Origin of the sequence: Promicromonospora sp. Marseille-Q5078 (genome assembly GCF_050315395.1) — a bacterium.
GTDB lineage: Bacteria > Actinomycetota > Actinomycetes > Actinomycetales > Cellulomonadaceae > Isoptericola.
Genome location: NZ_JBNPQG010000001.1, coordinates 2372317 through 2596789, shown reverse-complemented (window position 1 = coordinate 2596789; position 224473 = coordinate 2372317). Strand labels below are relative to the sequence as shown.

212 protein-coding genes, 6 tRNA genes and 3 pseudogenes (1 of these 221 cut by a window edge) are annotated in these 224473 nt (G+C 74.6%); 154 read left to right on the top strand and 67 right to left on the bottom strand.

The genetic code is table 11. The features are described 5' to 3' along the window. Together metH and ACQFYA_RS12085 are read right to left on the bottom strand one after the other, a co-directional pair. Positions 1-2258: the 5' portion of a methionine synthase gene (gene metH, locus ACQFYA_RS12090; protein WP_499124428.1), read on the bottom strand. Its footprint begins 1318 nt before the window's first position; only the first 2258 of its 3576 coding nucleotides appear in the window; it begins with the start codon at positions 2256-2258; its stop codon lies beyond the left edge, outside the window. A 62-nt stretch (positions 2259-2320) separates the two neighbouring features. Further along, on the bottom strand, positions 2321-3214 hold the full coding sequence (locus ACQFYA_RS12085; protein WP_499124426.1) for an SMP-30/gluconolactonase/LRE family protein: 894 nt from the start codon (positions 3212-3214) through the stop codon (positions 2321-2323). A 128-nt stretch (positions 3215-3342) separates the two neighbouring features. Between ACQFYA_RS12085 and ACQFYA_RS12080 the strand changes: the two genes are divergently transcribed. After that, positions 3343-4458, top strand: coding sequence for a GNAT family N-acetyltransferase (locus ACQFYA_RS12080; RefSeq protein ID WP_499124424.1), 1116 nt, complete (start codon positions 3343-3345; stop codon positions 4456-4458). A gap of 115 nt (positions 4459-4573) precedes the next feature. Then, a complete protein-coding gene (locus tag ACQFYA_RS12075) occupies positions 4574-5323 on the top strand; it encodes a lysoplasmalogenase family protein (RefSeq protein ID WP_499124421.1) in 750 nt (249 codons plus the stop codon). Here the strand turns inward: ACQFYA_RS12075 and ACQFYA_RS12070 are convergent. Further along, complete coding sequence (locus ACQFYA_RS12070; RefSeq protein ID WP_499124419.1) at positions 5236-5697, bottom strand: GNAT family N-acetyltransferase; 462 nt, start codon at positions 5695-5697, stop codon at positions 5236-5238. The two genes, ACQFYA_RS12075 and ACQFYA_RS12070, sit on opposite strands and share 88 nt — an antisense overlap. 50 nt (positions 5698-5747) lie before the next feature. Between ACQFYA_RS12070 and ACQFYA_RS12065 the strand changes: the two are divergent. Together ACQFYA_RS12065 and ACQFYA_RS12060 are read left to right on the top strand one after the other, a co-directional pair. Beyond that, positions 5748-6179, top strand: a pseudogene (locus ACQFYA_RS12065) (alpha/beta fold hydrolase); the annotation flags it as partial. Positions 6180-6258: 79 nt separating this feature from the next. Next, positions 6259-6453 (top strand): hypothetical protein, encoded by a 195-nt coding sequence (locus ACQFYA_RS12060; protein WP_499127642.1) that lies wholly within the window; start codon positions 6259-6261, stop codon positions 6451-6453. A 119-nt stretch (positions 6454-6572) separates the two neighbouring features. On the opposite strand, the gene ACQFYA_RS12055 is transcribed toward ACQFYA_RS12060, so the two are convergent. Then, positions 6573-9056, bottom strand: coding sequence for a DNA gyrase/topoisomerase IV subunit A (locus ACQFYA_RS12055; protein WP_499124417.1), 2484 nt, complete (start codon positions 9054-9056; stop codon positions 6573-6575). 135 nt (positions 9057-9191) lie between these two features. Between ACQFYA_RS12055 and ACQFYA_RS12050 the strand changes: the two genes are divergently transcribed. From ACQFYA_RS12050 to ACQFYA_RS12030, 5 genes are all read left to right on the top strand, one after another. Continuing rightward, the gene (locus ACQFYA_RS12050; RefSeq protein WP_499124415.1) at positions 9192-11996 is read left to right on the top strand and encodes a GNAT family N-acetyltransferase; all 2805 of its coding nucleotides are present in this window, start codon (positions 9192-9194) and stop codon (positions 11994-11996) included. 84 nt (positions 11997-12080) lie between these two features. After that, entirely contained in the window at positions 12081-12680 is a 600-nt protein-coding gene (locus ACQFYA_RS12045) for a DUF5998 family protein (RefSeq protein WP_499124412.1), read from the top strand. Then, the gene (locus ACQFYA_RS12040; RefSeq protein WP_499124409.1) at positions 12677-13897 is read left to right on the top strand and encodes an alkaline phosphatase family protein; all 1221 of its coding nucleotides are present in this window, start codon (positions 12677-12679) and stop codon (positions 13895-13897) included. The genes ACQFYA_RS12045 and ACQFYA_RS12040 overlap by 4 nt, the downstream gene beginning before the upstream one ends. A gap of 57 nt (positions 13898-13954) precedes the next feature. After that, positions 13955-14578, top strand: a complete 624-nt coding sequence (locus tag ACQFYA_RS12035) for a DinB family protein (protein ID WP_499124407.1) — start codon at positions 13955-13957, stop codon at positions 14576-14578. Between the two features lie 47 nt (positions 14579-14625). After that, positions 14626-15297, top strand: coding sequence for a thymidine kinase (locus tag ACQFYA_RS12030; RefSeq protein WP_499124406.1), 672 nt, complete (start codon positions 14626-14628; stop codon positions 15295-15297). Positions 15298-15324: 27 nt separating this feature from the next. Here ACQFYA_RS12030 and sepH read toward each other — a convergent pair whose 3' ends face one another. Then, positions 15325-16533: a septation protein SepH gene (sepH, locus tag ACQFYA_RS12025; RefSeq protein ID WP_499124405.1), complete on the bottom strand. Its 1209-nt coding sequence runs from the start codon at positions 16531-16533 to the stop codon at positions 15325-15327. A 178-nt stretch (positions 16534-16711) separates the two neighbouring features. On the opposite strand from sepH, the gene ACQFYA_RS12020 reads away from it, so the two are divergent. From ACQFYA_RS12020 to ACQFYA_RS12010, 3 genes are all read left to right on the top strand, one after another. Next, on the top strand, positions 16712-17374 hold the full coding sequence (locus tag ACQFYA_RS12020) for a trimeric intracellular cation channel family protein (protein ID WP_499124402.1): 663 nt from the start codon (positions 16712-16714) through the stop codon (positions 17372-17374). 3 nt (positions 17375-17377) lie between these two features. After that, on the top strand, positions 17378-18277 hold the full coding sequence (locus ACQFYA_RS12015; protein ID WP_499124400.1) for an inositol monophosphatase family protein: 900 nt from the start codon (positions 17378-17380) through the stop codon (positions 18275-18277). A 297-nt stretch (positions 18278-18574) separates the two neighbouring features. Continuing rightward, positions 18575-18874, top strand: coding sequence for a DUF4193 domain-containing protein (locus tag ACQFYA_RS12010; protein WP_499124397.1), 300 nt, complete (start codon positions 18575-18577; stop codon positions 18872-18874). 108 nt (positions 18875-18982) lie between these two features. Here ACQFYA_RS12010 and ACQFYA_RS12005 read toward each other — a convergent pair whose 3' ends face one another. Then, entirely contained in the window at positions 18983-19453 is a 471-nt protein-coding gene (locus ACQFYA_RS12005; RefSeq protein WP_499124395.1) for a DUF3093 domain-containing protein, read from the bottom strand. A gap of 162 nt (positions 19454-19615) precedes the next feature. Between ACQFYA_RS12005 and dut the strand changes: the two genes are divergently transcribed. The 4 genes from dut (at position 19616) to ACQFYA_RS11985 (ending at position 22245) form a co-directional block, all read left to right on the top strand. Continuing rightward, on the top strand, positions 19616-20050 hold the full coding sequence (gene dut / locus ACQFYA_RS12000) for a dUTP diphosphatase (protein WP_499127520.1): 435 nt from the start codon (positions 19616-19618) through the stop codon (positions 20048-20050). Between the two features lie 161 nt (positions 20051-20211). Continuing rightward, positions 20212-20988 carry a DUF3710 domain-containing protein gene (locus tag ACQFYA_RS11995; protein WP_499124394.1) on the top strand — a complete coding sequence of 259 codons (777 nt, stop codon included), beginning with the start codon at positions 20212-20214 and terminating at the stop codon, positions 20986-20988. A gap of 46 nt (positions 20989-21034) precedes the next feature. Beyond that, positions 21035-21403, top strand: coding sequence for an OB-fold nucleic acid binding domain-containing protein (locus tag ACQFYA_RS11990; RefSeq protein ID WP_499124392.1), 369 nt, complete (start codon positions 21035-21037; stop codon positions 21401-21403). Next, positions 21400-22245: a DUF3159 domain-containing protein gene (locus ACQFYA_RS11985; protein WP_499124389.1), complete on the top strand. Its 846-nt coding sequence runs from the start codon at positions 21400-21402 to the stop codon at positions 22243-22245. The genes ACQFYA_RS11990 and ACQFYA_RS11985 overlap by 4 nt, the downstream gene beginning before the upstream one ends. Positions 22246-22272: 27 nt before the next feature. Here the strand turns inward: ACQFYA_RS11985 and ACQFYA_RS11980 are convergent, their stop codons facing one another. Beyond that, positions 22273-23034, bottom strand: a complete 762-nt coding sequence (locus ACQFYA_RS11980) for a potassium channel family protein (RefSeq protein ID WP_499124386.1) — start codon at positions 23032-23034, stop codon at positions 22273-22275. Further along, on the bottom strand, positions 23034-23687 hold the full coding sequence (locus tag ACQFYA_RS11975) for a potassium channel family protein (RefSeq protein ID WP_499127518.1): 654 nt from the start codon (positions 23685-23687) through the stop codon (positions 23034-23036). The genes ACQFYA_RS11980 and ACQFYA_RS11975 overlap by 1 nt, the downstream gene beginning before the upstream one ends. A 104-nt stretch (positions 23688-23791) precedes the next feature. On the opposite strand from ACQFYA_RS11975, the gene ACQFYA_RS11970 reads away from it, so the two are divergent. Genes ACQFYA_RS11970 through ACQFYA_RS11960 form a run of 3 tightly spaced genes read left to right on the top strand, consistent with a single transcriptional unit; the run spans position 23792 to position 27586 of the window. After that, the gene (locus tag ACQFYA_RS11970) at positions 23792-25786 is read left to right on the top strand and encodes an APC family permease (protein ID WP_499124384.1); all 1995 of its coding nucleotides are present in this window, start codon (positions 23792-23794) and stop codon (positions 25784-25786) included. Positions 25787-25834: 48 nt separating this feature from the next. Further along, positions 25835-27130, top strand: a complete 1296-nt coding sequence (locus ACQFYA_RS11965; protein WP_499124381.1) for a class I SAM-dependent RNA methyltransferase — start codon at positions 25835-25837, stop codon at positions 27128-27130. A gap of 21 nt (positions 27131-27151) precedes the next feature. Then, complete coding sequence (locus ACQFYA_RS11960) at positions 27152-27586, top strand: hypothetical protein (protein WP_499124379.1); 435 nt, start codon at positions 27152-27154, stop codon at positions 27584-27586. Positions 27587-27609: 23 nt separating this feature from the next. Here ACQFYA_RS11960 and ACQFYA_RS11955 read toward each other — a convergent pair whose 3' ends face one another. Further along, complete coding sequence (locus tag ACQFYA_RS11955) at positions 27610-28407, bottom strand: DUF5701 family protein (RefSeq protein ID WP_499124376.1); 798 nt, start codon at positions 28405-28407, stop codon at positions 27610-27612. Positions 28408-28661: 254 nt separating this feature from the next. Here ACQFYA_RS11955 and acnA point away from each other — a divergent pair, with 254 nt between their 5' ends. Further along, entirely contained in the window at positions 28662-31427 is a 2766-nt protein-coding gene (gene acnA, locus ACQFYA_RS11950) for an aconitate hydratase AcnA (RefSeq protein ID WP_499124374.1), read from the top strand. 134 nt (positions 31428-31561) lie between these two features. On the opposite strand, the gene ACQFYA_RS11945 is transcribed toward acnA, so the two are convergent. Together ACQFYA_RS11945 and ACQFYA_RS11940 are read right to left on the bottom strand one after the other, a co-directional pair. Next, positions 31562-32320: an SDR family oxidoreductase gene (locus ACQFYA_RS11945; protein ID WP_499124371.1), complete on the bottom strand. Its 759-nt coding sequence runs from the start codon at positions 32318-32320 to the stop codon at positions 31562-31564. Positions 32321-32374: 54 nt separating this feature from the next. Then, positions 32375-33244, bottom strand: a complete 870-nt coding sequence (locus tag ACQFYA_RS11940; RefSeq protein ID WP_499124368.1) for an alpha/beta fold hydrolase — start codon at positions 33242-33244, stop codon at positions 32375-32377. Between the two features lie 78 nt (positions 33245-33322). Between ACQFYA_RS11940 and ACQFYA_RS11935 the strand changes: the two genes are divergently transcribed. Continuing rightward, the gene (locus tag ACQFYA_RS11935) at positions 33323-34012 is read left to right on the top strand and encodes a TetR/AcrR family transcriptional regulator (RefSeq protein ID WP_499124366.1); all 690 of its coding nucleotides are present in this window, start codon (positions 33323-33325) and stop codon (positions 34010-34012) included. A gap of 50 nt (positions 34013-34062) precedes the next feature. Here ACQFYA_RS11935 and ACQFYA_RS11930 read toward each other — a convergent pair whose 3' ends face one another. From ACQFYA_RS11930 to guaB1, 6 genes are all read right to left on the bottom strand, one after another. Continuing rightward, positions 34063-34524: a DUF1801 domain-containing protein gene (locus tag ACQFYA_RS11930; RefSeq protein WP_499124363.1), complete on the bottom strand. Its 462-nt coding sequence runs from the start codon at positions 34522-34524 to the stop codon at positions 34063-34065. Between the two features lie 70 nt (positions 34525-34594). Beyond that, positions 34595-35557, bottom strand: coding sequence for a phosphotransferase (locus tag ACQFYA_RS11925; protein WP_499124362.1), 963 nt, complete (start codon positions 35555-35557; stop codon positions 34595-34597). Positions 35558-35656: 99 nt separating this feature from the next. Beyond that, positions 35657-36226, bottom strand: coding sequence for a helix-turn-helix domain-containing protein (locus tag ACQFYA_RS11920; RefSeq protein ID WP_499124360.1), 570 nt, complete (start codon positions 36224-36226; stop codon positions 35657-35659). Positions 36227-36454: 228 nt separating this feature from the next. Next, complete coding sequence (locus tag ACQFYA_RS11915; RefSeq protein ID WP_499124358.1) at positions 36455-36733, bottom strand: putative quinol monooxygenase; 279 nt, start codon at positions 36731-36733, stop codon at positions 36455-36457. A 43-nt stretch (positions 36734-36776) separates the two neighbouring features. Beyond that, positions 36777-37502 carry an NUDIX hydrolase gene (locus ACQFYA_RS11910; protein WP_499127516.1) on the bottom strand — a complete coding sequence of 242 codons (726 nt, stop codon included), beginning with the start codon at positions 37500-37502 and terminating at the stop codon, positions 36777-36779. Positions 37503-37521: 19 nt separating this feature from the next. Then, on the bottom strand, positions 37522-38970 hold the full coding sequence (gene guaB1, locus ACQFYA_RS11905) for a GMP reductase (protein ID WP_499124355.1): 1449 nt from the start codon (positions 38968-38970) through the stop codon (positions 37522-37524). Positions 38971-39135: 165 nt separating this feature from the next. Between guaB1 and dxs the strand changes: the two genes are divergently transcribed. The 5 genes from dxs (at position 39136) to ACQFYA_RS11880 (ending at position 45865) form a co-directional block, all read left to right on the top strand. Beyond that, the gene (gene dxs, locus ACQFYA_RS11900) at positions 39136-41025 is read left to right on the top strand and encodes a 1-deoxy-D-xylulose-5-phosphate synthase (protein ID WP_499124353.1); all 1890 of its coding nucleotides are present in this window, start codon (positions 39136-39138) and stop codon (positions 41023-41025) included. A 103-nt stretch (positions 41026-41128) separates the two neighbouring features. Beyond that, positions 41129-41794 (top strand): HAD family hydrolase, encoded by a 666-nt coding sequence (locus tag ACQFYA_RS11895; RefSeq protein ID WP_499124352.1) that lies wholly within the window; start codon positions 41129-41131, stop codon positions 41792-41794. Positions 41795-41943: 149 nt separating this feature from the next. After that, positions 41944-44202 (top strand): formate C-acetyltransferase, encoded by a 2259-nt coding sequence (pflB, locus tag ACQFYA_RS11890; protein WP_499124350.1) that lies wholly within the window; start codon positions 41944-41946, stop codon positions 44200-44202. A gap of 1 nt (position 44203) precedes the next feature. After that, positions 44204-45073, top strand: a complete 870-nt coding sequence (gene pflA / locus ACQFYA_RS11885; protein ID WP_499124347.1) for a pyruvate formate-lyase-activating protein — start codon at positions 44204-44206, stop codon at positions 45071-45073. 30 nt (positions 45074-45103) lie between these two features. Next, complete coding sequence (locus ACQFYA_RS11880) at positions 45104-45865, top strand: PIG-L deacetylase family protein (protein ID WP_499124344.1); 762 nt, start codon at positions 45104-45106, stop codon at positions 45863-45865. Between the two features lie 148 nt (positions 45866-46013). Here ACQFYA_RS11880 and ACQFYA_RS11875 read toward each other — a convergent pair whose 3' ends face one another. Continuing rightward, positions 46014-47147: a carboxylate-amine ligase gene (locus ACQFYA_RS11875; protein ID WP_499124342.1), complete on the bottom strand. Its 1134-nt coding sequence runs from the start codon at positions 47145-47147 to the stop codon at positions 46014-46016. A gap of 191 nt (positions 47148-47338) precedes the next feature. Here ACQFYA_RS11875 and ACQFYA_RS11870 point away from each other — a divergent pair, with 191 nt between their 5' ends. Then, positions 47339-48727 carry a pyridoxal phosphate-dependent decarboxylase family protein gene (locus ACQFYA_RS11870; protein WP_499124341.1) on the top strand — a complete coding sequence of 463 codons (1389 nt, stop codon included), beginning with the start codon at positions 47339-47341 and terminating at the stop codon, positions 48725-48727. Between the two features lie 91 nt (positions 48728-48818). On the opposite strand, the gene ACQFYA_RS11865 is transcribed toward ACQFYA_RS11870, so the two are convergent. From ACQFYA_RS11865 to ACQFYA_RS11850, 4 genes are all read right to left on the bottom strand, one after another. Continuing rightward, the gene (locus ACQFYA_RS11865) at positions 48819-50966 is read right to left on the bottom strand and encodes a 3-hydroxyacyl-CoA dehydrogenase NAD-binding domain-containing protein (protein WP_499127513.1); all 2148 of its coding nucleotides are present in this window, start codon (positions 50964-50966) and stop codon (positions 48819-48821) included. Positions 50967-50982: 16 nt separating this feature from the next. Beyond that, entirely contained in the window at positions 50983-52236 is a 1254-nt protein-coding gene (locus ACQFYA_RS11860) for a thiolase family protein (RefSeq protein ID WP_499124339.1), read from the bottom strand. Positions 52237-52424: 188 nt separating this feature from the next. Beyond that, positions 52425-53654 carry an HRDC domain-containing protein gene (locus ACQFYA_RS11855; RefSeq protein ID WP_499124337.1) on the bottom strand — a complete coding sequence of 410 codons (1230 nt, stop codon included), beginning with the start codon at positions 53652-53654 and terminating at the stop codon, positions 52425-52427. Next, a complete protein-coding gene (locus ACQFYA_RS11850) occupies positions 53651-54271 on the bottom strand; it encodes a DUF3000 domain-containing protein (RefSeq protein WP_499124334.1) in 621 nt (206 codons plus the stop codon). The genes ACQFYA_RS11855 and ACQFYA_RS11850 overlap by 4 nt, the downstream gene beginning before the upstream one ends. Before the next feature lie 208 nt (positions 54272-54479). Here ACQFYA_RS11850 and gnd point away from each other — a divergent pair, with 208 nt between their 5' ends. The 3 genes from gnd to ACQFYA_RS11835 are packed head-to-tail and all read left to right on the top strand — an operon-like array spanning position 54480 to position 58533. Next, positions 54480-55916: an NADP-dependent phosphogluconate dehydrogenase gene (gene gnd / locus ACQFYA_RS11845; RefSeq protein WP_499124332.1), complete on the top strand. Its 1437-nt coding sequence runs from the start codon at positions 54480-54482 to the stop codon at positions 55914-55916. Next, positions 55913-57262, top strand: a complete 1350-nt coding sequence (locus ACQFYA_RS11840) for a carboxylate--amine ligase (protein ID WP_499124330.1) — start codon at positions 55913-55915, stop codon at positions 57260-57262. Before gnd ends, ACQFYA_RS11840 begins: the two co-directional genes overlap by 4 nt. Then, positions 57259-58533 carry a carboxylate--amine ligase gene (locus tag ACQFYA_RS11835; RefSeq protein WP_499124328.1) on the top strand — a complete coding sequence of 425 codons (1275 nt, stop codon included), beginning with the start codon at positions 57259-57261 and terminating at the stop codon, positions 58531-58533. The genes ACQFYA_RS11840 and ACQFYA_RS11835 overlap by 4 nt, the downstream gene beginning before the upstream one ends. A gap of 66 nt (positions 58534-58599) precedes the next feature. Here the strand turns inward: ACQFYA_RS11835 and ACQFYA_RS11830 are convergent, their stop codons facing one another. Continuing rightward, positions 58600-59097 (bottom strand): hypothetical protein, encoded by a 498-nt coding sequence (locus ACQFYA_RS11830; RefSeq protein WP_499124327.1) that lies wholly within the window; start codon positions 59095-59097, stop codon positions 58600-58602. A gap of 74 nt (positions 59098-59171) precedes the next feature. Further along, entirely contained in the window at positions 59172-59996 is an 825-nt protein-coding gene (locus ACQFYA_RS11825) for a dihydrofolate reductase family protein (RefSeq protein ID WP_499124325.1), read from the bottom strand. 38 nt (positions 59997-60034) lie between these two features. Here ACQFYA_RS11825 and zapE point away from each other — a divergent pair, with 38 nt between their 5' ends. Next, positions 60035-61120 (top strand): cell division protein ZapE, encoded by a 1086-nt coding sequence (gene zapE / locus ACQFYA_RS11820; protein ID WP_499124324.1) that lies wholly within the window; start codon positions 60035-60037, stop codon positions 61118-61120. Between the two features lie 24 nt (positions 61121-61144). Here zapE and ACQFYA_RS11815 read toward each other — a convergent pair whose 3' ends face one another. Next, positions 61145-62692 carry an alpha-amylase family protein gene (locus tag ACQFYA_RS11815; protein ID WP_499124322.1) on the bottom strand — a complete coding sequence of 516 codons (1548 nt, stop codon included), beginning with the start codon at positions 62690-62692 and terminating at the stop codon, positions 61145-61147. A gap of 296 nt (positions 62693-62988) precedes the next feature. On the opposite strand from ACQFYA_RS11815, the gene ACQFYA_RS11810 reads away from it, so the two are divergent. Next, positions 62989-63222, top strand: a complete 234-nt coding sequence (locus ACQFYA_RS11810; protein WP_499124320.1) for a hypothetical protein — start codon at positions 62989-62991, stop codon at positions 63220-63222. 10 nt (positions 63223-63232) lie between these two features. Here ACQFYA_RS11810 and ACQFYA_RS11805 read toward each other — a convergent pair whose 3' ends face one another. The 7 genes from ACQFYA_RS11805 to ACQFYA_RS11775 form a co-directional block, all read right to left on the bottom strand. Beyond that, the gene (locus ACQFYA_RS11805) at positions 63233-63478 is read right to left on the bottom strand and encodes a hypothetical protein (RefSeq protein WP_499127511.1); all 246 of its coding nucleotides are present in this window, start codon (positions 63476-63478) and stop codon (positions 63233-63235) included. Between the two features lie 79 nt (positions 63479-63557). Beyond that, positions 63558-63884: a DUF2277 domain-containing protein gene (locus tag ACQFYA_RS11800; protein ID WP_499124317.1), complete on the bottom strand. Its 327-nt coding sequence runs from the start codon at positions 63882-63884 to the stop codon at positions 63558-63560. Between the two features lie 86 nt (positions 63885-63970). Further along, positions 63971-64045 (bottom strand) — tRNA-Val (locus ACQFYA_RS11795). A 50-nt stretch (positions 64046-64095) separates the two neighbouring features. Next, positions 64096-64171: transfer RNA gene (locus ACQFYA_RS11790), tRNA-Gly, on the bottom strand. A gap of 162 nt (positions 64172-64333) precedes the next feature. Continuing rightward, a tRNA-Val gene (locus ACQFYA_RS11785) sits at positions 64334-64408 on the bottom strand. An 8-nt stretch (positions 64409-64416) separates the two neighbouring features. Next, positions 64417-64487 (bottom strand) — tRNA-Cys (locus ACQFYA_RS11780). Between the two features lie 56 nt (positions 64488-64543). Further along, positions 64544-64616, bottom strand: a tRNA-Gly gene (locus tag ACQFYA_RS11775). A 128-nt stretch (positions 64617-64744) separates the two neighbouring features. On the opposite strand from ACQFYA_RS11775, the gene ACQFYA_RS11770 reads away from it, so the two are divergent. From ACQFYA_RS11770 to ACQFYA_RS11755, 4 genes are all read left to right on the top strand, one after another. After that, positions 64745-65902 (top strand): chorismate-binding protein, encoded by a 1158-nt coding sequence (locus ACQFYA_RS11770; protein WP_499124314.1) that lies wholly within the window; start codon positions 64745-64747, stop codon positions 65900-65902. A 29-nt stretch (positions 65903-65931) separates the two neighbouring features. Then, the gene (locus ACQFYA_RS11765) at positions 65932-66531 is read left to right on the top strand and encodes a dihydrofolate reductase family protein (RefSeq protein WP_499124312.1); all 600 of its coding nucleotides are present in this window, start codon (positions 65932-65934) and stop codon (positions 66529-66531) included. A gap of 32 nt (positions 66532-66563) precedes the next feature. Beyond that, complete coding sequence (locus ACQFYA_RS11760; protein ID WP_499124309.1) at positions 66564-67430, top strand: aminotransferase class IV; 867 nt, start codon at positions 66564-66566, stop codon at positions 67428-67430. Positions 67431-67494: 64 nt separating this feature from the next. Further along, positions 67495-67566 (top strand) — tRNA-Val (locus ACQFYA_RS11755). 256 nt (positions 67567-67822) lie between these two features. On the opposite strand, the gene ACQFYA_RS11750 is transcribed toward ACQFYA_RS11755, so the two are convergent. Continuing rightward, on the bottom strand, positions 67823-68404 hold the full coding sequence (locus tag ACQFYA_RS11750) for a TetR/AcrR family transcriptional regulator (protein ID WP_499124307.1): 582 nt from the start codon (positions 68402-68404) through the stop codon (positions 67823-67825). A 148-nt stretch (positions 68405-68552) separates the two neighbouring features. Here ACQFYA_RS11750 and ACQFYA_RS11745 point away from each other — a divergent pair, with 148 nt between their 5' ends. The 4 genes from ACQFYA_RS11745 (at position 68553) to ACQFYA_RS11730 (ending at position 74812) form a co-directional block, all read left to right on the top strand. Further along, a complete protein-coding gene (locus ACQFYA_RS11745) occupies positions 68553-70388 on the top strand; it encodes a flavin-containing monooxygenase (protein WP_499124304.1) in 1836 nt (611 codons plus the stop codon). Next, positions 70385-71437 carry an SMP-30/gluconolactonase/LRE family protein gene (locus ACQFYA_RS11740; protein WP_499124301.1) on the top strand — a complete coding sequence of 351 codons (1053 nt, stop codon included), beginning with the start codon at positions 70385-70387 and terminating at the stop codon, positions 71435-71437. Before ACQFYA_RS11745 ends, ACQFYA_RS11740 begins: the two co-directional genes overlap by 4 nt. A gap of 208 nt (positions 71438-71645) precedes the next feature. Beyond that, positions 71646-73145 (top strand): MFS transporter, encoded by a 1500-nt coding sequence (locus ACQFYA_RS11735; RefSeq protein WP_499124299.1) that lies wholly within the window; start codon positions 71646-71648, stop codon positions 73143-73145. Positions 73146-73171: 26 nt separating this feature from the next. Continuing rightward, positions 73172-74812 (top strand): hypothetical protein, encoded by a 1641-nt coding sequence (locus tag ACQFYA_RS11730; RefSeq protein WP_499124297.1) that lies wholly within the window; start codon positions 73172-73174, stop codon positions 74810-74812. Between the two features lie 54 nt (positions 74813-74866). On the opposite strand, the gene ACQFYA_RS11725 is transcribed toward ACQFYA_RS11730, so the two are convergent. Further along, the gene (locus tag ACQFYA_RS11725) at positions 74867-76072 is read right to left on the bottom strand and encodes a helix-turn-helix transcriptional regulator (protein ID WP_499124295.1); all 1206 of its coding nucleotides are present in this window, start codon (positions 76070-76072) and stop codon (positions 74867-74869) included. A gap of 142 nt (positions 76073-76214) precedes the next feature. Between ACQFYA_RS11725 and ACQFYA_RS11720 the strand changes: the two genes are divergently transcribed. From ACQFYA_RS11720 to ACQFYA_RS11700, 5 genes are read left to right on the top strand one after another with little or no spacing between them, the layout of a single operon-like run. Next, positions 76215-78455 (top strand): glycoside hydrolase family 2 protein, encoded by a 2241-nt coding sequence (locus ACQFYA_RS11720; RefSeq protein ID WP_499124292.1) that lies wholly within the window; start codon positions 76215-76217, stop codon positions 78453-78455. Between the two features lie 26 nt (positions 78456-78481). Further along, the gene (locus ACQFYA_RS11715; RefSeq protein WP_499124289.1) at positions 78482-79741 is read left to right on the top strand and encodes a family 1 glycosylhydrolase; all 1260 of its coding nucleotides are present in this window, start codon (positions 78482-78484) and stop codon (positions 79739-79741) included. Further along, positions 79738-82395, top strand: a complete 2658-nt coding sequence (locus ACQFYA_RS11710; RefSeq protein WP_499124287.1) for a family 78 glycoside hydrolase catalytic domain — start codon at positions 79738-79740, stop codon at positions 82393-82395. Before ACQFYA_RS11715 ends, ACQFYA_RS11710 begins: the two co-directional genes overlap by 4 nt. Before the next feature lie 46 nt (positions 82396-82441). Next, a complete protein-coding gene (locus ACQFYA_RS11705; RefSeq protein ID WP_499124286.1) occupies positions 82442-83278 on the top strand; it encodes an SDR family NAD(P)-dependent oxidoreductase in 837 nt (278 codons plus the stop codon). Next, complete coding sequence (locus tag ACQFYA_RS11700) at positions 83275-84114, top strand: sugar phosphate isomerase/epimerase family protein (protein ID WP_499124283.1); 840 nt, start codon at positions 83275-83277, stop codon at positions 84112-84114. Before ACQFYA_RS11705 ends, ACQFYA_RS11700 begins: the two co-directional genes overlap by 4 nt. 9 nt (positions 84115-84123) lie before the next feature. Here the strand turns inward: ACQFYA_RS11700 and ACQFYA_RS11695 are convergent, their stop codons facing one another. The 3 genes from ACQFYA_RS11695 to ACQFYA_RS11685 form a co-directional block, all read right to left on the bottom strand. After that, positions 84124-85788, bottom strand: a complete 1665-nt coding sequence (locus tag ACQFYA_RS11695) for an FAD-binding protein (protein ID WP_499124281.1) — start codon at positions 85786-85788, stop codon at positions 84124-84126. 798 nt (positions 85789-86586) lie between these two features. Then, positions 86587-87300 (bottom strand): SDR family oxidoreductase, encoded by a 714-nt coding sequence (locus ACQFYA_RS11690; protein WP_499124280.1) that lies wholly within the window; start codon positions 87298-87300, stop codon positions 86587-86589. Positions 87301-87346: 46 nt separating this feature from the next. Next, on the bottom strand, positions 87347-88423 hold the full coding sequence (locus ACQFYA_RS11685) for an alkene reductase (RefSeq protein ID WP_499124278.1): 1077 nt from the start codon (positions 88421-88423) through the stop codon (positions 87347-87349). Between the two features lie 165 nt (positions 88424-88588). Between ACQFYA_RS11685 and ACQFYA_RS11680 the strand changes: the two genes are divergently transcribed. After that, positions 88589-89191 carry a TetR/AcrR family transcriptional regulator gene (locus ACQFYA_RS11680; protein WP_499124276.1) on the top strand — a complete coding sequence of 201 codons (603 nt, stop codon included), beginning with the start codon at positions 88589-88591 and terminating at the stop codon, positions 89189-89191. A gap of 28 nt (positions 89192-89219) precedes the next feature. On the opposite strand, the gene ACQFYA_RS11675 is transcribed toward ACQFYA_RS11680, so the two are convergent. Both ACQFYA_RS11675 and ACQFYA_RS11670 read right to left on the bottom strand, forming a co-directional pair. Continuing rightward, on the bottom strand, positions 89220-90083 hold the full coding sequence (locus ACQFYA_RS11675; protein WP_499124273.1) for an alpha/beta fold hydrolase: 864 nt from the start codon (positions 90081-90083) through the stop codon (positions 89220-89222). A 70-nt stretch (positions 90084-90153) separates the two neighbouring features. Continuing rightward, entirely contained in the window at positions 90154-91149 is a 996-nt protein-coding gene (locus ACQFYA_RS11670) for an NADP-dependent oxidoreductase (protein ID WP_499127509.1), read from the bottom strand. Positions 91150-91613: 464 nt separating this feature from the next. Here ACQFYA_RS11670 and ACQFYA_RS11665 point away from each other — a divergent pair. Together ACQFYA_RS11665 and ACQFYA_RS11660 are read left to right on the top strand one after the other, a co-directional pair. Beyond that, positions 91614-92111: pseudogene (locus ACQFYA_RS11665) on the top strand (glycoside hydrolase family protein); the annotation flags it as partial. After that, positions 92050-92376, top strand: coding sequence for a GH32 C-terminal domain-containing protein (locus ACQFYA_RS11660; RefSeq protein ID WP_499127507.1), 327 nt, complete (start codon positions 92050-92052; stop codon positions 92374-92376). The pseudogene ACQFYA_RS11665 and the gene ACQFYA_RS11660, both read left to right, overlap by 62 nt. Here ACQFYA_RS11660 and ACQFYA_RS11655 read toward each other — a convergent pair. Beyond that, positions 92339-92917 carry a hypothetical protein gene (locus ACQFYA_RS11655; protein ID WP_499124270.1) on the bottom strand — a complete coding sequence of 193 codons (579 nt, stop codon included), beginning with the start codon at positions 92915-92917 and terminating at the stop codon, positions 92339-92341. The two genes, ACQFYA_RS11660 and ACQFYA_RS11655, sit on opposite strands and share 38 nt — an antisense overlap. A gap of 257 nt (positions 92918-93174) precedes the next feature. On the opposite strand from ACQFYA_RS11655, the gene ACQFYA_RS11650 reads away from it, so the two are divergent. The 3 genes from ACQFYA_RS11650 to ACQFYA_RS11640 all read left to right on the top strand — a co-directional run bounded on the left by ACQFYA_RS11650 (position 93175) and on the right by ACQFYA_RS11640 (position 94559). Continuing rightward, the gene (locus ACQFYA_RS11650; RefSeq protein WP_499124268.1) at positions 93175-93609 is read left to right on the top strand and encodes a maltose acetyltransferase domain-containing protein; all 435 of its coding nucleotides are present in this window, start codon (positions 93175-93177) and stop codon (positions 93607-93609) included. Continuing rightward, entirely contained in the window at positions 93606-93770 is a 165-nt protein-coding gene (locus ACQFYA_RS11645; protein WP_499124266.1) for a hypothetical protein, read from the top strand. Before ACQFYA_RS11650 ends, ACQFYA_RS11645 begins: the two co-directional genes overlap by 4 nt. A gap of 135 nt (positions 93771-93905) precedes the next feature. Beyond that, entirely contained in the window at positions 93906-94559 is a 654-nt protein-coding gene (locus ACQFYA_RS11640) for a hypothetical protein (protein ID WP_499124264.1), read from the top strand. An 18-nt stretch (positions 94560-94577) separates the two neighbouring features. Here ACQFYA_RS11640 and ACQFYA_RS11635 read toward each other — a convergent pair whose 3' ends face one another. Next, positions 94578-95567, bottom strand: coding sequence for a LacI family DNA-binding transcriptional regulator (locus tag ACQFYA_RS11635; protein ID WP_499124262.1), 990 nt, complete (start codon positions 95565-95567; stop codon positions 94578-94580). A gap of 178 nt (positions 95568-95745) precedes the next feature. Between ACQFYA_RS11635 and ACQFYA_RS11630 the strand changes: the two genes are divergently transcribed. The 6 genes from ACQFYA_RS11630 (at position 95746) to ACQFYA_RS11605 (ending at position 102046) form a co-directional block, all read left to right on the top strand. Continuing rightward, positions 95746-96270 (top strand): TRAP transporter small permease, encoded by a 525-nt coding sequence (locus ACQFYA_RS11630; protein WP_499124260.1) that lies wholly within the window; start codon positions 95746-95748, stop codon positions 96268-96270. After that, on the top strand, positions 96267-97541 hold the full coding sequence (locus ACQFYA_RS11625; RefSeq protein ID WP_499124259.1) for a TRAP transporter large permease: 1275 nt from the start codon (positions 96267-96269) through the stop codon (positions 97539-97541). Before ACQFYA_RS11630 ends, ACQFYA_RS11625 begins: the two co-directional genes overlap by 4 nt. 62 nt (positions 97542-97603) lie before the next feature. Continuing rightward, positions 97604-98626 (top strand): DctP family TRAP transporter solute-binding subunit, encoded by a 1023-nt coding sequence (locus tag ACQFYA_RS11620; RefSeq protein ID WP_499124257.1) that lies wholly within the window; start codon positions 97604-97606, stop codon positions 98624-98626. Further along, complete coding sequence (locus tag ACQFYA_RS11615) at positions 98623-99351, top strand: phosphotriesterase family protein (protein ID WP_499124256.1); 729 nt, start codon at positions 98623-98625, stop codon at positions 99349-99351. The genes ACQFYA_RS11620 and ACQFYA_RS11615 overlap by 4 nt, the downstream gene beginning before the upstream one ends. Then, positions 99348-100196, top strand: coding sequence for a shikimate dehydrogenase (locus ACQFYA_RS11610; protein WP_499124254.1), 849 nt, complete (start codon positions 99348-99350; stop codon positions 100194-100196). Before ACQFYA_RS11615 ends, ACQFYA_RS11610 begins: the two co-directional genes overlap by 4 nt. A 20-nt stretch (positions 100197-100216) precedes the next feature. Beyond that, positions 100217-102046: a sugar phosphate isomerase/epimerase and 4-hydroxyphenylpyruvate domain-containing protein gene (locus ACQFYA_RS11605; protein ID WP_499124253.1), complete on the top strand. Its 1830-nt coding sequence runs from the start codon at positions 100217-100219 to the stop codon at positions 102044-102046. 19 nt (positions 102047-102065) lie between these two features. Here ACQFYA_RS11605 and ACQFYA_RS11600 read toward each other — a convergent pair whose 3' ends face one another. Beyond that, positions 102066-102848, bottom strand: coding sequence for a GTP pyrophosphokinase (locus ACQFYA_RS11600; RefSeq protein WP_499124252.1), 783 nt, complete (start codon positions 102846-102848; stop codon positions 102066-102068). Positions 102849-103145: 297 nt separating this feature from the next. Here ACQFYA_RS11600 and ACQFYA_RS11595 point away from each other — a divergent pair, with 297 nt between their 5' ends. The 4 genes from ACQFYA_RS11595 (at position 103146) to ACQFYA_RS11580 (ending at position 105052) form a co-directional block, all read left to right on the top strand. Next, the gene (locus ACQFYA_RS11595; RefSeq protein WP_499124251.1) at positions 103146-103595 is read left to right on the top strand and encodes a thioredoxin family protein; all 450 of its coding nucleotides are present in this window, start codon (positions 103146-103148) and stop codon (positions 103593-103595) included. A gap of 69 nt (positions 103596-103664) precedes the next feature. Then, positions 103665-104126, top strand: a complete 462-nt coding sequence (locus tag ACQFYA_RS11590; RefSeq protein WP_499124249.1) for a DUF4395 family protein — start codon at positions 103665-103667, stop codon at positions 104124-104126. Positions 104127-104184: 58 nt separating this feature from the next. Next, complete coding sequence (locus ACQFYA_RS11585; RefSeq protein ID WP_499124247.1) at positions 104185-104703, top strand: gamma carbonic anhydrase family protein; 519 nt, start codon at positions 104185-104187, stop codon at positions 104701-104703. Between the two features lie 85 nt (positions 104704-104788). Beyond that, a complete protein-coding gene (locus ACQFYA_RS11580; RefSeq protein ID WP_499124245.1) occupies positions 104789-105052 on the top strand; it encodes a hypothetical protein in 264 nt (87 codons plus the stop codon). Positions 105053-105097: 45 nt separating this feature from the next. Here the strand turns inward: ACQFYA_RS11580 and ACQFYA_RS11575 are convergent, their stop codons facing one another. Beyond that, complete coding sequence (locus ACQFYA_RS11575) at positions 105098-105850, bottom strand: GNAT family N-acetyltransferase (protein WP_499124242.1); 753 nt, start codon at positions 105848-105850, stop codon at positions 105098-105100. Positions 105851-106104: 254 nt separating this feature from the next. Then, positions 106105-106656 carry a DoxX family membrane protein gene (locus ACQFYA_RS11570; RefSeq protein ID WP_499124241.1) on the bottom strand — a complete coding sequence of 184 codons (552 nt, stop codon included), beginning with the start codon at positions 106654-106656 and terminating at the stop codon, positions 106105-106107. A 148-nt stretch (positions 106657-106804) separates the two neighbouring features. Here ACQFYA_RS11570 and ACQFYA_RS11565 point away from each other — a divergent pair, with 148 nt between their 5' ends. The 12 genes from ACQFYA_RS11565 to ACQFYA_RS11510 all read left to right on the top strand — a co-directional run bounded on the left by ACQFYA_RS11565 (position 106805) and on the right by ACQFYA_RS11510 (position 119911). After that, a complete protein-coding gene (locus ACQFYA_RS11565; protein ID WP_499124239.1) occupies positions 106805-107239 on the top strand; it encodes a pyrophosphohydrolase domain-containing protein in 435 nt (144 codons plus the stop codon). Next, positions 107240-107680 carry an HIT family protein gene (locus ACQFYA_RS11560; RefSeq protein ID WP_499124236.1) on the top strand — a complete coding sequence of 147 codons (441 nt, stop codon included), beginning with the start codon at positions 107240-107242 and terminating at the stop codon, positions 107678-107680. 167 nt (positions 107681-107847) lie between these two features. After that, complete coding sequence (locus ACQFYA_RS11555) at positions 107848-108897, top strand: LacI family DNA-binding transcriptional regulator (protein WP_499124235.1); 1050 nt, start codon at positions 107848-107850, stop codon at positions 108895-108897. Continuing rightward, positions 108894-109859 (top strand): carbohydrate ABC transporter permease, encoded by a 966-nt coding sequence (locus ACQFYA_RS11550; protein WP_499124234.1) that lies wholly within the window; start codon positions 108894-108896, stop codon positions 109857-109859. Before ACQFYA_RS11555 ends, ACQFYA_RS11550 begins: the two co-directional genes overlap by 4 nt. Positions 109860-109863: 4 nt before the next feature. Further along, a complete protein-coding gene (locus ACQFYA_RS11545; protein ID WP_499124232.1) occupies positions 109864-110691 on the top strand; it encodes a carbohydrate ABC transporter permease in 828 nt (275 codons plus the stop codon). Between the two features lie 78 nt (positions 110692-110769). Beyond that, on the top strand, positions 110770-112035 hold the full coding sequence (locus tag ACQFYA_RS11540) for an ABC transporter substrate-binding protein (RefSeq protein ID WP_499124230.1): 1266 nt from the start codon (positions 110770-110772) through the stop codon (positions 112033-112035). Between the two features lie 97 nt (positions 112036-112132). Continuing rightward, entirely contained in the window at positions 112133-113332 is a 1200-nt protein-coding gene (locus ACQFYA_RS11535; RefSeq protein WP_499124229.1) for an ADP-ribosylglycohydrolase family protein, read from the top strand. Then, on the top strand, positions 113329-114717 hold the full coding sequence (locus tag ACQFYA_RS11530) for an ADP-ribosylglycohydrolase family protein (protein WP_499124227.1): 1389 nt from the start codon (positions 113329-113331) through the stop codon (positions 114715-114717). The genes ACQFYA_RS11535 and ACQFYA_RS11530 overlap by 4 nt, the downstream gene beginning before the upstream one ends. Continuing rightward, on the top strand, positions 114714-115631 hold the full coding sequence (locus tag ACQFYA_RS11525) for a ribokinase (protein ID WP_499124225.1): 918 nt from the start codon (positions 114714-114716) through the stop codon (positions 115629-115631). Before ACQFYA_RS11530 ends, ACQFYA_RS11525 begins: the two co-directional genes overlap by 4 nt. A gap of 121 nt (positions 115632-115752) precedes the next feature. Continuing rightward, complete coding sequence (locus ACQFYA_RS11520) at positions 115753-117804, top strand: SUMF1/EgtB/PvdO family nonheme iron enzyme (protein ID WP_499124223.1); 2052 nt, start codon at positions 115753-115755, stop codon at positions 117802-117804. After that, the gene (locus ACQFYA_RS11515) at positions 117801-119009 is read left to right on the top strand and encodes a CaiB/BaiF CoA transferase family protein (protein ID WP_499124221.1); all 1209 of its coding nucleotides are present in this window, start codon (positions 117801-117803) and stop codon (positions 119007-119009) included. Before ACQFYA_RS11520 ends, ACQFYA_RS11515 begins: the two co-directional genes overlap by 4 nt. Further along, positions 119006-119911, top strand: a complete 906-nt coding sequence (locus ACQFYA_RS11510; protein WP_499124219.1) for an HpcH/HpaI aldolase/citrate lyase family protein — start codon at positions 119006-119008, stop codon at positions 119909-119911. Before ACQFYA_RS11515 ends, ACQFYA_RS11510 begins: the two co-directional genes overlap by 4 nt. A 45-nt stretch (positions 119912-119956) precedes the next feature. Here the strand turns inward: ACQFYA_RS11510 and ACQFYA_RS11505 are convergent, their stop codons facing one another. Both ACQFYA_RS11505 and ACQFYA_RS11500 read right to left on the bottom strand, forming a co-directional pair. Then, positions 119957-120955 carry a hydroxyacid dehydrogenase gene (locus ACQFYA_RS11505; RefSeq protein WP_499124218.1) on the bottom strand — a complete coding sequence of 333 codons (999 nt, stop codon included), beginning with the start codon at positions 120953-120955 and terminating at the stop codon, positions 119957-119959. After that, the gene (locus ACQFYA_RS11500) at positions 120952-123120 is read right to left on the bottom strand and encodes a DUF2264 domain-containing protein (RefSeq protein WP_499124216.1); all 2169 of its coding nucleotides are present in this window, start codon (positions 123118-123120) and stop codon (positions 120952-120954) included. Before ACQFYA_RS11500 ends, ACQFYA_RS11505 begins: the two co-directional genes overlap by 4 nt. Positions 123121-123241: 121 nt before the next feature. Between ACQFYA_RS11500 and ACQFYA_RS11495 the strand changes: the two genes are divergently transcribed. Further along, positions 123242-124336 carry a LacI family DNA-binding transcriptional regulator gene (locus ACQFYA_RS11495; RefSeq protein ID WP_499124214.1) on the top strand — a complete coding sequence of 365 codons (1095 nt, stop codon included), beginning with the start codon at positions 123242-123244 and terminating at the stop codon, positions 124334-124336. Positions 124337-124360: 24 nt separating this feature from the next. On the opposite strand, the gene ACQFYA_RS11490 is transcribed toward ACQFYA_RS11495, so the two are convergent. Beyond that, the gene (locus tag ACQFYA_RS11490; RefSeq protein ID WP_499124213.1) at positions 124361-125110 is read right to left on the bottom strand and encodes a hypothetical protein; all 750 of its coding nucleotides are present in this window, start codon (positions 125108-125110) and stop codon (positions 124361-124363) included. A 198-nt stretch (positions 125111-125308) separates the two neighbouring features. Between ACQFYA_RS11490 and ACQFYA_RS11485 the strand changes: the two genes are divergently transcribed. The 3 genes from ACQFYA_RS11485 to ACQFYA_RS11475 are packed head-to-tail and all read left to right on the top strand — an operon-like array spanning position 125309 to position 127478. Continuing rightward, complete coding sequence (locus ACQFYA_RS11485) at positions 125309-125731, top strand: DUF6325 family protein (protein ID WP_499124211.1); 423 nt, start codon at positions 125309-125311, stop codon at positions 125729-125731. Between the two features lies 1 nt (position 125732). After that, positions 125733-126095 (top strand): SHOCT domain-containing protein, encoded by a 363-nt coding sequence (locus ACQFYA_RS11480; protein ID WP_499124208.1) that lies wholly within the window; start codon positions 125733-125735, stop codon positions 126093-126095. A gap of 48 nt (positions 126096-126143) precedes the next feature. Beyond that, positions 126144-127478, top strand: a complete 1335-nt coding sequence (locus tag ACQFYA_RS11475; protein ID WP_499124205.1) for a chloride channel protein — start codon at positions 126144-126146, stop codon at positions 127476-127478. A 10-nt stretch (positions 127479-127488) separates the two neighbouring features. On the opposite strand, the gene ACQFYA_RS11470 is transcribed toward ACQFYA_RS11475, so the two are convergent. The 3 genes from ACQFYA_RS11470 to ACQFYA_RS11460 all read right to left on the bottom strand — a co-directional run bounded on the left by ACQFYA_RS11470 (position 127489) and on the right by ACQFYA_RS11460 (position 130009). Beyond that, positions 127489-128568 carry a DinB family protein gene (locus ACQFYA_RS11470; protein WP_499124203.1) on the bottom strand — a complete coding sequence of 360 codons (1080 nt, stop codon included), beginning with the start codon at positions 128566-128568 and terminating at the stop codon, positions 127489-127491. Between the two features lie 49 nt (positions 128569-128617). Then, the gene (locus ACQFYA_RS11465) at positions 128618-129388 is read right to left on the bottom strand and encodes a uracil-DNA glycosylase (RefSeq protein WP_499124201.1); all 771 of its coding nucleotides are present in this window, start codon (positions 129386-129388) and stop codon (positions 128618-128620) included. Between the two features lie 123 nt (positions 129389-129511). Next, the gene (locus tag ACQFYA_RS11460; protein ID WP_499124200.1) at positions 129512-130009 is read right to left on the bottom strand and encodes an aromatic ring-opening dioxygenase LigA; all 498 of its coding nucleotides are present in this window, start codon (positions 130007-130009) and stop codon (positions 129512-129514) included. 247 nt (positions 130010-130256) lie between these two features. Here ACQFYA_RS11460 and ACQFYA_RS11455 point away from each other — a divergent pair, with 247 nt between their 5' ends. From ACQFYA_RS11455 to ACQFYA_RS11415, 9 genes are all read left to right on the top strand, one after another. Further along, positions 130257-130472, top strand: coding sequence for a hypothetical protein (locus ACQFYA_RS11455; RefSeq protein ID WP_499124197.1), 216 nt, complete (start codon positions 130257-130259; stop codon positions 130470-130472). Between the two features lie 203 nt (positions 130473-130675). Continuing rightward, positions 130676-132670, top strand: coding sequence for a threonine--tRNA ligase (gene thrS, locus ACQFYA_RS11450; protein WP_499127506.1), 1995 nt, complete (start codon positions 130676-130678; stop codon positions 132668-132670). Positions 132671-132683: 13 nt separating this feature from the next. After that, positions 132684-133259: an HIT family protein gene (locus tag ACQFYA_RS11445; RefSeq protein WP_499124194.1), complete on the top strand. Its 576-nt coding sequence runs from the start codon at positions 132684-132686 to the stop codon at positions 133257-133259. Then, complete coding sequence (gene pgsA / locus ACQFYA_RS11440; RefSeq protein ID WP_499124192.1) at positions 133259-133918, top strand: phosphatidylinositol phosphate synthase; 660 nt, start codon at positions 133259-133261, stop codon at positions 133916-133918. The genes ACQFYA_RS11445 and pgsA overlap by 1 nt, the downstream gene beginning before the upstream one ends. Continuing rightward, on the top strand, positions 133918-134880 hold the full coding sequence (locus tag ACQFYA_RS11435) for a phosphatidylinositol mannoside acyltransferase (protein ID WP_499124190.1): 963 nt from the start codon (positions 133918-133920) through the stop codon (positions 134878-134880). The genes pgsA and ACQFYA_RS11435 overlap by 1 nt, the downstream gene beginning before the upstream one ends. After that, on the top strand, positions 134877-136127 hold the full coding sequence (locus tag ACQFYA_RS11430) for a glycosyltransferase family 4 protein (protein ID WP_499124188.1): 1251 nt from the start codon (positions 134877-134879) through the stop codon (positions 136125-136127). The genes ACQFYA_RS11435 and ACQFYA_RS11430 overlap by 4 nt, the downstream gene beginning before the upstream one ends. Further along, positions 136124-136711 carry a hypothetical protein gene (locus ACQFYA_RS11425; protein WP_499124186.1) on the top strand — a complete coding sequence of 196 codons (588 nt, stop codon included), beginning with the start codon at positions 136124-136126 and terminating at the stop codon, positions 136709-136711. The genes ACQFYA_RS11430 and ACQFYA_RS11425 overlap by 4 nt, the downstream gene beginning before the upstream one ends. Positions 136712-136780: 69 nt before the next feature. Continuing rightward, entirely contained in the window at positions 136781-137701 is a 921-nt protein-coding gene (gene pdxS, locus ACQFYA_RS11420) for a pyridoxal 5'-phosphate synthase lyase subunit PdxS (protein WP_499124184.1), read from the top strand. Beyond that, positions 137698-138273 carry an NUDIX hydrolase gene (locus ACQFYA_RS11415; RefSeq protein WP_499124182.1) on the top strand — a complete coding sequence of 192 codons (576 nt, stop codon included), beginning with the start codon at positions 137698-137700 and terminating at the stop codon, positions 138271-138273. The genes pdxS and ACQFYA_RS11415 overlap by 4 nt, the downstream gene beginning before the upstream one ends. Positions 138274-138474: 201 nt before the next feature. On the opposite strand, the gene ACQFYA_RS11410 is transcribed toward ACQFYA_RS11415, so the two are convergent. Further along, positions 138475-140280 carry a chloride channel protein gene (locus tag ACQFYA_RS11410; protein ID WP_499124180.1) on the bottom strand — a complete coding sequence of 602 codons (1806 nt, stop codon included), beginning with the start codon at positions 140278-140280 and terminating at the stop codon, positions 138475-138477. Between the two features lie 86 nt (positions 140281-140366). Here ACQFYA_RS11410 and ACQFYA_RS11405 point away from each other — a divergent pair, with 86 nt between their 5' ends. The 13 genes from ACQFYA_RS11405 to ACQFYA_RS11345 all read left to right on the top strand — a co-directional run bounded on the left by ACQFYA_RS11405 (position 140367) and on the right by ACQFYA_RS11345 (position 153820). After that, complete coding sequence (locus tag ACQFYA_RS11405; RefSeq protein WP_499124178.1) at positions 140367-140870, top strand: MarR family winged helix-turn-helix transcriptional regulator; 504 nt, start codon at positions 140367-140369, stop codon at positions 140868-140870. 65 nt (positions 140871-140935) lie between these two features. Then, the gene (gene pdxT / locus ACQFYA_RS11400; protein WP_499124176.1) at positions 140936-141580 is read left to right on the top strand and encodes a pyridoxal 5'-phosphate synthase glutaminase subunit PdxT; all 645 of its coding nucleotides are present in this window, start codon (positions 140936-140938) and stop codon (positions 141578-141580) included. Between the two features lie 7 nt (positions 141581-141587). Beyond that, positions 141588-142346 carry a YebC/PmpR family DNA-binding transcriptional regulator gene (locus tag ACQFYA_RS11395; RefSeq protein ID WP_499124173.1) on the top strand — a complete coding sequence of 253 codons (759 nt, stop codon included), beginning with the start codon at positions 141588-141590 and terminating at the stop codon, positions 142344-142346. A gap of 157 nt (positions 142347-142503) precedes the next feature. Further along, on the top strand, positions 142504-143094 hold the full coding sequence (gene ruvC / locus ACQFYA_RS11390) for a crossover junction endodeoxyribonuclease RuvC (protein ID WP_499124171.1): 591 nt from the start codon (positions 142504-142506) through the stop codon (positions 143092-143094). 122 nt (positions 143095-143216) lie between these two features. Beyond that, positions 143217-143837: a Holliday junction branch migration protein RuvA gene (gene ruvA / locus ACQFYA_RS11385; protein WP_499124169.1), complete on the top strand. Its 621-nt coding sequence runs from the start codon at positions 143217-143219 to the stop codon at positions 143835-143837. After that, positions 143830-144927, top strand: coding sequence for a Holliday junction branch migration DNA helicase RuvB (ruvB, locus tag ACQFYA_RS11380; protein WP_499124166.1), 1098 nt, complete (start codon positions 143830-143832; stop codon positions 144925-144927). The genes ruvA and ruvB overlap by 8 nt, the downstream gene beginning before the upstream one ends. Before the next feature lie 228 nt (positions 144928-145155). Continuing rightward, the gene (gene yajC, locus ACQFYA_RS11375; protein WP_499124164.1) at positions 145156-145593 is read left to right on the top strand and encodes a preprotein translocase subunit YajC; all 438 of its coding nucleotides are present in this window, start codon (positions 145156-145158) and stop codon (positions 145591-145593) included. A 122-nt stretch (positions 145594-145715) separates the two neighbouring features. Then, the gene (gene secD / locus ACQFYA_RS11370) at positions 145716-147815 is read left to right on the top strand and encodes a protein translocase subunit SecD (RefSeq protein WP_499124162.1); all 2100 of its coding nucleotides are present in this window, start codon (positions 145716-145718) and stop codon (positions 147813-147815) included. Then, positions 147815-148912, top strand: coding sequence for a protein translocase subunit SecF (gene secF, locus ACQFYA_RS11365; RefSeq protein ID WP_499124159.1), 1098 nt, complete (start codon positions 147815-147817; stop codon positions 148910-148912). The genes secD and secF overlap by 1 nt, the downstream gene beginning before the upstream one ends. Positions 148913-148991: 79 nt before the next feature. Beyond that, complete coding sequence (locus ACQFYA_RS11360) at positions 148992-149555, top strand: adenine phosphoribosyltransferase (protein WP_499127505.1); 564 nt, start codon at positions 148992-148994, stop codon at positions 149553-149555. 53 nt (positions 149556-149608) lie between these two features. Then, on the top strand, positions 149609-151966 hold the full coding sequence (locus ACQFYA_RS11355) for a RelA/SpoT family protein (protein WP_499124157.1): 2358 nt from the start codon (positions 149609-149611) through the stop codon (positions 151964-151966). A gap of 77 nt (positions 151967-152043) precedes the next feature. Beyond that, the gene (locus ACQFYA_RS11350) at positions 152044-153201 is read left to right on the top strand and encodes an ATP-dependent DNA ligase (RefSeq protein WP_499124155.1); all 1158 of its coding nucleotides are present in this window, start codon (positions 152044-152046) and stop codon (positions 153199-153201) included. An 85-nt stretch (positions 153202-153286) separates the two neighbouring features. Further along, positions 153287-153820 (top strand): dihydrofolate reductase family protein, encoded by a 534-nt coding sequence (locus ACQFYA_RS11345; RefSeq protein ID WP_499124153.1) that lies wholly within the window; start codon positions 153287-153289, stop codon positions 153818-153820. Between the two features lie 7 nt (positions 153821-153827). Here ACQFYA_RS11345 and ACQFYA_RS11340 read toward each other — a convergent pair whose 3' ends face one another. The 4 genes from ACQFYA_RS11340 to ACQFYA_RS11325 all read right to left on the bottom strand — a co-directional run bounded on the left by ACQFYA_RS11340 (position 153828) and on the right by ACQFYA_RS11325 (position 158178). Beyond that, entirely contained in the window at positions 153828-154913 is a 1086-nt protein-coding gene (locus ACQFYA_RS11340; RefSeq protein WP_499124151.1) for a DNA polymerase domain-containing protein, read from the bottom strand. Between the two features lie 10 nt (positions 154914-154923). Next, entirely contained in the window at positions 154924-155619 is a 696-nt protein-coding gene (locus ACQFYA_RS11335; RefSeq protein ID WP_499124149.1) for a hypothetical protein, read from the bottom strand. A 76-nt stretch (positions 155620-155695) separates the two neighbouring features. Beyond that, positions 155696-157387: a DUF349 domain-containing protein gene (locus ACQFYA_RS11330; protein ID WP_499124146.1), complete on the bottom strand. Its 1692-nt coding sequence runs from the start codon at positions 157385-157387 to the stop codon at positions 155696-155698. After that, entirely contained in the window at positions 157384-158178 is a 795-nt protein-coding gene (locus ACQFYA_RS11325; RefSeq protein WP_499124144.1) for a peptidylprolyl isomerase, read from the bottom strand. Before ACQFYA_RS11325 ends, ACQFYA_RS11330 begins: the two co-directional genes overlap by 4 nt. A 163-nt stretch (positions 158179-158341) precedes the next feature. Between ACQFYA_RS11325 and ACQFYA_RS11320 the strand changes: the two genes are divergently transcribed. Both ACQFYA_RS11320 and hisS read left to right on the top strand, forming a co-directional pair. After that, positions 158342-159070 (top strand): MBL fold metallo-hydrolase, encoded by a 729-nt coding sequence (locus ACQFYA_RS11320; protein ID WP_499124142.1) that lies wholly within the window; start codon positions 158342-158344, stop codon positions 159068-159070. Positions 159071-159153: 83 nt separating this feature from the next. Further along, positions 159154-160575: a histidine--tRNA ligase gene (gene hisS / locus ACQFYA_RS11315; protein WP_499124140.1), complete on the top strand. Its 1422-nt coding sequence runs from the start codon at positions 159154-159156 to the stop codon at positions 160573-160575. 20 nt (positions 160576-160595) lie between these two features. Here the strand turns inward: hisS and ACQFYA_RS11310 are convergent, their stop codons facing one another. Next, positions 160596-160979 carry a VOC family protein gene (locus tag ACQFYA_RS11310; protein WP_499124138.1) on the bottom strand — a complete coding sequence of 128 codons (384 nt, stop codon included), beginning with the start codon at positions 160977-160979 and terminating at the stop codon, positions 160596-160598. 191 nt (positions 160980-161170) lie between these two features. On the opposite strand from ACQFYA_RS11310, the gene ACQFYA_RS11305 reads away from it, so the two are divergent. The 3 genes from ACQFYA_RS11305 (at position 161171) to ACQFYA_RS11295 (ending at position 164107) form a co-directional block, all read left to right on the top strand. Further along, complete coding sequence (locus tag ACQFYA_RS11305) at positions 161171-161749, top strand: hypothetical protein (RefSeq protein ID WP_499124136.1); 579 nt, start codon at positions 161171-161173, stop codon at positions 161747-161749. A 74-nt stretch (positions 161750-161823) separates the two neighbouring features. Next, complete coding sequence (locus ACQFYA_RS11300; protein WP_499124134.1) at positions 161824-162894, top strand: hypothetical protein; 1071 nt, start codon at positions 161824-161826, stop codon at positions 162892-162894. A gap of 49 nt (positions 162895-162943) precedes the next feature. Continuing rightward, positions 162944-164107, top strand: coding sequence for an Rv2578c family radical SAM protein (locus ACQFYA_RS11295; protein WP_499124132.1), 1164 nt, complete (start codon positions 162944-162946; stop codon positions 164105-164107). 55 nt (positions 164108-164162) lie between these two features. Here the strand turns inward: ACQFYA_RS11295 and ACQFYA_RS11290 are convergent, their stop codons facing one another. Then, positions 164163-165359 (bottom strand): SseB family protein, encoded by a 1197-nt coding sequence (locus ACQFYA_RS11290; RefSeq protein WP_499124130.1) that lies wholly within the window; start codon positions 165357-165359, stop codon positions 164163-164165. Between the two features lie 6 nt (positions 165360-165365). Next, the gene (locus ACQFYA_RS11285) at positions 165366-165818 is read right to left on the bottom strand and encodes a hypothetical protein (RefSeq protein ID WP_499124128.1); all 453 of its coding nucleotides are present in this window, start codon (positions 165816-165818) and stop codon (positions 165366-165368) included. 289 nt (positions 165819-166107) lie between these two features. Between ACQFYA_RS11285 and aspS the strand changes: the two genes are divergently transcribed. Then, the gene (gene aspS, locus ACQFYA_RS11280) at positions 166108-167880 is read left to right on the top strand and encodes an aspartate--tRNA ligase (protein WP_499124126.1); all 1773 of its coding nucleotides are present in this window, start codon (positions 166108-166110) and stop codon (positions 167878-167880) included. Next, positions 167877-168749, top strand: a complete 873-nt coding sequence (locus tag ACQFYA_RS11275) for a GNAT family N-acetyltransferase (protein ID WP_499124123.1) — start codon at positions 167877-167879, stop codon at positions 168747-168749. The genes aspS and ACQFYA_RS11275 overlap by 4 nt, the downstream gene beginning before the upstream one ends. 21 nt (positions 168750-168770) lie before the next feature. Here ACQFYA_RS11275 and ACQFYA_RS11270 read toward each other — a convergent pair whose 3' ends face one another. Further along, positions 168771-170243, bottom strand: coding sequence for an FAD-dependent monooxygenase (locus tag ACQFYA_RS11270; protein ID WP_499124120.1), 1473 nt, complete (start codon positions 170241-170243; stop codon positions 168771-168773). A 105-nt stretch (positions 170244-170348) separates the two neighbouring features. On the opposite strand from ACQFYA_RS11270, the gene ACQFYA_RS11265 reads away from it, so the two are divergent. Together ACQFYA_RS11265 and ACQFYA_RS11260 are read left to right on the top strand one after the other, a co-directional pair. Further along, positions 170349-170915, top strand: coding sequence for a TetR/AcrR family transcriptional regulator (locus ACQFYA_RS11265; RefSeq protein ID WP_499124118.1), 567 nt, complete (start codon positions 170349-170351; stop codon positions 170913-170915). Between the two features lie 42 nt (positions 170916-170957). Beyond that, complete coding sequence (locus tag ACQFYA_RS11260; RefSeq protein ID WP_499124116.1) at positions 170958-172340, top strand: replication-associated recombination protein A; 1383 nt, start codon at positions 170958-170960, stop codon at positions 172338-172340. A gap of 15 nt (positions 172341-172355) precedes the next feature. Here the strand turns inward: ACQFYA_RS11260 and ACQFYA_RS11255 are convergent, their stop codons facing one another. Then, on the bottom strand, positions 172356-173321 hold the full coding sequence (locus ACQFYA_RS11255) for a zinc-binding dehydrogenase (protein WP_499124114.1): 966 nt from the start codon (positions 173319-173321) through the stop codon (positions 172356-172358). A gap of 81 nt (positions 173322-173402) precedes the next feature. Between ACQFYA_RS11255 and ACQFYA_RS11250 the strand changes: the two genes are divergently transcribed. The 11 genes from ACQFYA_RS11250 (at position 173403) to aroB (ending at position 184126) form a co-directional block, all read left to right on the top strand. After that, entirely contained in the window at positions 173403-173900 is a 498-nt protein-coding gene (locus ACQFYA_RS11250; protein WP_499124110.1) for a MarR family winged helix-turn-helix transcriptional regulator, read from the top strand. A gap of 202 nt (positions 173901-174102) precedes the next feature. Beyond that, on the top strand, positions 174103-174729 hold the full coding sequence (gene rpsD, locus ACQFYA_RS11245; protein ID WP_499124108.1) for a 30S ribosomal protein S4: 627 nt from the start codon (positions 174103-174105) through the stop codon (positions 174727-174729). A gap of 144 nt (positions 174730-174873) precedes the next feature. Continuing rightward, positions 174874-175254 (top strand): DUF948 domain-containing protein, encoded by a 381-nt coding sequence (locus tag ACQFYA_RS11240; protein ID WP_499124106.1) that lies wholly within the window; start codon positions 174874-174876, stop codon positions 175252-175254. Next, positions 175251-175631, top strand: a complete 381-nt coding sequence (locus ACQFYA_RS11235; RefSeq protein ID WP_499124103.1) for a hypothetical protein — start codon at positions 175251-175253, stop codon at positions 175629-175631. The genes ACQFYA_RS11240 and ACQFYA_RS11235 overlap by 4 nt, the downstream gene beginning before the upstream one ends. A gap of 128 nt (positions 175632-175759) precedes the next feature. Next, positions 175760-178459, top strand: coding sequence for an alanine--tRNA ligase (gene alaS, locus ACQFYA_RS11230; RefSeq protein ID WP_499124101.1), 2700 nt, complete (start codon positions 175760-175762; stop codon positions 178457-178459). After that, positions 178456-179004, top strand: a complete 549-nt coding sequence (gene ruvX / locus ACQFYA_RS11225) for a Holliday junction resolvase RuvX (protein ID WP_499124097.1) — start codon at positions 178456-178458, stop codon at positions 179002-179004. The genes alaS and ruvX overlap by 4 nt, the downstream gene beginning before the upstream one ends. A gap of 67 nt (positions 179005-179071) precedes the next feature. Next, a complete protein-coding gene (mltG, locus tag ACQFYA_RS11220; protein ID WP_499124094.1) occupies positions 179072-180220 on the top strand; it encodes an endolytic transglycosylase MltG in 1149 nt (382 codons plus the stop codon). A 1-nt stretch (position 180221) separates the two neighbouring features. After that, positions 180222-181115 carry a shikimate dehydrogenase gene (locus tag ACQFYA_RS11215; protein ID WP_499124091.1) on the top strand — a complete coding sequence of 298 codons (894 nt, stop codon included), beginning with the start codon at positions 180222-180224 and terminating at the stop codon, positions 181113-181115. Between the two features lie 67 nt (positions 181116-181182). Next, positions 181183-182400 carry a chorismate synthase gene (gene aroC / locus ACQFYA_RS11210; protein WP_499124086.1) on the top strand — a complete coding sequence of 406 codons (1218 nt, stop codon included), beginning with the start codon at positions 181183-181185 and terminating at the stop codon, positions 182398-182400. Continuing rightward, the gene (locus ACQFYA_RS11205; protein WP_499124084.1) at positions 182397-182987 is read left to right on the top strand and encodes a shikimate kinase; all 591 of its coding nucleotides are present in this window, start codon (positions 182397-182399) and stop codon (positions 182985-182987) included. Before aroC ends, ACQFYA_RS11205 begins: the two co-directional genes overlap by 4 nt. Beyond that, positions 182984-184126, top strand: a complete 1143-nt coding sequence (aroB, locus tag ACQFYA_RS11200) for a 3-dehydroquinate synthase (protein ID WP_499124081.1) — start codon at positions 182984-182986, stop codon at positions 184124-184126. Before ACQFYA_RS11205 ends, aroB begins: the two co-directional genes overlap by 4 nt. Before the next feature lie 4 nt (positions 184127-184130). Here aroB and ACQFYA_RS11195 read toward each other — a convergent pair whose 3' ends face one another. Both ACQFYA_RS11195 and ACQFYA_RS11190 read right to left on the bottom strand, forming a co-directional pair. Further along, a complete protein-coding gene (locus ACQFYA_RS11195; protein ID WP_499124080.1) occupies positions 184131-184937 on the bottom strand; it encodes a glycerophosphodiester phosphodiesterase family protein in 807 nt (268 codons plus the stop codon). Continuing rightward, entirely contained in the window at positions 184934-185998 is a 1065-nt protein-coding gene (locus ACQFYA_RS11190; protein WP_499124079.1) for an alpha/beta hydrolase, read from the bottom strand. The genes ACQFYA_RS11195 and ACQFYA_RS11190 overlap by 4 nt, the downstream gene beginning before the upstream one ends. A 78-nt stretch (positions 185999-186076) precedes the next feature. Here ACQFYA_RS11190 and ACQFYA_RS11185 point away from each other — a divergent pair, with 78 nt between their 5' ends. Beyond that, positions 186077-187486 carry an MFS transporter gene (locus ACQFYA_RS11185; RefSeq protein ID WP_499124075.1) on the top strand — a complete coding sequence of 470 codons (1410 nt, stop codon included), beginning with the start codon at positions 186077-186079 and terminating at the stop codon, positions 187484-187486. Here ACQFYA_RS11185 and sigJ read toward each other — a convergent pair. After that, positions 187431-188489: an RNA polymerase sigma factor SigJ gene (gene sigJ, locus ACQFYA_RS11180; protein ID WP_499124073.1), complete on the bottom strand. Its 1059-nt coding sequence runs from the start codon at positions 188487-188489 to the stop codon at positions 187431-187433. The genes ACQFYA_RS11185 and sigJ overlap by 56 nt on opposite strands. Positions 188490-188602: 113 nt before the next feature. Here sigJ and ACQFYA_RS11175 point away from each other — a divergent pair, with 113 nt between their 5' ends. Continuing rightward, complete coding sequence (locus ACQFYA_RS11175) at positions 188603-188956, top strand: iron chaperone (protein WP_499124071.1); 354 nt, start codon at positions 188603-188605, stop codon at positions 188954-188956. 15 nt (positions 188957-188971) lie between these two features. On the opposite strand, the gene ACQFYA_RS11170 is transcribed toward ACQFYA_RS11175, so the two are convergent. Further along, positions 188972-190372: an FAD-binding oxidoreductase gene (locus ACQFYA_RS11170; protein WP_499124068.1), complete on the bottom strand. Its 1401-nt coding sequence runs from the start codon at positions 190370-190372 to the stop codon at positions 188972-188974. A gap of 368 nt (positions 190373-190740) precedes the next feature. On the opposite strand from ACQFYA_RS11170, the gene soxR reads away from it, so the two are divergent. The 13 genes from soxR (at position 190741) to pyrF (ending at position 203282) form a co-directional block, all read left to right on the top strand. Then, complete coding sequence (gene soxR / locus ACQFYA_RS11165) at positions 190741-191232, top strand: redox-sensitive transcriptional activator SoxR (protein ID WP_499124066.1); 492 nt, start codon at positions 190741-190743, stop codon at positions 191230-191232. Positions 191233-191291: 59 nt separating this feature from the next. After that, the gene (locus tag ACQFYA_RS11160) at positions 191292-191738 is read left to right on the top strand and encodes a type II 3-dehydroquinate dehydratase (RefSeq protein ID WP_499124064.1); all 447 of its coding nucleotides are present in this window, start codon (positions 191292-191294) and stop codon (positions 191736-191738) included. Positions 191739-191823: 85 nt separating this feature from the next. Then, positions 191824-192579 carry a hypothetical protein gene (locus tag ACQFYA_RS11155; protein WP_499124061.1) on the top strand — a complete coding sequence of 252 codons (756 nt, stop codon included), beginning with the start codon at positions 191824-191826 and terminating at the stop codon, positions 192577-192579. Continuing rightward, a complete protein-coding gene (locus tag ACQFYA_RS11150; protein WP_499124059.1) occupies positions 192576-192953 on the top strand; it encodes a hypothetical protein in 378 nt (125 codons plus the stop codon). The genes ACQFYA_RS11155 and ACQFYA_RS11150 overlap by 4 nt, the downstream gene beginning before the upstream one ends. A gap of 73 nt (positions 192954-193026) precedes the next feature. After that, complete coding sequence (efp, locus tag ACQFYA_RS11145; RefSeq protein WP_499124057.1) at positions 193027-193590, top strand: elongation factor P; 564 nt, start codon at positions 193027-193029, stop codon at positions 193588-193590. 15 nt (positions 193591-193605) lie between these two features. Continuing rightward, complete coding sequence (gene nusB / locus ACQFYA_RS11140; RefSeq protein ID WP_499124054.1) at positions 193606-194022, top strand: transcription antitermination factor NusB; 417 nt, start codon at positions 193606-193608, stop codon at positions 194020-194022. A gap of 239 nt (positions 194023-194261) precedes the next feature. Then, a complete protein-coding gene (pyrR, locus tag ACQFYA_RS11135; protein WP_499127504.1) occupies positions 194262-194891 on the top strand; it encodes a bifunctional pyr operon transcriptional regulator/uracil phosphoribosyltransferase PyrR in 630 nt (209 codons plus the stop codon). Continuing rightward, a complete protein-coding gene (locus ACQFYA_RS11130; RefSeq protein WP_499124052.1) occupies positions 194888-195883 on the top strand; it encodes an aspartate carbamoyltransferase catalytic subunit in 996 nt (331 codons plus the stop codon). Before pyrR ends, ACQFYA_RS11130 begins: the two co-directional genes overlap by 4 nt. Before the next feature lie 2 nt (positions 195884-195885). Then, positions 195886-197244 (top strand): dihydroorotase, encoded by a 1359-nt coding sequence (locus tag ACQFYA_RS11125; protein WP_499127503.1) that lies wholly within the window; start codon positions 195886-195888, stop codon positions 197242-197244. Next, positions 197241-197783, top strand: coding sequence for a PH-like domain-containing protein (locus ACQFYA_RS11120; protein ID WP_499124051.1), 543 nt, complete (start codon positions 197241-197243; stop codon positions 197781-197783). Before ACQFYA_RS11125 ends, ACQFYA_RS11120 begins: the two co-directional genes overlap by 4 nt. Further along, positions 197780-199054, top strand: coding sequence for a glutamine-hydrolyzing carbamoyl-phosphate synthase small subunit (gene carA, locus ACQFYA_RS11115; RefSeq protein ID WP_499124049.1), 1275 nt, complete (start codon positions 197780-197782; stop codon positions 199052-199054). The genes ACQFYA_RS11120 and carA overlap by 4 nt, the downstream gene beginning before the upstream one ends. Then, entirely contained in the window at positions 199054-202431 is a 3378-nt protein-coding gene (gene carB / locus ACQFYA_RS11110; RefSeq protein ID WP_499124046.1) for a carbamoyl-phosphate synthase large subunit, read from the top strand. The genes carA and carB overlap by 1 nt, the downstream gene beginning before the upstream one ends. Beyond that, a complete protein-coding gene (pyrF, locus tag ACQFYA_RS11105) occupies positions 202428-203282 on the top strand; it encodes an orotidine-5'-phosphate decarboxylase (RefSeq protein ID WP_499124044.1) in 855 nt (284 codons plus the stop codon). The genes carB and pyrF overlap by 4 nt, the downstream gene beginning before the upstream one ends. A 94-nt stretch (positions 203283-203376) precedes the next feature. Here pyrF and ACQFYA_RS11100 read toward each other — a convergent pair whose 3' ends face one another. Then, positions 203377-204162 carry a class I SAM-dependent DNA methyltransferase gene (locus ACQFYA_RS11100; protein WP_499124042.1) on the bottom strand — a complete coding sequence of 262 codons (786 nt, stop codon included), beginning with the start codon at positions 204160-204162 and terminating at the stop codon, positions 203377-203379. A gap of 210 nt (positions 204163-204372) precedes the next feature. Here ACQFYA_RS11100 and mihF point away from each other — a divergent pair, with 210 nt between their 5' ends. The 9 genes and pseudogenes from mihF to ACQFYA_RS11055 all read left to right on the top strand — a co-directional run bounded on the left by mihF (position 204373) and on the right by ACQFYA_RS11055 (position 213833). After that, positions 204373-204684 carry an integration host factor, actinobacterial type gene (gene mihF / locus ACQFYA_RS11095; protein ID WP_079575226.1) on the top strand — a complete coding sequence of 104 codons (312 nt, stop codon included), beginning with the start codon at positions 204373-204375 and terminating at the stop codon, positions 204682-204684. A gap of 91 nt (positions 204685-204775) precedes the next feature. Further along, positions 204776-205336, top strand: a complete 561-nt coding sequence (gmk, locus tag ACQFYA_RS11090) for a guanylate kinase (protein WP_499124040.1) — start codon at positions 204776-204778, stop codon at positions 205334-205336. Positions 205337-205426: 90 nt separating this feature from the next. Further along, positions 205427-205744 carry a DNA-directed RNA polymerase subunit omega gene (rpoZ, locus tag ACQFYA_RS11085; protein ID WP_499124037.1) on the top strand — a complete coding sequence of 106 codons (318 nt, stop codon included), beginning with the start codon at positions 205427-205429 and terminating at the stop codon, positions 205742-205744. 42 nt (positions 205745-205786) lie between these two features. Next, positions 205787-207049, top strand: a pseudogene (gene coaBC, locus ACQFYA_RS11080) (bifunctional phosphopantothenoylcysteine decarboxylase/phosphopantothenate--cysteine ligase CoaBC); the annotation flags it as partial. 76 nt (positions 207050-207125) lie between these two features. Continuing rightward, positions 207126-208343, top strand: coding sequence for a methionine adenosyltransferase (gene metK / locus ACQFYA_RS11075; RefSeq protein WP_499124035.1), 1218 nt, complete (start codon positions 207126-207128; stop codon positions 208341-208343). 55 nt (positions 208344-208398) lie between these two features. Next, positions 208399-210630, top strand: coding sequence for a primosomal protein N' (locus ACQFYA_RS11070; RefSeq protein ID WP_499124033.1), 2232 nt, complete (start codon positions 208399-208401; stop codon positions 210628-210630). Between the two features lie 61 nt (positions 210631-210691). Next, the gene (locus ACQFYA_RS11065) at positions 210692-211282 is read left to right on the top strand and encodes an HAD family hydrolase (protein ID WP_499124030.1); all 591 of its coding nucleotides are present in this window, start codon (positions 210692-210694) and stop codon (positions 211280-211282) included. Between the two features lie 35 nt (positions 211283-211317). Continuing rightward, a complete protein-coding gene (fmt, locus tag ACQFYA_RS11060) occupies positions 211318-212292 on the top strand; it encodes a methionyl-tRNA formyltransferase (protein ID WP_499124027.1) in 975 nt (324 codons plus the stop codon). Then, a complete protein-coding gene (locus ACQFYA_RS11055; RefSeq protein WP_499124026.1) occupies positions 212289-213833 on the top strand; it encodes an RsmB/NOP family class I SAM-dependent RNA methyltransferase in 1545 nt (514 codons plus the stop codon). The genes fmt and ACQFYA_RS11055 overlap by 4 nt, the downstream gene beginning before the upstream one ends. 27 nt (positions 213834-213860) lie before the next feature. Here the strand turns inward: ACQFYA_RS11055 and ACQFYA_RS11050 are convergent, their stop codons facing one another. Next, positions 213861-214415 (bottom strand): GNAT family N-acetyltransferase, encoded by a 555-nt coding sequence (locus ACQFYA_RS11050; RefSeq protein WP_499124024.1) that lies wholly within the window; start codon positions 214413-214415, stop codon positions 213861-213863. Between the two features lie 38 nt (positions 214416-214453). Here ACQFYA_RS11050 and rpe point away from each other — a divergent pair, with 38 nt between their 5' ends. The 4 genes from rpe to ACQFYA_RS11030 all read left to right on the top strand — a co-directional run bounded on the left by rpe (position 214454) and on the right by ACQFYA_RS11030 (position 217031). Next, on the top strand, positions 214454-215116 hold the full coding sequence (gene rpe, locus ACQFYA_RS11045; protein WP_499124022.1) for a ribulose-phosphate 3-epimerase: 663 nt from the start codon (positions 214454-214456) through the stop codon (positions 215114-215116). 143 nt (positions 215117-215259) lie between these two features. After that, the gene (locus ACQFYA_RS11040) at positions 215260-215523 is read left to right on the top strand and encodes a phosphoribosyl-ATP diphosphatase (RefSeq protein WP_079575216.1); all 264 of its coding nucleotides are present in this window, start codon (positions 215260-215262) and stop codon (positions 215521-215523) included. 101 nt (positions 215524-215624) lie between these two features. Continuing rightward, on the top strand, positions 215625-216473 hold the full coding sequence (gene hisG, locus ACQFYA_RS11035; RefSeq protein WP_499124018.1) for an ATP phosphoribosyltransferase: 849 nt from the start codon (positions 215625-215627) through the stop codon (positions 216471-216473). 63 nt (positions 216474-216536) lie between these two features. Beyond that, positions 216537-217031, top strand: coding sequence for a PH domain-containing protein (locus ACQFYA_RS11030; RefSeq protein ID WP_499124015.1), 495 nt, complete (start codon positions 216537-216539; stop codon positions 217029-217031). A gap of 117 nt (positions 217032-217148) precedes the next feature. On the opposite strand, the gene ACQFYA_RS11025 is transcribed toward ACQFYA_RS11030, so the two are convergent. Continuing rightward, on the bottom strand, positions 217149-219020 hold the full coding sequence (locus ACQFYA_RS11025; RefSeq protein ID WP_499124012.1) for a DEAD/DEAH box helicase: 1872 nt from the start codon (positions 219018-219020) through the stop codon (positions 217149-217151). A 234-nt stretch (positions 219021-219254) separates the two neighbouring features. Here ACQFYA_RS11025 and clsA point away from each other — a divergent pair, with 234 nt between their 5' ends. The 7 genes from clsA (at position 219255) to ACQFYA_RS10990 (ending at position 224463) form a co-directional block, all read left to right on the top strand. Then, entirely contained in the window at positions 219255-219869 is a 615-nt protein-coding gene (gene clsA, locus ACQFYA_RS11020; RefSeq protein ID WP_499124009.1) for a cardiolipin synthase ClsA, read from the top strand. Next, positions 219866-220792 carry a DUF881 domain-containing protein gene (locus ACQFYA_RS11015; protein WP_499124008.1) on the top strand — a complete coding sequence of 309 codons (927 nt, stop codon included), beginning with the start codon at positions 219866-219868 and terminating at the stop codon, positions 220790-220792. Before clsA ends, ACQFYA_RS11015 begins: the two co-directional genes overlap by 4 nt. Next, on the top strand, positions 220789-221121 hold the full coding sequence (locus ACQFYA_RS11010; RefSeq protein WP_079575212.1) for a small basic family protein: 333 nt from the start codon (positions 220789-220791) through the stop codon (positions 221119-221121). Before ACQFYA_RS11015 ends, ACQFYA_RS11010 begins: the two co-directional genes overlap by 4 nt. A gap of 7 nt (positions 221122-221128) precedes the next feature. Next, positions 221129-222415, top strand: coding sequence for a DUF881 domain-containing protein (locus ACQFYA_RS11005; RefSeq protein WP_499124005.1), 1287 nt, complete (start codon positions 221129-221131; stop codon positions 222413-222415). A gap of 186 nt (positions 222416-222601) precedes the next feature. Then, positions 222602-223078 (top strand): FHA domain-containing protein, encoded by a 477-nt coding sequence (locus ACQFYA_RS11000; protein ID WP_499124003.1) that lies wholly within the window; start codon positions 222602-222604, stop codon positions 223076-223078. Continuing rightward, on the top strand, positions 223075-223824 hold the full coding sequence (gene ftsR / locus ACQFYA_RS10995; RefSeq protein ID WP_499124001.1) for a transcriptional regulator FtsR: 750 nt from the start codon (positions 223075-223077) through the stop codon (positions 223822-223824). Before ACQFYA_RS11000 ends, ftsR begins: the two co-directional genes overlap by 4 nt. Before the next feature lie 105 nt (positions 223825-223929). Then, positions 223930-224463, top strand: coding sequence for a bifunctional nuclease family protein (locus tag ACQFYA_RS10990; protein ID WP_499127502.1), 534 nt, complete (start codon positions 223930-223932; stop codon positions 224461-224463). Positions 224464-224473: the final 10 nt, after the last annotated feature.

Below are 224473 nucleotides of genomic sequence, written 5' to 3'. Positions count from 1 at the left end.
TCGCCGCGCACGGTGGCGAGCACGACCGTGCCCTTCGAGCGTTCCTCGCCGCCGTCGACCTTCTCCATGTGCGGCTCGAGCAGCGCGACGGCGGACTTCATCACCTCGGCGGACTGCAGCACGAACGGCAGCTGCATCTGGCCCGAGCCGAAGAGCTCGCCCACGGTCTTCATGCCGCCGAGCAGGTAGGTGTTGACGATGTCGAGCGCCTTGGTGCCGTCCGCCAGCGCCTCGTCGATGTCGTCCTCGAGGCCCTTGCGCGCGCCGTCGACGATGCGGCGCTCCAGGCGCTCGCCGACCGGCAGCGCGGCGAGCTCGGCCGCGCGCTGGTCGCGCATCGCGGTCGCGTCCACGCCGGAGAACAGCTCGAGCAGGTGCGACAGGGGATCGTGGACCAGGGTGCCCTCGTCGTCGTAGCGGCGCCGGTCGAACACCAGGTCCTCGGCGGCCTCCCACTGCTCGTCGGGGATCGCGGTGCGGGGCAGGATCTTCGCGGCGTGCACGATGGCGGAGTCGAGCCCGGCCTTCGTCGCCTCGTGCAGGAAGACGGAGTTGAGCACCGTGCGCGCCGCCGGGTTGAGCCCGAACGACACGTTGGAGACGCCGAGCGTCGTGTGCACGCCGGGGTGGCGGGAGGTGAGCTCGCGGATGGCCTCGATGGTCTCGATGGCGTCGCGGCGCGTCTCCTCCTGCCCCGTCGCGATGGGGAAGGTCAGGGTGTCCACGATGATGTCCTCGACGTGCATGCCCCAGTCGCCGGTGAGCTGGGTGATGAGGCGTTCGGCGATCGCGACCTTGGTCTCCGTGGTGCGGGCCTGGCCCTCCTCGTCGATGGTCAGCGCGATGACGGCGGCCCCGTGCTCGCGCACCAGGGGCATGATCCGGGCGTACCGCGACCCGGGGGCGTCGCCGTCCTCGAAGTTCACCGAGTTCACGACGGCGCGGCCGCCCACCAGCTCGAGCCCGGCCTGGATGACCGCCGGCTCGGTGGAGTCGATGACCAGCGGCAGCGTGGACGCCGACGCGAGCCGCGAGACGACCGCCTGCACGTCCGCGACGCCGTCGCGGCCCACGTAGTCGACGCAGACGTCGAGCAGGTGCGCGCCGTCGCGGGTCTGGGCGCGGGCGATGTCGACGACGTCGTCCCACCGCTCCTCGAGCATCGCGTCCCGGAACGCCTTGGAGCCGTTGGCGTTGGTGCGCTCGCCGATCGCGAGGTAGGAGGTGTCCTGGCGCAGGTCCGTGTGCGAGTAGAGCGACGCGACGCCGTTCTCCCGCACGGGGTTGCGGTCCGGCAGCTCGCGGCCGCGCACCGCCTCGACCACCTGGCGCAGGTGCTCCGGCGTGGTGCCGCAGCAGCCGCCCACCAGGCCCAGGCCGAACTCGCCCACGAACTGGGTGTGGGCCGCGGCGAGCTCCTCGGGGGTCAGCGGGTACACCGCGCCGTTCGGCCCGAGCTCCGGCAGGCCCGCGTTCGGCATGCACGTCACCGGCACGTCGGCGTGCTGGGACAGGTGGCGCAGGTGCTCGCTCATCTGGTCCGGGCCGGTGGCGCAGTTCAGGCCGATGGCGTCGACGCCGACGGCCTGGAGCGTCGTCAGCGCGGCGCCGATCTCGGAGCCCATGAGCATGGTGCCCGTGGTCTCGACGGTCACGGACGCGATGACCGGCACGTCGCGCCCGACGTCCCGGATCGCGTCGTGGCACCCGGTCACCGCGGCCTTGGTCTGCAGCAGGTCCTGGCTCGTCTCGACGAGCAGGGCGTCCGCGCCGCCCTCGAGCAGCCCGGCGGCCTGCTCCGCGAACGTGGCGCGCAGGTGCGCGTACGTGGTGTGCCCGAGGCTCGGCAGCTTGGTTCCCGGGCCCATCGACCCGAGCACCCAGCGCGGGTGGTCGGGCGTGGTGAAGGCGTCGGCCCGGCGCCGGGCGAGCGCGGCGCCCGCGCGGGCCAGCTCGCGGATGCGGTCGTCGATGCCGTAGTCGGACAGGTTGGACCAGTTGGCGCCGAACGTGTTGGTCTCGATCGCGTCGACCCCGACCTCGAGGTACGCGTCGTGCACGCTCGTGATGATGTCCGGCCGGGAGACGTTGAGGATCTCGTTGCAGCCCTCGTGGCCCTCGTAGTCGCCCAGCGTCGGGTCCGCGTCCTGGATCATGGTGCCCATCGCGCCGTCGGCCACCACGACGCGCGTGCGGAGTGCCTCGCGCAGGGCGGTGGAACGGGCGTCGGCGGAGGCGAGATCGAGCGTGGTCGTCACCCGTGCAGCGTAACGGCGAGACGGGCGCGTCGGACGGCGCGTCCACCCCGGCCCCGACCTGCTCAGACCAGCGGCGCGCCGTTCACGGTGAGCAGGAGCGAGTACACCGACGTCGACGCCGTGACGAACAGTCGGTTGCGCTTGGGCCCGCCGAACGCGAGGTTCGACACCTGCTCGGGCAGGTGGATCCGGCCGAGCAGCGTGCCGTCGGGGTCGAGCACGTGGAGCGCCTCGCCGGCAGCCACCCAGACGCGGCCCGCGGTGTCGACGCGCACGCCGTCCGGCCCGCCGTCGAGGTCCGCGACGACCTCGCCGCCCGCGAGGCGCTCGCCGTCGACGTCGAAGCCGCGCACGTGCCGCCGGTGCGTGTCCGCGACGTACAGGCGCCGGCCGTCCACCGAGAACGCCAGCCCGTTGGGCCGCTCGAGGTCGGTCGCGACGGCGGACACAGCGCCAGTGGCGGGGTCGACCCGGTACACGTGGCACCCGTCGATCTCGGGGTCCGCGCGGTGGCCCTCGTAGTCGCTCGTGATGCCGTACGGGGGGTCGGTGAACCAGACGGCGCCGTCGGCCGACACGACGACGTCGTTGGGGCTGTTGAGACGCCTGCCCTCCCAGCGGTCGGCCAGCACGGTGGTCGAGCCGTCGTGCTCCGTGCGCACGACGCGTCGCGGGCCCTGCTGGCAGGTGACCACCCGCCCCTGGCGGTCGATCGTGCGGCCGTTCGCGTACCCGGCGGGGGAGTCGAGGACGCTCACCGAGCCGTCGGTCTCGTCCCAGCGCAGTACGCGGTCGTTCGGGATGTCGCTGAACAGCAGGTAGCGGCCGGCGGGCACGTAGAGCGGGCCCTCCGTCCAGCGGGACCCGGTCCAGAGCCGCTCGAGGCGGCTGTCGCCGCCGACCGCCTCGAAGCGGTCGTCGAGGCGTTCGTACACGGCGGGGGTCGTGTCGGTCATCGCACGCTCCGTTGCGGGTCTGCACTGGTCAGGACGCTGCACCGTGCCACACGGGGCGCGCTCCCGGCAACCGGTGCCGGCGCCGAAATGCCGTGCGTCCGCGGCGTCCGTCGCCCTACCGTGAAGGCATGGCCCAGACCGACCTCCTCGCGCCGATCGCCGAGCGCGCCGCGGCCCCTGCCGTCCTGCCCGCGCCGGCCGCGGGCGGGCTGACCTGGCGCCCGGCCACCCCTGCCGACGCCGCCGCGCTGCTGGCGCTGCGGAACACCGTCGCCGCGGCTGACGCCGAGCCGTACCGGGAGGTGCTGCCCGAGATCGTCGAGATCCTCGAGGCGCCCTGGCGCGACCTCGAGTCCGACACGGTGCTCGGCGTCGGCGCCGACGGCGCGCTGCGCGCCTACGGCTACGTCGAGGTCATGCCCGGCGACACCCGGCTCGTGCGCGCCTTCCTCTGGGGCGCCGTGCACCCCGACCGACGCGGCGAGGGCATCGGGCGCGAGCTCTTCGCCTGGCAGGTCGCTCGGGCCCGGCAGGTGCTCGCGGCCTGCGGCAAGGAGGTCCCGGCGCGGATCGCGTCGTTCCTCGAGGACGACGCCCCGGCGGCCAAGGTCCGGCTGTTCGAGCGCGGCGGATTCACGCCGCGCCGCTACTACTCCGACCTGGAGCGCGACCTGCGCGACCTGGACGCCCGCCCGGTCCCCGCCGTCGAGCCGGACGGCGGGCTGCTGCTCGTGCCGCTCGCCGAGGAGCACGACGAGGCGACCCGGCTCGCCCACAACGACGCGTTCCGGGACCACTGGGGCAGCCAGCCGATGACCCCCGAGCAGTGGCGGAGCGGGCGCAGCATGTACGCCCCCGAGTGGTCGTTCGTCGTCGTCGACCCGGCCCCGGACGTCGACGCGCTGCTCGCCGACCCGGCCACCGACGCCGAGACCGCGGCCGCGCTGCGTGCCGGGGAGCCGCTCGTCGTCGGGTACCACGTCGCGTCCCGGTACACCGAGGACTTCGCGGTGCGGGGGTACCCGTTCGGCTACACGGACATCCTCGGCGTCCGCCGCGCGTACCGCGGGCGCAAGGTCGCCGTCGCCCTGCTCGCCGCGGGGATGCGCGCGTTCGCCGCCGACGGGATGGCGGCCGCCGCGCTCGACGTCGACACGCAGAACCCGAGCGGCGCGCACGGCCTCTACGCGAGCCTGGGCTACGCCAAGCGGCACGGGTCGCGGCTGCTGTCGATCGAGCTCTGACACCCGGATCTGACCTCGAGCCCTGAGCGCGGGCCCCGATCCGGGCGTCGGGGTCCTGCGCTTCCGGCCGGGGCGAGGTTTCGGCCGGGCCACCGCGGGGCCTAGGCTGCGCGGCGTGACCGACGCCGTTCATCCCGGGCTGCTCCCGGTGCCGCCGCCGCGGCTCCTGCCCACCGTCGCCGCGCGCGCCGCCGCCGTCGCGCTCGCCATGCTTGCCGTGCTGCACCTCGTGGTCCAGGTGGCCGAGGCGAGCACGTGGGCCCGCGCCACGCAGGTCTGCCTCATGCCGCTGCTCGCGGTCACGCTGTGGTGCGCGGCGCCCGCGCCCCGGTCGCGGCTGGTCCGCGGCGTGCTGGTGGCGCTCGGGCTGTCCTGGCTGGGCGACACGGCGCCCGCGGCGTTCGGCGGGGACGCCGCCTTCCTCGTGATGGTGGGCTTCTTCCTGCTCGCGCAGGTCGCGTACGTCGCGGCCTTCTGGCCCCACCGGCGCGAGAGCGTCGCCCGCCGGCCGGTGCTCCTGCTGCCCTACGCGGCGGCGGCCGTGGCGCTCGTCGCGGCCTGCGCCCCCGGTGCCCCGGGGCCCCTGCTCGCCGCCGTCGTGGTGTACGGGGCGTGCCTGGTCGTCATGGCGGTCCTGGCCACGGGCGTGCACCCGCTCGCCGGGGTGGGCGGGGCGGTCTTCCTGGCGTCCGACGCGATGATCGCGCTCGGGGCGTTCACCGGCTGGTCCGCTCCGCCCGCGTCGGGATTCTGGGTGATGCTCACCTACGTCGCCGGTCAGGCCCTGCTGGTCGCCGGGGTGCTCGCGCGCAGCTCCAGCCAGGTCTCGGGCTCGGGCACGGGCGTGAAGCCGGCGCGCTCGTAGATGCGCCGCCCGTCGTCGGAGGCCTTGAGGAGGATCCGCTTCAGGCCGAGGGTCTGGAGGTCGGCGAGGGCCCCCGCGACGACGGCGCGGCCCAGCCCGTTCCCGCGGTGCGCGGGGTCGACGACGACGTCGGCAAGCCAGGCGAAGGTGGCGCCGTCGGTGACGACCCGCGCGTAGGCGACCAGGGAGCCCGTGCCACGGTGGTGCACGGCGTAGCTCCGCGAGCCGGCGATCGCCGCGTCCTGCACCTCCCGGGGGCGCCCGGCGGCCCAGTACGCGTGCTCCGCCAGGAGCGCGTGCACGCGCGCCGCGTCGATCCGGGCGGCGTCGGCGCAGAAGTCGTAGTCGGGGTGGAGGTCCGGGAGGTCGGGCACGTCGTCAGTGAAGCAGCGGTCGTGTCGGAGGTCACACCTAGTCTCGGGTCATGGACATCATCCTGGTTCCCGGCTTCTGGCTCGACGCCTCCGCGTGGGACGAGGTCGTCCCGGTGCTCGAGCAGGCCGGGCACACCGCGCACGCCCTGACGCTGCCCGGGCTGGGCTCGAAGGACGCCGACCGCTCCGGCATCCATCTCGCGGACCACGTCGACGCCGTCGTCGCGGCGATCGACGCCCTGCCCGCCGACGCCCCGGTGGCGCTCGCGGGCCACTCGGCCTCCGGCGGGCTCGTCTACGCCGCGACGGACGCGCGGCCCGGGCGCGTGGCGCACGTCGTCTACGTGGACTCCGGCCCGATGGGGGACGGGCACGCGATCAACGCCGACCTGCCCGCCGACGTCGTCGACCACCCGCTCGTCTGGGACGACTTCGACGAGGACTCGCTGCGCGACATGACCGCCGAGGTCCGTGCCGCGGTCGAGGCCCGGTCGGCCCCCCCAGCCGGCGGGGACCGTCCGGGAGGCGCACCGGCTCTCCGACGACACGCGGCGGCTCGACGTGCCGACCACCGTCATCGCCTCGGAGATGTCGGCCGACGTGCTCCGCAGCCTCATGGAGCAGGAGCACCCGTTCGTCGCCGAGCTGGCGAAGCTGCACGACTACGAGATCGTCGACCTGCCCACGGGCCACTGGCCGATGTTCACGCGGCCGGCGGACCTGGGGGCGGCGATCGTCGAGGCCGTCGCCCGTTGACCTGGTCTGATCCGACCTCGTCTGACCTGACCTGACGGACCGTCGAGAACGGGATCTGTCGCGGCATCGAGTCCGCTGCCGCGACAGATCCCGTTCTGGGACGGCGAAGGGCGGAACGGTCAGCCGACCGCGGCGACCGGGGCGGCGAGAGGCTGGCCCGAGCCGTCGCGACGGTCGGTGCTCTCGGGCAGCTCGACGGGCTGGCCGGCGCCGCCCACGGCGCGGGCCGGGCCCTCGCCCACCCAGGCGAGGACGAGGCCGTCCTCGCCCTTGAGGAACCGGTGGGCCCGCACGCCGCCCGTGCCGCGGCCCTTGCCCGGGTACAGCTCGTACGGAGTGACCTTGGCCGACCCGCCACCCGTGCCCGGCAGGGCGCCCGACGTGCCGGCGACCGTGACCACGGTGTGCAGGTCGCGCGTCGCGGCCCGTGCGACGCCGAAGAAGACGACCCGCTGGCCGGCCCCGAGCCGGATGCCCGCCATCCCGGCCGCGGACCGGCCCTGCGGCCGCACGGCCGACGCGTCGAAGTGCAGCAGGCTCGCGTCGGAGGCCACGAAGACCAGCTCGTCGCCCTCGCCCACCGGGGCCGCGCCCACCACGCGGTCGTCGTCCTTGAGGGCGATGACGTCCCACTCGTCGCGGTTCGCGGGCACGTCGCCCGCCGTGACGCGCTTGACGACGCCGTTCGCCGTGCCGAGCGCGAGCGTCGGGGCGTCCTCCTCCAGGGAGACCACGGCCAGCGCCGACTCGCCCGGTGCGAGCGCGACCAGCTCGCTCACGGGGATGCCCCCTGACAGCGACGGGGACCCGTCGACCGGGGGGAGCGCCGGCAGGTCGAGCACCGACACGCGCAGCAGCCGGCCCGCCGTGGTGACGAGGCCGACGTCGCCGCGGGTGCTCGTCGCCACGTCGCCGCGCACCGCGTCGTGGGCGTGCCGCCGGCCCGACCGCTCGACGGGGGCGTCGGCCGCCTCGCCCGAGGTGCGGGCGAGCAGCCCCGTGGCGGACAGCAGCGCGCGGGTGGGGGAGTCCGCGATCTCCAGGCTGATGGCCGGCGCCTTGTTGCGCCCGTTCGTCGCGGCGGGCGCGGTGGCGCCGCCCGCGGAGTCGAGCAGCACCGTGCGGCGCGGGGTGCCGTAGGTCGCCGCCACCTCGCCCATCTCGGCGCTCACCACGGCGCGCAGGCGGGCGTCGTCCGCGAGGATCTCCTGGAGCTCGGCGATCTCGCGCTCGAGCTCCGACTTCTCCTTCTCCAGCTCGATGCGGGAGAACTTGGTGAGCCGCCGCAGCTGCAGGTCGAGGATGTAGGTGGCCTGGGGCTCCGACAGGTCGAAGACGCTCATGAGACGCTCGCGCGCGGCGCCGGCGTCGTCGGAGGAGCGGATGACCTGGATGACCTCGTCGATGTCGACGATGGCGAGCAGCAGGCCCTCGACCAGGTGCAGGCGCTCCTGGCGCTTGGCGAGCCGGAAGGTGGACCGGCGGCGCACGACGTCGATGCGGTGGTCCACCCACACCCGCAGCAGCTCCAGCAGGCCGAGCGTGCGCGGCTGGCCGTCCACCAGCGCCACGTTGTTGATGCCGAACGAGTCCTCGAGCGGGGTGGTGCGGTACAGCTGCTCGAGCACCGCGTCGGGGTCGAAGCCTGTCTTCACCTCGACCACCAGGCGCAGGCCGTGGGCGCGGTCGGTGAGGTCCTGCACGTTGGTGACGCCCTGGATCTTCTTGGCCTTCACGCCGTCGGCGATCTTCTCGATCACCTTCTCGGGGCCCACCCCGTAGGGCAGCTCCGTCACGACGATCCCCTTGCGCCGCGGGGTGACGTTCTCGATCCGCGCCGTCGCGCGGGTGCGGAACGACCCGCGCCCCGTGCGGTACGCGTCGCGCACGCCCTCGAGGCCGACGATCTTGCCGCCGGAGGGCAGGTCCGGGCCGGGCACGAAGCGCATGACGTCGTCGAGCGTGGCCTCGGGCCGCGCGAGCACGTGCTGGGCCGCGGCGACCACCTCGACGAGGTTGTGCGGGGCCATGTTCGTCGCCATGCCCACAGCGATGCCGGACGCGCCGTTGACCAGCAGGTTCGGGACGGCGGAGGGCAGCACCGACGGCTGGGTGAGCTTGTTGTCGTAGTTCGGGACGAAGTCGACGACGTCCTCGTCCAGGCCGGCGGTCATCGCCGTCGACGGCGGGGCGAGGCGGGCCTCGGTGTACCGGGGCGCGGCCGGGCCGTCGTCGAGCGAGCCGAAGTTGCCGTGGCCGTCGATCAGGGGCAGGCGCATCGAGAAGTCCTGCGCGAGGCGCACGAGGGCGTCGTAGATCGCGGTGTCGCCGTGCGGGTGCAGCTTGCCCATGACCTCGCCGACCACGCGGGAGGACTTCACGTGGGCGCGGTCGGGCCGCAGGCCCATGTCGGCCATCATGTACAGGATCCGGCGGTGCACCGGCTTGAGGCCGTCGCGGGCGTCGGGCAGCGCGCGGGAGTAGATCACCGAGTACGCGTACTCGAGGAAGGACGCCTCCATCTCCGCCGCGACGTCGATGTCGACGATCTTCTCGTCGAACGGCTCGTCGGTGGCGGGTGCGCTGCTGCTCTTGCGCGCCATGCGGTGCGGCTCCTGGGGATCGGGTGACGGGCACGGTGGCTCTCGGGGGACGGCAAGACTCTAGTCGCCGGCGCCCACAGGCCCGCGCAGGCGCGGCGACGAGCCACCGTCAGGGGGCCCGGATAGCCTGCACGGGTGGACGGACCCGACCAGCCCGACGACCCGGCCCCCGGCTCGGCGACGTCCTCGTACCCGGTCGCGTGGGAGGCGGACGTCGTGCTGCGCGACGGCACGACCATGCACCTGCGCCCGCTGCGGCCCGAGGACGCCGACGCGATCCAGCGCTTCCAGGAGGCGCAGTCCGAGCGCTCGGCGTACTTCCGCTTCTTCGCGCCCGTGCGCCGCCTCACGGAGCGGGAGCTGACCCGCCTCACGCACCTCGACCAGCACGACCGGGTGGCGCTCCTCGCGGTGCGCCCCGGGGTCGACGACGAGGGGCGGCCGCGCGAGGACGTGCTCGGCGTCGCGCGGTACGACAAGATCTCCGGCGGCGAGGCGGAGGTCGCGTTCAACATCGCGGACGCGATGCAGGGCAAGGGCCTGGGCTCGGTGCTCCTGGAGCACGTCGCGGCCGCGGCGCGCGAGCGCGGCGTGCGCCGTTTCACGGCGGAGGTGCTGCCGCAGAACTCCTCGATGCTCGCGGTGTTCCGCGACGCCGGGTACGCGGTGAGCCAGCACCTCGACGACGGGGTGGTGACGGTCGCGTTCGACCTGGATCCCACCGAGCGCTCCCGCGAGGTCATGGCGGACCGGGAGCACCGCGCCGAGGCGCGCTCGATGCAGACGCTCCTGTCCGCGCGCCGCGTGCTGCTCGTCGGCCCCGGGCCCGCCGGTCCGGGGCCCGCGACGCCCGAGCATCATCTCGCGCAGCGGGTGGTCGACGCCGCGCTCGCCGACCCGGGCGACACGGAGCTCACGGTGCTCGGCGCCCCCGCGCCCGTCCCGGACGCCCCCGGCGTCACGGCCGCGGCGACGTGGGACGAGGCGCTCCGCGGCGCCGGGGACGACGCGGGCGAGAGGGCGGACGCGGCCGTCGACGTCGCCCTGCTCGCGGTGGGACCGGACGAGGCCGTCGAGGCGGTGCGGCGCCTCACCGGCCGCGGCGTGCGCGGCGTGGTCGTGCTCGCCGCGGGCTACGCCGAGACCGGCCCGGACGGGCTGGCCCGGCAGCGCGAGCTGGTGCGCGCCGCGCACGCCGGCGGGATGCGCGTGGTCGGCCCCGCGTCGTTCGGCCTGCTCACGACGACGCCGGGCGCGCGGCTGCACGCGAGCCTCGCCCTGCGGCCCCCGCGCGCCGGGGCGGTCGGGATGTTCTGCCAGTCGGCGCCCGCGGCCGTCACGCTCACCGCGACGCTGGAGCGGCGCGGGCTCGGGGTGTCGGCGCTGCTGTCCGCCGGGCACCGCGCCGACGTGTCCGGCAACGACCTCATGCAGTTCTGGGAGGACGACCCGCGCACCTCGGTGGTCTGCCTGTACCTCGAGTCGATCGGCAACCCGCGCAAGTTCTCCCGGATCGCGCGCCGGCTCGCCGCGGTGAAGCCGGTCGTCGTGGTGGTCGCGGGGCGGTCGGGGCAGGTCGTGCCCCCCGGGCACGCCGTGCGCGCGACGCGGGCGCCGCGCCGCCTGCTCGACGAGATGCTGCGCCAGTCCGGGGTGATCCGCGCGGAGAACACCCACCAGCTCATGGACGTCGCGCAGGTGCTGGCCCACCAGCCCCTGCCGACCGGGAGCCGGGTCGGCATCCTCGCGTCGTCGGCGGCCCTGGCCGCGCTCGTGGCGGAGGCGGCGGCCGCCGCGGGGCTCGTCGTCGCGGCGTCGTCCGACTTCCTGCCGCCCGACGCGACCGACGAGCAGATCGCCCAGGTGACCGGCGCCCTGTACGCGCCGGGCGCGTGCGACGTCGTCGTCGCCGTCGACGTGCCGGTGGTCGTGCCGCGGACCGGCGCCGTGGCGCGCGCCGTCGCCGAGGCGGCCGCACGGACCGGGCGCACGACGGTGGCGTCGATGCTCGGGCTCAGCGGCCTCCCGGACGAGCTGGCGGCGACCGGCCCCGACGGCACGCCCGTGCGCATCCCCGCGTTCTCCACCCCCGAGGACGCGGTGACGGCGCTCGGCAAGGTCGTCACGTACGCGCGCTGGCGCACGGAGGACCGGGGCACGCACGTGCGGCCCGAGGGGACGGACGCCCGCCGGGCGCGCCGGCTCGTGGAGGGCTGGCTCGCCGCCGCCGAGCGCGAGGGCGCGGACGGCCGCGCCCTCACCCAGGACGAGACCGCGGAGCTGCTGGACTGCTACGGGCTGCGGCTGTGGCGCTCGCGGACGGTGCGCACCGCCGACGAGGCCGTGGCGGCGGCCGACGAGCTGGGCTGGCCCGTGGCCCTCAAGACCGCGTCGGCGGCGCTGCGCCACCGCACCGACCTGGGCGGGGTGCGACTGGACATCGCCGACCAGGCCGAGCTGCGCGCGGACGTGGAGCGCATGCGGCAGGTCGCGCACGACGTGCTGGGGGAGGCCGACCCGGCGATGGAGGTGCAGCCCATGGCCCCGGTGGGCGTGCCCTGCGTGATCCGCTCGGGCGAGGACCCGCTGTTCGGGCCCAAGGTCTCGTTCGGGCTGGCGGGCGACGCGACCGACCTGCTCGACGACGTCGCCTACGGCATCCCGCCCCTGACGGACGTCGACGTGGCGGCCATGGTCCGCACGGTCCGCGCCGCGCCGCGCCTCTTCGGGTACGGGGGCGCCCCGCCGGCGGACATCGACGCCGTCGAGGACGTGCTGGCGCGGGTCTCGGTGCTCGCCGACGACCTGCCCGAGCTCGCGTCGCTGGAGCTGTACCCCGTCGTCGCCGGCTCCGCGGGCGTCAGCGTGCTGCACGCCGGCGTGCGGCTGCGCTCGGCGGCGCAGCGCGCGGACGCGCCGCGCCGGGCGCTCCCGGGCTGACGCTGCCGGGCTGACGCCGGCGGGCACGGGGCGGGCTGGGGACGACGGTGGTCACGCCCGGCGCGGCGGTGGGAGAATGCGCGGGTGCCGCATGCCACCGCTCGAGACAATCTTCGTGCCGACCTCTCCGCCCACGTGCGCCGTGCCGGGTACTACCCGGACCTCGTGGAGGACGTCCTGGACGTCGCGCTCGCCGACGAGGACGTGCTCGCCCACCTCGTACAGGCGGAGACCACCTTCGACGACGCCGTGCGCCGGCACCTGACCGTGCTGGTGCTGACGCCCACCCGCCTGGTGGCCGCGCACGTCGACGACCACGAGGGCGACGCCGCCCACCCGTCGTCCGCGGCGGCGACCACGGAGGCGGTGCCGCTGAGCGAGATCCGGTCGGTCGCCGTCACGCACGTCGTCGACGAGCCGGCGGAGCACCGCCCCGGCGACAGCGCCTCGGAGCTGACGCTCGCGGTCGGCTGGGGCGCCGTGTCCCGCATCGACCTGGAGCCGGCGCAGTGCCCCGACCCCGCCTGCGAGGCGGACCACGGGCTCACCGGCCAGCTCACGCCGGACGACGTCGTGGTGCGCGTCAGCGGAGCCGCGGAGGGTCGGGACGCCCTGCGCCGGGCGATCGCCTTCGCGCGCGCGCTGTCGGCGGCCACCGGGGCGGGCGGGCGCGCCGCCCGATGACGGCGTCGGACGTGCTGCCCGAGGGCCTGCTGGCGCCCTCCTACGGGACGGGGTCGCTCGCGGCCGTGCTGCCGGCGGTCGCGGGCGCCCTCGGCGTCGACGTCTCGACGGCGACGGGGCTCCGGTCGGCGGACTGCCGCGCCGCGCTCGGCCTGCCGGCCGACGTGCGGCGGGCGGTGGTGGTGCTGGTGGACGGCCTGGGGCTGAGCAACCTGGCGGAGCGCGGCGGGCACGCCCCGTTCCTGCGGTCGCTCGCCGCCGACGGCCGCTCGGTGCTGTCCAGCTTCCCGTCGACGACAGCCGCCGCCCTCGCGACGTTCGGCACCGGCACGTCCCCCGGGCGCACGGGACTGCTGGGGTACACCCAGCGCAACCCGGTCACGGGCGGGCTGGCCACCACGGTGTCCTGGACCGAGCAGTCGGACCCGTACCGGCCCGGCTCCAAGCTGTCCGGCCCCATGCGGGCGGAGCCCGAGGCGCTGCAGCAGGAGCCCACGGTGCTCGAGACCCTGGTCGCGGGCGGGATGCGGGTCGCCTCGCCCGGCCAGGCTCGGTTCGCCGGGTCGGGGATGACGCGCGCCGCGCTGCGCGGCCCCCGCTACGTCACCGCCGAGGGCCTCGACGCCCAGGTGGGCGCGACCGTGCGGGAGCTGCGCGAGCCCGGCCTGGTGTACCTGTACCACGGCGGGGTGGACAAGACGGGGCACCGGTTCGGACCGGAGTCCTGGCAGTGGGGCGACGCGCTCGAGGAGACCGACGCCGAGCTGCGCCGGCTCGTGCGGTCCGTGCCGCGCGGCACCCTGGTGGTCGTCACCGCCGACCACGGGCAGATCACCGCCGACCCGGCCCGCCAGCACGACGTCGCCGCAGACCCGGAGCTGGCGCGCGACGTCGCGCTCCTGGGCGGCGAGCCCCGCGCCACGCACGTGTACGTGTCGCCGGGCGCGGACCCGCGCGACGTCGCCGCCCGCTGGGCCGCGGTGCTCGGCGACGACGCGCTCGTCATGCTGCGCGACGACGCCGTGGCCGCGGGCTGGCTCGGCCCGGTCGCGGAGCACGTGCTCCCGGCGGTCGGCGACGTCGTCGTCGCCGCGCGCGGGGCGGCCACGGTGGTGGACTCCCGCCTGCACCCGGCCGGGGCGCGCGAGATGCCTGGCGTGCACGGGTCGCTCACGCCCGCGGAGATGGTCGTGCCGATGCTGGTCGCGCAGGCGTAGGGCCGGCCGACGCGATATGTCGTGGCGGCCCGCGACGGCGGGTGCCACGATGCCGGGATGGAGCCTCGCGAGCAGGACCTCGGGCAGGACGGCGACCGACGGGCGTCCCGGTGGACCCGGGCGACCGTCTACCCGGACATGTGGGTGGACCCCGACGACGACCCGCGCGAGAGCGACGCCGAACTCGTCGACGAGCGCGCGATCCTCCTCGAGTCGCTGCGGGCGAACCGCCTGACGATCGAGATGAAGTGCGCCGACCTGGACGCCGAGCAGCTCGCCCGCCGCTCGGTGCCGCCGTCCACGATGTCGCTGCTGGGGCTGGTGCGGCACCTCACCGAGGACGAGCGGCACGTGCGCCGCATCATGACCGGCGAGGACGCGCCGTGGCTGTACCGGTCCGAGGCGGACCGGGACGGCGACTGGGACGGCGCCGTCGCCGACCCGGCGGTGGTCGACGAGGCGTTCGGGCGCTGGCGCGAGGAGATGGCGGCGACCGACCGGATGGTCGCGTCCCTCGACGACCTGGGCGCGACCAACGCCGGCCTGTCGGACCTCGGCGCCGAGCCGGGCGGGGAGCTCCAGCTGCGCGAGCTGCTGCTGAGCCACATCGAGGAGTACGCGCGGCACTGCGGCCACGCGGACCTGCTGCGCGAGTGCGTGGACGGGCGCGTCGGGCAGTGACGGCGCGCTGACCTGGCGAGGGCCCGGCGTCTGACAGGATCTGGGCCATGGCCGAGCTCGTCTTCTTCTCCGGGACCATGGACAGCGGCAAGTCGACGCTGGCGCTGCAGACCGACCACAACCACGCGGCGCGCGGGCGGTCGGGGCTGATCTTCACGCGGGACGACCGCGCGGGCACGTCCCGGCTCTCGTCCCGGCTGGGTCTTGAGGTCGACGCGCGCGAGGTCACCGACGGCACCGACTTCTGGGACGTGGTGGCCGCGGAGCGCCAGTCGGGCCGCGTCGTGGACTACCTGGTGTGCGACGAGGCCCAGTTCTACTCCCCGGCGCAGGTGGAGCAGCTGGCCCGCCTCGTCGACGAGGTGGAGCTCGACGTCTTCGCCTTCGGCATCACGACGGACTTCCGCACGCGGCTGTTCCCCGGCGCCGCGCGCCTCATCGAGATCGCCGACCGCATCGAGGTGCTGCAGGTGCGGTCGCTGTGCTGGTGCGGGGCACGGGCCACGCACAACGCCCGCACGGTGGGCGGCGTCATGGTGGTCGAGGGCGATCAGGTGGTGGTCGGCGACGTCGCGGGCGCCCCCGACGTGGCCCCGGTGTCGTACGAGGTGCTGTGCCGGCGCCACCACATGCGCCGCATGACGGAGGCCGACGCCCGGCGCCGGGCGTCCGTCACCGACCAGCTGGACCTGGGCGACGAGCGGGGCGCCGGCGAGTAGCGGGGCCGCCCGCGGCGGGCCGGGCCGTCAGGACGACGGGCGGCCGCCGCCGAAGACGATCTCGTCCCAGCTCGGCACCTGCGCGCGGCCCTTGCGCCCGGAACGACGGGCCGACGCGGGCTTGTCGGCGCGCGGTGCGGGCGCGGCCGGCTGCGGCCCGGGGGCACCCTGCGCGGGCGGCCCGCTGGGCGCCGGCGCGTCCTCCACGACGTCGTCGCGGCCGGAGGCGCGGGCCGGGTCGTGATCGGGGTCCGCGCCCGGCGCGCCCTGGTCCTCGGGCGGGAGCGCGGCGGGCACGGGACGCCGGCCGCCGGACGGGTGCGCGCCCCGCTCGGCCGACCGGTCGGGACCCTGCGTGCGCATCCCCGCGCGCCGCGACCCGGGGGCGACGACGCGCGCACCGGCGGGCGCGTCGTCACCCGCCGGGGCGGCCGCGTCGGCGGTCGGCGCGGCGACACGCCCGACGGGGACGTCGTCCATGGGCTCGGGGGCGGGCGTGTCGCCGGGGGACTCCCCGCGCGCGGCGGGGGAGCGGCGGTCCAGCGGACGCTGCCCGCGGCGCCCGGCGAGGTCGTCCAGCAGCAGCGCGGTCGTGTCGTCCTCGGGGTGCCGTCGCGGGGCGACGGTCCGCGCGCTCGTCGACGGGACGCCGAGGACGTCCGGCGAGACCGGGTCGTCCGGCTGGCCGAGCCACCGCGCCTCGTCGTCGAGCGGCGTCACCACGCGGCCCTTGGGGTCGTAGGTCCACCGGGCGGAGCGGTCGCGGTCGCCCGCGGAGAACCACACCTCGACCACCCAGGGCGCGGTGCCGTCGCGCCGGGCGGACCAGTGCGCCTCGGCCGAGGTCACGCCGCGCGCGGCCAGGCGCTTGTCGGCGACCTCCCCGAGCGTCGACGTCTCGTCGTCGCCGGGCAGCCGGTGGGCGCGCACCTGCTCGACGGCATGGTTGCGCTCCGCCACCACCGGCCACTCGTACCGCTGCACGTGCTCGACGGGCAGGCCGGACTCCTCCGCCAGCTCCTCGGCCGAGGCGCCGGCGCGCAGGCGTGCCTGCAGGTCGCGCGGGCGCAGCGTCGTCGCGGCCTGCGCGCGCAGCGCCTCCGTGCGCGGACGGTCCCGGCGCACCGCAGCGCGCACCGCCTCCGTGATGGGCAGCGTGCTCTCGGTGCCGTCGGGACCGCGCAGGACCAGGCGCTCACCGTCCTCGTGCAGCCTCACGAGCTCGAGCTCGGCCATGCTTCCTCCCTCAGGGTCACACCCGCGGAAATCTCCGCCGGGGCGGGTCCGCCTGTTCGAGGGTGCCATCGGCGCGCGGCACGGCGGCGCAGGCGCGTCGGTGTGCCGTCGATTGACGCGCCGCCGACGTGCCCCGCCGGCGCGCCCCGTCGTGGTGCGCCTGCGAGGATGACGTCCCGTGGACGTGTTCACCTCCGGCCCGGTCTCCGTCCTCGAGCTCGTCGCCGTGTTCGTGGCGGGGGTCTCGGGCGGGCTCGCGGCCGTCCGCCGGCGGTTCGACGCGTTCGGCGTGCTCGTCCTGGCGTGGGTCACCGGCCTGGGCGGGGGGATCCTGCGCGACGTGCTCATCGGCGCCACCCCGCCGGTCGGGATCTCGAGCTGGCGCCTGGTCACGGCGGCCCTCGCCGCGGGGGCGATCATCTTCTTCTTCCACCCGGGCCTGGAGCGGATGCGCCGGTCCGTCCTCGTGCTCGACGCCGCGGCGCTCGCGCTGTTCGTGCTGCAGGGCACGACCAAGTCGCTCGACCTCGGCGCCGGCGTCCTCGCGTCGGTGGTGGTCGGCGTGCTCACGGCGGTGGGCGGCGGCATCATGCGCGACATCCTCGTGGGCGAGGTGCCGCTGGTGTTCGCCGACCGCCAGCTCTACGCGGTGCCGGCGCTGGTCGGGGCCGCGATCACGGCGGCGCTGTGGCACGCCGGAGCGCTCCAGGTCTGGACCGCGCTGGGGGTGGTGGCCCTCGTCTTCGGGTTCCGCATCGTGTCGCTCGTGCGCGGGTGGACGGTGCCGCACCCCGGCCCGGGCTGGACGGCCCGGTGGGGGCGCCGGTCGGGCAAGATGTAGGCCGTGGAGGAACGAGCGGCTGCCCCGGACCCGACCGACCCGACCGACCCCGTGCGCGGTGACGTCCCACCCGGCACGGATGTCGAGACGCTGCGCGCGCTGGCCCGCAGCCTCGCGTGCGAGGCCGGCGCCCTGGTGCGCGACGGGCGTCCCGAGCGCGTGGAGGTCGCGGCGACGAAGTCGAGCGCCGTCGACCCGGTGACGGCGATGGACCGCGCCTCCGAGGAGCTCCTGCGCGCGCGGCTCGCCGCCGAGCGGCCCGAGGACGCGATCCTGGGCGAGGAGGGGGACGACGTCCCCGGCACCTCCGGCCTCACCTGGGTGCTCGACCCGATCGACGGCACGGTGAACTACCTGTACGGCGTCGCGTCGTATGCCGTCTCCGTGGCCGTCGTGGCGGGGCCGCCGGACCCGGAGCGCTGGACGGCGCTCGCGGGCTGCGTGCACTCCGTCGTCGACGGGCGCACCTGGACCGCCGCCCGCGGCGGCGGCGCCGAGCGGGACGGCCGCGCCCTGCGCGTGGGCCGGCCCCCGTCGCTCGCCCAGTCCCTCGTCGGCACGGGCTTCGGGTACGACGCCGCGCGCCGCGCGCACCAGGCGCGGGTGCTCGCGACCGTGCTGCCGCAGGTGCGCGACATCCGGCGCCTCGGCGCGGCGGCGATCGACCTGTGCCTGCTGGCCGAGGGGGCGCTCGACCTCTACTACGAGCGCGGGCTGAACCCGTGGGACGTCGCGGCCGGCGGCCTCGTGGCCCAGGAGGCGGGCGCCTGGCTGGGCGGCCTGCGCGGGCGCGGGCCGAGCCGGACGATGACGGTCGGCGGCGCCCGGCCCGTCGTCGACGAGCTCGTGCGGCTGCTCGAGGACTCGGACGCCGACGGGGTCGAGGACCCGGCTGCGCACTGAGCCGCCGGCCGGCCCGGCGCGCCCCGGGGCTGACGAGGTTCGGCGCCCGGGGCGACGGTCCGGCCGGGGTGAAAACTTCGTCAGCCCCGGCACCTCACGCTCCCGGCGAACGCCGCGGGTCGGCAGCGTCGTCGCAGGTCAGGGGCCGATGTCGACGGTGTGACACGGGGAACAGCGCGCGGTGTCGCGCGCCCGCGCGAAATGGTGCACAATCCGTGGGCCGACCGGGAACAAAACCCGGTCACCGAGCATTATCAGCGCGTACCGACACCGACACCACGGAGCGTGACCACACAGATGGCAACCGACTACGACGCCCCCCGCAAGAACGACGAGGACGCGGAGCAGGACTCGATCCAGGAGCTCCAGGCGCGTCGTTCCGACAAGTCGTCGGGTGTCGTCGACGAGGACGAGACGGAGGCCGCGGAAGGCTTCGAGCTTCCGGGCGCCGATCTCTCCGGCGAGGAGCTCGCGGTCCGCGTCCTGCCCCGCCAGGCCGACGAGTTCACCTGCACGAGCTGCTTCCTCGTCCACCACCGCAGCCAGCTGGCCTACGAGAAGAAGGGCCAGATGATCTGCACGGAGTGCGCCGCCTGACGAGCCCCGCGAGGCCGCACGCCTGCACCACGGACGACACAGGCCGTCACGTCGCGACGTGACGGCCTTCGTCGTGCCCGGACGCCGCGGCAGCGTGGGCCGGAGGGGTCAGCGGCCGAGCGCCGCGGCGAGCTCCTGCGGCCGGCGCGTGGAGAGCATCCAGTACGGGGTGGGGTCGAGCGGGTCGTCCAGGTCGACCCGCACGCCGGTGCGGGCCCATGCGCGCAGGCACACGAACGCCCGGGCGTCGAGCGCCGGGCCGAGCGCGGTGCGCATCTCCTCGGGGCTGTCGAGCGTGGTGACGTCGCCCAGGAGGTCGAGGGAGACGGACGCCCGTCCGGCGCGCAGCACGCCTCCCGAGACCTCGATCACGGGGGAGGTCGCGACCAGCGCCGTCAGGGTCCCGGCGGCGACGAGGAGGCCGCCCACGATCCCGATCACGTGCGCCATCGGCCACAGCGCCACGCCCGAGATCACGCCCAGACCCACGGCGGCGCACCAGGCCGCCGGCCCGGGCGAGAGCCGCTCGCGGAACGCCGGGCCGGTGACGGGGGAGAGGTCGGGCTGGGGCTCGCTCATGGCCCCATCATCCCAGGGCCGCGGGCACCTCTGTGCCGGGCGGCGGTCGGCTACGCTTCGCGGGTGCCCGACACCGCCAGCCAGCCCGTGACCCCGTCCGCACGCCCCGACCGGGGCCACGAATCCGGGTACGACGTCGGCACCGACGCGAGCACGGTGGACGTGCTCGTCACGCTGCTCGACGACGTGCCGACCCCCGCGTACGCGCACCCCGGTGACGCGGGCGCGGACCTCGTGACGACCGTCGACGTCGAGATCCCGCCGCAGGGCCGGGTCACGGTCCCCACCGGCGTCGCGATCGCGCTGCCCGACGGGTACGCCGCCTTCGTGCACCCGCGCTCGGGGCTGGCGGCCAAGCACGGCGTCACCGTGGTGAACGCGCCGGGCACCATCGACGCGGGCTACCGCGGCGAGATCAAGGTGATCCTCCTCAACACGGACGTCGCCGAGCCGGTGCGGCTGAGCCGCGGTGACCGGGTCGCGCAGCTCGTGGTGCAGCGGGTGGAGCACGCGCGGTTCCTCGTCGCGACGACGCTGCCGGGCTCGCACCGCGGCTCCGGCGGCCTCGGGTCGAGCGGCGGCTTCGCCGGGAGCTGAGGGACCCCCGCGGGCGGACCGGGAGCGTCGGCGAACCGGTCTAGTGTGGGAGATGAGAGCGATCGCTCGGGCGCACCGACGGAGGCGGCCCCGCAGGGCCGCAGACCGGGCGACCGCAGCGAGCATCGATGTGAACAAGGACGACGAGAAGGAGATCCTCCGTGGGGCTGTTCCGGCGCAACGCGTCGCAGAAGGGGTCCGACGAGGCCCGCGAGACCTCGCCCGAGGAGGCCGAGGGCACCGCGGTGGCCGGCACCGGTGGTGTCGAGGGCGCGGCGGAGCGCTCCGAGCGCGGCCCGTTCGACTCGTCCCAGGTGCCGGGCATGGGCCCGCGCGTGGACCTGGGCGCGATCTGGCTGCCCGTGCTGCCCGGCCTCGAGCTGCGCATGGAGGTCGACAAGAAGACCCAGAAGGTCACCGGCGTCTCGGCCACCCTCAACGGGTCGGGGCTGCAGGTGCAGGCGTTCGCCGCGCCGCGCACCGAGGGCATCTGGGACGAGGTCCGTGCGGAGATCGGGTCGTCCATCACGCGCCAGGGCGGCACCGTGGACGACGTGCCCGGCACGTTCGGTCGCGAGCTCATCGCCCGCATCCCGGCGACCGGGCCGGAGGGCCAGGCGGCCGTCCGCCCCGCGCGCTTCGTCGGCGTCGACGGCCCCCGCTGGTTCCTGCGCGGCGTCCTGTCCGGCCGCGCCGCCGTAGACCCCGAGGCGGCCAAGCCGCTCGAGTCCGTCTTCGCGAACGTCGTCGTCGTGCGCGACGGCAACCCCCGCCCGCCGCGGGACCTGCTCACGCTCACCCTGCCCAAGAACGCCCGCCAGGGCGACGACGCAGCGGGCGGCACGAGCGGCGACGCGGCCGGCCCCGACGGCGCGGCGCCGCAGACCCCGTCGTTCGACCCGCTGACCCGCGGGCCGGAGATCACCGAGATCCGGTGACCGTCCCGGCCGCGACGCCGGCTCGCCCACCAGCCTGGAGCAACTGATGTCCCTGCGTACCGCCGTCCAGCACGCGCTGGCCTCGGCCGACGAGGTCGCCGCCGACGAGGAGCGCCACGAGGCCGCGGCCTACGGCGGCTGCACCCCCGTGTCGGACCTCGGCGACCGCCGCCGCGCGAGCACGGCCGGCGTGCTGCGGTCCGTCGTCCTGCGCCCCCGCGAGGGCGTCCCGACCGTCGAGGCGGAGCTGTACGACGGCTCCGGGTCGCTCGACCTCGTCTGGCTCGGCCGCCGCGCCATCGCGGGCATCGACCCCGGCCGGCGCATCCGGGTGGAGGGTCTGGTGTGCGACGTCGACGGACGGCGCACCATGTTCAACCCCCGGTACGAGCTGCGCGCGCGGGCCGGCGAGTGAGCGACCGGTACCCCCCGGCGGGAGAGCCGACGGGCCGGCCCGCCGCCGACGGGCGCGGGGTGCGCGCCGTCACGGGGGAGTCGTTCTCCTTCGCGCAGGCGGTCGGGGGCGTGCGCGGCGTGATCGAGGCCGTGCTGCCCGGCCTCGTCTTCGTGATCCTGTACGTCGTCACCTCCGAGCTGACCTGGGCGCTCGTCGCCTCCGTCGGCGCGGCGCTCGTCGCTGTCGTCGCCCGGCTCGCCCAGCGCACGCCGATCACGCAGGCGCTCGGCGGCCTTCTCGGCATCGGCGTGGGCGTGTTCTGGGCCTGGCGCTCGGGCGAGGCCCAGGACTTCTACGCGTGGGGGCTGTGGACCAACGCGGCCTATCTCGCCGCCATCCTGGTCTCGCTCGCGCTGCGCTGGCCCGTCGTCGGGCTCGTCGTGGAGGCCGTCCGCGGCGGGTTCGCCGACGTCGCGGCCGAGCGTGCCCGCGGCGGGTCCACCGAGGACGGGTCCACCGAGGGCCGGGACGCCGAGCACCGGGGGCCGGACTCCGGCACGAGCGCCCCCGACGCCTCGAGCCCGCTCGCCGGGCTGGTGGCCTGGCGCAAGGACCCGGAGCTGGTGCGCCGCTACACGCTCGCCACCTGGTTCTGGGCGGGCCTGTTCGCGGTGCGCCTGCTCGTCAAGGTGCCGCTCTACTTCTCGGGCGACGTCGGCTGGCTGGGCACGGCCCACCTGGTGCTGGGCGTCCCGCTGTGGGGCCTGGTGCTCTGGCTCACCTGGGTCGTGGTGCGCGGCGCCCACGACGACACGGCCGCGGTCGAGGACCGCGAGCCGGACGGCCGCCCGGCGGCCTAGGTGTACCCGGCCTAAGCTCGTCGCCGACTAGAGCTCGTCGCCGGCGGCCTGGTCGACGGCCCCGCCCCCACCCGCCTCCTCCGGCGCGAGCAGCGGAGCGCCGTCCTCGACCACCGGGACGGGCGAGCTGCCCTGGGCCAGCAGGCGCTGGAGCGACTCCTCGTCCGCCTGGCTGCCCATGACGAGGACGAGCTCGTCCCCGGTCTCGAGGGTGTCGTCCACCGTGGGGGCGAGCGGCTGCGACCCCCGCACGATGCACGCCAGCACCGTGTCGGTGGGCCAGGTGACGGCCCCGACCCGCGCCCCGACGAGGGGCGAGTCGGGGGGCAGCGTCACCTCGACGATGTCCGCGCCGGACTGGTGGAACGTGAAGATCCGCACCAGGTCGCCGACGGCCACGGCCTCCTCGACCATGGCCGTCATGATCCGCGGCGTCGACACCGCGACGTCGACGCCCCACGAGCCGTCGAACATCCACTCGTTCTTCGGGTTGTTGACGCGCGCGACGGTGCGCGGCACGCCGAACTCGGTCTTGCACAGCAGGGAGAAGACGAGGTTCGCCTTGTCGTCCCCGGTCGCGCCCACGACGACATCGGCGCCGGCCACGTCCGTGGCCTCGAGGGAGGACAGCTCGCAGGCGTCCGCGAGCAGCCAGTCGGCCTCGGGCACCTGGGCCACCCGCATGGCGGCGGGGTTCTTGTCGATGAGCACGACCTCGTGGTCGTGCGAGAGCAGCTCGCGGGCGATCGACCGGCCCACGGAGCCCGCACCGGCGACGACGACGCGCATCAGCTCTCCTCCTGCCGCGGCTCGTGGGTCAGCACGCGCTCGACGGCGGCGGCGCCGTCGGCGCGCATGAGGACGTGCAGCTCGTCGTTCTCCTGGAGCACCGCGCCGGGCGTCGGGAGGATGCCGTCGGTGTACCGGGACAGGAACGCGACGCGTGCCCCCGTGGCCTCCTCGATCCGGCGCACCGTGACGCCGGCCCAGCCGGGGTGGTAGTCGACCTGCGCGAGCCGTATCTGTCCCGACGGGTCGCGGTACTCGTCGGTGGCCCCCAGCGGGAGCATGCGGCGCAGCACCTGGTCGGCCGTCCAGCGCACGGTCGCCACGGTGGGGATGCCCAGGCGCTGGTAGATCTCCGCGCGCTGCGGGTCGTAGATGCGGGCCACGACGTTCTCCACGCCGTACGTCTCGCGCGCGACACGCGCGGCCAGGACGTTGGAGTTGTCGCCGTCGGAGACGGCCGCGAAGGCGTAGGTGTCCTCGATGCCGGCCTGGACCAGGGTGTCCCGGTCGAAGCCGACCCCGGTGACCTTCTGCCCGCTGAAGCCCGCCGGCAGGCGGCGGAACGACTCGGGGTTCTGGTCGACGACGGCCACGGAGTGGCCGTGGGACTCGATCGCCTGCGCGAGCGTCGACCCGACGCGGCCGCAGCCCATGATGACGAAGTGCACGAGCGAAACGCTATACCTCGCGACCTGGTCCCTCCTCGCGGCGGGACGGGGCGCGCCGACGGTCGCCGCGGGGCATAGCATTGCTCGACGTGTCGGACATCGCGGACGCTGCCAAACGGCTCCTTCTCGGACGCCCCGTGCGCAGCGAGAACCTGGGGCACACCCTGCTGCCCAAGCGCGTCGCGCTGCCGGTCTTCGCCTCGGACGCGCTGTCGTCGGTGGCGTACGCCCCGGACGAGATCCTCCTGACCCTCGCCGTGGCCGGCATCGCCGCGACGACGATCTCCCCGTGGATCGGCCTCGGCGTGGTCGTGGTGCTGCTCGTGGTGGTCTCCTCCTACCGCCAGAACGTGCGCGCCTACCCCTCCGGGGGCGGCGACTACGAGGTCGCGACGACGAACCTCGGCCCGTCGGCCGGCATCGGCGTCGCGTCCGCCCTGCTGGTCGACTACGTCCTGACCGTCGCCGTGTCGATCTCGTCGGGCGCCCAGTACGCGGCGTCCGCCCTGCCCTTCCTGCGGGGGCACGAGGCGCTGTTCGCGGTGGTGGTCGTCGTGATCCTCACCGTGATGAACCTGCGCGGCGTGCGGGAGTCGGGCACGTTCTTCGCCATCCCGACGTACTGCTTCATGGCCCTCATCGGCCTGCTCGCCGTGGTGGGCGCGATCCGGTACTTCGCGGACGACCTGCCGCTCGCGGAGAGCGCGAACTTCGAGATCACGCCCGAGGCCGGGTTCGACCAGGGGCTCACCGGGCTCGCCGGCGCCTTCCTCCTGGCGCGGGCGTTCGCGTCGGGCTGCGCCGCGCTGACCGGGGTGGAGGCCATCAGCAACGGCGTGCCGGCGTTCCGCAAGCCCAAGTCGCGCAACGCGGCCACCACCCTCGCGCTGCTCGGCGGCATCTCGGCCACGATGATGATCTCGATCCTGCTGCTCGCCCAGGCCACCGGCGTGAAGTACGTCGAGGACGCGCACGAGCAGCTGACCAGCGGCGGCCAGCCGCTACCGGCGGGCTACAACCAGCACCCGGTGATCAGCCAGCTCGCGGAGTCGGTGTTCCAGGGCTTCACCCCGGCGTTCGTGGCCATCTCGATCGTCACCGGGCTCATCCTGGTGCTCGCGGCCAACACGGCCTTCAACGGCTTCCCGGTGCTCGGCTCCATCCTCGCCAAGGACGGCTTCCTGCCGCGCCAGCTGCACACGCGCGGCGACCGGCTCGCGTTCTCCAACGGCATCATCACCCTCGCCGTGGCCGCGATCGTGCTCATCGTCGCGTTCGACGCCCAGGTGACCCGCCTCATCCAGCTGTACATCGTGGGCGTGTTCGTGTCGTTCACGCTCTCCCAGCTCGGCATGGTGCGGCACTGGACGCGGGCGCTGCGCAAGGAGCCCGACCCCAAGGAGCGCTCGCGCATGCAGCGCTCGCGCGTCGTCAACGGCGTCGGCCTCGTGATGACGGCGACGGTGCTGGTCATCGTCCTCGCGACCAAGTTCACCCACGGCGCGTGGATCACCCTGCTGGCGATGGCGGTGCTCTTCGGCCTCATGAAGGCGATCCGCGGCCACTACGCCCGCGTGCGCGAGGAGCTGGAGCTGGACGACGTGGCGGGCGCGCGCGCCCTGCCCAGCCGGGTGCACGCGATCGTGCTGGTGTCCAAGATCCACAAGCCGACGATGCGGGCGCTGGCGTACGCGCGCGCCTCGCGGCCGTCGGTGCTCGAGGCCGTGACGGTGGGCGTCGACCCGGAGGAGATCGCCGACCTGCGCGCCCGGTGGGAGTCGCTCGACCTGCCCGTGCCGCTGCGGGTGCTCGACTCCCCGTTCCGCGAGATCACGCGCCCCGTGCTGAAGTACGTGCGCTCCGTGCGCCGCGACTCGCCGCGCGACCTGGTGGTCGTGTACATCCCCGAGTACGTCGTGGGCCACTGGTGGGAGCAGGCGCTGCACAACCAGTCCGCGCTGCGCCTCAAGGGCCGGCTGCTGTTCACGCCCGGCGTCGTCGTGGCGTCGGTGCCGTGGCAGCTGTCGTCGTCGCAGGGCCAGACCGGCCTGGAGGGCACCTCGCCGCTCGGCCCCCGGTTCTGACGGACCGGCACGGTCGGCCGCCCCCGCGGGGCGGGGAGAATGGTGCCCATGCCCCGACCTCGCCGTTCCGCACCGCGCCCCCGCCCCGCCGCCGCCACCCCCGACCCCGAGGTGGGGCGCGAGGTCGAGCTCGAGATCGGGCCCGTCGCGCACGGCGGGCACTGCGTGGCCCGCCTCGACGGCCGCGTCGTCTTCGTGCGCCACACCCTGCCCGGCGAGCGCGTGCGCGCCCGCGTGACCGAGACGGGCACCCGCTTCTGGCGCGCCGACGCGGTGGAGGTGCTCGAGGCGTCCGCCGACCGCGTCCCGTCCGCCTGGCCCGAGGCCGGCCCCGGGGGCGTCGGCGGGGGCGAGCTCGCCCACGTGTCGCTGCCCGCACAGCGCCGCTGGAAGGCCGCGGTGCTCGTCGAGCAGCTGCAGCGGCTCGCCCGCCTCGACCGGGAGGTCGAGGTGGAGCCCGCGCCCGGCGACGACGAGCGCGGCGGGCTCGCCTACCGCACGCGGATCGACCTGGTCGCCGACGCCGAGGGCCGCGCGGGGATGCGCCGGTTCCGCTCGCACGACGTCGTGGCGCTCGACGGCATGCCGCTGGCGACCGAGGCGGTCGCGGCGCTCGCCGACGCCGAGGGCGTGTGGACGCGCCGCTGGCAGCCGGGCGCCCGGCTCGAGCTCGTCGCCCCGGAGGGCGCGTCCGACGCGATGCTGCTGGTCGACGACGTCCCGTGGCGTCGCGGCCGCGCCGACACCCGGCCCAACGCGCGCCGCGCCGTGACCGAGACCGTCCGGGCGGGCGGCGCCGAGCACGCCTACCGCGTCGCCGCCGACGGCTTCTGGCAGGTGCACCGGTCCGCGCCGGACCTGCTCGCGGGCACCGTGCTCGACGCCGTCGGGGACGCCGCCGGGTCGACGGTGCTCGACCTCTACTCGGGGGCCGGCCTGTTCACCGTGCCGCTCGCCGCGGCCGTCGGCTCCGCCGGGCGCGTCATCGCGGTCGAGGGCGACACCGGGGCGGTCAAGGACGCCCGGCGCAACGCGCACGACCTGCCCCAGGTGGAGCTGCACCTCGGCGCGGTGGAGCGGGTCCTGGGCGAGGGCGACACCGGGGTGGGCGCCGCGGACGTCGTCGTGCTCGACCCGCCGCGCACCGGCGCCGGCCGCGCCGTCGTCGACGCGATCGCGCAGCGCACCCCGGGCCGCGTGGTCTACGTCGCGTGCGACCCCGCCGCGCTCGCCCGCGACATCGGCTACCTGGCCGGGCACGGGTACGGGCTGACCTCCCTGCGCGCCTTCGACCTGTTCCCGATGACGCACCACGTCGAGGCGGTCGCGGTCCTCGACCGCTGAGGCCCGCGCGCGGTGGTCGGTATGGGCGGCACGGACGGTCGGGGAACCCCCGGCGCGCGGAGCTGGCTGCCCCTGCGTCTCCTCGTGATCGGCCTGGTCGTGGCGCTCGCGGCCGTGGTCGTCTGGCTCGTCCGGCAGCCGGAGCGCCTGGTCCTCGGCACCTACCAGGGGCTTCCGGCGGGCGCACGGGCCGAGCCCGGCGAGACCGCGCCGGGCTGGGTGCTGGGCGACGACGGGCGGCTCGCGGTGTACGCCGCGGGCAGCTCGTCGTGCCCGTGGCGGCCGACCTCCGTCACCGCCGAGGGGAACCGGGTGCGGGTGCGGCTCGGCCAGGACCGGGAGCGTCCGTGCACCGACGACCTCGTGTACACCACGAGCCTCGTGGCGCTCCCCGCCGGGGTCGACCCCGACGCCGTCGACGTCGAGATCCGGCAGGTCGAGCCTGCCGGCGGCTGACGACCCCCGGCGCCGGGACGGGATCAGGCCGCGACCCGTCCGGCGGCGGACGCGAACCCGAGCCAGGTGTGGCGGTTGCGCCACCAGCACCAGCCCACCTTGGGGGCGCCGCGGCGGGCGCTCCCGTCGCGTCCGGTGCCGTTCGAGATCCAGAGGGCGGGCGTCCGGGCGTCGTACGACCCGTTCGGCCGCCGCAGCCGGGAGCCGATCGTCATGAAGCACCGGTTGCGCGCGAGGGCGTCCGGGGACTGCAGCACCCAGTGCGCGCCCTCGGCGACGGTCAGCGGGCTGCGGCTGCGCGCGGCGAGGGCGGTCTCGGCCTCCTCGGGCGACCAGTTCGCCAGGTCGTCTCCGCGGTCGGGCCCGGCCACGGCGTAGACGTCGGCGTCGGGCACCTCGACGCCGGGCACGGGCGCGAAGTCGTCGAGGTCGGGCATGTCCACCACGACGAACCCCGCGCGCTCGACGGGGCGCCCGCGCAGGGTGGCCGCGCGGCGCAGGTGCCCGGCCAGGACCGACGGCGGCAGCAGCCGCGGGTGCACCACGAGCAGCGCGCCGGCGGGCGAGGTCCGCTCGAGCGCGGCGGCGGCGCCGCGCAGCACGTCGGGGGAGAGGACCTCGGGCGGCACGACGCCGCGCGCGACCAGCAGGTCGGCCTGCGCCGTCAGCGGGGGCAGGGCCGGCGGGACGGCCGGGCCGCCGGGGTCGGTCGGGTCGGTGGAGACGGTCGGGTCGGTCGGGTCGGTGGAGACGGTCGGGTCGGTCGGGTCGGTGGAGACGGTCGGGTCGGTGGGGACGGTCGAGGGAGCGGGTGACGGCACGGTGCGTCCTTCCGGTCGAGGCAGAGGCACAACGGCCGGGCCGCGGACCTTGTTCCCGTCCGGCGTACGGGAATTCTTCCGCGACGCCCCGCCGGGACCTGACGCGGAGATATCTTGACGTCAAGATATATGCGTTATGCTGGCCAGGTGCCCGGCGTAGGCTGGGCGGAGCCCCCCAGAATCGACGGCCTCGACCCCGTCGCGCCGCAGCGCGCACGGTGCCGGTGCCGGCCAGCCCCGCAGAAGGAGCCGCAGTGAGCAGCGTGGACACGTTCGGATCGAAGGGAACGCTGGAGGTCGGCGGGAAGGCCTACGAGATCTTCCGCCTCTCCGCCGTCGAGGGCGCCGAGCGCCTCCCGTACTCCCTGAAGATCCTCGCCGAGAACCTCCTGCGCACCGAGGACGGTGCGAACATCACCGCCGACCACGTGCGCGCCCTCGCGTCGTGGGACCCGGACGCGCAGCCCGACACCGAGATCCAGTTCACGCCCGCCCGCGTGATCATGCAGGACTTCACGGGCGTGCCCTGCGTCGTCGACCTCGCCACCATGCGCGAGGCCGTCGCCGACCTCGGCGGCGACCCGTCGAAGATCAACCCGCTGGCGCCCGCCGAGATGGTCATCGACCACTCCGTGCAGATCGACGTCGCCGGCCGCGCGGACGCGTTCACCCGCAACGTCGAGTTCGAGTACGAGCGCAACCACGAGCGCTACCAGTTCCTGCGCTGGGGCCAGACGGCGTTCGACGACTTCAAGGTCGTCCCGCCGGGCACCGGCATCGTGCACCAGGTCAACATCGAGTACCTGGCGCGCACGATCATGACCCGCGAGGTGGAGGTCGACGGGCAGCAGGTGCTGCGCGCCTACCCCGACACCTGCGTCGGCACCGACTCGCACACCACGATGGTCAACGGCCTCGGCGTCCTGGGCTGGGGCGTCGGCGGCATCGAGGCCGAGGCGGCCATGCTCGGCCAGCCGGTGTCGATGCTCATCCCGCGCGTCGTCGGCTTCAAGCTGGCCGGCTCGATCCCGGCGGGCGTCACCGCGACCGACGTCGTGCTCACGATCACCCAGATGCTGCGCCAGCACGGCGTGGTCGGGAAGTTCGTCGAGTTCTACGGCGCGGGCGTCGCCCAGGTGCCGCTGGCCAACCGCGCCACCATCGGCAACATGAGCCCGGAGTTCGGCTCGACCGCCGCGATCTTCCCGATCGACGGCGTCACGCTCGACTACCTGCGCCTCACGGGCCGCAGCGACGAGCAGCTCGCGCTCGTCGAGGCGTACGCCAAGGAGCAGGGCCTGTGGCTCGACCCGAGCTCGGAGTCCTACGTCGAGCCGAAGTTCTCCGAGTACCTCGAGCTGGACCTCGGCACGGTCGTGCCGTCGATCGCCGGCCCGAAGCGCCCGCAGGACCGCATCGAGCTGTCGAACGCGAAGTCCGCGTTCGCCCGTGACCTGCCGGCCTACGCCCCCGAGGTCATCGACTCCGTGGACGAGGCCGAGAAGGAGTCGTTCCCGGCCTCCGACTCGCCGTCCACGCACGCCCAGGTGCGGCGCACCGTGGCGGTGACGGACAGCGAGGGCAAGCAGTTCGACCTGTTCCACGGCGCGGTCGCGATCGCCTCGATCACGTCGTGCACCAACACGTCGAACCCGTCGGTCATGCTCGCCGCGGCGCTCCTGGCGAAGAAGGCCGTCGAGAAGGGCCTCACGTCCAAGCCGTGGGTCAAGACCTCGATGGCGCCCGGCTCGCAGGTCGTGACGAACTACTACGAGAAGGCCGGCATGTGGCCGTACCTGGAGAAGCTCGGCTTCCACCTGGTCGGCTACGGCTGCGCCACCTGCATCGGCAACTCCGGCCCGCTCGACGAGAAGATCTCCGAGGCGGTCAACGAGCACGACCTGTCGGTCGTCTCGGTCCTGTCGGGCAACCGCAACTTCGAGGGGCGCATCAACCCCGACGTGAAGATGAACTACCTCGCGTCGCCGCCCCTGGTCATCGCGTACGCGCTCGCCGGCACCATGGAGTTCGACTTCGAGTCCGACCCGCTGGGCCGCGACGGGGCCGGGAACCCGATCTTCCTGCGCGACATCTGGCCGACGCCGGAGGAGGTCCAGGCGACGATCGACTCGTCGATCGACCGCGGCATGTTCACCAAGGACTACGCCGACGTGTTCACCGGCGACGACCGCTGGCGGGCGCTCGAGACCCCCGAGGGCGACACGTTCTCCTGGGACTCCGAGTCCACGTACGTGCGCAAGCCCCCGTACTTCGAGGGCATGGGCGCGCAGCCGGAGCCCGTCGCGGACATCTCCGGCGCCCGCGTCCTCGCGAAGCTCGGCGACTCGGTCACCACGGACCACATCTCGCCCGCCGGCGCCATCAAGGCGGACAGCCCGGCCGGGGTGTACCTGGCCGAGCACGGCATCGGGCGTCGTGACTTCAACTCCTACGGCTCGCGCCGCGGGAACCACGAGGTCATGATCCGCGGCACGTTCGCGAACATCCGCCTCAAGAACCAGCTGCTGGACGGCGTCGAGGGCGGCTACACGTTCAACTTCGTGAAGAACGCCCAGGACACCATCTACGACGCGGCGCAGGACTACGCGGCGCAGGGCACCCCGCTGGTCGTGCTCGGCGGCAAGGAGTACGGCTCCGGATCGTCGCGCGACTGGGCGGCCAAGGGCACCGCGCTCCTGGGTGTCAAGGCAGTCATCACCGAGTCGTTCGAGCGGATCCACCGCTCCAACCTCATCGGCATGGGCGTGCTGCCGCTGCAGTTCCCGGCCGGCGAGAACGCCGAGTCCCTGGGCCTCGACGGCACCGAGACGTTCGACGTCGCGGGCATCACCGCGCTGAACGACGGCACCACCCCGGAGACGGTCAAGGTCACCGCCGCCAAGGCGGACGGCTCCGTCGTCGAGTTCGACGCCGTGGTGCGGATCGACACGCCCGGTGAGGCGGACTACTACCGCAACGGCGGCATCCTGCAGTACGTGCTGCGCTCGCTCGTCGCCTGACGTCACCTGACGACACCTGACGACACCTGACGACATCGTCGGTCGAGCCTGACCAGACCCGGCGCCCCGTCCCTCCCGCGCGGAGGGGCGGGGCGTTGTCGTCGTGCAGGGGCCAAGCTGGGTCGGGGGCCGGGTCAGCGCCGCGCCGCGATCCAGGCGGCGTGGTGCACGGAGCCGAGGTGGGCCCCGGGGCCCGGCAGCAGCTCGTCCCCGGCGAGCGTCGCGCCGAAGTAGGTCGCGGCCGGGTCGACGACGACGCGCCGGGGGTCGTCCGCGGCGGCCAGGCCCGCCGCGACGAACTCCGGCAGGCGCATCCGGTCGGGCCCGGCGAGCTCGACCGCGCCGCCGCGGGGTCCGGCGTCGACGACGCGCACGAGCTCGTCCGCGACGTCGTCCTCCGCGACCGGCTGGTCGGGGGCGTCCGGCAGGCGCACCTCCGGCCCGGACGGCCCGTCGTGCGTGGACGCGTCCGCGATGCCGGCGGCGAACCCGAAGAACTGCGTGGCCGCGAGGACGGTGAAGGGCCGGCCGGACCCGGCGACCAGGTCCTCCTGCGCGACCTTGGCCTCCAGGAACCCGGCGCCGGCGAGGAGCCGCGCCCCCACCACGGACAGCAGCACGTGGTGACCGACACTGGCGTCCTGCTCGGCCGAGAGCAGCGTGCGGGTGCCCGCGGTGAAGAACGCCCGGGCGTCGTGCGGCGCCGTCGAGGGGGAGCGGGACACGTCCACCACGGCGTCCGCTCCGGCGAGGGCGGCGGCGAGGCCCTCGCCCGTCACCACGTCGACGCCGGTCCGCCGCGAGGCGGGGACCGCCTCGTCGCCCCGCGCGCGGAGCAGCGCGACGAGCCGCGCCCCGATCCGCCCCGACCCTCCGACGACGACGACCCGCATCGCGGCCCCCTTCTCCCTGCTCCGACGGCTGCGGCACCGAGACGGCGCCCGTCGTCACCGTCTCACGACGGTCGGCAGCGGCGCCGTGACGTGGGCGACGACGGCGTCGATCACGGCGGGGTCGTCGAGGATCCGGTTGTGACCGAGGCCGCGGGTGGCCATGAGCTCGCTTCCCGGGGTGGCGGCGTGCAGCCGGCGCGCTCCGTCGGGCAGGGACATGCGGTCGTCGTCGTCCTGGACGAAGAGCGTCGGCACGCGCGTCGGTACGGGGTGCGTCAGGAGGTCGACCCGCGTGCGGAGGTCGCGCACGTCGCCGGGGAAGGTGCGGGCGATGTGGTCGCAGAACGGGTCGTGCAGGCTCGCGGGCATCCCCACGAGCCGTAGGAAGGACTCGGCGAGGGCGTCGAAGCCCGTCATCGTGGACACCGAGACGAACCGGTCCGCCGGGAAGCCGTCGTGGAGCGCGAGGCCGGCCGCGAGGCCGCCGAGGGAGTGCCCGACGACACCGGTGAACGGCCCTTCGGCCTCGTGGACGGCCCGCATCGCCGCCATGTGGTCGAGCGCGGACATCCGGCGGCCGGTCGATTCGCCGTGGGCGACGCCGTCGAACGACACCACGCCGAGGCCGGCCTCCTCGAGTGCGGTGACGAGGCCCGCGAACCGGGACGCCCGGCTCTTCCACCCGTGCGCGAGGAGGACCGCCGGGGCGGCGGGATCCCCCCAGCGGTAGGTGATCACGCGCTCCCGGTCGACGGCGACCGCGCCACGTTCGGCCCGCTCGTGCACGGCCAGGTCGGCGGGGCGCACCGGTGCCGGGGGGCCGAACCGCCAGAAGGTGCGGGCGCCCAGGCGGACGGCGAGCGGGGGTGCGACGGCGGACAGCACGCGGAAGCCCGTGCTGACGGCGGCGGGGACGTAGGGCACGGCGACCTCCGGGTGGCGGCATGTATCTGTACGGTCGTTCGCACAGTAGCACTGAACGAACGGTCGTACACTCACTCAGTGACCACCGACGCGAGCCCCGACGCGACCTCCGACACCGCCCCGACCGACGGCCGACGCCTGCGCGGGGATCGCACGCGGCGCGCGGTGCTCGACCTCGCCGTCCAGGAGGCCTCGGTGCGCGGCCTCGACGCCCTCACGCTCGGGTCGCTGGCGTCCCGGCTGCCCGTGAACAAGAGCGGGATCGCCGGGCTGTTCGGCGGCAAGGAGGGGCTGCAGCTCGCGGCCGTCGAGCATGCGCGCGGGGTGTTCGTCGAGGCGGTCGTCGTGCCGGCCCGCGACACCGCGCCCGGCCTGGCCCGCCTGTGGGCACTCGTGCACGGCTGGACCGAGTACTCGCGCCGCCGGGTGTTCGCCGGCGGCTGCTTCTTCCGCACCGTCGAGGTGGAGTTCGACGGGCAGGACGGGGACGGGGCCGTGCGGGAGGCGGTCGTGGCCGCGCACCGTGACTGGGTGGCGTACCTGCGCCGGCACGCCGAGCTCGCCGTCGAGGCCGGGGAGCTGGCGGCCGGCACGGACGTCGACCAGCTCGCCTTCGAGATCACCGCGATGCTGAACGCCGCGAACGACGGCTCGCTGCTGCTCGGGGACGACGGCGTCTACGCCCGCGCGGTCGCGGCGGTACGCGTCGCGCTGACCGCCCGCGGCGCGGACCCGGCAGCGCTCGGCGGGCAGGCCGCCCTGAGCTGACTCAGGTCACTCCCGTGTCACTCCGGTGTCACTCCGGTGTCACTCCGGTGTCACTCCGCGGCGGCGGCGCCGCCCTCGCGCGCGCGGAGCCCGAAGGTGCCGGTCGTGACGGTGGCGTACGAGGCCGCCACGACCTCCTCGAGCACGCCGAGGTCCACCTGGCCGAGGTCCTTGAGGTACAGGCAGCCGACGCCGGTCGTGTGCGGGCCGACCCGCGCCAGGGCGTCGGCGTGGGCGCCGACGCCGTCGGCGAGGTACACGACGCTCGCGGCCGCCCGCGGGGAGAACCCCGCCGCGGCCGCGTGGCCGGTGCGGCCGCTGGGGTACGCGTACCGGTACTCGCCGAACCCGACGATCGAGGTGCCGAACATCCGCGGCGGCTGGCCCGTGGCGCGCTCCATGAGCGCGAGCAACGTCTCGGCGTCCCGCCGGCGCGCGGGCCGCGTGACCGCGGCGACGAACGCGCGGGGGTCGGCGTCGGTCCAGGTGGTCTGCTGCGCGCGACTGGCCATGCCCCCAGTCTGGCCTCGATCCGGTCTCGGCGTGGCCTTCAGCCCGCCCTCGCCCGCCCGCGACCCGGCGTCAGCCGGCCGCCGGAGCGAGGAGCGCGCCGAGCGCGTGCCGGCCGATCGGCAGCATCCGGGGGTGCAGGTCGGCGTGCGCGAGCATGTTCGTCGCGAACAGCAGGGACCAGCCCGCCGCGCGGTCCCAGGTGGCCTCGTCCCAGCCCCGGCCCTCGTTCGCGCGCCCCTGGGTCTCCGCCCGGAACGCGGCACGGCCGTCGGCGTCGAAGCAGAGCCACAGCGTGCCGAGGTCCGACGCCGGGTCGCCCGACGTCACGTCGCCCCAGTCGACGACGGCGGCCAGGCGGTCGGGCCGCCCGTCGCGCCCGGGGGCGACCACGAGGTTGGCGGGGTGGGGGTCGCCGTGCAGCCACACCGGGGGCCCGTCGTGGACGGGGGCGGCGAGCGCGCGGTCCCACACGCGCCGCGCGGCGTCGCGCAGGCCGGCGGGCACGAGGTCGAGCCGCTCGTCCAGCGTGTCCGCGTCCCGCGCCTCCACGCGGGTCTGCAGCGGGACGCCGCGGACGGGGTTGGGCGGCGCGTCGTCCGGGGCGGGCTCGTGCACCGTGGCGAGCAGCCGGCCGAGCGTGCCCGCCCAGGCGGTGCGGTCGGCCACGGGCGTCGCCTCGGCGCTCAGCCCGCCCGCCCACGGCACGACGTTCCACGACCACGGGTAGCCGAGCGCCGCGCTGGGCAGGCCGACGCGCACCGGGGCCGGCATGACGACGTCGGGCGCCACCGTGCGCAGGCGGGCCGCGAGGGCGGGCAGGGCGCGGGCCTCGTGCTCCACGAGCGGGGCCGCGAGGGCGCGCCGGGGGAGCCGCACCGCGAGGTCGTCGCCGACGCGCACCATGACGTTGTCCCAGCCGTGCGCGACGACGCGGAGCCCGCCGCCGCCGGCGCCGTCGAGGAGGTCAGGGTGCTGCTCGGCGAGCAGCGCGCGGGTCAGGGGGACGTCGACGTCGATCTCGGCGGCAGGCACGGGGACATCATCCCCGACGCCGCGACGCCGCGACGCCGTGGCGGGCGGGCGGGCCGACAGGCTCGGGGAGGACGATGACGAGGACGACGACGGGGCCTGTCAGGGTCGGAAGCTGGCCCGGTACTCCGTCGGCGTGCGGCCGGTGAGATCCCTGAACGCGGCGTTGAACGCCGACAGCGAGCCGTACCCGACCTGGAACGCGACCTCTGTGACCGGGGCGTCGCCGGCCGCGAGCTCCTCGATCGCCGCCACGATCCGCATCCGACGCAGGACCGCCCGCCAGGTCATGCCGGTCTCCTCCTCGAAGCGCCGCGCCAGGGACCGTGGCGCCAGGCCGACGTCGACCGCCACGTCCTCGAAGCGGACCCCACCGCCGAGCCGCTGCTCCGTCAGCTCGAGGGCCAGGCGCAGCTCCGGTGATCGGCCCGCCGGGACGACGACCGGGCTCGGCTGCCCGGCGAGCCGCCAGGTCACGGCGGCGAGCGCGGCGAACATCGACTCCGCGTACGCCGGGAGGCGGCCCTCCTCCTCGCCCCACGTGCGGCACTCGGCCAGCAGCGCGTGCGCCAGCGGGCTGAGGTCGAAGACGGTCAGGGGCGCCGGAGGGGCCGGCGCGAATCCGGTGTGGAACAGGACCGACGCGGTCGTGACGGGCCGCAGGATGCTCACCCGGATCGGGTGGCCCGCGTCGATCAGGGCGGCCCGCGCCGGCGGCAGCAGCCAGGACTGACCCTGCGCCCTCCAGCCGGAGGGTCCCGGCGGAGGCGCAGAGCAGGTAGTGGCGGTCCACGCACAGGTCGCGAGCAGGCCCCGGCGCGAAGGTGCGGACGAAGCTGTACGCGTCGCGGATCATGAGCGGTCTCGCACTACCCGATCCTAGGTCGGTCGACGCGCCGGTCAGGCGACCGTCTCGATCAGGTCGGCGCGGAAGCGGCGGCTGACCGGCGCCCCGGTCATCAGCGGCCGGATCACCACGCCCGACTGCGCGAAGGACTCCGACCTCACGTAGCCGTCGAACGACTCCTCGTCGTCCCACTCGTGCACGACGGTGACCGAGGTGTCGTCGTCGCGCTCCGCGTAGACGCGGTACGCGACGTTGCCCGGCATGGCGCGCACCTGGTCTGCTTCCGCGTCGAGCTGGGCGAGGGCGGTGGGTCGGTCGGCGCTGACGAGCACCGCCGTGCCGGCGGACCCGTGCGCGCTGCGACGCCGGCGCCGCTCAGAGCTCGCGCTCGCGGCCCCGGTCCCACGGCTCGGTCCAGCCCAGCCGGTCGAACGCGGCGTCGAGGATCCCCGCGGTGAACCCCCACACGAGGTGCGGGACGCCGTCGGCGTCGAGGACCTCGAAGCCCGGCCCGCGCCAGGTGCGGCCGGCGCGGTGCAGCACCGTCGTCACGCGGTGGCCCGGGTCGAGGAGGTCGGCGACGGGCGCGCGGAAGACGTGCGACGACTCCGCGACGTCGACCACGCGCACCGGGGTGGGGCGCGCCCACCACCCGAGCACGGGCGTGACGAGGTGGTTGCTCACCGGCATCGGCAGCTGCGCGAGCGTGCCGAGCACCTCGACGCCGCCGGTGTCGAGGCCGGTCTCCTCGACCGCCTCGCGCAGCGCGGCGTCGACGGGGGTCTCGCCGTCCTCCGCCCGCCCGCCGGGGAACGCGACCTGCCCGGCGTGCGAGCGCAGCGTGGTGGCGCGCTCCAGGAGCAGCACGTCGAGGTCCTGGGCCACGGCGAGCGCCTGCGCGTCGTGGTCGGCCGCCAGGTCGTCGAGCACCCCGAAGAGCACGAGGACGGCCGCGGGCCGCGCGGACGCCGCGTCGAGGTCGCCGCGCGCGAGCCCCCAGTCGGACAGGAAGGCGCGGTCGGCCGCCAGTGCGGCGAGCTGCGCGCGGGCGGCCTGCTCGGCCGGCCCCGCGGTCGCGGCGGCGTCCGCCCCCGTGCTCATCCCCGTGCTCATCGCCGGCTCACCAGCTCGTGGCGACCGGCATGCCCTCGGCGTAGCCGGCGGCGGACTGGACGCCCACCGTCGCGCGCTCATGGAACTCCGCGAGGGTGCGCGCCCCGGCGTACGTGCAGCTCGAGCGCAGGCCGGACGTGATCTCGTCCAGCAGGTCCTCGACGCCGGGCCGCAGCGGGTCGAGGTACATCTTCCCGGTGGAGATGCCCTCCTCGTACAGCGCCTTGCGCGCGCGGGCGAAGGCGGTGCCCGCCCCGGCGGTGCGGGCGGCGACGGCGCGCGCGGACGCCATGCCGAACGAGTCCTTGTACAGGCGTCCGGTGCCGTCGTCGTGCAGGTCGCCGGGCGACTCGTACGTGCCGGCGAACCAGGAGCCGATCATCACCTGCGACGCGCCGGCCGCCAGCGCCAGGGCGACGTCGCGCGGGTGCCGGACGCCGCCGTCGGCCCACACGTGCTTGCCGAGCTCGCGCGCGGCGTCCGCGCACTCCAGCACGGCGGAGAACTGCGGCCGCCCGACGGCGGTCTGCATGCGCGTGGTGCACATGGCGCCCGGTCCCACGCCCACCTTGAGGATGTCCGCGCCGGCGGCGACCAGGTCGCGCACGCCGGCGGCGGTGACCACGTTGCCGGCCACGACCGGCACGTCCGGGTCGACCGAGCGGACGGCCTCGAGCGCCCGCAGCATGGTGGCCTGGTGGCCGTGCGCCGTGTCGACGACGAGGACGTCCACACCGGCGTCCAGCAGCTCGCGCGTCTTGGCCGCGACGTCGCCGTTGATGCCGACCGCGGCGCCCACCCTGAGCCGGCCCGCGGCGTCGAGCGCCGGGCGGTAGACCGAGGAGCGGACGACGCCCTTGCGGGTGAGCACGCCGGCCAGCACGCCGTCGCGCACGACGGGCGCGAGGTGGATCTTCGCGGCGTGCATCTGCTCGAACGTCGCCTCGAGGCCGTCCGCCTCGAGCTGGACGGCGTCCAGGGCGACGACGTCGTCCGACATCACCTGGTGCACCTGGGCGAAGCGGTCGACCGCGGCGCAGTCGCCCTCGGTGACGACGCCGACGGGCTTGCCGTCGGCCACCACGACCGCCGCGCCGTGCGCGCGCTTGCCGAGCAGGGTCAGCACCGTGGAGACGGTGTCCGACGGCGCCACGACGACCGGCGTCTCGATGACGGGGTCCTTGGACTTCACGCCGGCCACGACGTCGGCCACGACGTCCACCGGGATGTCCTGCGGGATGATCGCGATGCCGCCACGGCGGGCGACCGTCTCGGACATCCGGCGGCCCGCGACCGCCGTCATGTTGGCGACGACCACGGGGATCGTCGTGCCGGTGCCGTCGTCCGAGGCGAGGTCGACGTCGAAGCGGCTGGTCACGTCCGAGCGGGACGGGACCATGAAGACGTCGCCGTAGGTGAGGTCGGTGGTGGGCTGCTGCCCGTCGAGAAAGCGCACAGGTGTCCCCTGAGAGGTGTGTCGGAGAGGACGAGCTTCCTGGGTCGTCCCTCTGCCGAACGCTCGCCGGCGGTCACGTGTTCCCGTCGGCATGTCGAAACTACCGTGTGCGGGCGTCGCCCGCGGAGCGCCTAGAGTGGTGAGGCTATGAACGGGGAGGAACGCATGAGCCTGCTGAGCAGCATCGGCTCGCCCGAGGACGTCCGCCGGCTGTCGCCGGAGCAGACGACGCAGCTCGCGGCGGAGATCCGGGCGTTTCTGGTCGACCGGGTGTCCCGCACCGGCGGTCACCTCGGCCCGAACCTGGGCGTCGTCGAGCTGACGATCGCGATGCACCGGGTGTTCGCGTCCCCGCGCGACACCCTCGTGTTCGACACGGGACACCAGTCGTACGTGCACAAGCTCCTCACCGGCCGGCAGGACTTCTCGGCGCTGCGCAAGGCCGGCGGCATGTCCGGCTACCCGTCGCGCGGGGAGTCGGAGCACGACGTCGTCGAGAACTCGCACGCGTCGACGGCCCTGTCGTGGGCCGACGGGATCGCCAAGGCGAACGCCGTCCAGCACCGGCCCGACCGGCACGTCGCCGCCGTCATCGGCGACGGCGCCCTCACCGGCGGCATGGCCTGGGAGGCCCTCAACAACATCGCCGCGTCGCAGGACCGCCGGCTCGTGATCATCGTCAACGACAACGGCCGGTCCTACTCGCCGACGATCGGCGGCGTCGCGAACCACCTCGACACCCTGCGCACGACGCGCGGGTACGAGGCGTTCCTCTCGTGGGGCAAGCGCACCCTGCACCGCACCGGCGCCCCCGGCCGCTTCGCCTACGACTGGCTGCACGGGCTGAAGAAGGGCCTCAAGGACGTCGTCGCCCCGCAGGGCATGTTCGAGGACCTCGGCCTGAAGTACGTCGGCCCGGTGGACGGCCACGACGTGGCCGCGACGGAGCACGCGCTGCGCCGCGCCAGGGCTTACGGCGGCCCCGTGATCGTGCACGTCATCACCGAGAAGGGCCGCGGCTACACCCCGGCCGAGCAGGACGTCGCGGACCGCTTCCACGCCGTCGGGCAGATCCACCCCGAGACCGGCCTGCCCGTGGCGCCGTCCCGGTTCGGCTGGACCAAGGTCTTCGCCGACGAGATCGTCAAGATCGGCCACGACCGGCCCGACGTCGTCGCGATCACCGCGGCGATGCTGCACCCCGTCGGCCTGGCCCCGTTCGCGCAGGAGTTCCCGGCGCGCACCTTCGACGTCGGCATCGCGGAGCAGCACGCCGCGACCTCCGCGGCCGGCATGGCCTTCGCCGGGCTGCACCCGGTGGTCGCCGTCTACGCGACGTTCCTCAACCGCGCGTTCGACCAGGTGCTCATGGACGTGGCCCTGCACCGGGCGGGCGTGACGTTCGTGCTCGACCGGGCGGGCGTCACCGGGGACGACGGCGCGAGCCACAACGGCATGTGGGACATGGCGATGCTGCGCATCGTGCCCGGCCTGCGGCTCGCGGCGCCCCGCGACGAGCCCACCCTGCGCGCGGCCCTGCGCGCCGCCGTGGACGTCGACGACGCCCCGACCGTCGTGCGCTACCCCAAGGGCGCCCTCGCCGACCCGATCCCGGCGGTGGAGGAGCTCGACGGCGTGGACGTCGTCGCGCGGCACGTGCCGGGCGCCGGGGCCGCGGCCGGGCGCAAGGTCCTCGTCGTCGGCGTCGGCTCCATGGTGAGCGCGGCGCTCGCCGCGGGGGATTCCCTGGCCGCCCACGGCCTGGAGGTCGACGTCGTCGCGCCCACGTGGGTGCTCCCGGTGCCCGAGGCGCTGGTGAAGCTGGCGGGCGAGCACGACCTCGTGCTCACCCTCGAGGACGGCGTCGTCGACGGCGGCGTCGGCGCCATGACGGCGCAGCGCGCGGGGGAGCAGGGCGTGCGCACGCCGTTCGTGCACGTCGGCCTGCCCGTCGCGTTCCTCGACCATGCGAGCCGCGACCAGATCCTCACCCAGCAGCGGATGCGGGCCGAGGACGCCGTGCGCGACACGCTCGCGGCGCTCGCCCGCGACTGAGCCGCGACCGGGCCCGCGACCGGGCCCGCGACCGGGCCCGCGACCGGGCTTGGGGCCGAGACGGGAGCCCCGGCACCGCCGGTGCGCCGCTAACCTCGCCGTCATGATCTGGCTCCTGGACCTGGACAACACCCTCGTGGGCCGCGCCGAGGCCTTCTCGGCGTGGGCGTCCGGGGAGGTGGCCGCCACCGGCGGTTCCCCGGACGACCTCGAGGCGATCCTCGTGGCCGACGAGGGCGGCCACGGGTCCAAGGAGGCCCTCGCCCGGGTGCTCGTCGACCGCCTCGGCTGGGACGACGACGTCCCCGCGGCGATCGACCGGTTCCGCGCCGGCATCCTCGAGCACGTGCGCGTGTACGACGGCGTGCTGTTCTCCCTCGACGTTCTCCGTCGCGCCGGGCACCGGGTGGCCGTCGTCACCAACGGCACGTCCGCGCAGCAGCGCGGCAAGATCGCCCGGTGCGGCATCGACCCGCACGTGGACGCGGTCGTGGTCTCCGGAGAGGAGGGGGTCGCCAAGCCCGACCCGCGCCTCGTGGAGATCGCGCTGGCGCGGCTCGGCGCCGCGGACGTCGACCGCCGCGAGGTCTGGATGATCGGCGACGCCGCCCACGCCGACGTCGCGGTCGGCCGCGCCGCCGGCACGCGCACGGCGTGGGTCTCCCACGGCCGCGCGTGGGAGGGGCCGGGCCGGCCCGACGTCGTCGCGCCGACGACGCGCGAGGCGATTGCGCTCGCCGCCTCCCCGGCTGGCGCCGTCCTGGACTGAACCCTTCGAGCACGGGATCCGTATCGCCATCCGGCCGTTGGCGATACGGATCCCGTGCTCGAAGGTGTCTGCGACGTCACAGGCCCTCGACGTCGCTTGTGAATGTCTTCACGAATAGGCTGTGGTCATACCTCAAAGAAGGGGCATCCATGACCACCACCGACGCGGCACCCACCACCACCTCCGCCTGGAGCGGGTTCGAGCCCGGGCCCTGGTGCGACGGCATCGACGTGCGTGACTTCATCCAGCGCAACTACACCCCGTACACCGGCGACGACGGGTTCCTCGCGGGGCCGACGGCGCGCACCGCGGGCGTGTGGGAGAAGCTGTCGGCGATGTTCCCGGCCGAGCGCGAGAAGGGTGTCCACGACGTCGACCCGCACACCCCGGCGGGCATCACCGCGCACGGGCCCGGCTACATCGACCGCGACGCGGAGCTGATCGTCGGCCTGCAGACCGACGCGCCGCTCAAGCGCGCGATCATGCCGAACGGCGGGTGGCGCATGGTCGAGGGCGCCCTGAAGACGTACGGCTATCCGGTCGACGAGGACCTGCGGAAGGTCTTCACCGAGTACCGCAAGACGCACAACCAGGCCGTGTTCGACGTCTACCCGCCGAACGTGCGCGCCGCCCGCAGCTCGCACGTGATCACCGGCCTGCCGGACGCGTACGGCCGTGGCCGCATCATCGGCGACTACCGCCGCGTGGCCCTGTACGGCGTGGACCAGCTGGTCGCCGCGAAGAAGGTCGACAAGCTCGGTCTCGACGTCCTGCCGTTCACCGACTCTGTCGCGCGTGAGCGCGAGGAGCACGCGGAGCAGATCCGTGCCCTCGGCGAGCTCAAGCAGATGGCCGCGTCGTACGGCTACGACATCTCCGGACCGGCGACGACGGCCCGCGAGGCGGTGCAGTGGCTGTACTTCGGCTACCTCGCCGCGGTCAAGGAGCAGAACGGCGCGGCGATGTCGCTGGGCCGCACGTCGACATTCCTCGACGTCTACCTCGAGCGCGACCTGCGGGCCGGGCGCCTCACGGAGCCCGAGGCGCAGGAGATCGTCGACGACTTCGTCATCAAGCTGCGCATCGTCCGCTTCCTGCGCACCCCCGAGTACGACGCGCTGTTCTCCGGTGACCCGACGTGGGTCACCGAGACCATCGGCGGCATGGGTGACGACGGCCGCCCGCTGGTCACCAAGAGCTCGTTCCGCTTCCTGCAGACCCTGTACAACCTGGGGCCGGCGCCGGAGCCGAACATGACGGTCTTCTGGAGCCCCCGCCTGCCCCGCGGGTTCAAGGACTTCTGCGCCCGGGTCTCGATCGACACGTCGGCCGTGCAGTACGAGTCGGACGAGCAGATCCGCGCCGCGTGGGGCGACGACGCCGCCATCGCGTGCTGCGTCTCGCCGATGGCGGTCGGTAAGCAGATGCAGTTCTTCGGCGCCCGCGTGAACCTCGCCAAGGCGCTGCTGTACGCGATCAACGGCGGCAAGGACGAGGTCACCGGCACCCAGGTCTCGCCCGCGTTCCCCGCCGTCGCGCCGGGCCTGCCGCTCGACTACGACGACGTGCGCGCACGGTTCGACCGCACGATGGACTGGCTCGCCGAGACGTACGTCGAGGCCCTCAACTGCATCCACTGGTCGCACGACAGGTACGCGTACGAGCGGCTCGAGATGGCCCTGCACGACCGGGACGTGCTGCGCACCATGGCCTGCGGTATCGCCGGCCTGTCGGTCGCCGCGGACTCGCTCTCGGCCATCCGGTACGCCACCGTGACCCCGGTGGTCGACGACCGGGGCGTCGTCGTGGACTACGAGACCGACGGCGACTACCCGGCGTACGGCAACGACGACGACCGCGTGGACGCCATCGCGGTGGACCTCGTCGAGTCGTTCATGGCGAAGATCCGCCGGCACCCCCTGTACCGCGACGCCGTCCCGACCCAGTCGGTGCTGACGATCACGTCCAACGTGGTCTACGGCAGGGCGACAGGGAACACCCCGGACGGCCGCCGCGCCGGCGAGCCCTTCTCGCCGGGCGCCAACCCGATGAACGGCCGGGACACGCACGGCATGCTCGCCTCGGCGCTCTCGGTCGCCAAGCTGCCTTACGACCAGGCGCAGGACGGGATCTCGCTGACCAACACCGTCGTCCCGTCGGGCCTCGGCCGCACCCGCGAGGAGCAGGTGGCGAACCTGGCCGGCCTGCTCGACGCCTCGGTGGGCGCCGACGGGTACCACATGAACGTCAACGTCCTCGTGCGCGAGACGCTCGAGGACGCGATGGAGCACCCGGAGAAGTACCCGCAGCTGACGATCCGCGTCTCCGGCTACGCGGTGAACTTCGTGCGGCTGACCCGCGAGCAGCAGCTGGACGTGCTGTCGCGGACCTTCCACGGGGGGCTCTGACATGACTGCCGGCCCGGCGCTCCTGGACGCCCCCTCCCCGCGCCGGGCCGGCGCCGGCCTGCGGGGGATCGCGACGGTGGACCCCGGCGACGTCGGACGGTCCGAGCGCCTGGGGCTGATGCGCTCGGGCGAGCTCGGCTCGGTGCACTCGTGGGAGCTCGTGACCGCCGTGGACGGCCCGGGCACCCGCCTCACCGTCTTCCTCAACGGCTGCCCGCTGCGCTGCCTGTACTGCCACAACCCCGACACCCTCGCGATGAAGGACGGCGAGCCCGTCCTCGCCGAGGAGCTGCTCGCCCGCGTCGCGCGCTACCGCGGCATCTTCTCCGCGACGGGCGGCGGCCTCACGCTCTCGGGCGGCGAGGTGCTCATGCAGCCCGCGTTCGCCGCGCGGGTCCTGCGCGGGGCGAAGGAGCTCGGCGTGCACACCACCCTCGACACGTCGGGGTTCCTCGGGGCGAACGCGACCGACGCGATGCTGGACGACACCGACCTCGTGCTGCTCGACATCAAGTCCGGCGACGAGGCGACCTACCGGCGCGTCACCGGCCGCTCGCTCGCGCCGACGCTGCGCTTCGGCCGGCGCCTCGCCGAGCGCGGGGTGCGGGTCTGGGTGCGGTTCGTGCTGGTGCCGGGCCTCACCGACGACCCCGCGAACGTGGCCGCCGTCGCGCGGCACGCCGCCGACGTCGAGGCCGTGCGCCCCGGCACGGTGGAGCGCGTCGAGGTGCTGCCGTTCCACCAGATGGCCCGCGACAAGTGGGCGGAGCTCGGGCGCGCGTACGAGCTCGACGGCACGCCGCCGCCCACGGCGGAGGCGACCGAGGCGGTGCGCGACGTGTTCCGCGCCCACGGCCTCACGACCTGCTGAGCGGGCCGCCGGGCGGCTAGCGTGGCCACCATGACCACGCCGACGACGCCGGGCCCCGCACCGCTGCGACCGCTGGACGAGAGCTGGACGACCGCGCTCGCGGTCGTGGCGCACCCCGACGACATGGAGTTCGGGGCCGCGGCCGCCGTCGCCCGCTGGACGGGGCAGGGCAAGCGGGTCGTGTACGCCATGGTGACCAGCGGCGAGGCCGGGATCGACGGCATGCACCCCGACGAGGCCCGCCGGGTGCGCGAGGGCGAGCAGGTCGCCTCGGCGCGGGCCGTCGGCGTCGAGGAGGTCGAGTTCCTCGGCTTCGCGGACGGGGTGCTCGAGTACGGCCTGCCGCTGCGCCGCGCGATCGCGGGCGCGGTCCGCCGGCACCGCCCCGAGGTGGTGATCACCGGCAACTACCGCGAGACGTTCCCCGGCGGGATGCTCAACCAGGCCGACCACGTCGCGGCCGGGCGCGCCGTGGTCGACGCCGTGCGCGACGCCGGCAACCGGTGGGTCTTCCACGACCAGCTCGAGGCGGAGGGCCTCGAGCCGTGGGGCGGTGTGCGGCAGGTGTGGGTGGCCGGGTCGCCCGACGCCGCCCACGCGGTGGACGTCACGGAGACGTTCGACGCCGGGGTGGCGTCGCTGCGGGCGCACGCCGCCTACCTCGACGGCCTCGGCTGGGAGCACTTCGACCCGGCGGATTTCCTCGGGAGCATGACGTCGGCCACCGGGGAGGCGTTCGGCACCCGGCACGCCACCGCGTTCGAGGTGCTGCGGATGGGCTGGGACGACTGACGCCCTGCGTGCCGTGCCGTGCCGCAGCCGCTGCGGGCGGTCGGGTCGGGGATGTCCCGCCAGCGCGCCGCGGCGCAGGCCGCGGCCGTCGTGCGGAGATGTTCGCCCTCGACCGGCTCCACCCCAGCGCGCTTGAGGCCGCGCCGGGTCAGGCGTGGGTCGCGGCCACGGCGCGGTCGACGACGTAGCGCAGGTCGCCGCCGGCCTCCGCGTGCCAGGCGCGCTGCCGCGCCGCGCCGTCTCCCGACGCCCACAGCCGGCCGAGCAGGTGGGTGACCGTGTCCAGGTCGCCGGCGTCCACCAGCGCCTCGCGCACGTGCGCCACGAGCTGCCCGACGACGTCGTGGGCCGGCGCGGGGCGCCAGGTGTACGGGGACAGGAGCTCGTCCGCCAGCCCGGAGCGGCCCGCGCGCCAGGCGGCCGTGCGCAGCAGCTCCGTGCGCAGCACCGGCGCGGCGCGACCCTCGTCCGCCTCGCGTGCCGCCGTCTCGACGAGGCCCCGGGCGAGGGCGCCCAGCAGGGTGGCGGTGTCGGCGTCGAGGCAGACGTCGGCGATGCGGACCTCGACGGTGGGGTACCGCGACGAGAGCCGGGCGTCGAAGTAGACCATGTTGTGGTCGAGGATCGTGCCGGTCGCGACGAGCGCGTCGACGGCCTCGCGGTACGCCTCGGGGGACCCGAACGAGCGCGCGGGGCCGGACGTGGGCCACCGCGCCCACACCTGGGAGCGGTAGCTCGCGAAGCCGGAGTCCTGACCCTGCCAGAACGGCGAGTTGGCGCTGAGCGCGAGCAGCACCGACAGCCACGGCCCGATGCGGTCGAGCACGGCCACGCCCTCGGCGTCGTCGGCGACCGCGACGTGCACGTGGCATCCGCTGGTCAGCTGCTCGCGCGCCGTGAGCCCGAACTTCGCCCGCGCCTCGAGGTAGCGCAGGCGCGCCACCGTCGTGCCCTCGAACGGCCACGGGGACGTGGCCAGCGCCGCGACGCGCGCCCCGACCCGGTCGGCAGCCCTCTGGGCGCGCTCGCGGCCTGCACGGATCTCGGCGGCGAGCTCGGTCAGGTCGCGCCGGGGGTGCGTCGCGGTCTCGAGCTGCTCCTCCATGAACTCCGTCTCGAGGGCGCCGCCGCCGGTCGTGGCCGACGCGGCGGCCCTGCCGGAGGGGTCGCCGGGCGCGCCGGTGCCCTCCGAGGCGTCGAGCGCCTCCGTGGCCTTCGCGACCGGTCGTCCGTCGTCGCCCACGAGGAGGAACTCCTCCTCGACACCCATGGTGCGCATCATGGCGGAAGTGTCACACGCACCCGTCGCGGCCGGAAGGCTCCGCGCCGTCCGTCCGCGGCCGTCTTCCGCGGTCGTCCGTCCGCGGTCGCCGGTGCGCGGGACGGCGTGGGCGGGTCTCCATGAACCCGGGCGTCCGCTCCGACACCTCGGTACCCTGTAAGGTCTCCCGCCGGCCGCGAAGGAGCATCCGGATGACGGTGCGAGGCAAGGACTTCGACGGCGCGCTGGGCCGCGCCGCGCACCACGCGCGCGCCTGGCTCGAGGGCGTGGGGGAACGGCCCGTCCCACCACGCGCCGACGCGGACGCCGTGGGGCGGGCGCTCGCCGGGCCGCTGCCCGAGCGGGGACTCGCGCCCGCCGACGTCGTGGACGAGCTCGCCGCCAGGGTCGAGCCCGGCCTCATGGCGATCGGCTCGGGCAGGTTCTTCGGCTGGGTCATGGGCGGCACGCTCCCTGCCGCGCTGGGGGCCGACTGGCTCGTGAGCGCGTGGGACCAGAACGCCGGGATGCGGTTCTCGACGCCGGGCGTGGTCGCGGTGGAGGAGGCGGCGGGGCGCTGGGTGCTCGACGCGCTCGGCCTGCCGGCCGGTTCCGACGTGGGCTTCGTGACGGGCGCGACGACGGCGAGCCTCACCGGCCTCGGCGCGGCGCGCGGCGCCGTGCTCGCCCGCGCCGGGTGGGACGTGCACGAGAGCGGCCTGGTCGGAGGGCCGCCCGTGCGTGTGCTCGTCGGTGCCGAGCGGCACGACTCCGTCGACCTCGCGCTCCGCTACCTCGGGCTCGGCGCGCCGACCGTGGTGGGAGCCGACGACCAGGGCCGCCTGCGCACCGACGCGCTCGCCGCAGCGCTCGCCGCCGGGCCGCCGGGGACGCCGACGATCGTCGTCCTGCAGGCCGGCAACGTGCACTCCGGCTCGTTCGACCCCTTCGCCGAGGCGGTCCCGCTCGCGCACGAGCACGGCGCGTGGGTGCACGTCGACGGCGCCTTCGGCCTCTGGGCGGCCGCCGCGCCGGAGCTCGCGCACCTCGTCCGCGGGATCGCGGACGCCGACTCGTGGGCCACGGACGCGCACAAGACGCTCAACGTGCCCTACGACTGCGGCGTCGCGGTCGTCGCCGACCCCGTGCCCGTCCGTGCGGCGTTCGGCGTGCACACGGCGTACCTCGTGGACGCCCCCGGCCCGGGAAACCCCTACGACAAGGCTCCCGAGCTCTCGCGGCGTGCCCGGGGCGTGCCGACCTGGGCCGCTCTGCGCTCGCTGGGTCGCGAGGGGCTGGCCGAGCTCGTCGGCGGGCTCGCGCGCCGCGCCGGCGCGATCGCGGAGGGAGTGGCGCGCATCGACGGCGTGCGGGTCGTCAACGACGTCGTCTACACGCAGGTGTGCCTCGCGCTCGCCGACGACACCCGCACCTGTGCCGCGGGCGAGCGTCTCGTCGCCGACGGCGAGACCTGGATCTCGGGCTCGCGGTGGCAGGGGCGGGACGTCCTGCGCGTCTCGGTGAGCAACTGGTCGACGGACGAGGACGACGTCGCGAGGACGGTCGAGGCGGTCCGGCGCGCCGTCCGCGACGTGGGGTAGCCCGCCACGCACCGGTGGCCCGGTCCCGAGGTCGGGACCGGGCCACCGGTGCATGCTGAGCCGTGCGGCTCGGGTCTCCGAGGAGGGCGTGTCAGGCGACGTTCTCGGGGACGTTCGCGGCGCCGTCGGGCAGGATCCGGCGGCCCAGGACCTTCGTGGCGTACCCGGCGCGGTCGAGGTACGGCGTGATGCCGCCCGTGTGGAAGCCCCACCCGGCGCCGAGGATCATGCACAGGTCGATCTGCGGCGGCCCGGCCACCACGCCCTCGTCGAGCATGTGCCCGACCTCGACGGTCAGGGCCGTGAGCACCGAGTCGAGCACGCCCGCCGCGTCGAGCACCGGGGTGCCCTGGCGGCCCTGCTCGCCCGCGGGGAGGGCGTCGCCGAACACGGCCTGGATCGCCGGGTCGACGGGCTTCGGCAGGCCGGGCGCGGGCCGGTCGAGCACGACGCGCGTCCCGTCGGCCACGAGCTTCTCCAGGCCGGGGGAGGTCGGGAAGCGGTCGCCCAGGTCCTCGCGGAGCGACGTGAGCACGTGCAGGCCCACGGCCGGCCCGACGAGGTCGAAGAGCTCGAAGGTGGGCATCGGGAGGCCGAGCGGCGCGAGGGCGGTGTCGGCGACCTCGACGGAGGTGCCGTTCTCGATGGCCTCGACGACCTTGCCCATGACGAGCACGAGCAGGCGGTTGACGACGAACCCGGGACGGTCGGCGACCAGCACCGCCGTCTTGCGCAGCTTCTTCGTGACGGCGAACGCCGTGGCGAGGGCCTCGTCGGAGGTCTCCGTCGCCTGCACCACCTCGACCAGCGGCATCTGGGCCACCGGGTTGAAGAAGTGGATGCCCACGACGCGCTCCGGGTGCGCCAGGTCGGCCGCCATCTCGGTCACGGACAGGGCGGACGTGTTGGTCGCGAGGATCGTCTCCGGGGAGACGACGCCCTCGAGCTCGGCGAACACCTTCTTCTTGAGGCCCATGACCTCGGTGACCGCCTCGACCACGACGTCGCACGACGCGAACTCGCCGATCTCGGTGGTGCCGTGGACGCTCGCGACGATGCGCGCCGCCGCCTCCGGCGTCATCCGGCCGCGGCCGACGAGCTTCTCCACCGTGGAGCGCACGAAGCCGAGGCCCTTGTCGACCCGCTCCTGGTCGAGGTCGCGCATCACGACGGGCACGCCGAGGCGCTGCGCGACGAGCAGCGCGATCTGCGCTGCCATGAGGCCGGCGCCGACGATGCCGACGCGGGTGACGGGACGGGCGAGGCTCTTGTCCGGGGCGCCCGCGGGCTTCTTGCCGCCGGAGACGAGCTGGAAGGCGTAGACGCTGGCGCGCATCTCGTCGGACATGATGAGATCGGCCAGCGCCTGGTCCTCGGCCGCGAACGCCTCGGCTCGACCGGCGTTCCGCGCCGCGGCCAGCAGGTCGAGCGCGCGGTAGGGCGCCGGGCGCGAGCCCGCGACGACGGCGTCGAGCCGCTGGCGCGTGGCGGCGACGACGGCGTCCCACACCGGCTGCGGGTCGAGCTCGCGCCGGGGGACCTCGACCTCGCCGCGCAGGACGCGGGAGGCCCACAGGATCGACTGCTCGAGGAAGTCCGCGGCCTCGAAGAGCTCGTCGACCAGGCCGATCTTCGCCGCCTCGGCGGGCTTGAAGGGCTTCTGCGCCGCGGGGCGCGTGAGGACGACGTCCACGGCCTTCTCGATGCCGACCAGGCGCGGCACGAGGTACGCGCCGCCCCAGCCGGGCACGAGGCCGAGGCCGGTCTCGGGCAGGCCGAGGGCGGGGGCGTCGGAGGCGACGGTGCGGTAGTCGCAGTTGAGCGCGACCTCGAGTCCGCCGCCGAGCGCCAGCCCGTTGACGAACGCGAACGTCGGCACGCCCATGGTGTGCAGCAGCTCGTAGGCGGCGTGCCCGGAGCGGCCGAGCTCGAGCGCCTGGTCGTGCGACGTGACCGTGGAGACCTGCAGCAGGTCCGCGCCCGCGGCGAGGAAGTACGGCTTGCCCGTGACGGCGACGGCGGCGATCTCGCCGCGGCCGGCGCGCTCCTGCAGCGCCGTGAGCGCGGCCGTGAGCTCGGCCATGCCCTCGGGGCCCAGGGTGCTGGGCTTGGTGTGGTCCAGGCCGTTGTCGAGCGTGACGAGCGCGAGGGTGCCCGCGCCGCCGGGGAGCTCGACGTCGCGGACGCGGGAGTGGGTGACGCGCTCGGCCCGGACGCCGGCGGCGGACTTCTCGGTCATGTTCTCGGGCACGGGGTCAGTTCTCCTCGTCCGTGGTCGCGGTGGTGTGGCCGGAGTAGTCGGCGTGGTGCGGGTTCTCCCAGATCACGGTGCCGCCTTGGCCGAGGCCGACGCACATCGTGGTGATGCCGTAGCGGACCTCGGGGCGGGCCGCGAACTGGTGGGCGAGCTGCGTCATGAGGCGCACGCCCGAGCCGGCCAGCGGGTGGCCCATGGCGATGGCGCCGCCGTACGGGTTGACGCGCTCGTCGTCGTCCGCGATCCCGTAGTGGTCGAGGAAGCTCAGCACCTGCACGGCGAAGGCCTCGTTGATCTCGAACAGGCCGATGTCGTCGATGGCGAGGCCGGCCTGGGCGAGGGCCTTGTCGGTGGCCGGGACCGGGCCGTAGCCCATGATCGACGGGTCGACGCCGGCGAACGCGGACGACACCAGGCGCATCGCGACCGGCAGACCCAGCTCGGCCGCGGTGTCGCCGGAGGCGAGGAGCGCGGCCGTCGCGCCGTCGGTCAGGGGGGAGGCGTTGCCCGCGGTGACGCGGCCGCCGGGGCGGAACGGCGTCTTGAGGTTCGCGATGCCCTCGACCGTGGTGCCGGGGCGGGGCAGCTCGTCGGCCGTGGCGAGGCCCCAGCCCTGCTCGGTGGAGCGCACCGCGACGGGCACGAGCTCCGGGCCGACGTCGCCGTTGGCCAGCGCCTTGGCGTACTTGGCCTGGCTGTTCACGGCGTAGGCGTCGGCGCGCGCCTTGGTGAGGTGCGGGAACTTGTCGTGCAGGTTCTCGGCCGTGACGCCCATGTTGAGCGCCTCGGGGTCGACGAGCCGCTCCGACAGGAAGCGCGGGTTCGGGTCGGCGTCGAAGCCCATCGGGTGGCGGCCCATGTGCTCGACGCCGCCCGCGATCACGACGTCCGCGCTGCCGGTCGCGATGCCGGCGGCGGTGGTGGTCACGGCGGTCATCGCACCCGCGCACATGCGGTCGATGGCGAAGCCGGGCACGGTGGTCGGCAGTCCGGCCAGCATGCCGACGGTGCGGCCGAGGGTCAGGCCCTGGTCGCCCTGCTGGGTGGTGGCGGCGATGGCCACCTCGTCCACGCGATCGCCCGGGAGCTCGGGGTGGCGGCGCAGCAGCTCGCGCACCGCCTTGACGACGAGGTCGTCCGCGCGGGTCTCCGCGAACAGGCCGTCGGGGCGGGCCTTGCCGAACGGCGTGCGGACGCCTTCGACGAAGACGACGTCGCGCAGCGCGCGGCGGGCCGGGTTCCGGGTGGTCATGGCAGCTCCATCCACTGACGATGGTCGGGACTTCGGCGTCCGACGAGCGACGCCGCTCACGGGGCACGGCCCGCGTGGGGCCGGCACCGAGGTACACGCTACCGCGAGTACCGGTAACGAGAATAGACCACTCTGAGACCGGGTCTCACCAGAGGTGCCGGGTCTGGCCGACGGAGGTGCCCCGCGGGTCAGGAGACGGCGGCGAAGGCGGTCTCCAGGGGGCCGGCGACGAGGTCGATCTGCCACGCGCGGGCGCCGCGGCCCCGGAGGAACTCCGCGATCTCGGCCGACCCGGCCGGGTCGGGCGGGGTCCAGCACAGCCGGCGCAGGGCGTCGGGCTGGAGCAGGTTCTCGACCGGCACGTGCAGGTCGCCGGACAGGGAGCCGAGCAGCTCGCGCGCGCCGGCGAGCCGCCGCGCTGCGACCGGGTCTCGGTCGGCCCAGGTGCGCGGCTGCGGCGGGCCGTCGGTGCGGGGGCCGCGCAGGGTGGGCAGCCGGTCGTCCGGCAGGGCGAGGGCCTCGTCGATCGCCTGCTGCCACGCCGGGGCGCGGCGGCGGGTCGCCTTGCCGGCGAACTCGGGGAGCGCCACGAGCTGCGGCACCGTGCGGGGCAGGGCGCGGGCCGCGGCGACGATGGCGCGGTCGGGCAGGACGCGGCCGGGGGAGATGTCGCGGGCGCGGGCGTTGGCGTCGCGGGCCTCCCAGAGGCCGCGCACGACGGCGAGCTGGCGTCGGTCGCGCAGCGTGTGGGTGCCCGACGTGCGGCGCCACGGGTCGACGCGCGGGGCCGGGGGAGCAGCCGTGCGCTCGGCCTCGAACTCCTGCGCCGCCCACTCCGCCTTGCCGTCCGCCTCCAGCCGCTCGGCCAGGCGGTCGCGCAGGTCCACCAGCACCTCGACGTCGAGCGCCGCGTACCGCAGCCAGTCCTCGGGCAGGGGCCGCGTGGACCAGTCGACGGCGGAGTGCTCCTTGGCGAGTCCGAGGCCGAGCAGCTCGGCGACGACCGCGGCGAGGCCGACGCGCTCCAGGCCCAGCAGACGGGCGGCGAGCTCGGTATCGAAGACGCGGGCGGGCCGCAGCCCGTGCTCGGCGAGGCCCGGCAGGTCCTGCGACGCCGCGTGCAGCACCCACTCGACGTCGCCGACCGCGTCGCCCACGGGCGACAGGTCCGGCAGCGCCACCGGGTCGAGCAGCGCCGTGCCCGAGCCCTCGCGCCGCAGCTGGACGAGGTAGGTGGCCTGGCCGTAGCGGTAGCCCGAGGCCCGCTCGGCGTCGGCGGCGACGGGGCCGGTGCCGGCTGCGAACCGCTCGACCACGCGGGCGAGGGCGGCCGGGGTGTCGACGACGCGCCCGACGCCGTCGGCCGGCTCGGTGAGCGGGACGACGTCGGTCGCGGTCGGGGGGACTGCTGAGCTCATGGCCCCACGGTATGCGGTCGGGATGGCGGTCGGGGGCCCGACCGCGACGACAGGGCCGTGACGCCGTCGGGGAGCGGGGGCAGGCCGCCGGCGGTGGCCATGAGGTCGGCCCACACCGCGAGGTGGACGCCGAGGCCGGGGTCGGTGGGCGTCCAGGACGCGCGGATCTCGAGGTCCACGGCGTCGGGCGTCGCCTCCAGCGCCCCGAAGCTCTGGGAGAGCACGCGGGTCACGGTGCCGCCGATCGCCAGGGCCTCGACGCCCGTGGCGGAGAGCGACTCCGTGACCCACGTCCAGGCGACGTCCGCCAGCAGCGGGTCGGCCGCGAGCTCGGGCTCGAGGGTCGCGCGCACGAGGGTGACCACCCGGAAGGTGCCCTGCCACGTCTCCTGGCCGTCCGGGTCGTGCAGCACGACGAACCGCCCCGTGGCGACCTCCTCGCCGTCGGGCTCCACCACCTCGCCCTCGAGCGCGACGGAGTACGGGGCCACGCGCGTGGGGCCGGGGATCTCCGCGAGGTGCACCTCGCCGCGCAGCCGTCGCTCGCGCAGGGACGCCAGCGCGGCCGCGAACGGGGCGGGCACCTGCCTGGGGTCGCCCGTGCGGTCGCCGGTCACGCGAGCCACCGTACGGCGCGGGGGCGCGGATCCGGGGAACCGACGCGGTCGGCGGGCCGGCCCGTGTCCGGATCGTGATGGTCCGTACACCCCGCCGCGCGCGCCGACTAGGCTGGTCCCGGCTCCCCGGGCCGGGGCACGCGTGCGTCCGCCGCCGTCGTCCGCCCGACGCCCGACCGAACCGAGAACCGACGGAAGCAGGGAAACGATGACAGCTCGTGCCCAGATCGGCGTGACCGGCCTTGCGGTGATGGGCCGCAACCTCGCCCGCAACTTCGCGCGGCACGGGTACACGGTCGCGGTGCACAACCGGTCGTACGCCAAGACCGAGTCGCTGATCGCCGAAGCCGGATCCGAGGGCGACTTCGTGCCGTCCGAGTCGATGGCCGACTTCGTCGCGTCGCTCGAGCGGCCGCGCAAGGTCGTCGTCATGGTCAAGGCCGGTGGCCCCACCGACGCCGTCATCGACGAGCTCGTGCCTCTGCTGGAGTCGGGCGACATCGTCGTGGACGCCGGCAACGCGCACTTCCCCGACACGATCCGCCGCGAGAAGGCGCTGAGCGCGAAGGGCCTGCACTTCGTGGGCACCGGCGTGTCCGGCGGCGAGGAGGGTGCCCTCAACGGCCCCTCGATCATGCCCGGCGGCACCCGCGAGTCCTACGCGAGCCTGGGCCCGATCCTCGAGGACATCTCCGCGAAGGTCGACGGCACCCCGTGCTGCACCTACGTCGGGTCCGACGGCGCCGGCCACTTCGTCAAGATGGTGCACAACGGCATCGAGTACGCCGACATGCAGCTCATCGCCGAGGCCTACGACCTGCTCAAGCAGGGCCTGGGCGCGTCGGCCGCGGAGATCGGGCAGATCTTCGCCGACTGGAACACCGGCGACCTCGAGTCGTTCCTCATCGAGATCACGGCGGACGTGCTGCAGCACGTCGACGCCGCGACCGGGAGCGCGTTCGTCGACGTCGTGCTCGACCAGGCCGAGCAGAAGGGCACCGGCCGCTGGACGGTGCAGAACGGCCTGGACCTGGGCGTGCCGATCACGGGCATCGCCGAGGCCACGTTCGCCCGCGCCCTGTCCGGCTCCGTGCCGCAGCGCGAGGCCGGGCGCGCCGCCCTGCCCGCCGACGCCGGCACGTGGGACGTCACGGACCGCGACGCCTTCATCGAGGACGTGCGGCTCGCCCTGTACGCGTCGAAGGTGGTCGCCTACTCCCAGGGCTTCGACCAGATCGCCGCGGCGTCCGCCGAGTACGGCTGGGACGTCGACCGCGGCGCCATGGCCCGGATCTGGCGGGGCGGCTGCATCATCCGCGCCCGCTTCCTCAACCGGATCACCGAGGCCTACGAGCGCGACGCCGAGCTGCCGCTGCTCCTCGCGGACGAGTACTTCACCGGGGCCGTGGCGAACGGCCTCGCGGCCTGGCGCCGCGTCGTCGCGCGGGCCGCCCTCAACGGGGTGCCCACGCCGGCGTTCTCGTCGTCGCTCGCCTACTACGACGGGGTGCGCGCCGAGCGCCTGCCCGCCGCGCTCATCCAGGCGCAGCGCGACTTCTTCGGCGCCCACACCTACCGCCGCACCGACCGCGACGGCACGTTCCACACCGAGTGGTCGGGCGACCGCGCCGAGCAGGAGGCATGACTCCACCCGTGAGCACCCCCACCAGCCCGGGCGGGGCCGCCTCCGCGGCCGCGCCCGGGGTCCGCCCCGTCATCGTCGGCTCCGACATCGGCGTGTACGCCCTCGCCCGCGCGTTCCACGAGCGGTACGGCGTGCGCACCACCGTGGTCGCGTTCGCGGAGCCCGGGCCGATCGCGCACTCGAGCATCATCGACGTCGTCCTGTCGGGCAGCGAGCCCGAGCAGATCGTCGCGACCCTGCAGCAGGTCGCCGCCGATCGGACGCGGAGCGCGCCCGGCGAGCGGCTCGTCGCGCTCACCAACATGGACTGGGCCGTGCAGACCCTGGTGCACCACCGGGCCGAGCTCGAGGGCGCGGGGTACGTGGTGCCGTTCGCCGACGCCGCCCTCATCGACCGCATCTCCGACAAGGCGGAGTTCGCGGCCGCGTGCGCCGAGCTCGGCATCCCGACGCCGGCCACGGTGATCCAGGACTTCGCGGGCGCGGGGGACCCGGGCTGGGAGCCGGCGCCCGTCGGCTTCGACTTCCCGGTGATCGCCAAGCCGGCGAGCAGCGCCGACTACCACGGCGTCACGTTCCCGGGGAAGAAGAAGATCTTCGAGATCGCCACGCCGGCCGAGCTCGACCGGCTGATGATCTCCCTGCGCGAGGCGGGGTTCCGGGGGCGCTTCCTCGTCCAGGAGATGATCCCGGGCGACGACACCCAGATGCGGTCCGTGACCGCGTACGCCGACAGCGCCGGGCGCGTGACCCTGCGCGCCTCGGCGCACGTGCTGCTGGAGGAGCGGACCCCCGCCACCCGCGGCAACCCGTCCGCGATGATCGTGGAGCGCATCGACCCGATCCTCGACGCCGCGCAGCAGCTCCTGGAGCACACCGGCTGGCGCGGGTTCGCGAACTTCGACGTCAAGCTCGACCCCCGCGACGGCGTGTTCAAGTTCTTCGAGCAGAACCCGCGGATCGGGCGCAACAACTTCTACGTCACCGCGGGCGGCCAGAACGTCGCCGAGGTGCTCGTGGACGACGTCGTGCACGGCGTGCGGCGCGAGCCGGTGACCGCCGACCGCGAGGTGCTCTACGCCGTCGTGCCGCACGGTCTGCTGCGGCGGTACGTGCTCGACCCGGCGCTGCGCGCCCGGGTCGTGGCGCTCATGCGGTCGGGGCGCACCGTGCACCCGTTGCGCTACAAGGCCGACGCGTCGCCCCGGCGCCGCCTGTACGTACTGACGGCCCTGGTCAACCACTGGCGCAAGTACCGGCAGCACTACCCGCTGGAGGAGCTGCGGCGCGTGCACGCCACGAACTCCCCGGACGGCGCCGCGTCGTCGGGCCGGGTGAGCGCGTGAGCCGCGGGCACGCCCCGGAGCCGCGGCCCGAGCTGGCGCCGGTCCTGCTCGGCGGGGACATCGGCGTGTACGCCCTGGCCCGCGCGTTCCACGAGCGGTACGGGGTGACGTCCACCGTCATCTCCGGCCTCGTGCCCGGCCCGATCGCCGACTCGCGCATCCTGCGCTCGGTCACGGTCGCGGACAGCCACGACGAGCGCGGGCTCGTCGACGCCGCGCTCACGGTGGCCGGCGAGACGCTCGCGGCCGACCCGGGACGCCGCCTGATCCTCCTGGCGAACTCGGACTGGCTGGTGCGCACCGTCGTGCGGCACCGCGACGAGCTCGAGGCCGCCGGCTACGTCGTGCCGTTCCTCGACGAGGACCTGCTGGACCGGATCAGCGACAAGGCGACGTTCGCCGAGCTCGCCGAGAAGGTCGGCATCGCCGTGCCGCACACGATCGTGCAGGACTTCGCCGGCGCCGACGACCCGGCGTGGCGGCCCGTGCCGGTGGACGTCGGCTGGCCGCTCATCGCGAAGGCGGCGAGCAGCGCCGACTACCAGGACGTCGAGTTCCCGGGCAAGCGCAAGGTGTTCGAGATCGCCTCCCAGGCGGAGCTCGACGACCTGTGGCGCCGCCTGCGGGAGGCAGGGTTCCGCGGCAGGTTCGTGGCGCAGGAGCTGGTGCCCGGCGACGACACGCAGATGCGCTCCATCACCGCGTACGTCGACGCGCACGGCGAGGCCACGCTCATGGCGGGCGCGCACGTGCTGCTCGAGGAGCACACGCCGAACGGGCTCGGCAACCCCGCGGCCATGATCACGGGCGACCTGGGCGCGATGTTCGACCAGGCGCGCGCGTTCCTGGCCGAGACCGGCTACCGCGGGTTCGCGAACTTCGACATCAAGGTGGACCCCCGGGACGGGCGGTTCGCGTTCTTCGAGGTCAACCCGCGCATCGGCCGCAACAACTACTACGTGACCGCGGCGGGCGCCAACGTCGCGCGGTTCGTCGTGGCCGACCACGTGGACGGCGTGGCCCTGGAGCCGGTCGTCGTGTCGCGGGCGGTGCTGTACTCGATCCTGCCCACCAGCCTGCTGCTGCGCTACGTCCGCGACGAGGAGCTGCGGGCGACGGTGCGGCGGCTCGCCCCGGACACCGCGCACCCGCTCGCGTACTGGGCGGCCGACGGCGGGCCGAAGCGCCGCGCCTACGTCGCGGCGGCCAAGCTCAACCAGGTGCGCAAGTTCCGCCAGTGGTACCCGGAGCCGACCGGCACCGGCTTCTGAGAGCACCCTGCGCCGAGCGGAGAGGCCGCGCCCCTGGTCGGGGCGCGGCCTCTCGCGCAGTGGCTGTCAGTCGCCGATCTCGCTGGTGCCGGCGTACAGGTGCAGCACGGGGGCGCGCAGGTGCTCGCGGGCCCGGGAGGCCCAGTCGGAGCGGAACGTGTCCGCGACCACGTGCGGGTAGGTGACCACGACGACGTCCACGACGCCGCCCGGTCCGCCCTCGGCGGCGACGGCGGAGCTCAGCGCGGGCAGCGGGTCCTCCTCGGTGACCTCGCCGTCGGCGACGGCGCCGGCGCCGCGGAGCGCGGCGAGAGAGGCCTCGAGCCGCTCGGCCGCGGTCGCCTTCGCCTGGTCGGGCGTCGGCTCCCTGCCCACGAGGTCGTGCCCGGCCTCGCGCAGCTCGCCCACCCACAGGTGGTCGATGATCGCGGCCACCACGTTGCGGTCGGTGTCGGAGGGGACGAGCACGCGGTAGCGCTCGGACTGCTCCTCGTGCAGGGACAGGATGTGCGCCACGTCGGCGTCGGTGAGGGCGTCCTCCGTGAGGACGACGGTCGTCGGCATGCCTGCACCGTAGTCATCCGGCGGGCCGACCGCGAGGTCAGGAGGCCGGTCCGGGCGTGGTCGTGACGCGCGCCTCAGCGGGGCGGTCCCGGCGGGCCGGCCCGGTGCAGCAGCCAGCGGGCCAGCAGGGTGCCGCCCTCGGGGGCGTGCAGCAGGTGCGCCAGCCGTGCGGGCGCGGCGCCCGCGGGGACGCCCGCGGCCGGGGGCGGGGCGCCCACGGCCGTCGGCGTGGCGGCGACGATGCGCGACGGACCGGGGCCCACGAGGCAGGGGCTGGTCGTGACGCACAGCTCGTCGACGAGACCGTCCGCCAGCATCGTGGCCAGCAGCGTGGGCCCGCCCTCGCACAGCACACCGCGCAGCCCCCGCGCGGCCAGCGCCGCGAGTCCGGCGCGCACGTCCACGTCGTCGGGGTCCGTGGCGCCGGGCACCTCGACGACGCGGTCGGAGGGCAGCGTGCGGCCCGCGACCTGCGCCCCGGAGCGCCCTGTAAGGACCAGGGGCGGGCGTCCGCCGTCCGTGAGCTGCTGCGGCACGCGGCCCGACCGGGAGACGAGCGCGAGCTCCAGCAGCCGGTCGGAGGCGGCGGGGACGCCCGCGGGCCGGTCCAGCGCCGTGTAGCCCTCGTGCCGGGCGGTGCCGGCGCCGACCAGCACGACGTCCGCCATGGCCCGCAGCACCCGGAACACGCGCCAGTCGGCGTCGTCGTTGATGGACCCCGACAGGTGGTCGGGCCCCCAGGCGCCGCCGTCGACCGTGCTGACCATGTTGGCGCGCACGTGCGGGGCGTCGCCGGGAGGCACGTCGTAGAGCGCCCTGAGTCGCGGCTCCGCGGGGTCGGCGGTCAGGTGCTCCGGTCCGGGGACCAGCAGGTCGAGCGGCGTCGTGGCAGATCTCACAGCGGCCAGCGTACTGACGCGGCGTAGCCTTGGGGGTCGTGACTCTCACGCAGGACCAGGCCGCGACGCCCCAGGACCCCGCCCCGGACGGCACGAGGCCGGCGCTCACGGCGGTGCGTCCGTCGGTCTCGCCCGGCCGGCTGCTCGCCGACCTCGTGCCGCCGCGCCACTTCGCGCAGGCCCGCTTCTCGACCTACCGCGCCGACCCCGCGCACCCGAGCCAGACGACGGTGCCGGCACGGCTGCAGGAGGTCGCCGCCGAGATCACGGCCCCGCCGGCCTCCCGGCTGAAGTCGCTGTTCGGCAAGCGCCGCGCGGTCCCGGCCGTGTACATGGACGGCGGCTTCGGCGTCGGCAAGACGCACCTGCTGACCTCGCTGGCCCACGCCGTCACACAGGAGCTCGGCGAGGGATCGGTCGCCTACGGGACGTTCGTCGAGTACACGAACCTCGTGGGCGCCCTCGGCTTCCTCCCGACGGTGGAGGCGCTCGCCACCCGCCGCCTGGTCTGCATCGACGAGTTCGAGCTGGACGACCCGGGCGACACCGTGCTGATGTCGCGCCTGCTGCGCGAGCTCGCCGACCGGGACGTCGCCCTCGCCGCCACGTCGAACACGCTGCCCGACGCGCTGGGGGAGGGCCGGTTCGCGGCCGAGGACTTCCTGCGGGAGATCCAGGCCCTCTCGTCGCGCTTCGAGGTGCTGCGCGTGGACGGCGAGGACTACCGCCACCGCGCCGTGGTCACGGAGGCCGCCCCGCTGGCGGCTGACGTCGTGGCCCGCACCGCCGCCGCCCGCCCGGGCGCCGTGCTCGACACGTTCGACGACCTGCTCGCCCACCTCGCCACCGTGCACCCCAGCCGGTACGGCGCGCTGCTCGACGGCGTCGAGCTCGTGGCCCTCACGGGCGTGCGGCCGGTGCACCGGCAGGAGGTGGCGCTGCGCCTCGTCGTCCTCGTGGACCGCCTGTACGACCGCGACGTGCCCGTGCTGCTGGCGGGCGACGCCGGGCAGCAGCTGTTCACGGAGGAGATGCTCCGCGGCGGCTACCGCAAGAAGTACTTCCGGGCGCTGTCGCGCCTGGGCGCGCTCGCCGAGGAGGGGCGCCGGCTGGTCGCCGACTGAGGGCCGCGGGCCGGCGGCGGGCACCTACCCGTCGGTCGGCCCCGTGTGCAGCACGACGGGCGACCGGGGCGGCAGGCGCAGCGTGCCGCCCTCGTAGGTCGTCCCGGCCGGGTCCCAGGCGGCGACGAGCCGCGTGCTCTCGGGCAGCGCGGAGACGTCGAGCGTCGCGGGGTCCGCGCCGGTCGCGAGCGCGACGGCGGTGCGGCCGCGGCGCCCCAGGAGGGCCGTGCCCTCGGTGCGGACCTCGACGGCGCGGTCCCGGTCCGCCGACGCGGCCGGCCGCAGCTCCAGCAGCGACCGGGTCCAGTCGACGAGGCGGCGCGACCGCTGGTCGCGCGCGGGCACCGGCACGTGCTCGGTGTCGAGCACGGGCGGCGTCCCCGCGAGGATCGCGAACGTGAGCAGGCAGGCCCGGTCGTCGTCGCTGACGGCGCCGTCCGCGCCCGGGCCGTCCCCGTGCGACGGCGTCCACGGGACGGAGCGGTTCGCCGCCGGCAGCCGCGTCAGGTCGGTCACGAGCACGGAGGCCGCGCGCTGGGCGGCGCGGTGCGCGCGGCGCAGGCTGGGCGGCCGCCACGACGCCTCGGGGACGGACGGGAACACCTCCTGCGCGAGGCGGCGGAGGTCCTGGGCGCGGTCGTCGTCGCCGGGCGCGGCGAGGATGTGGTGCACCACCGTGGTGAGCCGGTCGCTGCGTCCCGGGCCGTCCACGAGGAGGGCGACCCGGCGCCCGAGCTGCTCCCCGAGGCGGCGGACGTCCTCCGCGAGCTCCCCGAGGAACGGCACCGCCGACCTGTCGACGAGGGCCTCCACGTCGAGGAGCAGGCCGTCGACGTGGAACTCGCGCATCCACCGTTCGGCGTCGGCCACCAGGAAGTCGCGCGGCCCCCGGCTCCCGCTGCCGTCGAGGTTGATGCGGGGGCTGTCCGAGCCCGCCGGGCCGGGCCGCGCACCCGTGCGCGGCCCGATGCGCGACCCGGTCGCGTAGGGGCCGAAGGCGTGCAGGCCGAGGTCGTCGGCGACCGCCCAGCGGTGCGGGGCGTCGAGCACCACCGCGAGTCCGTGCCGGTGCGCGCGGTCGACGAACCGCTGGAGCGCCGCGGGGCCGCCGAACGGCTCGTGGACGGCGAAGAGCCGGACGCCCGCGGCCGGCCCGCGGGCGGGGTCGAACGTCGCCACGGGGGAGAGCTCGACGCCGACCACGCCCGTGTCCGCGACGTCGGCCAGGCGGGCGGTGGCCGCGTCGAGCGTGCCCTCCGGGGTGAACGTGGGCAGGTCGACGCGCAGGAGGGCCCCCAGGCCGAGGTCCGCCCCGCGCCACGCGTCGTCGGTCCAGGGGTACGCGGGGTCGGACACCCGGGACGGACCGTGCACCCCGTGCGGCATCCAGGTGCTGCACGGGTCGGGGACGGGCGTGCCGCCGTCGACGGAGAACAGGTAGTCGGTGCCGACGGCGAGCTCGTGGTCGGCGCGCCAGTAACCCGGCTCGTGCGCGCCGACGAGGCGCAGCGGGAAGCGCTCGTCGGTGCCGGGGAGCACCACCTCGACCGTGTGGGCTCGGGGGGCCCACACGAACGGACGAGGTCCCGGCCACCGGTCCCTCGAGCGGGGGAGGGGTGGTGGGGTTCCTGGTGCCGCCCTGTCGGCGAGGCCTGTATCGGCAGCGGTCACGGCCGACACTCTAGCCACGGACACCGACCTTCGCGGCCCGACGTCCGGTGGCCGGGCGGCGCGCGCCGAGGAGGCTCGCAGCGAGTGTGCGGAGAGCGGTCGGGTCGTGTCGAGGGGACGGGCCTCGGGAGCTTTCGTCCGAGAAAAAGTGTGCCAAGCGCGGGCGTTCAGCTCCGCCGGCTGCTAGACCTGGGCCCATGAGCAAGCACGACACAGGCCCACAACCCCAGGCGCCGGTGGACAGGTTGGACGAGTCGATCGCCTCGCAGGCCAGGCTGGCACCCCGGCGGCGCCCGCAGGACGATCAGTTCCGGGACTCCCGATCGGGCGGAGACGCGGCGAAGGCGCCGACATCGCTCTCCGCCTCCGAGCTCGGGCCCATCGAGGGAGCGTCGAGCGGCGTCTCCTGGGACGACCCCGACGAGCTCTGACCGCGAGCTGTCAGCGCGGCAGGCGGTCCGCCCCGACGGGGACCAGCCGCGGCATCCCGGCGGGGGCCACCCGGCTCAGCGCGACGTAGCGCGCTTCCGCGCGGTGCAGGCGGATGTGCTCGTCGAGCGACCAGTCGGGTCCGTTGGTGAGCACCATCCCGCACGAGCAGTCGATCTCCACCACGCCGCCGGATGCGTGCCGCACCTGGCCCACGGTGACGTGCGAGGCCCGGGCGCGCGCCTTGGCGCGGTGCATCGTCGCGGAGACCGGGTCGTGAGAGGTCTCGAGGGGGTCGTCGAGGGGCTCAGGGGGAGGGCGATCCACGCGGGCGAGCCTAGTGGGTGTGGGCGATCCCGAGCTCGTGCATCCGCTCGTGCTCCTCGCGGGCGGCCTGGCGCTCGGCGATACGTGCCTGCACCTCCGCGCGGCGCAGCGGCGGCACGGTCTTCGGCGGCTGCCGGCGGGCCGGGAGCTCGCCGAGCAGCCGGGTGACGATCGCCGCGATCTCGGCCTCGGCCTGCTCGCACGGCTCGCGCGTTGCGGCGCCCGCCGAGCGCTGGACGCCCGTCACCTTGCGGACGAACTGCTCCGCGGCGGCCCGGATCTCCTGGTCGGTGGCGGGCGGCTCGAGCCCCCGCAGGGTCGTGATGTTGCGGCACATGCCCTCGACGCTACGCCGCGACGGTGACGGCGGCGACGGCCCGGGGCGACGAAAGGCCGCCCCGGCGTTCCGGGACGGCCTCGTGCTGGTGGGCGATACTGGGATCGAACCAGTGACCTCTTCCGTGTCAGGGAAGCGCGCTACCGCTGCGCCAATCGCCCGTACGGCTGCTGCGTGTCCCCGTCCGTGAGGACGGGAGACGCACAGAGCGTGGAGCGGATGACGGGATTCGAACCCGCGACCCTCACCTTGGCAAGGTGATGCTCTACCAACTGAGCCACATCCGCGCGGCAGGGGTGTTCGGGGTTTCCCCCGGCCTCCCGGCGCCTGAGGAACATTACTTGACCTGGGGCGCGCTGGTCCAATCGCGGGCGTGTGACCTGCGACGCTGCGGACTCCGGAACGACGAAGCCCCCTGACTGGGTCCCGGTCAGGGGGCTTCGTGATGCTGGTGGGCGATACTGGGATCGAACCAGTGACCTCTTCCGTGTCAGGGAAGCGCGCTACCGCTGCGCCAATCGCCCGTGCTGCGAGGTGGGTACGGGATTCGAACCCGTGTATACGGCTTTGCAGGCCGCTGCCTCGCCTCTCGGCCAACCCACCTTGAGACGTGCTCTCTCCCGATGCTCGTGACGAGTCGATCAGAGAGTGGGCCTCCGAGCGGATGACGGGATTCGAACCCGCGACCCTCACCTTGGCAAGGTGATGCTCTACCAACTGAGCCACATCCGCGCGACCAGAGAACCTGGACACCCTGCGGTGCCCGCCGTTCTGGCGCGCCCCAAACATTAGTGGACCCCTGCCGGTCCGTCCAATCGCCTCCCCGGGGTGTCCCGCGCGCGACCCACTAGCGTGCTCGTGTGCACGAGCCGACCTCCTGGGCCACCTTCGCCGGCCGCCGCGCCACGCGCGCCGTCGAGTGCGTCGACCTCGCCGAGCACCCGGAGCGCCTCGACGAGGGCCTGTGGTTCGTCGTCGTCGACTTCGAGGCCGGTCTCGGCCGCGACGGGGCGGCGCGCGACGGCGGCCGGGCCCGCGCGTGGCGGTTCGCCGAGGTCGGGCCGGCCCCCGCCGCAGGGGACACCGTGGTGGCCGGATGGCATGGCCCGGCGCCGTCGGCCTGGCGCACGTCGCTCGGCCGGGAGGAGTACGTGCGCGCCGTCGCGACCGTGCGGGAGCGCGTGCGGCGAGGCGACGTCTACCAGGTCAACGTCTGCCGCGTCCTGACGGCCCCGCTGCCCGCCACGACGGGTGACGACGGCGTCGTCGTCGAGCCCGACGCGGCGGCGCTCGCCGCGCGGCTCGCGGCCGGCAACCCCGCCCCGTACGGCGCGGCCGTGCACGTCCCGGCGTCGAGCGGGCTCGACCCGGTGTGGGTGGTCAGCGCGTCGCCCGAGCTGTACCTGTCGCTCGACGACGGCCCGGACGGCCCGTCGTCGCTGGCGTCGGGGCCGATCAAGGGCACCGCCCGCACGCCCGCGGGGCTCACCGCGAAGGACCGCGCCGAGAACGTGATGATCACCGACCTCGTGCGCAACGACCTGCAGCGCGTGTGCCGCCCCGGCACCGTGGAGGTGACCGACCTCCTCGCGGTGGAGGAGCACCCCGGGCTGGTCCACCTCGTCTCGCGCGTGCGCGGCGAGCTCCGGGCCTCGGCCGACGGCGCGGTCCGGTGGGGCCGGGCGCTGGAGGCGACCTTCCCGCCCGGGTCGGTCTCCGGCGCGCCGAAGTCGTCCGCCCTGCGCCTCGTCGCGGAGCTGGAGCCGGAAGCGCGGGGTCCGTACTGCGGCGCCGTCGGGTGGGTGGACGGCGACGCCGGCCGCGCGGAGCTCGCCGTGGGGATCCGCACGTTCTGGTGGGCCGACGGACCCGGCGGGGGCCGGCTGCGGTTCGGCACCGGCGCGGGCATCACGTGGGGGAGCGACCCCGCCCGGGAGTGGGACGAGACGGAGCTCAAGGCGTCCCGGCTGGTCGGGCTCGCGTCGTCCGCCGACGGGGTGGACGACGTCGACCGATGAGTCCCGGGCCCAGCGCCCGTCAGACCGGCATGACACAGGTGACGTGCGACATCGGGATCTCGCTCGACGGCATCTCCGCCGGGCTCCATCAGTCCCTCGAGCGGCCGTTCGGCGACGGTGTCGGCGGCGGGGAGCAGCTCCACGCGTGGATGTTCGAGCACGCGGCCGCCCACCAGACGGAGCGCGCGGCGATCACCGCCGCCGGGGCGTTCATCATGGGGCGCCACATGTTCACCCCCGGCCGCGGGGACTGGGACCTGGGCTGGCGCGGCTGGTGGGGCGAGGACCCGCCGTACCACGCGCCCGTCTTCGTGCTCACCCACCACGAGCGGGAGCCCCTCGCGATGGAGGGCGGCACCACGTTCCACTTCGTCACCGGCGGCCCGCAGGAGGCGCTGGACCGGGCCCGGGAGGCCGCGGGCGACCGGGACGTGTCCGTCGCCGGCGGGGCGACGACGATCAACCAGTACCTGGCCGCCGACCAGATCGACGAGCTGCGGCTGCACATCGCCCCGGTGGTGCTGGACGTCGAGGGGGTGCGACTGTTCGACGGCGTCGGGCAGCGCGCGCTGAAGGCCGTCGGCGGCCGGGTGACGCCCGAGGTGACGCACCTCGTGCTGCGGCGCTGACGCGGGTGCCGCGGGGGTGCAGACTGGCCCCCATGAGTCTGGTGATCTGGGCGGACGGCCGCCTCGTCGGGCAGGGAGAGGCGGCGCTGAGCGCCGTCGACCACGGCATCACCGTCGGGGACGGCGTCTTCGAGACGTGCACGGTCTTCGACGGCCGGGCGTTCGCGCTGACGCGGCACCTGCGACGTCTCGCAAGGTCGGCGCAGGGGCTGGGCCTCGCCGCGCCGGACGAGCAGAAGGTGCGCGACGGCGTCGCCGCCGTGCTCGCCCAGGCCGTGCAGGCCGGCGGGCCCTTCGACGGCCGGCTCCGCATCACGGTGACCGCGGGGGTCGGGCCGCTCGGCTCCGGGCGGGTGGAGGCGCCGCAGACCGTCGTCGTCGCCGTGCAGGACTCGGCCATGGCGCCGACGTCGCGCTCGGCCCGTTCTCCGTGGCCGCGCAACGAGCGCTCCGCCGTCGCCGGGCTCAAGACGACGTCGTACGCCGAGAACGTCGTGGCGCTCGCGGACGCCGTGCGCAAGGGCGGCGACGAGTCGATCCTGCCGAACACGGTGGGTGATCTGTGCGAGGGCACCGGGTCCAACGTCTTCGTGGAGCGAGACGGCGAGCTGGTCACCCCCACGCTCGACGCCGGCTGCCTCGCCGGCATCACCCGCGCTCTCGTGCTCGAGTGGGGCGCGGAGGAGGGGCTGCCCGTGCGGGAGGCCAAGGAGGGCGAGCTGCCCTTCACCGTCCTGGACGAGGTGACGCGGGGGACGGCGCAGCTGGCGCTCACGTCGTCGGGCCGCAACGTGCAGCCCGTCGTCTGGCTCGACGGCGCCGACGTCGCCGTGGGCGAGGTGTCCCGCGCCGCGCGCGAGCTGTTCGAGCGCCACTGCCGCGAGCGCCTCGACCCCTGAGCGCTGCGCGCGGCGTGCTGGTTTGAGTCGACGCCCGTTCTGTGGCTAATATCGTCCACGCACCGGGCGATTGGCGCAGTGGTAGCGCGCTTCGTTCACACCGAAGAGGTCACTGGTTCGAACCCAGTATCGCCCACCCGACGCAGAAGGCCCCCTGACCAGCGGAAAGCTGATCAGGGGGCCTTCGTCGTGAGCGCTGTGGGCCAACCCGCAACGTTCTGAACTGCGGTGATGATTGGCCCACCGTCGGGACGTCAGATTCCGGTATCGCCCTCGTCCTGACCTGCGGAGACGCGGAGACCGATCTGGCCGCAAGTGCGGCCGCACCATCGCGCCGCCCTGCTTCGGTTTCGTATCGAGAGGCGGTCGAAGCACTACAGATCGCGTGGCGCCTATCCGTGCAGCAGCCCCCGTTGTGGCGGATCGGTCGTGAACAGCCCGCGATGCAGGATCGACCGCACGTGGTCCGCACCGAGGAATCCGGCGGGGTGCTCTGTCGCCGCCTGTGCGGCCATCGCCATCGGCAGGGCGAGGAGCAGGTCCTGCGTGTCGAGGCCCGGGCGGAGGATCTCCCGAGACCGGGCGCGGGCCACCAGCGGTCGGAGCGCCGCGGCCGTGCGGTCGGCGAGCTCTCGAGTCCTGGTCGGGGTGCTGTCGGTCGCGAGGACGTATGTCAGCCACGGTGCCTCCCTCTGGACGTCGAGCAGGTAGTGGAACAGCTGCTCGAGGCCGTCGTCGGCGTCGGTGAGAGCTGCGGCGCGGGCCGTGATGTCCGTGACGTTCTCCTCCAGCACGGTGGCCACCAGGTCCTGCCGGTCCTGGAAGTGCCGGTGCAGCGTCGTGCGGCTCACGCCGGCGGTCCGGGCGACCTCCTCGAGCGGGGCGTGCGGCCCGAGGGTCGTGAAGGTGCGTCGGGCGGCGTCGATGAGGCGCTCGCGGTTGCGTGCGGCGTCGCGTCGCTGAGGTGTCGCCATGCCATGGAGGGTAGCCATCGGTCGGACGTGGAGCCCGTCTCCCGGGAGGTGAAAACGTACATCCGTGTACGGTTAGTGTTGCCTGCGGCGCCCGTGCGCCCGGGCGATCCCACCCGTCCGACGAAAGGCATGCTCCGTGACCGGAACCGTGAGTACGACCGAGCTCGCTGCCGAGCTCGGGATCGATCCAGACGCCCTGCGCGAGAAGTACCGCACCGAACGTGATCGTCGGATCCGGCCGGACGGTCTGGCGCAGTACGTCCGCGCCGCGGGAGAGTTCGGGTACTACGCGAAGGACCCGTACACGCCGCGCACCGAGCGCGAGCCGCTGACCGACCGGGTCGAGGTCCTGGTCGTGGGCGGCGGCTTCGGCGGCCTGCTCACCGGCGCGCGGCTGCGCGAGGCAGGGTTCGAGTCGATCCGCATGATGGACGAGGCCGGGGACTTCGGCGGCACCTGGTACTGGAACCGCTACCCGGGGATCCACTGCGACATCGAGTCGTACGTCTACATGCCGCTGCTCGAGGAGACCGGCTACGTCCCGTCGTGGCGGTACGCCCCCGGCGAGGAGATCCGGCAGCACGCGGTGCGGATCGCCGAGCAGTACGGCCTGTACCGGGACGCTGTCTTCCACACCCGGGTCACGGAGCTCACGTGGGACGAGGACGCCCTGGAGTGGCTGGTGCGCACCGACCGCGGCGACGCGATGCGCGCCCGGTATGTCGTGGTGTCCTCCGGCACGCTGACCCAGCCCAAGCTGCCGGGCATCCCGGGGATCGAGGAGTTCCGCGGCCACACGTTCCACACCAGCCGGTGGGACTACGGCTACACCGGCGGGAACGCCGACGGCGGGATGACCGGGCTCGCGGACAAGCGGGTGGCCGTCGTCGGCACCGGCGCGACCGGGCTGCAGGCGATCCCGCACCTGGCCCGGGACGCGGCGCACCTGTACGTCATGCAGCGCACGCCGTCGTCGGTCGACGTGCGCGACAACCGGCCCACCGACCCCGCGTGGGCGGCCTCGCTCAAGCCCGGCTGGCAGCGGGAGCGGATGGAGAACTTCCTCGCGATCCTCTCGGGCGAGGAGGTGGACGAGGACCTCACGCAGGACGGCTGGACGTCGACCGCGCGGCTCCAGCGCCACATGATCACCGGCGCGGTGGACACCTCTCTCGACCCGGCCGAGCGCGAGCGGCTCGACGAGCTGGCCGACTTTGCGAAGATGAACCAGATCCGTGCCCGCGTGGACGAGGTCGTCGAGGACCCCGCGACGGCCGAGGCGCTCAAGCCCTGGTATCGGTACATGTGCAAGCGGCCCGGGTTCTCCGACCAGTACCTGCAGGCGTTCAACCGCGACGACGTGACCCTTGTGGAGACCGCCGACCACGGCGGCATCACCCGGATGACCGAGACCGGCGTCGTGGTGGGGGACATCGAGTACGAGGTGGACTGCGTCGTCTTCGCCACGGGGTTCGAGGTTGGCGTCTCCGGGGTCGTCTCGGGCACCCTGCCGGTGCACGGCCGCGGCGGCACCACGCTGCTCGAAGCCTGGTCACGAGGCCCGCGCACCCTGCACGGCTTCTGCTCCCACGGCTTCCCCAACCTGTTCCACCTCGGGGCGATGCAGAACGCCAACTCCGTGAACTTCGTGCACATCCTGTCCGAGCAGGCCGACCACATCGCGGCCGTCCTCGCGCGCGCGGCCAAGACCGGCGCCCGCTGCGTCGAGCCCACGCGCGAGGCAGAGCAGGCCTGGTGCGACACCATCGTGGACGTCGCGGTCGACAACTCCACGTTCCTCGCCGAGTGCACGCCGGGCTACTACAACGGCGAGGGGACGCGGCGTGCGGCGCCGACGTCGTACAGCCCCGGCCCGGTGGCGTTCCACCGCCTCCTCGCTGCATGGCGCGAGGGCGGCATGAGCGACGTCCTGGTGGGCTCCGACGGCACGACGGACGCAGCGACGACGGGGGTGACGGCATGACCCGCGCGACGACGAGGCGCCGCGGCGCCGGCGCTTGGATCGCCGCCGTGCCGTTGCTGGCCCTGGCGGGGTGCGCGTCGGCTGCGGCGACCCCGGCTCAGCCGGCCGCACAGCACGTACAGGCGAAGGGCGGACCGGTGAAGGAGCGGACCGCGGACCGGGTGCTGCAGGTCAGCACCGTGCACGAGGCCACGGGAATGACCTTGCTGGAGGGGCCGACCTTCGGGGACGACGGCCGCCTCTACCTCGTGGACGTCACGGCGCCGGCGGGCGGGCCGAAGGTGGTGGCCGTCGACCTCGACACGCAGCGCAAGGAGACCTTCTACACCGACGAGCAGAGCGCGTTCACCTCCGCGCAGTTCAGCCCCGTCGACGGGCGGCTCTACCTCACCGACTACGTCGGCGGCAGGATCGTGAGCGTCACCCCTGAGGGCGGCGACCCCCGGGTGGTCGCGGAAGGTCCGGTCGACGGACGGACGATGCAGCCCGACGACCTCACGTTCGACGAGGCGGGGAACATGTTCGTCACCGACGCGCAGTACACGACCTACCCGGACGCCGAGCCGTCCGGCCGTGTGCTGCGCTTCGACGCCGGCACCGGCGAAGGAACCGTGCTGGCCGACCGCCAGCCCAACCCCAACGGGATCTCCTTCGACTCGGGCGGCGGCGCCCTGTGGTTGAGCCATGTCGACGCGAACCGGATCGACCGACTCACGCTGAACGCCGAGCGGACCGCCGTGACCGCCGGGCACACCGCGATGTACGTCGACGGCGGCACCAGCCAGACCGACTCGAACGCCGTCGACGCCGACGGGAACGTCTACCAGGGCGTGCACGGCGAGCCGAAGATCCTCGTCTACGGTCCCGACGGGACGCACAAGGCCACCATCACCGTGCCCGAGAAGGACGGTGACCTCGCGTCCGCCACCAACCTCGCCGTCCGGCCCGGTACGACCGACGCCTACGTCACGGTCAGCGGACCCGCGGGCGGTTTCGTCTACCGGTTCGACGCGCTCGCCGAGGGGGTGCGGCAGACCAACGGCGGCTGACTCGACCCGAGCGGCCGGTGGCACGGGGCACCGGCCACCGGCCGCTCGGGCAGTCGCAGGAGGATCCGCCGGTTCTCTGCTGCTCCTGCTGATCTGCTTCTATCGAGCGGCTTCCCGCGCGCCCTAGCCTTGCCGTCATCTCGGGCGGCAGCCACGGAACGACCCGTCGGCTGCCTGACCGAGGAGTGACTCAAGGAGCGTGAACGCGATGGCGCGTACCCCCAAGCAGACCGCGAGCGAGGCCGACGGCGTGACGTACCGCCGCGCGCGCACCTGGGAGATCGCCTTCTCCCAGATGAACAACGGCTCGGCGATGATCTTCTTCACCCTGGTCGGCCTCATGAGCTACCTGCAGAACGCCGGCTACGGCATCGCGGTGGCCGTGGCGGGCGTGCTCCTCACCGTGACACGCGTGTTCGACGGGGTGATCGACCCGCTGCTCGCGCTGATCATCGACAAGGTGAGCTTCCCGTTCGGCAAGCTGCGGTTCTTCATGCTCGCCGGCTGGCTGATCCGCTCGCTCGCGATCCTCATGCTGTTCGTCTGGGGCTCCGGCACCGGCCTCGGTGCAGGCTTCTTCGTGGCGCTGTACGTCGTGTACATCGTGGGGTCCTCGATGAACGACATCGCCGGTCAGATGTCGGGCCCCGTGCTCACCAACGACCCTCGCCAGAGGCCCACGGTGCAGGTGTGGGCGACGATCTACTCCTACTTCGTCCCCGCGGTCTTCTCGATCGTCTCCACCGTGGTGTTCCTTCCGCGTCATGGCAACGAGTTCACCGTGGGGATGCTCAGCGAGACCGCGATCACGTACGTGGCCTGCTCGTTCGTGTTCCAGGTGCTGGCCTGCGTCGGCGTGGCCCGGATCGACAAGCCCGAGAGCTTCGTGCACGTGACGACCACCTCCGCCGAGGACGCCAGGGTCACGGTGCGGGACATGTGGCAGCTGCTCACCCGCAACGGCCCGTTCCAGCGCTACCTGATCAGCGGAGCCTCCGACAAGCTGGCCCAGGTCGTGAGGTCACAGGCCGTGATCTCCACGCTCATGTGGGGCATCCTGCTGGGGAACATGCAGGTCGGCACCACCCTCAGCATGATCGCCATCCTCCCGGGCATCCTGTTCGCGATGTTCGGTGCCCGGTACAACGGCAAGCACGGCTCGAAGGCGGCCACGGTCACCTGGACCTGGATCTGCCTGGCCCTCGCGGCGCTGCTCACGCTGTTCTGCCTGGTGGTGGACATGGGCGCCATCCTGACGAGCCTGCCGCTGGCGATCGTCTTCTTCGCCGTGTACCTGCTGCTGAACGGCTCGTCGATGGTGGTGACCGTGGCTTCCGGCGCCATGCGGGCCGACATCATCGACTACGAGCTGGACCGCTCCGGCAAGTACCTGCCGGCCAGCGTCACCGCGACCTACAACTTGGTCGACCAGATCATCACCTCGCTCGGTGCCGCGCTCGCCCTGGGGGCCGTCGCACTCATCGGGTTCACCGCGGAGATGCCGCAGCCCACGGACGCGCCGACGACCCCGATCCTGCTGATGACGCTGCTGTTGTTCTTCGGCCTCCCGGTCCTCGGCTGGGCCTGCACACTGCTGGCGATGCGCGGCTACACGCTCACCCGCACCGAGATGATCGAGGTGCAGAAGCGGGTGGCGGACCGGAAGGCGGCCCTGCTGGAAGCCGAGCCCGTGACCACCGCAGGCTGACCGACACCTGAACCGAGGAGCCGTCCATGGACCCCATGACCCGGCGCGGCGACGGCATCCGATTGACGAGCGACGAGTTCGGCCGGATCGAGGTCGACACCGTCCCGCTCCCGCAGGACGCTCTCGACACCTACGCCACCTACACGCCGTCGGGCAGGATGCTCCTGCTCTACCGTCGCGCCGAGGACCCCGCTGACCGGCAGATCTTCCACGTGGCGACGATCGAGGACGACGGCAGCGGGTACCACCACGTCTTCTCGGGGACCATCGCGCAGCATCCTCGCGCCAACGGCATCCGTGCCATCGTGTTCCCCGACAACCGCCGGGTTCTGCTCGGCGACGACGTGCTCGAGTGCACCCCCGATCTCGACACCGCGACCGGGGCCCGCCTCGTCGACGTGCACTACCCGTGGCGCCAGGAGGAGGACCCCGGCACCACGCACCACTGGTCGGAGATCATCGTCGCCCCGGACGACGAGCACGTCGCCTGGACCATCCTGCGTGCCGACATGGGGGCCGCGGCCGCGTTCGGCCGGCTGCACCGCACGGCCGACGCCTACGAGGTCGTCGATCCTCAGCTCATCAGCACGGTCGAGCCGTTCCGCCCGGACCCGGAGCATCCCGGTTGCATGCTCCCGCACCCCTCTCGCGGCGGCGAGGTCAAGCAGTTCGTGCGCGGCGGTCGCGCGATCTCGGCCGTCGGGGGAGTGGACGGCTTCCTCCCGGACTCCGTGGTGCAGGCCCTGGACTCCGACGAGCTCAGCGCCGTCACCCGCAGTCCCGGCTACGACGAGACCACCATCTTCTCGCCGGACGAGCGGCTGGGACTCGTCATGACCACGCGCGCCTCGCGAACCACCGACCTGGGCGTGCTCGGGCTGCTGCCACGCCCACGGTCCGGGAACGCGCTGTCTGCCATCGCCTGGAGCGCCTACTCCTACAGCGTCACCGGGGTGCGCGACCATCGGCCGGGCAACTCCGGGCCCGTGCTCGTCGACCTGGCCCGCTCGCAGGCCGATCCCGCCTACCAGGGCGTCGCCCTGCACGACCCGGCCGAGGAATGGGTCTACGTCTCACCGATGTCCTGGCACCCGGACGGCGACCGCTGCGCCTGGCTCGAGACGCCCCGCGGCTCCGAGCTCTCCCAGCCCGTGCGGGACATCCGAGTCCGGCGGGCCCGGCTGCTCGACGTCGTCCCGGGGGAGCCGGTGCCGCCGGGCGCCGTCCCCGACGAGGTGCCGTACGCGCTGCGCGGCGCCGACGCCGAGCGGGCGCTGTGGGACCCGCCGGAGCCGGTGACGTCCGCCCGGGTCGCCGGGCGCCGCAGCGGCTACCTCGAGGTCGAACGCACCCTGCCCGACTCCGCCCGCGGCACCGCCGGGACGAGCCAGGTGCGCTACGTCGGCTACAGCGACGACGGCGCCTCCGTGTGGAACGGAGTCGAGCGCGTGACCAGCTCCTTCACCGCCGACACGGTGTACGAGGCCGACGTCGAGCTGTCCGGTCCCGTGCCGGGGGAGATGCACCTGCGCGTCACGTGGACACCCCTCGCCGGCTCCGAGCCCACGCGGCTCCGCTTCGTGCCGGCCGCTGACGGGAGGCCCGCCAGCTTCGGGTACGCCCGCTACGGCGACCAGCGACGCGAGGTCTCGGCGCTCGTGCCCTGAGCCCGACGCCCGCACGGCTCGGTGCGTCTGCACGGCTCGGTGCGTCTGCACTGCTCATTCCGCATGGGCGGCGCGGTACGCCGTGGGTGTCATCCCGTACGCGGTGCGGAACACCTTCACGAAGTAGTTCGGATCGTCGTAGCCGACGAACAGGGCGACGTCGTGCACGGGCTGCGAGGTGGTGGCGAGCAGGCGCGCCGCCCGCTCGGCCCGCTGCCGGGCGACATAGGCGGAGACGGTCGCGCCCGTCTCCGCCTTGAAGCGGCGTGCGAGCGTGGACGCGGAGACCCCGAGACGTTCCGCGAGCTCGGGGGTGGACACGTGGTGACCGAGGTGCAGGTCGATCTCCTCGGTCACCTGCCGCACCAGCGCCGAGTACCCGCGCTGGTGGTGCCGTCGCACGCTCCGGCAGAAGTCCGTGACCATCTGGGTGGTGAAGGCGGCGGTGCGCCGCGCGTCCGCGGTGTGCCCGATGCGGTGCAGGCGCTGCGCGTACTCCTGGGAGATCGCGTCGATCGTCACCGGAGGGAGCCCTCCACGCTGCGCCGCCACGCGAGCCATGATCCGCAGGATCGTGGTCCCGAGGAACGGGGTGTTCAGGTAGTTCATGGTCTGCGGCATGCCCGCCAGGCGTTGGAGCGCGGCCAGGGCCTGGTCGGCCGACCCGTCGGCGACCGCGTCCATGAAGTCCCGCTCCAGGCGGTACCGCTCCTCGATCACGGTGAAGGACGCGGACTGCGGGGCATCCGCACGGCCCGGCGTCATCGCCCCGCCCTCGCCCTCGATCTGCTGCATGCTGCCCAGCAGGTCCTCGCTGCCGGCGGCGCGCAGCAACGCCGCGGCGCTCCGGTGCACGTACTCCGGGTCCACGATCGGATACCGGGTGCGGTACAGCTTGTAGAGCCGCAGGTGCCCGGTGGGGATGCCGAGCCGGCCCAGCAGCTCCTCCGCCACACCCGGATGCATCGGCTCGTGGGTGTACGGGCCGACGAGGAGCAGGTGCTCGTCCCAGCGCACCAGGGCGACCGCCATCCCGAGCGGCTCGAGGACCTCGTGCACGACCTGCGGTTCCATCTCACGCACGAACGCGCGGAGCGCGGTGGCGGTGAAGGCGGGCTGGAGGTGCGGGTCGAGGCAGTGCGCGGTCTCGAAGTCGGCGAGCGCCGACGGGACGTCGTCCGTCACCACCACGGGGCAGCTCAGCACCTGGGCGAGGACGGCGCGCACGGTCTCGAGCCCGGGGGCAGTGGACGACGTCATCGTGAGTCCCTTCGTCGGGCAGCACGCCCGTGCCGGATCAGTGCTGATCATGCGCGACCAGTTCTATCACCCGGGCGACGGTCGTTCGTACCGTGGCGTGTCCCGGCACCCGCCGGCGCGATCTTGTCGAAGGAGACCCTCTATGACGCCGACCCCCGCCAGCCCTCGGCAGGCCACGCCGATCCTCGACGGCTGGGCGTTCGCGCCCGTCGAACTGCCGGCCGCGAGCTGGGACGACGTCGTCGCCGCGGGGGAGCAGGTCACCGTGCCGCACACCTGGAACGCGGTCGACGGGCAGGCCGGCGGCGAGTACCTCCGGGGCCGGTCCACCTACGCGCGGGTGGTCGAGGCCGAGGATGCCGCGGCGGAGACCTGGGTGGAGTTCGCGGGAGTGAACTCCTCCGCCGAGGTGTACGTGGGCGGACGGCTGCTCGCCCGGCACGACGGTGGCTACTCGACCTTCCGGGTGAACCTCACCGACCATCTCCTCGACGGGCCCCGGACCCTGGTGGTCGTCGTGGACAACGCGGCGACCGAGCGCGTGTACCCGCAGCAGGCCGACTTCACCTTCTACGGCGGCATCTACCGCGACGTCCGGCTCATCGCGGTCGGCGCCGCGCACCTCGCGCTCGACGAGCACGGCGGCCCGGGACTCACGGTGACCCCGACGCTGGACGGCGACCGCGCCGACGTGGCGCTGAGCGCGAGGGTCGTGGACAGCGCCGCCCGCGCCACGGCCGTGCGCTTCACGGTCGACGGCGAGGCCACCGCGACCGTGCCGGTCACGGGCGGCGAGGCGACCGCCACGCTCCCCGTCGAGCAGGTGCGCCGCTGGCACGGGCTGCGCGACCCCCACCTCTACACCGCGCGCGCTGAGCTCCTCGCCGGCGAGGACGTGCTCGACGCGGTCGACCTGCGCTTCGGCTGCCGCGAGTTCGCCGTCGACCCGCAGCGCGGCTTCCTGCTCAACGGCGAGGAGTACCCGCTGCGCGGCGTGTCCCGCCACCAGGACCACGAGGGCGTCGGCAACGCGATCACCGAGCAGATGAAGCAGACGGACCTCGCCCTGCTGAAGGAGCTGGGCGTGACCACCGTGCGGCTCGCCCACTACCAGCACGACCAGCGGTTCTACGACCTGTGCGACGAGGCGGGGATCGTGGTGTGGGCGGAGATTCCCCAGATCACCGTGTTCCTGCCCGGCGCCACCGACAACGCGCGCGACCAGCTCACCGACCTGATCGTGCAGAACCGCCACCATGCGAGCATCGTCAGCTGGGGCCTGTCGAACGAGATCACCCTCGCCGGCGCGGGGGACGACGTGCTCGCCGCCCACCACGAGCTGAACGACCTCGCCCACGAGCTCGACCCCACCCGCCTGACCGCGATGGCGCACCTGTTCATGCTCGAGACCGACCACCCCCTGGTCACCGTGCCGGACGTCATGTCGTACAACCTCTACTTCGGCTGGTACGTGGGCGAGCCCGGCGACAACGACACCTGGCTCGACGACTTCCACGCGGCGCACCCCGACGTCGCGATCGGCCTGTCCGAGTACGGGGCCGACGCGAACCCGCGGTTCCAGTCCGCCGAGCCCGCCAAGGGCGACTACACCGAGGGCTACCAGGCCCTGTACCACGAGCACATGCTCACGATGATCGAGCAGCGGCCCTGGCTGTGGGCCACGCACGTGTGGAACCTCGCCGACTTCGGCTCCGCCGGCCGCGACGAGGGCGGGGTGACCGGCCGCAACCAGAAGGGCCTGGTCTCCTTCGACCGCTCCCTGAAGAAGGACGCCTTCTACCTGTACAAGGCGGCGTGGTCGAGCGAACCCTTCGTCCACGTGGCGGGCCGCCGCCGGGCCGATCGGGTGGAGGACGTGACCGAGGTCATCGTCTACTCCAACCAGCCGAGCGTCTCCCTGCTCGTCGACGGCGTGGAGCACGCGACCGTCGAGGGACGCCGGGCCTTCCGCTTCCAGGTGCCCCTGACCGGCGAGCACAAGATCACCGCGCGGTCCGGCGGCCTCGTCGACACCGTCGTGCTGCACAAGGTGGACGAGGTCCCCGAGGCGACCGTCATGCCCACCACGACCGTCGCCAACTGGTTCGACGACGCCGAAGTGCCCGTCCGCGACGGCTTCTTCTCGATCCGCGACACCCTCGGAGACATCAAGCGGTCCGAGGAGGGTGCCCGCCTCATCGCCCCCGTGCTCGAGGCCGCGGCCACCCGCCACGGCGAGGTGGGCAAGGGCGTCGAGATCCCCGCGGCGATGCAGGCCATCGTCGACCGGACGAGCCTCGAGAAGCTCATCCAGCAGGCCGGAGGCGTGCCCGCCGAGCAGGTCGCGGCGCTGAACGCCCAGCTGAACACCATCGCCAAGTGACACCGAAAGGCCAGGACGCCGACACCATGACCGACACGACCGACACCGCTGCGACCCCCCGCACCACCGCGTTCCCGGACGCGTTCCTGTGGGGCGCCTCCACCGCCCCCCACCAGATCGAGGGGGGCAACGTCGGCTCCGACTTCTGGGCCAACGAGGGGCGGGTGCCCGGCATGGAGCGCAGCGGCGACGCCTGCGACTCCTACCACCGCTACCGCGAGGACATGGAGCTGCTCGCCGGCGCCGGCTGCACCGCGTACCGCTTCGGCGTCGAGTGGGCCCGCATCGAGCCGGCGGAGGGGCTGTTCTCGAACGCCGAGCTCGCCCACTACCGGCGCATGATCGACACCGCGCTCGAGCTGGGGCTCACCCCGGTGGTGACCCTGCACCACTTCACCAACCCGCGCTGGTTCGCCGAGCGCGGCGGCTGGCTCGCCGACGACGCGGTCGACCTGTTCACCCGGTACGTCGAGCGGGTGGCGCCCATCCTCGACGGCGTCGAGTGGGTCGTCACGATGAACGAGCCCAACATGCTCTCGATGATGACCGCGATGGCGCGGGACATGGCGCGGAAGGCGTCCGCCGCGGCGACGCCTGCTGAGGGCGGGGACGAGTGGACCAGCCCCACCGTCGACACCGGCTCTCGCCCCCGCCGGCTGCCCACCCCGGACCCCGAGATCGGGAAGACCTTCGTCCGCGCTCACCACGCCGCCCGCGAGGTGCTGCGCGCCAGGACGACCGCGAAGGTCGGCTGGAGCGTCGCGAACCGGGCCTACGAGGCCCGGCCCGGCGGCGAGGAGAAGATGAAGGAGCTCTCGTGGGTGTGGGAGGACCTGTACCTCGAGGGCTCGGCCGGGGACGACTTCGTCGGCGTGCAGTCCTACTCGGTCCAGTACGTCACGGCCGACGGGATCGAGCCCTACCCGGACCACCCGGACAACACCCTGGTGGGCACCGCGTACCGGCCCGACGCCCTCGGGGTGGCGGTGCGCCACACCCACGAGGTGACCGGCCTGCCCATCCTCGTCACCGAGAACGGCATCGCCACCGCCGACGACACCCGCCGCATCGCGTACACCACCGGGGCGCTCGAGGGGCTCGCCGCCGCCATGGCCGACGGCATCACGGTGCACGGCTACCTGCACTGGAGCCTGCTGGACAACTACGAGTGGGGTCACTGGGCGCCCACCTTCGGCCTCGTCGCCGTGGACCGCGAGACCTTCGTGCGCACGCCCAAGCCGAGCCTCGCCTGGCTCGGCGGCGTCGCGAAGCGAGGGCACCTGTGAGCCTCTTGCTCCAGGTCGACTCCGGCGGCGACCAGTTCCCGGTCACCGGACCGGCGCCCCGGCTGTCGTGGACCCTGCCGACGTCGGTCGGTGCCGTGGCCGGGGCGCTGCTCGAGGCCGAGGTGGACGGCGAGGCGCTGCCGCCGCGCGACGTCGGGCCCGCGCATCGGTTCGTGCCCTGGCCGTGGGAGCAGCTGCCCAGCTGTGCCGCGGTGCGCTGGCGGGTGTCGGTGCGCGGCCGGGACGGCGAGGTCGTCTCCGACTGGTCGGACTTCGAGGCCGGGCTCGCCGACGCCGACTGGCGGGCACGGTGGATCAGCCCCGTCGAGGCAGGAGACCCCGGCTACGGTGAGCGCCCCGCGCACGTCCTGGCCACCACCTTCGCCGTCCACGGCGCGGTGGTGCGGGCACGTCTGTACGCCACGGCGCTGGGCGTGTACGAGGCGTTCGTGAACGGTGAGCGGGCCGGGACGGCGGTGCTGAACCCGGGCAGCACCTCGTACGAGGACACGCTGTATGCCCAGGTCAGCGACGTCACGCAGGCCGTCCGGGCGGGGGAGAACCGGCTCGAGGTGGTCCTCAGCGACGGCTGGTTCCGCGGACAGGTCGGCGCGTTCCGGATGCCCGCCGGTTGGGGCACGACCCTTGCCGCGCGAGTCGAGCTGCACCTCGAGCTCTCGGACGGCACCAGCACCGTGGTCCGCAGCGACGGCACATGGACCTCCGCGCGCTCGAGCATCACGCGTGCCGACCTCATGGCGGGGCAGAGCACGGATCACGGCCTCGGGGTCCAAGCCCCGCAGCCCGTCCTCGTCGACCAGGTCGCGGCGCCGCCGATCACGTTCTCGCCCGCCCCGCCGGTGCGGGTGGTCGAGACCCGCGCTCCGGTGCGGTCCTGGCAGAAGGCCGACGACACGTGGGTGCTGGACTTCGGTCAGAACGCGTCGGGATGGCTGCGGGTCGACGGGCTCGGGCCGGAGGGCACGCGCACTGTGATCGACCACGGCGAGCACGTGGGCCCGGACGGCGACCTCGACACCTCGCACCTGGACTCCTCCGGGGACGGTGGCGCCGTTGCGTTCTCGCAGCGCGACGAGGTCGTCTCCGACGGCGTCACCCGCGCGTTCGAGCCGCGCCACACGGTGCACGGCTTCCAGTACGCGCGCATCCGCCGGACAGGCGCGCCGCTGGACCCGGCCGGCGTGACCATGCAGGTGGTGCACACCGACCTGCGACCCACCGGCACCTTCGCATGCAGCTCCCCGGAGCTGAACCGCCTGCACGAGATCGCCGAGTGGAGCTTCCGGGGCAACGCGGTGGACGTCCCCACCGACTGCCCCACCCGCGAGCGGCTCGCCTGGACCGGGGACTACCAGGTGTTCGTGTCCACGGCGACGCGGCTCTACGACGTGCTCGGCTTCAGCCGCAAGTGGCTGCAGTCCGTCCGCGACGACCAGGTGGACGACGGCCGCATCCCGAACTTCGCCCCCGACGGCCGGCGCATCAAGCACCACCTCGACGACCGGCTCGCCATGATGACCGGCTCGGCGGGATGGGGGGACGCGATCGTCGCGGTGCCGTGGGAGCTGTACCGGGCCTACGGCGACTCACAGGTGCTCGCCGAGAACTGGGAGTCGATGGTCCGCTGGGTCGACTGGCAGCTGATGTCGGCCCGGACCACCCGCCACCACTCCCGCCAACAGCGCTCCGAGACCCCCGTCCCGCACGAGGAGTACCTCTGGGACGGGTCGTTCCACTGGGGCGAGTGGACCGAGCCCGTGCCGAAGGGCCCCGACGGCACCCGCCAGGACCCGATCAAGGTGAACCCCGTCGCCTGGTTCATGGCCGACAAGGGCGAGGTGGGCACCGCCTACCTCTACCGCAGCGCCGCCACGCTCGCCCAGATCGCCACGATCGTCGGTCACGACGACGCCTCGGATCGGTACGCGGCGGCGGCACGGAAGGTGCTCGAGGCCTGGCGGATCGAGTACCTCCGGCCCGACGGCCGCACCGCCACCGACACCCAGGCCGCGTACGTCCGGGCGCTGAGCTTCGGGCTCGTCCCCGCCGAGCTTCGGTCGGCGGCCGCGGACCGGCTGGTCGAGCTCGTCGCCGCGGCCGGCGGCCACCTGACCACCGGGTTCCTCTCCACCGGTGACCTGCTGCCGGTGCTCGTGGAGACGGGGCACGCCGACGTGGCCTACGACCTGCTGCTCCAGACGACCCCGCCGTCCTGGCTGTCCATGGTCGAGCAGGGCGCGACCACCATCTGGGAGGACTGGGAGGGCATCGACGCCGACGGCGAGGCGCACGAGTCGTTGAACCACTACAGCAAGGGGGCGGTGGTCCGCTTCCTGCACACCCACGTCCTGGGGCTGCGCCAGGACCCGGGCTCGGTCGCGTGGGAGAGCGTCGTGGTCGAGCCGGTCCCGGGTGGCGACCTGACCTGGGCCCGCGGCACGCACGACGGGCCGCAGGGCGAGATCGCGGTGGCATGGCGGGTCGAGGGCGGCGCCTTCGCCCTCGACGTCACCGTGCCGTCCGGCACGACCGCGCAGCTGCGGCTGCCCGACGGGTCGTCGTCCACCCATGGGCCCGGCCGGGTGCAGGTCGCCTGCCCCGCCCCGACGGTCGCGCCCGCCGCCTCGGCGTGACCGCTCAGCACGTCGACCACCCGTTCACGAACGAAGGATCCCCACCATGCCCGTGCCCGACGTCTCCACGAATCCCCTCGCCGACCTCATCAGCCTGCGCGGCCGCGCCGCCGTCGTCACCGGGGGAGGGCGCGGCCTGGGCAAGGCGATCGCGAGCCGTCTCGCCGAGGCCGGCGCGAGCGTCGTCATCGGCGACCTCGACGGCGCACTCGCCGAGGACGCCGCCGCGGAGCTCGCCGCACGCCACGGCGCCGACGTCGTCGGTGCCACGATGGACGTCACCGACCGGGCGAGTGTGCGCGCCGTCGGCGACCTGGTGGACGACCGCTGGGGGCGCGTCGACGCCTGGGTCAACAACGCCGGCGTCTTCCCGAGCGTCGCGCTCACCGAGATGAGGTTCGAGGACTGGGACCGGGTCTTCGCCGTGAATGCCCGCGGCGTGCTGGTGGGCACGCAGGAAGCCGCCCGGTTCATGACGCACCAGGAGCGGGGCGGGGTCGTCGTCAACGTCGTCTCCACCGCGGGGTTTCGCGGGAGCGCGCCGGGCCTCGCCGCCTACGTCGGATCCAAGCACGCCGCGCGGGGAATCACACGGCAGACGGCGCTCGAGCTCGCGCCGCACGGGATCCGCGTGCTGGGCGTGGCGCCGAGCTACGTGCCCACCGAGGGCAACCTCCTCGCGGCCGCCGCGGCGATGCCCGAGGGCGTCGAGCTTCCCGATCTGGCGGACCTCCCCGACGACGTGCCGCTGATGATGACGTCCCCGGCAGGCCGCACCGGAACACCCGACGACATCGCTCGTGTCGTGCTGTTCTGCGTGAGCGACCTGTCGATGTACATGACCGGCAGCACGCTGCTCGCGGACGGCGGCACCACCGCATGACCATCCTCACGACCACGCCCGAGATCGCCGTCCAGCTCTACTCGGTCCGCGACCACCTGGGCGACGGGGCCGCGCTCGACCAGACGCTGGACCGCCTCGCCGCCCTCGGCGTCGGCTCCGTCGAGCCGTTCACGGTCTTCGACGGCCGGCTCGCCGACGCACTCGCCCGGGCGGGCCTGGCGGCCCCGACCGCCCACTCGCCGTTCTTGTCCGACGAGCTGGAGCTCGGCGGGCGCACCGTGTCGCTCCCGCCCGCGGAGGCGGCATTCGAGGCCGCCCGCGCGCTGGGCACCACGACCCTGATCGACCCCATGGTCCCGGCCGACCGGTGGCGGACGTCCGACGACGTCGCCCGCACGGCGGAGCGGGCGAACCGCGCCGCCGAGCAGGCGGCGGCGCTCGGCCTGCGCCTCGGGTACCACAACCACTCGTTCGAGTTCCACGCCCGGATCGAGGGCCGGTCCGCCTACGAGCACTTCGTCTCTCTGCTCGACGACCGGGTGGTGCTCGAGGTGGACGTGTTCTGGGCGGCCGTGGCCGGCCAGGACGTGCCTGCCCTGCTGCGCCGCCTGGGCGACCGGGTGGTGGCGCTGCACGTCAAGGACGGCGTCGTCACGCACGACCCGTTCGCCGCGGCAGGGCGACACGACGGGCAGTCCGGCGGGTATGACGCCGCGTCGCTCGACCAGCGGCCCGCCGGCCAGGGCGAGCTGCCGCTGGGCGCGATCCTCGACGCTGCGCCGGGCCGCGAGCTCGACGTCGTCGAGTACGACCACGCCCCCGGCGACGCGTTCGCGGCCGTCGACGCCTCGGTGCGCTGGCTGCGGTCGCACTGAGGGGCCGGCTCAGCCCGCGTCGGGTGCCGCGTCGCATGCCATGAAGCGCGCGGCGCGGAGCCCGAAGACAGCGGCGGGCCCGATGGTCGCGCCGGGCCCGGGGTAGGTGCGGCCCATCACCGAGGCCGACGAGTTCCCGGCCGCGAACAGGCCGGGGATGACGGTGCCGTCCTCGCGCAGGGCCCGCCCGTCGGCGTCGGTCACGACCCCGCCCTTGGTGCCCAGGTCGCCGACCACGAGCCGGTAGGCGGTGAACGGCCCGTGCTCGAGCGGGGCGAGGTTCGGGTTGGGACGGACGGTGGGGTCGGCGTAGTAGCGGTCGTAGGCGGAGTTGCCGCGGCCGAAGTCGCCGTCGATCCCGGCGCGGGCGAACCCGTTGAACCGCTCGACGGTGGCGCGCAGCGCCCCGGGGTCGACGTCGATCGCAGCCGCGAGCGCGTCGAGGTCGCGGCCCCTCACCTGGATGCCCGCCTCCTTCATCGCCCTCACGGCGCGCGGGTCCATCGCGAAGGTACGGAAGTACTTCAGCGGGTAGCGGCCGTCGACGATCATCCAGTACGGGCCCTTGCCGCCGTCGTGGGCGAGCATGTGGTGGCCGAGGTCCACGTACGACTCGGACTCGTCGGCGAACCGCTCGCCGTGGGAGTCGACGATGATCGAGTGCGGCATCGACCGTTCGCCGACCACGAACGTTCCCTGGCGGCTGCCGGGCAGGGGAGCGATGGAGGCGCCCCACCACGCGTCGTCCATGAGCTCCAGCGCGGCGCCCGCCTCCCGGGCGGCGGCTATCGGGACACCGAGGTTGCCGGGGTTGCCCGAGGGCGCGCCGTCGATCCCGTGGTACTTCTGCCGCCACTCGGGGTTCGACTCGAAGCCGCCGCCGGCGATCATCACGCCCCGGCGGGCGCGGACGGTCACCGTCCCCGACGGGCGGGCGACCCGGGCGCCGACGACACGGTCGTCCTCGACCACCAGGCTCTCCAGCGGAGAGCTCAGCCACAGGGGCACGCCGCCGTCGACCAGCACGGCCTTGCCGAACGCGGTCGCCCACGCCGTGCCGATGCCCACCAGACGCTTCCCCGTGACGAGGCCGCCGGCGATCCGCCCGACGACCTTCGCGCCGCGGACCATCCCGGAGGCGGTGGACCAGGCGCGGTTCAGCAGCCAGACGTCGTCGGTCATGGCGGGCAGCGCGACCGTGACGCGCAGGGTGTCCCACAGGTCCCCGAGGGCCTTGGAGTCCAGCGGCTTGACCTCGATGGCGCGCCCGATCTTGCCGCCCGGCAGCTCGGGGTAGTAGTCGGGGGTGTCGGTGGCCCGCGCGAACACCACGCCGTGCCTTTCCGCCGTCGCGACGAAGTCGTCGACGCCGTCGACGAACGCCTCCTTCCGCGCCCGGTCCGACGCCCGCCCGACGTCGCCCACGCACGCCTCGAGGTAGGCGAGCGCCTCCTCGCGCGAGTCGGCCACGCCGGCGCGGCGCATGAGCGCGTTGTTCGGGAACCACATGCCCCCGCCCGACATGGCGGTGCTGCCGCCCCACCGGTCGGTGGACTCGATCATCAGCACGGACATGCCCTCGTCCACGGCGCCGAGCGCCGTGGACAACGCCGCACCGCCCGACCCCACCACCACGACGTCGTAGATCTGTCCGTCGGTGCTCTCGCTCGTCACGCTGTGCTCCCCTCGACTAACCGGACATCATTGTCCGGATCGTGGTGACAGCCTGCCCGTCCGTGTGGGTGACGTCAACCGATCCGGCGGGGTCTGGCCATGAAGCGAGGCGGCGCCAGAACTCACCCTCTGACGCCCGCGCCTGCTGACCGCGCCGAGCAGGAGTGGGGTAGGGGGTCGCACAACACTCCGTTGCGAGGAACCGGTGGGACGGCCGGTGCGCTACGGGACGAGTTCCCTGCCGTCCCTCGCATCGAGGGGATCGCTACGGTGGATGCCACGGACTCGCCAATAACGACTCCGTCCCAGCTGTGTCCGGCTCACTGAATTGCGGATCGTTGGCCCACTGGTGGCCCACGGCAGGTCCAGAAGCACCGACGATGCTGGTCAGAACGACGGACGTTGCTTGTTCGAACCCAGTATCGCCCACCCGACACAGAAGGCCCCCTGACCAGCGGAGATGCTGAGCAGGGGGCCTTCGTCGTGGCGCTGTGGGCCAATCGGCAGCGCGCTGACCTGCGGTGATGAGTTGGCCCACGGATCGGGGTTGAGTTTCCCGTATCGTCCAGCGGCTGACCTGCGAAGACGTGGAACGCGAGCACGGCCGCAGGCGCGGCGCGACGGGTGGCGGACGCCGGTCGTGCTCCGGTCGCTCCAGGGTGCGGAAAGGTCACGGCACCGCAGCCCACATGTCACGGATCCGCGCAAGAATCCCGGCCGAAGGCGCCAACTCGAGGTGGCCCTGATGTAGCGCACGAGTCTCCGGACTCGCCCGGGGCGATTCACCCCCTTGTCGGGTTACTCCTTCGCCGCCAACTGCGGGTAGACGGCTTCGACCGGGGCGGAGAGGGCGGCCTTGGCCTGGACGGAGGCCTCGTCCGCCAGGACCTCCAGCTCGCCGGCCTCGGTCGCGTCGAGCACCGCGCTGACGAGGACGGCGGGGTTGAGCTTCGGGTCGGTGCTGCCTGACGCCATAGGGGTGTCGACCCAGCCGACGTGCACCCCGACGACCTGGACCCCGGAGGGCTGGAGCTCGAGCCGCAGGGAGTTCGTCGCGGACCACAGCGCGGCCTTGGTGGCCGAGTAGATGCCGGCCACGGCGTACCAGGCGAGGGCCGAGTGGATGTCGATGATCGCCGTGTTCCCGCCCCGGGCGGACAGGAGCGGCGCGTAGGCACGGGCGAGGAAGAGCGGGCCCAGGAAGTTGGTCTCGACGTTGCGACGGATCTCCTCGTCGGAGTGCGTGAGGATGCCCGTGCTGGACACGCTCGCGCCGGCGTTGTTGATCAGCACCGTCACGTCGGGGGCGGCCTCGACGGCCGCCCGGACGGAGGCCGGGTCGGTCACGTCCAGGGTGAGCGGCACGACGCGGTCGTCGTCCCAGTCGCGAGGGGTGCGTGCGGTGGCGTACACCTTCGCGGCGCCGCGGGCGAGCGCTTCGCGGACGAAGTGGGTGCCGATGCCGCCGTTCGCGCCGGTGACGAGGACGACGGCTCCGTGGAGCGAGGTCATGATGGTTCCTGTTCTCTGAGTGGGTCGGTGGTTGCGGGCCTGGGCGTCAGGCGTGGGTGAGGACCGGGTAGTCGGTGTACCCGGTGGCGCCGCCGGTGTAGAGCGTGGCCGGGTCCACCTCGTTGAACGGTGCGCCGTGCTGCAGCCGCTCGACGACGTCCGGGTTGGCGAGGGCGAACCGGCCGAGCGGCTCGACGTCGGCGAGCCCGGCGTCGATGTCCGCCGCGATGCCGTCGCGCTCGCGCCCGTACCGGACGACGAGGACCGCGGTCGGCCACACGTCCCGGAAGGAGCGCAGCAGCTCGTCGTCGCCGAGGTGGTGCACGTGCAGGTAGGCGAGGTTCAGCGGGGCGAGCTCGCCCACGAGGTAGCGGTACTGGGCGCGCACGGCCTCGGCGTCGCCCTCGTCGAGACCGCCGAGCGGGAACGCGGGGGAGATGCGGATACCGGTGCGGTCGGCGCCGATCTCGTCGGCCACGGCGCGCGCGACCTCGATGACGAACCGCGCCCGGTTCTCGACCGACCCGCCGTAGGAGTCGGTGCGCTGGTTGGCGTTCGGGGCGAGGAACTGGTGCAGCAGGTACCCGTTGGCGGCGTGGATCTCCACCCCGTCCGCCCCCGCGGCGACCGCCGAGGCCGCCGCGTGCCGGAACTCGCCGATCACGTCCTGGATCTCCTCGCCGCTGAGCTCCCGCGGCGCGGGCGTCTTCTGGGGGCCGGTGGGCGTGTAGATGTCCTGGTCGGCAGAGATCGGTGACGGCGCGACCGGCTGCCGGTGGTGCGGGGTGTTGTCCGGGTGGGAGATCCGGCCGACGTGCATGAGCTGGACGAACAGGTGGCCATCGCCTGCGTGCACGGCGTCGGCGACCTTCCGCCACCCGTCGACGTGCTCGGGCGTGTAGATGCCGGGGGTGTTGACGTACCCCTGCCCGTCCTCCGACGGCTGCGTGCCCTCGGTGATCAGCAGTCCCAGGGAGGCCCGCTGGCCGTAGTACTCCGCGGCGAGCTCTCCGGGGGTGCCGTCGGGGTGGGCCCGGTTGCGGGTCATGGGGGCGAGCGCGAGTCGGTGCGGCAGCTCCATCCGGCCGAGGGTGAGCGGCTGCCAGAGAGAGGAGGAGATCATGCGGGTGTGGTTCCTTTGCGTCGAGCGGGTCGCCACCGCCTCCGGCGCAGGGCCGCGGTGGTCCGGCACCAGGGTGGGAGGATGACCGGGGCCGTATCCCAGCCCACGTGACAGTGACTACACTCAGAACTGAGGCAAGTCAGAGACTATTCCCCAGGAGGGCCGATGGCGGTGGCGTCCCAGCCGCTCGGGCGACGCGAGCGGAACAAGCAGGCCAAGCTCGAGCGCATTACCGCGGCGGCGAGCGAGCTGTTCGCCGAGCGCGGCGTCGACGACGTCACCACGCAGCAGATCGCGGACGCGGCGGACATCGGCACCGGCACCCTGTTCCTCTACGCGAAGACCAAGGGCGAGCTGCTGCTCCTGGTGCAGAACGCGCACTACTCCGCGGCGCTCGAGCGTGGCCGTGCCGCGGCCGCGGACGCGCCGACGGCGCTGGACGGGGTGATGGTGCTCGTGGACCAGATCGCGGAGTGCAACCGGGTCCAGGTCGACAACGGCCGCACCTACCTGCGGGAGATGGTCTTCGGCGACCCGAGCGAACCCCATCACGCGGAGGCGCTGGCGATCGTCGCCCGGACGGAGGAGGCCGTCGCCGGCGTCCTGACGGGTCGGGCGCAGGTGCCCGCCGCGGAGGCGGCGACCCTGGCCCGGGTGGTCTCGGCCATCCTGTTCGTCGAGCTGGGGGCCAGCCTGAACGCGGGCTCGAGCATCCCGGAGCTCCTCGCGAGCATCCGCGCCCAGGTCGCAGCGATCCTGCCCGGCTGACCGCGCTGCCGGGACGATCCCGGCGCGCCTACGCGGCGAGGAACCTCGCGGCGACAGGGGCGAAGGCCTCCCAGAACTGGAAGATGCCGCCGTGCCCGGAGTTCGGGTAGATGATCAGCTCGGACCCCTTGATCCGCTGGTGCAGGTCGGCGGAGAGGATCGAGGGCACCATGCGGTCGTGGTCGCCGTTGGAGATCAGCGTGGGCTGGGTGATCACCGACAGGTCGGACGGGGCGGAGCGCCCGTACCGCTGGATGGCCTTCAGCTGGGTGCGGAACGCCTTGAGGCTGATGTCCCTGTCGCGGTCCGTGGCGCGCTCCTTGAGCCGCTCGACGAACTCCTTCCCCGCCCGCTTGCCGACCTTGTCGCGGTTGAAGAACAGGAACTCCTTCGGGTCCGACCGGGTGAGCGTGGCACGGAGCATGTCCCAGTACGTCACGCCCACGACCTTGTCCATGTCCTTGCCCCCGCGTGGCCCCGTACCGGTGAGGACGAGCCTGCGGACGAGGTCGGGGTGCTTCACGATCAGGTCCTGCGCGATCATGCCGCCCATCGAGAACGAGAAGACGTCGATCGTGTCGAGGCCGAGCGCCGTGATGAACGCGTAGGCGTCGTCGGCCGCCTCCTCGATGGTGCCGGGGACGGTTCCGGAGGACGCTCCGACGCCGCGCTGGTCGAACGTGATCACGTGACGGTTCTTCGCGACGGCGTCCACGAGGCGCGGGTCCCAGTTGTCCAGGGTCGCCGCCAGGTGGACGAAGAACACGACGGGTATCCCGCGGTGCGGGCCGAGCTCGCGGTAGGCGAACGTGACATCTCCCGTGGTGACAGACCTTGTCGGGGCTTCCGCGTACGAGGTGATCGCCTCGCCGGTGCTGCCGGTGGTGCTCACGATGATGACTCCTTCGATCGGTCGTCGATCTGACTGCTGGTGGCCGTTGCGGGCCGGGGGGGGGGGGGGATCAGGGACCGGTGATCACGACCTTGCCGCGGAGGCCGCCCTGGACCAGGGCGTCGAGGGCCTGCGGGGTCCGGTCGAACGGGAAGGTCTTCCCGACCACGGGCCGCAGGGTGCCGTCGTCGACGAGGGCGGCGATCTGCCGCAGCTGCTCGCCGCTGGCGTGCATCCACAGGAACTCGTAGGACACCCCGAGCTTCTTCGCCTGCCGGCGGATCCTTCCGCTGAGCGCCGTGATCGCCAGGCGCAGCACCGGGTTCAGGCCCTGCGCCCTCGCGTAGGCCGGGTCGGGCGGGCCGGCGATGCCGATGACCTTCCCGCCCGGTCGCAGGATGCGCAGCGACGTGGCGAGGTTCTCCCCGCCGAGGCTGTCGAGGACCAGGTCGTAGCCGGAGAGCTCGGCCTCGAAGTCCTGGGTGCGGTAGTCGACGACGACGTCCGCGCCGAGTTCGCGGACGAAGTCGGCATTCTTCGCGGAGGCGGTGGTCGCCACCTGGGCGCCGAGGTGCTTGGCGAGCTGGATCGTGACCGACCCGACCCCGCCGGCACCCGCGTGGACGAGGACCTTCTGGCCGGGCTGCACGTTCCCTCGGACCACGAGCGCCTGCCACGCGGTCAACGCCACCAGCGGCAGGGACGCCGCCTCGGCGGGGCCGAGAACGGCGGGGGCGTGGGCGAGGTCGGCCTCGTCGATCGCGATGCGTTCCGCGAACGTCCCGATCCGGCCGTCCCGCGGCCGGGCGAACACCTGGTCGCCCGGCCTGAACCCGGACACACCGGGGCCGGTGCGGACGACGGTGCCGGCGACGTCGTGCCCGAGGGTGAGAGGGGTCTTGGAGGGCAGGATCGCCTTGAACTCGCCCTCCCGGATCTTCTCGTCGAGCTGGTTCACACCTGCCGCCGCGACGCGCACGAGCACGTCGTGGTCGCCCACGGTGGGCTCGGGCACTTCCGCCTCGTGGACGGGCTGCTTGTACTTGTCGAACACGAACGCTCGCACGGTCTCTGTCTCCTCGGTCGGTCGGGTGCTGGTCGGTCGGCGGTGCAGGAAGTGGGAGACGAGCTCGGTGGCGGCCTGACGGTTCTGGAGCACGACGCCGTGCCCGGAGCCGGGAAGGATCCGCACCTGCCGCGCGGACGAAGACGCCGGTCATCCGGGTCAGTCCCTGGCCGCCCTGCAGGCCGGCCCAGAGGAGGACGATCCTGTCCACCAGGTCGGGCGCGAGGCGGACGACCTCCTGGGCGACCATGCCGCGCAGCGACCGCGACGGTCCGCGTCGGGGCGTCGTTGACGCGCAGCGGCGTGCTACCTGCTCCCCGCGACGTGTGCTCCATGGGTGCCCTTCCTCTCGTCCGCGAAGACCACGTTCACGTCCGATGGGCCGAGTATACTCACATATGAGTCGACTCAGTAACTCTCGCGGGATGGCGTCGTGATATTCGGCACGCGCTCACGCCACCGGCGGCGTCTGGGAGTGCCCCGACCTGTTCCCCCTGTCGGTCCGTGGGACCGACCGGACGCGCTGGGTGATGATCGTCAGCCTCAACCCGGGCGGCGTCGCCGGCGGCTCCGGAGTCCAGTACTTCGTCGGTGACTTCGACGGGACCACCTTCGTGCCGGACGGGCCCGGGGACGGGCCGCAGGGGGCCGACTGGCTCGACCACGGCCGCGACTACTACGCGCCCGTGTCGTTCGACGGGGTCGCGGACGGACGGCGTCTCACCGTGGGCTGGGCCAGCAACTGGGACTATGCGAACGACACCCCCACCGCGCCGTGGCGCTCGACGATGTCGCTCGCACGCGAGCTCGAGCTCGTCCGCACGCCCGCCGGACGTGATCGCGTCGTCCAGCGGCCGATCCTTCCCGAGGAACCCCGCGACGGGCTCGTGGTCCACGAGAATCGAGATCCCGACCGACGGGGTCCGGAGGCACGAGATCCTGCTGCACGGCGACGGACCTGACGCCGTCGTCCTCACCGTGGACGCGGCGGCGCGGACGCTCACCGGCGACCGTCGGTGCAGCGGGGACACCGAGTTCCACCCGGCGTTCCCTTCCGTCGACACTGCGCGGCTGCACGACCTCGGCGAGGCCGTGGACCTGACCGTCGTCGTGGACGGGTGCGTGCTCGAGGTCTACGCCTGCGGCGGGCTCTCCACCCTGACCCAGGTGATCTTCCCGGCCACACCCCTCACGCGGCTCTCGGTGCGCGAGGTCGCAGCGGCATGAGTGAGCTCATGGTCGTGGGCGAGGCCCTGGTCGACGTCGTCGAGGACCGCATCGGGGTCCGCACGGAGCACCCCGGCAGCAGCTCGTCGTGGTGGTCGGGCCGGCCGGCGGCCTCGGGCGGACGCCCCGTCGGACCGCGGTCGGCGATGTCCAGGAGGGGACCTGCGTCGGGCCTGCCCGTCCCGTGCGTCGCCACCTGCAGGGCGGCGACGACATGCCGGAAGAAGCGGTGCGGGTCGCTGTCGAACTCGTCCACCGTGAGCCAGCCGACAGTGGTCCCGGTGTGGTGGCACCACTGGGCCAGGACCGAGGTCTTCCCGAAGCCCGCAGGTGCCGCCACGAGCGTCACCGGGCGGTCGACGGCGATCTCGTCGAGGCGCGACATCAGCCGGGCGCGCGGGATGATCTGGGCGCCGAGGTGGGGGACCGTCACCTTCGTGACCGGGGTCGAGAGGACCGCGTCGCCGGTGACCTGCGGCCCGTGCGCCGGGTTCGCCGTGGCGGCCGGCGCGCCGCGCGAGCGCTCGTCGGGGTTGCTCATCCTGGACCCGTGGCTCTCTGCCGTCGCCGCGCACGGCCGGCACGACGTCAGCGTCCGGCTCGGCGACAGTCCCCCGGACGCGTCTCGTCGAGTGTAGGAGCGTGCCGGGCGGCCTGCCCCTCCCGGGTGCGCCGGAGCCCGTACTTCACCCGGCCGCGGGAGACGTCGCGCGGGAGCGTCATGCTGCACACTGTGTGACCTGCGCCGACGCGCGTCGCGACGCCGCCGGCCTCGACCGTCCGAACGAAGGAGCAGACGTGAGCCTGACCGAGCAGCTCGCGCACATGGCGACCGGGCAGGTCTACGACGACCTGACGCCGGAGCTGATCGCCGCGCGGGTCGACGCGGTCCGTGCGACCGACGAGTACAACGCGTCGTACGGCGCCGACCCGGCGGAGCGGGAGCGGCTGCTGCGCGCGGTGGTCGGCTCGGCCGGTGCGGGGGCCGGCTTCGAGCCGACGTTCCGGTGCGAGTTCGGGCGGAACATCCACCTCGGCGCGCGGTTCTTCGCCAACTTCGACTGCGTGATGCTGGACGGCGCCCCGATCACCGTCGGCGACGACGTCCTGCTCGGCCCGAAGGTCGGCCTCTACACGTCGAACCACTCCCTCGACCTCCGCGAGCGGTGCACGGGGCGTGCACGGCCCGGCCGATCACCGTGGGCGACGGCGTCTGGATCGCCGCCGGCGTGACCGTCCTGCCCGGCGTGACCATCGGGGACGGGGCGGTCGTGGGTGCCGGCGCCGTGGTCACCAGGGACGTGCCGGCGCAGACCCTCGTCGCGGGGAACCCGGCGCGCGTGATCCGGAGGATCACGGACGCCGACCGCACGGGATACGTCCCGGTGCACTGACCGCGACATCGTGCCGTGGGCTCGGCGCGGTATCACTCGCGGCGCGAACGGGGCCGCGGACGTACGATCACCGAGCCGGGGGGCGGCGGCCGGGCGCCCGCACGGGCGCTCGCGGGCGACGTCGGGCGGGACGTGATGACGACCACGACGCAGGGCTCGGTCGGGCGCCGGCTGCGCCGGGAGGCATGGGGCTTCGCCGCCGGCTCGCTGTGCTTCCTCGTGGGCGCCCTCCCGCCGTACGTCGACCTCGTCGGCGCCGTCGCCGTCGGCGTGACGTTCTTCGTCGGTTCCCTGCTCTTCACGTCGGCGGCCGTGATCCAGCTGGCGCTGAGCGGTCGGCGGCCCCCGCGTCGCGGGTCGGAGCCGGCCGACCGGTGGGACTGGTGGGCAGCGGCCGTCCAGCTCGTCGGGACGGTGCTGTTCAACGTCAGCACCGGCGTGGCCCTCGGCGCGGCCGTCGCGGACCCCGGCAGCGTCGGCGCCGGGTGGCGCCCCGACGCCTACGGCTCCGTCGCCTTCCTCGTCGCCAGCGCCGCCGCGCTCGTCGCCGTCCGCGACCGGGGGAGCCTGTGGGACCGCGACGCCCGGACGTGGCACGGCACGTGGCTGAACATGCTGGGCTCCGTCGCGTTCGGCGCATCGGCGGTCGGCGCTTACGTCGAGCCCGGCAGCGGCGCGTACCTCAGCCCGTGGTGGTCGACGGCCGGGACGGCCGTCGGCGCCGTCTGCTTCCTCGTCGCCGCGCTGCTGTCCCGTCGCACGGTCGAGGTCGGGGCGGCGACCCGCTGAGCAGGGCGGACGGCCCGGTCAGGCGGAGGCCACGGGGCCGGACGACTCGCGCAGCACCAGCTGCGTGGGGAGCAGGATCTGCTCGGTCTCGCGCGTGGGGAGCCCGGAGAACCGGTCGATGAGCAGCTCCACCGCGAGCCGCCCGGCGTGCGCCCCGGGTCCGCCGAGGGTGGTCAACGAGGGGTGGACGTACTCGGCGGCGAAGATGTCGTCGAAACCGACCACGCTCACGTCGCCGGGGACCCGGACCCCGCGCTGCGCGAGCCGTCGGACGATCCCGATGGCCAGCAGGTCGTTGTGCGCGACGAAGGCGGTCGCGTCCGTGCGCAGCGCGCCGTCCGCCGCGGCCCCGCCGTTCGCGACGTTCGGGGTGTACGGGCCGACGCGGTGCGCCGTCAGCCCGTGCTCCTCGGCGCCGGCGCTGAGCGCCGCCCACCGCGCCGCGCCCATCCACGACCCGGGCGGGCCGGCGCAGTAGGCCAGGCTCCGGTGCCCGAGGGACGCGAGGTGCTGGAGGATCTGCCGGCAGCCCGAGGTGGTGTCGAGGGCGACGCTCGCCAGGCCCGGCACCTCCCGGTTCAGGAGTACGACGCGATGCTGCTCGGCCAGCTCCAGGAGCCGCTCGTCGTGCAGGCGGCTCGAGGCGAGCACGAACCCGTCGACGCTCGGCGCGAGGTCACGCACCTGGCTCGCCTCGATCCTTTCGGACTCCTCGGCGTTGACGATGACGAGGGTGGCGTCGGCGGCCTTCACGCGCTGCTCGGCGCCCCGGATGAGCTCGAAGAAGTGCGGGTTGGTGATGTCTGACAGCACCATCGCGACCGTGCGGTGCCGCCCCCCGGGCAGGGCGCGGGTCTGCGGGCGGTGCTCGTAGCCGAGCTCGGACGCCGCCGCCAGGACCCGCGCGCGGGTCTGTGCGGTGACGCGACCGGGCTTGGTGAAGGCCCGCGAGACGGTCGACGTGGCCACGCCGGCGGCCCGAGCCACGTCGTAGATGGTGGCGCTCACCCTCGTATCAAGCCATTGCGTGGCAACTTTGGCAACCTCTTGCACGGGTTGTCGGGCCGTTTCTATGGTTGCCGGGAGGACGAGAGCCGCACGACGAGGTACGGCCCGCGCCCGCCCACCCGACGACGCGTGGCGCGGCCGACCGGAAGGAGCACGTCACCGTGGACGTGAGCAGCGCATGAGGCGCGTGGTACGGATCCTGACCGCCCTGGAGCTCGCACTCGTGTGCCTGGCCCTGGTGATGATCTTCGTGCTGGTCCTGTACCAGGCGGCGCAGCGCCACCTGCCCGTGCCGAACGTGGTGTGGACCGGCGAGCTGTCGGAGTTCGCCCTGATCTGGCTGACCTTCGGCGCGGCGGGCGTGCTCGTGACGCGCGACGGGCACATCGCGCTCCAGCTCGTCGACAGGTTCCCGAACCCCACGGTGGTGCGGTACGTCCAGGTGCTTGCGATGCTGCTCGTGGCGGTGATCGCGGCCGCCTTCGCCTGGGCCTGCTGGGAGCTGGTGTCCTCGGCGGGGTTCCTGACGTCGCCCGCGCTCGGCCTGCCGATGTCCTGGGTGTACGCCATCACCCTCGTCGGCCTGGTGAGCACGACGATCCGGGCGCTTGCCCGTGCGGTCGCGATCGTCCGCCACGGGGTGCCGGTCCCCGACGAGCCCACGTCCGTCGCCCCGACGGCGACCGGGGAGGCGCAGGCATGACCGTCCTGCTGCTCCTGGTCGCGATCCTGCTGCTCCTGGCACTGCGGGTGCCGGTCGCGTTCGCCTTCCTCGGCCCCGGGCTGGGGTACCTGCTGATCGACGGGCAGTCGCTCGGGCTGCCGATGCGGCTGGTCGCGAACGCGACGGGGAACTTCGTGCTCCTCGCGGTGCCGCTGTTCGTCCTGCTGGGGGTGGTCGCGAACCACGCCGGCATCGCGGACCGGCTCTTCGACTTCGCCCTCGCCCTGCTCGGCAAGGTGCGCGGCGGCCTGGGCTACGTGAGCGTCGGCGTGAGCCTCGGGTTCTCCTGGATGAGCGGCTCCGCGGTGGCGGACGCCGCCGCCCTCAGCAAGGTCGAGGTGCCGCCCATGCTGCGGCACGGGTACTCGCACCGCTTCGCGATCGGCGTGGTGGGCGCGTCCGCCCTCATCGCGCCCGTCATGCCGCCGAGCATCCCCGCCGTGATCTTCGCCGGGCAGGCCGCCGTCTCCACGGGCGCCCTCTTCGCGGCGTCCGTGGTCCCGGCGCTGCTCATGGCCGCGGGGCTGTGCGTGGTCGTCTTCGTGCTCGTGCGCCGCGCCCGCGGCATCGAGCACGTCGGGTTCTCCCGGGCGAGGCTCGCGCGGGCCGGTCGGCGGGTCGTGCTCCCGATCCTCGCCCCGGTGATCATCCTCGGCGGGATCCTGGGCGGCCTCTTCACACCGACCGAGGCCGCCGCCGTCGGCGCGGCGTACATGATGGTGCTCGGCTTCGGGTACGGGACGCTGAAGGTCCGCGACCTGCCGAGGATCCTCGTCGAGACGGCGCTTACGACCGCCGCGATCATGCTGATCGTCGCGTCGGCCGCCCTGCTCGGGTTCGTCCTCGCCAAGGAGCGCGTCCCCCAGGCGCTGGCCGAGCTGGTGCTCGGCCTCACGCAGGACGGCACCGTCTTCCTGCTCCTCGTCATGCTGCTGATGCTCCTGCTCGGCACCGTGGTCGACGCGACGGCCACCCTGGTGCTCGTCGTCCCGATCCTCATGCCCATCGCCGCCCAGCTCGGCGTGGACCCCATCGTGCTCGGCGTCGTGATGATCCTCTCGCTGATGATCGGCCTGCTGACGCCGCCGGTCGGGACGGTGCTGTACGTCCTGAGCTCGACGCAGAAGGTCCCGGTGGGCGAGGTGTTCCGCGGGGCCCTGCCGTTCACCGTGCCGCTGGTCCTCTGTTGTCTGGCGGTGATCTTCGTGCCGGGCATCGCGACCTGGCTGCCGGCCCAGCTCGGGCTGTGACGACCCAGGACCGTCAGACCTGCCGACGACGACGTCCGGCAGCGACCGAAAGGACACCTCCCATGAATCGCACCAAGCGCGCGGCCGTGGCCGTCGCCGCCGTCACGCTCCCCTGGGGCGCGCTCGCCGCATGCAGCGGAGGCGGGGGCGGCGACAGCCCTGCGGGCGGCGAGGACGTCACCCTGACGCTCGCCCACAGCTACACCGAGGACCAGCCCCAGCACACCTGCGGGGCCGAGGTCATCAAGAAGGAGGCCGAGGCGGCCGACGTGGGCCTCACGGTCGAGATCTACGGGGACAGCCAGCTCGGCGGCGACGCCGACCGGATCGCCTCCGTGCAGTCGGGAGACATCGACATCGACATCCAGGGGGCGTCCGCCCTCGCGGCCGTCTACGAGCCGGCGGGGGTCCTCGACGCCGCGTTCGGCTTCGACGACGCCGCCCACCTCGAGCGCTTCTTCACCGACGGCTCCGCCGACCAGCTGGTCCAGGACTTCAAGGAGGCGTCCGGCGGGGTCTCGATCCTGGGCGCCTGGTCCGCGGGCGCGAGGCAGTTCACGGCGAACACCCCGATCCGCGAGCCCGAGGACCTCTCCGGCCTGCGGATGCGGTTCCCGGGCTCCGGGCAGTACCTGCTCAACGCGAAGGCCCTCGGGGCCCAGGCCACGGAGGTCGCGTACGAGGAGCTGTACCTCGCGCTGCAGCAGGGCGTCGTCGACGGCCAGGAGAACCCCCTGACCAACATCGACGCGACCAACCTGGTGGAGGTGCAGGACGTCCTGAGCATGTCCGGGCACCAGCAGAACTCCAACCTCATCGTCACGGCGCCCACCTACGACGACCTGAGCGACGAGCAGCGCACGGCGCTGGACGACGCGGTCGCCTCGGCGGTGGAGCAGATGCCGGGCTGCGTGGAGAAGGCGGAGAAGGAGATCCTGGACCGCTGGACGACGGAGGACGCCGTCGAGATCGTCGACGACGTCGACCGCGAGGCGTTCGCGAAGCAGACGGACGACTGGTTCCGGGCGAACCTCGACGGCGACTCGCTGGCCGTCTACGAGGCCATGCGGGACTCGGCGTCATGACCGGGACGCCGGCCGCCGCGGCCGGCGTCGCCCCGGGCAGCGGCGGCGCCGCGGTCCCGACCTACCGGGGCGACGTCCCGGGCGCCGCGCTGGGCTGGACGCTGACGCACGAGCACGTCTTCGTGCGGGCGCCGGAGCTCGACGCCGAGTACCCCCACCCCGAGTGGGACGCCGACGCCGCCGTCGCGGCGGCGGTCCCTGCCCTCGACGACCTGTACGCGCTCGGCGTACGGACCCTGGTCGACCTGACGGTGCCCGGCCTCGGGCGCGACGTGCGGCTCGTGGGCCGGGTCGCCTCGCGCACGAGGCTCTACGTCGTCGCGGCCACCGGCTGGTACACCCACGACGCGCTGCCCCTCGCGCTGCGCGCCGCCGGCCCGGGCCGCCTCGTCGACGGGCCGGACCCGCTCGTCGTGACGCTCGGGATGGACCGGTTCGGGATGACCCACACGGGCGACGACGAGGCGAGGTTCGGGTTCCTCGCCGAGCTGCTGCGCCGGGGGTACGCGAGCCAGCTCGTCATGTCGCAGGACAGTGCGTGCTTCAGCCGCGTGACGCCGCCGTCGTGGCGCCGTGCCCACGCGCCGTCGTGGACCGTCGACCACCTGGCCCGCCACGTCGTCCCGCGGCTCGCGGACGCCGGGGTCGACCCGCGGGACGTCGAGACGATGACCGTCCACAACGCGCGGCGGATCCTGGCGGGCGAGGGGAGCGGGGGAGCATGAGCGACCGCTACCGGGTCGCGCTGATCGGCGACGGCATCGGGCCGTCCCTGTCCCCGGCGCTGCACATGGAGGAGGCGCGCCTGCTCGGTCTCGACTACGAGTACCGGATCGTCGACCTCGTCGACCGGCCCGACGCCGACCTCGCGGGCACGCTGCAGGCGCTGGAGGACGCCGGCTTCGACGCGGCGAACGTCACGCACCCGTACAAGCAGGCCGTCCTCGCGCACGTCGCGCACCTGAGCCCGACGGTCCGGCGGCTCGGCTCCGCCAACCTGGTGCTCTTCCGCCCCGAGGGGCCGACGGCGCACAACACGGACTGCTCGGGCTTCCGCGGCGCGCTCGAACGGTTCCTCGCCGGCCGGCAGGCCGGCCGCACGGTGCTCCAGGTCGGCGCGGGCGGCGCGGGCCTCGCGACCGCGGCCGGCCTGGTGGACATGGGCTTCGACCGCATCGTGGTGCACGACGTCTCGCCCGCCGCCGTCGGCGCGCTGCTCGGCCGGTTCGCCGACGCGGGCGGCGCCCGGGTGCGCGGCAGCGGCGGCTCGGCGGAGGCCTGGCTGCCCCGGGTCGACGGCGTCGTGCACGTCACGCCCGTGGGGATGGCCGCCCACCCGGGGGTCGCGTTCGACGTGGACCGGCTCGACCCCGAGGCCTGGGTGGCCGAGGTCGTGTACCGGCCCCTGGAGACCGAGCTCGTCCGGCGTGCCCGCGCGCGCGGGCACGCCACCCTCGACGGCGGCGCGATGGCCGTCGGCCAGGCGGTCGACAGCCTGCGCCTCATCACCGGGCTCGACCCCGACGAGTCCCGCATGCGCGCCCACTTCACCCGACTCGTCGCGACCTGACCCGGAACGGAGAACCAGACATGCGCACGTCGATCGCCACGGTGTGCCTCAGCGGGGGCCTCGAGGACAAGCTCTACGCCTGCGCCGAGGCGGGCTTCGACGGGGTGGAGGTCTTCGAGCCCGACCTGGTCGTCTGCGACCGCAGCCCCGAGGAGATCCGGGCGCTCGCGGACCGGCTGGGGCTGACCCTCGACCTCTACCAGCCGTTCCGGGACTTCGAGGGCGTCGCGGAGGAGCTGCTCGAGGACAACCTGCGCCGGGCGCGGGAGCGGTTCACCACGATGCAGCGGCTCGGCGTCGACCTGATGCTCGTGTGCAGCAACGTCGCGACCGCCAGCGTGGACTCCGACCGGGTGTCCGCCGACCAGCTCCGCCGCCTGGGCGACCTCGCGGCGGAGCACGGCGTGCGCATCGCGTTCGAGGCCCTGGCCTGGGGCCGCTACATCGACGACTACCGTCGATCATGGCGAGTGGTGGAGCGGGCGGACCACGACGCCGTCGGCGTCTGCCTCGACAGCTTCCACATCCTCTCCCGCGGGCACGACCCGGCGGGGATCGAGGAGATCCCCGGGGACAGGATCTTCTTCGTCCAGCTCGCGGACGCCCCCGCGCTCACGATGGACGTGCTGTCGTGGAGCAGGCACCACCGCCTGTTCCCGGGGGAGGGCGCGTGGGACCTCGGGCAGTTCGTGGTGCACGTCGCCCGCGCCGGCTACGCCGGCCCGCTGTCGTTGGAGGTGTTCAACGACGTCTTCCGGCAGGCCGACACCCGGAGGACCGCCGAGCACGCGCTGCGCTCGCTGGTGTGGCTCGAGGACCGTGCCGCGCGGCTCCCGGGCAGCCCGGCCACCCTGCGTCGCATCGCCGACCCGGACGTGCCGACCGGCTACGACTACGTGGAGGTCAAGGCCGAGGACACCGGCGAGGTCGAGGTGATGCTGGGGCAGCTCGGGATGACGTTCCGGGGACAGCACCGCACGAAGGCCGTGCGGCTGTGGTCGGCGGGCGACGCGCGGGTCGTCCTCAACGAGCAGCACGCGCGCGACCAGGAGCCGCGCCTGGCCGGGGTGGGGTTCGGGGTGGCGGACGCAGCGGTGGTGCGCGACCGCGCGCGGGCGCTGGCGGTGAGCCCGGCGACACGCCGCACCCAGGCCGGGGAGCTGGAGATGCCGGGCTTCGTCGCCCCCAGCGGGGTCGAGGTGTTCCTCAACGACCGCGACGTCGGCGACGAGCCGGCGTGGGTCGCCGAGTTCGAGCACGGCCGCCCGAGGACGCCGGGCGCGATCCGCGGGATCGACCACGTCAACGTGTCCCACGGCCGCGACGCCCACGACGAGGCCGTCCTGTTCTGCACCAGCGTGCTCGGGCTCCAGTCGCCCCCGGCGACGGAGGCCGCGGGCCCGCAGGGGCTGGTCCGCAGCCAGGTGATGCGCTCCGTGGACGGCCGGGTGCGGATGTCCTTGAACGTCGCCCCCGCCGGGGTGACCCACCCCGATCATGTCGCCCTGGCGTGCGACGACGTCGTCGCCGTGGCGCGGCGCGCGCGCGAGGGCGGGCTCGACCCGGTGCCGGTGCCGGACAACTACTACGACGACCTGCGTGCCCGGTTCGGCCTCGACGACGCGACGCTCGCCACGCTGCGCGAGCACCAGTTGCTCTTCGACCGGTCGGGCTCCGGGGAGCTCTGGCACTTCTACACGCCGCGGGTGGGGCGCCTGTGCTTCGAGGTCGTGCAGCGGGTGGGGGCGTACGACGCCTACGCGACCGACAACACCCCCGTGCTCCTCGCGGCGCAGGACCGGATGGACCGCGCCGGGGGCGCGCGCGGCGCCCCGGGGCCCTGGCGGTGACGGAGTCGCTTCAGCCGCTTCAGCCCTCGCGCGTGGTGCGGAGGACGTCGCCCTCCACCTTCGCGGCGGTCCAGAAGTTGCGGAGCATCTCCTCGGGGGAGAGCAGCGAGTCCCGCTGCTCGACCGGCTGGTCGGCGCCCGCGATGGCCGTCACCTCGTCGTGGATGCGCTCCATGGAGCTGTCGAGCGACGCGGCGACGTCCGCGGCGAGCTTGAGGGAGTCCGTGAGGTGGCGCGGCACGTCGCGCTCGTACTTGTAGTAGATCTTGTGCTCGAGGCTGGCCCAGAAGTCCATGGCGATGGTGCGCAGCTGGACCTCGACGATGACGTGCTCGACCCGGTCGGAGAGGTACACCGGCACCTGCAGGATGAGGTGCAGCGACTTGTACCCGTTGGGCTTGGGGTGCGCGATGTAGTCGCGCTCCTCCAGGACGGTGAGGTCGGCCTGGTGGGTGAGCATGTCCCGCACCTTGTAGATGTCGGAGACGAAGCTGCACGTGACGCGGATGCCGGCGACGTCGAACATCTGCTGGCGCACCCCGTCGGGCGTGAGCGGGATGCCCTTGCGCCGGCACTTGGCCACGATCGACTCGAGCGACTTGAGGCGCGAGCCCACGTGCTCCACGGGGTTGTAGTTCTGCATGTGCCGGAACTCGTCGCGCAGGATCGAGATCTTGGTCATGACCTCGTCGATCCCGAACTTGTAGGTCAGCACCAGCCGGCGCAGCTGGTCCACCAGCGCCCGGATCTCGGCGGCCTCGGGGGAGTGCTGCTCGTGGTCGTGCCCTGCGGTCTGGCTCACGACGTCCACGGTAGACGGGTTCCGCCCGCACCGTGCGTCCCCTGTCGTCCCGGAACGGCCTCGCGCCGGCCCTCGCCGCGCCGCGCGCGGCCGCCTCGACGACGGCGTCCAGGTCCGGCCGGGCGAGGAGGGGCGCAGGAGGAAGCCGTCCGCGGCTCCCGCCGCCCGCCAGTCGGCGATCGTCTCTGCGAGGCCGTCCGGGGTGTCCGACATGTGACATACCGGTCGACCGGATCGTGGGCGGCGAGGAGGATGTCCAGCGACCCGCACCCGATCCTGCGCCGACAAGGGGGAGCCGTGACCGCCCAGCCGTCCACCCAGCTCGTCGTCCTGGGCGCGCTCGTGCTGCTCACCGCCCTGGTGGGTCTGCTCTGGCGGGCACGCCAGGGCCGTGTGCGCACGGTCCCCGCCCGCCGGGCCCCCGCCGTCGACTGGGCGGCGAGCGGCGTCGGCCTGGGGGAGCGCGTGACCTTCGTGCAGCTGTCGGCCGCGGTGTGCGCGCCGTGTCGCGCCACGGCCCGCGTGCTGCGCGGCCTGGCCGAGCGCGAGGACGGCGTCGTGCACCACGAGCTGGACGTCGAGGAGCACCTGGACCTGGTGCGGCAGCTCGGCGTGCTCACGACCCCGACCGTCGTCGTGCTGGACGCGAGCGGGGCGCAGGCCGCCCGCAGCAGCGGGGGCATGTCGCCCGCCCAGGCGCGCCAGGCCCTGGCCGCGGCGCTCCCGGCGCCTCCCGGCGCAGCCTGAGGACGCGACGACCGCATTGCGCGGTCGCCCGCGCACCCGCACGACCCGAGCCACCCGCAGGAGGGGACGATGACCCGCGAGACCACCGCCACCCCGGCCCCGGTCGGCATCGACCCGCGCGGCCCGCGCGTGGGCGCCGCCATCACCGCGCTGCTGCTCGCGGTCGTCGTGCTGCTGGGGCCGTCGACGGCCGGCCTGGTGCTGCTCGCCGTCGTGGCCGCCGGGTTCCTGCAGGGCGCCGTGCGCGGTGCGCAGGGCACCGTGCAGGGCTGGGTGTTCCGCACCCTGGTGCGGCCGAGGATCGCCGAGCCCGCCGAGCTCGAGGACCCGCGCCCGCCGCGGTTCGCCCAGCTCGTCGGGCTGGTCGTGACCGGCGTCGGCGTCGCCCTCGGGGTCGCCGGCGTCGTGGTCGCCGTGCCCTGGGCGGCCGGGATCGCTTTCGTGGCCGCCGCGCTCAACGCGGCCGTCGGCCTGTGCCTCGGCTGCGAGCTCTACGTGCTGGGCGCACGCCTGCGCCCCTCCGCACGCTGACCGGCGACCCAGCCGTCCGCACGGGTCCCGGCGCCGGCAGCGGGTAGGGTTCCGGGCCATGGCGACGGTGCTCCCCTTCGACGGTCAGACTCCCGAGATCCACCCCACGGCGTGGATCGCCCCGACGGCGACGATCGTGGGCAACGTCCGCATCGGCCCCCGGGCGAGCGTCTTCTACGGCGCGGTGCTGCGCGGCGACATGGACGCGATCGAGCTCGGCGAGGGCTCCAACATCCAGGACAACTGCGTGGTGCACACGGACACCGGCGTGCCCGCGACGATCGGCGCCGGCGTGGGCGTGGGCCACGGGGCGATCATCCACGGCGCCACCGTGGGCGACGGCAGCCTGATCGGCATGGGCGCCACCCTGCTCAACCACGCCGTCGTCGGGGCGGGCGCGTTCGTGGCCGCGGGAGCCCTCGTGCGCGAGGGGCAGGAGATCCCCGCCGGGCACCTCGCCGTCGGCGTCCCCGCCAAGGACCGCGGCGAGCTCGACCCGGACGGCGCCGAGCGCGTGCGTCGCAACGCGATCGAGTACCAGGAGCTGGCCGAGCGGCACCGCCGCTCGATCGGCTGACGCGGACCGGAGCCGCGCGCCGTCCAGCATCCGAGAGGCCGGGCGGAAGCCTTGCGGGCGGCCGCGGGGATCGTCGGCTGCGCACATGACGACACCTCCCACGGGCACCCTGCCCACCCGCACGCTCGGCTCCGGCGCCCACGCCTTCACGGTCTCGGCCGCCGGCTTCGTGCCGTTCTTCCCGCTGGGCCGCGGGATCCTCACCGGCACCGTCGACCGGGTGACGGACCTCGCCGTCGACGTCCGCCGCCGCCATCCCGCGCGACGCCGTGCAGGGCGTGCGCCACCCGCAGCCCGACCTGCTGGAGGCGTGAACCCTACGCCGACGACGGCCGGGCCTCTGCCATGAATTCGCTGGTTGAGCCTGTCGAAACCTGACGAGCTTTCGACAGGCTCAACCGGCGGACGGGCCTCGCGGCGTCCGCACCGCGCCGAACGCGGTGCGGGTACGCAGCCGGAACCCGAGGTTCTCGTACAGCCGGATCGCGTTCGCGTTGTTCCCCGCCGCGTGGAGCATGGGGCGGGCGCCGCGTTCGCGGACGTGGTGCGCGACGTCGAGGACGAGGCGCGTGGCGAGCCCCTGGCCGCGGTGGTCGGGGTCGGTCGTCACGGCGCTGATCTCGGTCCAGCCCTCCGGCTGCAGGCGCTCCCCGGCCATCGCGACGAGCCGCCCCTCCCGACGGATGCCGACGTACCGGCCCATGAGGTAGGTGCGGGGCAGGAACGGGCCCGGCCGCGAGCGCTCGACGAGCGCGAGCATGTCGGGCACGTCGTCGGCGCCGAGCAGCACGGCCTCGTCGTCGGCGCGGGTGCGCAGCCGCGCGGTCTCGACGAGCTGCACCCCCTCGTGGAGGGCGACCCGCTCCCAGCCCGCGGGCAGCGCGACGTCGGCCGGCGGGCCGGGGAACTCGGCGCCGCGGCCGGCGACGTCGACGATCGCGTCCCACACGTCGGGGTCGTCCCACGACCGGACGGCGGCGAACGGCGACACGTCGACGGGGTAGCGCAGCACCAGGTCGTTGCCCTCGGCGAGGTGCGCGTGGGCACCCGTGAGGGACGACCAGCGGGGGTTGTCGAGGACGAGCTCCGACGGGTCCGCGGGGACGTCGGCGGGCGCGTCGGACGGGATGGTCGTGGTGGTGGTCATGGGGCCCTCCTGGTCAGCAGTCGCAGCCTAGGTGCTCGGGGCACCGGGACGAGCGCCGGTTCGCTCTCGGCGTCCTCGGCGAGAAGCCGATCGCCAGGGCGTCCGCCGCGAGGCGGCGGCCACGACGACGAGGTGGACGCCCGCGAAGACGCCACGGCGTCGCGGAGAGGTCTCACGGTCCGGACGCAGCGGAGCCCCCGGCCGAGGACGGTCGGGGGCTCCGGGTCGAGGCTCCGTGCACGGGCGCGGCATCCTCAGGGGGCGAGGCGCAGCCGGGCACCGAGCGCGGCGGCGGCCACCACGGCGGCGCCGGCGACGAGGACGACGTCCTTGAGCACGTACTGGCCCAGCAGGGTCATGCCGTGGCCGAAGAGCTCGTCGCCGAAGAGGGCGACGGGGGACAGGATGCCGACCATCGCGACGGCGAGGACGAGCAGCCCGACCCGCAGCAGCCGGCCGGACAGCAGCGTGAGGCCGATGAAGGTCTCCATGACGGCCACCGCGATCACGGCCGTGGCGCCGGGGACGAGCCCGAACGTCAGGGTCTCGACCGTGCGCGCGGCGATCTCCTCGGCCGGGCTGGCGCCGGGGAAGAACTTCAGCACGCCGAAGCCGAGGAAGACGAGGCCGAGCGCGACGCGCAGCGAGGGGATCGACCAGCGGGTGAGGAACCGCGCGAGCGCGGTGACGGCGACGTCGAGCCGCAGCGCGACCTGCTCGGCCAGGCCGTTCGGGACGGGCCGGGCGGAGGCGGTGGCGGTACTCGTGCTGGTGCTCGGGGCGGTGACGGACATGGTGGTGCTCACTTCCGAGGGACGGGACGCGAACCGGGGTGCTCGCCCTGGGAGAGAGGTGTCGTCGAGCCGCCGGATGCGCGGCGGCCCCGTTTTCGCCCGCTCCTCACCCGCGCCGTGCCTGGTCGACCGGCGGCCCGGGACGCCCTAGCGTTCGGGCATGGATCACGAGCCGATGCGGCGGGTCGCCGAGTTCCGGGAGCTGTTCGACGGCGAGGCCGACCCCCGACGCCCCGAGGTTCCGGAGCACCGCCGGAGCCTGCTGACCGAGGAGGCCGGTGAGGCCGCCGAGGCCCTCGCCGACCTCGCGACGGCGCTGCGCTCCGGCGACGACCCCGCAGCGGCGTACCGGGCGGTGGCGAAGGAGCTGGCCGACGTCCTCTACGTCACCTACGGCGCCGCGGACGCCCTGGGGATCGACCTGCCGGCGGTGTTCGTCGAGGTCCACCGGTCCAACCTGAGCAAGGTGGACGCGGACGGCCGTGTCCTGAAGCGGCCCGACGGCAAGGTGCTCAAGGGCCCCGGGTACCGGCCGCCGGACCTCGCGGGCCTCGTCGTCCCGCCCCCGGACGACGCACCGCGACGGAGGCGCTGAGTGCACACCCACGAACCCGCCGGCTACGACTGCCCGTTCTGCGACCTCCCAGCCGAGCGGGAGCCCGAGGTGGTGTACCGCGACGAGCGGGTTCTCGCGATGATCGCCCCCCGCTGGTGGCCGCGGAACCCGGGCCACGTGCTGATCATCCCCGTCGCCCACCACGAGAACCTGTACGACCTGCCCGCCGCCGACGGCCACGCGGTCTTCGACGTCACCCGGACGCTCGCCCGGGTCATGCGGACCGCCTACGACTGCGCGGGCGTCTCCACCCGCCAGCACAACGAGCCGGCCGGGAACCAGGACGTCTGGCACTTCCATCAGCACCTGTTCCCCCGGTACCCCGGCGACGACCTCTACGCCACGGTCCCGGAACCGGAGTGGCTCCCCGTCGAGCGCCGCCGCGCCTACGCGGAGCGGCTGCGGTCGGAGCTCGCCTGACCCGAGCAGACGCGTCGTCCCGGCGTCGTCCCGGCGTGTTCCGGGCGCCTTGACACGGGCACGACCGGGTGCGAGAGTGGCGCCATTCCGGAAACGTTTCCAACGACCTCCTCGAGACAGGGGTGGAAACGTTTCCAAACGCCGTCGACGATGAAGGTGGAGCGACAGTGACGTCATCACGCGCCACGTTGATCGAGGTGGCCCGGCACGCCGGGGTCTCCCTCGCATCGACGTCGCGGGCGCTGCACGGGACCGGGGCCAGCCCGGCCATGGTGGAGCGCGTGCGCGCCGCGGCCGACGAGCTCGGGTACAGCCCCGACGTGACCGGCCGGTCCCTGCGGATGAAGAAGACCTTCCAGGTCGCCTTCGCCGTCGCGGACATCGGCAACCCCGTCTACGTGGAGATGCTCACGGCCATCCACGAGGTGCTCGCTCCGCACGGGTACCGGGTGGTGGTCATGACGACGGGGGACACCGCCGACACCACGACCGACCTCGTGCGCAGCCTCGGCAGCGGCTTCGTCGACGGCCTGGTGATCAGCCCCCTCCGGACGGACGACGCGCTCGTCGCGGAGATCCGGCGGGCGCCCGTGCCCGTGGTCGTCATCGGGCGGCCGTTCGACGAGCAGCGCATCGATTCCGTGTCGACGGACTCCGCCGGCGGCATCGGCCAGGCCGTCGACCACCTGGTGCAGGCCGGACGGCGGCGCCTCGGGTTCCTCAACGGCCCGCTCGACACCACGCCGGGCGAGGCGCGCCAGCGCGGTTTCGACGCGGCGACCGGCGGCGCGGGCTTCCCGGCCGAGCGCGTCGCCGTCGAGGTCGCCGACGACTTCACCGTCGCGGCCGGCCTCCGCGCCGCCCGTGCGCTCCTGGCGCCGGCGGCGGACGGCTCGCGGCTCGACGCCGTCGTCGCGGCGAACGACCTGCTCGCCATCGGCGTCGTCCGCGCCGCCCGGGAGCTCGGGCTCGCCGTGCCCGGCGACGTCGCCGTCACCGGCATGGACGACACCGAGCTCGGCCGGGTCTTCGAGCCCAGCCTGACCAGCGTCTCCCTCGGGTCGGCCGAGCGCGGCGCCGCCGCGGCGCGCGTCATCCTCGCCCGCCTGGAGGACGACGAGGCGCCGGCGCAGCACGTCGCGATCGGCCCGCGCCTGCTCGTGCGGGAGTCCACGGCGCCGTCCCCGTCCGCCGCGACCGACGGGAGCGCCCGATGACCGCCACCACCCCGACGACCCCCACCGCCCCGGCCGCGGGCGGACCCGTCCGGCCCGTGCGCCGCCGCGGGGGCCTGGAGAAGGGGCGCCGCCGCGAGGCGGCCGCGCTCGTGATGCCGTCGCTGCTGCCGATCCTGGTGCTCAGCGTCGCGCCGCTCGTCATGGGCATCGCCCTGGCCTTCACCGACGCCCGCCTGGTGCGGCACCCGGACTACCAGTTCGTCGGCGTCGACAACTTCGTGCGGCTCGCCGACAACTCGTTCTTCTGGGACTCGTTCCGCATCGGCATGATCTGGGCCGTCTCGGTGACGGTGCTGCAGCTGGTGCTCGCCCTCGGCCTCGCGCAGCTGCTGAACTCCGGGCTCCGGCTGCAGGGGCTCACCCGCGTGCTGGCGCTCATCCCGTGGGCGATGCCGCCGGTCGTCGTGGCGATCATGTGGAAGATGATCTACTCGCCCAACGCGGGGCCGCTCAACGCGTTCCTCGGGTCGCTGGGCCTGCCGGACGACATCAACTGGCTCGCCGACTTCTCCACCGCGCTGCCCGCCGTCATCGTCGTCGGCGTCTGGGTGGGCATGCCGCAGACCACCGTCACGCTGCTCGCCGGGCTGCAGCAGATCCCCGGGGAGCTGCACGAGGCGGCGTCGATGGACGGGGCGGGCGCGTGGCGCCGGTTCACCGCGGTGACGTGGCCGAGCCTGCGGCCCATCATCGCGTCGATCACGTCCCTGAACTTCATCTGGAACTTCAACTCGTTCTCGCTGGTCTACGTCCTCACCGAGGGCGGGCCGGGCGGCCGCACCATGCTGCCGATGCTGTTCACCTACCTCGAGGCGTTCAAGAACCGCAACATCGGGTACGCCGCCGCCATGGGCGTGGTCCTCGTCGTGGTCGTCGTCCTCCTCCTCGCCGTCTACCTGCGGTCGCAGTTCAGCGACGACCGCGCCACCACGAAGGGCTGAGCCGATGCGCGTCCTCGTCCGCCCCGCCCAGTACGTGGCCCTCGCCGGCTACATCGTCTTCCTCGGCTTCCCGCTGCTGTGGCTGATCTCGGCGTCCGTGAAGTCCTCCGCCGAGCTCAACTCCCTCACGGTGAGCCTGCTCCCGTCACAGTGGCACTGGGAGAACTACGCCCAGGCGCTCGCCCGGCAGGGGCTGGTCAGCTCCGCCGCGAACAGCCTCGTGGTGGCGCTCGCGTCGACCTTCCTCGTGATCCTCATCGCGATGCCGGCGGCCTACGTGCTCGCCCGGCTCAAGGGCGCGATCCGGGTGGCCGGCGTCGGCTGGATCCTCGTGAGCCAGGTCTTCCCGGTGATCCTCATCATCCTTCCGCTGTTCCTCATCCTGCGGACCATGAACCTCACGGACAGCCTCGTGGGGCTCACCCTGGTGCACACCACGTACACGCTGCCGTTCGCGCTGTGGATGCTGCAGGGCTACGTCGCCGGCATCCCGGTCGAGCTCGAGGAGGCCGGCTCCATGGACGGCGCGAGCCGCCTGTCGGTGCTGCGCCGCATCGTGTTCCCCCTGCTCGCGCCCGGCATCGTCGCCACCGCGATGTTCAGCTTCGTGTCCTCGTGGAACGAGTTCTTCTTCGCCCTGGTCCTGCTCCAGTCGCCCGAGAACTACACGCTGCCGATCACGCTGACGTCGTTCATCGGCGGCGAGGGCAAGGTTGCGCTCGGCCCCCTCGCGGCAGGGTCGTTCCTCGCCGCGATCCCCAGCATCGTCTTCTTCTCGATCATGCAGAAGAAGCTCACCGGCGGCCTCATGGCCGGCGCCGTCAAGGGCTGACCACCGGCGCGACCCACCGACCAGCACCCACCCACCGGAACCACCCATCCGAAAGGCAGACCCATGAAGACTCGTGGAGTGTCCATCGCTGCATGCCTCACGGTCACCACCCTGCTCGTCGCCTCCTGCAGCGGCGGGGGCGGCGACGAGGGCGACGGCGGCCCCGTGACGCTGAAGTTCCAGTCCCTGTCCGACCAGCCGGCCGCCATCGAGGCGACCGAGAAGATCGTCGGGGAGTGGAACGACGCCCACCCCGACGTCCAGGTCGAGATCGTCCCCACCGGCTGGGACGGCGTCTACGACAAGCTCATCACGCAGTTCAACGGCGGCGCCGCGCCGGACATCATCCACTACGAGTCCGCGAGCATCGTCCCGTTCGCCCGCGACGGCTACCTCGCGGACCTGTCCGAGTACATGTCCGACGAGCGCCGGGCCGACATCCCCGAGGGCGTGCTCGACTCGGTCACGGTGGACGACCAGGTCATCGCGTACCCGACCGAGCTGCAGTCCTACATGGTCTTCGCGAACAAGAAGCTCCTCGACGACGCGGGGGTCGAGATCCCCACCGGCGACACCATGACGTGGGACCAGCTGCGCGAGATCGCGCAGGCCACCACGAAGGGCAAGACGTACGGGCTCGGCTGGGGCCTGTCGAGCCCGACCGCCGCGTTCATGACACTGGCGCCGGGGTTCGGCGGCCAGTACTTCTCCGGCACGGGCCAGGACGCGCAGATCACCGTCGGCGAGGGCGAGATGGCGCTGCCGGAGCTCGTCGACCAGATGGCGTACCAGGACAAGTCGATCCTCCCCGTCACCCTGACCCAGTCCGGGTCGGAGGCGATCGCGTCGTTCTACGCCGGCCAGACCGCGATGACCGTCCAGGGCTCCTACCAGGCGGCGAACATCGCCAAGGACGCGCCGAAGGACCTCGACTGGGTGGTGCTGCCGCCGCTCGCGGGGCCGGAGGGCGCCGGGCAGGCCGCGAACCCGCAGACCCTGTCGGTGAACATCGACTCCGAGCACGTCGAGGAGTCGGCCGAGTTCATCGAGTTCTTCACGGAGGCGGACAACCTGGCCGCCCTGAACGAGGCCGACGCCCTGATCCCGGCGACCACGTCGGCCCAGCAGCAGATGGCCGACAAGCTCGGCGACGAGAACGGGTGGGACACCATCCTGTCCTCGGGCCAGCACTTCGTCTCGGCGCCCTACCTGTTCGCCGACTCCTACGCGCAGTGGAAGGACACGGTGGCCACCCCGGCCTATCAGCGCTTCCTGGCGCAGGAGACCGACGCCGCCGGGCTGCAGTCGCAGCTCACCGACGGCTGGGACGAGATCACGCAGTGACCGTCGTGCGGGCGGCGCACCGCCGCCCGCACGGCCGCCCGCCCGCGGGCACCCGGGACGCGAGACACGCGCCCGGCAGGACGACGAGGGAGTGACCGTGACCTGGCTGGACGACCGATCGATGGCCGTGATCACCGGTGCGGCGGTGGGCGACGCGCTCGGCGGCGCCGTGGAGGGCTGGACGCCCGAGCAGATCGAGGAGCGGCACGGCGGCCGGGTGACCGGGATCGTCGGCCCCTGGTACCCGAACTGGCGCGACGCGCGCCCCATCGCGCCGTACCACAAGGGCGACGGGCACATCACCGACGACACCCTCATGACGCGGGCCGTCGTGGAGGTCTACGCCAAGCGCCGCGACCACCTCGACGCCTACGCGGTGGCGGAGGACCTGGTGCCCCTGATGATCGGGGAGCCGCGCTGGATCCCCGAGCTGGAGTCGACGGCGCTGCTGCTGCAGCGGGTGTTCCTCGCCGAGAAGTGGATGGTCGCGCGCCTGCACTACGGGCACGTGGACCCGCGCGAGGCCGGGGTCGGCAACGTCGTGAACTGCGGCGCCGCGATGTACGTGGCGCCCGTCGGTCTCGCGAACCCGGGCGACCCCCGCGGCGCGTACGCCGAGGCGATCGACCTCACCGGCGCGCACCAGTCGAGCTACGGGCGCGAGGCCGCGGGCGTCTTCGCGGCCATGGTCGCGGCGTCGGTGACGCCCGGCGCGACGCTCGACGACGTCGTGCACGCGGCCCTCGATGTCGCGCACGACGGCACGGCGGACGCCTTGCACGCGATGGTCGAGGCGTTCGACGGCTGGACCACGGCGCCCACCACGGACGCGGAGGAGCGAGAGCTCGGCCGCCTGGTGCGCGACACGGTGGCCCCGTTCGACTCCGTCGGCCCGGCGTACCGGCAGATGTCGATGGACGCGCGCCGCCCCTCGCGGACCAAGTCGATCGAGGAGCTCCCGGCGGCGCTCGGGATGCTGCTCGGGCACCGCGGCGACTACCGCGGCGCCGTGCTCGCGGCCGTGAACTACGGGCGCGATGCCGACTCGATCGCCGTCATGGCGGGCGCGGTCGCGGCCGGGCTCGGCGGCAGCGGCGTGGTCCCCACCGAGTGGCTGGACGAGATCGAGGAGGCGAGCCGGATGGACGTCCGCGAGACCGGTCGGCTCATGGCCTCCGCCGCCGCGGACATCGTCCGCGCGGACGCCGAGCGGGCGCGCGCCCGCCTCGCCGCCGTGGACGCGCTCGACGGCGCGCTGCCGGCGGCCGGGCGCGACACGGTGGGGGAGCCCGCGTGAGGCTGACCTGGGCGCAGCCGGAGGACCTGCTCGCGCACGAGCTCGTGCAGTCCGCCGCCGAGGGCAAGGAGACCGCGGACGTCCGCGAGCGCTGGGCGGCCGCCGGGGGAGATCCGGAGCCCGCGGTGAGCGGCGCCGGGCCCGTGCCCGCGACGCCGGAGCTGCGCGCCCTCGCCCGGACCCTGCTCGACGAGCTCGACGCCCGGCCGGCCGCCGCGGCGCCGCAGGAGCCGGACGACTGGGACGCGATCGTCGCGCTGCTGCCGCCCGCGCCCCGGCTGCCGCGCCCGGGGGCCGGCCTCGACGACCGCCTGCTCGGCGCCTGGACGGGGCGGGCCGCCGGGTGCCTGCTCGGCAAGCCCGTCGAGAAGATCCCGCGCGCGGGCATCGAGGAGATCCTGCGGTCCACGGGCCGCTGGCCCCTGGACCGGTGGTTCACCGCCGTCGGGCTGCCCGACGACGTCGCCGCCCGCTGGCCCTGGAACCGCCGCTCCGCCCCGACCTCCCTCGAGGAGAACATCGACGGGATGCCGGAGGACGACGACCTCAACTACCCGATCCTCGCCCTGGAGCTGCTCGAGGCGCGCGGGCGGGGGTTCACCACCGACGACGTCGCCCAGCTCTGGCTCGACCTCATGCCCGCCGGGCGCTCGTTCACGGCCGAGCGCGCCGCGTACCGCAACATCCTCGACGCGCGTCCCGTGCCGGAGACCGCCACCCACCACAACCCGTTCCGCGAGTGGATCGGCGCCCTCATCCGCACCGACCTGCTCGGCTGGGTCAGCCCCGGGGACGTGCGCGCGGCCGCGCGCCTCGCGTGGACCGACGCCCGGCTGAGCCACACCCGCAACGGGGTGTACGGGGCGATGTGGGCCGCCGCCCTCGCGGCCGCGGCCCTCGTGTGCGACGGCGTCGAGGACGTCCTCGACGCCGGCGACGCGGTCGTGCCGCCGGGCAGCCGCCTCGCGGGCGCCGTGCGCCTCGGCCGGGAGCTGGGCGCTGCGTCCGACGGCTCCGAGCCCGCCGTGCGCGCCGACCTCGACCGCCTCCACTCCGCTTACGGGGACCTGCACTGGGTGCACGTGCTGCACAACGCCGCCGTGATCGCGTACGCGCTCGCGGCGGGGCGCGGCGACTTCGGCGCGAGCGTGTCGATCGCCGTCACCGCCGGCTGGGACACCGACTCCGCGGCCGCCACGGTCGGCGGCGTCGTCGGCGCGCTGCGCGGCGCGGGTGGCCTCGGTGCGCGGTGGGTGACGCCCCTCGACGGGCGGATCGCCACGTCGCTGCCCGGCGGCGAGCGCAGCATCGCCGACCTCGCGGCGCGGACGGCGGCGCTCGCCCGCGCGAGTGCGGCCGGCACCGACGAGGGAGGCCGGGCGTGAGCGCGGGCGGACGGGTGGTCGTGGTCGGCTCGGCCAACGTGGACCTCGTCGTCGACGTGCCGCGCCACCCCGGCGGCGGCGAGACGATCCTGGGCGGCGACCTGCGCCGGAGCCCCGGCGGCAAGGGCGCCAACCAGGCCGCCGGCGCGGCGCGGGCCGGGGGAGCGCACACCTCCTTCGTCGGCGCCGTGGGCCGTGACGAGTCGGCGGACCTGCTGTTCGCATCACTGCGCCGCGCCGGCGTGCGCACCGACCTGGTCTGGCGCCTCGACGTCCCCACCGGCACGGCGCTCATCACGGTCTCCCCGGACGGCGAGAACGCGATCGTCGTCGCGCCGGGGGCGAACTCGCACGTCGTGGTCCAGGAGCCGCAGGCGCGGCGCATCGCCGAGGCCGACGTCGTGCTCGCCCAGCTGGAGGTCCCGCTCGACGCCGTCCTCGCGGCCGCGGCGGCGCGGCGACCCGGGACGCCGCTGGTGCTCAACGCGGCGCCGTCGCGCCCCCTGCCGGACGCGGTGTGGGACGTCGTCGACGTGCTCGTGGTGAACGAGCACGAGGCCGCGGACCTGACCGAGGACCTCGCCGGGACGGACCCCGAGGCGCTCGCGGACGCGCTGCTCGGGCGCGTCCCGGCGGTCGTCGTCACGCTCGGCGCCGAGGGCAGCCTGGTGGCGCGCCGCGGCGAGCCGGTGGTGCGCGTGCCCGCGCACGCCGTCGAGGCCGTCGACACCACCGGCGCCGGGGACACCTACTGCGGGGTCCTCGCCGCGGCCCTCGCGCGCGGCGAGTCCCTGCCCGAGGCCGCGCGCCTCGCGGCGGCCGCGGGCGCGCTCGCGGTGACGCGGCGCGGGGCGCAGGACGCCGTGCCCGGGGCCACGGAGGTCGCCGCGCTCGCGGCGGCCGGCCCGGGCTGAGCACGCACGAGCACGCCACGAGCCCATGCCCTTGGCACACCCTGAGCGCCCGATCCCACCCCCGCGCACCCGCTGCCGCCCGACCCGCGACACCTGTGAGAGAGCAGCTGAGAGAGCAGCCATGACGTACACGTTCGACCCCCTCGTCCCGCGGCCCATCGACCGTCCCACCGTGGTGGACCTCGACGGCCCGCTGACCCCCGAGCAGAGCGCCGCGCTGGACGAGGCGAAGATCTTCGTCGGCCCGCAGGACCCGGCCGACCGCCCCGCCTGGCGCGAGCGGCTCGCCGCGTGGCGGGCCGACGCCCGCGCCCGGCACGGGTACACGGGGACCGCCTACGAGCGGCCCGAGGCCGCGTGGGCGGCGGGCTGCCGGACGGTGGCGCAGGTGTGGCTGTGGGACGAGCTGCTCTACTCCTTCGCGGAGCACCGGTTCACCCCCGAGCGCTTCCTCGCCGACGCCCGCGACCGCTTCGCCGGGCTCGACGCCGTCGTGCTCTGGCACGCCTACCCGGTGATCGGGATCGACGACCGCAACCAGTGGGACTTCTACCGCCAGGTCCCCGGCATCGTCGACCTCGTGGCGGCGTTCCACGACGCCGGCCTGCGCGTCTTCGTCGACTACAACCCGTGGGACACCGGCACGCGCCGCGGCGAGGACGACCTCACCGAGCTCGCGGCGCTCGTGCGCGACCTCGGCGCGGACGGCGTCTTCCTCGACACCCTGAAGAAGGCCGAGCCCGAGCTCGTGGCGCGGCTCGAGGCCGCGCGCCCGGGCATCGTGCTCGAGGGCGAGTCGAAGCTGCCGGTCGAGCGCATCGAGGACCACTCGTCGTCGTGGGCGCAGTTCTTCGCGGACTCGCCGGTGCCGGGGGTGCTGCGGGCGCACTGGTACGAGCGCCGCCACATGCAGCACCACGTGCGCCGCTGGCACCGCGACCACTCCGAGGAGCTGCAGTCCGCCTGGCTGAACGGCGTGGGCGTCATGGTGTGGGAGGTCGTCTTCGGGGTGTGGGTCGGCTGGTCGCCCCGCGACGCGGCGACCGTGCGCCGCATGGTGACCGTGCAGCGCGCCGCGCACCCGCTGCTGCTGTCCGGCGACTGGACGCCGCTCGCGGAGCTGGCACCGGAGGCCGAGGCGGCGGGGGTGTACGCGTCGCGGTGGGAGGCCGACGGCGTCACGCTGTGGACGCTGGTCAACCGGGGGGACGAGGACTACGCCGAGCCGCTGCTCGCCGACGGTGACGAGCGGGTCACCGTCCCCGCGCGCGGCGTCGCGGCACTGCTGCGCGCCGGGTCGGGGGCACCGTCGTGGGCCGCCGGGCTGCGCGCCGTCGTCGACGGCCTCGCCGGCGGGGACGACAGCGGGGACGACAGGGGGCACGACGCGCTGCGCCACGACCCGGACGCCCGCTTCCCCCACCGCGTCGCCCGGCGCCTGCGCCCCGCCGGCCCGGAGGGCCTCCGGACCGGCCCCGACGCGGGGCCCGAGGACGACGCGGTCGTCGTGCCCGCCGGCGCGTACGCGCTCACCGTGCGGTACCGGGCCCGGGAGACGGGTATGTACCAGGGCGCGCCGTACGTCGACGAGTGGAAGCCGCTCCCGCCCCGCCTGCACGACGCCCGCACCCTGCAGCGCGACGGCGAGCTCGCGGCCCCGGTCGCCGTCGCCGCCGCGGACGTGACGAACGCGCAGTTCGCCGCGTTCCTCGACGCCACCGGGTACGCGCCGGCCGACGGGCACCGCTTCCTGGCGCACTGGGTGGACGGGCGCCCGGCGCCGGGCGCCGCGGACGCGCCCGTGACCTTCGTCGACCTCGACGACGGGCGGGCGTACTGCGCCTGGCGGGGCGGCCGGCTGCCGACCGAGGACGAGTGGCAGCTCGCCGCGACGGAGCCCGGCTTCCGACGCGGCACGCCCGCCGTGTGGAGCTGGACCGACAGCGAGCACAGCGACGGTCGCACCCGGTACGTCATGCTCAAGGGAGGCAGCGACTATCGCGCCGAGGGATCGGACTGGTACGTCGAGGGCGGCCGGCACGCGCCCGACCACGCGGTGAAGCTGCTGCTGCCCGGCCTCGGCCTCGCGCGCGGCGCCACGGTCGGGTTCCGGTGCGCCTGGGACCTGCCGGACGCGCTGGGCACCGTGGACACGACGGAGGTGACCCGATGACCGTCTCGCGCGACCCCGGGGCCGGCGCGCTCGCCGGCCTGCGCGTCGTCGACGCGTCCACCCTGTTCGCCGGCCCGATGGCGGCCATGCACCTCGGCGACATGGGCGCCGACGTCGTCAAGGTGGAGCACCCGGCGAGGCCCGACCCGTCGCGCACGCACGGCGCGGCGAAGGACGGCGTGAACCTGTGGTGGAAGACGCTCGGGCGCAACAAGCGCACGATCACGGCGAACCTCGGCAGCGACGGCGGCCGGGAGGTCTTCCTGGCGCTGGCCGAGCGCTCGGACGTCGTCATCGAGAACTTCCGCCCCGGCACGCTGGAGCGGTGGGGGCTCGGCTACGACGAGCTGTCCGCCCGCAACCCCCGGCTCGTGCTGGCGCGGGTGAGCGGCTTCGGGCAGGTCGGCCCGTACCGCACCCGGCCAGGCTTCGGCACGCTCGCGGAGGCGATGAGCGGGTTCGCCGCGATGACCGGTGAGCCGGACGGCGCGCCCACGCTCCCGCCGTTCGGCCTGGCCGACGGCGTGGCGTCGCTGGCGACGGCCTTCGCGGTCATGGTGGCGCTGTCCACCCGGGATGCGACGGGGCGCGGCCAGGTGGTGGACACCGCCATCGTGGAACCGATCCTCGCGATGCTCGGCCCCCAGATCACCCGGTGGGACCAGCTGCGCACGGTGCAGCCGCGCACCGGCAACCGGTCGGCGAACAACGCGCCGCGCAACACCTACCGCACCAGCGACAGCCAGTGGGTCGCGGTCTCGACGTCGGCGCAGTCCATCGCCGAGCGCGTGATGCGCCTCGTGGGCCGCCCCGAGCTGATCGACGAGCCCTGGTTCGCGCGCGGCGTCGACCGGGCGCAGCACGCCGACGAGCTCGACGCCGCGGTGGGCGGCTGGATCGCGGAACGCACCCGCGACGAGGTCGTGGCGGCGTTCGAGGCGGCGCAGGCGGCGGTGGCGCCGATCTACGACGCGCAGGACATCGTCGACGACCCGCAGTTCCGCGCCCTCGGGACGATCCACGAGATCGAGGACCCCGAGCTGGGCCCGCTGCTCATGCAGGGACCTCTGTTCCGGCTGTCCGGCAACGACGGCGTCATCCACCACACCGGCCGCCCGCACGGCGCGGACACCGACGCCGTGCTCGGTGAGCTCGGGTTCGCGCCCGAGCGCGTGGCCGCCCTGCGCGCGGAGGGGGCGGTATGACCGACGACGCGGCGACGGGCACCGCGCACGATCTCCCGGTCGCCCAGCCGCTCACCCTCCTGTACGTGCCGGCCGACCGGCCCGACCGCGTCGCGAAGGCACTGACCTCGGGGGCGGACGCCGTGCTCGTCGACCTCGAGGACGCCGTCGCCCCCGGGGCGAAGGACGCCGCCCGGGGGAACCTCGCCGACCTCCTGGGCCCTCGTGGCCCGGGGGCGGCGGGCGGCCCGACGGTGCAGGTGCGGATCAACCACGCGGGCACGCCGTGGCACGCCGCCGACGTGGCCGCGGTGGCGGGACTGCCGCTCCAGGTCGCGGTGCGGGTGCCCAAGGTCGAGTCCGTGTCCGAGGTGCGGGCGCTCGCCGCGGCGCTGCCGGGCCGCAGCCTCCACCTGCTGCTGGAGTCCGCGCTCGGCGTCGAGCGGGCGTACGAGCTCGCGACCGCGTCGCCGCAGGTCGCGTCGGTGGGCCTGGGGGAGGCCGACCTGCGCTCCGACCTGCGGGTCGACGCCGACGACGCCCTGTCCTGGGCGCGTGCCCGCGTCGTCGTGGCGGCGCGCGCCGCGGGGCTGCCCGCACCCGCGATGTCGGCCTATACCCGCCTGCGCGACCTCGACGGGCTGGCCGCCTCGTGCCGCTCCGGCCGCGCGCTCGGGTTCTGCGGCCGCACGGCGATCCACCCCGCCCAGCTCGTGACGATCCGTGACGCCTTCGCCCCCGCCGCGGACGAGGTCGCCCGCGCGCGTGAGGTCGTGCGGGCCGTGGCCGACGCCGCGGAGGCCGGGACCGGGACCGTCGTCCTGGCCGACGGGACCTTCCTCGACGTCGCGATGGTGCACCGGGCGCGCTGGACGCTGGCCCTCGACGCGAGCGCCCGGGCGGCGGACCGCCGGGACGCCTGAGCACCCGCGCCGCTCGCCCCTTCGCGTGGCGGGCCGCGGAGACCGTCAGGCGGTGGTGCCCAGCTGCTCCGGGCGCACCTCGTGCTCGAGCGGGACGCCGGCCGCGAGGCGCTCCACCTCGTCGACCGCGAGGTCGCCGAGGCGCCGCAGCTCGTTGCCGAGCGACCCGGCGACGTGCGGCGTCAGCAGCGCCCCGGGCGCGTCGAAGAGCGGGTGGTCGGCGGGCAGCGGCTCGGGGTCGGTGACGTCGAGGACCGCCCGGAGCCGGCCGGAGACCACCTCACGGGTCAGGGCCGGGGTGTCGACCAGGCGGCCGCGCGCGGTGTTCACGAGCGTCGCGCCGTCGCGCATCAGGCCGAGCCGGGGCGCCCCGATCATCCGGTACGTCTCGGGCAGGTCGGGGGCGTGCACGGTGACGACGTCGCTGGCGTGCGCCAGGTCGTCGAGCGTCGCCGAGGTGGCGCCCAGGGCGCGGGCGCCGGCCGCGTCCACCCAGGGGTCGTGCAGCAGGACCTCGACGTCGAACGGTTCGAGCAGCCGGATCACCTGGCGGCCGATCCGCGACGCCCCGACGACGCCGACGGTGAGGCCGTGGTTGCCCAGCGGCCCCGCCGGCGTCCAGCCCTCGAGGCTGCGGCGGGCCGCGTAGGAGTCGGCGGCCTCGAGCACCCGCTTGCCCGCGAGCAGCACCATCGCCAGCGTGTACTCGGCCACCGGCCGGGCGTTCGCGGCGGCGGCGCTCGACACGTGCACGCCGCGCTCCCAGACGGCGGGGGAGACGATCGGCTTCACGGAGCCGGCGGCGTGCACGACGGCGCGCAGCCGCGGCGCCCGCCGCAGCAGGTCGTCGTCGAGCCGCGGCGCGCCCCACCCGGTGAGGAGCACCTCCACGTCCCCGAGGCCGTCGGCGGCGGCCTCGGCGCCCACGAGCACGCCGGGGGCGACGTCGGCGCACCGGCGCAGCCGGGCCAGGGCGTCCCCGTCGAACAGGTCGGGCAGCAGCGCGGCGTCGCGCATCGCGAAGGCCGCGCGCAGCCGGGTCATGCCGCCCCGCCCGCGGCCGTGGTGGCATGCGGGGCGCTGGGCACGGCGTCGACGTGGCCGTCCGGCCACCGCACCTCGATGCCGGCGGGCAGCCCGTCGTCGCCGACGCGCACGCGGACCGCGGGCAGCGTGGCGGTGCCGGGCGGCGCGTCCTCGCCGGTGAGGACGACGAGCGCCGCGACCACCTGGCCGGCGCCGACCGGGGCCGACGTGCGCAGCCACGGGACGGCGGACGACGCGCCGAGGGGGTCGGAGCCCGTCTGGCGCGCGGCCCCGGGCGTGTCGAGGGCGGCATCGTCAGGCGCACCATCGAGGGCCACCGGCAGGGCGCGCACGCCCGAGGTCGTCCCGTCCTCGCGCACCACCCGGACCAGGTCGTCGTCGCGCTCGACCTGGAGGGCGCCCTCGGCCGCCGCCGCGAGGGGCCAGCCGCCCACGTGCAGCGTCCAGGGCCCGGGGTCGGCGGGCCAGGCGGCGTCCCGGTCGAGATCCGCGACCGTGGCGCCGGGCGCGGGTGCCCGGCCGGGAGTCGTCGTCGGGCCGGGGGCCCACCAGGCGAGGCGCACCTCGTCGCGACCGCGCACCACCGAGGCGGTGGTGAGCACCGGCCCGAGGCGCAGACCGGCCCAGCCGGCGTCGTCGCCCGCTCCGGGCGTGCCCGTGCCCGGGACGTCGAGCCAGTGCACCCGCGAGCGGGAGACGGCCACGGAGTCGCCCAGGTGGACGCGCTCGACGCCGTCGCGGTGCGACGGCAGGCCGCGGGCGTCGAGCAGCGCGGTGTGCGAGTCCAGGGGCGCCGCCACGTCGCGCGGGGCGAGCTGGGGCGAGGTGGCGCCGGAGTACCCGAGGCGGCGGTAGAACGGGTCGTCGGCGCGGGGCTGCAGCGGGTGCTCGATCGCGCGGTCCGAGCCGTGGTTGAGCAGGCGGACGACGCCGTCGGCGGGGGTGGCGCTCACCAGCCACCCGGGCGCCCGCAGCGCCGCGACGTGCGGCTCGTGCCAGGCCTCGGGGAGCTCGGGCTCCGCCGTCCAGACCGGGTGCCCGGCGGGCAGCAGCAGGCCGAGGAACCCCTTGCTCGCCCAGTACGGGGAGGACCCGCCCGTGTAGAGCTGGCGGACCCGGTCGTACCGGCGGTGCCAGCCGACGGGCAGCAGGCCGCGGTCGTCGACCGCGCCCGCGGCGTCGAAGTGCTCGGCCACCGCAGCGGTGAGGGCGCGGGTGGCACCGGGGGACAGCGGCGTCGCGTCGGCGATCGCGCCCGCCCAGAACGGGGCGAGCACGGCGTGCCGGTACGTGACGGACCGGCCCTGCAGCATCGGCGCCCCGCGCGACCCGACCAGGTGCCGGGCCTGGTCGAGGTAGGCGCGCAGGCGCTCGGCGTGCAGGGCCTCGAGCGGCCGGCCCTGGATCCGGGCGTGCAGCAGCGGGTACACGTGCCAGGCCCAGCCCGCGTAGTGGTCGAAGTTCTGCCGCCGCCCGTCGCGGCCCCGTCCGTCGGAGTACCAGCCGTCCCCGACGTACAGGGACTCGGCGGTCTCGGCGTTGTGGTCGAGGTCGGCCTGCTCCCACGGTCCGCCGACGCTGGCGAGGAACGCCTCGATCACGTTCTGGAACCAGAGCCAGTTGTTCGTGTACCCGCGGGTGCCGACCACCCCGGCGAGCCAGTCGACCGTCCGCTGGCGGGTGCCGTCGTCGAGGCGGTCCCACAGCCAGGGGCGGGTCTCGGACAGGGCGATCGCCACGGACGCGGCCTCGACGACGGCCTGGCGCCGCTCGTCGACGCGCGGCCACCGCTCGTCGCCGGCGGGCTCGGTGCCGTGCCGCAGGCCCTCGGCGTACCGCTCGAGCAGGCCGGCCGGGTCACGACCGTCCTCGCCCCGCAGCCGGAACGCGGCGAGCAGGAACGTGCGCGCATAGCCCTCGAGCCCGTCGCTCCAGGCCCCCGAGGCGCTCACCGGGCCCGGCAGCGTGATCAGCGAGCCGCCCGGCGAGGCGAAGGGGGCGACGGCGGACAGGAGGTCGTCGGCGGTGGCGAGCCAGTGCTCGCGGGTCCAGCGACGGGCGGGGGCGAGGAGGGGGTCGAGCCCCTCGGCCGTCCGGCGGCGGCCCGCCGCGGCGTCCGTCGTGCCGGAGGTGCGGGAGGGCGTCGTCGCTGCGGGTCTCACCCCCGCATCCTGTCGCCGTCGGGGCCGGGAGCGGAAGGGGCGGACATTTTCGATCATCCGCGGACACGGTCGGCTACGGTGTCGCCTCATCGACGGCCTCGACGACGACGGCGGAGAAACCATGCACCTGCGGACGGCCCGGCACGAGTACCTGCTGCGGGAGGTCGACCTGCGGGGCAGCGTGCGCTCGGCCGAGGCGGCGGCGGCCCTCGGAGTCGCGGAGGTGACCGTGCGCCGCGACATCATGGCGCTCGACCGCGCGGGCCGGCTGGCGCGCGTGCACGGCGGCGCGGTGGCCCTCCGCTCGGCGCGCGGACCGCAGGCCGCGCGCGGGCTCGTGGGCGTCGTCGTGCCGAGCTCCACCGTGCACTTCCCGCCGCTGGTCCGCGGCATGGAGGCCCTCGCGCCGAGCCTGCACGTGCGCCTGGTGCTCGCCGTCTCCCACTACCGCCCGGACGTCGAGGCGGCGCAGGTGGACCGGCTCGTCGGGCTCGGGGCGCGGGGGATCGTCGTCGCGCCGACCACGCGCGAGCGTGCCCCCGAGGACCTGGCCGCGTGGCTGCGCTCGGTGCCCGTGCCGGTGGTGGTCGCCGAGCGCCGGGTCGACGGGCTGACCGCGCTGAGCGAGCTCGACCAGGTGCGCTCCGACCACGCGCACGGGGCCGTGCTCGCGGTGGAGCACCTCGCCGGGCTGGGGCACCGCCGGATCGGCCTGGCGGTCTACGACCGCACGCCCACCGCCCCGCAGGTGCGCGAGGGCTTCGCCACGGGGATCGCCAGGCTCGGCGTCGAGGCCGGCCCGGACGTGTCCCTGCCCAAGGGCGAGGGCGACCCCGCCGGGCTCGGGCGCGCGCTCGCCGCCCTTCTGGACCGGTGCCGCGAGACGGGCACGCGCGCGCTGCTCGTGCACACCGACGACCACGCCGCCCGCCTCGTCGAGGCCGCCCTCGACCGGGGGCTGCGCGTCCCGGAGGACCTCGCGGTGGTGGCGTACGACGACGAGAACGCGGAGCTCGCCGTCGTCCCGCTGACCACCGTGACGCCGCCGCGCCGGGAGCTCGGCCGCGAGGCCCTGCGGATGCTCGTCGCGCGGATCGACGGCGACGAGGGCGGCGAGGCGCCGGGCCCGCCCGGCGCACCCGGTGCGCAGGGCCCGCCGCGGCACGTGGCCCTGCTGCCGCGGCTCACGGTGCGCGGGTCGTGCGGGGCGGCGTGACCCCGCCGCGGGCCGGAGCGCTCGTCACAGCTGCTTGGGGAACGCCAGCACGACCACCGTGGAGATCACGAACAGCACCGCCGCGACGCCGAGCAGCCCGCGCCGGGCGGTGCCGTGCACGAGCTTGGTGCTGAGCGCTGCGAAGAGGGCGACCGACGCGAACAGGATCGACGTCAGCACGTAGTTGTCGCCGTTCTGGTTGGCCTGCCGGGCGGTGGCCGAGAGGTCCTCGGCCTCCTGCAGGCTGTCGTCGGCGCGGGCCTGCGCGTCGAGCTCGTACTGCGGCATGAGGAACGGGGTGCGCGGGGCGTCGTCGTCGTGCAGCGGGTCGGTCGCGAGCCACGCGTCGAACGCCGGGACCATCTCGGGCCGGAACCGGGTGTACAGGAACTCTGACTGGGTGCCGTCCACGGGGTCGTAGGTGCCGTCGTCCGCGAGCCCTGAGTCCCGGCCGGCCCGCTGCTCGGACGCCACGGCGTCGATCCAGGAGGAGAACGCCGTGACGTCCATCGTCATGAGCTGGCCCGCCTCCGTGGAGGCGCGCGTGGACTCGGCGCGCGCGGCGCCCGCGGCGGCGTAGCTGTTCGCCTGCACGCCCGACCACTTGGTGCTCTGGAACGCCGACCACGCCGTGACGACGGTCGCGAGGGCGAGCAGCACGGTCGCCGCGAGCTCGACGCGGCGGCTCACCGTCCCCGGGGACGCGTCCCCGTCCCGCGGCCGGGGTCCCGCGCTCGTCCTGCCGCCACGCCCGCCCTCGTCGGCTGCCGTCATCGCCCGCCCCCTCCGCCATTGCTCCGGTCATCGCTCATCGTGGCGGATGACCTGGCGTTTCGCCCCCGGGGCGAGAGCGCGCGAGGTGCGTGCCCGGCATGCGGATCGCGCGGTGCGGTGCCAGAGTGTGCCGCATGGCGGGCGCCGAAGGCAGCCCACGGCCTCCCGCCAACAGGACGACCGACCGAGAGGCAGGACATGCGATCCACAGGACCTGTGGAGCTCGTGCTCATCGAGTTCCCGCGCAGCGAGTTCAAGGGCGAGATCGTCGCGGAGCTCGGCAGGCTCGTCGACGCCGGGACGATCGACGTGCTCGACGCGCTGCTCATCCGCAAGGCCGAGGACGGGGCCGTCGAGTGGCTCGAGGCCACCGAGGGAGGCGACGAGGAGCTCGCCCGCATCGTCGGCGAGCCCGCCGGCCTGCTCGCGGAGGACGACGTCGAGGACATCTCGGCGGAGCTCGCGCCGGGGTCGGCCGTCGGGATGCTGGTGTTCGAGCACACGTGGGCCCGCGGGCTCGCCGGCGCGGTGCGCGGTGCGGGCGGGAACGTCCTCGACTGGACCCAGGTGCCGCCGGCGGCGATCGAGGCGCTCGCCGACGAGATCGAGAAGGAGAACTGAGATGCCCCCCATGCGACGGATGGGCCGCCCCGGCCTGATCGGCACGATGGCGCGGACGGCCGTGATCACCGGCACCGCGAACGCGACCAGCCGGGCGATGAACCGGCGAGCGCAGTCGCGCGACGAGCAGCGCTACGCCGCCGACCAGTACACGGCCCAGCAGGAGCAGCAGGCACAGCTGGCGCAGCAGCAGGCGTACGCCCAGCAGCAGGCGCAGCTGCAGGCCCAGCAGCAGGCGCAGGTGACGGCCGCCCCCGCCCAGGACGACCTCATCGCCCAGCTCAAGCAGCTGGGCGACCTGAAGGCGGCGGGCGTGCTGTCGGACGCCGAGTTCGCCGCCGCCAAGGCCAAGCTGCTCGGCTGAGCCGCCGACGGCCTCACCCGTGCGACATCACCTGACGAGGGGGCGACCATGACGGCCGCAGAGGCGCAGGACCCCATCGACTGGCGGCCGTACAGCAGGCTGCTGGCGATCTCCGCCCTGATCGGGATCCCCGTCTCGCTGGCGGCGTTCGCGTTCCTCGCCCTCCTGCACGGGATGACGCACCTGGTGTGGGAGGACCTGCCGGCGGCGTGGGGCATGGACGTCGCGCCCTGGTGGTGGCCGCTGCCGTGGCTGGCCGTGGCCGGCGTCGTCGTCGGGTTCGCCATCCGGTCCCTCCCGGGCCACGGCGGCCACGTGCCCGTCAACGGGCTGAGCATGGGGCCGGTCCCCGCGGCGCAGGTGCCGGGCATCCTCCTGGCCGCGCTCGCAGGGCTGCCCCTCGGCGCCGTCCTCGGGCCCGAGGCGCCGCTGCTCGCCATCGGCGCCGCCCTCGCGCTCATCCTGGTACGGCCGTGGGACGCGTCGTTCGGCGACCCGGCGCGTCAGCTGCTCTCCGTCGCAGGGTCGGCTGCCGCCCTGTCGGCGATCTTCGGCAGCCCGCTCGTGGGTGCGGTCTTCGTCGTCGAGGCGGCCGCGCTCGGCGGCCTCTCCGGGTCGAAGCTCACCCGGGTGGTGCTCCCGAGCATCCTGACCTCCGGCGTCGGAGCCCTCGTCTTCACCGGCATGGGCAGCTGGACCGGTCTGGAGATCGCGTCGCTCGCGCTGCCCGGCATCGACGGCCCGGCTCGGCCCGACGTCGCCGACGTGCTCTGGACGATCCCCGTGGCGGTGCTCATCGCCGTCGGGGTGCGGCTCGTGCACCGGCTGGGCGCGGCCGTGGCGCGCGTCGCGACCCCGCGCCCGTTCCGGTGGGCGGTCACGGGGGCGCTCGTCGTCGGCGTGTGCGCGTCGGCCTACGGGCTCGTCACCGGCCGGTCGCCGGAGGAGGTCGCGCTCTCGGGCCAGGCGCTGCTCCCGACGCTGGCGTCCGACCCGGCGGCGTGGGGGACCGGGACGCTGGTCGCGCTGCTGGCGTTCAAGGGGGTCGCCTACGCCGTGTCGCTCGGCACGCTCCGCGGCGGCCCCATCTTCCCCGCCGTCCTCCTCGGCGCGGCCGCCGGGGTGGCCGTCGCGGGTCTGCCCGGGTACGGCGCGGTGCCGGCGCTCGCCGCCGGGATGGCCGCGGCGACGGCGGCGACCCTCCCGTTCCCGGTCTCCTCGTCCGTCCTGGTGGTCATGCTCCTGGGGTCGTCGGCGCCGGCGATGGCCCCGATCGTGCTCCTCGCGGTCGTCGTGGGGTACTGCACCGAGCAGTACCTGCTGCGCCCCCGCCGCGAGGCGCGGGAGCGGGCCGCGCAGGCCCGCGCGGACGGGGTCGCCTGACGGCGGGAGGTCACTCGCCGGTGGCACCGTCCACGGCCTCGCGCAGCAGGTCCGCATGCCCGTTGTGCCGCGCGTACTCCTCGATCAGGTGCACGAGGATCCACCGCAGGCTGAACGCGCCCTCGCCCGGGCGGCGCGACTCGCGGGCGGACGTGCCCTCGAGCCCGCCGGACGCGAGGGCCGCGTCGATGCGCCGGTCGGAGTCGGCGGCCGCGGCGTCGAGGATCCGGCGCAGCTCCTCGGGGGAGTCGTGGGCCGCCGAGTGGAACTCCCAGTCCGGGTCGGCGTCCCAGTCCGCCGTGTCGAACGGCGCCACGACCGCGTCGTCCTGGAGCATCGTGGAGAACCAGTGCGACTCGACGTACGCGAGGTGCTTGACGAGGCCGCCCAGGGTCAGGCTGCTCGGCGGGTGCGGCGTGCGCAGCTGCTCGGCCGTCAGCCCGGCGGTCTTCCAGCGCAGCGTGTCGCGGTGGAAGTCGAGGTAGCCCCGCAGCGTGGTGGCCTCGTCGGCGCGCAGCGGCGGGTCGACGCGGACGTCGTCCGGCAGGGACGGCGCCGGAGCGGAGAGGCGGAGGCCGCCGGCGTCGAGCGCCGTGCGCACGGCGGCAGCCGTGGCGGCCGGCTCCTCGTCGGTGGTGTCGCGGGCGTGCCCCTCCAGTGCGTCGAGGTCGGCGAACGCCGCGTGCATGCTCCGCACCGCGGCCGTGTCGCGGAGCTCGGCGTCGGCACGGCCGGCGGCCCGCGCGAGGGTCGCGTCGAGGTCGGGGCGCAGGACGACGTACGCGAGGTCCCAGCCCTCGCGGGCTGCGGCGGCGCGGAACGGCGCGAGGAACCAGGGGCCGACGACGCCGTCGACGATGACGTCGTAGCCGCCGCGGGCGTAGGCGTTCGCCGCGCCGACGACCGCGTCGGCGACGACGGCGTTCTGGTGCTCCGACCCGGCGAGGTACGGGGGCACGAACCCGGTCGCGACGGACCGGTAGAACGTGTCGGTGGTGAGGTTGACCGTGGGCCGCTCGGCGTCCGCCGACAGGAGGGCGGCGACGGTGGTCTTCCCGGCGCCCGGGGGGCCGGTGAGGATGGTGATCACCTGCGGACCTTAGCCGGGCGTCGTCGCGCAGGCGCCACGGTTTTCGGGTTCAGGCGCCGGCGAGCTCGCGGGCGCGGAGCAGGACGGCGTCGAGCATGGCCGGCGTGAGGCGCCCCGTGAACGTGTTCTGCTGCGAGACGTGGAAGCAACCGAGCACGGTGAGGCTCGGCGTCTGCCCGGTCGGGTGCTCTCCCGGCCGGGCCAGCGTCACCTCCGCCCCGTGCACGAACCGCGGCCGGGGGCGCGGCACGTCCCAGCCCTGCTCGGCGAGGGTCGTGAGCAGCGCCTGCCAGCCGATCGCGCCGAGGGCGACGGCCACCCGGACGCCGGATCCCACGAGCTCGAGCTCCCGCGCCAGGTACGGCGCGCAGCGACGCCGCTCCTCGGGGGTGGGCTTGTTCGCGGGCGGGGCGCAGCGGACAGGGGCGGTGACGCGGATGTCGCGCAGCTCCAGACCGTCGTCGGCCGCGACCGACCTCGCCTGGTTGGCGAACCCGGTGCGGTGCATGGCGGCGAACAGGAAGTCCCCGCTGCGGTCGCCGGTGAACATGCGGCCCGTGCGGTTCGCCCCGTGCGCGGCCGGGGCGAGCCCCACCACGACGACGCGTGCGGCCGGGTCGCCGAACCCCGGCACGGGGCGCCCCCAGTACTGCTCGTCCCGGAAGGCGGCGCGGCGCTCGCGGGCCACGTCCTCGCGCCAGGCGACGAGGCGCGGGCAGGCGCGGCACTCCACGAGGTGTGTGTCGAGCTCCGCCAGCGTCCGCGCGGTGCGTGCGGCGGACGGGTAGTCGGGGGAGTCGGGCGGAGGGACGGCGGGCACCGGTCCATGGTGGCGCAGGACGACGCGCCCCACGACGGCGCGGCTGGCGCGCACGGACGACGGCCCGCGCTCCCGGGGCCGGGAGGACGGGCCGTCGTGCGTCGCCGCGTGCGGTGCGGCGGGTCAGACCGCCGGGTTGAGGCGACCGCGCGCCGGGGTGGCGGTGGTGGCGGGCACCGTCGCGGTGGCGACGGCGGGTGCCGCGGCGAGGCGACGCACCGACCAGCCCATGAGACCGAAGAGGACGCCGAGGCCCATCACCAGGGCGCTCACGCCGTAGGCGACGACCGACGTGAACAGCGACGCCCGCAGGAAGGAGGCGTTCATCGCGGTGGCGCGCAGCGGGTCGTCCTGCTCGAGCTGGGCGTAGGTCTGGCCGCCCGTGGCCTCCATCGCGTGCTTGTCGATGACCTGGGCCTGCGCGTAGGCGGTGAGGGGGCCGTCCACGGTGGCCCCGCCGAGGAACGCCGCGTCCTCGGAGACGGTGATCTCCTGCGCGGCGAGCTGGGTGCTCACGGTGGCCCAGGTGGCGGCCCCGGCACCGATCATGAGGATGCCGGCGATCAACGCGACGAGGCCGGCGATGCGAACCGGTCGCTGGGTGGTACGGGTGGTGGTCATGGTCCCCTCCGGGTGCCGGGTCGCGTGGTCCGCGGCCGGTCTGGACTGCGCCGGGTCTGGCGCTGGCTCTATGGTAAGACCACATCACCTGACCTGCATCGACGTTCTTTGTGAAGTCCTTCACAAGTATCGCCGGGGCGACGAACCGTGGTCGGGCGGCTCGCCCGGTCGCGCGTGCGCGGTGACCGTGGTGGTCTGGACGCCGGCCGGACGGCACCGTGCCGGCCGGCGCCGAAGGGGGAGCAGCATGAGCGAGAGCTCGGGCCTGGGCGGCCTGTTCGACAAGGCCAAGGAGAAGATCAAGGACCTCGCCACCGACGAGAACATCGACAAGGCGGCCCACGAGGTGAAGAAGCGGACGCCGGACAGCGTCGACGGCTACGTCGACAAGGCCGCCGCGGAGGGCAAGAAGCGCAACGACGACGGTCCCGCCGCCCGTCCCGGCGGCGGCCCCGGCGCCTGACCGGGTCGCCTGCGCGGGCCCGACGGCGCGTGGCGCAGGCCCAGGGCCCACGGATGAGTACGATCGTGGGGCGTCACCGATGGTGGCGCCCCACGACCGTGCCCGGCGCCCAGCCCCGGGCGGTCCCGCCCAGGCGCTGCCCGTGCCCGTCCGCAGCGCCCACGACCCGCAAGGAGCAGCACGTGTCCGACGTCGCCTCGCCGATGCCACCGAACCCCGACGATGCCAACCAGGACACGGTGACGGTGCAGACGCCGACGACGGGCACGGAGCTCTTCGCGGACCGCAAGGACGTCGTCGTGATGCGCGTCGACGGCGAGCTGCTCGACCTCTCGCGCGACCTGGCGGCCGGCACCGTCGTCGAGCCCGTGACGATCGGCTCCCCGGACGGCCTCGCGGTGCTGCGCCACAGCGCGGCGCACGTGCTGGCCCAGGCCGTGCAGCAGGTCAACCCCGCCGCGAAGCTCGGCATCGGCCCGCCCGTCACGGACGGCTTCTACTACGACTTCGACGTCGAGACCCCGTTCACGCCGGAGGACCTCAAGGCCCTCGACAAGGCGATGGCGCGCATCGTCCGGGAGGGGCAGACCTTCCGCCGCCGCGTCGTCACGGAGGACGAGGCCCGCGCCGAGCTCGCCGACGAGCCCTACAAGCTGGAGCTCATCGGGCTCAAGGGCGGCTCGTCCGACGACGATGGCTCGTCCGTCGAGGTCGGAGCCGGCGAGCTGACGATCTACGACAACGTGCGCGGCGCCGGGCGCGAGAGCGAGACCGTGGTCTGGAAGGACCTGTGCCGCGGGCCGCACCTGCCCAGCACCAGGCTGATCGGCAACGGCGTGCAGCTCATGCGCAACGCCGCCGCGTACTGGCGCGGCAGCGAGAAGAACCCGATGCTGCAGCGCGTCTACGGCACCGCCTGGCCCAGCAAGGACGAGCTCAAGGCGTACCTCGAGCGCCTGGCCGAGGCCGAGCGCCGCGACCACCGCCGCATCGGGGCCGAGATGGACCTGTTCTCGTTCCACGACGAGGTCGGCTCGGGGCTCCCGCTGTTCCACCCCAAGGGCGGGGTGATCAAGCGGGTGATGGAGGACTACGTCCGCCAGCGCCACATCGAGGAGGGCTTCTCGTACGTCGGCACGCCGCACATCACCAAGGAAGAGCTCTTCTACACGTCGGGCCACCTGCCGTACTACGGCGACACGATGTTCCCGGCGCTCGACCTCGAGGACGTCGGCGACCACGGGCGCTACCGCCTCAAGGCGATGAACTGCCCGATGCACAACCTGATCTTCTCCAGCCGGGGTCGCTCCTACCGTGAGCTGCCCATCCGCCTCTTCGAGTTCGGGTCCGTGTACCGGTACGAGAAGTCCGGCGTGGTCCAGGGCCTGACGCGCGTGCGCGGCCTGACCCAGGACGACTCCCACTCCTACGTCACCCCGGAGCAGGCGCCCGCCGAGGTCAAGCACCTGCTGGACTTCATGCTGTCGGTGCTGCGCGACTTCGGCCTCGACGACTTCTACCTGGAGCTGTCGACGCGGGACGACAAGAAGGTGGACAAGTTCGTCGGCACCGACGAGGACTGGGCGAAGGCCACCGCGGTGCTCGAGGAGGTCGCGGTCTCCTCGGGCCTCGAGCTGGTCGCCGACCCGGGCGGTGCCGCGTTCTACGGCCCCAAGATCTCGGTCCAGGCGAAGGACGCGATCGGCCGCACCTGGCAGATGGGCACGGTGCAGTACGACTTCAACCAGCCCAAGGGCTTCGGCCTGGAGTACACGGCGGCCGACGGCACCAAGCAGCAGCCGGTGATGATCCACTCGGCCAAGTTCGGCTCGATCGAGCGGTTCATGGGCGTGCTCATCGAGCACTACGCGGGGCTCTTCCCGGCCTGGCTCGCGCCCGTCCAGGTGCTCGCCGTCCCGGTCGCCGAGGCGTTCGACGACTACCTGAAGGACGTCGTCGCCCAGCTCGCGGCCCACGGGATCCGCGCCGAGGTCGACCTGTCCGACGACCGGTTCGGCAAGAAGATCCGCAACGCGTCCAAGGAGAAGGTGCCGTTCGTGCTCATCGCGGGCGGCGAGGACGTCGAGGCGGGCGCCGTGTCGTTCCGGTTCCGCGACGGCACCCAGGAGAACGGGGTGCCGGTGGCCGACGCGATCGAGCGCATCGTGGCCGCGGTGCGTGACCGCGCCCAGGTCTGAGCGGGGGCCGCGCATGACGGACCAGAGCCCGACGACGGTTCCGGCCGGCGACTTCGGCCCGCCCGAGGACGGCCTGCAGCGCCTGTGGACGCCCCACCGCATGGTCTACATCGGTGGTCAGGACAAGCCCGCCGACGGCTCGGTGGCGCAGTGCCCGTTCTGCCGCATCCCCACGGGCGACGACGAGGAGGGCCTCGTCGTCGCCCGTGGGGCCGAGTGCTTCGCGGTGCTGAACCTGTACCCGTACAACTCGGGCCACCTCATGGTGCTGCCGTACCGGCACGTGTCGGACTACGTCGACCTGACGGTCACGGAGACGGCCGAGCTCGCGGCCATGACGCAGGCCGCGGTGCGCACGCTGGGCGCGGCGTACGCGCCCGGGGGGTACAACATCGGCATGAACCAGGGGGAGGTCGCCGGGGCGGGCATCGCGGCGCACCTGCACCAGCACGTCGTGCCGCGCTGGCTGGGCGACTCCAACTTCCTGCCGGTCGTCGGGCAGACCAAGGCGCTGCCCGAGCTGCTGGCGGACACGCGCGCGCGGCTCGCCGCCGCCTGGCCCGGCGGCGCGCCGGACGGGGGGCGCTGATGCTCGGCGGCCTCCGCGCGGCGATGCAGCGCGTGTTCACCCCGCTGGCGCGGGTGCTCCTGGGCTGGGGCGTGTCGCCGGACGCCGTGACCATCGCCGGGACCGTGGTGGTGTCCGCCCTCGCGCTCACGCTGCTGCCCACCGGCCACGTGCTGCTCGGCGGCCTCCTCATCGGCCTGTTCGTCCTCACCGACTCGCTCGACGGTGTCATGGCGCGCCTGTCGGGGCGCTCGGGGCCCTGGGGGGCGTTCCTCGACTCGACGCTCGACCGGGTCTCGGACGGCGCGGTGTTCGCGGGGATCACCCTGTGGTTCGTGCTGCACCCCGACCTCCCCTACGCCACGTGGGGCGTGACGGCGTCGCTGGCCTGCCTCGTGCTGGGCGCCGTCGTCCCCTATGCGCGGGCACGGGCGGAGAGCGTCGGTGCTACCGCGGCGGTCGGCATCGCCGAGCGGAGCGACCGGCTGCTGGTCGCCCTCCTGGCGGTCGTGCTCACCCAGGTCGGCGTGCCGGTCGTCGTCGCCGAGGTCATGCTCACGCTGCTCGCGGTCGCGAGCCTCGTCACGGTGGTGCAGCGGGTCGCGACCGTCCGTCGCCAGCTGTCGCGCACCATGCCCACCGAGAAGCACACCGACGCCACCCCCGACCCGGAGGCCTGATGCGGATCGACGTCGCCCGCCTGTACACGTTCGCCTGGCGCCACGCGCCGAAGATCCCGGAGCCGGTGCTGCGCGCGGCGTTCACCGCCGTCGCGGACCTCACGTGGCTGCGGCGCACCGAGGGGGTACGCCGGCTCGAGGCGAACTACGCCCGGGTGCGCCCGGACCTCGACGCCCCCGAGCTGCGCCGCCTGACGCGCGCGGGCATGCGGTCGTACATGCGGTACTTCCGCGAGGCGTTCACCCTGCAGGGCGCGACGGCCGAGCAGGTCGCGGCGCGGGTGCGTGTCGACGGCCTGGAGCACGTGGCGGGGCCGGTCGCCGACGGTCAGGGGGTCTCGCTCGCGCTCGCCCACCTGGGCAACTGGGACCTCGCGGGCGCCTACGCCACCCCGCACATCGCGCCGGTCCTCACCGTGGCCGAGCGGCTCAAGCCCGAGGAGCTGTTCGAGGAGTTCGTCGAGTTCCGGCGGTCGGTTGGCATCGACGTCCTGCCGCTGGGCGACCTCGACGTGTTCCGCAACCTGGTGCGCGGCGCCACGCGGGGCGGCCGCATCATCCCGCTGCTCGCCGACCGCGACCTCACCTCGACCGGCGTCGAGGTGGACCTGTGCGGGCACCGCGCGCGCGTGGCCGCCGGCCCCGCCGCCCTGGCGCTCGCCGCCAAGGTCCCGCTCGTGCCCGTCGGGATCGCCTACGAGCGGCTCGCGGGCGAGCGGCGGCGCGCCGCCGGGACGCCGTGGGGGATCGCCATCCGGTTCTACCCGGCGGTCCCCGTGCCCGACGAGTCGGGGCTGCACCGCCAGGAACGGGTGGCACGGATGACCCAGGGCTGGGTGGACGCCGTCGCCCGCACGCTGCAGGAGTCCACGGAGGACTGGCACATGCTCCAGCGCGTCTTCGTCGACGACCTCGACGCCGAGCGGTACGCGCGCACCCGGGCCGAGGCGGGCGAGGGATGAGCGCCACGCCCGCCGCCGCGCCCGTCACCCCGGCGCGGCCGCTGCGCGTGGGGATCGTCTGCCCGTACTCGTTCGACGCCCCCGGCGGGGTCCAGTTCCACGTGCGCGACCTCGCGCTGGCGCTGCAGCGCGCCGGGCACGAGGTGTCGGTGCTTGCCCCCGCCGACGACGACACCCCGGTGCCGCAGGTCGTCACCCCGGCGGGCCGCGCGATCCCCGTGCGCTACAACGGCTCCGTCGCGCGCCTGACGTTCGGGCCACGGGCCGCGTCCCGGGTGCGGCGCTGGCTCGAGGCGGGCCGGTTCGACGTGGTGCACCTGCACGAGCCGATGGTGCCCAGCCTGTCCATGCTCGCCCTCTGGGTGGCGGAGGGACCGGTGGTCGCGACGTTCCACACCTCGCAGGAGCGCTCCCGGGCGCTGCAGGTCGCGTTCCCGCTGCTGCGCCAGTCGCTCGAGAAGATCGCCGGACGCATCGCCGTGTCGGAGGACGCGCGACGCACGCTGGTCGACCACGTGGGCGGGGACGCCGTCGTCATCCCGAACGGGGTGTACGTCGACACGTTCGCCGCGGCCGAGCCGGCCGACCGGTGGCGCGGCACGACCACGGCCCCCACGATCGCCTTCCTCGGCCGGCTCGACGAGCCCCGCAAGGGGCTGGAGGTGCTCGCCGCCGCCGCGCCGCGCGTGCTGGAGCGGCTGCCCGGGGCGCGGTTCCTCGTGGCAGGCAAGGGGGACGACGGCCGGGACGCCGCGATCGAGGCCCTCGGCCCGCACGCCGGGTCGTTCGAGTTCCTGGGCGGCGTGAGCGACGAGGACAAGGCGTCGCTGCTGGCGTCGGCCGACCTCTACGTCGCACCCCAGACGGGCGGCGAGAGCTTCGGCATCGTGCTCGTCGAGGCGATGAGCGCGGGCACCGCCGTGGTCGCCAGCGACCTCGGGGCGTTCCGCCGCGTCCTCGACGACGGCGCCGGGGGGCGGCTGTTCCGCACGGGCGAGCCGGAGGACCTGGCGCGCGCGATCCTCGAGGCGCTCGACGACCGGGAGGACACCGCGGTCCGGCGCGTGCGGGCCACGGCCTTCGTGCGCCGCTTCGACTGGTCGGCGGTGACGGAGCAGGTGCTCGCGGTGTACGAGATGGCGGTCGCCGCGGGGGAGGCGCTCGGCTCGCCGGTCGCCACGTCGCGGTCGGAGGGCGCCGTCGGCTGGCTGCGCACGCGCCGGGCCGCGGGCGGTGAGGGCGCATGAGCTGGTCGGAGCTCGCACTGGTCGTCCTCGTCGTCGCGGCGGTGGTGGTCTGGCTCGCGTGGATCTCGGCGTCGCGCCTCGACCGCCAGCACCGCAAGGTCGTCGCCTCCCGCGTCGCGCTGCAGGCGCAGCTCGCCCGGCGGGCGGGCGCCGCGATCGACCTGGCGTCGTCCGGCCTGCTGGACCCGGCGGGGGCGGTGCTCGTGGCCGACGCCGCGTTCGCCGTCGTCGACGACGCCGCGCGGTCCGTCGCGCCCGGCGGGGAGCTCACGCTCGACGGCCTGGGCACGGGGCGGGAGCCCGCGGAGAGCGAGCTGTCGTCGACGCTCCGCTCGGCCCTCGGCGACGAGGACTCCGTGCGGGAGCTGCGCGGGACGCCCGCCGGCGAGGAGCTCGTCGGCCAGCTGGCGGCGGCCTGGTACCGGGCGCAGCTCGCGCGCCGGTTCCACAACGAGGCGGTCGCGCAGGCCCGACGGGCCCGGCGCACCTGGTACGTGCGCCTGCTGCGGCTGAGCGGCCACGCGGCGCTGCCGCACACCGTCGAGCTGGACGACCAGATGCCGGAGGGGCTCACCGGCTCCTGACGGCGGAACTAGGATGGAACCGGCGTGACAGCGGTCACGCCGCCGACTTCGACACGAGCGAGGCCTGAGTTGAGCGAGACCATCGGCACGGACGGCCAGATCCCCGCGGGCGAGGTGGGCACGGCCCGCGTCAAGCGCGGCATGGCCGAGATGCTCAAGGGCGGCGTCATCATGGACGTCGTCACCCCGGAGCAGGCCACGATCGCCGAGGACGCGGGCGCGGTCGCCGTCATGGCCCTCGAGCGGGTGCCGGCCGACATCCGCGCGCAGGGCGGCGTCGCGCGCATGAGCGACCCCGACATGATCGACGGCATCATCGACGCCGTCTCGATCCCCGTGATGGCGAAGGCGCGCATCGGGCACTTCGTCGAGGCCCAGGTGCTGCAGTCCCTGGGCGTCGACTACGTCGACGAGTCGGAGGTGCTCACCCCCGCCGACTACGCCAACCACATCGACAAGTGGCAGTTCACCGTGCCGTTCGTGTGCGGCGCGACCAACCTCGGCGAGGCCCTGCGCCGGATCACCGAGGGCGCGGCGATGATCCGCTCCAAGGGCGAGGCCGGCACGGGCGACGTCTCCAACGCCACCACCCACATGCGACAGATCCGCGGCGAGATCCGGCGCCTGACCTCCCTGCCGGAGGACGAGCTGTTCGTCGCCGCCAAGGAGCTGCAGGCGCCGTACGAGCTCGTCGCCGAGGTGGCGCGCGCCGGGAAGCTGCCGGTCGTGCTGTTCACCGCGGGGGGCATCGCCACCCCGGCGGATGCCGCGATGATGATGCAGCTCGGCGCCGAGGGCGTCTTCGTGGGGTCCGGCATCTTCAAGTCGGGTGACCCGGTCGCCCGCGCCAAGGCCATCGTGCAGGCCACCACGTTCCACGACGACCCCGACGTCCTGGCCAAGGTCTCCCGCGGTCTCGGCGAGGCGATGGTCGGCATCAACGTCGAGGCCGAGCCGGCGCCGGTGCGCCTGGCGGAGCGGGGCTGGTGACGCCCGCCCTCGGCGACGACTGGGTGGTCGGACCGGACGGGATGCGGCACCGGCGCGCCGCCCGCGTCATCGTGCTCGACGACGCGGACCGGGTGCTGCTGGTGCGCGGCCACGACGCCGACCAGCCCGAGCGGTCGTGGTGGTTCACGGTCGGCGGCGGCATCGACGCCGGCGAGAGCGAGGTCGAGGCCGCCCTGCGCGAGCTGCGCGAGGAGGCGGGCCTCGCGCTCGCGCCCGCGGACCTCGTGGGCCCGGTGCTGACCCGCGCGGGCATCTTCCGGTTCTTCGCCGAGACCTGCCGGCAGGACGAGGTGTTCTTCCTCGCGCGGGTCGACGGCGGCCACGAGCCGACGGACGCCGGGTGGACCCCCGAGGAGCGGGACGTGCTGGACGAGATGCGCTGGCTCACGACCGACGAACTGCGGGCCGAGAGCCGCGAGGTGTTCCCGACCGCGCTGCCGGACGTCGTCGACGCCCTCGCCCGCGGGTGGGACGGCACCGTGCGCCACCTCGGCACGCAGCATGACGACGAGCCCTCCGACCCCGAGGAGCTCGGCGCGACCTCCCGGTGACCTCTCGCCCGGACCATCGCCTGCCGGGCCGACGAGGCGCCGTCCGACGGCCTGGGGACCTGGTGGCGACCTGGTGGCGACCTGGTGATCCAGGACGACCTACGATCCGCCGCGGCGATCAGCGACGGGACGGCGTGGGTACAGGCGCAGCGGAGCGTCGACCAGATCACCTGGACGTCGGTGCGCTCCCACCACGAGGAGCTACCCGGTCGCGGTCGTGTCCCCGTGCTCCTGAGCGCGGGCCGTCCCCGGTGCCGACAGGACGCCGAGCACCGCGCGGTGGGTCAGCCAACCGACGAGGCGCCCGTCGTCGTCGTCGACGACGGCGCCGCCGTCGTCGTCCGGGTGGGTGTGCAGCGCGGTGAGCGCCTCGCGGAGGTCCGCCCCGTGCGGGACGCGCGCGACGTCGGTCAGGACGGTGGCGACCGTGGCCCGGTCGGCCTCGTCGTCCTGTGCGAGCTCCTCGGCGGCGAGGTCGGCACGCAGCTGTCCCACGAGCCTGTCGCCGTCGAGCACGGGGAGGGCGGGACGCCCGCTGGCCAGGAGCGTGCTCGAGGCGTCGTCCAGGGCGGCGTCCACCGCGACGGCGCGGGGCGCCTCCTCCATGACCGCCGCGACCTGTACGCCGCCCAGGACGCGATCGGCAGGGTGCTCGTCGAGGTCGATCCCGCGGCGCCGGAGCTTCAGGGTGTACACGGTGTCGCTCGACAGCAGGCGGCTGACTCCGGTCGCGAGGACGACCGCCAGCATGAGCGGGAGGATGATCGAGTACTCGCCCGTGAGCTCGAAGAGCATGACCACCGCGGTGATCGGTGCCCGCGCCGTCCCGGCGAAGGTCGCCCCCATGCCGATGACGGCGAAGGCCCCGGCCGAGGGCGCGAGCCCCGGGGCGAGCTGGTGCGCGACCTGGCCGAACGCCGCGCCGAGCATGCCGCCGACGAAGAGCGACGGGGCGAACACACCGCCGGATCCGCCGATGCCGAGCGTGAGGCTGGTGGCGACGACCTTGCCGACGAGCAGCAGGAGGAGCAGGCCCACCACGAACCGGCCGTCGACCGCGCCGGACAGGACGGGGTAGCCCACGCCGTAGAGCTGGGGCAGGGCGAGCAGGAGCAGGCCGAGCAGGAGCCCGCCGACAGCCGGCCGCGCCCACTCCGGGCCGCGCCAGACGCGGTCGCACAGGTCTTCGATCGCATACAGCACTCGCGTGAAGCCGACGCCGAGCGCCCCCGCGAGGAGCCCGAGGAGGGCGAAGAGCACGTAGGTGCGGGCATCGTCCACGGTGAGGGCGGGCAGCGTGAGGAACGGGTCGTCGCCGAGGACCGCCCGGGCGACGACGGACGCAGTGACCGACGCCAGGACCACCAGCCCGAAGGAGCGGGCGGAGAAGTCGCGCAGGATCAGCTCCAGTGCGAACAGCACGCCGGCGACGGGCGCGTTGAACGTCGCGGCGATGCCGGCGGCACCGCCGGCGGCGGCGAGCGTGCGCAGACGGTCGGCGGGCATCCGTCCGAGCTGGCCGACGGTGGAGCCGAGCGCGGAGCCGATCTGCACGATCGGGCCCTCACGGCCGACGCTCCCGCCCGAGCCGATGCAGACCGCGGACGCGAGCGCCTTCACGGCCGCGACGCGGGGACGGTTGCGCCCTCCGTGCCGCGCCACCGCGAGCATGACCTCGGGGACGCCGTGCCCGCGGGCCTCGCGGGCCCAGCGGTAGACGAGCGGCCCGTACACGAGGCCGCCGACCACAGGAGCGAGGACGACGAACCACGGGCCTAGCCAGGGCAGCGACGGGTGCACGGGATGCTCCCCGACGTCCGTGGCAGCGAGGTCGGCGGTCCCGGTGAAGAGGAGGGTGGTGTGCGCGATCAGCCACCGGAACCCGATGGCGCCGAGACCTGTGAGGGCGCCGATCACGAGCGCGAGGATCACCGAGACGCCCGTCCCGCCGTGCGTCGGGTCGCTGAGGACGGCAGGCGCGCGACGGAGCAACGAGCGTGTAGGCATACAACGAGTGTAGGCATGCATCGATCTGGTGCCGGAGCGCCCGCGGACCGGACGCCGGGTGTCGTGCAGGTCGCTAGCCTGGTCCGATGGACGAGAACGCTCCGGACGTCCGGGACGCCGGGCTCGACGCCGACGACGAGACCGAGCTCGCCGCGACGGTGCTGCACGCCTCCCGAGGGCTGCTGGGTGTGATCGCCCGCTCCGTGGCAGAGGCGCTCGACGAGGTGTCTCTGCCACAGCTGCGCGCCCTCGTGCTGCTGTGCTCGGCGGGGCCGATGCGGCAGGGGGCCGTGGCCGAGCGCCTGGGCGTCCACTCGTCGACCTTCTCGCGCAACGCGGACCGCCTCGTCGCGGGCGGGTGGGTGCGACGTGCCGAGGACCCGGCGCGGCGGCACGGGGTGCTCCTCGTGGCGACCCAAGAGGGGCGCGCGCTGGTCGAGCGGGTCAGCGTCCGGCGCCGGGACGCGATCGCCGAGGTGCTGCGCCGGGTGCCCTCGACGCGCCGGTCGGCGATGGTCGCCGCGCTCGCCGAGTTCACCAGCGCGTCCGGCGAGCCCGACCCGCGAGACCTGCAGACGCTCGCGCTCTGACCTGCCGAGCCGTAGCCGCCTCGCTGCTGCCGGGGCGAGCCCGAGGATCGCCCTACACTGCCTCGGTGACCACGACGATCGGCGTCCTCGCCCTGCAGGGCGACGTGCGCGAGCACGCCGCCGCCCTCGAGCGGGCGGGCGCCCGCGCGGTCGGCGTGCGGCGGCCCGCGGAGCTCGAGGCGGTCGACGGCCTGGTGCTCCCCGGCGGCGAGTCCACGACCATCGACAAGCTGCTGCGCCTGTTCGGGCTGGCCGACCCGCTGCGGGAGCTGATCGGTCAGGGGCTGCCGGTGTTCGGGTCGTGCGCCGGCATGATCCTGCTGGCGGACCGCATCGAGGGCGGCACGGCCGACCAGCGCACGCTGGGCGGCATGGACGTCGTCGTGCGCCGCAACGCGTTCGGCCGCCAGGTCGACTCGTTCGAGGCGGACCTGCAGGTCGCGGGCGTCTCCGACGCCCCCGGCGACCGCCCCGTGCGCACCGCGTTCATCCGCGCCCCGTGGGTCGAGTCGGCGGGCCCGGACGTCGAGGTGCTCGCGCGGATCCCCGACCGCTGGGCGGACGGCTCCGCGGTGGGCGCTGCCGCCGGTAAGATCGTCGCAGCACGTCAGGGACGGCTGCTCGCCACCGCGTTCCACCCGGAGATCACGGGGGACGCGCGCGTGCACGAGCTGTTCGTCCGGCTCGTCCAAGCATCGCGAAGGAGTTAGGGAGCGCATGTCAGGTCACTCCAAGTGGGCCACGACCAAGCACAAGAAGGCGGCCATCGACGCCAAGCGTGGCAAGCTCTTCGCGAAGCTGATCAAGAACATCGAGGTCGCCGCGCGCACCGGAGGCGGGGACCCGGCGGGTAACCCCACCCTGTTCGACGCCATCCAGAAGGCCAAGAAGTCGTCGGTCCCGAACGACAACATCGAGCGCGCGCTCAAGCGCGGCTCCGGCGAGGGCGCCGACGCCGTCGACTACCAGACGATCATGTACGAGGGCTACGGCGCGAACGGCATCGCCGTCCTCGTCGAGTGCCTCACGGACAACAAGAACCGCGCTGCCTCCGAGGTGCGCCTCGCGTTCAGCCGCAACGGCGGCAACCTGGCCGACCCGGGCTCCGTGTCGTACCTGTTCTCCCGCAAGGGTCTCGTCGTCGTGCCCAAGGCCGACGGCGTCACCGAGGACGACGTCATGCTCGCTGCCCTCGAGGCCGGCGCCGAGGACGTCAGCGACGAGGGCGAGGTCTTCGAGGTCCTCAGCGAGGCCACCGACCTGGTCGCCGTGCGCACCGCCATCCAGGAGGCCGGCATCGAGTACGACTCGGCCGACTCCGTCTGGCACCCGTCCATGGAGGTCGAGGTCGACGTCGACGGCGCGCGCAAGATCCTGCGGCTCATCGACGCGCTCGAGGACAGCGACGACGTGCAGAACGTCTACGCGAACTTCGACGCCTCCGACGAGGTCATGGCGGCCCTCGACGAGGAGTGAGCCCCCGCCGAGGTAGTTCAGTTCTCGCCGAGGTAGTGGTCCAGTCCACTACCTCGGCGAGATCCGTACTACTTCGCGGGCCGTGGGCCACCTCGGCGGGCGACGGCCGCGGCCGCGCCTCCGCGGCCACGCCCGGGCCGCGTGAGAAGGTGACGACGTGCGCGTGCTGGGGGTGGATCCGGGGCTGACCCGGTGCGGTGTCGGCGTCGTCGACTCGCTGCCGGGACGCAAGGCGCGGTTGGTCGACGTCGGCGTCGTGGGCAGCGACCCTGCCACGAGCATCGACCTGCGGCTGCTGCACATCGCCTCCGGGCTCGACGAGTGGCTGGACCGGCACATGCCGGACGTCGTGGCGGTCGAGCGGGTGTTCGCCCAGCACAACCTCGGCACGGTCATGGGCACGGCCCAGGTCGCCGGGCTCGCGATGGTCGCGGCCGCGCGCCGGGGGATCCCGGTGGCGATGCACACCCCGAGCGAGGTCAAGGCCGCGGTGACCGGCTCCGGCCGGGCGGGCAAGGAGCAGGTGCAGCGCATGATCGCGCGCATCCTCGGCCTCGACGACCTCCCGCGGCCTGCCGACGCCGCCGACGCGCTCGCCCTCGCGGTGACGCACCTGTGGCGCCCGGCGGGCGCCCTGCAGGGCGGGGAGCGGCACGAGCTCACGCCCGCGCAGCGGGCCTGGGCGGCGGCCGAGCAGAACGCCCGCAAGGGCAAGCACCGGGGCGCGCCGTCCCGCACCGCGCGCTGACACCGCGCGCTGACCGATCCCCGCTCCCGGGCGATGCCCGCCGTCTCCCGTGTCGCGGCCGACGGCGTCGGCGCCGGTTGTTACAGTGACGCCTCGTACGGGTGTTCGACGGAAGGACAACGGTGATCGCCTCCCTGACCGGCACGGTCACGCACGTGACGCTGGAGCGGGCCGTGCTCGACGTCGGCGGGGTCGGCTACCTCGTCCACGCCACGCCCGGCACCCTCGCCGGGCTGCGCGTCGGGGAGCGGGCGCAGCTGCACACCACGCTCGTCGTCCGCGAGGACTCGATGACGGTGTTCGGCTTCGCCGAGGCCGACGAGCGCGAGGTCTTCGAGACGGCCCAGTCGGTGTCCGGCGTGGGCCCGCGCATCGCGCTGGCCATGCTCGCCGTGCTGACCCCCGACTCCCTGCGCCGCGCCGTCGCCACCGAGGACCTCGCCGCGTTGCGCCGGGTGCCCGGCGTCGGGCCGAAGAGCGCCCAGCGGCTGGTGCTGGAGCTGGGCGGCAAGCTGGGCGCCCCGGGCGTCGGCGACGACCGGGTGCCCGACGCCGCGCCGGTGGCCGGCGGCGACCCCGCGCGCGACCAGGTGGTCGAGGCGCTCGTCGGCCTGGGCTGGGCGGCGAAGGTCGCGCAGGACACGGTGGACCGCGTGCTCGCCGACGCCGGCGACGACGGCCCGGTCGACGTGGCGGCCACCCTCCGCGCGGCGCTGCGGTCCCTGGGCGGGCGCCGTGGCTGAGCCGCTGGAGCCGGAGTACGGCGGGGAGCGGCTCGTCACCGCGTCGGCCGACGAGATCGAGCGCGCGGCCGAGGCGGCGCTGCGTCCCAAGAAGCTCGACGAGTTCGTGGGGCAGCGCGTGGTGCGCGACCAGCTCTCCCTGGTGCTGCAGGCGGCGCTGGCGCGGGACGCGGCGCCGGACCACGTGCTCCTGTCGGGCCCGCCGGGCCTCGGCAAGACGACCCTCGCGATGATCATCGCGGCGGAGCTCGGCACGGCGCTGCGGGTCACGAGCGGCCCTGCGATCCAGCACGCCGGCGACCTGGCGGCCGTGCTCTCCTCGCTCGAGGAGGGCGAGGTGCTGTTCATCGACGAGATCCATCGCCTCGCGCGGCCCGCCGAGGAGCTGCTGTACGTCGCGATGGAGGACTTCCGCGTCGACGTCGTCGTCGGCAAGGGCGCCGGCGCCAGCGCGATCCCGCTCGCGCTGCCGCCGTTCACCGTGGTGGGCGCCACGACGCGTTCCGGGCTGCTACCCGCGCCGCTGCGCGACCGTTTCGGCTTCACCGGGCACCTCGACTTCTACGACGCCGCCGAGCTGGAGCGTGTCATCACCCGCTCGTCGGGCCTGATGGGCGTCGACATCCAGCACGCGGCCGCGCACGAGATCGCGGGCCGCTCCCGGGGCACGCCCCGCATCGCGAACCGGCTGCTGCGCCGCGTGCGGGACTGGGCCCAGGTGCGCGGCGACGGCCGCCTCGACCTGCGGGCCGCGCGCGCCGCGCTGGAGGTCTACGAGGTCGACCCGATCGGCCTCGACCGCCTCGACCGGTCCGTCCTCGACGCGGTGTGCCGCCGGTTCGGCGGCGGCCCCGTGGGGCTGAGCACCCTCGCGATGACCGTGGGTGAGGAGCCCGACACCGTGGAGACCGTCGCCGAGCCGTACCTGGTGCGGGAGGGCCTGCTCGGCCGCACCCCGCGGGGGCGGGTCGCGACGCCGGCCGCCTGGGAGCACCTCGGCCTGGAGCCCCCGCCCGGGGCATGGGGCGCGCCGCTGGGGGGCACGCTGTTCGACGACGCGGACGGCGGCGGGCGCGCTCCGGAGGCCTGACTCCGCCCGTACGGCCGCCGGTGCGGGGTCGGCGTCGACGACGGCACGCGCGAAGCACCTAGACTGGAGGAGCCCCGGCCGCGGACGGCCCGGGGCCGGAACTCGACGGGTGCCGTGCTCGTTGGGGCCCGTACGCGCAGACCTCTGCGCCCGGCGCGCCGACCGGTGCGCCCCCGACGCCCGGTGGTCGGTCGACGACCGTCGGGCAGCGACAGACAAGGACGCTCCGTGGAACTCATCATCCTCTTCGTGGTCCTCGCCGGCCTCATGTTCTTCATGAGCCAGCGGACGCGCAAGCAGCAGAAGCAGCAGGCCGAGTTCCGGTCGCAGCTCGTGCCGGGCCAGGAGGTCATGACGGGGTCCGGCCTCTTCGGCACCGTCGTCGAGGTCGACGAGGCGAGCGACACCGTGACCATCGAGTCGACCCCCGGCACGCAGACCCGCTGGCTCCGTGCGGCGATCGCCAAGCGCGTCGACACGCCGGCCGTCGACGCGGTCGACGAGGCCGAGGAGACCGACGTCACAGCGGACCCCACCGCGACCGGTACGATCACCTCCGGCGACGATCACGTCGACGTCCCCGACGACCTGTCGAGCCTGGACACCGCGCAGCGGGAGTACCGGGAGCAGCAGCGTCGGGACGAGGGCGAGACCGGCGCCAAGTAGCAGTGACCAGGGAGGGCGGACGCCTGAGTCCGCTCGACTGACACCGCGCCGGTCGGGGTGACCCCGGCCGGCGCCCTCACGCGTCGGCCCCCCGGCGACGCGCAGACGGGAAGAGACAGAAGTTGGCGAACTCACGCACGAAGCGGTCGCGTCCGGCACGCACCCTCGTGGTCTTCACGATCCTGACGATCGTCCTGCCGTTCCTGGCTCTCGGCGCCGGCGTCTTCTGGGACGCCAAGACCGAGTCCAACCCGGACGGCGCGAGCTTCGCCCCGGGCCTGGCGCTCGACCTGCAGGGCGGCACGCAGCTGATCCTCAAGGCCGACACGACGGACGGCTCGCAGGTCACCGCCGAGACGATCGACGAGTCGATCAACGTCATCCGGCAGCGCATCGACTCCTCGGGCGTCTCCGAGGCCGAGATCACCGCCCAGGGCTCCCAGAACATCGTCGTCGGCATCCCCGGCGAGGTGTCGCAGGAGACCATCGACCTCATCTCGCAGCCCGCCCAGATGCGCTTCCGCCCGGTGCTGACCTACGCCGCCGGGACGCCGACGCCCGACCCGTCCGCCTCGCCGTCCCCGTCGCCCGGCGGTGACGCCGACGGGGCGTCGTCCGACGAGAGCGCGGACACGAGCCCGAGCGGCAAGAGCGCCGGGGCGCCGCTGTCCGTCCCGGCGGACACGGACACGGACCCGACCGCCACGCCGACCGCGACGGCGGCGAACGGGGCCGAGGCCTCGACCGACCCGTCTCCGTCGCCGTCGTCCACGCCGGCCGAGGGCGACGACGCCGCGGCCTCCGACCCGAGCGACCTCGCGCAGATCACGCCCGAGATCCAGGAGCAGTTCGAGAAGCTCGACTGCACCGACCCCGCCAACCTGCAGGGCGGCGGCGGGGACGACCCCGACGCCCCGCTGGTCACGTGCGGCGAGGACGGGACCGTCAAGTACATCCTCGGGCCGATGGAGGTCGACGGGGTCCACATCTCCTCCGCCAGCTCGGGTCTGGTGCCCGGCGCGAACGGCTCGGTCACCAACGAGTGGGGCGTCTTCCTCAACTTCGACAACGAGGGCACCAAGGAGTTCCGCGAGACGACCACGCGGATCTCCGGGCTCGAGCAGCCCCGCAACCAGTTCGCCATCGTGCTCGACGGCCTGGTGGTCTCCGCCCCGTCGGTCAGCACGCCGATCTCCGACGGCCAGGCGCAGATCTCGGGCAGCTTCACGCGCGAGTCGGCGGCGACGCTCGCCAACCAGCTGAGCTTCGGCGCGCTGCCGGTCCAGTACACGGTGGAGAGCCAGGAGGTCATCTCCGCGACCCTCGGCTCCGAGCAGCTGCGCAACGGCATGATCGCGGGCCTCATCGGCCTGGCGCTGGTCGTCGTGTACTCGCTGATGCAGTACCGCACGCTCGGCCTGCTCACCGTCGCGTCCCTGGTCGTGGCGGGCGTGATCACGTACCTGTCGATCGCGCTGCTCTCGTGGGGGATGGGCTACCGGCTCTCCCTCGCGGGCGTCGCCGGCCTGATCGTCGCGATCGGCTTCACCGCCGACTCCTTCATCGTGTACTTCGAACGCATCCGCGACGAGATACGTGACGGGAGAACTCTGTCCTACGCCGTCGAGCGCGGCTGGGCCCGCGCACGACGCACGGTGCTGGCGGCCAAGGCCGTCAACCTCATCTCCGCGGTCATCCTGTACTTCCTCGCCGTGGGCGGCGTGCAGGGCTTCGCGTTCACGCTGGGTCTGACGACGATCATCGACGTGGCGGTCGTCTTCTGGTTCACGCACCCGATGATGGAGGTCATCACCAAGATCCCGTTCTTCCGGGACGGCCACCGCTGGTCGGGCCTCTCGCCCGAGAGGCTGCGCGCGGGCTCCGGCCCGCGGTACGTGGGCGCGGGCAAGGTGCGGACGCCGGAGCCGGCCGTGGGCCAGGTCGCCGACGACGCGGACGAACCCGACGACGCGACGGTGCCGGTCGGCGCGGACGTGCCGCGCGGGACCGCGGCACCGGAGCCGGCCCACAGCGGGGCCCGGCAGGCCGCGGCCCCCGCGACCGACGCGTCAGGCCGCCGGCTCACGATCGCGGAGCGGCGCGCGGCCGAGCGGCGCGCCGCGGCCCAGGAGGCGGATCCCGACCCAGGCGCGGGAGCCGGCGGGGGCCCGGGGGACGGCACGTCGACCTCGTCGACCGGTGAGAACGAGGAGAACCGCTGATGGCCGGCATGAACTTCGCCCAGTGGGGCAACGACCTGTACACGGGCCGTCGGTCCTACCCGATCGTGCAGCGCCGCGGGCGCTGGTTCACGCTCGCGGGCGTCCTCGCGATCGCGTCGATCGCCGTGATCCTGATCAAGGGGCTCACGCTCGGCATCGACTTCCGCGGCGGCACCGAGTTCACCGTCACGGACGCGTCCTCGACCGAGCAGCAGATCGCGATCGACACCGTGCACGAGGTGCTGCCGGACGAGGAGCCCCGCGTGGCCATCGTGGGCGGCTCGTCGGTGCGTGTGCAGACGGAGCAGGTGAGCGAGGAGCAGGAGGCCCAGCTCGCGGCGGACCTCGCGGCGGCCTACGACGTCGACGAGTCCGCCGTGACCACCTCGTTCGTCGGGCCGACCTGGGGCGCCGGCGTCTCGACCCGGGCCCTGTGGGGCACCGTCGTGTTCGTCCTGGCCGCGGCGCTGTTCATGGCCGTGTACTTCCGGGCGTGGCGGATGTCGGTGGCGGCGATCGTCGCGATGCTCGGCGACCTGCTCATCTCGGCCGGCGTCTACGCGGCGATCGGCTGGGAGGTCACGCCGTCGACCATCATCGGCTTCCTGACGATCCTCGGCTTCTCGCTCTACGACAAGATGGTCGTCTTCGACAAGGTGCGCGAGAACACCGCGGACGTGCTCACCCAGACGCGCAGCACGTACGCGGAGCGGGCAAACCTCGCGGTCAACCAGACGCTCGTGCGCTCGATCAACACGTCCGTCGTGGCGCTGCTGCCGGTGGCGAGCATCCTCTTCGTGGGCGCGTTCCTGCTGGGCGCGGGCACCCTGCGCGACCTCTCGCTGTCGCTCTTCGTCGGCATCGCGGTCGGCGCGGCCTCGTCGCTGTTCCTCGCGACGCCGCTCGACGTCGCCCTGCGCGAGCGGGAGCCGAAGATCCGGGAGCACACGCGCTCGGTGCTCGAGGCGCGTGCCGGCCTCGTCGCCGAGGGCGGTCACGAGGCCGAGGTCGCGGCCTACACGACCGGCTCCGCGCAGCTCATCCCGGGGCAGCACCAGGGCAACCAGGCCCAGCCGCGCCGCCGGCGCGGGCACTGAGGCGCGGGCGGGCACGGTGGGAGAGGTGACCGATCCTGCGGACGGCGTCCGCGCCCCGGGCACGGACGCGCTCGACGACATCGTCCTCGACGGGCTCCGGGGTCTGGGCGCGGGGCGTGCGGCGGAGATCCGCGCGCTGATCCGGGACGTGCCGGACTACCCGCACCCGCCCGTCGTCTTCCGCGACATCACCCCGCTGCTGGCGGACGGCCGGGCGCTGACGGACGTCGTCGAGGCGTTCGCCCGCCTGGTCGGGGCGGACGGCGGCGTCGACGTCGTCGCGGGCATGGAGGCACGCGGCTTCCTCCTGGGCGCGCCGCTCGCGACCCGGCTCGGCGTGGGCTTCCTGCCGCTGCGCAAGGCGGGAAAGCTGCCGCCCCCGGTGGAGCGGGTCGACTACGACCTCGAGTACGGCTCCGCGGCGATCGAGCTGCGTACGGGAACACTCGAGACGGGTGCGCGTGTTCTCCTGGTCGACGACGTGCTCGCCACCGGCGGCACGGCGTGCGCGGCGGCCGAGCTGGTGGAGCGCTCGGGCGGCCAGGTGGTCGCCCTCGCGTTCCTGCTCGAGCTCGCCGGCCTGGGAGGACGCGGCAGGCTGCCGGGTCGGACGGTCGAGGCTCTGTTGCGCGTGGAGTCGTAGACTTGCCGTCCCGACCGTCGGTGAACCCGCGGTGGTTGCGGAAGGAGGCGCAGATGAGCGACGAGACGAAGGTCGCGCGCGCCGCCACGCCCCAGGGACCGGCCCCGTCGGGCCGCGGGTCCGGCTCCGGGCGCAGCGTCCGAAACCGCCTGGTCCGGCTGGGGGTGCGCGGCGCCCCGCCGACCACCCCGGCCCTCGAGCCGGTGCTGCAGGCCGTGCGGACCAACCACCCGAAGTCCGACCTGTCCGTGCTCGAGCGCGCCTACGCGACGGCTGAGCGCTGTCATCGGGGCCAGGAGCGCAAGTCCGGCGACCCCTACATCACCCACCCCGTCGCCGTCGCGACCATCCTCGCGGAGCTCGGCTTCGACGGCGCCACGCTGGCGGCCGCGCTGCTGCACGACACCGTCGAGGACACGGACTACGGGCTCGACGAGCTGACCCGGGAGTACGGCGAGGAGATCGCCATGCTCGTCGACGGCGTCACGAAGCTCGACAAGGTCAAGTACGGCGACGCGGCCCAGGCCGAGACCGTCCGCAAGATGGTCGTCGCGATGGCCAAGGACATCCGCGTCCTGGTGATCAAGCTCGCGGACCGGCTGCACAACGCCCGCACCTGGAAGTACGTCTCCGGCTCGTCGGCGCAGCGCAAGGCACGCGAGACGCTGGAGATCTACGCCCCGCTGGCGCACCGGCTGGGCATGAACACCATCAAGTGGGAGCTGGAGGACCTGTCCTTCCAGACCCTGTACCCCAAGGTGTACGACGAGATCGTGCACCTGGTGGCCGAGCGCGCCCCGGCCCGCGAGGAGTACCTGTCGGTGGTGCGCGAGCAGATCTCCGCCGACCTGCGCAGCGCCAAGATCAAGGCGACCGTCACCGGCCGGCCCAAGCACTACTACTCCATCTACCAGAAGATGATCGTGCGCGGGCACGACTTCGCGGAGATCTACGACCTCGTCGGCACGCGCGTCCTCGTGGACACGGTGCGGGACTGCTACGCGGTGCTCGGCGCGCTCCACGCGCGCTGGAACCCGGTCCCGGGCCGGTTCAAGGACTACATCGCGATGCCGAAGTTCAACATGTACCAGTCGCTGCACACGACGGTCGTGGGCCCCGGCGGCAAGCCGGTCGAGATCCAGATCCGCACGCACGACATGCACCGCCGCGCCGAGTACGGCGTCGCGGCGCACTGGAAGTACAAGCAGATGGCGCCCGCCGGGAAGGCCGCGTCGGACGACCCCCGCGCCAACGACATGGCGTGGCTGCGCCAGCTCGTGGACTGGCAGCGCGAGACCGCCGACCCGAGCGAGTTCCTCGACTCCCTGCGCTACGAGATCGGCGGCGCGGAGGTGTACGTCTTCACGCCGAAGGGCGAGGTGATGGCGCTGCCCGCCGGCGCCACCCCGGTCGACTTCGCGTACTCCGTGCACACCGAGGTCGGGCACCGCACGATGGGCGCGCGGGTCAACGGGCGCCTCGTCCCCCTGGACTCGACGCTGCAGAACGGCGACACGGTCGACATCCTCACCTCGAAGGCGGAGTCCGCGGGCCCGTCGCGCGACTGGCTCGCGTTCGTGAAGTCGGCGCGCGCCCGGAACAAGATCCGCCAGTGGTTCACCAAGGAGCGCCGCGAGGAGGCGATCGAGCAGGGCAAGGACGCCATCACGAAGGCGATGCGCAAGCAGAACCTCCCGATCCAGCGCCTGCTCAGCCACGAGGCGCTCGTCGGGCTGGCGAGCGACATGCGCTTCGCCGACGTGTCCGCCCTGTACGCAGCGGTGGGCGAGGGGCACGCGTCCGCGCCGCACGTCGTCGACCTGCTGGTCAAGTCCCTGGGCGGTGCGGAGGGCACGGAGGAGGACGCCGCGGAGGCCGCGGCGCCCGGCCGGCCCTCGCGCCGCGGCCGCACCGGCGACCCCGGCGTCGTCGTCAAGGGCGTGGACGACATCTGGGTGAAGCTCGCCAAGTGCTGCACCCCGGTGCCGGGCGACGCCATCGTCGGCTTCGTGACGCGTGGCGCGGGCGTGAGCGTGCACCGCGCCGACTGCGCCAACGCCGAGCAGCTGACGCGGGCCCAGCCCGAGCGGATGGTCGACGTCAGCTGGACGACCGGCGCGAACACGATGTTCCTGGTCCAGATCCAGGTCGAGGCGCTCGACCGGTCGCGGCTGCTGTCCGACGTCACGAAGGTGCTGTCGGACTACCACGTCAACATCCTGTCGGCGACGGTCTCGACCTCGACCGACCGGATCGCGCTGTCGAAGTTCGTGTTCGAGATGGCCGAGCCGGGCCACCTGCAGCAGGTGCTCACCGCGGTGCGCAAGGTGGACGGCGTCTTCGACGTCTACCGCATCACCGGGACGAAGGCGGCAGACGTGCACCAGTCGCCCCAGTCCGCGGACGCCTGAGCAGCCCACCTGACGACGGGCGCGAGAGCGTCGTGGCGCGGAGGTGCTCGCGGGCGGGTCGGAGTAGGTTCGCCAGCATGACGCTGCCGCTCGAGCCGCCGGTGTTGCCCATGCTCGCGAAGTCGGTGCCGGACGTGCCCGACCAGCCCGAGGGCGGGGCCGCCTGGGTGTACGAGCCGAAGTGGGACGGGTTCCGGGCCCTCGTCTTCCGCGACGGCGACGACGTGCGCATCGACTCGCGCAACGCCCGCCCCATGCAGCGGTACTTCCCGGACGTCGTCGAGGCCGCGCTCGAGGCGCTGCCCGCGCGGTGCGTGGTCGACGGCGAGATCGTCGTCGCGCGGCCCGGCGACGACGGGGCGGGGACGGCCGCGCACCTCGACTTCGACGCCCTGAGCCAGCGCATCCACCCCGCCGAGTCGCGCGTGCGGCTCCTCGCCTCCGAGACCCCGGCGAGCCTCGTGGTGTTCGACGTCCTCGCTCTCGACGGGGACGACCTCAGCATGCGGCCCCTGCGCGAACGCCTCGCCGTGCTCGACGGGCTCGGCCTCGCCGGGCCGCGGGTGCACGCGACGCCCCGCACCCAGGACGCCGCCGTCGCCCGCGACTGGTTCGCGGCCTTCGAGGGCGCCGGTCTCGACGGCGTGGTCGCCAAGCGCCTCGACGACCCGTACCAGCCGAACAAGCGCGCGCTGCTGAAGATCAAGCACGCGCGCACCGCCGACGTCGTCCTCGCGGGCTACCGGCTGCACAAGACGTCGACGCCCGAGACGCCGCTCATCGGCTCGCTCCTGCTGGGCCTGTACGCGGACGGCACGGACGCCGGCAGCCTGCAGTTCGTCGGCGTCTCCGCGTCGTTCCCGGCGGCCCGCCGCGCCGCGCTGCACGCCGAGCTCGCGCCGCTCGTCGTCGAGCCCGGCAGCGACACGGCCGCCGAGCACCCGTGGGCGGACTGGCAGGATCCCGCGGTCGCCGACGGCAGCGCGGGGGAGCGGCGCCCGGGGGCGCAGTCGCGGTGGAGCGCCGGGAAGGACCTCTCGTTCACGCCGCTGCGGGTCGAGCGGGTGCTCGAGGTCGGCTACGACCACATGGAGGGATCGCGGTTCCGGCACACCGCCCAGTTCAAGCGCTGGCGGCCCGACCGCGAGCCGGCGTCGTGCACGTACTCCCAGCTGGAGGAGCCGGTCGGCTACGACCTCGCTGACCTCCTGCCCGGGGCGCCGGGCACCGCCTGATCCCGGCCGCCCCGCCGGTCGGAGACCGATGAGCCGTGGACACGAGGGAGGTCTGGGGAGCATGGGCACACTCAGGTACGGACTGATGAGCTGTTCGCTCGACGGCTACGTGGCCGACGCGTCGGGCGACTTCGACTGGGGCGCGCCGGACGACACGGTCCACGCGTTCATCAACGACCGGGTCCGGGACGTGCGGACCTTCGTCGTGGGCCGGCACATGTTCGACGCGATGCGCGTCTGGGACACGTGGGAGACCGGGCAGAGCGCCGCCACGGACGAGTTCGCGGAGATCTGGAAGGGAATCGACAAGGTCGTCTGCTCCGACAGCCTCGGCACGGTCGACGCGCCGCGCACCACGCTCGAGCCGCGGCTCACCCCCGGCCGCCTCGCCGAGATCGCGGCGGCGACCGACGGCGTCGTGGAGGTCTCCGGGCCGACGGCGGCGGCCGGCGCGCTGCGCGCCGGGGTGGTGGACGAGATGACGGTGCGCGTCGTGCCGCACGTCGCCGGCGGCGGCCTGCGCCTGCTGCCGGACGGGATGCGGGCCGACCTCACCCGCGCCGAGTGCGTGCCGCTGTCCGACGGGTCGGTGTTCCTGCGCTACACCCGCCGCTCCTAGCGGGCGGTCAACGCTTGCGGTCGGTGTCCCGGCTGGGCTGCACGCGCTTCGGCTCGCCCGGCTGCTTCGGGTACTCCGGGGGGTAGGGCAGGTCGCCCAGCCCGTGCTCCTCCTCGTCGCGGCGGGCGAGGTCGAGCGCGGCCTCGAGCGAGCAGTCGAGCGTCGGGTCGCGGTCGGCGCGCAGGGCGGCGAACAGGTCGCCGCGCTCGGCGAAGCGGGCCGGGACGGTCGTGACGTCGAAGTCGTCCGGGTGCACCTCGCCCACCTCGTCCCACTCCAGCGGCGTGGAGACGGTGGCGCGCTTGTTGGGCCGCACGGAGTAGGCGGAGGCGATGGTGCGGTCGCGCGCCATCTGGTTGTAGTCGACGAAGATCTTGACGCCCCGCTCCTCCTTCCACCACTTCGTGGTGACCTGGTCGGGGAGCCGCCGCTCCAGCTCGCGGCCGACGGCGATGGTGGCGCGCCGCGCCTGCTGGAAGGACCAGCGCGGCGCGAGCGGCACGAAGACGTGCAGACCGCGCCCGCCCGACGTCTTCGGGTAGCCCGTGAGGCCCAGCTCGGCGAGCAGGTCGCGCAGGTGCGGGGCGACGGTCGCGGCCTCGTCGAACGTCGTGCCGGGCTGCGGGTCGAGGTCGATGCGCAGCTGGTCCACGGCCTCGACGTCGGTGGCACGCACCGGCCACGGGTGGAACGTGATCGTGCCGAGGTTCGCGGCCCAGGCGACGACGGCGAGCTCGGTGGGCGCGACCTCGTCGGCCGTGCGCCCGCTCGGGAAGGCGATCGTGGCGGTCTCCACCCAGTCCGGCGCGCCCTTCGGCAGGCGCTTCTGGTAGAACGCGTCGCCGCGGCTGTCGGCGCGGGTCGCCATGACCGCGCCCTCGAAGAAGCCCTTCGGCCACCGCTCCAGCGTGGTCGGGCGGTGCAGGAGGGCGCCGAGGATGCCGTCGCCGACCGACAGGAAGTACTCGACGAGCTCGCGCTTCGTGATGCCCGGACGGCCGGGCTGCTCGGGGAAGACCACACGGTCGGGGCTGGAGACGCGGACGGCACGACCGTCGGCGTCGAGCTCGACGGCGGGTGCGGCGGTGGCCATGCGCCTCAACCTAGGGCAGCGGTGCTGCCGCCGCACGGAGGGACACCGCCGGGAGCGACCCCGCCCGGGCCAGCACCCGCCGCGCGCGCGGCCGCCCGACGGCGCGCACCCGGCGCTCCAGCAGCCGGGTGGCGTCGGCGAGGGCGACCCGGCAGTCGTCGGCCAGGAGCCGCACGAGGTCGGCGGCCGCCTCGTCGTCGGGCACGTGCAGCGCGACGTCCACGACCGTCCGCAGCGGGACGGTGACCCGCACCCGGCCGAGCTCCACGGTGTCGTCGCGCAGCAGCGGCGCCTGCCACACGAGCCCCGCGCCCCAGACCTCCGGCCGGTGCCCGCCCGCGGCATAGGTGACGTCCAGGCGACCGGCGGCGTGGTCGGCCGCGGGCCGCCCGACGTGCACCCAGGCGGCGCTGCGGCCGGCGAGGACCCCGCCGGTGGGCAGGGATCCCGCGAGCAGGGCGGCCCGCAGCGCGGGGGTGACGTCCGTCCCGGCGGGGACGGCCGCGTCCCCCCGCACCGGCTCGAGGGCGCCGTCGCGCACCAGCACGTCCCACGCGGCGCGCCCGCCCACGTCGGCGGGACGCACCAGCGGGCCGGCGGCCGCGGACGGGGCGGCGAGCAGGTCGCCGAGCCGGCCAGGTCGGGCGGCCACCGCGGGGGCGCCCGCCCGGGCGGTCGGGAGGATCGGGACGACAGAGGGGCCCACGACCGGAACGTATCCGGTCGTGGGCCCCTCCGACGGCCACCTGTGGACGAGCTCCCGGGACGGGAGCGGTCACGCGTCAGCCGCGGGTGTCCTCCGCGGCGCGCACGACCTGCTCGAGCCACGCTCGCCGTGCGGCCAGGGCGGTCTCCGCCTCCTCGATGCGCCGGGCGTCGCCGGACTCCTGCGCCTCGGTGAGGTCCCGCTCCAGCCCCTCGATGGCGGCCTCGAGCTGCGCCGCGGCGCCCTCGGCCCGGGCCCGCGTCTCGGGGTTCGTGCGGTCCCAGCGGGCCTGGTCGGCGTCTCGGACGGCCGACTCGACGGCCCGCATGCGGCCCTCGACCCGCTGCACGTCCCCGCGGGGCACCTTGCCGGCCTCCTCCCAGCGCTCCTGCAGGGAGCGCAGCGCCGCCTTCGCGGCCGCCAGGTCGGTGACCGGCAGCAGCGCCTCCGCCTCGACGAGCAGCGCCTCCTTGACCACGAGGTTCTGCCCGTACTCGGCGTCGATCGCGGCGTTCTCCGCGTCCCGGGCGCCGAAGAACGTGTCCTGCGCGGCGCGGAACCGCGCCCACAGCGCGTCGTCGTCCTTCCGGCTCGCGCGGCCGGCCGCCTTCCACTGCGTCATGAGGTCGCGGTACGCGGCGGCGGTGGCGCCCCAGTCGGTGTGGTGCTGCAGCGCCTCCGCCTCGGCGACGAGCTTCTCCTTCTCGGCCTTGGCGCTGGAGTTGCGCTGCTCGAGGTCGGCGAAGAAGTGCCGCCGCTCGCGGTCGAACGCGGTGCGCGCGTGGCTGAACCGCTTCCAGAGGGCCTCCTCCGTCGGGCGGTCGATGCGCGGGCCGGTGCGCTGGGCGTCCTTCCAGGTGTCCAGGAGGGTGCGCAGCTCCTCGCCGGCCGGCCGCCACTGCATCTTGGCGGGGTCGGTGCCGGCGATCTTCTCGGCCGCCTCGACGATCGTGGTGCGGGCCGCGACCGCCTCGGCCTTGGCCGCCGCGCGCTCCTGCTCCAGCGCCGCGCGACGCTCCGCCGCACGCGCCTTGAGCCCCTCGACGCGGGTGCGCAGGGCGTCCAGGTCGCCGACCGCGGCGGGCTCGCCGGTCTCCTCGGCGAGCTTCGTGAGGGTCTGGTCGATCTCGCGCACCGACAGGTCGGCGCTGTCGAGGCGGGTCTCGAAGAGCGCGACCTTCGCGTCGAGGTCCAGGTAGCGCCGCACGTAGAGGCTCATCGCCTCCGAGGCGTCCACGCCGGGGAACTGCCCGACCTGCCGCTCGCCGGCCGCCTCGCGCACGAACACGGTGCCGTCGTCGTCCACGCGTCCGAAGGCCTCGGCCGCGGCCGCCTGGGCGGCGTCGTGGGCCGGCGGCGCGACGGGCGCCGCGGGCGTGGCGGCCTCCGCGGGCGGGACGTCGGCCGGGGTGGGGGCCGCCGGGCGCCGCAGCGCGGACGGCTTCGGCGCGCCGGAGGGCCGCGACGGCTTCGGCACGGCCGACGGCGTGGGCGCCGCCGGCGTCGCGTCGGCCACCGGGGTGTCCTCGGCGGCGGGAGCGGGCTCCGCGGCCTCGGGTGCCGGGGTGTCCGCGGTGGGGGAGGGAGCCTGTGCTTCGGCCGCGGGGGCAGGCGTCGGCGGGGCAGCCTCGTCCGTGACCGGCGCGTCGGCGGCAGGCGTCGCCGCCGCGGCCTCGTCGGGGGTCGTCTGCGATGGAGTCTCGGCCGTCTCCTCGGTGCCGGCCGGGGTCTCCTCGGGGCCGGTCGAGCCGGGGGTGCTCTCGCTCACTGGGTCTCCACTCCTTCGATGATGACGGGGGTCTGGGGGGAGCCGTCGCCGGCCCCACCCTCGACGCCCTCGTCAGCGACTGCCTGGACGGCGTCCAGGCCGGACGTGACGGTGCCGAGCACCGTGTACCCGCCCGCGGTGTCGGACGGGATGGTCGAATCCTGGTACACGACGAAGAACTGCGAGCCCATCGACTCGCCGTCGCCGCCGCGGCGTGCCATCGCGACGGTGCCCGCGGGGTACACGTCGTCGTCCGGCGCGTTCTCGATCGGGCCGTAGGAGTAGCCGGGGTCGCCGCTCCCCGTGCCCGTGGGGTCGCCGCACTGCAGCACGTAGATGCCCGAGGTGGTCAGGCGGTGGCAGGCGGTGTCGTCGTAGTAGCCCTCGTCGGCCAGCGAGACGAAGCTCGCCACGGCCTGCGGGGCGGCGGCACCGTCGAGGTCCAGCACGACCTGCGACTCGACCCCGCCCGCGCACATGTCGAGCGTCGCGGTCCACGTGCGGTCCTGCGCGGCGGACGGGTCGGGCAGGTCGCCGCCCGACCGTGCACCGGTGGACGCGGCGGGGCAGTCCCCGGCGGCCTGGGGCGTGGGGGAGTCCGCGGAGGCCGCGGGGTCCGCGGCGTTGCCGAGGTTGGCGACGACGAGCCCGCCGCCGACCAGCGCGAGGACGGCGACGATCGCCACGATCGCGATCGTCCGCTGCCGCCGGGCACGCGCCTGCGCGCGCCGCTGGTCCCACTTCTCCTGCCGCTTGCGGGCGTACTCCCGCTCACGCTTGGTGGCCGCCACCCTGGGGGCACCTCCTCGGTCGTCCCGGTCACCGCACGGGAACTTCCGCGCGCGGGGGACAGTCTAGGCGCCGGGACGCAGGTCACACCCCAGGGGGGACGGCGCCGAGAAGACCGCCCCGAGCAACCGGATCCGGGCGGCCACGGCCGCTAGCGTGGGCGTCGTGCAGATCCTCCTCGTCGTCGCCCCCGTGTTCGCCACGAACTGCTGCGTCGTGGTGGCCGGACCGAGCGGCCGGGACGCCGACTGCGTCGTCGTCGACGCCGGTGCCGGCACCGCCCCCGAGGTCGAGGCCCTGGTGGCCGAGCGCCGTCTTACGCCCCGGGCCGTCCTCGCCACGCACGGGCACGTCGACCACACCTGGGACGCCGCCGCCCTGTGCGCGCGGTACGGCGTGCCGCTGCGCGTGCACGCCGCCGACGCCTACCGGCTCAGCGACCCGTTCGGCACGCTCGGCCTCGACGACGCCCGTCGTGGCGGTGGGGACCCGGGCGTGAGCGGCGCCCTCGCGCAGGCGCTCGCGGCCACCGGCCGCCGCCCCGAGGACTACCGCGTGCCGGACGTCGTGGAGCCGTTCGGGGCCGGCGCGGGCGCCGCGCCGGGCGACGAGGGCGACCTGGTCGCGGGAGCGGTCCGCCTGCGGGCGCTGCACGCCCCGGGGCACACGGAGGGCTCGACGCTGCTGGTGGCCGGCGACGTCGTGCTGGCGGGCGACGTGCTGTTCGCCGGCGGCGTGGGGCGCACCGACCTGCCGGGCGGCGACGCCGCGACGATGGCGCGCACGCTCCGCGACGTCGTGGGCCGCCTCGACCCGGAGCTCGGTGTCGTGCCGGGCCACGGGCCGACGACCACGGTCGGCCGCGAGCTGGCGACCAACCCGTACCTGCGCTGACGGCGGCGTCCCCCCACGCTCACCCGCCGCGGCGGGCACGGACGCGCGCACCGCACGGCGTCGTCGTCTGGGAAGATGTGCGCATGGCACGCCCCACCCCCCTCTCCGGCTTCCCCGAATGGCTCCCCGACGGTCGCGTCGTGGAGCAGCACGTCCTGGACACCCTGCGCCGCACGTTCGAGCTGCACGGGTTCGCGGGGGTCGAGACGCGGGCGGTGGAGCCCCTGGACCAGCTGCTGCGCAAGGGCGAGACCTCCAAGGAGGTCTACGTGCTGCGGCGGCTGCAGGAGGACGCCGACGGCGAGGCCGCCCCGGTCGACCGGTCCGAGAAGCAGCTCGGCCTCCACTTCGACCTCACCGTGCCGTTCGCGCGCTACGTGCTGGAGAACGCCGGCCGGCTCGCCTTCCCGTTCAAGCGCTACCAGATCCAGAAGGTGTGGCGCGGCGAGCGCCCCCAGGACGGCCGCTTCCGCGAGTTCGCGCAGGCCGACATCGACGTCGTCGGCGCGGGCGAGCTCCCGTACCACTACGAGGTCGAGCTGCCGCTGGTCATGGCGGAGGCCCTCGGCGCGCTGCGCGACGTCGGCGTCCCCGAGGTCCGCGTCCTCGTGAACAACCGCAAGGTCGCGGAGGGCTTCTACCGCGGCCTCGGCCTCGACGACGTCGAGGGCGTGCTGCGGCAGGTCGACAAGCTCGACAAGATCGGCCCCGAGGCCGTCGCGGAGCTGCTGCAGGCCGAGCAGGGCGCGACGCCCGAGCAGGCCAAGGCGTGCCTCGAGCTGGCGGCGATCTCCGGCGAGGACGTCGGGGTGGTGGACCGCGTCCGGGCGCTCGCGGCGTCGTACGGCGCCGGGACGGAGCTGCTCGAGGTCGGGCTGGGCGAGCTCGCGGCGCTGATCGAGGCGGCCGCCCGCCGGGCGCCGGGCGTCGTCGTCGCCGACCTGAAGATCGCGCGCGGCCTCGACTACTACACCGGGTCGGTCTACGAGACGGTGCTCGTGGGGCACGAGCAGCTCGGGTCCATCTGCTCGGGCGGCCGCTACGACACCCTCGCGTCCGACGGGAAGAACACGTACCCGGGCGTCGGCCTGTCGATCGGCGTCTCGCGCCTCGTCTCGCGGCTGCTGTCCGCGGGACTCGTCACGGCGACGCGCGGCGTCCCGACGGCGGTGCTGGTCGCGGTGGCCGACGAGGAGCACCGCCCGCAGTCGGACGCCGTCGCCACGGCGCTGCGCGCCCGCGGCATCCCCGCCGACGTCGCGCCCACGGCCGCCAGGTTCGGCAAGCAGATCAAGTTCGCCGACCGCCGCGGCATCCCGTTCGTGTGGTTCCCCGGCAGCCCCGAGGGCGCGGGCACCGAGGCCACGACCGACGGCTCGACCGGGGCCACGGCCGACCAGGTCAAGGACATCCGCTCCGGCGAGCAGGTCGACGCCGACGCCGCGTCGTGGGCGCCGCCCGCCGAGGACCTCCTCCCGCGCGTCGTCCCCGCCACCGCGGAGTGACCCTCCTGCCGCACTGACCCTCAGGACTCGATGAGGGCGACGACGTTGCGGGCCGAGTCGCGGAACCAGCCGATCGTCGGGCCCTGGCGCGGGTCGTCGCTGCGCACGACGCCGTCGGCGTCCTGCGCGAACCCCGGGTAGCGCACGAGGTCCACGCCCGCCGCATGCAGGTCGGCGGCGGCTGCCGCGACGTCGGGCACCACGAGGTTGAGGACGGTGTGGCTCGCCGGTTCGTGCGCCTCGCCCTTCGGGTAGACGAACACGGGTGCGCCGCCCGTGACGTCCAGCTCGAGGCCCATGGGCGTGCGACGGACGGCGACTCCCACGGTGTCGCGGTAGAAGGCCTCGGCGGTGTCCAGGTCGTCGACGGAGAAGCTGCTGAAGGCGTGCTGCACGGTGATCACGGGGGACTCCTCGGGTCGGGCGCGGCCGGTCGGCCGTCGGGTCGCAGGGTGGACCGGGTCGGCCCCGGGAACTGAGCGGGGGGCCACCCGAGGGGGATGTCCCCCGCGTAGCCTGAGGCGCCCCTGAGATTCACCCTGAACTGGTGCCTGACCTGGTCTGACGGCGCTCCCGAGGCGATACGGTGACCGCCGTGAGCATCTACGTCGTCCTGTCCCGCAGCAGCACCGTCCTGTCCCGGACGATCCGCCTCGCGACGCGGGACGAGTACACCCACGCGGCCCTGGCGCTCGACGCCGACCTCGAGCTCATGTTCAGCTTCGGCCGCCGGCGCGCGTCCAACCCGTTCGTCGGGTGCTTCAAGCGCGAGCGGCTCGACGACGACCTCTATCGCCACATGCCCGAGCTGCCCGGGATCGTGCTCGAGGTGCCGGTCACGCCGCAGCAGCGCGAGGCCGTCTGCGCCCAGGTGGCCGAGGTCCTCCTCGACAGCCACACGTACACGTACAACGCCCCAGGGCTCGTGAGCGGGCTGTTCGGCCGCGGCTCGGAGGACGACCGGCGGTTCTTCTGCTCGGAGTTCGTCTACCAGATGCTGCACGGCGCCGGGGTGTGCGACCTGGGCGTCCCGCGCTGGAAGGTGCGGCCGCAGACCCTGCTCCAGGTGCCCGGCGAGGTGGTCTTCCGCGGCGACCTCAAGCGGTTCGCGGCCCCGCGCGACCCGGCGCGCGCCGCCGCCTCCCTGGCGTTCCGGTGGCCCGTGCCCGCCTGATTCCGTTCCCGGTCGGGGATGGTCGGGCGCGGTCGTGCCAGCGGGCGCACAGCGCCGTGTGGGACCGTGGCGTCATGCCGAGACGAGTCCACCTGCACGTCGGCGCGCCCAAGTCCGGCACGACCTACCTCCAGTCCCGCCTGCACGCCAACCGCCGCGAGCTGCGCCGGCACGGCGTGCACTACCCCGCCGGCCGCCTCGGCGACTCCCGCCTGCAGTACTGGGCGGCGCTGGAGGTCACCGGGACCGACCACGGCGTCGACCCCCGCCGCGTCGACGGCGCGTGGGAGCGCCTGCTGCGCCAGGTGCGCCGGTCCGCGGGGGACGTCGTCCTCAGCCACGAGGTGCTGGCCAAGGCGACCCCCGAGCAGGCGGCGCGGGTCTGCGCGGACCTCGCCGCCACCGGCGCGGAGCTGCGGGTCGTGCTCACCTCGCGGGACCTCGCGCGAGAGCTGACCAGCGGCTGGCAGGAGACGCTCAAGTTCGGCTCCGGGCAGACGCTCCGGGCCTACCTCGACCGCGCCCGCGCCGGCCGGTCCGCGTTCATGGCGGCGTTCGACCCGGCCCGGGTGCTCACGGCCTGGGCCGACGGGCTGCCCGCCGCCCAGGTGCACGTCGTCACCGCGCCACCCGCGGGCGGCGCGGGCGACCTGCTGTGGGCCCGCTTCCTGGACGCCCTCGAGGTGGACCCGGCCTGGGCGCCGCGCGAGGCCGACCGGGCGAACACCTCGGTCGGCGTGCCGGAGGCGCAGGTGCTGCGCCGCCTGAACCGCCGCCTCGGGGAGGACGCGCGCCGCGGGGGCACGCTGTCGCCGCTCGTCGACGGGATCGTGGTCGGCGACGCCCTCGCGCCGCGGAGCTCGCCGGCGATCACCCTGGGCCCGGAGGACCACCCGTGGGTGGCCGAGCGGAGCGCGTCGTGGGTCGCGTGGCTGCGCGAGCGGGACGTCACGGTGCACGGCGACCTCGACGACCTGCGTCCCGCCGAGCCGCCGGACGACTGGACGGACCCGGACGTGCTGCTGCCCCGCCAGGTGGTCGCGGCCGCGCTGGACACCGTGGAGGTGCTCCTGTCCGAGGTGCGCGACCGGCCCGTGCCGTGGCGCGATCGCCTCCGCCGGGCGGTCGCGCGCCTGCGGGACTGATCCCACCGGAGGCTGGACAACACGCTCGAACGCGTGTTCGAATGTCTCTATGAGGTGGGAGGGCCAGGCGATCTCCGCGGACGACGGCGCGCTGCCCGGGCTCGAGCGGGCCGGGCTCGCGCGGCTCGGGCTGGTGCGCAGCGTCCGCACGCCGGAGTTCGCGGACGTGACGTTCCACGAGGTCATGTCCAAGAGCGCGCTGACCAAGGTGCCGGCCGCGTCGCGCATGCCGTTCGGGTGGACGGTCAACCCGTACCGCGGCTGCAGTCATGCGTGCCGCTACTGCTTCGCCCGCCCGACACACGAGTACCTCGACCTCGACGCGGGGCGTGACTTCGACTCCCAGGTCGTCGTGAAGATGAACGTGGACACCGTGCTGCGCACCGAGCTGGCGAGGCCGTCGTGGCGCCGCGAGCCCGTGGCCCTGGGGACCAACACGGACCCCTACCAGCGGGCGGAGGGGCGCTACCGGCTCATGCCCGGGATCATCGGGGCGCTCGCGGACTCGGGCACGCCGTTCTCGATCCTCACCAAGGGCACCCTGCTGCGTCGCGACCTGCCGCTCATCTCCGAGGCCGCGCGGCGGGTGGAGGTGGGGCTCGGCGTCTCGCTCGCGTTCGCCGACGAGGAGCTGCAGCAGTCCGTCGAGCCCGGCACCCCGACGCCGCGCGCGCGGCTCGACCTGATCCGCGCCGTCCGGGCCGCGGGCCTGCCGTGCGGCGTGATGGTGGCTCCGGTACTGCCGTGGCTCACCGACTCGCGGGACCACCTGCGCCGCCTGCTCGACGCGATCGCGGACGCCGGGGCCACCGGCGTGACCGTCGTGCCGCTGCACCTCAAGCCGGGCACGCGGGAGTGGTACCTGGAGTGGCTCGAGCGGGAGCACCCGCGCGCGGTGGCGGGGTACGGGAGGGTGTTCGCCCGCGGCACGTACGCCCTGGAGGCCTACCGGCAGTGGCTGTGGGACCGGGTGGAGCCCTTGCTCGACGAGCGCGGGTTCGGCTCCTCGGGGCACCGCGCCCGGTCGGGCGCCACCGGCCGGTTCGCCGGCGAGCTGCGACCCCACGACGAGGGCGACTACCCGGCCGGGTCGATCGTCGAGCCCGCAGACCCCGGCACCCGGGGCCGTCTCGGGGGAGCGCTCGCCGGCATGCCCGTCGACGGCGGCGGGCTCGAGGTGGCCGGCGCGGGGGTCGAACAGGTGCTCTTCTGACCCTGCGGACGGGACGGCCCCTCGACGGCCTGCGACGGCGTGCCACGCCGAGGGGTCAGGTGCGCGCCGGCTCGCCGGGGGACCCGGCCGACTCGGCCTGCTCGGCCAGGTCGCCGGGGGCGCTCATGAGCCACTCGGTGGCGAACAGGACCTTGTCGGTGAGCCCGAGGATCGCGTCGCGGATCTCGACGTGCGGCGTCGAGAAGGCGAGGCGGGCGACGGCCTGCGCCCCGGGCGCGGGGGCCCAGTAGTCGACCAGCAGCAGCGGCACGTCCTGGCCGCCGAGCTCCGCCGACCCCGGGGCGACGCGGACGTGGCGCAGGAACGGGCCGGAGAGCGTCTCGGTGGTGGTGAGCTCGTCCGCCGGGCCGAGGCGCGGGTGCAGCCGGTCGTGGATGCGCTGCAGGTGCGTGACGCTCCCCGCCTCGGGTCCGAGGTCGTGCCAGTAGAGCGTGAGGTTCAGCGCGAGCGCGGCCTCGGCCCCGGGCAGCACCAGGTAGGCCATCACCTGGCCGCCCGCCGCGGCTGCCCGGGTCGCGACCGCGGTGAGCTGGTCCCGCAGGTCGCGGCGCAACGCGGCGCCCCGGTCACCGAGCGCAGCCCCCTGCTGCTTGACGATCGCGCGGATCTGCTGGTCGCGCTGGGTCTCGTCCTCGAGGTCGATCATCGCCCAGTGGTCCGGCAGGTGGAGCTCGATGCCGATGCCGCGGGACCCGCCGGGCTCGTCCACGCTCGCCATGGCGTGCAGGCCCTCGATGCTGATGCCGGCGCCTGTGTCGTCGGCCAGGCCCGTCGGGTCCGCGTCGGGCCCGGGGCCGAGCGCCGCCACCACCTCGTCGACGCCCAGCGTCATCGGGTGCGGGCCGGCCGGGTCGACGACGACCCGGTCGAGCACGGCACCGTGGCGGTGCAGGAACGGCAGCAGCGAGTCGCGCCGGCGGAGGCTGAAGGCGCGCAGCGGGTCGTCCGCGAGGTGCTGCTGCAGCGTGCGGGCCGACGAGAACAGGCACAGGGCGTAGGGGCGCGCGGCGTCGTCGGGGGCGGGGAAGACCCGCACCTGGGGGGTGCCGTCGTCGCGTTCGAGGATCGGGACGACGACGGCGTCGTCACGCAGGGCACGCCCGACGGCGTCGCGGTCCGTCGCGGCGAGCGCGACCGCGAGAGCCGCCGAGCCGGTGCCGAAGGGCGTGGTCGCGCGCCCGGCCGTGGTCGGGTCCAGCGACGTCGGCGGGTCGTGGGGGGCGTCGGTCATGGTGGGTCAGCTCTCCTCGGGGCGCGCAGAGGAGACGAGGATCCACGTCTCGTCCTCCTCGGACGTGACCGCGACCGACACGTCCCGGCCCAGGTTCGTGGCCACGAAGTCTGGTTCGCCGTCGGAGGGCCCGAGCTCGAGAACCCGAGCGTCCGCGCCCGCCTTCACGCGAAGCCAGGGCAGGGCGTGAGTCCCTGTGGCGCTGATGCTGAGGAGAAACTCGCCCGACGGCGCAACCAGACCGTTCGAGCCGGCGACCCGGGACCATGCAGTCTCGACCGCCAGCGGATCGGGGTCCTCGTCGTCGATGCGGACGGTCGGGACCGCGGAGGTGGACGAGAACGCCCGCCAGGCGTCGCGCACCTCCTCGACGGTGCCTTCCTGCCCGAGCACCTCGAATCCGGCACGTCGCGCGATCTCGAAGGGATCAGTCACAGATCCAGCCTTCCGGGTAGTCATCGTGGTGCTTCCGCCGATCTGCTGGTCACGCTCAGGGTCATCGCAGCCCGGTCCGTTCGCAGGTCAGCCCCCGTTCCTCATCCCCCTCTGCCCGGTGAGAGAGTAGCGAGGGTCGTCGTTTGTGACCACGGCAACTGTCCGAGTCGGGCGGTGCGGGAAATCTGCGGACGACCGACCGGGCACAGCGACTAAACTCGCCACGTCGTGCCCGCGGGCACGACCGTCTCCCCGGCAGGGCACCGGGCCGACGGCACGACGCGCCCACCCACCGTCACGAAAGGAACCCTCCGTGCTCCGCACCCACACGGCCGGCTCACTACGGGCCGAGCACATCGGCCAGACCGTCACCCTCACCGGGTGGGTCGATCGCCGTCGGGATCACGGGGGAGTGGCCTTCATCGACCTGCGCGACGCCTCGGGCATCGCCCAGGTCGTCATCCGCGACGAGGCCGTGGCGCACCCGCTGCGCGCCGAGTTCGTGCTGCAGGTCACGGGCGAGGTCGGCCGGCGGCCGGAGGGCAACGCGAACCTGAACCTCGCCACGGGCGAGATCGAGGTCCTGGCCAAGGACGTCGTCGTGCTCAACGAGTCGGCGCCGCTGCCGTTCCAGGTGTCCACGGCCCTCGCGGACACCGAGACGATCGGCGAGGAGGCGCGCCTGAAGCACCGCTACCTCGACATCCGGCGCCCGAGCCAGGCGCACGCCCTGCGTCTGCGCGGCAAGGCGAACCAGGCGGCCCGCCGGGTGCTCGACGAGCACGACTTCGTCGAGGTCGAGACGCCCACGCTCACGCGCTCGACGCCGGAGGGCGCCCGCGACTTCCTGGTCCCCGCGCGCCTGGCGCCCGGCTCCTGGTACGCGCTGCCGCAGAGCCCGCAGCTGTTCAAGCAGCTCCTCATGGTCGGCGGCCTGGAGCGTTACTACCAGATCGCGCGCTGCTACCGCGACGAGGACTTCCGCGCCGACCGCCAGCCCGAGTTCACGCAGCTGGACGTGGAGCTGAGCTTCGTCGACCAGGACGACGTGATCGCGCTGGCCGAGCAGATCCTGGCCGCGCTGTGGAAGCTGATCGACGTCGAGATCCCCACGCCGATCGCGCGCATGACCTACGCCGAGGCGATGCGCCTGTACGGCACGGACAAGCCCGACCTGCGCTTCGGCAACCCGCTGGTCGAGCTGACGGAGTACTTCTCCGAGACGCCGTTCCGCGTCTTCCAGGCCGAGTACGTGGGCGCCGTCGTCATGGCCGGGGGCGCGTCGCAGCCGCGCCGCCAGTTCGACGCGTGGCAGGAGTGGGCCAAGCAGCGCGGCGCCAAGGGCCTCGCCTACGTGACCTACGGCGAGGACGGGACGCTCGGCGGCCCGGTCGCCAAGAACCTGTCCGACGCCGAGCGCGAGGGCCTCGCCGCCGCCACCGGCGCGCAGCCGGGCGACGCCGTCTTCTTCGCGGCGGGCCGGACCTCCGAGGCGCGTGCGCTGCTCGGCGCGGCCCGCCTGGAGATCGCGCACCGCACGGGTCAGATCGACGAGGACGCCTGGGCGTTCGTGTGGGTCGTGGACGCGCCGCTGTTCAAGCCCACGGGCGAGGACGACGACGTCGACCTGGGGCACTCCGCCTGGACGGCCGTGCACCACGCGTTCACGTCGCCCAAGCCGGAGTGGCTGGACACCTTCGAGTCCGACCCCGGCAACGCGCTGGCCTACGCGTACGACATCGTGTGCAACGGCAACGAGATCGGCGGCGGCTCGATCCGTATCCACCGCCGCGACGTGCAGGAGCGTGTCTTCGACGTCATGGGGATCGGCTCCGCGGAGGCGCAGGAGAAGTTCGGCTTCCTCCTCGACGCGTTCAAGTTCGGCGCCCCGCCGCACGGCGGCATCGCGTTCGGCTGGGACCGCATCGTCGCGCTGCTGACGAAGTCCGCGTCGATCCGCGACGTCATCGCGTTCCCGAAGTCGGGCGGCGGCTACGACCCGCTGACCGACGCGCCGGCGCCGATCACGCCGGAGCAGCGCAAGGAGGCCGGGGTGGACGCCGCACCCCAGGCCGCGCAGGAGTGACGCTCGACCTCGACGGTCGCGCGCAGCCGCTCGCCCCGGTCACCGAGGTGGCCGGGGCGAGCGTGCCCGACCGGTGGGCGCACCACCCCGTGGTCGTCGCCGAGAACGCCCACGGCGGGTGGGACGCCAGCCACGCCTGGTACGACGACGACGCCTTCCTGGTGCGCCTGCGCTGGCGCGAGCGCATCGACGGCGGCCGTCCGCTCGCGGTCGACCACGCCCCGTCGGGCGTGAGCGTGCTGGCCGTGGGGAACGCCGAGGGTGCGGCGCGGCTGGTGCTGGCCGCCGAGGCGGAGCTGCGGCGCGCCGGCGGCGGCCTGGGGCCCGTGGTGCGGGCGTCGATGCCGCGAGGCACGTTCGCCGCGCTGTCCGGCTCCACGCCGCCCGCCGGCCTCGTCGTCCCCGCCCCGTTGGACCGCCCGCCGTTCGACGCCTGGGACTGGTTCTGCACCACGACCTCGCCCGCCCCGCAGCCGGGCGAGGACCGGGTCGTCGAGCTGACCGGCCCCGACGGCCGGGCCGGGGCGGCCGCCTGCCTGGCGGTGGCCAACCCGCAGGGCGAGCTCCCCGTCGACGAGCACCGCTCCCGCTGGTGGGGCTGGCGCGACGCCGACGGCGTGGTGCGCGGCGTGGCGGGCGCGTCGCGCCGCGTCCCGGGGCGCCCGTGGGCCCTCGGGTCGATCGGCACCGACCCCGCGTGGCGCGGGCAGCGGATCGCCGCCGCGGTGACGGCGGCCGCCACCCGGGCGGGCCTCGCCGAGGCGTCGATGGTCACCCTGGGCGCGTACGCCCTCAACGAGCCCGCGCACCGCGTGTACCGGCGGCTCGGCTACGACCTCGTCCAGGAGTTCGAGAGCTCGCGACCCTGACCCGCGGGTCGTCCGGTGCCGTCAGGGGCCGCTCGACGGGGCCCCGGGAGACCGGGCGTCGGCGAGGTAGCCGTCGGGCCGCACCAGCAGCGTCGAGGCGCGCCCGTCGCCGCGGCGGACGACCACCCGCTCGCCGGGGTCGATCTCACCGGGCGTCGCCGGCAGGTCCGCGGGCGGGCCGGCGGCCGGGCCGACGAGCACGAACCGGCCCCCGCGCAGCGCCTCCGCGAGCCTCCCGCCGGCGGCACCCGGCTCCGCCCCCGGCACGAGGGGGAGGTCGGGCACGCGCGTGCCCGCCCACGGGTGCGCCCCGCGCGGTGCCGGGTAGCGGACGCCCAGCGCGGAGATCGTGGCCGCCGCGCGTCGCCGGGCGGGCGGCAGGTGCGACAGGGCCTCGGTCAGGAGGCTGCGCCCGACGGCGGCCACCGGCCCGGGGCGCGTCGCGAGCCGCAGGATGGTGCCGCTCGCGCGCAGCACGAGAGCGCCGACCGGGTGCCGCTCGGCCTCGTACCCGTCGAGGACGTCCGGGGCGGCGCCGCGGACCGCCGCCGTGAGCCGCCACGACAGGCCGGCCGCGTCCTGCATGCCGGTGTTCATGCCGAGCCCGCCCGCCGGGCTGTGCGCGTGGGCGGCGTCGCCGGCGAGCAGCACGCGGCCCGATCGGTAACGCGGCGCCTGGCGCTCGTCGGCGGCGAACCGGTCCGCGTACCGCAGGTCGTGCATGCCGAGGTCGTCCCCGAGGGTGGCGCGCGCCACCGCGCGCACCTCCGGGAGGGTGACCGGCGCGTCGACGTCCCGGTCGCCGTCCCATCCGATGAACCGGTACCAGCCGTCGCCGAAGGGGACGAGGAACCCCAGGGCGCCGTCGCGCGACGCCACCGTGAGGACGTCCGGCGGCGGGGTGGTGAGGCGGACGTCGGCGAGGATCATCGCCCGGATCACGGTCTCCCCGGGGAAGGGGATGCCGACGGCGTCGCGCACCGTCGAGCGGACGCCGTCGGCCCCCACGACCCAGGACGCGCGGAGCGTGCCGCGGCCGCCGGGCGCGGACCCCTCGGCGACCGCGACGGTGACGCCCGCGGCGTCCTGCGTCAGCCCGGTCACGAGGGCGTCGTGCCGGAACGTGACGCCCGCGGACCCCGCACGCCGCAGGAGCAGCCGCTCCACCTCGTACTGCGGGGTCGACAGGACGTACGGGAACCGGCTCGCCAGGCCGTCCAGGCGCACGGAGAGCCGGTCGAACAGCCGTACCTCGGTGACCTGGCGGCCCGTGGCGACCAGCTCGTCGGCGAGACCGCGGGCGTCGAGCGCCTCGAGGCTGCGGGCGTGCACCGCGAACGCGCGGGTGAGGTTGCTCAGGCCGGGCGGCCGCTTGTCGAGCACGGTGACGCGGACCCCGGCCGTCGCCAGGTCGCCGGCGAGCAGGAGGCCGGTCGGGCCAGCGCCGACCACGATCACGTCGGCGTCCGCGCGAGCGGCGGTCCGTGCGTCCATGGAGTCCTCCCGGTGGGCGACGATCGTGCCAACGCTTGTTGACATCTCCGACGGTAGGCCGGGGACGCGAGCTGGTCAACAGCTGTTGGCATACACTCGGTCGCCATGAGCGAGATCCGGCCCCGGCGCTCCGACGCCACCCGCGCCGCCATCCTCGACGCCGCCCGGGCGCGGTTCGCCGCCGACGGCTACGAGCGCGCCACGGTGCGGGCGATCGCCGGGCAGGCGGGCATCGACCCGTCGATGGTGATCCGCTACTTCGGCTCCAAGGAGGAGCTCTTCGCCCGCGTCGTCGACGTCGCGCTCGACCTCCCCGACCCCGCGGCGATCGCCCCCGACGACCTCGGGAGGACGCTCGTGGCGCACTTCCTGGACCTCTGGGAGCGGGACGCGGTCCTGGTCACGCTGCTGCGGGTCGGTGTGACGAGCCCCGCCGGCGCGGACCGGCTGCGAGGCGTCTTCCGGGACCAGCTCGTGCCCGCGGCCGAGCGCTTCGGCCACGACCCCGCCGACGCCCCCCGCCGCGCGACCCTCGTCGCCTCGCAGATCCTCGGGATGGCCCTGGTGCGGTACGTCCTGCGGTTCGGCCCGGCCGCCGAGATGTCGCGCGCGGACGTCGTCGCCTGGCTCGCCCCGACGGTCGAGCGGTACGTCACAGCACGGGAGCCCTGACCCCGGCCCGGCGCGTGGGTGGCGCTCCGTAGGCTGGGGCGCATGGACCTGTTCGACGCCGCGATCACCGGCGAGCACGGCACGCCGGCGACCGGACGCACCGGCCCGAGCGCACCCCTGGCGGTGCGCATGCGGCCCGCCGCCCTCGACGAGGTCGCCGGCCAGGGCCACCTGCTCGTGCCGGGGTCGCCCCTGCGCCGGCTCGTCGAGCCGGCGGACGAGTCGGCGCGACGTGCCGCCCCGGGCTCCGTGATCCTCTGGGGCCCGCCCGGCGTCGGCAAGACCACGCTCGCCTACCTGGTGGCCACCGTGTCGGGGCGTCGGTTCGTCGAGCTCTCCGCCGTGACGGCGGGGGTCAAGGACGTGCGGCAGGTGATCGAGGACGCCCGCCGCCGGCTCGTGGCGGGGGGCGAGGAGACCGTCCTCTTCATCGACGAGGTGCACCGCTTCTCCAAGACGCAGCAGGACGCGCTGCTGCCGAGCGTCGAGAACCGCTGGGTCACCCTGGTCGCCGCGACCACCGAGAACCCGTCGTTCTCCGTCAACTCCCCGCTGCTGAGCCGCTCGCTGCTGCTCACCCTCAAGCCGCTCACCGCCGACGACGTGCGCGCCCTCGTGCGCCGGGCCGTCGAGGACGAGCGCGGGCTCGGGGGCGCCGTCGCGCTCGCCGACGACGCCGAGGACCAGCTCGTGCGGATGGCCGGCGGGGACGCGCGCAAGGCCCTGACCATCCTCGAGGCCGCGGCGGGCGCCGCCCTCGCGGACGCCGGCCCCGGGCGCGACGAGCCCGTGGCGGTGGACCTGGACACGGTCGAGCGCGCCGTCGACGTCGCCGCCGTGCGCTACGACCGCGACGGCGACCAGCACTACGACGTCGTCTCCGCGTTTATCAAGTCCATCCGCGGCTCCGACGTCGACGCCGCGCTGCACTACCTGGCGCGCATGGTGGCCGCGGGGGAGGACCCGCGCTTCATCGCACGCCGCCTGGTCATCTCCGCAGCCGAGGACGTCGGCATGGCCGACCCGTCCGCGCTGCAGACGGCCGTGGCCGCGGCGCAGGCCGTCCAGCTCATCGGCATGCCCGAGGGCCGGATCGTCCTCGCGGAGGCGGTGGTGCACCTCGCGACCGCGCCCAAGTCCAACCGGGCCTACGCCGGGATCGACGCGGCGCTCGCGGACGTGCGCGCCGGCAAGGTCGGGGTCGTGCCGGCGCACCTGCGCGACGCGCACTACGCCGGCGCGGAGAAGATCGGGCACGGCGCGGGCTACCGGTACGCGCACGACGCCCCGCACGCGATCGCCGCGCAGCAGTACCTGCCCGACGAGCTCGCCGGGAGGCGGTACTACGACCCGAGCGACCGCGGCTTCGAGAAGCAGGTGACCGACCGGCTCGAGCGCATCCGGCAGATCCTCGACGGTGCGTGATCCCGTCGTGTGCGGTCAGGGCACGAGGACGGTGCGGGTCCCCGGCTCGTCCGGCCGTGACCACGCGGCCTCGGCGTCGGCCAGCGGGACGGTGCGCGTGCGGACTGCGATCCGGCCCGCGGTGATCTCCGCCACGAGCGCGGGCAGCTCGGCGAGGTAACGACGCCCGGACACGGAGCCCTGGCCGCTGCCGAGCAGCCGCAGGTTGGCCGACCGCAGGGCGGCCGCCGGCAGCTCGATCGTGTCGCCCGCGACGGCGCCGATCTCCACCCACCGCAGCGGAGCGCTGCGGTCCGAGCGGGCCCGCAGCAGCGCCGGGATCGCGTGGCGCGTCGGCGGCCCCCAGAGGTAGTCGAGCACCACGTCGATGTCGGCCGCGGCGGCGGCGAGGGCGTCGGCCGTGGCGTCGAGGTCGTCGGTGATGCGGACGACGTCGTCCGCGCCCAGGTCGCGGAGCGCCGAGAGCCGCGCCTGGTCCCGGCCGGCGCCCACGACGCGCCCGGCGCCCAGGAGCCGGGCGACCCGGACCGCCATGGCGCCGGCGTTGCCGGTGGCGCCGAGCACGAGCACGCTCTGGCCGGGCTGGAGCTCGGCCTGCCGGCGCAGCGCGACCCAGGAGGACATCGCGGGGTTCATCGCGGCGGCGACCGCCACGGGGTCGGCGTCGGCGGGGAGCTCGACGGCGCGCCGCGGGTCGACGGCGGCCTGCTCGCTCAGCGTCCCGGCGACGTCGTCGTCCGTGGCGAAGTAGACGAGGCGGCCGTCGGCCCGGCGGCCCACGCCGTCGATCCCGGGGATCATCGGCAGGCGGCCGTTGCTCGTGTAGTGAGCGCCGGCGGCACCGGACCGGACGCGGGGGTGCAGGCCGACCGCGAGGACGTCGACGACCTCCTCGCCTGCGCGGGGGCGCGGCGCCTCGACGGCGCGGACGTGCGGGGGCTCGTCGAACGACGTGACGACGGCGGCGTGCATCTGACCCATGACTTCTCCTGAGGACGTAGAGTGGTTCGCGATACGAACCAATATAGTTCGTGACACGAACTAGTGCAACGGGAGGGCGACATGGCCGATGCGAGGCCCCGGGAGCGGGCGCAGGGGCGGGCGGGAGAGCTCGACGTCGTGGACGGCATCGCCCAGCTGGCGTTCCTCGTCCACGCGGACATCGACCGGCGCGCCGGCGAGGCCGGGATGTCGCTCGTCCAGGCACGGATGCTCGGAGTGCTGCGGGACCGCGTGCCGACCATGACCGAGCTCGGCGCGGCGCTGGGCCTCGACAAGGCGAGCGTCAGCGGTCTCGTCCAACGGGCGGAACGGCGTGACCTGGTCGCGCGGGAGCGCGACCCGGGGGACGGTCGGGCGACCCGGGTGCGGCTGCTGCCCGAGGGGCGACGGCTCGTGACCGAGGCGACCGCGGGGTACGCGGCGGCGGTGGGCTCCCTCCTCGACGCCGTCGACGACGACGACCGGGCGGCCCTGGCGCGGATCCTGAGCCGCATCCTCGTCGCGGAGGCGGCCGGCCGGGGGATCGACCTGCTCGACGTCGCCGCTCCGGAGGGGTGACCGGCGCCGCGGTGGAGCGCGGCCGGGATGCGATAGGATGCTGCGGTTGCCGTTTTTCGGCGAACGCCTGGGACCTCGGCCCCGTGAGCGTGCTGCACCCCCGGTGCCGCGAGCTCCATCGGCTGGTCCCGCACCCGACCTTCCCCTCGTGGGCCGGCTTCGGGTGTGACCTCATCCATCACCACAGGACAGGAAGCAACCAGTGACCGCTGTCACCAAGTCGCGCCGCCAGGTCCGCCTGAGCCGCAAGCTCGGCCTCGCGCTGACCCCGAAGGCCGTCCGCCACTTCGAGAAGCGCCCGTACCCCCCGGGTGAGCACGGCCGCGCCCGCCGTCGCACCGAGTCGGACTACGCGGTCCGCCTCCGCGAGAAGCAGCGCCTGCGCGCCCAGTACATGCTGCGCGAGAAGCAGCTCCTCAAGGTCTACGAGGACGCCCGCAAGCACCCGGGCCTGACCGGTGAGGTCATGGTCGAGGACCTCGAGACGCGCCTCGACGCGCTCGTGCTGCGCGCCGGCTTCGGCCGCACCATGCTGCAGGCCCGCCAGGCCGTGACGCACCGTCACATCCTGGTGGACGGCAAGATCGTCGACCGTCCGTCGTTCCGCGTGAAGCCCGGCCAGACCGTCCAGGTCAAGCCGAAGTCGCAGACCACCACGCCGTTCCAGGTCGCCGCCGCCGGCGCCCACCGCGACGTGCTGCCGACCCTCCCGGGCTACCTCGAGGTAAACCTCGAGAAGCTGTCGGCCACGCTGACCCGCAAGCCGAAGCGCGCCGAGGTCCCCGTGACCTGCGAGGTGCAGCTCGTGGTCGAGTTCTACGCGCGCTGACCCCGCGCATCGCAGCTGAGAAGTCCGCAGCTGAGGACGCCCCGTCACCCGCGTCGCGGGGGGCGGGGCGTCTGCCGTTTCACCGGTGGTCGCCCGGGATAGGGTGACGACCGACCGTCTGACGCCTGTGCGAGGAGAGATCTGATGTCGATGGGTGACGTGGCCGGGCTCATCGCGGCCGTCGCGTTCGTGCTGCTCGTGGGGCTGCTCGCGATCCCGCTCGTGAAGCTGGGGCGCGTGCTCGACGAGGCGACGCGCTCCATCCGCGAGGTCACGGAGCACTCCGTGCCGATCCTCGACGAGGCGGCCACCACGGTGGCCTCCACCAACGACCAGCTCGTCAAGGTCGACACCATCACCACGTCCGCCGCCCAGGTGAGCGAGAACGTGTCGGCCCTGGCGGGCCTGTACGCCTCGACGCTCGGCCGCCCGCTGGTGAAGGTCGCGGCCTTCTCCTACGGCGTGCGCCAGGCGTTCGCCGGCGCGGCGCGCTCGAGCCGCGGTGACGGGAAGGCGACGCGATGATCCGCCGGCTGTTCTGGGTCGGCGTCGGCGTCACCGTGACCGTCGTGGTGATCCGGCAGGGGCGCAAGGTCGTCGCCCGGTACGCGCCGGAGGCCGTCGTCGACCGCGCGGAGAAGGCGGCGCAGGACGCCGGCCGGCGCGCGGAGACGTTCGTCGCCACGTTCCGGCGCGAGTTCACGCAGGCCCGCAGCGCCCGGGAGGCGGAGCTGACCGCGGCGCTGCTCGCCGAGGGGCAGCCGGACCCGGACGACGTCCGCGCGAGCGGGCTGCGTGCCGCCGACCTGCGTGCCGGGGGCGCGGCCCACCCCCGGCACGCCGCTCCCGACCCGGAGGCGGAGATCGCCGCGGACGAGGCCGAGCTCGGCTACTCGTTCTGAGAAATCTCTTACCGACCATCCACCGACGGGCGGGACAATAGGTGCGGCCACCCCGGCGGCCTCCCGCCGCTCCCGCCACCGTCACGTCAGTCACCAGCCGCACCGGCTCGACATCATCGAAGGACACCATGCGCACCGCTGAGATCCGCAAGCGTTGGCTCGACTACTTCGAGTCCAAGGGGCACGCCATCGTGCCGAGCGCCCCGCTCGTGTCGCCGGACCCGTCGATCCTGTTCACCATCGCCGGCATGGTGCCGTTCATCCCGTACATCCTGGGCACCGAGCAGGCGCCGTGGCCGCGGGCCGCGAGCGTGCAGAAGTGCATCCGCACCAACGACATCGAGAACGTCGGCCGCACCACGCGGCACGGCACGTTCTTCCAGATGAACGGCAACTTCTCCTTCGGCGACTACTTCAAGCGCGAGGCCATCGACTTCGCCTGGGAGCTGCTCACGTCCGAGCAGTCGCAGGGCGGCTACGGGCTCGACGGCGACCGGCTCTGGGTCACGCTCTGGGAGCAGGACACCGAGGCCTACGACGCGCTGACGAAGGGCGTGGGCCTCGACCCGAAGCACATCGTGCGGCTGCCGCGCGAGGAGAACTTCTGGGACACCGGCCAGCCCGGCCCGGCGGGTCCCTGCGCGGAGTGGCACTACGACCGCGGCCCGGCCTACGGGCCCGACGCCGTCGGCGGCACCGTGGACCCGGGCGGCGACCGCTACCTGGAGATCTGGAACCTCGTGTTCGACCAGTTCGTGCGCGGCGAGGGGCAGGGCAAGAACTACCCGCTGCTCGGCGAGCTGGACCACAAGAGCATCGACACGGGCGCCGGCCTGGAGCGCATCGCCTACCTGCTGCAGGACAAGCAGAACCTGTACGAGATCGACGAGGTCTTCCCCGTCATCACGCGGGTGGAGGAGCTGACCGGCAAGCGCTACGGCGCGGACCCGGAGGACGACGTGCGCATGCGCGTCGTCGCCGACCACGTGCGCTCGTCGCTCATGGTTATCGGCGACGGCGTGCGCCCGTCCAACGAGGGCCGCGGCTACGTGCTGCGCCGCCTGATCCGCCGCGCCGTGCGCTCCGTGCGCCTGCTCGGCGTGGACGAGGTCGCGCTGCCGTCCCTGCTGCCGGTGTCCAAGGACGCGATGAAGGCCTCCTACCCGGAGCTCGAGGCCGAGTTCGGCCGCATCAGCGACGTCGCGTACGCCGAGGAGGACGCGTTCCGCCGGACGCTCGCCCAGGGCACGACGATCCTCGACACCGCCGTGGGGCGCGCCAAGGCGTCGGCCGACGGCGGCGCGCCGGTGCTCGGCGGCGCCGCGGCCTTCCAGCTCCACGACACGTACGGCTTCCCGATCGACCTCACGCTCGAGATGGCGGCCGAGCAGGGCGTGCAGGTGGACGAGAAGGCGTTCCGCGACCTCATGGCGGAGCAGAAGCAGCGCGCCCGCGCGGACGCCCTGGCCAAGAAGACCGGGCACGCCGACCTGCGCGCGTACGAGTCGCTGTCGCACGAGCTCGCCGCGCCGGTGGAGTTCCTCGGGTACACCGACCGCGAGTCCACCGTCACGGTGGCCGGGCTGCTGGTCGACGGCGTCCCGACGCCGGCCGCCACCGCCCCGGCCGACGTCGAGGTCGTGCTGGACCGCACGCCGTTCTACGCCGAGGCCGGAGGTCAGCTCGCCGACCAGGGCACGATCGTGCTCGACGGCGGCGCCACGATCGAGGTGGACGACGTGCAGCGCCCGGTCAAGGGCCTGTCCGTGCACCGCGGCCGCCTGGTCGAGGGCACCGTCGCGCTGGGCGACCCGGGCCTCGCGACGATCGACGTGTCCCGGCGCGTCGCGATCAGCCGCGCCCACTCGGCCACGCACATGATCCACAAGGCACTGCACGAGCTCGTCGGCCAGGACCGCACGCAGGCCGGCTCGGAGAACGCCCCGAGCCGGGTGCGCTTCGACTTCCGCTCGCCCACGGCCGTGGACTCCTCCGCACTCGGGGACATCGAGGAGCGCGTGAACGAGCGCCTCGTGGACAACCTCGAGGTCACCGACTCCGTGATGTCGCTGGCGCAGGCCCGCGAGCTCGGGGCGATGGCGCTGTTCGGCGAGAAGTACGGCGACCGCGTGCGCGTCGTCTCGATCGGCGGGGACTGGTCCCGCGAGCTGTGCGGCGGCACGCACGTGAAGGCGACCGGCGAGGTCGGCCGCGTCGCGCTGCTCGGCGAGTCGTCGATCGGCTCCGGCGTGCGGCGCGTCGACGCCCTCGTCGGAGACGGGGCGTACGGCTTCCAGGCCAAGGAGCATGCCCTGGTCGGCCAGCTCACCGGCCTGCTCGGGGCGCGGCCCGACGAGCTCGCCGACCGGGTCGGCTCGCTGCTGTCGCGCCTGAAGGAGACCGAGAAGGAGCTGGCGGGGATGCGTCAGGCCCGCATCCTCGCGGGTGCCGGGGCGCTCGCGGCCGAGGCGTCGCGCGTCGGCGACGTGCGGGTCGTGGCGCACGACGCGGGCGAGGTGGCGTCGGCGGACGACCTGCGCGCCCTCGCGCTGGAGGTGCGCGGCCGCCTCGGCGACGCCGAGCCGGCGCTCGTCGCGGTCGGCGGCGTCGCGGGTGGCCGCCCGCTGGTGGTCGTCGCGACCAACGCGGGCGCGCGCGACGCGGGCCTGCGGGCCGGCGACTTCGTCAAGGCCGCGGCCACGACCCTCGGCGGCGGCGGCGGGGGCAAGCCCGACCTGGCGCAGGGCGGCGGCTCCGACGCGGCGGCGCTGCCCGCCGCGCTCGCCGGCGTGGCGGAGGGCGTCAGCGCGGCCCGGGCGGGCGCGTGACCGCTCCGTCGGTGCCCGAGCAGGGCGCGCCCCGCGGGCTGCCGCGGGGCGCGCGGCTCGGCGTGGACGTCGGCAAGGCGCGCATCGGGCTCGCGGGCAGCGACCCCGACGGCCTGATCGCGACGCCGGTGGAGACGGTGCCGCGCGTGCTCGAGGTGCCGCGCGCCGCCGACGGCGGGCCCGCCGTGACCGCCGACGTCGCGCGGATCGCGGCGGAGGTCGAGGAGCGGTTCGCGGCGGTCGTGTACGTGGGGCTGCCCCGGCACTTGTCCGGCGCGGAGGGGGCGGCGACCGCCGACGCGCGCGAGTTCGCGGTGCGGCTCGCGGCGGCCGTCGCGCCGGCCGAGGTGCGGCTCGTGGACGAGCGGATGACGACGGTCACCGCGCACGCGCAGCTCCGGTCGGCGGGGCGACGCACCAAGACACACCGGTCTGTCGTCGACCAGGCCGCAGCCGTTATCATTCTGCAATCTGCACTTGACGTGGAGCGGTCGGCGGGGGAGCGCGCCGGTGAGCTCGTCGAGTCGCGGCCGCCGGGCGCCTGACCAGCCCGGACAGCAGAACCCGACCCATCGTGCCCACCCCAGGCCCTGTCAGAAGGAAGTACCCGGCGTGACGGACCTCTTCGAGCATCCCGCCCTGCAGGAGGCACCTGCGGCACCCTCGCGGCGTCGCTCGGCCGCCAGCAAGCGGGCCGCGGCCAAGCGCAAGCGCCGCCGCCGGCAGCGCACCGCGGTGGTGCTCGTGGTGGTGCTCGGGTTCGTGGGCGCCGGCGCCTACGTGCTGTGGGACCGCCTGGACGACCTCGTCGGCGATCTCCCGTTCGTCGGGTCGCAGGCCGAGGACTACCCGGGCCCGGGCGGGGACCCGGTCGAGGTGGTCATCCCCGAGGGTGCCACGGGCGGCCAGATGGGCACCGTGCTGCTCGACGCCGGGGTGGTCGCCAGCGTCGCCGCGTTCAACGACGCGTTCGGTCAGAACCCCGCCGCGGCGGGCATCCAGCCCGGCACCTACCAGCTGCAGGCGGAGATGAAGGCGTCCGACGCCGTCGCCGCGCTGGTCAAGAACGAGAAGCTGCAGACGAACGTGACGATCCCCGAGGGCTACACCGTCGACCAGATCGTGGAGAAGGTCGCCTCCGTCACGACGATCACGAAGGGCGAGCTCGAGAAGGCGCTCGACGACCCGTCGTCGTTCGGGCTGCCGAAGCAGGCCGACGGCAACGCCGAGGGCTGGCTGTTCCCCAAGACGTACAGCGTGCAGCCGGGCGACGACGCGACGTCCCTGCTGACGGCGATGGTGGCGCAGACCACCAAGGAGCTCGACGGCCTGGGCGTCGCCAAGGGTGACTGGGAGGACGTGCTGAACAAGGCGTCGCTCGTGGAGAAGGAAGCACCCGACGGCTACCGCGGCGAGGTCGCCCGGGTCATCGAGAACCGCATCGATCGCGGTTCGCCGCTGGGCCTCGACGCGATCGACGCCTACGGCCGGGGAAAGCCGGCGAGCGAGATCACGGTCAAGGAGTTCAACGACGAGGACTTCCCGTACGCGTCGCGCAAGCAGATCGGCCTCCCGCCGACGCCCATCAGCAACCCGGGAGCCGAGTCGGTCAAGGCGGTCCTCGACCCGCCGCAGGGCGACTGGATGTGGTACGTGACCGTGAACCTCGACACCGGCGAGACCAAGTTCACCGACACCTACAGCGAGTTCGAGCAGTTCAAGTCCGAGTACCAGAAGTGGGCCGCGGAGAACACCGACTGACATGACCGCCTCCCGACGCGCGGCGGTGCTCGGCCACCCCGTCACCCACTCCCTGTCGCCCGTGCTGCACACCGCCGCGTACGACGCCCTCGGCCTGGACGGCTGGGCGTACTCCGCGATCGACACCACCGCGGACGAGCTGCCCGCGCTGGTGCGCGGCCTGGACCTCGGCTGGGCGGGCCTGAGCGTCACCATGCCGCTCAAGCAGGCGATCACGCCGCTGCTGGACCACGTCGACCCGCTCGCGGTCGCCGTGGGAGCCGTCAACACGGTGCTGGTGGCGCCCGCGCAGTGCGGCGTCGTCCTGACGGGCACGAACACGGACGTGTACGGCCTGGTCACGGCCCTGCGTGAGGGGCTCGGCGCGCAGGGGAAGAGCCGCGACGCCGTGACCCGCAGCGCCGTCGTCCTCGGCGGCGGGGCCACGGCGGCCTCGACGCTCGCCGCGCTCGGCGAGCTCGGCTGCACGACGCCGCGCGTGCTCGTCCGCTCCCTCGGCCGCTCGGCCGGCCTGCAGCAGGCCGCGGCCCGCATGGGCGTCGTCCCGCGCTTCGAGGTGCTGGACGCGTCCGCCTCGCTCGGTGCGCTGCTCGACGCCGACCTCGTCGTCTCGACGATGCCGGCCTACGCCGCCGACCCGGTCGCCGCCGCGCTGTCCGCCCGCGGCGCCACGCCGGCCGGCGTGCTGCTCGACGTCGTCTACGACCCGCGGCCGACCGCGCTGTCCTCGACGTGGGCCGCGTCCGGCGGCACGGTCGTCGGCGGCGAGCGGATGCTGCTGCACCAGGCGGTCGAGCAGGTGCGGCTCATGACCGGCCGCATTGCTCCCGTCGCCGCGATGGACGCCGCGCTGACCGGCGCCCTGGCGGCCCCTGCCGGCACCGCGGCCGTCTGACGCGGCCCGGCGTCCGCACGGTGACCACCGGACGGACCCCTGCCGTGGGCGTGGAAGAATCGCAGGCATGCTGCGCTGGATGACGTCGGGGGAGTCGCACGGTCCGTCACTGGTCGGGGTGCTGGAGGGCCTGCCGGCAGGCGTCGAGGTCGTCACCGCCGACCTGCAGGCCGCGCTGGCGCGACGGCGGCTCGGCTACGGCCGCGGCGCCCGGATGAAGTTCGAGCAGGACGACGTGCGCGTGCTCGGCGGGCTGCGGCACGGCGTCAGCCAGGGTGGACCGCTGGCGTTCGAGATCGGCAACACCGAGTGGCCCAAGTGGACCGACGTCATGTCGCCCGACCCGGTCGAGCGCGACGCCCTCCTCGTGGACGCGGGAACGGGCGACGAGCGCGAGATCGCGCGCAACCGGCCCCTGACGCGGCCCCGCCCGGGCCACGCCGACCTCGTCGGGATGCGCAAGTACGGCTTCGACGACGCCCGCCCCGTGCTCGAGCGCGCCAGCGCGCGCGAGACGGCGACGCGCGTCGCGCTCGGCGTCGTCGCGGCCCGGTTCCTCGAGCAGGCCGTCGGGGTGCGGCTCGTCTCGCACGTCGTGGCGATCGGCCCGGTGGCCGTGCCCGAGGGCGCGGACCTGCCGGCCCCCGGCGACGTCGCGGCGCTGGACGCCGACCCCGTGCGCTGCTTCGACGCCACCACGAGCGCGGCGATGGTCGCGGAGATCGACGAGTGCCGCAAGGACGGCGACACCCTCGGGGGCGTCGTCGAGGTGCTGGCCTACGACGTGCCCACCGGGCTCGGCAGCTACGTGCAGGGCGACCGCCGGCTCGACGCCCGCCTCGCCGGCGCCCTGATGGGCATCCAGGCGATCAAGGGCGTCGAGGTCGGCGACGGCTTCCGCACCGCCCGGCGCCGCGGGTCCGCCGCCCACGACGAGATCGAGCGCGGCGGCGACGGCCGCATCCAGCGCCGGTCGAACCGGGCCGGCGGCATCGAGGGCGGCATGTCGAACGGCGAGGTCCTGCGCGTGCGTGCCGCCATGAAGCCCATCTCCACCGTGCCGCGCGCCCTCGCGACGGTCGACGTCGCCACCGGCGAGTCCGTCACCGCGCACCACCAGCGCTCGGACGTGTGCGCGGTGCCGCCGGCCGCCGTCGTCGCCGAGGCGATGGTCGCGCTCGAGCTGGCGCAGGCCGTGGTGGAGAAGTTCGGCGGGGACTCGGTGGCCGAGGTGCGGCGCAACGCCGACGCCTACCTGGCCTCGATCCCCGAGCTGCTGCGATGACCGCGGGCGCACACGGGTCGAGCCCGGCCGCGGTGCTCATCGGACCGCCCGGCAGCGGCAAGACGACGATCGGCCGGCTGCTCGCGCAGCGGCTCGGCGTCGTGTTCCGCGACACGGACGCGGACGTCGAGGAGGTCGCGGGCAAGGCGGTCGCGGAGATCTTCGTCGACGACGGCGAGCCGCGGTTCCGCGAGCTGGAGCGCGAGGCCGTCACGACGGCCCTGGCGTCCCACCCGGGCGTGCTCGCCCTCGGCGGCGGCGCGGTGATGGACGAGCACGCCCAGCGCGCGCTCGAGGGCTACGTGGCCGGCGGCGGCGTCGTCGTCTTCCTCGACGTGGCGCTGGCGCACGCGGCGCCCCGCGTCGGGTTCAACCAGTCGCGGCCGCTGCTGGTCGGCAACCCCCGCGCGCGGTGGGTCGAGCTGATGGAGCTGCGCCGCCCGACGTACGAGCGGCTGGCCACCGTGCACGTGCTCTCGGACGAGCGCCCCCCGCACGAGGTCGCCGCGCAGGTCCACGCACGCGTCACCGACACGACACCCGGGCCCCCGTCGGCGGGCCCCGCAGCACAGGAGGTCCAGGCATGACGGTCAGGGTGACCGTGACGGGGGCGCAGCCCTACGACGTCGTCGTCGGACGACACCTGCTCGGCGAGCTGCCGAGCCTGCTGGGCGGCGGGGTGCGGCGCGTGCTCGTCATGCACCCGGCGTCGCTGCAGAGCACCGGCGAGGCGGTGCGCGAGGACCTCGTGGCGCAGGGCTACGAGGCGTTCGCCGTCGAGCTGCCGGACGCCGAGGAGCAGAAGACGGCCCAGGTGGCCGCGTTCTGCTGGCAGGTGCTCGGCCAGGCGGACTTCACGCGGTCCGACGCGATCGTCTCCGTCGGGGGCGGCGCGACCACGGACCTCGCGGGCTTCGTCGCCGCCACATGGCTGCGCGGCATCAAGGTCGTGCACGTGCCCACCACCCTGCTCGCGATGGTGGACGCCGCCGTGGGCGGCAAGACCGGCATCAACACCGCCGAGGGCAAGAACCTCGTGGGCGCGTTCCACCCGCCCGCCGGCGTGCTGTGCGACCTCGCCGCCCTGGAGTCGCTCGACCGCTGGGACCTCGTCGCCGGGATGGCGGAGGTCGTCAAGACCGGCTTCATCGCCGACCCGCGCATCCTCGAGCTCGTCGAGGAGCACGCCGACGAGCTGCGCGAGTGGAAGGGCGCCGCCGCCGCCGACGAGACCTGGGCCGTGCTGGCCGAGCTCATCGAGCGGTCCGTGCGGGTCAAGGCCCGGGTCGTGGGGGAGGACCTCACCGAGCAGGGGCTGCGCGAGATCCTCAACTACGGCCACACGCTCGGCCACGCGGTCGAGCTCACCGAGCGCTACCAGTGGCGGCACGGCACGGCGGTCGCGGTCGGGATGGTGTTCGCCGCCGAGCTGGCCCGCCTGGGCGGCAAGCTCGACGACGCCGTCGTCGACCGGCACCGCGCGATCCTCACGTCGCTCGGCCTGCCCACCACCTACCGGGGCGACCGGTGGGACAAGCTCCTCGCCGCCATGCAGCGGGACAAGAAGACGCGCGGGAACCTGCTGCGCTTCGTCGTGCTGGACGACGTGGCGAAGCCGACACGCCTCGAGGGCCCGGACCCGGTGCTGCTCGCCGCGGCGTACGCGGAGGTCTCCAAGGAGCCACCGACGGGCAGCCCCGGGGTGACGGTGCAGCTCGGGCTCTAGCCGGTCATTCCCACAGGCCGCGCGCGAGCAGGACCTCGCGCAGCAGGTCCGCGCGGTCGGTGACGAGGCCGTCGATGCCGAGGTCCAGCAGGCGGTGCATCTCCTCGGGGGCGTTGATCGTCCACACGTGCACGGGGCGGCCGGCGCGGTGCGCGGCCGCCACGGTGGCCGCGTCGACGACGCGCACGCGGCCCTGACCGACGGGGACCTGCAGGGCGTGCACGTCGCGCAGGGCTCGGCGCACGATCGCGTCGGCGCGCAGCCGGGCCCCCGCGACGAACCCCGCCACCTCCCGGCGTCCGGCGGACGTCGCGACCGGGCGGGAGAGGCGCGCGAGGGTGGCGCGCCGCCGGCGCGCGTCGAACGACGTCACGCACACCCGGTCGTGCGCGGCCGTGCGCTCGACCGCTGCGGCCGTCGGCTCGATGCCGGAGTCCTCCTTGACGTCGATGTTCACGCGCAGGTCCGGCCAGGTGCCGAGGACGTCCTCGAGGCGCGGCACAGGCTCCGTGCCGCCGATGCGGGCGCGGCCCACCACGGACCAGGGCAGGTCGGACACCCGCCCCGCGGCGTCGGTGGTGCGGTCGAGGGAGGCGTCGTGCAGGGCGACGGCGACGCCGTCCGCGGTGCCGTGCGCGTCCGTCTCGACGTACCGGAAGCCCAGGTCCACCGCGGCGGCGAACGCGGCCAGCGAGTTCTCGAGGTTCTCCCGCCCGTAGGAGAAGCCACGGTGGGCCAGGGCGGTCACCCGCAGGGGCGCGCCGTCCGGCCCGCGCGGGTCGAGGTACGGGTGCGGGGGGTGCGGCTTCACGGAAGCTCCTCCTCGGCTTGGGACCGGGACCGGGACCGGGACCGGAGACGAGGTGGCCGGGCGTCGGGCAGGCGCTCGTCGACCCAGCGCAGCACGCCGTCGAGGTAGGCGGCGCGGGGCCCGTCGGCGGACAGGGTCAGGTCGTGCACGCCGCCCGGCACGACGAGGGCGCGCGTGTCGGGGCCCACGCGGGGCGTGAGGGCGGCGATCCGCCGGACGTCGAGCACCGTGTCCTGAGCGTCGAGGCGCGGGTTGTCCGGCCGGTCCGGACCGGACGCGTCGCTGCGCGCGACCAGCACCGGCGCCGGCACCGCGAGCCCGTCCGCGAGGCGCGCCTGCGCGCGGCACACGGTGCGCAGCCAGCCCGCCCGCGCCGGCTGCCCCTCCGGCCGCTTCAGCGTCGTGTCGAAGCTCCAGCGCCCGCCGTGGTCGGCGTGCTGGTGCGTGGCGTACACGGACGGGTGGGCGCTCACGACGGCGAGCGGGCGCCGCCGGCCCAGCACCTCCAGCACCGCCGCGCGGCCGGACCGCTGCAGCCACGAGCCGTCGAGGGAGAAGAACGGGGAGTCCAGCACGAGCAGGTCGGGCCCGTCGGCGGGGTCGGCCCGCACCGCGTGCGCCCACAGGGTCGCGGTGAGCCCGCCGGTCGAGTGCGCGTGCACGACCAGCGGCAGCCCGGGCTCGAGCGCGCGGACGGCCCGCGCCGCGGCCGTCAGGTCGGCGCCCGCCTCGCGCAGCGACGCCACGTAGTGCGGGGGCAGCGGGTCGCGGGGGCCGCCGACGTCGTCCGCGCGGGCGTCGAGGAGCGAGCGGCCGGCCCGCCGCAGGTCGACGGCGTAGAACGCGTGCCCGCCGGCCACGACGGCCCGCGCGAGGTGGTCCTGGAAGAAGTAGTCGTTGTAGCCGTGCACGTGCAGCACGACCGCGCGGGCGCCGTCCGGGCGGTCGCGGGCCCGGACCAGGGTCGCGGGGCCCAGCGCCGCCTCCTCGAACGCCGCGCCCAGGAGCCGGTCGGCGCGCCAGGTCTGGTCGGAGGCCTGGTCGGGGGCGGGGGCGTGCACGGCGCGATCGTAGCCGCGGGCCCGCGGCGAGGCGCGGCGTGGGCGCGCGGGCCGCCGGGTCCGGCAGACTGCAGCCTCATGAGCGACCAGCCCGCCGCACCGCAGCCCGGGGCCACGCACGACAGCACAGGATCCGGCGCGCACGACGCCACCGAGGCGCCGGTGCCCCGCCGTCAGGTGGTCTCGTGGGCGATGTGGGACTGGGCGACGCAGCCCTTCAACACCGTGATCGTCACGTTCGTCTTCACCGCGCTGTACCTCACGAGCGACGCGTTCCTGCGGCCCGAGGTGGCGGCCCTGCCGTCGACGGACCCGGTGCACCAGCGCGCGCTGGCCGGGCTCACCAGCGGGCTGGGGCTGTGGATCACGATCGGCGGCGTCCTGGTCGCGCTCCTCGCGCCCGTGCTGGGGCAGCGCGCCGACGTCCAGGGGCGGCGCAAGGCGTGGGTGGGCGGCGCCACGCTGGTCATGGTGGCCTGCATGGCGGCGCTGTTCGCCGTCCGCGCCGATCCGGCCTGGTTCGTGCTCGGCGCCGCGCTCGTGTCCCTCGGCAGCGTCGCGAGCGAGATCGCGGGCGTGAACTACAACGCGATGCTCGTGCAGGTCTCCACCCGCGGCACCGTCGGCCGCGTGTCCGGCCTCGGCTGGGGCCTCGGCTACCTCGGCGGGATCGTCGCGCTCGTCCTGGTGGTCGTCGCGACGGCGTTCGACTGGTGGGGCATGCCCACCGACGACGGCCTCGCGTACCGCGTGATCGCCCTCGGCTGCGCCCTGTGGGCCGTGGCGTTCGCCTGGCCCCTGTTCCGCTACGTGCCGGAGGCGCCGCCCGCGTCCGACCGGCCCCGGGTGGGCTTCTTCGCGGGCTACGGCGTGCTCGTGCGCGACGTCGTCGCGCTCTATCGCGACGACCGGCCCACCTTCCAGTTCCTGCTCGCGAGCGCCGTCTACCGCGACGGCCTCTCCGCCGTGTTCACCTTCGGCGCCGTCATCGCCGCCGTGTCCTTCGGCTTCGGCGACCAGGCCGTCGTGTTCTTCGGCATCGCCGCCAACCTGCTCGCGGGCGTGAGCACGATCCTGGCAGGGCGCCTCGACGACCGGTTCGGGCCGCGCGCGGTGATCATCGGCTCGCTCACCGGCCTCGTGGTGTGCGGCCTTCTCGTGGTCGCCCTGCATGCCCTCGGCCCCGTGGTGTTCTGGGTCGCCGGCCTCGCGCTGACCTGCTTCGTCGGCCCGGCGCAGGCGGCCTCCCGGTCGTTGCTCGCCCGGGTCGCGCCGGCGGGGCGGGAGTCCGAGATCTTCGGCCTCTACGCCACCACCGGCCGCGCGGTGTCGTTCCTCGCCCCTTCGATGTGGACCCTGCTCATCGCGCTCACGGGCGCCACCATCTGGGGCACGCTGGGCATCGTCGCCGTGATCCTCGCCGGCCTGCTGCTCATGCTGAAGGTGACGGTGGGCCTCCGGCCCGACGACGGCGCCCTGCGTCCCTGAGCGCGGCGGCGACCTGCTCGAGGTCGGCCAGCGGCGCCAGGTGGCGCAGCTTGTCGGGGTTGATCACGCCGTCGATGCGCGCGATGCGCCCGCCGGAGACCTGCAGCGCGTACGTGCCGATGACCCCGCCGCCCACCGACGCGTCGGCGTACGCGACCATGCCCGGCCCGCCGTTGACGACCGTCGGCTCCAGGCGCGCCGGCGCGCCGCGCCTGGCGAACCCGGACAGCAGGCGCGCCACGGCCACGTTCCCCGCCACCGGGCGGGACACCGCGAGACCGACGGGCACGTTGCCGCCGCTGTCCCCGGTGAGCGCCACGTCGTCCGCCAGCAGCTCCACCAGCGCGTCGACGTCGCCCTCCTCCGTCGCGGCGATGAACCGCCGGACCAGCTCGGCGGCGTGCGGGTCGGCCCGGCCCGTCCGGGCGGCCGGGGCCTCGTCCTGCCGCGCCGCCACCCGGCGCCGCGCCCGCGAGGCGAGCTGCCGGGCCGCCAGCTCCGTCGTCCCGATCACGTGGGCAGACTCCCGGTGCGGGTAGCCGAACACGTCGTGCAGCAGGAACGCCGCCCGCTCGGACGGCGTCAGCGTCTCCAGCAGCACCAGGAACGCCGTCGACAGGTCGTCGGCCAGCTCCGCGCGCGCCGCGGCCTCCCGCCCCGCCGAGCCCGCCGCCACGACGTCGCCCACCAGCGGCTCGGGCACCCACTCGCCCACGTACGACTCGCGCCGCACCCGGGCCGAGCGCAGCACGTCCAGCGCGATCCGCGTCGCCACGGTGGTCGTGTACGCGGCGGGGTTGAGCACCTGCGCGTCGACGGTCCCCACGGGCGCGACGCGCAGCATCGCCTCCTGGGCCACGTCCTCGGCCTCGGTCACGCTGCCGAGCATCCGGTACGCCGCGCCGAACGCGACGCGCCGCAGGTCCTCGAGGTCGGTCGCGGTCGAGCGGTGGCCGGGGCGGTGCGCGGTGCGTCGTCGCGGGGAGCTGTCCGTGCGTGGCATGCTGCCCATCCTTCCGGGGACGGTCGCTCCGCCCCTGCACTGCCGACGGCGCGGCGCCGCCGGACGTGACGGCCCGTGGTGCGCCCACGGGTGCGCCGCCGCACGATGTCCCCATGGGAGACGTCCAGGACTACCTGACCACGCTGACCGGGCCGGAGCACGACGCCGTGTCCCGCGTCTACGAGCGGGCCCGCGCGCTCGTCCCCGACGTCGAGGAGGGCCGCAGCTACGGCATGCCCGCCCTGCGCTACCGCGGCAGCCCGCTCGTGAGCGCCATGGTCACCCGCACGCACGTGGGCCTCTACCCGTTCAGCCCGGAGGTGGTCGCGGCGCTCGCGGTCGACCTGCAGGGGTTCCGGACCACCAAGGGGTCGATCTCCTTCCAGCCCGACGCGCCGCTGCCGGACGACGTCGTCGACCGGCTGGTGCTCGCGCGCCGGGACGAGATCGACGCCCGCACCCGCTGACCGGCGCGTGCGGGCCTACGCGGGCGGCACGTTGACGTTGCCGCGGAACATGTTCTGCGGGTCGTAGCGCCGCTTGACGTCGCGCAGGCGGTCCCATGTGGCCCCCGGGTAGGCGGCGCGGGCGGTGTCCGTGCCGCCGTCGACGCTGAAGTTCACGTATGCGCCGTCGCCGGAGCGCAGCCGGTCGGCCAGCGCCTCGACCCAGGGCGTGTAGGTGCGCGCCGTGGCCGCGTCGGGGCCCACGGCCGCGACGTTGCCGATCATGCGCGCCGCGCGGTGGGCGTACGCCGTCGCGTCGGCGGGGACGTCGGCCACCGCGCCGCCCAGCACCCGCAGCTGGGCCGCTCGCATCATCGCGTCCGAGCGCTCCAGCTGCTCCAGCAGGTGCGCCGCGGCGGACTCGTCCAGGCCGTCGGCGACGAAGGTGCGCCCTGTCGCGACGACCGGGCCGCCCTGCGGCCCGCCCTCGAGCAGGCTCGGGTAGGGCGCGGTGCGCAGGCCGTCCAGCAGCGCCCCGCCGGCGCGGGCCGCGACGTCGCGCAGGGGAGCGAGCGCGGCCTCCGCCGCGTCGAGCGGGCCCGACCAGCAGGCGTTCGCCATGACGACCAGGCGCCCGTGCCACTCGGCGGGGATCATCGGCATCGGCGGGGCCGTCATCACCATGACGATCACCGTGAGCCCCGGCGGCGCCGCGTCCGCGGCCGCGACCACCCCGGCGACGCTCTCCGGCGTGGCGGGCATGAGGAGCACGCCGCCCACCACCTGCGACACCCCGTGCAGCGCGAACCGGAACCGGGTCACGACGCCGAAGTTGCCGCCACCCCCGCGCAGCGCCCAGAACAGGTCGGGCTCGTGCTCGGCGTCGGTGCGCACCACCTCGCCGTCGGCGGTGACGACCTCCGCCCCCAGCAGGCTGTCGATGGTCATCCCGAGCGAGCGGGACAGCAGCCCGACACCGCCGCCGAGCGTGATGCCGCCGACGCCCACCGTGCCGGTGTCCCCGAACGGCGTGGCGAGGCCGTGCGTCCCGGCGGCGACCGAGTACGCGCCGGCCGTGATCCCGCCCCCCGCCCAGGCGGTGCGGCCCTCGACGTCGAGCTCGAGGCCGTCCAGGCCGCGCAGGTCGAGGGTGAGCGCGCCGTCGTCCGCGCCGAGCCCGAACACGGAGTGCCCGCCGGAGCGCACCGACACCTCGGCGCCGGCGTCGCGCGCGAACCGGACCGCGCGCGCGACCGCGTCCGTGTCGGCGGGGCGCACGATCGCTGCCGGACGGTGCTCGACGCCGCCGGGCTGGATGGTCCGGGCGGCGGCGTAGCCGTCGTCGTCGGGCGCGGCGACGGTCGTGTCCCCGCCCAGGGCGGCGCGGAGAGCCGCGGCGGAGACGTGAGAGGTCGGGGGGATCGCAGGCGTGGACATCATGGCTCCCGGTGTGCTGACGAGCGTGCGGACGAGCGTGCTGACGGCGTGCTGGTGCGGGATCGTCCCGAGGCCGCGCAGGGGCGCGCACCTCGGGCGTGCTCTCAGGGGGACCGTGCGGGCACGGCATCCTCATCGGCAGCCTCCCGCAACCCCGACGGCCTGGCGAGGGAATTCGTGACGCCCCCGCCCGAGGTGCCGGAGGGCACCGGCCGCGTACGGCGGGCGAGCAGGGTCGCGGACGCGCCAGCGCCGCCGCGAGCATGAGGCACGGGCGGGCCGTAGGAGTGGTGGCGGATGGCGTCCATGCCGCCATGCTCGGACCTGAACTATGGTTCAGGTCAAGTGGTCGAGGAAGGGGCGCGAGGATGCCGGAGCAGTCCGCCGAGAAGGTGCCGTGGGACCACGTCGAGCTGACGGTCGGCGAGGTCGCCGCCCGGAGCGGCGTCGCGGTGTCGGCGCTGCACTTCTACGAGCGCCAGGGCCTCATCTCGAGCCGCCGGACACCCGGCAACCAGCGCCGCTACCGGCGCGACGTGCTGCGCCGCGTCGCGTTCGTCCGGGTGTCGCAGCGGGTCGGCATCCCGCTGGCGCGCATCGCGGACGCGCTGGGCACCCTGCCCGCCGACCGCGCCCCCAACGTGCGCGACTGGGAGCGCCTCTCCGAGGCGTGGCGCACCGACCTCGACGCACGGATCGAGCAGCTCGAGCGCCTGCGGGACGACCTCACCGACTGCATCGGCTGCGGGTGTCTCTCGCTCAGCCGGTGCGTGCTCGCCAACCCCCACGACTCCCTGGGCGACGACGGCCCCGGGCCGCGGCGGCTGCTCGTCGGCGAGGAGGCGGGGAGCGAGGACTGACGGCGCGGACGCCCGGGACGCACGGGACGCCCGCGTGACCAGGCCGTACCCTCGGGGCCATGACACACGTCCTCCTCCTCAACGGTCCCAACCTCGGCCGGCTCGGCGTGCGCGAGCCGGAGATCTACGGCCACGCCTCCATGGCGGACCTCGAGCGTGAGGCCGCCGGCTGGGGGAGCGACCTGGGCGTCACGGTCGAGGTGCGCCAGACCGACGACGAGTCCCAGCTCGTGGGGTGGCTGCACGAGGCCGTGGACGCGCGGGCGCACGTCGTGCTGAACCCCGCCGCGTTCACGCACTACAGCTACGCGCTGCGCGACGCGGCCGCGCAGGTGACGTCGTCGGGGCTGCTGCTGGTCGAGGTGCACCTGTCCAACCCGGCGTCCCGGGAGTCTTTCCGCCACTACTCCGTGGTCGCGGGGATCGCGACGGGCACGGTCGCGGGCTTCGGGTTCGACTCCTACCGGCTCGCGCTGTCCGCGGTCGTGCACAAGCTCCAGGACTGAAGCCGTGTCCTCTCAAGGGTCAGCACTGGAGCGTGGACAAGGAGGAGTCCTTGTCTGGGATGAATCCAGGTTCTAGCCTTGAATCATGATCGTGCTGACGGCGGACCAGCGGGGCAGTACCGGCGCGGGTGACCGGGTGCCCAAGGCGCTCGCGCGGCTCGCGTCGCGGGCCGGCGGTCGGCCGGGCGTCGTGCTGCCGTTCGACCGCACCGTCGGCGACGAGCTGCAGGGCGTGCTCGCCGCCGACGACGACGGCGCCGCGCTGGCGGTGGACCTCGCGCTCGACCTCGTGCGCGACGGCGGCTGGTCCGTCGGGATCGGGCTCGGCGCGGTGGACCGGCCTCTGCCCGAGGTGTCCCGCGCCGCGTCCGGGCCGGCGTTCGTGCGGGCGCGTGCCGCCGTCGAGCGGGCGAAGCGCCGGGGGCGGGGGAGCGTGCCCCTCGCCGTCGTGGGCGCGGACGCCGAGCCGCACGTCACGATCGCCGCGGACGCGCAGGCGCTGCTCCACCTGCTCGGGGCGGTCGTCTCCCGGCGTTCGCCCGCCGGGTGGGAGGCGGTCGACGCGCTCGCCGCGCAGCGGGGGCCCGCCCCGCAGCGGGCGTCGGCCGCGGCGCTCGGGGTGAGCGAGCAGGCGGTGAGCCAGCGGCTGCGGGCGGCGCTGTGGGCCGAGGACGCCGCGGCGCGGCCGTTGGCGGCGCGCCTGCTGCGGGCCGCGGGCGCGGAGCAGGAGGATCCGGGGGGCGACGGCCCGACGTCGGCGGAGACCGAGACGGCCGGGACGACAGAGACCGGTGCGACAGAGGCCGGGACGACGGAGATCGAGGAGGTGCCGGGGGGATGAGCCTCGCGGTGGTGGCGACGGACGTCGCGGTCTGGGTCGTGGGCCTGGCGGCGAGCGTGGGCGGTGGCGCCTGGCTCGTCCCGTGGGTGCTGCGGCACGCCGAGCGTGAGCCCCAGGTGGCCGCCGAGGCCGTGGCGGTGCTGCGGGGCGGCACGTGGATCGGGCTGCTCGAGCGCCTGACCGTGACCGGCACCCTGCTCGCGGGCTATCCGGAGGGGGTGGCCGTCGTGGTCGCCGTGAAGGGTCTCGGGCGCTTCCCGGAGCTCCGCGAGCACCCCGTGGCGAGCGAGCGGTTCGTGGTCGGCACGCTCGCGTCGCTGGCCTGGTCGGCGGCGCTGGGCATCGCCGGTCACGCCCTGCTCGTAGCGCTGTAGAATGCTTCGGGCCCTCTGCGGGCCGGAACGTCGACATCTGCTCCGTACCCCGACCCCGAGGACGAATGAGAACGTGGCTACCTCCAACGACATCAAGAACGGCACCGTGCTCCGCATCGACGGTCAGCTCTGGACGATCATCGAGTTCCAGCACGTCAAGCCGGGCAAGGGTGGCGCGTTCGTCCGCACCAAGATGAAGAACGTCCTGTCCGGCAAGGTCGTCGACAAGACGTTCAACGCCGGCACCAAGGTCGAGACGGCGAGCGTCGACCGGCGTGACTTCCAGTACCTGTACATGGACGGCGCGGACTACGTGTTCATGGACACGGACACCTACGACCAGATCACCGTGCCCGCCGCGACCGTCGGCGACGCGAGCAACTACATGCTCGAGGGCATGAACATCATGATCGCCTCGAACGACGGCACCCCGCTGTACGTCGAGCTCCCGTCGTCCGTGGTCCTGGAGATCACCTACACGGAGCCCGGCCTGCAGGGCGACCGTTCCACCGGCGGCACCAAGCCCGCCACCCTCGAGACGGGGGCGGAGATCCAGGTCCCGCTGTTCCTCGAGCAGGGCACCAAGGTCAAGGTCGACACGCGTGACGGGTCGTACCTGGGCCGCGTGAACGACTGACGGGCGCCGGCTGACATGGGCGCACGCACCAAGGCGCGCAAGCGCGCCGTCGACATCCTCTTCGAGGCGGAGCAGCGCGGGCTCGACCCGCAGGTGCTCGTCGCCGACCGCGTGATCGAGCCCCACACCGAGGCGGCGGTGCCGCAGTACACCGTGGACCTCGTCGAGGGCGTGGTCGCGCACCGCGAGCGCATCGACGAACTGCTCGCGACGTACTCGCAGGGCTGGACCGTGGACCGCATGCCCGCGGTCGACCGGGCGCTGCTGCGCATCGGCACCTGGGAGCTGATCTACAACGACGACGTCCCCGACGCCGTCGCCGTGGACGAGGCCGTGGACCTGGCGGGCCAGCTGTCCACCGACGACTCGCCGTCGTTCGTGAACGGGCTCCTGGGCCGGCTGGTGGAGATCAAGCCGACGCTGCTGATCTGACCGCGGCACGACACGACCCTTGTGGGTACGGAGACGGCGAGAACTCGAGCGCGGGTTCTCGCCGTCTCCGTACCCACAGCCGTCCGGTGCCGGCTGTGACGCACGCCGCGACCGCATCGTGGGCGCCGGCCCGGACCCGGCCGGGCGGACGGGATAAGGTGGGCGACGTTGGAACAGACACCCTTTAACACCGTCCCGTGAGGCGGAGAAGGAGGTCGCCAGTGAGTGCTGGCACCGGTATGCCCGGAACACCGGAGCCGACCGTCCCGGAGGGGACCGTCGTGCTCGGCGCGAGCGACGTCGCCCGCGCCCTGACCCGCATCGCGCACGAGATCGTCGAGCGCTCCAAGGGGGCCGAGGACGTCGTCCTGCTCGGCATCCCCACCCGCGGGGTCACGCTCGCCGCCCGGCTCGCCCAGCGGCTCGCGAGCATCGACCCGGCGTTCGACCCCGAGCGCGACCTCGGCGAGCTGGACGTCACCATGTACCGCGACGACCTGCGCCGCCAGCCCACGCGCGCCGTGGGCGTGACCCGGCTGCCCGCGGCGGGGATCGAGGGCAAGACGGTCGTGCTCGTCGACGACGTCCTGTTCTCCGGGCGCACGATCCGCGCGGCGCTCGACGCCATCGGCGACCTGGGCCGGCCGCAGGCCGTGCGCCTCGCCTGCCTCGTGGACCGTGGGCACCGCGAGCTGCCGATCCGGCCGGACTTCGTGGGCAAGAACCTCCCGACCGCGCAGACGGAGCGCGTGCGCGTGCTCCTCGCCGAGGTGGACGGCACGGACGCCGTGGTGATCAGCGGCCGCGAGCCCGGCGTGGGCGTCCCGATCGTGCCGATCGCCCCGACCGTCGAGGGGGGCGAGCGATGAGGCACCTGCTGTCCACCGCCGACCTGGCCAAGGACGAGGCGATCGAGCTCCTGGACACCGCCGCGCAGATGGCGGCGACGCAGTCCCGGGAGATCAAGAAGCTCCCGACGCTGCGCGGCCGCACCGTGGTGAACCTCTTCTTCGAGGACTCCACCCGGACCCGCATCTCGTTCGAGACGGCCGCCAAGCGGCTGTCTGCGGACGTCATCAACTTCTCCGCCAAGGGTTCGAGCGTGTCCAAGGGCGAGTCGCTCAAGGACACGGCACTCACCCTGCACGCCATGGGGGCCGACGCCGTGGTGGTGCGCCACTGGGCCTCCGGCGCCCCGTACCAGCTCGCACACGCGGGCTGGCTCGACGCCGCGGTGCTCAACGCCGGCGACGGCACGCACATGCACCCCACCCAGGCGCTGCTCGACGCGTACACGATCCGGCGGCACCTGGGCGGCCACGGCGGCGGCCTGCGCCGCGGCGGGGACGACGGCGTCGGCGCGGACCTGGCCGGCCTCAAGGTCGCCATCGTCGGCGACGTGCTGCACTCGCGCGTGGCCCGGGCGAACGTCCGACTGCTGCGTACGCTCGGCGCCGAGGTGACGCTGGTCGCGCCGCCCACGCTGCTGCCGGTCGGGGTCGAGTCGTGGCCGTGCCGCACCTCCTACGACCTGGACGCCACGCTGGCCGACTGGCAGCCCGACGCCGTGATGATGCTGCGGGTGCAGCGCGAACGGATGTCCGGCGGCGCCGGCGCGTTCTTCCCGAGCACGCTGGAGTACACCCGGTACTTCGGGCTCGACGCCCGCCGCCTCGCGGTCCTGCCGGAGCACTCGATCGTCATGCACCCCGGCCCGATGAACCGCGGCCTGGAGATCTCCGCCGAGGCGGCGGACTCCGACCGCGCCGTCATCGTCGAGCAGGTCGCCAACGGCGTCGCCGTGCGCATGGCCGCGCTCTACCTGCTGCTGTCCGGCACCACCGAAGGGACCACCCTGTGACCATCACCTACGTGCTGCGAGGGGCGCGCCCCCTCGGCGGCGAGGCGGCCGACGTCGTCCTGTCCGACGGCGTGATCACCCAGATCGCGGCCCCCGGCACGGCCGACGTGCCGGACGGGTCCGACGTCGTCGAGATCGCCGCCGACGGCCACGTGCTGCTGCCCGGCCTGGTCGACCTGCACACCCACCTGCGCGAGCCGGGCCGCGAGGACGCCGAGACCGTCGCGTCGGGCACCCGCGCCGCGGCGGCGGGCGGCTTCACCGCGGTGCACGCCATGGCGAACACGTCGCCGGTGGCGGACACCGCGGGCGTCGTCGAGCAGGTGTGGCGCCTGGGCCAGGAGGCCGGCTGGGTGGACGTGCACCCGGTCGGGGCCGTGACCGTCGGCCTGGGCGGCGAGCGCCTCGCGGAGCTGGGCGCCATGGCCGACTCGGCCGCCCGCGTGCGGGTCTTCTCCGACGACGGCAAGTGCGTCCACGACCCGATCCTCATGCGCCGCGCGCTCGAGTACGTCAAGGCGTTCGACGGCGTCGTCGCGCAGCACGCGCAGGAGCCGCGCCTCACCGAGGGCGCCCAGATGAACGAGGGCGTCGTCTCCGCCGAGATCGGCCTGGCCGGCTGGCCCGCCGTCGCGGAGGAGGCGATCATCGCCCGCGACGTGCTGCTCGCGGAGCACGTCGGCTCGCGGCTGCACGTGTGCCACCTGTCCACCGCCGGCTCGGTGGAGATCATCCGCTGGGCGAAGGGCCGCGGCATCGACGTGACCGCCGAGGTGACGCCCCACCACCTGGTCCTCACGGACGACCTCGCCCGCACCTACGACCCCACCTACAAGGTGAACCCGCCGCTGCGCACGGCCGAGGACGTCGAGGCGGTGCGCGCGGGCCTCGCCGACGGGACGATCGACATCGTGGCCACGGACCACGCCCCGCACACCCGCGAGGACAAGGACTGCGAGTGGGGCGCCGCCGCGTTCGGCATGACCGGGCTCGAGACCGCCCTGTCGGTCGTGCAGCAGACGATGGTCGACACGGGCCGCCTGACCTGGGCCGACGTCGCGCGCGTCCTGTCGGCCAACCCGGCGCGCATCGGCCGCATCGACGCCGGTCCCGCCGCGCAGGGGCGGCCGGTCGCGGTCGGCGAGCCGGCGAACCTCACCCTGGTGGACCCGGCGGCGACCCGCGCCGTCGACGGCGCGGCGCAGGCGACCGCGAGCGGCAACACGCCCTTCGCGGGCCGCGACCTGCCGGGCCGCGTGGTCGCGACCTTCCTGCGCGGCCGGGCCACGGTGCTCGACGGCGCGCCCGTCGGCCCCGCGGCCGACAGCCGCCGGCTCGCCGGGCGGGGAGGCGCGCGATGAACCTGCCCATGCCCGTCGCGGTCGGGATCTGGGTCGTCGTCGGCGTCCTGCTGCTGCTGGTGGTCCTCACCGGCCGCCGCCGGCTCGCCGCCCGCACCCGGCTCACCGTGCCCGTACCGCCGCAGCCGCCCGAGGACCTCGGCGCCCTGCGCCTCGGCCCCCTCCAGGCCACCTACGTGTCGTCGACCCTTGCCGGCGACTGGCTCGCGCGCGTCGGCGCGCACCACCTCGGCGACCGCTCCACCGCGCACGTGTCCGTGCACGACGCGGGCGTGCTGATCGAGCGCGACGGCGCCCCCGACGTGTTCGCGCCCGTGGACGCGCTGCGCGGCGTCGGCCTCGCCCCCGGGATGGCCGGCAAGTACGTCGGCGCCGACGGCCTGGTCGTCGTGACCTGGGAGGACCCGGCCGTGGGCGACGTCCCCGCGGCCACCCTCGACACCGGCCTGCGCACCCGCCACGAGCCCGACCGGTCCCGCCTGGTCGACGCCGTGCGCCACCTCATGACCTCCGCCCCCGCACCGAAGGACGAGCAGTGACCTCCAGCTCCCTCACCAGTCCCACGACGAGCCCGCACGCGGCCCTCCTGGTCCTCGAGGACGGCACGGTCGCCCGCGGCCGCGCCTACGGCGCCCGCGGCGCCACCTTCGGCGAGATCGTCTTCTCCACCGGCATGACCGGCTACCAGGAGACCCTCACGGACCCCTCCTACCACCGGCAGATCGTCGTGATGACGGCCCCGCACGTCGGCAACACCGGCGTGAACGACGAGGACCCCGAGTCCGGCAAGATCTGGGTCTCCGGCTACGTGCTGCGCGACCCCGCCCGCCGCGTCTCCTCCTGGCGCGCCGACCGGTCCCTCGAGGACGAGCTCGCCGCCCAGGGCGTCGTCGGCATCAGCGAGGTCGACACCCGTAAGCTCACCCGCCACCTGCGCGAGCTCGGCGTCATGCGCGCCGGCGTCTTCTCCGGCGACGCGCTGCTGAACGACGCCGGGCTGGAGCGCCCGCTCGCCGAGCTGGTCGCCGAGGTGCAGGCCTCCCCGGCGATGGCCGGCGCGAACCTCGCGCCCGAGGTCTCGACCACCGCGGCGTACGTCGTCGAGCCGGCCGGCGAGTTCGCCGGGCAGGAGCCCGTCGCGACCGTCGTCGCCGTCGACCTCGGCATCAAGGCCATGACCCCGGCCCGCCTGGCCGAGCGCGGCGTGCGGGTGCACGTCGTGCCCCAGTCCGCCACCGTCGAGGACGTCGAGGCCCTGCTGCCCGCCGACGGCTCGCCCGCCGGCGTGTTCTTCTCCAACGGCCCCGGCGACCCGTCGTCCGCCGCGCACGAGATCGAGCTGCTGCGCGGCGTGCTCGACCGCGGCATCCCGTTCTTCGGGATCTGCTTCGGTAACCAGCTGCTCGGGCGGGCGCTCGGCTACGGCACCTACAAGCTCGGGTACGGCCACCGTGGCATCAACCAGCCCGTCATGGACCGCACGACGAGCAAGGTGGAGGTCACGGCGCACAACCACGGGTTCGCCGTCGACGCCCCCGTCGACGCCGTGAGCACCGCCCCGTACGACGCCGAGCGCACCGACGGCCGCGCCTACGGCCGCGTCATCGTGTCCCACGTCGGCCTCAACGACCGCGTGGTCGAGGGGCTGACCGCGCTCGACGTGCCCGCCTTCTCCGTGCAGTACCACCCGGAGGCCGCCGCCGGCCCGCACGACAGCGCGTACCTCTTCGACCGCTTCGTCGCCCTCATGACCTCTCGCGCCCCCGTGGCCGTCCCCGACGCCGCGCTGGCCGCCCTGAAGGAGAACTGATGCCCCGCCGTTCCGACCTCTCCTCCGTCCTGGTCATCGGCTCCGGGCCGATCGTCATCGGCCAGGCCTGCGAGTTCGACTACTCCGGCACGCAGGCCTGCCGCGTGCTCAAGGAGGAGGGCCTGCGCGTCGTCCTCGTGAACTCGAACCCGGCCACGATCATGACCGACCCGGAGTTCGCCGACGCCACCTACGTCGAGCCGATCACCACCGAGGTGCTCACGACGATCATCGCCAAGGAGCGCCCGGACGCGCTCCTGCCCACCCTCGGCGGGCAGACGGCGCTCAACGCCGCCATCGCCCTCGACGAGGCCGGCGTGCTCGAGCAGTACGACGTCGAGCTCATCGGCGCGAACATCCCCGCCATCCAGAAGGGCGAGGACCGCCAGCAGTTCAAGGACGTCGTCGCCAAGTGCGGCGGCGAGTCCGCCCGCTCCGTCATCGTGCACACCGTCGACGAGGCCCTCGCCGCGGCCGGCGACCTCGGCTACCCGATGGTCGTGCGCCCGTCTTTCACGATGGGCGGCCTGGGCTCCGGCTTCGCCTACGACGAGAAGGACCTGCGGCGCATCGTCGGGCAGGGCCTGCACTACTCGCCGACCACCGAGGTGCTCCTGGAGGAGTCCATCCTCGGCTGGAAGGAGTACGAGCTCGAGCTCATGCGCGACAAGGACGACAACGTCGTGGTCGTCTGCTCGATCGAGAACGTCGACCCCGTGGGCGTGCACACCGGCGACTCGGTCACCGTCGCCCCCTCGATGACGCTCACCGACCGCGAGTACCAGAAGCTGCGCGACATCGGCATCGCCGTCATCCGCGAGGTCGGCGTCGACACCGGCGGCTGCAACATCCAGTTCGCCGTCGACCCGGACACCGGGCGCATCATCGTCATCGAGATGAACCCGCGCGTCTCGCGCTCCTCGGCGCTGGCCTCCAAGGCGACCGGCTTCCCGATCGCGAAGATCGCGGCCAAGCTCGCCGTCGGGTACACGCTCGACGAGATCCCGAACGACATCACGCGCGTCACCCCGGCCAGCTTCGAGCCCACGCTCGACTACGTGGTCGTCAAGGTGCCCCGCTTCGCGTTCGAGAAGTTCCCCGCCGCCGACCCCACGCTGACCACCACCATGAAGTCCGTGGGCGAGGCCATGGCGCTCGGGCGCAACTTCACCGAGGCCCTCGGCAAGGCGCTGCGCTCCATCGACAAGGGCGGCGTCGCGTTCCACTGGGACGGCGAGGCGCCCTCGGGCGCCGCGCTCGACCAGCTCCTGGCGGAGATCCGCCGGCCCACGGAGCACCGCATGGTCGGCGTGCAGCAGGCGTTGCGCGCCGTCGTCGCCGGGCACACCACCCTCGAGGCCGTGTTCGACGCCACCAAGATCGACCCCTGGTTCCTCGACCAGATCCTCCTCATGAACGAGGTCGCCGCGGAGGTCGCCGCCGGCGCCACCCTCACCGAGGACGTGCTGCGCCGCGCCAAGCGGCACGGCCTGTCCGACGTGCAGGTCGCGCGCCTGCGCGGCATGGGCCCGGCGGGGGAGGCCACCGTCCGCGAGGTGCGGCACGCCCTCGGGGTGCGCCCGGTCTACAAGACGGTCGACACCTGCGCCGCCGAGTTCGCCGCCCGCACGCCCTACCACTACTCGTCCTACGACGAGGAGACCGAGGTGGCGCCCCGCGAGCGCGAGGCCGTCATCATCCTCGGCTCCGGCCCGAACCGCATCGGCCAGGGCATCGAGTTCGACTACTCGTGCGTGCACGCCGCCCTGACCCTCTCCGAGCGCTACGAGACCGTCATGGTCAACTGCAACCCGGAGACGGTCTCGACCGACTACGACACCTCCGACCGCCTGTACTTCGAGCCCCTCACCTTCGAGGACGTCCTCGAGGTCTACGCGGCCGAGCTCGCCGCCGGCCCGGTCAAGGGCGTCATCGTCCAGCTCGGCGGTCAGACACCCCTCGCGCTCGCGCAGCGCCTCGCCGACGCGGGCGTGCCGATCCTCGGCACCTCCCCGGAGGCGATCGACGCGGCCGAGGACCGCGGCATCTTCGGGCAGGTGCTGCTCGACGCCGGCCTGCCCGCCCCCGCGTTCGGCACGGCCCGCTCCCTCGGCCAGGCCCGCGAGGTCGCCGAGACCATCGGCTACCCCGTCCTCGTGCGCCCGTCGTACGTGCTGGGCGGGCGCGGCATGGAGATCGTCTACTCCGTCGAGCAGCTCATCGAGTACGTCGAGCGGGCGCTCGCGGCCGCCGCCGCGGACGAGCGCACGGCGGGCGGCCTGCTGCCGGCGCCGCTGCTCATCGACCGCTTCCTCGACGACGCGATGGAGATCGACGTCGACGCGCTGTACGACGGCGAGGAGATGTTCCTCGGCGGCGTCATGGAGCACATCGAGGAGGCCGGCATCCACTCGGGCGACTCGGCCTGCGTGCTCCCGCCGGTGTCCCTGTCGACCGCGGAGATCGAGCGCATCCGCCGCTCCACCGAGGCGATCGCGAAGGGCGTCGGGGTGCGCGGACTGCTCAACGTGCAGTACGCGCTCGTGTCCGACGTGCTCTACGTCCTCGAGGCGAACCCGCGCGCGTCGCGCACGGTGCCCTTCGTGTCCAAGGCCACGGGCACCTCGATGGCCAAGGCCGCGGCCCGCGTGATGGTCGGCGAGTCGATCGCCGACCTGCGCGCGGCGGGCGTCCTGCCCGCCGAGGGCGACGGCGGCACGCTCGACCTGGGCGCGCCGCTGGCCGTCAAGGAGGCCGTGCTGCCGTTCAAGCGGTTCCGCACCGCCGAGGGGCAGGTCGTGGACACGGTGCTCGGCCCGGAGATGCGCTCCACGGGCGAGGTCATGGGCTTCGACAAGGACTTCCCGCACGCGTTCGCGAAGTCGCAGGCCGCCGCCTTCGGCGGGCTGCCGACCGCGGGCCGGGTCTTCGTGTCGGTCGCGGACCGGGACAAGCGCTCGATCGTGTTCCCGGTGAAGCGGCTCGCGGAGCTGGGCTTCGAGGTGCTCGCCACCGCCGGCACGGCGCAGGTGCTGCGCCGCAACGGCATCGGCAGCACGGTGGTGCGCAAGTTCTCCGAGGGCCGCGGCGCCGACGGCGAGCCCACGATCGTCGACCTCATCAGCGACGGCGAGGTCGACCTCGTGGTCAACTCCCCGTCCGGCCAGGGCGCGCGCGCCGACGGCTACGAGATCCGTGCGGCCACGACCGCGGCCGACAAGCCGATGATCACCACGGTGGACCAGCTCGCCGCGGCGGTGCAGGGCATCGAGGCGGTCCGCGGCGGCCCGTTCGACGTGGCCAGCCTCCAGGAGCACACGGCCGCGACGCGGGCACGGCTCGCCGGAGACGTCGTCACCGCGGGGGTGCCGGCGTGAGCGCGCCGACGCCGTTCGGCGCCCGCCTCGCCGGGGCGATGGACGCCCACGGGCCGCTGTGCGTGGGCATCGACCCCCACGCGTCGCTGCTCGACGCCTGGGGGCTGGGGGACGACGCCGCCGGGGTGCGCGAGTTCGGGCTCCGCGTGGTCGACGCCCTCGGCGGGCGGGTGGCGGCGTTCAAGCCGCAGGCCGCGTTCTTCGAGCGGCACGGCTCGGCCGGCGTCGCGGCCCTGGAGGACGTCATCGCCGCCTCCCGGGCCGCGGGGACCCTGACGGTCGTCGACGCCAAGCGCGGCGACATCGGCTCCACGATGGCCGCGTACGCGGACGCCTTCCTCGCGGACGGCTCGCCGCTCGCCGGGGACGCCGTGACGGTCTCGCCGTACCTGGGCTTCGGCTCGCTCGCGCCCGCCGCCGAGCTCGCCGCGCGCACCGGCCGGGGGATCTTCGTGCTGTGCCTCACGTCCAACAAGGAAGGCCACGAGGTGCAGCACGCCGTCGGGCCCGACGGCACGAGCGTCGCGGCCTCGGTCGCGGCGCAGGCGGCCGTGCTGAACGCCGGCGCGGAGCCGATGGGCTCCGTCGGCCTCGTCGTGGGCGCCACGGTCGGCGACGCGACGCGCGAGACGGGCACGGACCTGGTGGCCGTGAACGGGCCGCTGCTCGCCCCGGGCGTGGGCGCGCAGGGCGCGGGGGAGCGGGAGCTCGCCGCCGTCTTCGGCGCCGCGCGGCGGCACGTGCTCGCGTCGTCCTCCCGGGGCGTGCTCGCCGCGGGCCCGGACGCCGCGGGGCTGCGCGCCGCGGCCGCGTCCGCCGTCGCGGACGCGCGCGCCGCGCTGCGGCCCTGAGCCGGGGCAGCCGCTCGGATCATCGTGCGCAGGGCCCGCTCCCCGCGTGGGGGCGGGCCCTGTGCCGTGCCCGGGGTGCCCTGCGTTCCCAGCGTCAGGGCGCCGGCGCGACCTGCCAGACCGAGACGTGCCGCTCGCTCCGTGCGGTGAACGGCGTGCCGTCCCAGTCCTGCCAGCGGTGCAGCAGGCGCATCCCCGCGAGGCGGGCCATGAGGTCGAGCTCCGCGGGCCACACGTACCGGAAGGGCAGGGTGCGGAAGCGCCCCGAGCCGTCCGGCCAGACGGTGACGTGGTTCGACGTGAACGCCTGCGTGACGGTGTCGAGGCGGTCGAAGCCCACGTACCCGCCCCCGGCGGCGTCGGGCGCCACCGTGAACGGGACGGTGTCCTGCCCGGGCGGCATCCGGCGCAGCGGCGGCACGCCGACCTCGACCACGAAGTGCCCGCCGGGGCGCAGGTGCGCGGCCGCGGTGCGGAAGCAGTCGACCTGGCCGTCCTGGGTGGTGACGTTGCCGATCGTGTTGAAGACCAGGTAGGCGACGGCGTACTCGCCCGGCACGCGGGTGCGGGTCATGTCACCGATCGTCACGCCCACCCGGTCGCCGCCGGGCTTGTCCGCGATCCGCGCGGCCATCGCCCGGGAGAGCTCGATGCCGTGCACGCGCACGCCCCGCAGCGCCAGGGGCGCGGCGACGCGGCCCGTGCCGACGGCGAGCTCGAGGGCCGCGCCGTCGTCGGCGAGCCCGGCGAGCACGTCGACGGTGCGTGCGACGACGGCGGCGTCGAACTCGTCGTCGGTCGACGCGTCGTAGGTGGCGGCGACGCTCTCGGGGAACCATCCGTCGGCGGCGTCGTCCGGGCTGGGGCGACCGGTCGGCATGCCCGCGACCGTAGGCCGCGGTGGCCGGGTACGACGAGCCGTTTTCGCCCTGCACGCCCCACCTGCGACGATGTGCTGACCCGAATGCCGCTTTCCTCCTGGTCGGACGGTGGGCCGATCGGCCCTACGGATTGCCGCCTTCGCAGGTCGTGGCTACTTTCGAGGGAGCAGTTCCCCTCATCAAGCGGACCGACAGAGTAGGTGACTTGCGTGGCTCTCCCCCCTCTCACCCCGGAACAGCGTGCTGCGGCCCTCGAGAAGGCGGCCGAGGCTCGGCGCGTCCGTGCGGAGATCAAGAACCGGTTGAAGTATTCCCAGGGCTCCCTCAAGGACGTGATCGAGAAGGGGCAGAAGGACGACGTCGTGGGCAAGCTCAAGGTCGTCTCGCTGCTGGAGTCGCTCCCGGGTGTCGGTAAGGTGAAGGCCCGGGCGATCATGGAGGAGATCGGGATCGCCGAGACCCGCCGGGTCCGTGGCCTCGGGCCGCACCAGGCTTCGGCGCTCATCGAGAGGTTTGGCTGACATTTCCGCACCACCGGCCGGCAGCCCGGCACCGCACGCAGCCCCTGGCCCCGTCACCGCGGACGGGGGAGCGACGCCGGCACGTCTGACGGTGCTCGCCGGGCCCACGGCCGTGGGCAAGGGCACCGTCTCGGCCGACATCCGCGCGCGCTACCCGCAGGTGTGGCTGTCGGTCTCGGCGACGACCCGTCCTCCGCGGCCGGGCGAGGTGCACGGCGTGCACTATCTCTTCGTCACGCCCGAGGAGTTCGACCGGATGGTCGCCGAGGGTCAGATGCTCGAGTGGGCGGTGGTGCACGGGCGGAACCGCTACGGCACGCCGCGCGGGCCGGTCGAGGAGCACCTCGCGGCCGGCGTGCCGACGCTCCTGGAGATCGACCTGCAGGGCGCCCGGCAGGTGCGGGAGTCGATGCCCGAGGCGCACTTCGTCTTCCTGTCCCCGCCGAGCTTCGACGAGCTGGTGCGGCGCCTCGTGGGGCGCGGCACGGAGGACGCCGAGGAGCGGGAGCGGCGGCTGAGCACCGCGCGCACGGAGCTCGCGGCCGAGGCGGAGTTCGACGTGACGATCGTGAACGACGACGTCACCCACGCGACGGACCGGCTCGCGCGCGTGATGGGCGTGACGTCCGCCGCACCTCGGGTCGCGCTGTAGCCCTACCGGGTCCGCCACCCGCGAGCGCGGGTAGGATGGGTTGCTGACCCCCTGACGTCCCGTCACCCAACTTTGTCTGGAGTGTGACCCATGGCCGGAACCGTGGCCCAGCCCATCGGCATCACCGACCCGCCCATCGACGAGCTGCTTCAGCGCACCGACTCGAAGTACGGCCTCGTGCTGTACGCGTCGCAGCGCGCCCGCCAGATCAACGCGTACTACTCGCAGCTCAACGAGGGACTGCTGGAGAACGTGGGCCCGCTGGTCGAGACCCGCAACCAGGAGAAGCCGCTCTCCATCGCGATGCGCGAGATCAACGAGGGCCTGCTCGTCTCCACCCCCGTCGAGGAGAAGCCCGACGCCGCGGCGGAGCCGACCGTCGACCCGACCGACGAGATCACCTTCTGACGGACCCCACGACGGCCGCGACGAGGTAGCCGAGAGCAGAGGTCGCCCTCGATGAGGATCCTGCTGGGCGTCAGCGGAGGCATCGCCGCGTACAAGGCCGTGCTCCTGCTGCGCCTCCTGCGCGAGCAGGGGCACGCGGTGCGGGTGATCCCCACCGCGTCGGCCCTGCGGTTCGTCGGCGCGCCGACGTTCGAGGCGCTGTCCGGCGAGCCCGTGACGGCCGAGGTGTTCGAGGACGTCGCGCACGTGCCGCACGTGGCGCTCGGGCAGGGCGCCGACCTGGTGGTCGTCGCCCCGGCGACGGCCGACCTTCTCGCCCGGGCGGCGAGCGGCCGGGCGGACGACCTGCTCACGTCGACCCTGCTCACCGCGCGATGCCCGGTCGTCATGGCGCCGGCGATGCACACCGAGATGTGGGAGCACCCTGCCACCCGCGCCAACGTGGCGACCCTGCGCGAGCGCGGGGTGACGATTGTCGAGCCGGCCAGCGGCCGCCTCACCGGCGCCGACACCGGCCCCGGCCGCCTGCCCGAGCCTGAGGACATCGCGCGCGTCGCGCTCGAGGCCGCCGGGGCCGCAGCGCACGGCCCGTCGGGAGACACCCCCACCGCCCCCGCCGACCTGACCGGCCGCACGGTCGTCGTCTCGGCCGGCGGCACGCGGGAGGCGATCGACCCGGTGCGGTTCATCGGCAACCGGTCCAGCGGGCGGCAGGGCGCGGCCCTGGCCGAGGCGGCCCGGGCCCGCGGGGCGCGCGTCACGCTCGTGGCGGCGAACCTCGACGCCACGATGACCACCGCCGCGCGGGCGGCCGGCGTCGACGTCGTCCCCGTGGAGAGCACGGCCGAGCTGCGCGACGCGGTCCGCGCCGGCGCCGTCGACGCGGACGTCGTCGTGATGGCGGCCGCGGTGGCGGACTTCCGCCCCGCCGAGGTGCCGGACGCCAAGATCAAGAAGGTGCCGGGCAGCGGGCCCGCCCCGATCGTCCTCGTGGAGAACCCGGACGTGCTGGCGGAGCTCGCCCACGACCGGCTCCGGCCGGGCCAGCTGGTCGTGGGGTTCGCGGCCGAGACGGGCGACGGCGCCGGCTCGGTGCTGGACCACGGGCGGGCCAAGGCGCGCCGCAAGGGCGCCGACCTCCTCGCGGTGAACGCGGTGGGCGGCGGGCGCGGCTTCGGCGCTCCGACCAACGCCGTGACCGTCCTCGACGGGCAGGGGGAGGTCGTGGCGGAGGCCGAGGGCACCAAGCGCGCCGTCGCCGACGCGATCTGGGACGCCGTGTCGAAGGCGCTGCCCAGCATCTGAGATTCGCCTCGCCATGTGAGACGTTCTCGCCCTCCGGGGCCTGGATCTGCGGGCTCGTGCCCGTAGGCTGTGCGGCATGACCGATGCCCTGCGCCTCTTCACGTCCGAGTCCGTGACCGAGGGCCACCCGGACAAGGTGTGCGACCAGATCTCCGACGCCATCCTGGACGCGATGCTCGCCCAGGACCCGCGATCGCGCGTCGCCGTCGAGACGATGGTGACCACGGGCCTGGTGCACGTCGCGGGCGAGGTCACCACGGACGCGTACGTCGAGATCCCGCAGCTCGTGCGGGAGGTGGTGCGCCGCATCGGCTACACGTCCTCCGCGATCGGCTTCGACGGCGACTCCTGCGGCGTGTCCGTGTCGATCGGCCAGCAGTCGCCGGACATCGCGCAGGGCGTGGACAAGAGCCTCGAGGACCGTGACGACTCGTCCGGGCCGTCGGTCGTCCACGACCCGCTCGACGCGCAGGGCGCGGGCGACCAGGGCCTCATGTTCGGCTACGCGACGGACGAGACGCCGGCGCTGATGCCGCTGCCGATCTGGACCTCGCACCGCCTCGCGGAGCGCCTCGCCGCCGTGCGGCGCTCGGGCGAGCTGCCGGGCCTGCGCCCCGACGGCAAGACGCAGGTGACGATCGGCTACGACGGCGACCGCCCCGTGCGCGTCGACACCGTGGTGCTGTCCACGCAGCACGACGCCGACATCGTGCAGGAGAAGCTGCAGCGCGAGGTCGCCGACCAGGTGATCGCCCCCGTGCTGGCGGAGGTGGCGGAGCAGACCGGCGTCGAGACCGCGGGCGCGCGCCTCATCGTGAACCCGACGGGCAAGTTCGTCGTCGGCGGCCCGCAGGGCGACGCCGGCCTCACGGGCCGCAAGATCATCGTCGACACCTACGGCGGCATGGCCCGGCACGGCGGCGGGGCGTTCTCCGGCAAGGACCCGTCGAAGGTGGACCGCTCCGCGGCCTACGCGATGCGCTGGGTGGCGAAGAACGTCGTCGCGGCCGGGCTCGCGCGCCGGTGCGAGGTGCAGGTGGCGTACGCGATCGGCAAGGCGCACCCGGTGGGGCTGTACGTCGAGACGTTCGGCACCGAGACGGTGCCCGTCGAGCGGATCGCCGCGGCCATCGACACGGTCTTCGACCTGCGCCCCGCGGCGATCATCCGCGACCTGGACCTCCTGCGCCCCGTTTACGCTGCCACGGCCACGTACGGCCACTTCGGGCGCGACCTGCCCGGGTTCACCTGGGAGCGCACGGACCGGGTGGACGCCCTGCGGGCCGCCGTCTGACCAGGCCCGTCGCCCGGCGACCGTCGTCGTCGGCGGGGCGTGATGGGATGGCCCCGTGACCGACACCCCCGAGCCCGAGCAGCCCGCGCTGCTCGGGCTCGACGACGTCCCGGCGCCCCGCGGGGCGCGCACCAAGGGCCGTCGCGGGGGCGCAGCCCTCGGCGCGACGCCCGTCGCGGAGGAGCTCCCGGTCGCGCGGGTGGTGCTCGACCTGCAGCCGGCGCACCTCGACCGGCCGTACGACTACCTGGTGCCCGCGCCCATGGCGGACGACGCGCGGCCGGGCGTGCGCGTGCGGGCGCGGTTCGGCCCGCAGGAGGTGGCCGGGTACGTCGTGGAGCGCCGCGAGACCTCGGACCACGACGGCCGGCTCGTGCCCCTGCGGCGCGTGGTCTCCGGCGACCCGGTGCTCTCCGAGCCCGTGCTCCGTCTCGCCCGGGCCGTCGCCGACCGGTACGCGGGCACCCTCGCCGACGTGCTGCGGCTCGCGGTGCCGCCCCGGCACGCGCGGGTGGAGAAGGAGGTGATGGCCGCCCTGGCCGAGCCCGCCGCGGAGCCCGCCGCGGAGCCCGCCGCGGGGCCCGTCGGCGAGCCGGAGGCGGGCCCGGGGCCCGGCACGGCGCCCGAGGACGTGGCAAAGGACGTGCCCGAGGACGGGGCGGCGGTCCCGACGTCGGCCTGGGTGTCCTACCTCGGCGGCGAGGCGTTCTGCCGACACCTGCTCGCGGGGGAGGCGCCGCGCGCCGTGTGGACGCCGCTGCCCGGCCTGGCGCCCCCGGAGGACGACGGCCCGGCGCGCGTGCCGCACTGGGCGGCCGCCGTCGCCCAGGCCGCGCGGGCCACCGTCGCCGGGGGACGGCGCGTCCTGGTGGTCGCGCCGGACGCGCGCGACGTGGAGCGGGCGGTCGCGGCCCTCGCCGACGCGGGGATCGACGACGTCGTGCGCCTCCTCGCCGACGACGGGCCCGCACCCCGGTACCGCGCGTTCCTGCGTGCCCGGCACGGCCTGGCCGCCGTGGTGGTGGGGACGCGCGCCGCGATGTTCGCGCCGGTGCCCGACCTCGGGCTCGTCGTGCTGTGGGGCGACGGCGAGGACACCCTCGCCGAGCCGCACGCGCCGTACCCGCACGCGCGCGACGTGCTCGCCCTGCGCAGCGACCTCGAGAACACCGCCTACCTGCTCGCGTCGCCGGGGCGCACCGTGCAGGCGCAGGCCCTGCTCGCGTCGGGGTGGGCGCGCGAGATCGCCGCCCCCCGCGACGTGGTCCGCGCCCGCGCCCCCCGCGTGCGCGCGTTGACGTCGGTCGAGCTCGCGTCCGAGGGTCCGGGCGCCGCCGCCCGCCTGCCCACGGCGGCCTGGCGCGCGGCCCGCGACGGCCTGGCGCGCGGCCCCGTCCTCGTGCAGGTGCCGCGCACGGGCTACCTGCCCGTCGTCGCCTGCGCCCGGTGCCGCACCGCCGCCCGGTGCGGCGCCTGTCACGGCCCCCTCGGCATGACGGGGAACGGCACCGCGCCCCAGTGCGCGTGGTGCGGCCGCCTCGCCGGGGGCTGGCGCTGCGAGGAGTGCGGCGACACGCGGCTGCGGGCCGTCCGCGTCGGGTCGGACCGCACCGCCGAGGAGCTCGGCCGCGCCTTCCCCGGCACCACGGTGCGCGTGTCCGCCTCCTCCGCCCCGTCCGGGGTGCTCGACCGGGTCGGCCCCGATCCCGCGCTGGTCGTCGCCACCCCCGGTGCCGAGCCCGTCGCGGACGGCGGGTACGCCGCGGCGCTCCTGCTGGACGCGGCCGTGTCCACCGCGGGCACCGGACTCGCGACCGCCACGGAGGCCCTGCACCGCTGGCTGGCGGCGTCCGCCCTCGTGCACCCCGCCCGGGCCGGGGGACAGGTGCTCCTGGTGGGGGACGCCGCCCCGGCGCCCACCGGTGCGCTCGTGCGCTACGACCCGGCGGGCCTTGCCGACCGCGAGCTCGCCGAGCGACGTGAGCTCGACCTCCCGCCCGCGGTCCGCGTCGCGGCGGTCACGGGCGACCGGGGCGCCGTCGATGCCCTGGTGGGGCGGGTGGCCCTCGCCGACCCCGACACCGTCCTCGGGCCCGTCGAGCTGCCCGACGACGCCGACCCGCGCCGCGGGGCCACCCTCGAGCGCCGGGTGCGTACCGTGCTGCGCGTCCCCCTCGCCCGGGGCGGCGAGCTCGCCGCCCAGCTGCGCGCCTCCCTCGCGGTCCGCTCCGCCCGCCGGGAGGGCGGCAGCGTGCGCGTGCAGGTCGACCCGAAGGAGATGCTCTGAGATGGCCCCGGTCCCCGGTACGACAGGCCCCGGTACGACAGGCCCTCGCTCGATCGACACCGTGGTGTACGACTTCGGCAACGTGCTCGTCGGGTGGGACCCGTACGGGGCGTTCCCCGACCGCACGCGCGCGGAGGTGGACGCCTGGATGACGGAGATCGACTTCCCGGCGTTCAACCGCGCGCAGGACGCCGGCCGCAGCTGGGCCGATGCCCGGGCGAGCGTCGCGGGCCGGCCGCACCTGCTGCCGCTCCTCGACGAGTACGTGGACCGCTTCGCCGGCACCCTCACGGGGCCGGTCCCCGGCTCGGCCGACCTCGTCGAGGAGCTGCACGACGCCGGGATCCGCCTCCTCGGCCTCACCAACTGGTCCGCCGAGCTGTTCGAGCACGCCGCCCCGGCCGCCCCCGCCACGCGGCGCATGGAGCACGTGGTCGTCTCCGGGCGGGTGGGGCTGGCCAAGCCCGACCCCGCGATCTTCCGGCACCTCGCCGCGACGCACGGCGTCGACCCCGCCCGGGCCGTCTTCATCGACGACAGCCCGGCCAACGTCACCGCGGCCGCCGGCCTCGGCTTCGCCGCCGTCCGGTTCACGGACACGCCCGGGCTGCGCGGCGCCCTGCGCGACCTCGGCCTGCCCGTCGCCCCGTAGCGGGCCCGCCCGCGCCCGGCCACTACGATCGGGTGGTGCGCCTGCTCTTCGCCGGAACCCCCGAACCCGCCGTCCCGTCCCTGCGTGCCCTCCTGGGGTCCCGCCACGAGGTCGTCGCCGTCCTCACGCGGGCCGACGCGCCCGCCGGGCGTGGACGCCGCCTCGTGCCCAGCCCCGTCCGTGTCGCGGCCGAGGAGGCGGGCCTGCCGGTCCTCACCGAGCGCCCGCGCGGCGAGGAGTTCCTCGCGACCCTGCGCGACCTCGAGGTCGACGCCGCGCCCGTCGTCGCCTACGGGCACCTCCTGCGCCCCGACGTCCTCGCGGTCCCGCGCCTCGGCTGGGTGAACCTGCACTTCTCCGTGCTGCCCGCCTGGCGCGGCGCGGCCCCCGTGCAGCACGCCGTGCTCGCGGGCGACGAGGTCACCGGCGCCACCACGTTCCTCCTCGACGAGGGCATGGACACCGGGCCGGTGCTCGGCACCGCCACGGAGACGATCCGCCCCCGCGACACCTCCGGCGACCTGCTCGGCCGCCTCGCCGTGAGCGGCGCCGAGCTGCTCGTCGCCACCCTCGACGCCCTCGAGGACGGCACGCTCGCGCCCCAGCCGCAGCCCGCCGACGGCGCGTCGCTCGCACCCAAGGTCACGCCCGACGACGCCTTCGTCCGCTGGGACGACCCCGCGCTCGCCGTCGACCGCCGCGTACGCGCCGTCACCCCCGCACCGGGGGCCTGGACGACCCTGCCCTCCACCTCGGGGCCCGACGCCGCCCCCGGCGCCCGCCTCGGCATCGGCCCGGTGACCCCCCGGCCCGACGTGACCGACCTGGCGCCGGGGCAGGTGCGGCCCGGCAAGAAGGAGGTCCTCGTCGGGACCGCCACCCACGCCGTCGCACTCGGGCACGTCCAGCCCGTGGGGAAGAAGCCCATGCCCGCCGCCGACTGGGCGCGGGGCGCCCGGGGGCTGTTCACCACCGACGCCGACGCGCGGCTCGGAGGGGACGCACGATGAGCGACGAGCGACGCAGCGGCGGCCGCGACACCCAGCGCGACAGCAAGGGCCGCCAGCGCGGCGCGGCCCGCTCCCGGGGGGAGGCGCACCGCAGCGCCCAGGCGCCCGGCGAGCGCCGCCGACGCACCGACCCCGCACGCACCGCCGCCTACGACGTCCTGCGGCAGGTGGACGGCTCCGACGCCTACGCCAACCTCGTGCTGCCGCCCCTGCTGCGCGAGCGCCACATCGCCGGCCGCGACGCCGCGTTCGCCACCGAGCTCGCCTACGGCACGCTGCGCCTGCGCGGCCGCTACGACGCGATCCTCGCCCACTGCGTCACACGCCCCCTCGACCAGCTCGACCCCGAGGTGCTCGACGTCCTGCGCCTCGGCGCCCACCAGGTCCTCGGCATGAGGGTGCCCCCGCACGCCGCGGTCTCCGAGACCGTCGCCCTCGCCCGCGACCGCGTCGGCGCCGGGCCCGCCCAGATGGTCAACGCCGTGCTGCGCGCCGTCGGCCGCACGCCCCTCGACGACTGGCTTGCCCGCCTCACCGACGACGCGCCCGACCCCGTCACCGCGCAGGCCACCACGGGCTCCCACCCCGTGTGGATCGCCCGCGCCCTGCGCGAGGCGCTCGCGGGCCACGGGCGCAGCCCGGACGAGATCGGGGACCTGCTCGACGCCGACAACGCCGCGCCCCGCGTCACCCTCGTCGCCCGCCCCGGCCTCGCCGCGCCCGACGAGCTCCGGCAGCAGGCAGACGACGCCGACGTGCGGCTCGAGCCCGGCCGGTGGGCGCCCACCGCGTTCGTCCTCGCCGGGGGCAGCGACCCCGCCGGGCTGGCCTCCGTCGCCGACGCCCGCGCCGGCGTGCAGGACGAGGGCTCCCAGCTCGTCACCCTCGCCCTGGCGTCCGCCCCCCTGGAGGGCGCGGACGGGCGCTGGCTCGACCTCTGCGCCGGCCCCGGCGGGAAGGCCGCGCTCCTCGCGGCGCTCGCGGGCGGGCGGGGCGCCACGCTCGTCGCCAACGAGGTGCAGCCGCACCGTGCCCGCCTGGTGGAGCGCGCGCTGCGGGCCGTGCCCGAGGGCATCGTCGAGCGCGTGCGGACGGGCGACGGCCGCCAGGTCGGTCAGGAGGAGCCTGCGGAGTACGACCGCGTGCTCGTCGACGCGCCCTGCACGGGGCTGGGCGCCCTGCGCCGCCGCCCGGAGTCGCGCTGGCGCCGCACCCCCGCCGACCTCGGCACCCTGACGGTGCTCCAGCGCGAGCTGCTGACCTCCGCGCTCGACGCGGTCCGGCCCGGGGGACTCGTCGCCTACGTGACCTGCTCGCCCCACCTCGCGGAGACGCGGCTCGTCGTGGACGACGTGCTGCGCCGCCACGGGGGCGCGGAGCGGGTCGACGCCCGGGACGCCGTGCGCGCGGCGCTGGTGCCGGGTGCGGAGCTCGACCTCGGCGCACCGGACGGCGGCGCCCACGGCCTGGACGTGCAGCTCTGGCCGCACGTGCACGGCACGGACGCGATGCACCTGACGCTGCTGCGCCGGACCCGCTGAGCGGCCCGTCGCGGGGTCGGGCGAGGGTCAGGCGAGGCTGAGCTGCAGCAGCGTCGTGCTGACGGAGCGGCCGTGCTTGACGCCGACGTCGCGCAGCACGCCCGCCACCTCGAAGCCGAAGCGGCGGTGCAGCGGCAGGGAGCCGGCCGCGGCGGGGTCGTCGGCGACGACGGCCACGACCTGCCGCACGCCGGCGCGGGAGCAGGCCTCCAGCAGCGCGGTCATGAGCAGCGAACCGACGCCCCGTCCCTGAGCAGCGGGCGCGAGATAGATCGTGTCCTCCACGGTGTAGCGGTAGGCCGCCTTGGCGCGCCACGGGGCGGCGTAGGCGTACCCGACGACGGCACCGTCGAGCTCGGCGACGAGGAACGGCAGGCCGCGGGCGTCGAGGTCGACGAGCCGCTGCCGCCAGGTGGCGACGTCCGGGGCCTGCTCGTCGAGCGTGACGGCCGTGCCGGTCACGTACGGCTCGAGGATCGCGGCGACCGTCGGCAGGTCGGCGACGACGGCGGCGCGCACGACGGGCTGGGGACCGTGGTTTGGCGACGACGGGGCCGGACCGGCGGGGGAGGGGGGCGGCACGGGGCGAGCGTAGTGGGTGCCGCGCCTAGGCTGGGCGCATGCCTGCGCTGATCAACCCGAGCATCCTGTCGGCCGACTTCGCGAACCTCGAGCGCGACCTGGGTGCCATCGCCACTGCCGACTACGCCCATGTGGACGTCATGGACAACCACTTCGTGCCGAACCTCACCCTCGGGCTGCCGATCTTCGAGCGGCTCGCGCAGGTCTCTCCCGTGCCGCTGGACGCGCACCTCATGATCGACGACCCGGACCGCTGGGCCCCCGCGTACGCGGAGGCGGGGGCGGCGTCCGTGACGTTCCACGCCGAGGCGGCGACGGCCCCGGTGCGCCTCGCGCGGGAGCTGCGGCGCCTGGGTGCCCGTGCCGGCGTCGCGCTGCGGCCGGCGACCCCGGTGGAGCCGTACCTCGACCTCCTGGCGGAGGTCGACATGATCCTCGTCATGACGGTGGAGCCGGGCTTCGGGGGGCAGTCCTTCATCGACGGCACGCTGCCGAAGATCCGGCGGGCCCGGCAGGCGGTGGGGGAGTCGGGCCTGGACGTGTGGATCCAGGTCGACGGGGGAGTGTCGCGGCAGACGATCGAGCGGGCCGCCGACGCGGGGGCGAACGTCTTCGTCGCCGGCTCGGCGGTCTACGGGGCCGACGACGTGCCGGGCGAGATCGCGACGCTGCGGGAGCTGGCGTCGCGGCACGGGCACTGAGCGGGCGAGCAGGTCAGGGATCTCCGACCGTCGGGTCTCCTATGGAAAAATAGTGTGCCAAGCGGCCTGAACAAGCACAACTCACCGTCCCGAAGACCGGAACCCGGCAAGGAGCCCGGGGTCCCGGCGTCTAGGCTGAGCGGGTGAAGACGTTCGACTCCCTGTTCGCCGAGCTGACCGAGAAGGCCACGACCCGCCCCGCCGGGTCGGGGACCGTGGCCGAGCTGGACGCCGGCGTGCATGCGATCGGCAAGAAGATCGTGGAGGAGGCGGCCGAGGTCTGGATGGCCGCCGAGCACGAGACCGACGAGGCCGCGGCGGAGGAGATCTCGCAGCTGCTGTACCACCTGCAGGTGCTCATGCTGGCCAAGGGGCTGACGCTCGAGGACGTGTACGCGCATCTGTGAGCGCCCGGCCCGGGGTCGCACCGCCAGGTGCGGCCCCGTCGTCCGTCGCGCGCGCCCAGACGCCCGTCACGCTTCGACCTGATCAGAACGAGGTATCCGCTGTGCTCCGTATCGCCGTCCCCAACAAGGGCTCCCTGTCCGTCCCGGCCTCCGACATGCTGCGCGAGGCGGGCTACCGCCAGCGTCGCGACACCCGCGAGCTGGTGCTGGCCGACCCCGACAACGGCGCGGAGTTCTTCTTCCTGCGCCCGCGCGACGTCGCCGTGTACGTCGGCTCCGGCACCGTCGACGTCGGCATCACCGGCCGCGACCTGCTGCTGGACTCCGGGGCCGAGGCCGTCGAGCACCTGCCGCTCGGCTTCGCCGGGTCGACGTTCCGGTTCGCCGCGCCCGCCGGCACCATGACCGCCGTGGAGCAGATCGCCGGCCGCCGCGTGGCGTCGTCGTACACCACGCTCGTCCGCTCGTACCTGGCGGAGCGGGGGGTCGAGCCGGCGGCGGTCGTGCACCTGGACGGCGCGGTGGAGAGCTCCGTGCGGCTCGGCGTGGCCGACCTCATCGCCGACGTCGTCGAGACGGGCACGACGCTCCGCGCGGCAGGGCTGGAGGTCTTCGGCGAGCCGATCCTGCGGTCGGAGGCGCTCCTCATCCGGCGCGCGGACGTGGCGGAGCCTGCCGGGCTCGAGGTCCTCACGCGCCGCCTGCAGGGCGTGATCACGGCGCACGAGTACGTCCTCATGGACTACGACGTGCCCGTGGAGCTGGTCGACACCGCGGTGGCCGTGACCCCCGGCTTCGAGTCGCCGACCGTGTCCCCGCTGCACAACGGCGAGTGGGCGGCCGTCCGCTCGATGGTGAAGCGCGCCGAGACCAACCGGGTGATGGACGCCCTCTACGAGGTCGGGGCGCGCGGCATCATCGTGACGTCGATCCACGCCAGCCGCCTGTGACATCCCGGCACGTGGGGAGCGGCACGCTGTCGAGCAGGTGCTGACGGTGGCAGCGTGGTGCGCATGAGCGCCTCCGACGCCTCGCGCGGCGCGACCGGCAGCGGTCCCGCCGCGGACCCGGCGCGCCTCCGCCCGTTCCGCCCGCTGTGGGGCCGGGTCACGGCCTGGGTGGTGTGGGTGCTCGCCGCGGTCGGGAGCCTGGTCGTGGGCCTGAGCGCGAGCGGCCCGATGGGCGCGGCGGGGGTCAACAAGGCGGCGTTCGTGGCCTTCGCGCTCGGCGTCACCGTGCTGCTGTGGCGCCTCGGCGGCGTGCACGCCGTGCCGACGCCCGCGGGTCTGCACGTGCGGAACCTCGTGCAGTCGCGGGACCTGGCCTGGGCCGAGGTCGTCGAGGTGCGCCTCGGGCCGAACGACCCCTGGGTGCGCCTGGACCTGGCCGACGGCGGCACCATCGCCGTGATGGGGATCCAGCGGGCGGACGGTGAGCGCGGCATGGCCGAGGCGCGACGGCTGCGCGGCCTGGTCGTCAGCCTGGGGGAGACCTCCGAACCGTCCTGACCGTCCCGGCGCCCGCACCGGACCTGAACCACCGGACAGACGTGACAGACGACGAACGCCCGCGAGCCGTACGGCTCGCGGGCGTTCGTCGTGCTCGGCGGCGCGGCCGCCGTGGCGTCAGGCGGTCCGGGCGGGACGGCGGTCCGTCCGCGGCCGCTCGGTGCGCGGGGCACGACGCTCGGGCGCGCCCTGGTCCAGGGAGATGCGCAGCGCCTTGCCGGCCACGTGCGCGCGACCGATCCGGTTCATGGTCGCGTCGTCCAGCGGGCGGGTGATGTCCACCAGCGAGAAGTTGCCGAAGATGTCGATCTTGCCGATGTCGCCACCGGACAGGCCGCCCTCGTTCGTGAGCGCGCCGACGATGCCCCGGGGCTGGGCCCCGTGGGTGTGGCCGACCGAGATCCGGTAGCGCGTCCCGGCGGCGGGGCGGCGGATGCCGCGGCCGCGGTCGTCGCGGTCGGAGCGCGGGTGGCGACCGGTCCGGTCGCCGTCACGCTCGGTGCGCTCGGCGCGGTGCGTCTCGCGGGTGCGCCCGCCCTTCGCCTCGGCACGCTCGCGCTCGTGCTCCTCCTGGGCGGCGCGCTGCTGGGGGCCGTCGTCCCCGACCGCGAGCGCCAGGAGCGCCGCCGCGACCTGGGCGACGTCGGCGCCGCTCTCGGTCCCCGCGCCGTCCTCCTGCGCGGCGGCACGCTCCTGCAGCATCTGCGTGTACATCTCGAGGCGGCCGGACTCGATGCGCGTGCTGACGGCGTCGAGCAGGCGACGGGCGCGGTGCTGGGAGACGTCCCGCGGGGACGGGACCTCGACCTCGACGAGCTGGGCGCGGATGGTGCGCTCGATGTGCTTGAGCTTGCCGCGCTCGTGCGGGGTGACGAACGACAGGGCGCGGCCGGTGCGTCCGGCGCGTCCGGTGCGGCCGATGCGGTGCACGTAGGCCTCGGCCTCGCGGGGGATGTCGAAGTTGACGACGAGGCCGATGCGGTCGACGTCGAGCCCGCGGGCGGCGACGTCGGTGGCGACGAGGACGTCGACGGAGCCGGACTTGAGGCGCTCGACGATCTTCTCGCGCTCCTTCTGGGCCACGTCGCCGGAGATGGTGGCGGCCGAGATGCCGCGCTCCACCAGGGCGGCGCCGACCTCCTCGGCGTCCTTGCGGGTCCGCGTGAAGACGATGGTGGCGTCCGCCTCGGAGGTGGCGAGGACGCGCACCAGGGAGCCGATCTTGTGCCGGAACGGCACGACGGCGTAGGTCTGCTCGACGGTCGACACGGTGGACGACTGGCGGGAGACGGCGATCGCGACCGGGTCGTTGAGGTGGTGTGCGGCGACGGAGCGGATCGCGGGCGGCATGGTCGCGGAGAAGAGGGCGACCTGTCGCTTCGCAGGGGCCTGGCCGAAGATCGTCTCGACGTCCTCGGCGAAGCCCATGCGGAGCATCTCGTCGGCCTCGTCGAGGACGAGGAACTTCACGCCGTCGAGGGAGAGGGTGCCCCGCTCGAGGTGGTCCATGACGCGACCGGGGGTGCCGACGACGACGTGGACGCCGTCGCGGAGCGCGCGCTGCTGGGGCTGGTACGGGGAGCCGCCGTACACGGACGTGACGCGCACGCCGGGCAGGTGGGTGGCGAAGGACTCGACGGCCTCGGCGACCTGGAGCGCGAGCTCGCGAGTGGGGGCGAGGACGAGCGCCTGCACGTGGCCGTTGCGGACGTCGGCGTCCGGGTCGAGAGCGGCGAGGAGCGGGATGCCGAAGGCGGCGGTCTTGCCGGTGCCGGTCTGGGCGACGCCGGTGATGTCGCGCCCGGCGAGGAGCTCGGGGATGGCGCGGGCCTGGATGGGGGACGGCGTGACGAACCCGAGGTCGTCGACGGCGGCCTGCAGGGCGGCGGGGAGGCCGAGCTCGGAGAAGGTGGGCCCGGTGGGGGCCGGCTGCTCGGCGGCGGTGTCGGGGGTCTGCTCGGTGGGCAGCGTGGAGTCAGGGGTGCTCAAGGCGGTAACCGTTCCGTCGGTGGTGGGGAAGGAGTCCTGCGTCGCCGAGGTGGCGATGCGGTCGCTCTGTCCCGGACACACACCAGCCCCGCTCTTGGACGGGGCGCAACGAACACGCGGGAGGCACGACGAACTCCGAAGGTTCCCCCAGTCTACGGGGTGGCTCGCGGCGGGGTCCGGTGGGGCCGGGTGAGTTCGGACACTGCGTGCCGGGCCCGTGCGTAGGATGTGCGGGTGCAGGAGGGCCAGGAGATCAGCAGCCGGGTCTTCACGATCCCGAACCTGGTGAGCCTGCTGCGTCTGGCGCTGGTGCCGGTCTTCGCGGTCCTCATCGTGGTGGGCGCGGACGTGTGGGCCCTGGGCGTCCTGGCCTTCTCGGGCTTCACGGACTGGCTCGACGGGGTGCTGGCGCGGCGCCTGCACCAGGTGACCCGCCTGGGTCAGATGCTCGACCCGGCGGCGGACCGTCTCTTCATCTTCGTCACCCTGGCGGGCCTGGCGTGGCGGGACCTGATCCCGCTCTGGCTGCTCGTGGTGATCGTGGCGCGCGACGTGCTGCTCGTCTGCCTGCTCCCGGTGCTCTCCCGTCACGGGTACGGCCCGCTGCCGGTGAGCTTCGTCGGCAAGGCGGGGACCTTCGCCCTGCTCTACGCGTTCCCCCTGCTGCTCCTGGCGACGATGCCGGGTGTGGTGGGCGCGGTGGCGCACATCGTCGGGTGGGCCTTCACCTGGTGGGGCGTGGGCCTCTACTGGGTCGCGGCCGTGCAGTACCTGCGTCAGGCGCGGGAGCTGGTGACGGCCGCGAGCGCCGGCCCGGCCGTGGGCGGCCCCGAGGAGGGGTGCGCGTGACGGCGCCGGTGCGCCCGGCGGGGCGCCGTCCGGACGAGTCGATGACCCTGCTGGTCGAGGTGATGGAGAAGCCTCTGGACCCGGGGTACGCCGAGGCGGCGGAGCGGCGAGCGGCGGCGGAGCGCGCCGGGCGTCCCTCGCGGCGGCGCGGCGCGGGCGTGGCGGCGCTGCTGGTCGTCGCGGCCCTGCTGGGGCTGCTGACGGTGTCGGCGGCACGGCAGCTGCGGGCGCCCCAGGCGGAGGTCGCGGCGGCGCGCGAGGTGCTGGAGAACCAGATCGTGGACCGCCGCGCCGAGGTGGAGGCGCTGCAGGGCCAGTCGGTGGCGCTGAGCGACCAGATCGAGGACCTGCAGCGCACCGCGCTCGCCAACGAGGACCCGGAGCTCCTGCAGACCCTGCAGCTCGACGGGGTCGTGAGCGGCTCCGCGGCGGTCACCGGTCCCGGCCTGGTGGTGACGCTGTCGGACGGCGACGCCGCGCAGTCCGAGACGGACCCCGACCCGAGCGCACGGGTGCGGGACGCGGACGTGCAGACGGTGGTGAACGCCCTGTGGGCCGCGGGGGCGGAGGCCATCACGGTGGACGACCAGCGGCTCACCTCCCTGTCCGCGATCCGGAACGCCGGGGACGCGATCCTGGTGGACCTGGTGCCGCTGCCCGGACCCACCTACACGGTCCGCGCGATCGGTGACTCCGACGAGATGCAGACCGCGTACGCTCGGTCCGGCGCTCCGGCCTACCTGCAGCTGCTGGGGTCGCGCTACGGGATCCAGTCGAGCATCACCCCGCAGAGCGACCTGTCCCTCCCGGGGGTGGGGAGCCAGACGCTGCGGTACGCGGAGCCGTCGGGTGCGGGGAAGTCCTCGCAGTCCAGCGAGTCGCCTGAGACATCGTCGTCCGACACCGAGGAGGAACGCTCATGATCGCCGCGATCGGGCTCGTGATCGGCGTGATCGCCGGTCTGGTGCTGCAGCCGACCGTGCCGGTGGCGCTGCAGCCCTACCTGCCGATCGCGGTGGTGGCCGCCCTGGACGCGCTGTTCGGCGGCCTGCGGGCGAAGCTCGACGGGCTGTTCGACGACAAGGTGTTCCTCGTGTCGTTCCTGTCCAACGTGGTCGTCGCGGCGTTCATCGTGTTCCTCGGCGACCAGCTGGGGGTGGGGGCGCAGCTCTCGACGGCGGTCGTGGTGGTGCTCGGCATCCGGATCTTCTCCAACGCGGCGGCGATCCGCCGGCATCTCTTCAAGGCGTGAGCGGCGGATGAGCGAGCACACCGGCGACCGTCCGGACACCCCGGACGAGGAGCAGGAGGTCGGCGCGCCCCGCCCCGGGCCGGACGAGACCCCCGCGGACGCGACCGACGGGGCGACGCCCACCGAGGACGCCGCCGAACCCGGCGAGCCCGATGACGCGGCCGAGGCGGTTCAGGACGGCGAGCTCGACGAGGGGGACGAGGTCACGGACGACGCGGGGCCGGACCCCGACGACGTCTCCCCGGTCGAGCCCGCGCCGCCCGAGGACCTCGAGCCGGTCGCGGAGGGGGACGGCCTGGCGCTGGACCCCTCCGACACCGAGCGGGAGGACGACGCGGACGACCGGGACGACCGGGACGCCGCCGACCCCGAGGTCCGCCAGGCGGCGGCCGCACCCGAGCCGGCGGACCCCGTCGACGAGGACCACGAGGACCGCCCCGACGAGTCGCACGACGCGGTGCCTCGCCCGGCGGCTGACGGCGACGACGACATGGCCGACGACGCGACCCCCGGCACCGACGAACCCGCCGCGAGCGCCGCGCTCGGTGCGGCCGCGGCGTCGACGCCCCGCGAGGAGCCGAGCGGGTGGCGACGCCTGGGCGAGGCGCTGCGGCCGCGTGCGACGCGTTCGCAGGTGCTGGCGGGCGTGCTGTGCGCCGCGCTGGGCTTCGCCCTCGTGGTGCAGGTGCAGCAGTCGGCGTCGGACCAGCTCTCGTCGGCGCGCCAGGAGGACCTGGTGCGCCTGCTGGACGAGGTCACGGACCGTGCGCAGCAGCTCGGCGACGAGGTGTCCGGGCTGGAGACCACCCGCGACGAGCTGCTGTCCGGGTCCGGGAAGGCGCAGTCGGCGCTCGAGCTGGCGCAGCAGCGCGCGGAGTCGGAGGGCATCCTGTCCGGGCGCCTGCCGGCGCAGGGCCCGGGCGTGCGGGTCACCGTCGAGGACCCGTCGCACTCCCTGAAGGCGTCGCAGATGTTCAACGTGCTGGAGGAGCTGCGCAACGCGGGCGCGGAGGTCGTCGAGCTCAACGACGTGCGCCTCGTGACGTCGACCTGGTTCGAGGACGAGGGCGATCAGATCGTCGTCGACGGGACCACGCTGTCGTCCCCGTACGAGTGGACCGTGATCGGCGATCCCGAGACGTTGGACCGTGCGCTGGAGATCCCCGGCGGCGCCCTGGCGACGGTGCGCACGGCGGGGGCCGAGGCGTCGACGTCGCGGCACGACCAGGTGAAGGTCGCCGCGGTGACCCCTCCGGAGGAGCCCGAGTACGCGAAGCCCGGGCAGGAGCGCTGAGGGCGCCCCCGCTCACCCCTGAGCGGGGGTGAGCGGGCTTCCCGCCCACGGCCTGGTCGGGGTAGGTTTGTCGGACGACGGCGCACGTCGGACGCACCGCCGGTCATCCGTGGGCACCACAGTCACCGGGTCCGTACCACCGGCAGCGTCGCCCGACCCACCCGGCCCGACCTCACAGGAGGACTGATGACGGACCCCCGCGCTCTTCCGCCGCACCAGGCGACTGCGGACACCACCGCGCACCTGGGACGTGTGGGTGCGCCCGCGGAGGAGCAGTCGTTCCGGATCCCGCTCACCGCGGAGGAGGCCGCCGCCGTCGCGGCGCTGCCGCGGCACTCCGCGCTCCTCGTGGTGCAGTACGGGTCCGGCGCGGTCGGGGAGCGCTTCCTGCTCGACTCGGACCGCGCCGTCGCCGGCCGCAGCGAGCAGGCGGACATCTTCCTGGACGACGTGACCGTGTCGCGCAAGCATGCGGAGTTCGCGCGGGAGGGCGACCGGTTCGTGGTCCGCGACATCGGCTCCCTCAACGGGACGTACGTCAACCGCGAGCGGATCGACGCCGCACCGCTCACCACGGGTGATGAGGTGCAGATCGGCAAGTTCCGCATGTCGTTCCACGCCAGCCCGCAGGCGCCGCGGGACCCGCAGGCGCCCGCGTCGTGACGGCGGCGCAGGCCGCGCACGGCGAGGAGCCGGCCGGCCCGGGCGCGCCCGAGCCCTGGCCGCGGGGGATCTCCCGCCAGGCCACGATGCGGATCTCCGACGTGCTGGCACAGCTCGGCCCGGAGTTCCCCGCGGTGTCGCACTCCAAGCTGCGGTTCCTCGAGGACCAGGGGCTCATCGACCCGGTGCGGACGCCGTCGGGCTACCGCCAGTACAGCCCCGCCGACGTCGAGCGGCTGAGGTTCGTCCTCACCGAGCAGCGGGACTCGTACCTGCCGCTCAAGGTCATCAAGGAACGCCTGGCCGAGATGGACGCGGGGGAGCCCGCGCCCGGTCCGGCGCCGCGCCTCGCCGACGCCGCGGCCGCGCCCGAGGTGGCGCGCCGACGGTGGACGGCCGAGTCGGTCGCGGAGGCGACGGGCACCTCCGCGGGGTTCGTGCAGGAGCTCGTGTCGGCGGGCGTGCTGCACGCCGGCACCGGGAGCCGGCTGGACGCCCGGGCCCCCGACGTGGTGCGCATCGCGGCCCGCCTCGCGGAGCACGGCATCGAGCCGCGGCACCTGCGGTCCCTCCGCGCGTCGGCGGACCGGCACGTGGGTCTCGTGGACCAGCTCGTGGCCCCGTACCGCAGCCAGCAGACGCCGTCCGCACGCGCGCAGGGCGCGGAGCTCGCGGCCGAGGTGGGCGAGCTGCTCGCCCGGCTGCACTCGACCTGGGTGCGGCAGGGGTCGGGCGACCTGGTCTGACCTGGTCCGGCCGGCGATCAGATCCGACCCCCGTACCGGGCGACGTGCAGCACGTCACGGACGTACCGTGGATCGGTGGAACCCGACGAGGCGAGCGACGCGCCGATGGTGCCGGTGGAGGTCCTCGGGGTGCGTCAGCAGCAGCACGACCAGGAGATCGTCGTCCTGCTGCTCGACGCCGCCGCGAACCTCGCCGTGCCGATCGTGATCGGTGCGCGCGAGGCGTCGGCCATCGCGATGGCGCAGGCGGGCCTCGTGACGCCTCGTCCGATGACCCACGACCTGCTGCGCGACCTGCTCGGCGCCGTCGGAGTGGAGCTCGAGCGGGTCGAGATCGTCGCCCTCGACGGCGGCGTGTTCTTCGCGGAGCTCATCCTGTCGAACGGCACGCGGCTCGACTCGCGCGCCTCGGACGCGATCGCGTTGGCGGTGCGGACGAGCAGCCCCGTCCTGTGCTCCGCGGAGGTGGTGGCCGTGGCGGGCGTCGAGGTGGTGGACGTCGAGCAGCAGCGCGAGGTCGAGAAGTTCCGCGACTTCCTCGACCACGCGACGGCCGCGGACTTCACCGCGCCGGGCGGGCCGGCCGAGCCCGGGGCTCCGCCGAACGGGGGAGACCGGCCGGACGACGCGCCTCCCTGACGTCGCGACA

Coding starts and splice junctions, on each gene's coding strand:
- ACQFYA_RS11175 (WP_499124071.1), top strand. CDS start 188,603: ATGGGAGACGTCCAGGACTACCTGACCACGCTGACCGGGCCGGAGCAC.
- ACQFYA_RS12080 (WP_499124424.1), top strand. CDS start 3,343: ATGGCCCAGACCGACCTCCTCGCGCCGATCGCCGAGCGCGCCGCGGCC.
- ACQFYA_RS11185 (WP_499124075.1), top strand. CDS start 186,077: ATGAGCGACCAGCCCGCCGCACCGCAGCCCGGGGCCACGCACGACAGC.
- ACQFYA_RS11295 (WP_499124132.1), top strand. CDS start 162,944: ATGAGGTGGGAGGGCCAGGCGATCTCCGCGGACGACGGCGCGCTGCCC.
- ACQFYA_RS11960 (WP_499124379.1), top strand. CDS start 27,152: ATGGGCGGCACGGACGGTCGGGGAACCCCCGGCGCGCGGAGCTGGCTG.
- ACQFYA_RS11830 (WP_499124327.1), bottom strand. CDS start 59,097: ATGCCGACGACCGTCGTCCTCACGGAGGACGCCCTCACCGACGCCGAC.
- ACQFYA_RS11865 (WP_499127513.1), bottom strand. CDS start 50,966: ATGACCGAGAAGTCCGCCGCCGGCGTCCGGGCCGAGCGCGTCACCCAC.
- ACQFYA_RS12010 (WP_499124397.1), top strand. CDS start 18,575: ATGGCAACCGACTACGACGCCCCCCGCAAGAACGACGAGGACGCGGAG.
- ACQFYA_RS11170 (WP_499124068.1), bottom strand. CDS start 190,372: ATGTCCACGCCTGCGATCCCCCCGACCTCTCACGTCTCCGCCGCGGCT.
- carB (WP_499124046.1), top strand. CDS start 199,054: ATGCCCCGCCGTTCCGACCTCTCCTCCGTCCTGGTCATCGGCTCCGGG.
- ACQFYA_RS11445 (WP_499124194.1), top strand. CDS start 132,684: ATGACGGACCAGAGCCCGACGACGGTTCCGGCCGGCGACTTCGGCCCG.
- ACQFYA_RS11980 (WP_499124386.1), bottom strand. CDS start 23,034: ATGCGCGTCGTCGTCGCCGGTGCGGGCTCCGTGGGCCGGTCGATCGCC.
- ACQFYA_RS11740 (WP_499124301.1), top strand. CDS start 70,385: ATGACCCGCGCGACGACGAGGCGCCGCGGCGCCGGCGCTTGGATCGCC.
- ACQFYA_RS11880 (WP_499124344.1), top strand. CDS start 45,104: ATGACCACGCCGACGACGCCGGGCCCCGCACCGCTGCGACCGCTGGAC.
- ACQFYA_RS11930 (WP_499124363.1), bottom strand. CDS start 34,524: ATGGCCAGTCGCGCGCAGCAGACCACCTGGACCGACGCCGACCCCCGC.
- ACQFYA_RS11480 (WP_499124208.1), top strand. CDS start 125,733: ATGCCCCCCATGCGACGGATGGGCCGCCCCGGCCTGATCGGCACGATG.
- ACQFYA_RS11345 (WP_499124153.1), top strand. CDS start 153,287: ATGAGCTGTTCGCTCGACGGCTACGTGGCCGACGCGTCGGGCGACTTC.
- ACQFYA_RS11690 (WP_499124280.1), bottom strand. CDS start 87,300: ATGACCTCGCTCCACGGAGCCGTCGTCCTCGTCACCGGCGCGAACGGC.
- ACQFYA_RS11945 (WP_499124371.1), bottom strand. CDS start 32,320: ATGCGGGTCGTCGTCGTCGGAGGGTCGGGGCGGATCGGGGCGCGGCTC.
- ACQFYA_RS11590 (WP_499124249.1), top strand. CDS start 103,665: ATGACCCGCGAGACCACCGCCACCCCGGCCCCGGTCGGCATCGACCCG.
- ACQFYA_RS11615 (WP_499124256.1), top strand. CDS start 98,623: ATGACCGGGACGCCGGCCGCCGCGGCCGGCGTCGCCCCGGGCAGCGGC.
- ACQFYA_RS11870 (WP_499124341.1), top strand. CDS start 47,339: ATGACGGTGCGAGGCAAGGACTTCGACGGCGCGCTGGGCCGCGCCGCG.
- ACQFYA_RS11205 (WP_499124084.1), top strand. CDS start 182,397: ATGACCGCGGGCGCACACGGGTCGAGCCCGGCCGCGGTGCTCATCGGA.
- ACQFYA_RS11000 (WP_499124003.1), top strand. CDS start 222,602: ATGACGGACCCCCGCGCTCTTCCGCCGCACCAGGCGACTGCGGACACC.
- ACQFYA_RS11565 (WP_499124239.1), top strand. CDS start 106,805: ATGGATCACGAGCCGATGCGGCGGGTCGCCGAGTTCCGGGAGCTGTTC.
- ACQFYA_RS11620 (WP_499124257.1), top strand. CDS start 97,604: ATGAATCGCACCAAGCGCGCGGCCGTGGCCGTCGCCGCCGTCACGCTC.
- sepH (WP_499124405.1), bottom strand. CDS start 16,533: ATGGCCGAGCTCGAGCTCGTGAGGCTGCACGAGGACGGTGAGCGCCTG.
- ACQFYA_RS11160 (WP_499124064.1), top strand. CDS start 191,292: ATGACACACGTCCTCCTCCTCAACGGTCCCAACCTCGGCCGGCTCGGC.
- ACQFYA_RS10990 (WP_499127502.1), top strand. CDS start 223,930: ATGGTGCCGGTGGAGGTCCTCGGGGTGCGTCAGCAGCAGCACGACCAG.
- ACQFYA_RS11860 (WP_499124339.1), bottom strand. CDS start 52,236: ATGACCACCCGGAACCCGGCCCGCCGCGCGCTGCGCGACGTCGTCTTC.
- ACQFYA_RS11640 (WP_499124264.1), top strand. CDS start 93,906: ATGACGACCACGACGCAGGGCTCGGTCGGGCGCCGGCTGCGCCGGGAG.
- ACQFYA_RS11705 (WP_499124286.1), top strand. CDS start 82,442: ATGCCCGTGCCCGACGTCTCCACGAATCCCCTCGCCGACCTCATCAGC.
- ACQFYA_RS11030 (WP_499124015.1), top strand. CDS start 216,537: ATGAGCGCCTCCGACGCCTCGCGCGGCGCGACCGGCAGCGGTCCCGCC.
- soxR (WP_499124066.1), top strand. CDS start 190,741: ATGCCGGAGCAGTCCGCCGAGAAGGTGCCGTGGGACCACGTCGAGCTG.
- ACQFYA_RS11350 (WP_499124155.1), top strand. CDS start 152,044: ATGACGCTGCCGCTCGAGCCGCCGGTGTTGCCCATGCTCGCGAAGTCG.
- rpe (WP_499124022.1), top strand. CDS start 214,454: ATGCCTGCGCTGATCAACCCGAGCATCCTGTCGGCCGACTTCGCGAAC.
- hisS (WP_499124140.1), top strand. CDS start 159,154: ATGGCACGCCCCACCCCCCTCTCCGGCTTCCCCGAATGGCTCCCCGAC.
- ACQFYA_RS11255 (WP_499124114.1), bottom strand. CDS start 173,321: ATGGGTCAGATGCACGCCGCCGTCGTCACGTCGTTCGACGAGCCCCCG.
- ACQFYA_RS11270 (WP_499124120.1), bottom strand. CDS start 170,243: ATGGACGCACGGACCGCCGCTCGCGCGGACGCCGACGTGATCGTGGTC.
- ACQFYA_RS11425 (WP_499124186.1), top strand. CDS start 136,124: ATGAGCTGGTCGGAGCTCGCACTGGTCGTCCTCGTCGTCGCGGCGGTG.
- ACQFYA_RS11405 (WP_499124178.1), top strand. CDS start 140,367: ATGGACGAGAACGCTCCGGACGTCCGGGACGCCGGGCTCGACGCCGAC.
- ACQFYA_RS11010 (WP_079575212.1), top strand. CDS start 220,789: ATGATCGCCGCGATCGGGCTCGTGATCGGCGTGATCGCCGGTCTGGTG.
- ACQFYA_RS11495 (WP_499124214.1), top strand. CDS start 123,242: ATGCACCTGCGGACGGCCCGGCACGAGTACCTGCTGCGGGAGGTCGAC.
- ACQFYA_RS12030 (WP_499124406.1), top strand. CDS start 14,626: ATGGCCGAGCTCGTCTTCTTCTCCGGGACCATGGACAGCGGCAAGTCG.
- ACQFYA_RS11965 (WP_499124381.1), top strand. CDS start 25,835: ATGCCCCGACCTCGCCGTTCCGCACCGCGCCCCCGCCCCGCCGCCGCC.
- ACQFYA_RS11910 (WP_499127516.1), bottom strand. CDS start 37,502: ATGAGCACGGGGGCGGACGCCGCCGCGACCGCGGGGCCGGCCGAGCAG.
- ACQFYA_RS11610 (WP_499124254.1), top strand. CDS start 99,348: ATGAGCGACCGCTACCGGGTCGCGCTGATCGGCGACGGCATCGGGCCG.
- dxs (WP_499124353.1), top strand. CDS start 39,136: ATGAGCCTGCTGAGCAGCATCGGCTCGCCCGAGGACGTCCGCCGGCTG.
- ACQFYA_RS11975 (WP_499127518.1), bottom strand. CDS start 23,687: ATGGGCTGCGGCCGCGTCGGGTCGACGCTCGCGCAGGCGATCGAGTCC.
- ACQFYA_RS11765 (WP_499124312.1), top strand. CDS start 65,932: ATGACACAGGTGACGTGCGACATCGGGATCTCGCTCGACGGCATCTCC.
- ACQFYA_RS11520 (WP_499124223.1), top strand. CDS start 115,753: ATGACGTACACGTTCGACCCCCTCGTCCCGCGGCCCATCGACCGTCCC.
- ACQFYA_RS11700 (WP_499124283.1), top strand. CDS start 83,275: ATGACCATCCTCACGACCACGCCCGAGATCGCCGTCCAGCTCTACTCG.
- ACQFYA_RS11730 (WP_499124297.1), top strand. CDS start 73,172: ATGGACCCCATGACCCGGCGCGGCGACGGCATCCGATTGACGAGCGAC.
- ACQFYA_RS11515 (WP_499124221.1), top strand. CDS start 117,801: ATGACCGTCTCGCGCGACCCCGGGGCCGGCGCGCTCGCCGGCCTGCGC.
- ACQFYA_RS11150 (WP_499124059.1), top strand. CDS start 192,576: ATGAGCCTCGCGGTGGTGGCGACGGACGTCGCGGTCTGGGTCGTGGGC.
- pgsA (WP_499124192.1), top strand. CDS start 133,259: ATGCTCGGCGGCCTCCGCGCGGCGATGCAGCGCGTGTTCACCCCGCTG.
- ACQFYA_RS11685 (WP_499124278.1), bottom strand. CDS start 88,423: ATGATCTCCTCCTCTCTCTGGCAGCCGCTCACCCTCGGCCGGATGGAG.
- sigJ (WP_499124073.1), bottom strand. CDS start 188,489: ATGCCACGCACGGACAGCTCCCCGCGACGACGCACCGCGCACCGCCCC.
- ACQFYA_RS11895 (WP_499124352.1), top strand. CDS start 41,129: ATGATCTGGCTCCTGGACCTGGACAACACCCTCGTGGGCCGCGCCGAG.
- aroC (WP_499124086.1), top strand. CDS start 181,183: ATGCTGCGCTGGATGACGTCGGGGGAGTCGCACGGTCCGTCACTGGTC.
- ACQFYA_RS11800 (WP_499124317.1), bottom strand. CDS start 63,884: ATGTGCCGCAACATCACGACCCTGCGGGGGCTCGAGCCGCCCGCCACC.
- ACQFYA_RS11750 (WP_499124307.1), bottom strand. CDS start 68,404: ATGGCGACACCTCAGCGACGCGACGCCGCACGCAACCGCGAGCGCCTC.
- ACQFYA_RS11410 (WP_499124180.1), bottom strand. CDS start 140,280: ATGCCTACACGCTCGTTGCTCCGTCGCGCGCCTGCCGTCCTCAGCGAC.
- ACQFYA_RS11605 (WP_499124253.1), top strand. CDS start 100,217: ATGCGCACGTCGATCGCCACGGTGTGCCTCAGCGGGGGCCTCGAGGAC.
- ACQFYA_RS11005 (WP_499124005.1), top strand. CDS start 221,129: ATGAGCGAGCACACCGGCGACCGTCCGGACACCCCGGACGAGGAGCAG.
- ACQFYA_RS11840 (WP_499124330.1), top strand. CDS start 55,913: ATGACTCCACCCGTGAGCACCCCCACCAGCCCGGGCGGGGCCGCCTCC.
- metK (WP_499124035.1), top strand. CDS start 207,126: ATGACCGATGCCCTGCGCCTCTTCACGTCCGAGTCCGTGACCGAGGGC.
- ACQFYA_RS11120 (WP_499124051.1), top strand. CDS start 197,241: ATGAACCTGCCCATGCCCGTCGCGGTCGGGATCTGGGTCGTCGTCGGC.
- ACQFYA_RS12040 (WP_499124409.1), top strand. CDS start 12,677: ATGACGGCGTCGGACGTGCTGCCCGAGGGCCTGCTGGCGCCCTCCTAC.
- gnd (WP_499124332.1), top strand. CDS start 54,480: ATGACAGCTCGTGCCCAGATCGGCGTGACCGGCCTTGCGGTGATGGGC.
- ACQFYA_RS11340 (WP_499124151.1), bottom strand. CDS start 154,913: ATGGCCACCGCCGCACCCGCCGTCGAGCTCGACGCCGACGGTCGTGCC.
- ACQFYA_RS12035 (WP_499124407.1), top strand. CDS start 13,955: ATGGAGCCTCGCGAGCAGGACCTCGGGCAGGACGGCGACCGACGGGCG.
- ACQFYA_RS11720 (WP_499124292.1), top strand. CDS start 76,215: ATGACGCCGACCCCCGCCAGCCCTCGGCAGGCCACGCCGATCCTCGAC.
- ACQFYA_RS11485 (WP_499124211.1), top strand. CDS start 125,309: ATGCGATCCACAGGACCTGTGGAGCTCGTGCTCATCGAGTTCCCGCGC.
- ACQFYA_RS11715 (WP_499124289.1), top strand. CDS start 78,482: ATGACCGACACGACCGACACCGCTGCGACCCCCCGCACCACCGCGTTC.
- ACQFYA_RS11735 (WP_499124299.1), top strand. CDS start 71,646: ATGGCGCGTACCCCCAAGCAGACCGCGAGCGAGGCCGACGGCGTGACG.
- ACQFYA_RS11460 (WP_499124200.1), bottom strand. CDS start 130,009: ATGACCACCACCCGTACCACCCAGCGACCGGTTCGCATCGCCGGCCTC.
- ACQFYA_RS12085 (WP_499124426.1), bottom strand. CDS start 3,214: ATGACCGACACGACCCCCGCCGTGTACGAACGCCTCGACGACCGCTTC.
- ACQFYA_RS11510 (WP_499124219.1), top strand. CDS start 119,006: ATGACCGACGACGCGGCGACGGGCACCGCGCACGATCTCCCGGTCGCC.
- ACQFYA_RS11625 (WP_499124259.1), top strand. CDS start 96,267: ATGACCGTCCTGCTGCTCCTGGTCGCGATCCTGCTGCTCCTGGCACTG.
- ACQFYA_RS11130 (WP_499124052.1), top strand. CDS start 194,888: ATGAGGCACCTGCTGTCCACCGCCGACCTGGCCAAGGACGAGGCGATC.
- ACQFYA_RS11235 (WP_499124103.1), top strand. CDS start 175,251: ATGATCCGCCGGCTGTTCTGGGTCGGCGTCGGCGTCACCGTGACCGTC.
- ACQFYA_RS11455 (WP_499124197.1), top strand. CDS start 130,257: ATGAGCGAGAGCTCGGGCCTGGGCGGCCTGTTCGACAAGGCCAAGGAG.
- ACQFYA_RS11290 (WP_499124130.1), bottom strand. CDS start 165,359: ATGACCGACGCCCCCCACGACCCGCCGACGTCGCTGGACCCGACCACG.
- ACQFYA_RS11680 (WP_499124276.1), top strand. CDS start 88,589: ATGGCGGTGGCGTCCCAGCCGCTCGGGCGACGCGAGCGGAACAAGCAG.
- ACQFYA_RS11435 (WP_499124190.1), top strand. CDS start 133,918: ATGCGGATCGACGTCGCCCGCCTGTACACGTTCGCCTGGCGCCACGCG.
- thrS (WP_499127506.1), top strand. CDS start 130,676: ATGCCACCGAACCCCGACGATGCCAACCAGGACACGGTGACGGTGCAG.
- ACQFYA_RS11585 (WP_499124247.1), top strand. CDS start 104,185: ATGGCGACGGTGCTCCCCTTCGACGGTCAGACTCCCGAGATCCACCCC.
- ACQFYA_RS11545 (WP_499124232.1), top strand. CDS start 109,864: ATGCGCGTCCTCGTCCGCCCCGCCCAGTACGTGGCCCTCGCCGGCTAC.
- rpoZ (WP_499124037.1), top strand. CDS start 205,427: ATGGCCGGAACCGTGGCCCAGCCCATCGGCATCACCGACCCGCCCATC.
- ACQFYA_RS11355 (WP_499124157.1), top strand. CDS start 149,609: ATGAGCGACGAGACGAAGGTCGCGCGCGCCGCCACGCCCCAGGGACCG.
- ACQFYA_RS11155 (WP_499124061.1), top strand. CDS start 191,824: ATGATCGTGCTGACGGCGGACCAGCGGGGCAGTACCGGCGCGGGTGAC.
- ACQFYA_RS11260 (WP_499124116.1), top strand. CDS start 170,958: ATGGACCTGTTCGACGCCGCGATCACCGGCGAGCACGGCACGCCGGCG.
- pflB (WP_499124350.1), top strand. CDS start 41,944: ATGACCACCACCGACGCGGCACCCACCACCACCTCCGCCTGGAGCGGG.
- ACQFYA_RS11990 (WP_499124392.1), top strand. CDS start 21,035: ATGTCCCTGCGTACCGCCGTCCAGCACGCGCTGGCCTCGGCCGACGAG.
- ACQFYA_RS11505 (WP_499124218.1), bottom strand. CDS start 120,955: ATGACCCGGCTGCGCGCGGCCTTCGCGATGCGCGACGCCGCGCTGCTG.
- ACQFYA_RS11550 (WP_499124234.1), top strand. CDS start 108,894: ATGACCGCCACCACCCCGACGACCCCCACCGCCCCGGCCGCGGGCGGA.
- ACQFYA_RS11475 (WP_499124205.1), top strand. CDS start 126,144: ATGACGGCCGCAGAGGCGCAGGACCCCATCGACTGGCGGCCGTACAGC.
- ACQFYA_RS11265 (WP_499124118.1), top strand. CDS start 170,349: ATGAGCGAGATCCGGCCCCGGCGCTCCGACGCCACCCGCGCCGCCATC.
- ACQFYA_RS11805 (WP_499127511.1), bottom strand. CDS start 63,478: ATGCACCGCGCCAAGGCGCGCGCCCGGGCCTCGCACGTCACCGTGGGC.
- ACQFYA_RS11875 (WP_499124342.1), bottom strand. CDS start 47,147: ATGATGCGCACCATGGGTGTCGAGGAGGAGTTCCTCCTCGTGGGCGAC.
- ACQFYA_RS11300 (WP_499124134.1), top strand. CDS start 161,824: ATGCCGAGACGAGTCCACCTGCACGTCGGCGCGCCCAAGTCCGGCACG.
- ACQFYA_RS11285 (WP_499124128.1), bottom strand. CDS start 165,818: ATGACTACCCGGAAGGCTGGATCTGTGACTGATCCCTTCGAGATCGCG.
- ACQFYA_RS11490 (WP_499124213.1), bottom strand. CDS start 125,110: ATGACGGCAGCCGACGAGGGCGGGCGTGGCGGCAGGACGAGCGCGGGA.
- ACQFYA_RS11630 (WP_499124260.1), top strand. CDS start 95,746: ATGAGGCGCGTGGTACGGATCCTGACCGCCCTGGAGCTCGCACTCGTG.
- nusB (WP_499124054.1), top strand. CDS start 193,606: ATGGGCGCACGCACCAAGGCGCGCAAGCGCGCCGTCGACATCCTCTTC.
- aroB (WP_499124081.1), top strand. CDS start 182,984: ATGACGGTCAGGGTGACCGTGACGGGGGCGCAGCCCTACGACGTCGTC.
- ACQFYA_RS11760 (WP_499124309.1), top strand. CDS start 66,564: ATGAGTCTGGTGATCTGGGCGGACGGCCGCCTCGTCGGGCAGGGAGAG.
- ACQFYA_RS11810 (WP_499124320.1), top strand. CDS start 62,989: ATGAGCAAGCACGACACAGGCCCACAACCCCAGGCGCCGGTGGACAGG.
- ACQFYA_RS11100 (WP_499124042.1), bottom strand. CDS start 204,162: ATGCCGACCGGTCGCCCCAGCCCGGACGACGCCGCCGACGGATGGTTC.
- ACQFYA_RS11240 (WP_499124106.1), top strand. CDS start 174,874: ATGTCGATGGGTGACGTGGCCGGGCTCATCGCGGCCGTCGCGTTCGTG.
- ACQFYA_RS11395 (WP_499124173.1), top strand. CDS start 141,588: ATGTCAGGTCACTCCAAGTGGGCCACGACCAAGCACAAGAAGGCGGCC.
- alaS (WP_499124101.1), top strand. CDS start 175,760: ATGCGCACCGCTGAGATCCGCAAGCGTTGGCTCGACTACTTCGAGTCC.
- ACQFYA_RS11580 (WP_499124245.1), top strand. CDS start 104,789: ATGACGACACCTCCCACGGGCACCCTGCCCACCCGCACGCTCGGCTCC.
- secF (WP_499124159.1), top strand. CDS start 147,815: ATGGCCGGCATGAACTTCGCCCAGTGGGGCAACGACCTGTACACGGGC.
- ACQFYA_RS11055 (WP_499124026.1), top strand. CDS start 212,289: ATGAGCGACGAGCGACGCAGCGGCGGCCGCGACACCCAGCGCGACAGC.
- ACQFYA_RS11430 (WP_499124188.1), top strand. CDS start 134,877: ATGAGCGCCACGCCCGCCGCCGCGCCCGTCACCCCGGCGCGGCCGCTG.
- ACQFYA_RS11215 (WP_499124091.1), top strand. CDS start 180,222: ATGACCGCCTCCCGACGCGCGGCGGTGCTCGGCCACCCCGTCACCCAC.
- ACQFYA_RS12055 (WP_499124417.1), bottom strand. CDS start 9,056: ATGGCGCGCAAGAGCAGCAGCGCACCCGCCACCGACGAGCCGTTCGAC.
- ACQFYA_RS12005 (WP_499124395.1), bottom strand. CDS start 19,453: ATGAGCGAGCCCCAGCCCGACCTCTCCCCCGTCACCGGCCCGGCGTTC.
- ACQFYA_RS11575 (WP_499124242.1), bottom strand. CDS start 105,850: ATGACCACCACCACGACCATCCCGTCCGACGCGCCCGCCGACGTCCCC.
- ACQFYA_RS11725 (WP_499124295.1), bottom strand. CDS start 76,072: ATGACGTCGTCCACTGCCCCCGGGCTCGAGACCGTGCGCGCCGTCCTC.
- ACQFYA_RS11855 (WP_499124337.1), bottom strand. CDS start 53,654: ATGAGCTCAGCAGTCCCCCCGACCGCGACCGACGTCGTCCCGCTCACC.
- pflA (WP_499124347.1), top strand. CDS start 44,204: ATGACTGCCGGCCCGGCGCTCCTGGACGCCCCCTCCCCGCGCCGGGCC.
- ACQFYA_RS11655 (WP_499124270.1), bottom strand. CDS start 92,917: ATGAGCAACCCCGACGAGCGCTCGCGCGGCGCGCCGGCCGCCACGGCG.
- ACQFYA_RS11250 (WP_499124110.1), top strand. CDS start 173,403: ATGGCCGATGCGAGGCCCCGGGAGCGGGCGCAGGGGCGGGCGGGAGAG.
- pyrR (WP_499127504.1), top strand. CDS start 194,262: ATGCCCGGAACACCGGAGCCGACCGTCCCGGAGGGGACCGTCGTGCTC.